Annotated in this window: 193 protein-coding genes and 2 pseudogenes (1 of these 195 cut by a window edge); 100 read left to right on the plus strand and 95 right to left on the minus strand. The window is 72.7% G+C overall.

The features are described 5' to 3' along the window. Positions 1–65: 65 nt before the first annotated feature. The 4 genes from meaB to ACGFZN_RS19045 all read right to left on the minus strand — a co-directional run bounded on the left by meaB (position 66) and on the right by ACGFZN_RS19045 (position 5,637). Positions 66–1,061: a methylmalonyl Co-A mutase-associated GTPase MeaB gene (gene meaB / locus ACGFZN_RS19030; RefSeq protein WP_393859620.1), complete on the minus strand. Its 996-nt coding sequence runs from the start codon at positions 1,059–1,061 to the stop codon at positions 66–68. 7 nt (positions 1,062–1,068) lie between these two features. Continuing rightward, positions 1,069–3,243, minus strand: a complete 2,175-nt coding sequence (gene scpA, locus ACGFZN_RS19035) for a methylmalonyl-CoA mutase (RefSeq protein ID WP_393859621.1) — start codon at positions 3,241–3,243, stop codon at positions 1,069–1,071. After that, a complete protein-coding gene (locus tag ACGFZN_RS19040; RefSeq protein WP_393859622.1) occupies positions 3,243–5,042 on the minus strand; it encodes a methylmalonyl-CoA mutase family protein in 1,800 nt (599 codons plus the stop codon). Before ACGFZN_RS19040 ends, scpA begins: the two co-directional genes overlap by 1 nt. 85 nt (positions 5,043–5,127) lie before the next feature. Next, positions 5,128–5,637, minus strand: a complete 510-nt coding sequence (locus ACGFZN_RS19045; protein ID WP_393859623.1) for a MarR family winged helix-turn-helix transcriptional regulator — start codon at positions 5,635–5,637, stop codon at positions 5,128–5,130. A gap of 134 nt (positions 5,638–5,771) precedes the next feature. Here ACGFZN_RS19045 and ACGFZN_RS19050 point away from each other — a divergent pair, with 134 nt between their 5' ends. Beyond that, positions 5,772–6,287 carry a YceI family protein gene (locus ACGFZN_RS19050; RefSeq protein WP_393859624.1) on the plus strand — a complete coding sequence of 172 codons (516 nt, stop codon included), beginning with the start codon at positions 5,772–5,774 and terminating at the stop codon, positions 6,285–6,287. 9 nt (positions 6,288–6,296) lie between these two features. Here the strand turns inward: ACGFZN_RS19050 and ACGFZN_RS19055 are convergent, their stop codons facing one another. Further along, positions 6,297–8,039, minus strand: a complete 1,743-nt coding sequence (locus ACGFZN_RS19055) for a hypothetical protein (protein WP_393859625.1) — start codon at positions 8,037–8,039, stop codon at positions 6,297–6,299. Positions 8,040–8,318: 279 nt separating this feature from the next. On the opposite strand from ACGFZN_RS19055, the gene ACGFZN_RS19060 reads away from it, so the two are divergent. The 5 genes and pseudogenes from ACGFZN_RS19060 to ACGFZN_RS19080 all read left to right on the plus strand — a co-directional run bounded on the left by ACGFZN_RS19060 (position 8,319) and on the right by ACGFZN_RS19080 (position 12,523). Continuing rightward, a complete protein-coding gene (locus tag ACGFZN_RS19060) occupies positions 8,319–8,708 on the plus strand; it encodes a cell division protein SepF (protein WP_393859626.1) in 390 nt (129 codons plus the stop codon). Between the two features lie 516 nt (positions 8,709–9,224). After that, positions 9,225–10,421, plus strand: a complete 1,197-nt coding sequence (locus ACGFZN_RS19065; protein WP_393859627.1) for an ATP-binding protein — start codon at positions 9,225–9,227, stop codon at positions 10,419–10,421. Next, positions 10,418–10,786, plus strand: coding sequence for a nucleotide pyrophosphohydrolase (locus tag ACGFZN_RS19070; RefSeq protein WP_393859628.1), 369 nt, complete (start codon positions 10,418–10,420; stop codon positions 10,784–10,786). Before ACGFZN_RS19065 ends, ACGFZN_RS19070 begins: the two co-directional genes overlap by 4 nt. 167 nt (positions 10,787–10,953) lie before the next feature. Beyond that, positions 10,954–11,412 (plus strand): annotated as a pseudogene (locus ACGFZN_RS19075) (DUF6099 family protein); the annotation flags it as partial. A gap of 187 nt (positions 11,413–11,599) precedes the next feature. Continuing rightward, positions 11,600–12,523: an LLM class F420-dependent oxidoreductase gene (locus ACGFZN_RS19080; protein WP_393859629.1), complete on the plus strand. Its 924-nt coding sequence runs from the start codon at positions 11,600–11,602 to the stop codon at positions 12,521–12,523. An 85-nt stretch (positions 12,524–12,608) separates the two neighbouring features. Here ACGFZN_RS19080 and ACGFZN_RS19085 read toward each other — a convergent pair whose 3' ends face one another. Continuing rightward, positions 12,609–13,775 carry an alanine--tRNA ligase-related protein gene (locus tag ACGFZN_RS19085; protein WP_393859630.1) on the minus strand — a complete coding sequence of 389 codons (1,167 nt, stop codon included), beginning with the start codon at positions 13,773–13,775 and terminating at the stop codon, positions 12,609–12,611. A 393-nt stretch (positions 13,776–14,168) separates the two neighbouring features. On the opposite strand from ACGFZN_RS19085, the gene ACGFZN_RS19090 reads away from it, so the two are divergent. The 8 genes from ACGFZN_RS19090 (at position 14,169) to ACGFZN_RS19125 (ending at position 25,853) form a co-directional block, all read left to right on the plus strand. Further along, positions 14,169–15,110, plus strand: a complete 942-nt coding sequence (locus ACGFZN_RS19090; protein WP_393859631.1) for a hypothetical protein — start codon at positions 14,169–14,171, stop codon at positions 15,108–15,110. Between the two features lie 62 nt (positions 15,111–15,172). Further along, complete coding sequence (locus tag ACGFZN_RS19095) at positions 15,173–16,744, plus strand: 3' terminal RNA ribose 2'-O-methyltransferase Hen1 (protein ID WP_393859632.1); 1,572 nt, start codon at positions 15,173–15,175, stop codon at positions 16,742–16,744. Next, positions 16,741–19,284 (plus strand): polynucleotide kinase-phosphatase, encoded by a 2,544-nt coding sequence (locus ACGFZN_RS19100; RefSeq protein WP_393859633.1) that lies wholly within the window; start codon positions 16,741–16,743, stop codon positions 19,282–19,284. The genes ACGFZN_RS19095 and ACGFZN_RS19100 overlap by 4 nt, the downstream gene beginning before the upstream one ends. A 202-nt stretch (positions 19,285–19,486) precedes the next feature. Next, a complete protein-coding gene (locus tag ACGFZN_RS19105) occupies positions 19,487–21,334 on the plus strand; it encodes a RiPP maturation radical SAM C-methyltransferase (protein ID WP_393859634.1) in 1,848 nt (615 codons plus the stop codon). Continuing rightward, complete coding sequence (locus tag ACGFZN_RS19110) at positions 21,331–21,861, plus strand: DUF5825 family protein (RefSeq protein WP_393859635.1); 531 nt, start codon at positions 21,331–21,333, stop codon at positions 21,859–21,861. The genes ACGFZN_RS19105 and ACGFZN_RS19110 overlap by 4 nt, the downstream gene beginning before the upstream one ends. Before the next feature lie 96 nt (positions 21,862–21,957). Next, complete coding sequence (locus ACGFZN_RS19115) at positions 21,958–23,181, plus strand: arginine deiminase (protein ID WP_393859636.1); 1,224 nt, start codon at positions 21,958–21,960, stop codon at positions 23,179–23,181. A gap of 92 nt (positions 23,182–23,273) precedes the next feature. Continuing rightward, positions 23,274–24,290: an ornithine carbamoyltransferase gene (gene argF, locus ACGFZN_RS19120; RefSeq protein WP_393859637.1), complete on the plus strand. Its 1,017-nt coding sequence runs from the start codon at positions 23,274–23,276 to the stop codon at positions 24,288–24,290. A gap of 114 nt (positions 24,291–24,404) precedes the next feature. Beyond that, the gene (locus ACGFZN_RS19125) at positions 24,405–25,853 is read left to right on the plus strand and encodes an amino acid permease (RefSeq protein WP_393859638.1); all 1,449 of its coding nucleotides are present in this window, start codon (positions 24,405–24,407) and stop codon (positions 25,851–25,853) included. Here the strand turns inward: ACGFZN_RS19125 and ACGFZN_RS19130 are convergent. Continuing rightward, a complete protein-coding gene (locus ACGFZN_RS19130; protein ID WP_393859639.1) occupies positions 25,810–26,265 on the minus strand; it encodes an ATP-binding protein in 456 nt (151 codons plus the stop codon). The two genes, ACGFZN_RS19125 and ACGFZN_RS19130, sit on opposite strands and share 44 nt — an antisense overlap. A 293-nt stretch (positions 26,266–26,558) precedes the next feature. Here ACGFZN_RS19130 and ACGFZN_RS19135 point away from each other — a divergent pair, with 293 nt between their 5' ends. From ACGFZN_RS19135 to ACGFZN_RS19145, 3 genes are read left to right on the plus strand one after another with little or no spacing between them, the layout of a single operon-like run. Further along, on the plus strand, positions 26,559–27,386 hold the full coding sequence (locus ACGFZN_RS19135) for an enoyl-CoA hydratase family protein (RefSeq protein ID WP_393859640.1): 828 nt from the start codon (positions 26,559–26,561) through the stop codon (positions 27,384–27,386). Between the two features lie 6 nt (positions 27,387–27,392). Then, on the plus strand, positions 27,393–29,714 hold the full coding sequence (locus tag ACGFZN_RS19140; RefSeq protein WP_393859641.1) for a bifunctional salicylyl-CoA 5-hydroxylase/oxidoreductase: 2,322 nt from the start codon (positions 27,393–27,395) through the stop codon (positions 29,712–29,714). A gap of 58 nt (positions 29,715–29,772) precedes the next feature. After that, positions 29,773–30,252 carry a hypothetical protein gene (locus ACGFZN_RS19145; RefSeq protein WP_393859642.1) on the plus strand — a complete coding sequence of 160 codons (480 nt, stop codon included), beginning with the start codon at positions 29,773–29,775 and terminating at the stop codon, positions 30,250–30,252. Positions 30,253–30,264: 12 nt separating this feature from the next. Here ACGFZN_RS19145 and ACGFZN_RS19150 read toward each other — a convergent pair whose 3' ends face one another. Together ACGFZN_RS19150 and ACGFZN_RS19155 are read right to left on the minus strand one after the other, a co-directional pair. After that, positions 30,265–31,077, minus strand: a complete 813-nt coding sequence (locus ACGFZN_RS19150; RefSeq protein WP_393859643.1) for a PaaX family transcriptional regulator C-terminal domain-containing protein — start codon at positions 31,075–31,077, stop codon at positions 30,265–30,267. Between the two features lie 15 nt (positions 31,078–31,092). Beyond that, on the minus strand, positions 31,093–32,790 hold the full coding sequence (locus tag ACGFZN_RS19155; protein WP_393859810.1) for an AMP-binding protein: 1,698 nt from the start codon (positions 32,788–32,790) through the stop codon (positions 31,093–31,095). Positions 32,791–32,899: 109 nt separating this feature from the next. Between ACGFZN_RS19155 and ACGFZN_RS19160 the strand changes: the two genes are divergently transcribed. From ACGFZN_RS19160 to ACGFZN_RS19170, 3 genes are all read left to right on the plus strand, one after another. Beyond that, the gene (locus ACGFZN_RS19160) at positions 32,900–34,033 is read left to right on the plus strand and encodes an acyl-CoA dehydrogenase family protein (RefSeq protein WP_393859644.1); all 1,134 of its coding nucleotides are present in this window, start codon (positions 32,900–32,902) and stop codon (positions 34,031–34,033) included. Then, on the plus strand, positions 34,030–34,428 hold the full coding sequence (locus tag ACGFZN_RS19165; RefSeq protein WP_393859645.1) for a RidA family protein: 399 nt from the start codon (positions 34,030–34,032) through the stop codon (positions 34,426–34,428). Before ACGFZN_RS19160 ends, ACGFZN_RS19165 begins: the two co-directional genes overlap by 4 nt. Before the next feature lie 139 nt (positions 34,429–34,567). Then, the gene (locus ACGFZN_RS19170; RefSeq protein ID WP_393859646.1) at positions 34,568–35,023 is read left to right on the plus strand and encodes a DUF6299 family protein; all 456 of its coding nucleotides are present in this window, start codon (positions 34,568–34,570) and stop codon (positions 35,021–35,023) included. An 81-nt stretch (positions 35,024–35,104) separates the two neighbouring features. Here ACGFZN_RS19170 and ACGFZN_RS19175 read toward each other — a convergent pair whose 3' ends face one another. The 3 genes from ACGFZN_RS19175 to ACGFZN_RS19185 form a co-directional block, all read right to left on the minus strand. Next, positions 35,105–35,305: an acyl-CoA carboxylase epsilon subunit gene (locus ACGFZN_RS19175; RefSeq protein ID WP_393859647.1), complete on the minus strand. Its 201-nt coding sequence runs from the start codon at positions 35,303–35,305 to the stop codon at positions 35,105–35,107. Positions 35,306–35,340: 35 nt separating this feature from the next. After that, the gene (locus ACGFZN_RS19180; protein WP_393859648.1) at positions 35,341–36,885 is read right to left on the minus strand and encodes an acyl-CoA carboxylase subunit beta; all 1,545 of its coding nucleotides are present in this window, start codon (positions 36,883–36,885) and stop codon (positions 35,341–35,343) included. Between the two features lie 112 nt (positions 36,886–36,997). Beyond that, on the minus strand, positions 36,998–37,783 hold the full coding sequence (locus tag ACGFZN_RS19185) for a BTAD domain-containing putative transcriptional regulator (RefSeq protein ID WP_393859649.1): 786 nt from the start codon (positions 37,781–37,783) through the stop codon (positions 36,998–37,000). Between the two features lie 513 nt (positions 37,784–38,296). Between ACGFZN_RS19185 and ACGFZN_RS19190 the strand changes: the two genes are divergently transcribed. The 11 genes from ACGFZN_RS19190 to ACGFZN_RS19240 all read left to right on the plus strand — a co-directional run bounded on the left by ACGFZN_RS19190 (position 38,297) and on the right by ACGFZN_RS19240 (position 48,710). Further along, positions 38,297–39,304 (plus strand): DUF2156 domain-containing protein, encoded by a 1,008-nt coding sequence (locus ACGFZN_RS19190; RefSeq protein ID WP_393859650.1) that lies wholly within the window; start codon positions 38,297–38,299, stop codon positions 39,302–39,304. Positions 39,305–39,335: 31 nt separating this feature from the next. Then, the gene (locus ACGFZN_RS19195; protein WP_330337294.1) at positions 39,336–39,485 is read left to right on the plus strand and encodes a hypothetical protein; all 150 of its coding nucleotides are present in this window, start codon (positions 39,336–39,338) and stop codon (positions 39,483–39,485) included. A gap of 244 nt (positions 39,486–39,729) precedes the next feature. Then, entirely contained in the window at positions 39,730–40,830 is a 1,101-nt protein-coding gene (locus ACGFZN_RS19200) for a fatty acid desaturase family protein (protein WP_393859651.1), read from the plus strand. 158 nt (positions 40,831–40,988) lie between these two features. Continuing rightward, entirely contained in the window at positions 40,989–42,356 is a 1,368-nt protein-coding gene (locus ACGFZN_RS19205) for an MFS transporter (RefSeq protein ID WP_393859652.1), read from the plus strand. Between the two features lie 28 nt (positions 42,357–42,384). Beyond that, on the plus strand, positions 42,385–42,714 hold the full coding sequence (gene fdxA, locus ACGFZN_RS19210; protein ID WP_393859653.1) for a ferredoxin: 330 nt from the start codon (positions 42,385–42,387) through the stop codon (positions 42,712–42,714). Then, entirely contained in the window at positions 42,711–43,478 is a 768-nt protein-coding gene (gene fabI / locus ACGFZN_RS19215; RefSeq protein ID WP_393859654.1) for an enoyl-ACP reductase FabI, read from the plus strand. Before fdxA ends, fabI begins: the two co-directional genes overlap by 4 nt. 195 nt (positions 43,479–43,673) lie before the next feature. Next, positions 43,674–43,805 carry a hypothetical protein gene (locus tag ACGFZN_RS19220; RefSeq protein ID WP_393859655.1) on the plus strand — a complete coding sequence of 44 codons (132 nt, stop codon included), beginning with the start codon at positions 43,674–43,676 and terminating at the stop codon, positions 43,803–43,805. Between the two features lie 131 nt (positions 43,806–43,936). Beyond that, positions 43,937–45,346 (plus strand): radical SAM protein, encoded by a 1,410-nt coding sequence (locus ACGFZN_RS19225; protein ID WP_393859656.1) that lies wholly within the window; start codon positions 43,937–43,939, stop codon positions 45,344–45,346. A gap of 10 nt (positions 45,347–45,356) precedes the next feature. Beyond that, positions 45,357–46,673, plus strand: a complete 1,317-nt coding sequence (locus tag ACGFZN_RS19230; RefSeq protein ID WP_393859657.1) for a YcaO-like family protein — start codon at positions 45,357–45,359, stop codon at positions 46,671–46,673. A gap of 10 nt (positions 46,674–46,683) precedes the next feature. Next, a complete protein-coding gene (locus tag ACGFZN_RS19235; RefSeq protein WP_393859658.1) occupies positions 46,684–47,475 on the plus strand; it encodes a TfuA-like protein in 792 nt (263 codons plus the stop codon). Then, a complete protein-coding gene (locus ACGFZN_RS19240; protein ID WP_393859659.1) occupies positions 47,472–48,710 on the plus strand; it encodes an MFS transporter in 1,239 nt (412 codons plus the stop codon). The genes ACGFZN_RS19235 and ACGFZN_RS19240 overlap by 4 nt, the downstream gene beginning before the upstream one ends. Here ACGFZN_RS19240 and ACGFZN_RS19245 read toward each other — a convergent pair. The 13 genes from ACGFZN_RS19245 to ACGFZN_RS19305 form a co-directional block, all read right to left on the minus strand. Next, complete coding sequence (locus ACGFZN_RS19245) at positions 48,647–49,255, minus strand: GNAT family N-acetyltransferase (RefSeq protein WP_393859660.1); 609 nt, start codon at positions 49,253–49,255, stop codon at positions 48,647–48,649. The genes ACGFZN_RS19240 and ACGFZN_RS19245 overlap by 64 nt on opposite strands. A gap of 52 nt (positions 49,256–49,307) precedes the next feature. Beyond that, positions 49,308–50,585, minus strand: a complete 1,278-nt coding sequence (gene serS / locus ACGFZN_RS19250) for a serine--tRNA ligase (protein ID WP_393859661.1) — start codon at positions 50,583–50,585, stop codon at positions 49,308–49,310. Beyond that, entirely contained in the window at positions 50,578–52,047 is a 1,470-nt protein-coding gene (locus tag ACGFZN_RS19255; RefSeq protein WP_393859662.1) for an APC family permease, read from the minus strand. Before ACGFZN_RS19255 ends, serS begins: the two co-directional genes overlap by 8 nt. 104 nt (positions 52,048–52,151) lie before the next feature. Next, the gene (locus ACGFZN_RS19260) at positions 52,152–53,372 is read right to left on the minus strand and encodes a beta-ketoacyl-[acyl-carrier-protein] synthase family protein (RefSeq protein ID WP_393859663.1); all 1,221 of its coding nucleotides are present in this window, start codon (positions 53,370–53,372) and stop codon (positions 52,152–52,154) included. After that, positions 53,372–53,602, minus strand: coding sequence for a phosphopantetheine-binding protein (locus tag ACGFZN_RS19265; RefSeq protein ID WP_076095786.1), 231 nt, complete (start codon positions 53,600–53,602; stop codon positions 53,372–53,374). Before ACGFZN_RS19265 ends, ACGFZN_RS19260 begins: the two co-directional genes overlap by 1 nt. A gap of 80 nt (positions 53,603–53,682) precedes the next feature. Beyond that, entirely contained in the window at positions 53,683–54,690 is a 1,008-nt protein-coding gene (locus ACGFZN_RS19270) for a beta-ketoacyl-ACP synthase III (RefSeq protein ID WP_393859664.1), read from the minus strand. Beyond that, entirely contained in the window at positions 54,687–55,667 is a 981-nt protein-coding gene (locus ACGFZN_RS19275) for a VlmB-like protein (protein WP_360147998.1), read from the minus strand. The genes ACGFZN_RS19270 and ACGFZN_RS19275 overlap by 4 nt, the downstream gene beginning before the upstream one ends. Beyond that, positions 55,664–56,209: a flavin reductase family protein gene (locus ACGFZN_RS19280; protein ID WP_393859665.1), complete on the minus strand. Its 546-nt coding sequence runs from the start codon at positions 56,207–56,209 to the stop codon at positions 55,664–55,666. Before ACGFZN_RS19280 ends, ACGFZN_RS19275 begins: the two co-directional genes overlap by 4 nt. Continuing rightward, positions 56,206–56,736 (minus strand): hypothetical protein, encoded by a 531-nt coding sequence (locus ACGFZN_RS19285; RefSeq protein WP_330337283.1) that lies wholly within the window; start codon positions 56,734–56,736, stop codon positions 56,206–56,208. Before ACGFZN_RS19285 ends, ACGFZN_RS19280 begins: the two co-directional genes overlap by 4 nt. Before the next feature lie 20 nt (positions 56,737–56,756). Further along, a complete protein-coding gene (locus tag ACGFZN_RS19290; RefSeq protein WP_393859666.1) occupies positions 56,757–57,239 on the minus strand; it encodes a type II toxin-antitoxin system RatA family toxin in 483 nt (160 codons plus the stop codon). Between the two features lie 2 nt (positions 57,240–57,241). Then, positions 57,242–58,537, minus strand: a complete 1,296-nt coding sequence (locus ACGFZN_RS19295; protein WP_393859667.1) for an aspartate aminotransferase family protein — start codon at positions 58,535–58,537, stop codon at positions 57,242–57,244. A 137-nt stretch (positions 58,538–58,674) separates the two neighbouring features. Continuing rightward, a complete protein-coding gene (locus ACGFZN_RS19300; protein WP_393859668.1) occupies positions 58,675–59,817 on the minus strand; it encodes an acyl-CoA dehydrogenase in 1,143 nt (380 codons plus the stop codon). Positions 59,818–59,847: 30 nt separating this feature from the next. Next, the gene (locus ACGFZN_RS19305; protein ID WP_393859669.1) at positions 59,848–61,479 is read right to left on the minus strand and encodes an aldehyde dehydrogenase family protein; all 1,632 of its coding nucleotides are present in this window, start codon (positions 61,477–61,479) and stop codon (positions 59,848–59,850) included. Between the two features lie 162 nt (positions 61,480–61,641). Here ACGFZN_RS19305 and ACGFZN_RS19310 point away from each other — a divergent pair, with 162 nt between their 5' ends. From ACGFZN_RS19310 to ACGFZN_RS19340, 7 genes are all read left to right on the plus strand, one after another. Next, positions 61,642–61,941, plus strand: a complete 300-nt coding sequence (locus ACGFZN_RS19310) for an acyl carrier protein (protein ID WP_330337278.1) — start codon at positions 61,642–61,644, stop codon at positions 61,939–61,941. Positions 61,942–61,952: 11 nt separating this feature from the next. Next, entirely contained in the window at positions 61,953–67,631 is a 5,679-nt protein-coding gene (locus ACGFZN_RS19315; RefSeq protein WP_393859670.1) for an SDR family oxidoreductase, read from the plus strand. Positions 67,632–67,646: 15 nt separating this feature from the next. Then, complete coding sequence (locus ACGFZN_RS19320; RefSeq protein ID WP_393859671.1) at positions 67,647–69,248, plus strand: fatty acid--CoA ligase; 1,602 nt, start codon at positions 67,647–67,649, stop codon at positions 69,246–69,248. Continuing rightward, positions 69,245–70,237 (plus strand): LLM class flavin-dependent oxidoreductase, encoded by a 993-nt coding sequence (locus tag ACGFZN_RS19325; RefSeq protein WP_393859672.1) that lies wholly within the window; start codon positions 69,245–69,247, stop codon positions 70,235–70,237. Before ACGFZN_RS19320 ends, ACGFZN_RS19325 begins: the two co-directional genes overlap by 4 nt. Before the next feature lie 29 nt (positions 70,238–70,266). Then, complete coding sequence (locus ACGFZN_RS19330; RefSeq protein ID WP_393859811.1) at positions 70,267–71,034, plus strand: thioesterase II family protein; 768 nt, start codon at positions 70,267–70,269, stop codon at positions 71,032–71,034. A gap of 157 nt (positions 71,035–71,191) precedes the next feature. Further along, positions 71,192–72,661, plus strand: a complete 1,470-nt coding sequence (locus tag ACGFZN_RS19335; protein ID WP_393859673.1) for an MFS transporter — start codon at positions 71,192–71,194, stop codon at positions 72,659–72,661. 155 nt (positions 72,662–72,816) lie between these two features. Continuing rightward, positions 72,817–74,010, plus strand: coding sequence for a cytochrome P450 (locus ACGFZN_RS19340; protein ID WP_393859674.1), 1,194 nt, complete (start codon positions 72,817–72,819; stop codon positions 74,008–74,010). A gap of 57 nt (positions 74,011–74,067) precedes the next feature. Here ACGFZN_RS19340 and ACGFZN_RS19345 read toward each other — a convergent pair whose 3' ends face one another. Next, positions 74,068–74,937, minus strand: a complete 870-nt coding sequence (locus ACGFZN_RS19345) for a maleylpyruvate isomerase family mycothiol-dependent enzyme (RefSeq protein WP_393859675.1) — start codon at positions 74,935–74,937, stop codon at positions 74,068–74,070. Positions 74,938–75,171: 234 nt separating this feature from the next. On the opposite strand from ACGFZN_RS19345, the gene ACGFZN_RS19350 reads away from it, so the two are divergent. From ACGFZN_RS19350 to ACGFZN_RS19360, 3 genes are all read left to right on the plus strand, one after another. Beyond that, positions 75,172–76,134 (plus strand): diacylglycerol/lipid kinase family protein, encoded by a 963-nt coding sequence (locus ACGFZN_RS19350; protein ID WP_393859676.1) that lies wholly within the window; start codon positions 75,172–75,174, stop codon positions 76,132–76,134. A 68-nt stretch (positions 76,135–76,202) separates the two neighbouring features. Further along, positions 76,203–76,571, plus strand: a complete 369-nt coding sequence (locus ACGFZN_RS19355; protein ID WP_393859677.1) for a nuclear transport factor 2 family protein — start codon at positions 76,203–76,205, stop codon at positions 76,569–76,571. Between the two features lie 90 nt (positions 76,572–76,661). After that, entirely contained in the window at positions 76,662–78,230 is a 1,569-nt protein-coding gene (locus ACGFZN_RS19360; protein ID WP_393859678.1) for an MmgE/PrpD family protein, read from the plus strand. 818 nt (positions 78,231–79,048) lie between these two features. On the opposite strand, the gene ACGFZN_RS19365 is transcribed toward ACGFZN_RS19360, so the two are convergent. Next, positions 79,049–79,807 carry a GntR family transcriptional regulator gene (locus tag ACGFZN_RS19365; protein ID WP_393859679.1) on the minus strand — a complete coding sequence of 253 codons (759 nt, stop codon included), beginning with the start codon at positions 79,805–79,807 and terminating at the stop codon, positions 79,049–79,051. Positions 79,808–80,131: 324 nt separating this feature from the next. Here ACGFZN_RS19365 and ACGFZN_RS19370 point away from each other — a divergent pair, with 324 nt between their 5' ends. From ACGFZN_RS19370 to ACGFZN_RS19385, 4 genes are all read left to right on the plus strand, one after another. Further along, positions 80,132–81,412, plus strand: coding sequence for an extracellular solute-binding protein (locus ACGFZN_RS19370; RefSeq protein ID WP_393859680.1), 1,281 nt, complete (start codon positions 80,132–80,134; stop codon positions 81,410–81,412). Positions 81,413–81,496: 84 nt separating this feature from the next. Continuing rightward, a complete protein-coding gene (locus ACGFZN_RS19375; protein ID WP_393859681.1) occupies positions 81,497–82,495 on the plus strand; it encodes a carbohydrate ABC transporter permease in 999 nt (332 codons plus the stop codon). Continuing rightward, complete coding sequence (locus ACGFZN_RS19380; RefSeq protein ID WP_393859682.1) at positions 82,492–83,322, plus strand: carbohydrate ABC transporter permease; 831 nt, start codon at positions 82,492–82,494, stop codon at positions 83,320–83,322. The genes ACGFZN_RS19375 and ACGFZN_RS19380 overlap by 4 nt, the downstream gene beginning before the upstream one ends. Before the next feature lie 8 nt (positions 83,323–83,330). Beyond that, entirely contained in the window at positions 83,331–84,818 is a 1,488-nt protein-coding gene (locus tag ACGFZN_RS19385) for a glycoside hydrolase family 3 protein (protein ID WP_393859683.1), read from the plus strand. A 36-nt stretch (positions 84,819–84,854) separates the two neighbouring features. On the opposite strand, the gene ACGFZN_RS19390 is transcribed toward ACGFZN_RS19385, so the two are convergent. From ACGFZN_RS19390 to ACGFZN_RS19420, 7 genes are all read right to left on the minus strand, one after another. Beyond that, on the minus strand, positions 84,855–85,379 hold the full coding sequence (locus ACGFZN_RS19390; protein WP_393859684.1) for a gluconokinase: 525 nt from the start codon (positions 85,377–85,379) through the stop codon (positions 84,855–84,857). Positions 85,380–85,440: 61 nt separating this feature from the next. Further along, a complete protein-coding gene (locus tag ACGFZN_RS19395) occupies positions 85,441–86,874 on the minus strand; it encodes a glucose-6-phosphate dehydrogenase (RefSeq protein WP_393859685.1) in 1,434 nt (477 codons plus the stop codon). Further along, positions 86,871–88,700 carry a glycoside hydrolase family 15 protein gene (locus ACGFZN_RS19400; RefSeq protein WP_393859686.1) on the minus strand — a complete coding sequence of 610 codons (1,830 nt, stop codon included), beginning with the start codon at positions 88,698–88,700 and terminating at the stop codon, positions 86,871–86,873. Before ACGFZN_RS19400 ends, ACGFZN_RS19395 begins: the two co-directional genes overlap by 4 nt. A 35-nt stretch (positions 88,701–88,735) precedes the next feature. Continuing rightward, a complete protein-coding gene (locus ACGFZN_RS19405) occupies positions 88,736–89,785 on the minus strand; it encodes an NAD(P)-dependent alcohol dehydrogenase (protein ID WP_393859687.1) in 1,050 nt (349 codons plus the stop codon). Between the two features lie 82 nt (positions 89,786–89,867). Further along, the gene (locus tag ACGFZN_RS19410) at positions 89,868–90,326 is read right to left on the minus strand and encodes a universal stress protein (RefSeq protein WP_393859688.1); all 459 of its coding nucleotides are present in this window, start codon (positions 90,324–90,326) and stop codon (positions 89,868–89,870) included. Between the two features lie 51 nt (positions 90,327–90,377). Further along, entirely contained in the window at positions 90,378–90,854 is a 477-nt protein-coding gene (locus ACGFZN_RS19415) for a hypothetical protein (RefSeq protein ID WP_393859689.1), read from the minus strand. A gap of 399 nt (positions 90,855–91,253) precedes the next feature. Next, complete coding sequence (locus ACGFZN_RS19420) at positions 91,254–92,783, minus strand: helix-turn-helix domain-containing protein (protein ID WP_393859690.1); 1,530 nt, start codon at positions 92,781–92,783, stop codon at positions 91,254–91,256. A gap of 391 nt (positions 92,784–93,174) precedes the next feature. Here ACGFZN_RS19420 and acnA point away from each other — a divergent pair, with 391 nt between their 5' ends. Beyond that, entirely contained in the window at positions 93,175–95,892 is a 2,718-nt protein-coding gene (gene acnA / locus ACGFZN_RS19425; RefSeq protein WP_393859691.1) for an aconitate hydratase AcnA, read from the plus strand. 63 nt (positions 95,893–95,955) lie between these two features. Here acnA and ACGFZN_RS19430 read toward each other — a convergent pair whose 3' ends face one another. Next, positions 95,956–98,625 (minus strand): SpoIIE family protein phosphatase, encoded by a 2,670-nt coding sequence (locus ACGFZN_RS19430; RefSeq protein ID WP_393859692.1) that lies wholly within the window; start codon positions 98,623–98,625, stop codon positions 95,956–95,958. A gap of 409 nt (positions 98,626–99,034) precedes the next feature. Further along, a complete protein-coding gene (locus tag ACGFZN_RS19435; RefSeq protein ID WP_393859693.1) occupies positions 99,035–102,838 on the minus strand; it encodes a GH92 family glycosyl hydrolase in 3,804 nt (1,267 codons plus the stop codon). Between the two features lie 342 nt (positions 102,839–103,180). Between ACGFZN_RS19435 and ngcE the strand changes: the two genes are divergently transcribed. The 9 genes from ngcE (at position 103,181) to ACGFZN_RS19480 (ending at position 115,308) form a co-directional block, all read left to right on the plus strand. Continuing rightward, positions 103,181–104,623 (plus strand): N-acetylglucosamine/diacetylchitobiose ABC transporter substrate-binding protein, encoded by a 1,443-nt coding sequence (gene ngcE / locus ACGFZN_RS19440; RefSeq protein ID WP_393859694.1) that lies wholly within the window; start codon positions 103,181–103,183, stop codon positions 104,621–104,623. Positions 104,624–104,744: 121 nt separating this feature from the next. Beyond that, positions 104,745–105,680 (plus strand): carbohydrate ABC transporter permease, encoded by a 936-nt coding sequence (locus ACGFZN_RS19445; RefSeq protein ID WP_393859695.1) that lies wholly within the window; start codon positions 104,745–104,747, stop codon positions 105,678–105,680. A 15-nt stretch (positions 105,681–105,695) separates the two neighbouring features. Beyond that, positions 105,696–106,616 carry a carbohydrate ABC transporter permease gene (locus ACGFZN_RS19450; RefSeq protein ID WP_393859696.1) on the plus strand — a complete coding sequence of 307 codons (921 nt, stop codon included), beginning with the start codon at positions 105,696–105,698 and terminating at the stop codon, positions 106,614–106,616. A gap of 187 nt (positions 106,617–106,803) precedes the next feature. Continuing rightward, a complete protein-coding gene (locus ACGFZN_RS19455; protein WP_330337256.1) occupies positions 106,804–108,003 on the plus strand; it encodes an ROK family transcriptional regulator in 1,200 nt (399 codons plus the stop codon). Positions 108,004–108,136: 133 nt separating this feature from the next. Beyond that, positions 108,137–109,237 carry a sugar ABC transporter substrate-binding protein gene (locus ACGFZN_RS19460; protein WP_393859812.1) on the plus strand — a complete coding sequence of 367 codons (1,101 nt, stop codon included), beginning with the start codon at positions 108,137–108,139 and terminating at the stop codon, positions 109,235–109,237. A 188-nt stretch (positions 109,238–109,425) separates the two neighbouring features. Then, positions 109,426–110,226 carry an ATP-binding cassette domain-containing protein gene (locus ACGFZN_RS19465; RefSeq protein ID WP_330337255.1) on the plus strand — a complete coding sequence of 267 codons (801 nt, stop codon included), beginning with the start codon at positions 109,426–109,428 and terminating at the stop codon, positions 110,224–110,226. Continuing rightward, positions 110,223–111,533 (plus strand): sugar ABC transporter permease, encoded by a 1,311-nt coding sequence (locus tag ACGFZN_RS19470; protein ID WP_393859697.1) that lies wholly within the window; start codon positions 110,223–110,225, stop codon positions 111,531–111,533. Before ACGFZN_RS19465 ends, ACGFZN_RS19470 begins: the two co-directional genes overlap by 4 nt. 135 nt (positions 111,534–111,668) lie before the next feature. Next, positions 111,669–113,633: a 1-deoxy-D-xylulose-5-phosphate synthase gene (gene dxs, locus ACGFZN_RS19475; RefSeq protein WP_393859698.1), complete on the plus strand. Its 1,965-nt coding sequence runs from the start codon at positions 111,669–111,671 to the stop codon at positions 113,631–113,633. 154 nt (positions 113,634–113,787) lie between these two features. Next, positions 113,788–115,308 carry an amino acid permease gene (locus tag ACGFZN_RS19480; protein ID WP_393859699.1) on the plus strand — a complete coding sequence of 507 codons (1,521 nt, stop codon included), beginning with the start codon at positions 113,788–113,790 and terminating at the stop codon, positions 115,306–115,308. Positions 115,309–115,487: 179 nt separating this feature from the next. Here ACGFZN_RS19480 and ACGFZN_RS19485 read toward each other — a convergent pair whose 3' ends face one another. Both ACGFZN_RS19485 and ACGFZN_RS19490 read right to left on the minus strand, forming a co-directional pair. Beyond that, positions 115,488–115,886: an NTP pyrophosphohydrolase gene (locus tag ACGFZN_RS19485; protein WP_393859700.1), complete on the minus strand. Its 399-nt coding sequence runs from the start codon at positions 115,884–115,886 to the stop codon at positions 115,488–115,490. Positions 115,887–115,924: 38 nt separating this feature from the next. Beyond that, positions 115,925–116,920: a hypothetical protein gene (locus ACGFZN_RS19490; protein WP_393859701.1), complete on the minus strand. Its 996-nt coding sequence runs from the start codon at positions 116,918–116,920 to the stop codon at positions 115,925–115,927. A gap of 20 nt (positions 116,921–116,940) precedes the next feature. Here ACGFZN_RS19490 and ACGFZN_RS19495 point away from each other — a divergent pair, with 20 nt between their 5' ends. The 6 genes from ACGFZN_RS19495 to ACGFZN_RS19520 all read left to right on the plus strand — a co-directional run bounded on the left by ACGFZN_RS19495 (position 116,941) and on the right by ACGFZN_RS19520 (position 124,998). After that, the gene (locus ACGFZN_RS19495) at positions 116,941–118,152 is read left to right on the plus strand and encodes a CapA family protein (protein ID WP_393859702.1); all 1,212 of its coding nucleotides are present in this window, start codon (positions 116,941–116,943) and stop codon (positions 118,150–118,152) included. Positions 118,153–118,379: 227 nt separating this feature from the next. Beyond that, positions 118,380–120,728, plus strand: coding sequence for a HAMP domain-containing protein (locus ACGFZN_RS19500; protein WP_393859703.1), 2,349 nt, complete (start codon positions 118,380–118,382; stop codon positions 120,726–120,728). A gap of 6 nt (positions 120,729–120,734) precedes the next feature. Further along, positions 120,735–122,366 (plus strand): poly-gamma-glutamate synthase PgsB, encoded by a 1,632-nt coding sequence (gene pgsB, locus ACGFZN_RS19505; protein ID WP_393859704.1) that lies wholly within the window; start codon positions 120,735–120,737, stop codon positions 122,364–122,366. Continuing rightward, positions 122,363–122,845 carry a poly-gamma-glutamate biosynthesis protein PgsC/CapC gene (locus tag ACGFZN_RS19510; RefSeq protein WP_330337246.1) on the plus strand — a complete coding sequence of 161 codons (483 nt, stop codon included), beginning with the start codon at positions 122,363–122,365 and terminating at the stop codon, positions 122,843–122,845. Before pgsB ends, ACGFZN_RS19510 begins: the two co-directional genes overlap by 4 nt. A 36-nt stretch (positions 122,846–122,881) precedes the next feature. Further along, positions 122,882–123,934 carry an NlpC/P60 family protein gene (locus ACGFZN_RS19515; RefSeq protein WP_393859705.1) on the plus strand — a complete coding sequence of 351 codons (1,053 nt, stop codon included), beginning with the start codon at positions 122,882–122,884 and terminating at the stop codon, positions 123,932–123,934. Positions 123,935–123,981: 47 nt separating this feature from the next. After that, on the plus strand, positions 123,982–124,998 hold the full coding sequence (locus tag ACGFZN_RS19520; RefSeq protein WP_393859706.1) for a hypothetical protein: 1,017 nt from the start codon (positions 123,982–123,984) through the stop codon (positions 124,996–124,998). A gap of 68 nt (positions 124,999–125,066) precedes the next feature. On the opposite strand, the gene ACGFZN_RS19525 is transcribed toward ACGFZN_RS19520, so the two are convergent. The 5 genes from ACGFZN_RS19525 to ACGFZN_RS19545 all read right to left on the minus strand — a co-directional run bounded on the left by ACGFZN_RS19525 (position 125,067) and on the right by ACGFZN_RS19545 (position 132,013). Then, the gene (locus tag ACGFZN_RS19525; protein ID WP_393859707.1) at positions 125,067–127,196 is read right to left on the minus strand and encodes a 3-hydroxyacyl-CoA dehydrogenase NAD-binding domain-containing protein; all 2,130 of its coding nucleotides are present in this window, start codon (positions 127,194–127,196) and stop codon (positions 125,067–125,069) included. After that, positions 127,193–128,410, minus strand: coding sequence for a thiolase family protein (locus ACGFZN_RS19530; protein WP_393859708.1), 1,218 nt, complete (start codon positions 128,408–128,410; stop codon positions 127,193–127,195). The genes ACGFZN_RS19525 and ACGFZN_RS19530 overlap by 4 nt, the downstream gene beginning before the upstream one ends. A gap of 272 nt (positions 128,411–128,682) precedes the next feature. Beyond that, positions 128,683–129,969: a ribonuclease D gene (locus ACGFZN_RS19535; protein ID WP_393859709.1), complete on the minus strand. Its 1,287-nt coding sequence runs from the start codon at positions 129,967–129,969 to the stop codon at positions 128,683–128,685. Between the two features lie 428 nt (positions 129,970–130,397). Then, the gene (locus ACGFZN_RS19540; protein WP_023545949.1) at positions 130,398–131,054 is read right to left on the minus strand and encodes a response regulator transcription factor; all 657 of its coding nucleotides are present in this window, start codon (positions 131,052–131,054) and stop codon (positions 130,398–130,400) included. Positions 131,055–131,335: 281 nt separating this feature from the next. Then, on the minus strand, positions 131,336–132,013 hold the full coding sequence (locus tag ACGFZN_RS19545) for a DUF3000 domain-containing protein (protein WP_393859710.1): 678 nt from the start codon (positions 132,011–132,013) through the stop codon (positions 131,336–131,338). A gap of 170 nt (positions 132,014–132,183) precedes the next feature. On the opposite strand from ACGFZN_RS19545, the gene hemE reads away from it, so the two are divergent. Then, positions 132,184–133,224 carry a uroporphyrinogen decarboxylase gene (gene hemE / locus ACGFZN_RS19550; RefSeq protein WP_393859813.1) on the plus strand — a complete coding sequence of 347 codons (1,041 nt, stop codon included), beginning with the start codon at positions 132,184–132,186 and terminating at the stop codon, positions 133,222–133,224. A gap of 1 nt (position 133,225) precedes the next feature. Here the strand turns inward: hemE and ACGFZN_RS19555 are convergent, their stop codons facing one another. Continuing rightward, a complete protein-coding gene (locus ACGFZN_RS19555; RefSeq protein WP_393859711.1) occupies positions 133,226–134,050 on the minus strand; it encodes a rhomboid family intramembrane serine protease in 825 nt (274 codons plus the stop codon). 118 nt (positions 134,051–134,168) lie between these two features. Here ACGFZN_RS19555 and ACGFZN_RS19560 point away from each other — a divergent pair, with 118 nt between their 5' ends. Next, positions 134,169–134,414 carry a hypothetical protein gene (locus ACGFZN_RS19560; RefSeq protein ID WP_393859814.1) on the plus strand — a complete coding sequence of 82 codons (246 nt, stop codon included), beginning with the start codon at positions 134,169–134,171 and terminating at the stop codon, positions 134,412–134,414. A 222-nt stretch (positions 134,415–134,636) separates the two neighbouring features. On the opposite strand, the gene ACGFZN_RS19565 is transcribed toward ACGFZN_RS19560, so the two are convergent. Continuing rightward, positions 134,637–136,037, minus strand: coding sequence for an FAD-dependent oxidoreductase (locus ACGFZN_RS19565; RefSeq protein WP_393859712.1), 1,401 nt, complete (start codon positions 136,035–136,037; stop codon positions 134,637–134,639). A 27-nt stretch (positions 136,038–136,064) separates the two neighbouring features. Beyond that, entirely contained in the window at positions 136,065–137,048 is a 984-nt protein-coding gene (locus ACGFZN_RS19570; protein WP_393859713.1) for a DUF4349 domain-containing protein, read from the minus strand. Between the two features lie 183 nt (positions 137,049–137,231). Between ACGFZN_RS19570 and hemG the strand changes: the two genes are divergently transcribed. Then, complete coding sequence (hemG, locus tag ACGFZN_RS19575) at positions 137,232–138,686, plus strand: protoporphyrinogen oxidase (RefSeq protein ID WP_393859714.1); 1,455 nt, start codon at positions 137,232–137,234, stop codon at positions 138,684–138,686. Positions 138,687–138,691: 5 nt separating this feature from the next. Continuing rightward, positions 138,692–139,423, plus strand: a complete 732-nt coding sequence (gene hemQ, locus ACGFZN_RS19580) for a hydrogen peroxide-dependent heme synthase (protein WP_393859715.1) — start codon at positions 138,692–138,694, stop codon at positions 139,421–139,423. 42 nt (positions 139,424–139,465) lie between these two features. On the opposite strand, the gene ACGFZN_RS19585 is transcribed toward hemQ, so the two are convergent. The 14 genes from ACGFZN_RS19585 to zapE form a co-directional block, all read right to left on the minus strand. Next, positions 139,466–141,103: an alpha/beta hydrolase gene (locus ACGFZN_RS19585; RefSeq protein ID WP_393859716.1), complete on the minus strand. Its 1,638-nt coding sequence runs from the start codon at positions 141,101–141,103 to the stop codon at positions 139,466–139,468. Positions 141,104–141,262: 159 nt separating this feature from the next. Next, on the minus strand, positions 141,263–142,042 hold the full coding sequence (locus ACGFZN_RS19590) for a TIGR04222 domain-containing membrane protein (protein ID WP_393859717.1): 780 nt from the start codon (positions 142,040–142,042) through the stop codon (positions 141,263–141,265). A 106-nt stretch (positions 142,043–142,148) separates the two neighbouring features. Beyond that, positions 142,149–142,922 (minus strand): DUF4142 domain-containing protein, encoded by a 774-nt coding sequence (locus tag ACGFZN_RS19595; protein WP_393859718.1) that lies wholly within the window; start codon positions 142,920–142,922, stop codon positions 142,149–142,151. Positions 142,923–143,158: 236 nt separating this feature from the next. Next, a complete protein-coding gene (locus ACGFZN_RS19600; RefSeq protein WP_393859719.1) occupies positions 143,159–144,478 on the minus strand; it encodes a DUF692 domain-containing protein in 1,320 nt (439 codons plus the stop codon). Positions 144,479–144,725: 247 nt separating this feature from the next. Continuing rightward, positions 144,726–145,451, minus strand: a complete 726-nt coding sequence (locus tag ACGFZN_RS19605; protein WP_393859720.1) for a peptidyl-tRNA hydrolase — start codon at positions 145,449–145,451, stop codon at positions 144,726–144,728. Positions 145,452–145,652: 201 nt separating this feature from the next. Next, entirely contained in the window at positions 145,653–147,176 is a 1,524-nt protein-coding gene (locus ACGFZN_RS19610; RefSeq protein WP_393859721.1) for an FAD-dependent oxidoreductase, read from the minus strand. Between the two features lie 69 nt (positions 147,177–147,245). Beyond that, entirely contained in the window at positions 147,246–148,775 is a 1,530-nt protein-coding gene (locus ACGFZN_RS19615; RefSeq protein ID WP_393859722.1) for a methionine--tRNA ligase, read from the minus strand. A 230-nt stretch (positions 148,776–149,005) separates the two neighbouring features. Next, complete coding sequence (locus tag ACGFZN_RS19620; RefSeq protein ID WP_393859723.1) at positions 149,006–149,953, minus strand: PPK2 family polyphosphate kinase; 948 nt, start codon at positions 149,951–149,953, stop codon at positions 149,006–149,008. A 56-nt stretch (positions 149,954–150,009) separates the two neighbouring features. Beyond that, entirely contained in the window at positions 150,010–150,567 is a 558-nt protein-coding gene (locus ACGFZN_RS19625; RefSeq protein ID WP_393859724.1) for a YbhB/YbcL family Raf kinase inhibitor-like protein, read from the minus strand. A gap of 10 nt (positions 150,568–150,577) precedes the next feature. After that, on the minus strand, positions 150,578–151,591 hold the full coding sequence (locus ACGFZN_RS19630) for a slipin family protein (protein WP_393859725.1): 1,014 nt from the start codon (positions 151,589–151,591) through the stop codon (positions 150,578–150,580). 173 nt (positions 151,592–151,764) lie between these two features. After that, positions 151,765–153,240 (minus strand): SulP family inorganic anion transporter, encoded by a 1,476-nt coding sequence (locus ACGFZN_RS19635; RefSeq protein WP_393859726.1) that lies wholly within the window; start codon positions 153,238–153,240, stop codon positions 151,765–151,767. Positions 153,241–153,248: 8 nt separating this feature from the next. Beyond that, positions 153,249–153,827 (minus strand): carbonic anhydrase, encoded by a 579-nt coding sequence (locus tag ACGFZN_RS19640; RefSeq protein WP_393859727.1) that lies wholly within the window; start codon positions 153,825–153,827, stop codon positions 153,249–153,251. 78 nt (positions 153,828–153,905) lie between these two features. Continuing rightward, positions 153,906–154,241: a hypothetical protein gene (locus ACGFZN_RS19645; RefSeq protein ID WP_393859728.1), complete on the minus strand. Its 336-nt coding sequence runs from the start codon at positions 154,239–154,241 to the stop codon at positions 153,906–153,908. A 183-nt stretch (positions 154,242–154,424) separates the two neighbouring features. After that, positions 154,425–155,528, minus strand: a complete 1,104-nt coding sequence (zapE, locus tag ACGFZN_RS19650) for a cell division protein ZapE (RefSeq protein ID WP_393859729.1) — start codon at positions 155,526–155,528, stop codon at positions 154,425–154,427. Positions 155,529–155,565: 37 nt separating this feature from the next. Between zapE and ACGFZN_RS19655 the strand changes: the two genes are divergently transcribed. From ACGFZN_RS19655 to ACGFZN_RS19705, 11 genes are all read left to right on the plus strand, one after another. Then, the gene (locus ACGFZN_RS19655; protein WP_393859730.1) at positions 155,566–156,447 is read left to right on the plus strand and encodes a pyrimidine reductase family protein; all 882 of its coding nucleotides are present in this window, start codon (positions 155,566–155,568) and stop codon (positions 156,445–156,447) included. Positions 156,448–156,580: 133 nt separating this feature from the next. Further along, positions 156,581–157,057 (plus strand): indole-3-glycerol phosphate synthase, encoded by a 477-nt coding sequence (locus ACGFZN_RS19660; protein ID WP_393859815.1) that lies wholly within the window; start codon positions 156,581–156,583, stop codon positions 157,055–157,057. An 81-nt stretch (positions 157,058–157,138) separates the two neighbouring features. Then, complete coding sequence (gene murC / locus ACGFZN_RS19665; RefSeq protein ID WP_393859731.1) at positions 157,139–158,527, plus strand: UDP-N-acetylmuramate--L-alanine ligase; 1,389 nt, start codon at positions 157,139–157,141, stop codon at positions 158,525–158,527. 14 nt (positions 158,528–158,541) lie between these two features. Beyond that, on the plus strand, positions 158,542–158,949 hold the full coding sequence (gene msrB, locus ACGFZN_RS19670; protein ID WP_393859732.1) for a peptide-methionine (R)-S-oxide reductase MsrB: 408 nt from the start codon (positions 158,542–158,544) through the stop codon (positions 158,947–158,949). A 91-nt stretch (positions 158,950–159,040) separates the two neighbouring features. Next, positions 159,041–160,348 carry a PP2C family protein-serine/threonine phosphatase gene (locus ACGFZN_RS19675; protein WP_393859733.1) on the plus strand — a complete coding sequence of 436 codons (1,308 nt, stop codon included), beginning with the start codon at positions 159,041–159,043 and terminating at the stop codon, positions 160,346–160,348. Positions 160,349–160,496: 148 nt separating this feature from the next. After that, a complete protein-coding gene (locus ACGFZN_RS19680; RefSeq protein WP_393859734.1) occupies positions 160,497–161,834 on the plus strand; it encodes a ferric reductase-like transmembrane domain-containing protein in 1,338 nt (445 codons plus the stop codon). A gap of 18 nt (positions 161,835–161,852) precedes the next feature. Beyond that, on the plus strand, positions 161,853–162,269 hold the full coding sequence (locus ACGFZN_RS19685) for an FMN-binding protein (RefSeq protein WP_393859735.1): 417 nt from the start codon (positions 161,853–161,855) through the stop codon (positions 162,267–162,269). Position 162,270: 1 nt separating this feature from the next. Then, positions 162,271–162,990, plus strand: coding sequence for an FAD:protein FMN transferase (locus ACGFZN_RS19690; protein WP_393859736.1), 720 nt, complete (start codon positions 162,271–162,273; stop codon positions 162,988–162,990). A gap of 126 nt (positions 162,991–163,116) precedes the next feature. Beyond that, complete coding sequence (locus tag ACGFZN_RS19695; RefSeq protein ID WP_393859737.1) at positions 163,117–164,241, plus strand: ABC transporter ATP-binding protein; 1,125 nt, start codon at positions 163,117–163,119, stop codon at positions 164,239–164,241. Then, positions 164,238–164,891, plus strand: coding sequence for an ABC transporter permease (locus tag ACGFZN_RS19700; RefSeq protein WP_393859738.1), 654 nt, complete (start codon positions 164,238–164,240; stop codon positions 164,889–164,891). Before ACGFZN_RS19695 ends, ACGFZN_RS19700 begins: the two co-directional genes overlap by 4 nt. After that, positions 164,888–165,556: an ABC transporter permease gene (locus ACGFZN_RS19705; protein ID WP_393859739.1), complete on the plus strand. Its 669-nt coding sequence runs from the start codon at positions 164,888–164,890 to the stop codon at positions 165,554–165,556. Before ACGFZN_RS19700 ends, ACGFZN_RS19705 begins: the two co-directional genes overlap by 4 nt. 3 nt (positions 165,557–165,559) lie before the next feature. Here ACGFZN_RS19705 and ACGFZN_RS19710 read toward each other — a convergent pair whose 3' ends face one another. The 4 genes from ACGFZN_RS19710 to ACGFZN_RS19725 are packed head-to-tail and all read right to left on the minus strand — an operon-like array spanning position 165,560 to position 169,648. Then, positions 165,560–166,159 carry an ATP/GTP-binding protein gene (locus tag ACGFZN_RS19710; RefSeq protein WP_393859740.1) on the minus strand — a complete coding sequence of 200 codons (600 nt, stop codon included), beginning with the start codon at positions 166,157–166,159 and terminating at the stop codon, positions 165,560–165,562. Then, positions 166,146–166,556, minus strand: a complete 411-nt coding sequence (locus tag ACGFZN_RS19715) for a DUF742 domain-containing protein (protein WP_393859741.1) — start codon at positions 166,554–166,556, stop codon at positions 166,146–166,148. Before ACGFZN_RS19715 ends, ACGFZN_RS19710 begins: the two co-directional genes overlap by 14 nt. A gap of 34 nt (positions 166,557–166,590) precedes the next feature. Next, on the minus strand, positions 166,591–167,070 hold the full coding sequence (locus tag ACGFZN_RS19720) for a roadblock/LC7 domain-containing protein (RefSeq protein WP_393859742.1): 480 nt from the start codon (positions 167,068–167,070) through the stop codon (positions 166,591–166,593). Further along, the gene (locus tag ACGFZN_RS19725; RefSeq protein WP_393859743.1) at positions 167,051–169,648 is read right to left on the minus strand and encodes an ATP-binding protein; all 2,598 of its coding nucleotides are present in this window, start codon (positions 169,646–169,648) and stop codon (positions 167,051–167,053) included. Before ACGFZN_RS19725 ends, ACGFZN_RS19720 begins: the two co-directional genes overlap by 20 nt. A 230-nt stretch (positions 169,649–169,878) precedes the next feature. On the opposite strand from ACGFZN_RS19725, the gene ACGFZN_RS19730 reads away from it, so the two are divergent. Next, on the plus strand, positions 169,879–170,841 hold the full coding sequence (locus ACGFZN_RS19730) for an ABC transporter substrate-binding protein (RefSeq protein WP_393859744.1): 963 nt from the start codon (positions 169,879–169,881) through the stop codon (positions 170,839–170,841). 22 nt (positions 170,842–170,863) lie between these two features. Beyond that, complete coding sequence (locus ACGFZN_RS19735; RefSeq protein WP_393859745.1) at positions 170,864–172,435, plus strand: aromatic amino acid lyase; 1,572 nt, start codon at positions 170,864–170,866, stop codon at positions 172,433–172,435. Positions 172,436–172,531: 96 nt separating this feature from the next. On the opposite strand, the gene ACGFZN_RS19740 is transcribed toward ACGFZN_RS19735, so the two are convergent. Both ACGFZN_RS19740 and ACGFZN_RS19745 read right to left on the minus strand, forming a co-directional pair. Next, positions 172,532–172,999, minus strand: a complete 468-nt coding sequence (locus ACGFZN_RS19740) for a DUF6114 domain-containing protein (RefSeq protein WP_393859746.1) — start codon at positions 172,997–172,999, stop codon at positions 172,532–172,534. Further along, complete coding sequence (locus tag ACGFZN_RS19745; protein ID WP_393859747.1) at positions 172,999–173,688, minus strand: DUF6230 family protein; 690 nt, start codon at positions 173,686–173,688, stop codon at positions 172,999–173,001. Before ACGFZN_RS19745 ends, ACGFZN_RS19740 begins: the two co-directional genes overlap by 1 nt. A gap of 579 nt (positions 173,689–174,267) precedes the next feature. Here ACGFZN_RS19745 and ACGFZN_RS19750 point away from each other — a divergent pair. From ACGFZN_RS19750 to ACGFZN_RS19760, 3 genes are all read left to right on the plus strand, one after another. Then, the gene (locus tag ACGFZN_RS19750; protein WP_393859748.1) at positions 174,268–174,921 is read left to right on the plus strand and encodes a Tat pathway signal sequence domain protein; all 654 of its coding nucleotides are present in this window, start codon (positions 174,268–174,270) and stop codon (positions 174,919–174,921) included. A 344-nt stretch (positions 174,922–175,265) separates the two neighbouring features. Then, positions 175,266–175,913: a ScbR family autoregulator-binding transcription factor gene (locus ACGFZN_RS19755; protein ID WP_393859749.1), complete on the plus strand. Its 648-nt coding sequence runs from the start codon at positions 175,266–175,268 to the stop codon at positions 175,911–175,913. Between the two features lie 22 nt (positions 175,914–175,935). After that, the gene (locus ACGFZN_RS19760) at positions 175,936–177,138 is read left to right on the plus strand and encodes a damage-control phosphatase ARMT1 family protein (protein WP_393859750.1); all 1,203 of its coding nucleotides are present in this window, start codon (positions 175,936–175,938) and stop codon (positions 177,136–177,138) included. Here ACGFZN_RS19760 and ACGFZN_RS19765 read toward each other — a convergent pair. Both ACGFZN_RS19765 and ACGFZN_RS19770 read right to left on the minus strand, forming a co-directional pair. Then, a pseudogene (locus tag ACGFZN_RS19765) lies at positions 177,110–178,372 on the minus strand (cytochrome P450). The gene ACGFZN_RS19760 and the pseudogene ACGFZN_RS19765 sit on opposite strands and share 29 nt — an antisense overlap. Then, a complete protein-coding gene (locus ACGFZN_RS19770; RefSeq protein WP_393859751.1) occupies positions 178,369–178,527 on the minus strand; it encodes a hypothetical protein in 159 nt (52 codons plus the stop codon). The pseudogene ACGFZN_RS19765 and the gene ACGFZN_RS19770 overlap by 4 nt, the downstream one beginning before the upstream one ends. 154 nt (positions 178,528–178,681) lie before the next feature. Here ACGFZN_RS19770 and cyc2 point away from each other — a divergent pair, with 154 nt between their 5' ends. The 5 genes from cyc2 to ACGFZN_RS19795 all read left to right on the plus strand — a co-directional run bounded on the left by cyc2 (position 178,682) and on the right by ACGFZN_RS19795 (position 185,902). Next, the gene (gene cyc2 / locus ACGFZN_RS19775) at positions 178,682–180,844 is read left to right on the plus strand and encodes a germacradienol/geosmin synthase Cyc2 (protein ID WP_393859752.1); all 2,163 of its coding nucleotides are present in this window, start codon (positions 178,682–178,684) and stop codon (positions 180,842–180,844) included. Positions 180,845–180,959: 115 nt separating this feature from the next. After that, entirely contained in the window at positions 180,960–182,834 is a 1,875-nt protein-coding gene (gene phsA / locus ACGFZN_RS19780; RefSeq protein ID WP_393859753.1) for an O-aminophenol oxidase PhsA, read from the plus strand. Positions 182,835–182,986: 152 nt separating this feature from the next. Next, on the plus strand, positions 182,987–183,565 hold the full coding sequence (locus tag ACGFZN_RS19785) for a PDZ domain-containing protein (RefSeq protein ID WP_393859754.1): 579 nt from the start codon (positions 182,987–182,989) through the stop codon (positions 183,563–183,565). Positions 183,566–183,787: 222 nt separating this feature from the next. Continuing rightward, complete coding sequence (locus ACGFZN_RS19790) at positions 183,788–184,918, plus strand: aminopeptidase P family protein (protein ID WP_393859755.1); 1,131 nt, start codon at positions 183,788–183,790, stop codon at positions 184,916–184,918. Between the two features lie 51 nt (positions 184,919–184,969). After that, entirely contained in the window at positions 184,970–185,902 is a 933-nt protein-coding gene (locus ACGFZN_RS19795; protein ID WP_393859756.1) for an aminoglycoside phosphotransferase family protein, read from the plus strand. Positions 185,903–185,929: 27 nt separating this feature from the next. Here the strand turns inward: ACGFZN_RS19795 and treZ are convergent, their stop codons facing one another. After that, positions 185,930–187,675 (minus strand): malto-oligosyltrehalose trehalohydrolase, encoded by a 1,746-nt coding sequence (gene treZ, locus ACGFZN_RS19800; RefSeq protein WP_393859757.1) that lies wholly within the window; start codon positions 187,673–187,675, stop codon positions 185,930–185,932. Positions 187,676–187,866: 191 nt separating this feature from the next. Here treZ and ACGFZN_RS19805 point away from each other — a divergent pair, with 191 nt between their 5' ends. Both ACGFZN_RS19805 and ACGFZN_RS19810 read left to right on the plus strand, forming a co-directional pair. After that, complete coding sequence (locus ACGFZN_RS19805) at positions 187,867–188,418, plus strand: FHA domain-containing protein (RefSeq protein WP_393859758.1); 552 nt, start codon at positions 187,867–187,869, stop codon at positions 188,416–188,418. 109 nt (positions 188,419–188,527) lie between these two features. Further along, the gene (locus ACGFZN_RS19810) at positions 188,528–188,941 is read left to right on the plus strand and encodes an SSI family serine proteinase inhibitor (protein ID WP_393859759.1); all 414 of its coding nucleotides are present in this window, start codon (positions 188,528–188,530) and stop codon (positions 188,939–188,941) included. Between the two features lie 28 nt (positions 188,942–188,969). Here the strand turns inward: ACGFZN_RS19810 and ACGFZN_RS19815 are convergent, their stop codons facing one another. Further along, positions 188,970–190,220: a M14 family zinc carboxypeptidase gene (locus tag ACGFZN_RS19815; protein WP_393859760.1), complete on the minus strand. Its 1,251-nt coding sequence runs from the start codon at positions 190,218–190,220 to the stop codon at positions 188,970–188,972. 137 nt (positions 190,221–190,357) lie between these two features. Beyond that, a complete protein-coding gene (lpdA, locus tag ACGFZN_RS19820; RefSeq protein WP_393859761.1) occupies positions 190,358–191,815 on the minus strand; it encodes a dihydrolipoyl dehydrogenase in 1,458 nt (485 codons plus the stop codon). Positions 191,816–191,902: 87 nt separating this feature from the next. Between lpdA and ACGFZN_RS19825 the strand changes: the two genes are divergently transcribed. Further along, the gene (locus ACGFZN_RS19825) at positions 191,903–192,892 is read left to right on the plus strand and encodes a LysR family transcriptional regulator (RefSeq protein ID WP_393859762.1); all 990 of its coding nucleotides are present in this window, start codon (positions 191,903–191,905) and stop codon (positions 192,890–192,892) included. A gap of 43 nt (positions 192,893–192,935) precedes the next feature. On the opposite strand, the gene treY is transcribed toward ACGFZN_RS19825, so the two are convergent. Both treY and glgX read right to left on the minus strand, forming a co-directional pair. Further along, on the minus strand, positions 192,936–195,311 hold the full coding sequence (treY, locus tag ACGFZN_RS19830) for a malto-oligosyltrehalose synthase (RefSeq protein ID WP_393859763.1): 2,376 nt from the start codon (positions 195,309–195,311) through the stop codon (positions 192,936–192,938). 154 nt (positions 195,312–195,465) lie between these two features. After that, positions 195,466–197,577: a glycogen debranching protein GlgX gene (gene glgX, locus ACGFZN_RS19835; protein ID WP_393859764.1), complete on the minus strand. Its 2,112-nt coding sequence runs from the start codon at positions 197,575–197,577 to the stop codon at positions 195,466–195,468. Positions 197,578–198,024: 447 nt separating this feature from the next. On the opposite strand from glgX, the gene ACGFZN_RS19840 reads away from it, so the two are divergent. Both ACGFZN_RS19840 and ACGFZN_RS19845 read left to right on the plus strand, forming a co-directional pair. Next, positions 198,025–199,263 (plus strand): SAV2148 family HEPN domain-containing protein, encoded by a 1,239-nt coding sequence (locus tag ACGFZN_RS19840; protein ID WP_393859765.1) that lies wholly within the window; start codon positions 198,025–198,027, stop codon positions 199,261–199,263. A 102-nt stretch (positions 199,264–199,365) separates the two neighbouring features. Beyond that, positions 199,366–200,091 carry a 3'-5' exonuclease gene (locus tag ACGFZN_RS19845; RefSeq protein WP_393859766.1) on the plus strand — a complete coding sequence of 242 codons (726 nt, stop codon included), beginning with the start codon at positions 199,366–199,368 and terminating at the stop codon, positions 200,089–200,091. A 28-nt stretch (positions 200,092–200,119) separates the two neighbouring features. Here the strand turns inward: ACGFZN_RS19845 and ACGFZN_RS19850 are convergent, their stop codons facing one another. Both ACGFZN_RS19850 and ACGFZN_RS19855 read right to left on the minus strand, forming a co-directional pair. After that, positions 200,120–200,983 carry a phosphotransferase enzyme family protein gene (locus tag ACGFZN_RS19850; RefSeq protein WP_393859767.1) on the minus strand — a complete coding sequence of 288 codons (864 nt, stop codon included), beginning with the start codon at positions 200,981–200,983 and terminating at the stop codon, positions 200,120–200,122. Between the two features lie 171 nt (positions 200,984–201,154). Then, positions 201,155–203,425, minus strand: coding sequence for an MMPL family transporter (locus tag ACGFZN_RS19855; protein ID WP_393859768.1), 2,271 nt, complete (start codon positions 203,423–203,425; stop codon positions 201,155–201,157). A gap of 397 nt (positions 203,426–203,822) precedes the next feature. On the opposite strand from ACGFZN_RS19855, the gene ACGFZN_RS19860 reads away from it, so the two are divergent. The 3 genes from ACGFZN_RS19860 (at position 203,823) to ACGFZN_RS19870 (ending at position 206,054) form a co-directional block, all read left to right on the plus strand. Further along, on the plus strand, positions 203,823–204,374 hold the full coding sequence (locus ACGFZN_RS19860) for a DUF1697 domain-containing protein (RefSeq protein ID WP_393859769.1): 552 nt from the start codon (positions 203,823–203,825) through the stop codon (positions 204,372–204,374). A gap of 83 nt (positions 204,375–204,457) precedes the next feature. After that, the gene (locus ACGFZN_RS19865) at positions 204,458–205,093 is read left to right on the plus strand and encodes a DsbA family protein (RefSeq protein WP_393859770.1); all 636 of its coding nucleotides are present in this window, start codon (positions 204,458–204,460) and stop codon (positions 205,091–205,093) included. Positions 205,094–205,745: 652 nt separating this feature from the next. After that, a complete protein-coding gene (locus ACGFZN_RS19870; RefSeq protein WP_330337176.1) occupies positions 205,746–206,054 on the plus strand; it encodes a hypothetical protein in 309 nt (102 codons plus the stop codon). 29 nt (positions 206,055–206,083) lie between these two features. On the opposite strand, the gene ACGFZN_RS19875 is transcribed toward ACGFZN_RS19870, so the two are convergent. The 15 genes from ACGFZN_RS19875 to ACGFZN_RS19945 form a co-directional block, all read right to left on the minus strand. Further along, the gene (locus ACGFZN_RS19875; protein ID WP_393859771.1) at positions 206,084–206,821 is read right to left on the minus strand and encodes a sirohydrochlorin chelatase; all 738 of its coding nucleotides are present in this window, start codon (positions 206,819–206,821) and stop codon (positions 206,084–206,086) included. 1 nt (position 206,822) lies between these two features. Beyond that, positions 206,823–207,701, minus strand: a complete 879-nt coding sequence (locus tag ACGFZN_RS19880; protein WP_393859772.1) for an ABC transporter permease — start codon at positions 207,699–207,701, stop codon at positions 206,823–206,825. Beyond that, positions 207,688–208,473 carry an ABC transporter ATP-binding protein gene (locus ACGFZN_RS19885; RefSeq protein WP_393859773.1) on the minus strand — a complete coding sequence of 262 codons (786 nt, stop codon included), beginning with the start codon at positions 208,471–208,473 and terminating at the stop codon, positions 207,688–207,690. The genes ACGFZN_RS19880 and ACGFZN_RS19885 overlap by 14 nt, the downstream gene beginning before the upstream one ends. A gap of 35 nt (positions 208,474–208,508) precedes the next feature. After that, complete coding sequence (locus ACGFZN_RS19890; RefSeq protein ID WP_393859774.1) at positions 208,509–209,612, minus strand: aliphatic sulfonate ABC transporter substrate-binding protein; 1,104 nt, start codon at positions 209,610–209,612, stop codon at positions 208,509–208,511. Positions 209,613–209,835: 223 nt separating this feature from the next. Then, positions 209,836–211,170 (minus strand): sulfate adenylyltransferase subunit 1, encoded by a 1,335-nt coding sequence (locus ACGFZN_RS19895; RefSeq protein WP_393859775.1) that lies wholly within the window; start codon positions 211,168–211,170, stop codon positions 209,836–209,838. Between the two features lie 2 nt (positions 211,171–211,172). Then, positions 211,173–212,108 carry a sulfate adenylyltransferase subunit CysD gene (gene cysD, locus ACGFZN_RS19900; RefSeq protein WP_393859776.1) on the minus strand — a complete coding sequence of 312 codons (936 nt, stop codon included), beginning with the start codon at positions 212,106–212,108 and terminating at the stop codon, positions 211,173–211,175. Then, positions 212,105–212,641, minus strand: coding sequence for an adenylyl-sulfate kinase (gene cysC, locus ACGFZN_RS19905; protein ID WP_393859816.1), 537 nt, complete (start codon positions 212,639–212,641; stop codon positions 212,105–212,107). The genes cysD and cysC overlap by 4 nt, the downstream gene beginning before the upstream one ends. Before the next feature lie 26 nt (positions 212,642–212,667). Next, entirely contained in the window at positions 212,668–213,378 is a 711-nt protein-coding gene (locus tag ACGFZN_RS19910) for a phosphoadenylyl-sulfate reductase (RefSeq protein WP_393859777.1), read from the minus strand. Continuing rightward, positions 213,375–213,554, minus strand: a complete 180-nt coding sequence (locus tag ACGFZN_RS19915) for a hypothetical protein (protein WP_393859778.1) — start codon at positions 213,552–213,554, stop codon at positions 213,375–213,377. The genes ACGFZN_RS19910 and ACGFZN_RS19915 overlap by 4 nt, the downstream gene beginning before the upstream one ends. Continuing rightward, on the minus strand, positions 213,551–215,248 hold the full coding sequence (locus tag ACGFZN_RS19920; RefSeq protein WP_393859779.1) for a nitrite/sulfite reductase: 1,698 nt from the start codon (positions 215,246–215,248) through the stop codon (positions 213,551–213,553). Before ACGFZN_RS19920 ends, ACGFZN_RS19915 begins: the two co-directional genes overlap by 4 nt. 127 nt (positions 215,249–215,375) lie before the next feature. Continuing rightward, positions 215,376–215,459, minus strand: coding sequence for a putative leader peptide (locus tag ACGFZN_RS19925; protein ID WP_310887545.1), 84 nt, complete (start codon positions 215,457–215,459; stop codon positions 215,376–215,378). Positions 215,460–215,610: 151 nt separating this feature from the next. Beyond that, positions 215,611–216,183, minus strand: a complete 573-nt coding sequence (locus ACGFZN_RS19930; protein ID WP_393859780.1) for a GNAT family N-acetyltransferase — start codon at positions 216,181–216,183, stop codon at positions 215,611–215,613. Positions 216,184–216,250: 67 nt separating this feature from the next. Beyond that, a complete protein-coding gene (locus ACGFZN_RS19935) occupies positions 216,251–217,585 on the minus strand; it encodes a hypothetical protein (RefSeq protein ID WP_393859781.1) in 1,335 nt (444 codons plus the stop codon). A gap of 174 nt (positions 217,586–217,759) precedes the next feature. Further along, a complete protein-coding gene (locus tag ACGFZN_RS19940) occupies positions 217,760–219,046 on the minus strand; it encodes a GAF domain-containing protein (protein WP_393859817.1) in 1,287 nt (428 codons plus the stop codon). Between the two features lie 353 nt (positions 219,047–219,399). After that, entirely contained in the window at positions 219,400–221,037 is a 1,638-nt protein-coding gene (locus ACGFZN_RS19945; RefSeq protein WP_393859782.1) for an acyl-CoA dehydrogenase family protein, read from the minus strand. Between the two features lie 131 nt (positions 221,038–221,168). Here ACGFZN_RS19945 and ACGFZN_RS19950 point away from each other — a divergent pair, with 131 nt between their 5' ends. Then, positions 221,169–222,359 carry a YihY/virulence factor BrkB family protein gene (locus ACGFZN_RS19950; protein ID WP_393859783.1) on the plus strand — a complete coding sequence of 397 codons (1,191 nt, stop codon included), beginning with the start codon at positions 221,169–221,171 and terminating at the stop codon, positions 222,357–222,359. 43 nt (positions 222,360–222,402) lie between these two features. Continuing rightward, positions 222,403–223,089, plus strand: a complete 687-nt coding sequence (locus tag ACGFZN_RS19955) for a helix-turn-helix domain-containing protein (protein WP_393859784.1) — start codon at positions 222,403–222,405, stop codon at positions 223,087–223,089. On the opposite strand, the gene ACGFZN_RS19960 is transcribed toward ACGFZN_RS19955, so the two are convergent. Continuing rightward, positions 223,072–223,473 (minus strand): VOC family protein, encoded by a 402-nt coding sequence (locus tag ACGFZN_RS19960; RefSeq protein ID WP_393859785.1) that lies wholly within the window; start codon positions 223,471–223,473, stop codon positions 223,072–223,074. The two genes, ACGFZN_RS19955 and ACGFZN_RS19960, sit on opposite strands and share 18 nt — an antisense overlap. An 81-nt stretch (positions 223,474–223,554) precedes the next feature. Further along, entirely contained in the window at positions 223,555–224,187 is a 633-nt protein-coding gene (locus ACGFZN_RS19965) for a VOC family protein (protein ID WP_393859786.1), read from the minus strand. Positions 224,188–224,590: 403 nt separating this feature from the next. Here ACGFZN_RS19965 and ACGFZN_RS19970 point away from each other — a divergent pair, with 403 nt between their 5' ends. From ACGFZN_RS19970 to ACGFZN_RS19980, 3 genes are all read left to right on the plus strand, one after another. Then, entirely contained in the window at positions 224,591–225,247 is a 657-nt protein-coding gene (locus ACGFZN_RS19970; protein WP_393859787.1) for a ThuA domain-containing protein, read from the plus strand. A 156-nt stretch (positions 225,248–225,403) separates the two neighbouring features. Further along, a complete protein-coding gene (locus tag ACGFZN_RS19975; RefSeq protein ID WP_360147563.1) occupies positions 225,404–226,267 on the plus strand; it encodes an isocitrate lyase/PEP mutase family protein in 864 nt (287 codons plus the stop codon). Then, complete coding sequence (locus ACGFZN_RS19980) at positions 226,264–226,527, plus strand: hypothetical protein (RefSeq protein WP_393859788.1); 264 nt, start codon at positions 226,264–226,266, stop codon at positions 226,525–226,527. Before ACGFZN_RS19975 ends, ACGFZN_RS19980 begins: the two co-directional genes overlap by 4 nt. A 94-nt stretch (positions 226,528–226,621) precedes the next feature. Here the strand turns inward: ACGFZN_RS19980 and ACGFZN_RS19985 are convergent, their stop codons facing one another. The 3 genes from ACGFZN_RS19985 to ACGFZN_RS19995 all read right to left on the minus strand — a co-directional run bounded on the left by ACGFZN_RS19985 (position 226,622) and on the right by ACGFZN_RS19995 (position 229,056). Further along, complete coding sequence (locus ACGFZN_RS19985; protein ID WP_393859789.1) at positions 226,622–226,825, minus strand: hypothetical protein; 204 nt, start codon at positions 226,823–226,825, stop codon at positions 226,622–226,624. Between the two features lie 61 nt (positions 226,826–226,886). After that, on the minus strand, positions 226,887–227,939 hold the full coding sequence (locus tag ACGFZN_RS19990) for a LacI family DNA-binding transcriptional regulator (protein ID WP_393859790.1): 1,053 nt from the start codon (positions 227,937–227,939) through the stop codon (positions 226,887–226,889). A gap of 100 nt (positions 227,940–228,039) precedes the next feature. Then, positions 228,040–229,056, minus strand: a complete 1,017-nt coding sequence (locus ACGFZN_RS19995; protein WP_393859791.1) for a hydroxyacid dehydrogenase — start codon at positions 229,054–229,056, stop codon at positions 228,040–228,042. A gap of 371 nt (positions 229,057–229,427) precedes the next feature. Here ACGFZN_RS19995 and ACGFZN_RS20000 point away from each other — a divergent pair, with 371 nt between their 5' ends. After that, positions 229,428–230,686, plus strand: the 5' portion of a protein-coding gene (locus ACGFZN_RS20000; protein WP_393859818.1) for a carboxylesterase/lipase family protein. The gene runs 310 nt beyond the window's last position; only the first 1,259 of its 1,569 coding nucleotides appear in the window; its start codon is at positions 229,428–229,430; the stop codon falls past the right edge of the window.

Genomic DNA, 230,686 nt, shown 5'->3' on the forward strand with positions numbered 1-230,686 from the left:
AGCCGGCCCGGCGAGCCGCCCGCGGGCGCCCGCCGGGGCCGGTGCCGCCGCGGGCGGCGGTGCCGTCAGGAGGAGCCGGACGTCCCCCGGAACGCCTCCAGGATCCGTTCCGCCGCCAGGGTCGCCGTCAACGAGCCCTCCCGTACCGCCCGTTCGAGGGCGGGCGCGACCTCCCGTACCGCGGGGTCGGCGTGCAGGCGGCCCAGCAGCTCGTCGCGGACCATCGCCCACGTCCAGCCGACCTGCTGGTCCCGCCGCTTGGCGGTGAGCCGCCCGGTGGAGTCCAGCAGGGCCCGGTGCTGCTCAAGCCGCTCCCACACCGTCTCCAGGCCGGTCGACTCCCGCGCGGAGCAGTGCAGCACCGGAGGCGTCCAGAACGCGTCCTTGCCGTGCATCAGCCGCAGCGCGCCCGCCAGTTCACGGGCGGCGGCGCGCGCGTCCCGCTCGTGCGGGCCGTCCGCCTTGTTGACGGCGATCACGTCGGCCAGCTCCAGGACGCCCTTCTTGATGCCCTGCAGCTGGTCGCCGGTGCGGGCCAGGGTGAGCAGCAGGAAGGAGTCGACCATGTCGGCGACCGCGGTCTCGGACTGGCCGACGCCGACGGTCTCCACCAGGATCACGTCGTAGCCGGCCGCCTCCATGACGACCATCGACTCGCGGGTCGCCTTCGCCACCCCGCCCAGCGTGCCCGCGCTGGGGGAGGGGCGCACGAACGCGTCCGGGTCCACGGCCAGGCGCTCCATCCTGGTCTTGTCGCCCAGGATGGAGCCGCCCGTGCGGGTCGAGGACGGGTCCACGGCCAGCACCGCGACCCGGTGGCCCAGCGAGGTCAGCATCGTGCCGAACGCGTCGATGAACGTCGACTTGCCGACACCCGGCACCCCGCTCACACCGATCCGCCGCGCCCGGCCGCTGTGCGGCAGCAGCTGCGTCAGCAACTCCTGTGCCAGCGACCGGTGCTGGGGCCGGGTGGACTCCACGAGCGTGATCGCGCGGGCCACGACCGCCCGCTTTCCGTCGAGCACGCCCTTCACATAGGCGTCGAGATCGAGCGGTGCCATCGGCGCCCTACAGCTCGTGGCCGAGGTCGGCCGACAGCCGCTTCACGAGGTCGTACGCCGCGTCCGGGATCACCGTCCCGGGCAGGAACACCTCCGCCGCGCCCATCTCGCGCAGCGTCGGCACGTCCTGCGGCGGGATCACCCCGCCGACCACGATCATGATGTCCTCGCGGCCCTCCTCGGCGAGCTTCTCGCGCAGCGCCGGGACGAGGGTCAGATGGCCCGCGGCCAGCGAGGACACGCCGACCACGTGCACGTCCGCCTCGACCGCCTGCCGGGCGACCTCCTCCGGCGTCTGGAACAGCGGACCGACGTCGACGTCGAAGCCGAGGTCGGCGAAGGCGGTCGCGATCACCTTCTGCCCGCGGTCGTGGCCGTCCTGGCCCATCTTGGCGACCAGGATGCGCGGCCGGCGCCCCTCGGCCTCCTCGAAGGCGTCCACCAGGGCACGGGTGCGGTCCACGTTCGGGGACTGGCCTGCTTCGTTGCGGTACACACCGGAGATCGTACGGATCTGGCTCGCGTGCCGGCCGTACACCTTCTCCAGGGCGTCCGAGATCTCGCCGACGGTCGCCTTGGCGCGGGCCGCGCGCACGGCCAGCTCCAGCAGGTTCTCCCTGCCGTCGGCGGCCCGGGTCAGCGCGTCGAGGGCGTCCCGGCAGGCCTGCTCGTCCCGCTCCGCCCGCAGCCGCCGCAGCTTCTCGATCTGCTGGGCGCGTACGGCGGAGTTGTCGACCTTGAGGACCTCGATCTGCTCGTCGCTGTCCACGCGGTACTTGTTCACGCCGATCACCGGCTGGCGGCCGGAGTCGATCCGCGCCTGGGTGCGGGCCGCCGCCTCCTCCACGCGCAGCTTCGGGATGCCGGCGTCGATGGCCTGCGCCATGCCGCCCGCCTGCTCGACCTCCTGGATGTGCGCCCACGCCTTGCGCGCCAGGTCGTAGGTGAGCCGCTCCACGTACGCGCTGCCGCCCCACGGGTCGATGACCCGCGTCGTGCCGGACTCCTGCTGGATGAGCAGCTGGGTGTTGCGGGCGATGCGCGCGGAGAAGTCGGTCGGCAGGGCGAGCGCCTCGTCGAGGGCGTTGGTGTGCAGCGACTGGGTGTGGCCCTGGGTCGCCGCCATCGCCTCCACGGCCGTACGCGTGACGTTGTTGAACACGTCCTGCGCGGTCAGCGACCAGCCCGAGGTCTGCGAATGGGTGCGCAGCGACAGTGACTTGGTGTTCTTCGGCTCGAACTGCGAGACCAGCTTGGCCCACAGCAGCCGGGCCGCGCGCAGCTTGGCGATCTCCATGAAGAAGTTCATGCCGATCGCCCAGAAGAACGACAGCCGGGGCGCGAACGCGTCCACGTCCAGGCCGGCTTCGCGCCCCGCGCGGATGTACTCCACGCCGTCCGCGAGCGTGTACGCCAGCTCCAGGTCGGCCGTCGCGCCCGCCTCCTGGATGTGGTAGCCGGAGATGGAGATGGAGTTGTACCGGGGCATCTTCTGCGAGGTGTACGCGAAGATGTCGGAGATGATCCGCATCGACGGCTTCGGCGGATAGATGTAGGTGTTGCGGACCATGAACTCCTTCAGAATGTCGTTCTGAATGGTTCCGGCCAGCTTCTCGGGCGGTACGCCCTGCTCCTCCGCCGCCACGATGTACAGCGCGAGGACCGGCAGCACCGCGCCGTTCATCGTCATCGACACCGTCATCCGGTCCAGCGGGATGCCGTCGAACAGCTGCCGCATGTCGTAGATGGAGTCGATGGCCACGCCCGCCATGCCGACGTCGCCGGTCACCCGCGGGTGGTCGCTGTCGTAGCCCCGGTGCGTGGGCAGGTCGAAGGCGACCGACAGGCCCTTCTGGCCGGCCGCCAGGTTGCGCCGGTAGAAGGCGTTGGACTCCTCGGCGGTGGAGAATCCCGCGTACTGCCGGATCGTCCAGGGCTGGTTGACGTACATCGTCGGATACGGGCCGCGCAGATACGGCGCGATGCCCGGGTAGGTGCCCAGGAAGTCCAGGCCCTCCAGGTCACGGCCGGTGTACAGCGGCTTGACCCCGATGCCCTCCGGGGTCTCCCACAGCGGCTCTTCGCTGCCGGTCGCCCGCGCGACGGCCGCACGCCACTGATCGGCGCCGCCGTCGACGGCCGGCGTCCCCAGCTCGATGCCGGAGAAGTCGGGGATTCCCATCAGGACACTCCCATGCGGTCGAGGGTCGCGGACAGCACGTCGACGGCGTCGCAGCCCGCGAAGACACAGCTGTCGACGCCGGCGTACGCGCCGCGGCCCGCCAGGAACACATGCCGGGCGCCGGACGCCTTCAGCGACTTGGCCGCCTGCTCGGCCTGCTCGGCGTACAGGGCGTCGCTGGAGCACAGCACGGCCTCGGTGGCGCCGCTGTCCTCGAAGGAGCCCTCGGTGACCGGCTCGATGCCGCCCGCCTGGAAGAGGTTGGCGGCGAAGGTGGCGCGCGCGGTGTACTCGGCGGCCGAGCCGAGGGTCGCCAGGAAGATCCGGGGGCGGGCGCCGGTCGCGGCCAGGTGGGCGTCGGAGCGGGCGCGCAGCTCCTCGAACGCCTCGTCGCGGCGCACCCGCGGCAGTCCGCCGGACGGCGGCAGCGGCGCGGGCTCGCGCTCCACCGGCTTCTCCGCCAGCAGCGGGAACTCGCTGACACCGGTGATCGGTTCGCGGCGCTTGGCGAGCCGCTTGGAGCGCTCCGCCCAGGTCGTCGCGAGGTCGGTGCGCAGCCGGCCCGAGCGCAGCACGGCCGCCTGACCGCCGTCGCGCTCGATCGTGCGGAAGAACTCCCAGGCCGCCTGGGCGAGTTCGTCGGTCAACCGCTCCACGTACCAGGCGCCGCCCGCCGGGTCGATGACCCGGGCCAGGTGGGACTCCTCGATCAGGATCGTGGAGGTGTTGCGGGCGATCCGGCGGGAGAACGCGTCGGGCAGGCCGAGCGCGTGGTCGAACGGCAGGACGGTCACGGCGTCGGCGCCGCCCACCCCGGCCGCGAGCGTCGCGACCGTCGTGCGGAGCATGTTCACCCACGGGTCGCGGCGGGCCATCATCACCGGCGAGGTCACCACGTGCTGCACCTGGGCGCCCGGGGCGCCGCAGACCTCGGCGACCCGCGCCCACAGCCGGCGCGCGGCCCGCAGCTTGGCGATGGTGAGGAACTGGTCGGCGGTCGCGGCGTAACGGAACTCCAGCTGCCCGGCGGCCTGTTCGACGCTCAGCCCCGCCTCGGTGAGCTGCCGCAGATACGCGACCCCGGTGGCGAGCGAGGCGCCCAGCTCCTGCGCGGCCGAGCCGCCCGCCTCGTGGTAGGGCAGCGCGTCCACGGTCAGCGCGCGCAGCCCGGGGTACTGCTCGGCGCAGCGCGCGGCCAGGGCGGCGTACGGCGCGAAGTCCAGGGCGGCGCCGGTGCGGGCCTCGTACCCGAGCGGGTCGCCGCCCAGATTGCCGCGTACGGCCCCGGCGGCCACGCCCTTGTCCGCGTACAGCCCGAGCAGCGCCTCGGCGGCCTGCTCGGTGTCGCGGCCGGCGTCCAGCACGACCGGCGCCAGGTCGAGGTACACGCCCTGAAGGGCCTCGCCCAGCCGGCCGACCGGGATGCCGCCCTCGCCCAGCACGAGCCACAGCGAGGTGCCGCCGTTCTCCAGGTCGTTCAGGACGGCGCCCTCGGCGAGGGCGGTGTGCCGCTGCCGTACGTCCCAGCCGCCCGCGGTGTTCCCCTCGGGGCGGCTGCCGCGCACGTACGGCGCGAAGCCGGGCAGGCCGGGGTCGGGCGCGGCGTCGCGCGCGGTGTACAGGGGACGGGTGCGCAGCCCGTCCTCCAGCGTCGTGGACAGGGCGTCCTCAACTGCCGCGCCCGAGACTTCCTTGCCCGACTTGCGCAGCACGCCCTCGACCAGGCGTTGCCACTGCTCGTGCGTCGCGTCAGGGAACTCGGCGGCCAGTGAGAGCCCGTCGTCAGGCAGGACCGTCATGGCTGGGATGCTAGGGCAGGGCGCTCAACCGCGACTAAACGCAGCCCTGTGAGGTTTCTCCTCTTGCCTTTGTGACCTGCGTCGCTCAGCCCTGGGAGGCGGCTTCGCCGGGCTCGGGAAGGTCGGGTACGAGCGCGCACACGGCGGCGCGCTGGTCGGGACCCATGGAGTCGGCGAGGGCCTGCCGGACGGTCGTGGCGAGCAGCGCGGAGGTCTCGGCCAGCAGGTCGCGGGCCTTGTCGGTGAGGGCGACCTGGACGCCGCGCCTGTCGCCGCACACGGACGTGCGGGCGACCAGACCGGACCGCTGCAGGCAGGCGATCTGGTAGGTGAGCCGGGTCTTGGGGCGGCCGAGGAGGTCGGCGACCTGGGTCATGCGCAGCCCGGTGCGCGGCTGTTCCGCCAGCAGGCACAGGATCAGGAACTCGTCGTGGGAGACGTCGAGGGTCTCCTTCACGGCCGACCGCAGCCGCTGCTCCACGGTGCCGGTGGCGGCCAGCAGGATCATCCAGGCGCGCAGCTCGGCGGGCAGCAGGCTGCCGGCCGAAGCGGGGCAGCGGAGCCGGTCGGCGGGATGCGCGTCGGGGGCGGACATGGCTCGAGTCTACCTGTTGTCCAATTTTGGACACCTTGTCACCGGAAGGACCGGAAGGGTTGTCCAAATTTGGATGAGCAGCTAGCGTGGCGCTCATCGTCCAAATTTGAACCACTTACCTCGGGAGCACGACCATGACCGTCGCCGTGCAGACAGGCACCTGGCAGCTCGACCCCGCCGCGTCCACCGTGGCGCTGCGGCACAAGACCTTCTGGGGGCTCGTCACCGTGAAGGGCACGTTCACCGGCGTCACCGGCGGCGGAGAGGTGCAGGCCGACGGCTCGGCCACCGGCACCGTGACCCTCGAGGCGGCCTCCCTGGACACCGGGCACGCCAAGCGGGACACCCACCTGCGCTCCGCCGACTTCTTCGACGCCGCCGAGCACCCGGAGATCACCTTCGCCGTCCGCGCCGCCGAGCGCCTCGACGGCGACGCCGTACGGGTCACCGGCCGGCTGACCGTGCGGGGCGTCAGCAAGCCGGTCACCTTCACCGCACACCTGGCCGGCGCCGACGGCGACGCGCTCACCCTGGACGCGGAGTTCACCGTGGACCGCGAGCAGTTCGGCATGGGCTGGAACCAGCTGGGCATGATGCGCGGCCTCACCACGGTGACGGCGAGCCTGCGCTTCCGGCCGACGGGGGCCTGAGGGGCCCGCTCAGCGCTTCGGCGCGCGGTGGCCGTTGCCGGCCGCGTCCTGGATGCCCAGCTCGGCGCGGCTCACGTCCTTGGTGGAGAGCGTCTGCGGGGTCGCCGTGAAGGCGCGCAGCCGGATGTGCGTGTACTTCTTCCCGGGCAACGGGTATCCGCCCTTGGGCGCGCGCAGTTCGACGGTCGCCGTGGTGTGCGCGGGGATCGTGGCCGGGCCGTGCGCCAGCGACCAGTACCGGCTCATGCCCTGGCCGGACGTCAGCATGTAGTGCGGGGTCAGCGCGGTGCCGCCGGTGTTGGTCACCTTCACGGTCAGCGCCGACAGCGTGTGCCGCGGGCCGTGCCGGTTCGCCGTGATGTCCATGCTCAGCGGCGGCTTCCCCGTCACCGCCAGGGTCGCGCTCACCAGCGCGGGCAGCACCAGCACCACCACGGCCGCCGCCAGGGCCGGCCGGCGGCGCCTGCCCGTCAGCCACCGGGGACGCGGCTGCCACGCGTTCCTGAACTCCTGCAGGGGCGCGCTGACCGCCGCCGTCAGCCACAGCGGCGTGTACATCAGGTAGTAGCCGTCCTGGGAGCGGGTCGCCAGGTAGAAGGCGCACCAGGGCAGCACGGTCGCGGCCGGGCCGAGCCGCCGTACGAACAACACGAACAGCACGAACAGGGCGGCGGCGAGCAGCATGCTGGCGTGCCCGTACCAGTCGAGCCGGTCGCTGCCGTGGGTGAAGTACAGGGAGACGTCGACCAGGCCCTGGCCGTGCAGCACCGCGCCCTGGGTCAGCGGCAGGGCGATGCCGTCCAGCCACGGCCCCGGCTCGGTGACGATGAAGTAGGCGTTGATCAGCAGCCAGGTCAGGGCGGCGGTCCCGGCGATCCGCAGCACCACCCGCGCGGCCTCGCGCCCGCCGAGTTCACCGCGGCGCACGGCGTAGATCCCGGCCAGCAGGAACGGGGTGACGAACCAGGGCAGTTGCTGTGCCGCGCACGCGGCGCCGATGCACGCCGCCCGCGCGATCCCGGCCGCGCCCAGCCGGCCCCCGGCACCGAACCTCGGCCAGCGCATCACCACCGGCACCAGCAGGACCAGCCCGATGATCGCCGGGTAGCCCTGACGGGCGTACATAGGCAGGAAACTGAAGCCCAGGCAGACCATCGTGGCCGCCGAACGCCACGGCGCCGGCAGCAGCCGCCACAGCACGACCGCGCCCAGGATCAGGACGACCGTCACCGCCAGCGTCGCCGGGGCGCCGGCGTGGCCGATCCACAGGAAGGGCACGGTGAGCAGCGGCGCCAGCGGGGGATAGCCGTACGTGAAGTCGTAGCCGCCGGTCGTCGTGGCGGTCAGGGCGACGCCCTTGATGCGGAACAGCCACGGCCAGGGCTGGTCGTACACCTGGTGTCCGTGCGCGATCTGGTGGGCGGCCTGCGTGGTCAGGACGGCCTCGTCGCCGCCCGCGTGGTTCAGCGCCCAGGTGCACAGGGTGAGCGCGATCGCGGTCACCAGCACCACCGCGTCCAGGCGGGCCAGGGAGCGCGCCCGGCGGACGGTCAGCGTGAGCACGCCGGTCACCAGGATCGAGGCGTAGCAGACGGAGATGACCGCGGCGAGGACCAGCTTGTGCGTGGCCGCCTGCGTCCACACCGCGCGGGTGCCGATGAACAGGCTGACGTCGGCGAGCAGCGTCAGCACGCGATGCCACTGCGCGGGAGGTTCGTGGATCTCCGCGCGGGCGACCGGAACGGCGGACACCGCCGACTGCGTCCGCCGGCCGGCTGTCACCTGCTGTGTTTCTGCCAAGTGCACGGGAATGGACGCTATCGGGGACGGATGTGCGACACGTGGCGCGGGGTGAAGAGAACGGTATGAGGGCGGTAAGAAGCGGGCGTAATCGTACATGTGGCGCGGGTCGCTCCCGGCCACGTCGCACCGGATCGGTCGCGCAGTGTGTCGCTGTTGGGCTGAACGGGTGACTTGGCGTAAGAATTGGCTGGTGCAGGCATCGAGTGCGAGTCAGGTCGGGGGGAGCCGGTGAGCCGCTACGACGTCACCGATGAACAGTGGGAGGGGCTCGCCCAGGTCGTGCCGCTGCGGGGCCGGGACGCCTGGCCGTCCGCGGTGAACCACCGCTCGCTGCCGGACGCCGAGACCGAGACCCGGCGCCGGTTCGTGGTCCTGCGCGTCAACGTCTTCGCGGACGCCCGCGACGTCGCCGAGACCCTGATGGCCGGCGCGCCGGTCCTGCTCGATCTGACCGGCGCGGAGAACGAGGTCGCCAAGCGCGTCCTCGACTTCAGCACCGGCGTCGTCTTCGGCCTGGGCAGCGGCATGCACCGCGTCGACCGCAACGTCTTCCTCCTCACCCCGCCGGGCACCGAGGTGAGCGGCTTGATGGAGGGCGTGGGAGTCTCGGGCGGCTGAACGCCAGGGAAGCGAGAGCGGCCACGCCGGGGCGGGCCGAGCGGGAAGCCGCCGGTGTGCTTCTGACGCCCTCGGCTTTTCGGGCGAGGTTGAGCTGGGCCGCAGGGCGACGCGGGGGGCTCCGGGCGGGTTGAGGGGGCCGCAGGCGGTGCTGGCGGGTTCCGGGTCGGTTGAGCGGTTTCTGCGGCGGTCGGTGGACTCCCAGGGTGCTTTGAGCGGGGCCTCCGATGGGCGATCGACATCCCGGCTCTTCGGGCGGGGCTGCAGGCGGTCGGCGGGCTCCGTGGGGTGCTTTCGGCGGGCGATCGGAGAGGCGGTGCGTCGGCCCGCGGGGCTCGGCGCCGGGCGGGCGTGCGTGGCGCGGGTGGCCCTCCGGGCAGGTGGTCGGCGTCGGGGTTTCCGGGTCACTCGTCCGGGCGGGGCGGGGTGTGTTTGACGGCGGGCGGACCGCTCGATCGTGGGAAGGCGCCGGTGCTCAAACGGTTCGGCAGACGGGGCGGGGCCTACGGTCCGGGCATGGCCGTGCCTTCCGTGTCCGCTGAGCCTCCCGCCGCCGAGGTGTCCGCCCCGACCGTCCCCGCGCAGTCCCGTCAGTCCCTGGACGTGCGGGCCCGGATCACCGAGTTGCGGCTGTCGGCCTTCGCCGGGCACCGGCGGGCCGGGTTCGCGCTGGGCGCCGTCACCCTGTTCGCCGGGCGCAGCGGTGCCGGGAAGACGACGGCGCTGGCGGCGTACGAGGCGCTCGCCCGGCTCGGCGGCGGTGCCTCCTTGTGCGAGGCGTTCCCGGACCCGGTGGCCTGTGTGCCGGAGCGGGCGCGTCCCGATGCCGGCGGGCGCCGGGGCTTCCGGATCGGGTGCACGGCCGACGGCGCCGAGGGACCGGTCCGGCTCGACCTCGCCGTACAGGCCGAACCGGACCTCAGGATCGTCGGCGAGCGGCTGACCGCGGGCGGCGTGGTCCTGCTGGAGACCGCGCTGCGCGACCCCGGCCGCCGCAGCGTCCAGGCCGCCTGGCACACCGCGGGCGCCGCCCCGGTGACCCGCGCCCCGCTGCCCGACGACCGCCTCGGCACCGCCCTGCTGCCGCTGCGCGTGGCCGGCAAGACGGACGGGCAGCGGCAGGTGCTCGCCGCCGCCGAGCAGATGGTGGTCGCGCTGCGGTCCGTGTTCCCCTGCGATCCCCGGCCCGAGTGCATGCGCCGCCCCGTGCCCACCGGCTCCGGCCGGCTGCTGCCCGGCTGCGACAACCTCGCCGACGTGCTGTGGCGCACCCGGGCCGAGTGCAGCCGCCGGCACGGGCTGCTGGTCGACGCGCTGCGCGCCGGATGCGCGGGCCCGGTGACCGACCTCCTCGCCGAACCGCTGCCCGACGGCACGGTACGGGCGCTGCTCGACCGCGGCGACGGCCCGCGCACCGAACTCGCCCGCCTGGGCGACGGCGAACTCCGCTACCTCGCGCTGACGCTGGTGCTGCTGACCGGGCCCGGCGTGCTGGCCGTGGACACCCCGGGAGAGGTGCCCGACGCGCTGCGCACCCTCACCGTCCTCGCCGACGGCTTCGACCGCGGCCTCGACCCCGTCCAGCGCCGCGAACTGCTGTCGACCGCGGCCCGGATGGGCGAGCGCGGGCACATCCGCTGCGTCGCCGCGGTCAGCGACGCCTCATGGGCCACCGGGACCGACGGCGTCACGGTGGTACACCTGGACGCGTGACGGAACCTCTCGACCTCGCCCGGCTGCAGCGCCGGCTCGCCGAGTTCGCGGCCGCGCGGAACTGGCAGCCCTACCACACCCCCAAGAACCTCGTCGCCGCGCTCAGCGTGGAGGCCTCCGAACTGATGGAGATCTTCCAGTGGCTGACGCCGGAGGAGTCCGCGCGGGTGATGGACGACCCCGGCACCGCGCACCGGGTCACCGACGAGGTCGCCGACGTCCTCGCCTATCTGCTGCAGTTCTGCCAGGTCCTCGGCATCGACCCGCTGGCCGCCCTGGACGCCAAGATCGACCGCAACGAACAGCGTTTCCCCGTACCTGGAGCGCAGAACGCAGCCGTGCGCCCCCAAGGGCCGGACTCCTGAACTCCGTTATCACTCTCCGCAGTCAAATCGCCTGTCGAATCCGAATTGTTGTCCACAGATTTCGGTCTACCTCTGGCTTTTCGTCCTCAGGTCCTTCACTCTGGGTAGTGGACAAGGGAGTTCCGGCGGGCGTGCGAGGGGGCACGCGGAAGGGACGGGGGCGACGCATGGATGCGATACGGCTCATCCTGTCGAGCAGGCGTGCGCTGGCGTGCGGCGCCGACGCGGGCGAGATCATGACGGAGGTCTGGCAGGCCCAGGCCCTGGCCCAGGCGATCGGCAGCCGGCTTGCCGTCTCCGGCCCGCCGGAGCTCCGCGGCGAGGCGCTCGGCCTGACCGAGCTGGCGGGCCGGGGCTGCGGAGTCCTGGACCCGCCCGAACTGGACCTGGGCGCCCTGCGCGCCGCCCAGCTCACCGAGCTGGCCGACGCCCGCGAGACCCTGCTCTGCCTCGGGGGCCTGCTCGGCGAGGTCGGCATCGCCCTGGTCGGCATGGCGAGTTCGGCCGACGACGAGACGACGTACTGGCAGTGCATGGAGGCCATCGACGCGGCCGACGAGTCCCGCGACCGCGTCGTCGAGATGCTGCGCAAGCTGGCGGCGCGCGAGGAGGCGTTACAGCGGGACGAGACGTTGCGGGACGAGGCACTACGGGTGGAGACGTTACGGATGGAGACGTTACGGGGGGAGGCGGCACTGCACGGGGACGAGAGACCGGAGGGGGAGGAGGCGGCGGTGCGGGAGAACGGCCGCCGCAACAGCCCGTCGGGCGCCCTGGGCACATGACCGGGGACGCGGTGTGCAGGATAGATGTATGGACCTTCGAATCTTCACCGAGCCCCAGCAGGGGGCCACCTACGACACCTTGCTCGCCGTGGCGAAGGCCACCGAGGACCTCGGCTTCGACGCCTTCTTCCGTTCCGACCACTACCTGCGCATGGGCAACGCCGACGGCCTGCCCGGCCCCACGGACGCCTGGATCACCCTGGCCGGCCTGGCCCGCGAGACCCGCCGCATCCGCCTCGGCACGCTGATGACGGCCGGCACCTTCCGGCTGCCCGGCGTGCTCGCCATCCAGGTCGCCCAGGTCGACCAGATGTCCGGCGGCCGGGTGGAGCTGGGCCTCGGCGCGGGCTGGTTCGAGGAGGAGCACCGGGCGTACGGCATCCCGTTCCCGAAGGAGAAGTTCGCCCGGCTGGAGGAGCAGCTGGCGATCATCACCGGGCTGTGGGCGACCGAGGTGGGCAAGACCTTCGACTTCCACGGCACGTACTACGACCTGACCGACTCGCCCGCGCTGCCCAAGCCCGCCCAGACGAAGGTCCCGGTGCTCATCGGCGGCCACGGCGCGACCCGTACGCCGCGGCTGGCCGCGCAGTACGCGGACGAGTTCAACATCCCCTTCGCCTCCGTCGAGGACAGCGCGCGGCAGTTCGGCCGGGTGCGTGCGGCGGCCGAGGCGGCCGGGCGGGGCGCGGACGCGCTGACGTACTCCAATGCGCTCGTGGTCTGCGTCGGCCGGGACGACCGGGAGGTCGCCCGCCGCGCCGCCGCGATCGGCCGCGAGGTGGACGAACTGAAGGCCAACGGCCTGGCCGGCTCGCCCGCCGAGGTCGTCGACAAGATCGGCCGGTACGCCGAGATCGGCTCCCGGCGGATCTATCTGCAGATCCTGGACCTCGACGACCTGGACCACCTGGAACTGATCTCCGCGCAGGTCCAGGCGCAGCTGTCGTAGGCGCACGACCGCCGGGAAGGCGGGCCCCACCCCGCCGTGACGACGTGCCCCGTGACCGGAACCACGGCTCCGGTCACGGGGCACGTCACTCCTCCCGCAGGCTCATGACCAGATCGCGGGGCAGGCCGTGGGTGTCGTGGAGATGGTGGAAGTCCTCGTCCGTCAGCGGGCCCCGGAACCGCGGCCGGGCGAGCACCTGCCGGCCGCGTTCCAGAAGCCGGCCGAACCGCCGCTCCTCCTCCAGCAGCAGCCGGTGCACGGCGCCGGGGTCCCCGTGCTGCCGGAAGTGGTCGAGGGTGTGCACGACCAGTTCCTGCGGCAGGTCTCCGAGGCTGCGCGAGCGGTCGTCCCGCCACAGCACGGTGAGCACCCGTCGCACCAGGCGGCGCAGCACGTAGCCCCGCCCGGTGGCGGCCGGGCGCACCCCGTCGCCGATGACCACGACGGCCGAGCGCAGATGGTCGCAGACCAGGCGCAGCGACGGTTCGTCCAGCGGCCACAGGGGCGGCAGGAGACGGCGCCAGGGGTCGAAGACGTCACACTCGAACACCGACGACCTGCCCTGGAGCAGCGAGGCGAGCCGTTCGACGCCCAGCCCGGTGTCCACGTTGCGCTGCGGCAGCGGCACCACGGAACCGTCCTCCAGACGGCGATGACGCATCATCACGTGGTTCCACACCTCCACCCAGCGGTCGTCGCGGGTGGGGGTCGACCGGGGCGGGGTGTCGCCGGTCCACAGGAAGATCTCCGAGTCGGGCCCGCAGGGGCCCACCGGGCCGTTGGACCACCAGTTGTCCTCCACGGTGAGCTCGACGGGGACACCGCGCTCCTGCCACAGCCGCAGCGAAGCGGTGTCCGGCCCGAGCCGCTCGTCGCCGCCGAACACGGTGGCGTGCAGCAGGCCCGGATCGACGCCCAGTCCCTCCGTGAGCAGCCCGTATCCCCAGTCGAGGCTCAGCGGGCCCTCGTAGTCGCCCAGCGACCAGGTGCCGAGCATCTGGAACACGGTCAGATGGGTGGCGTCGCCGACCTCCTCAAGGTCCGTGGTGCGCAGACAGCGCTGCACATTGACCAGCCGCCTGCCCAGGGGATGGGGCCGCCCCTCCAGATACGGGGTGAGCGGATGCATACCGGAGGTGGTGAACAGCACCGGGTCGCCGGGCGGTGGCAGGAGCGTCGAGCCGGAGATCCGGCGGTGGCCGCGCTCCTCGAAGTACTCGATGAACGTGCGGATGACCAGATCGGTGTTCATGGGGGTGACTCCTTTGCGGCAGGGCGGGGGAGGCACCGGAGAACGGGACCGTGCGGTCGTCGCACCGGGCAGGAGGGCGAGGATGCCGGGGAAGCACCGACGGGCCGTTTCCGGTCGCCGGTGGACAGAGGAACGTCAGGCGGCGGCAACCGGCGAGCTGGTCGCTCGCGCGGTCGCGGTGGTGTTCCGGCCGGTGACATCCATGGGTGTGACCGTAACCCGGCCCGTGCGCCGGCGCACCTGCATTTCCGCCCTGGCGCACCGTTCTCACCGGCCCGGCGGCTCGCGGAGGCCGACGCCCCTGATGTGCTCGTGACACATCTGTGAAGTCGCCGTGCCGGAACTGTGGGTTCCATCACGGCGCCCGTGATCCGGAGCTGATCGGATGACCGGGTGCGCAGAGTCCTCCCCCTCGCCCTCACCGGCCTGTTCGCCCTGTCGGCCTGCCAGTTCGCCGGTCACGACGACCCCGCCGGCAAGGCCCGCGGCCTCAACACCATGGCGGCGCTCCCGCTGCACGCCTACGTCCCCGATTCCGGGTCGGACGGCGCGAAGGCCGTCGGCAGGGCCCAGTGGATCCTCGGGAAGCAGTGCATGGTCCGGCTGGGCTTCACCGGGTTCGCGACCCTCGACACCGAGTCCGTCGCGTCGACCGACCCGGTCCGGCAGGACACGGTCACGGAGGACGCCGGCATGCCCGGCGACGACACGCCGTACGGCGTCGTCGACCCCGACCTGGCCGCCGGACACGGCTACCACAACCGCACGCCGGACTCCGCCGGCCGGTACCAGAGGTGGCCCGCCGACCAGTACGCCGCGCTCACCGGATCCTTCGAGCCCGGCGACAGCCACGTCGCCCACGGCCACCGCATCCCCGAGGGCGGCTGCCTGGGCCAGGCGATGCGCAAGATCTACGGCGCCCCGCCCAAGCCGGCCGAGGTCGCCGGCATCAAGCTGACCGGCTACTACTCGCTCGCCCTCGAACTCTGGCACGACTCCCGCGAGCAGGCGAGCAAGGACCCCGCCTGGAAGGAGGCGGACCGGGCGTGGTCGGCCTGCATGAAGAAGAAGGGCTTCCGCTACGCCAGCCCGGACAAGGCCGCCTACGACTCCGACTGGTTCGGGCACACCGAACCGTCGGAGAAGGAGAGGAGGACGGCGACCGCCGACGCCCGCTGCAAGCTCGGCACCGGCTACGTCCCCGCCGTCCACGCCTTGGAGGTCCGGACCCAGAAGGCCGCCATCGTCCGGCACCGGCAGAGCCTCGACGCGCTGCGGGCGGCCGAGGAGCGGGCGATTCGGAAGGCGCGGAAGATCGCAGGCCACGCGTCGTGACGACCGGGGCACGATGAGAAAACCGGTGGTCGGCGCGGCTGGATACCGGAAGACTCGGACGTGTGTTCCTGACGATCTCCACGCGCGGCGACGCCGCCCACCCGGCCACCGACCTCGGGTACCTGCTGCACAAGCACCCCGGCAAGGCGCAGAAGTTCTCCACGTCGTACGGCACGGCGCACGTCTTCTACCCGGAGGCGGACGACCGGCGCTGCACGGCCGCGCTGCTGCTGGAGGTCGACACGCTCGCGCTGGTCCGGCGGGGCAGGGGCAAGGGACGCGGCGGCGCCCCCGACGCTGCCCTCGCCCAGTACGTCAACGACCGCCCCTACGCGGCCTCCTCGCTGCTCGCGGTCGCGCTCAGCGGCGTGTTCTCCAGCGCGATGAAGGGCACCTGCCACGCCAGGCCCGGACTTCCCGGCCGGCCAAGGCCGTTGCGCATCGAGGTGCCCGCGCTGCCCGCGCGTGGCGGACCGGAGCTGGTACGGCGGCTCTTCCAGCCGCTGGGCTGGACGGTCGCCGCCGAACCGGTCGCCCTGGACGCCGAGTTCCCCGAGTGGGGCGACTCGCGGTATGTGCGTCTCGTCCTGGAGTCCGAGGCGCTGACCCTCGCCGAGGCCCTGCGTCACCTGTATGTCCTGCTGCCGGTCCTCGACGACGCCAAGCACTACTGGGTCTCCTCCGAGGAGGTCGAGAAGCTGCTGCGGGCCGGTGAGGGCTGGCTGCCGGGCCACCCGGAGCAGAAGCTGATCACCAGCCGGTACCTCTCGCGCCGCTGGTCGCTCACCCGGCAGGCGATGGAGCGGCTGGAACTGGTCCGCCTGGCCGAGGCCGACGACAGCGAGGTCGAGGAGATCGACAACGCCGTGCCGGAGGACACCGAGGCGGATGCCGAGGGGACGGATGCCGAGGCGACGCACCGCGGGCAGGGGGACGCCGGGGAGACCGAGGCCGGGGAGACCGAGGCCGGGGAGAAGCCGGTCCCGCTCGCCGTCCAGCGCCGCGAGGCGATCCTCGCCGCCCTGCGCGACCACGGCGCCGCCCGCGTCCTCGACCTCGGCTGCGGGCAGGGCGAGTTGGTCCGGGAGCTGCTCAAGGACGTCCGGTTCACCGAGATCCTGGGCGTCGACGTGTCCGTGCGGGCGCTCACCATCGCCTCCCGGCGGCTCAGGCTCGACCGCATGGGAGAGCGGCAGGCGTCCCGCGTCCGGCTCGTGCAGGGCTCGCTCGCCTACACCGACAACCGGCTCAAGGGCTACGACGCCGCCGTGCTCAGCGAGGTGATCGAGCACCTGGACCTGCCCCGGCTGCCCGCCCTGGAGTACGCGGTGTTCGGGCACGCCCGCCCGCGCACGGTCCTCGTGACCACTCCGAACGTCGAGTACAACGTCCGCTGGGAGACCTTGCCCGCCGGGCACGCCCGGCACGGCGACCACCGCTTCGAGTGGACGCGCGAGGAGTTCCGCACCTGGGCGCAGACGGTGGCCGGACGGCACGGCTACTCCGTGCGGTTCGCGCCCGTCGGACCGGACGACCCCGAGGTCGGCCCGCCCACGCAGATGGCCGTGTTCACGATCGGCACCGAGAAGACCGAGAAGACCGAGAAGACGGAGAAGGAGGCGAAGGCCGCATGAGCGAGATCCGGAAGCAGGGGCGGGTGCTCCCCGTCACCGACCTCTCCCTCGTCGTGCTCGTCGGCGCCTCCGGCTCCGGCAAGTCCACCTTCGCCCGCCGGCACTTCAAGCCCACCGAGGTGATCTCCTCCGACTTCTGCCGCGGTCTGGTCTCCGACGACGAGAACGACCAGAGCGCCACCCGGGACGCCTTCGACGTGCTGCACTACATCGCCGGCAAGCGGCTGGCCGCCGGCCGCCGCACCGTCGTGGACGCCACCAGCGTGCAGCAGGACGCCCGGCGCCAGCTGCTCGACCTGGCCCGGCAGTACGACGTGCTGCCGATCGCCATCGTGCTGGACATACCGGAGGAGGTGTGCGCCGAGCGCAACGCGGCCCGCACCGACCGCGCCGACATGCCCCGCCGGGTCATCCAGCGGCACGTCCGCGAACTGCGTCGCTCCCTGCGCCACCTGGAGCGCGAGGGCTTCCGCAAGGTGCATGTGCTGCGCGGCGTCGAGGAGGCCGAGAACGCCACCGTCGTCACCGAGAAGCGCTTCAACGACCTGACCCACCTCACCGGCCCCTTCGACATCATCGGCGACGTCCACGGCTGCTCCGCCGAACTGGAGGCGCTGCTCGCCAAGCTGGGCTACGCCGACGGCGTCCACCCCGAGGGCCGTACCGCCGTGTTCGTCGGCGACCTGCTCGACCGCGGCCCCGACACCCCGGGCGTGCTGCGCCGGGTGATGGCGATGGCCGAGTCGGGCAACGCGCTGTGCGTGCCCGGCAACCACGAGAACAAGTACGGCCGCTACCTCAAGGGCCGCAAGGTCCAGCACACCCACGGGCTCGCCGAGACCATCGCGCAGATGGAGGGCGAGAGCGAGGAGTTCAAGGAGCGCGTCCGCGCGTTCCTCGCGGGACTGGTCAGCCACTACGTCCTCGACGGCGGCAGGCTGGTCGTGTGCCACGCCGGCCTGCCCGAGAAGTACCACGGCCGCACCTCCGGCCGGGTCCGCAGCCACGCCCTGTACGGCGACACCACCGGCGAGACCGACGAGTTCGGGCTGCCGGTGCGCTATCCCTGGGCGGAGGACTACCGGGGCCGCGCGGCGGTGGTCTACGGCCACACCCCGGTCCCCGAGGCCACCTGGCTCAACAACACGATCTGCCTGGACACCGGCGCCGTCTTCGGCGGCAAGCTGACCGCGCTGCGCTGGCCGGAGCGCGAGCTGGTCGACGTACCGGCCGAGCGGGTCTGGTACGAGCCGGCGAAGCCGCTGCGCTCCGAGGCGCCCGGCGGGCAGGACGGCCGGCCGCTGGACCTGGCGGACGTGTACGGCCGCCGGGCCGTGGAGACCCGGCACGCCGGCCGGGTGGCGGTCCGCGAGGAGAACGCGGCGGCGGCCCTGGAGGTCATGAGCCGCTTCGCGATCGACCCGCGGCTGCTGCCGTACCTGCCGCCGACTATGGCGCCGACGGCGACCTCGAAGGCCGAGGGCTACCTCGAGCACCCCGAGGAGGCCTTCGCGCAGTACGCGGCGGACGGCGTCGAGCGGGTCGTGTGCGAGGAGAAGCACATGGGCTCCAGAGCGGTGGCCCTGGTGTGCCGGGACGCGGAGGCGGCGCGGAAGCGGTTCGGCGTGGACGGCCCGACAGGTTCCCTCTACACCCGCACCGGGCGCCCGTTCTTCGACGACGCGCGGGTGACCGAGGAGATCCTCGGCCGGCTCCGCTCGGCGATCACGGACGCCGGTCTCTGGGACGAACTGGCCACCGACTGGCTGCTGCTGGACGCCGAGCTGATGCCCTGGTCGCTGAAGGCCTCCGGCCTGCTGCGCAGCCAGTACGCGGCCGTCGGCGCCGCGTCCGGCGCGGTGTTCCCGGGTGCGCTGGCCGCCCTGGAGGCCGCCGGCGCACGGGGCGCGGACGTGGGCGGCCTGCTGGAGCGGCAGCGGGAGCGCGCGGCCGACGCGGCCGCGTTCACCGCCGCCTACCGCCGCTACTGCTGGACCACCGACGGCCTGGACGGCGTACGCCTGGCCCCGTTCCAGCTGCTCGCCGTCCAGGGCCGCAGCCTCGCCGCGCTGCCGCACGACGAGCAACTGGCCCTGATCGACAGGCTGGTGGAGCACGACGGCACCGGGCTGCTGCAGACCACCCGGCGGCTGTACGTCGACACCGGCGACCCCGAGTCGGTGCGCGCGGGCGTCGACTGGTGGCTGGAGATGACCGGCCGAGGCGGCGAGGGCATGGTCGTCAAGCCGGTCGGCGCCCTGGTCCGGGGCGGCGACGGGCGGCTGGTGCAACCCGGCGTCAAGTGCCGGGGCCGGGAGTACCTGCGGATCATCTACGGCCCCGAGTACACCCGCCCGGACAACCTCGCCAGGCTGCGGCAGCGGTTCCTGAACCACAAGCGGTCCCTCGCGCTGCGCGAGTACGCCCTCGGCCTGGAGGCCCTGGACCGGCTCGCGGACGGCGAGCCGCTGTGGCGGGTGCACGAGGCGGTGTTCGGGGTGCTCGCCCTGGAGTCCGAGCCGGTCGACCCGCGCCTGTGACCGCCGGGCACCCGCTCCGTCACACGACGCCCTTGTGTCGCACACACATCTGTCCATATGGTGGACGGCCGTGCGGCACAAGGGTGTTCGCGCGCCGACGGGGAGGAACCGGCATGGAGATCAAGAAGATCGTGGTCCGCGAGGAGGAGCGGGGCACCGGGCGGCGGCCGGCGATCCTGGAGAAGCGGCCGACCCGCTGAGCATGCGCGTCCACCTGGTCACGATGCCCTGGCATCCGCTCGACCTGCCCTCGCTCCAGCTCGGCCTGCTGAACCGGCTGGTCCGGCGCGCCGAACCCGCCGCCGAGGTGACCGAGTTCCACGGCTCGCTGCGCTGGGCGGAGTTCCTGCTGGAGCGCTCCGGCGGCCGGCTGCGGCCGGGCGACTACGTCTCCGTCGGCAGCGACGCCATCTTCCACGGCCTCGGCGACTGGGTCTTCTCCGGCGTCCTGTACGACGACCCGGACTGGGGTCTGGCCCGGCTGCGCGCCTACGCCGCCGAGCGGGACGTCTTCATCGGCACCGCCGTCGCCATGCGGCCGTACGCCGCCGCGTTCGTCGCCGCCTGCGCCGAGGAGGTGCTGGCGGCCCGGCCGGACGTCGTCGGGTTCACCAGCACCTTCATGCAGAACGTCGCCTCCCTCGCGCTCGCCCGGGAACTCAAGCGCAGGCGGCCGGAGCTGACGGTGGTCTTCGGCGGCAGCAACTGCGACGGGCCGATGGGCCATGCCCTGCACCGCAACCACCCCTTCGTCGACCACGTGGTCCGCGGCGAGGCCGAGTACGCCTTCCCGGCCCTGTTACGGCACCTGGCGGACGGCACCGACCCCGTCGACGTGCCGGGACTGTGCTGGTGGGACGGCCCGGTCCCGCGCGCCAACCCCGCCGCCCGGCGGACCGTGGCCCCGGCCGACATCCCCGAGCCCGACTACGACCAGTGGCAGGCCGCGCTGGACGCCTCCCCGGTGCGGGAGTACGTCCATCCGAAGCTCGTCGTGGAGGGCGCCCGCGGCTGCTGGTGGGGCGAGAAGCACCACTGCACCTTCTGCGGGCTCAACGGCTCCGCCATGACCTTCCGGGCCAAGCCGGGGGAGCGGCTGTGGGCGGAGACCGCCCGGCTGGTGCGCCGGCACCGCGTCCTCGACGTGGTGACCGTCGACAACATCATCGACATGGCCTACTTCCGCGACTTCCTGCCCCGCGTGCGGGACAGCGGCTGGGACCTGCGGCTGCACTACGAGGTCAAGTCCAACCTCACCCCCGCCCAGGTGCGGCTGCTCGGCGAGTCCGGCGCCGTGCACATCCAGCCCGGCATCGAGAGCCTGGGCAGCCGGGTGCTGGACCTGATGGACAAGGGCGTCACCGGCGCGCGCAACGTCCGCACCCTGCGCGAGTGCGAGAACCACGCCCTGACCTGCTCCTGGAACCTGCTCTACGGCTTCCCCGGCGAGACGGACGACGACTACACACCGGTGATCGACCAACTCCCCGCGCTGGTCCACCTCCAGCCGCCGAGCGGCGCCCACCGCATCCAGCTGGAGCGGTTCAGCCCGCACTTCACCGACCCGGGCCTCGGCTTCGGCAAGCGCCGCCCGGCCCGGATGTACCAGCACGTCTACCAGCTGCCCGAGGACGAACTCGCCGACCTGGTCTACCTGTTCGACACCGAGGACGCCGGCATCGGGGGAGCGGTCGAGCGGCGCCTGCGGGACGCCGTGGCCGCGTGGCGCGCCGGGCACGCCGGCTCCCGGCTGCTGTTCGAGGAGGAGGGGGAGCACCTGGTGGTCCACGACCGCCGGCAGGGCCGGCCGCCGGCCGTGCGCCGCTTCACCGGCTGGCAGGCCGACGCCCTGCGCAGCCTCCAGGACGGCCGCACCGTCCCGGCCCTGCACCGGATGCTGACCGCCGAGGGCTCCGGGCCGGCGCTCCAGGCCCTGACGGAGTGGGTCCGGCACGCTCATCGGCTGGGCCTGCTGTTCCGCGACGGGGCCACCTATGTGTCGCTGCCGACCTGGGGCGAGCCGGTCCGCCTGCCCGAGGGCGCCGCATGAGCGCGCCGCCCGGCGAGGTGCCGTACCGGCTCGCCGGACGCGAGGCCGACGTGGCGCGGGCGCTCGACCTGAGCGGCACGGGCCGGGCGACGGCGGAGGCGGTGCGCTTCCTGCGCGAGTGCGAGAGCCGGGGGCTGCGCGTCACCTGGCGGGCCGCGGGCAGCCCGTCGTACGACCCCGGACTGCTCCACCACCTCCCGCCGCCCCTGGAACTGCCGGGTCACGAGGGCGAGTTGGCGAACTGGCGGGCCGCCTACTCCTACGGAAGCCTCCATCACCGGCGCGGGCCCGGCTTCGTCACGGTCCTGGACCGCAGACAGCGGGGCACGGCCGTACGGCTCACCCTCGACCACCCCGGTCTGCTCGCCGCCTTCCTCCGCCTCCAGGAACCCGCGCCGCTCGACGCCGTCGACCCGGAGGCCCTGGCGCTGCTCACCGCCGAGCGGCTGGTGCTGGCCGCCGGGGGCTGGGCCGTCGCGCTGCCCCCGCGCATCCGCCGCTGGCCGGTCCCCTGCACCGCGCTCTGAGGGCACCACCGCTTGTCGTCAGCGGGACGAAAACAGAAGAGGTCGGAAACGGTCGACAAGGGCGTGAAGACGGGCGCGGACGGCCAGGATGGAGGCATGGCATACCACGTCGACTCCGAGGCCGGTCGGCTGCGCCGGGTGATCCTGCACCGGCCCGACCTCGAGCTCAAAAGGCTCACCCCGAGCAACAAGGACGCCCTGCTCTTCGACGACGTGCTGTGGGTGCGCCGGGCGCGCGCCGAGCACGACGGGTTCGCCGACGTCCTGCGGGACCGCGGCGTCGCCGTCCACCTCTTCGGCGACCTGCTCGCCGAGACGCTCCGGGTGCCCGAGGCCCGCGCCCTCGTCCTCGACCGGGTCTTCCACGAGAAGGAGTACGGCCCCCTCGCCGCCGGCCATCTGCGCGCCGCCTTCGAGGCGATGCCCGCCCGGGAGCTGGCCGAGGCGCTGGTGGGCGGCATGACCAAGCGGGAGTTCCTGCAGGGCCACGCCGAGCCGACCTCCGTCCGCTTCCATGTGATGGACCTCGACGACTTCCTCCTCGGCCCCCTGCCCAACCACCTGTTCACCCGCGACACCTCCGCCTGGATCTACGACGGGGTCGCCATCAACGCCATGCGGCTGCCGGCCCGGCAGCGGGAGACGGTCCACTTCGAGGCGATCTACCGGTACCACCCGCTGTTCCGCGACGAGACCTTCCACGTCTGGTCCGAGGGGCAGGCCGACCACCCCTCCACCATCGAGGGCGGCGACGTCCTGGTGATCGGCAACGGCGCCGTCCTGGTCGGAATGAGCGAGCGCACCACTCCGCAGGCGGTGGAGATGCTGGCGTACAAGCTGTTCGCGGCGGGCTCGGCGCGCACGATCGTCGCGCTCGACATGCCCAAGCGGCGCGCCTTCATGCACCTCGACACCGTGATGACCATGGTCGACGGGGACACCTTCACCCAGTACGCCGGGCTCGGCATGCTGCGCTCGTACACCATCGAGCCGGGGGTCTGCGAGAAGGAGCTGAAGGTCACCGACCATCCGCCGGAGCACATGCACCGCGCGATCGCCGCCGCGCTCGGCCTCGGTGAGATCCGGGTGCTGACCGCCACCCAGGACGTGCACGCCGCCGAGCGCGAGCAGTGGGACGACGGCTGCAACGTGCTCGCCGTCGAGCCCGGGGTGGTCGTCGCCTACGAGCGCAACTCGACCACCAACACGCATCTGCGCAAGCAGGGCATCGAGGTGATCGAGATCCCGGGCAGCGAGCTGGGCCGGGGGCGGGGCGGGCCGCGCTGCATGAGCTGCCCGGTGGAGCGGGACGCCGTGTAGCGCCGTCCCGCGGAGCGAGATGCCGTATATAAATGTGGAGGGTCGTATAGACTTCCAATAGTCACGTGTTCTCGTACCCTCTGGAGCGCCCCATGGCGACAGCCCCGACCGCCCTCGCCGGCCGCCACTTCCTCAAGGAGCTGGACTTCACCGAGGAGGAGTTCCGCGGCCTGGTCGAGCTGGCAGCCGAGCTGAAGGCCGCCAAGAAGGCCGGGACGGAGACGCAGTACCTGCGCGGCCGGAACATCGCGCTGGTCTTCGAGAAGACCTCGACGCGCACCCGCTGTGCGTTCGAGGTCGCCGCCGCCGACCAGGGCGCTCACACCACCTACCTGGACCCGTCCGGCTCGCAGATCGGGCACAAGGAGTCCGTGCGGGACACCGCCCGCGTGCTGGGCCGGATGTTCGACGCCATCGAGTACCGCGGCGACAGCCAGGCCAAGGTCGAGGAGCTGGCGGCGTACGCCGGGGTGCCCGTCTACAACGGGCTCACCGACGACTGGCACCCCACCCAGATGCTCGCCGACGTGCTCACCATGACCGAGCACAGCGCCAAGCCGCTGCGCGACATCGCCTTCGCCTACCTCGGCGACGCCCGCTTCAACATGGGCAACTCCTACCTGGTCACCGGCGCCCTGCTCGGCATGGACGTGCGGATCGTGGCCCCGAAGAGCTACTGGCCCGCCCAGGAGATCGTCGACCGCGCCCAGGAGCTGGCCGCCTCCAGCGGCGCCCGGATCACCCTCACCGAGGACACCGCCGAGGGCGTCGTGGGCGCCGACTTCGTCGCCACGGACGTGTGGGTCTCCATGGGCGAGCCCAAGGAGGTCTGGGCCGAGCGGATCGACGCCCTCGCGCCGTACGCCGTGACCATGGACGTGCTGCGCGCCACCGGCAACCCGGACGTGAAGTTCCTGCACTGCCTGCCGGCCTTCCACGACCTGGGCACCCGGGTGGGCCGCGAGATCCACGAGACCTACGGCCGCGACTCGCTCGAGGTCACCGACGAGGTCTTCGAGTCCGCCCACTCGGTCGTCTTCGACGAGGCCGAGAACCGCCTGCACACCATCAAGGCGGTGCTGGTCGCCACACTCGGCCGGCACGCCTAGTACCCCGTCCCCACCAGCCCTTATCCTGGCCGACGGCCCGGCACACCCCAGCCTCGGGCCGTCGCCGCGACCCACCAGGTCGCCCGCACATCCCAGAAACGAGCACCACCCGCAATGCCCGCTCCCCGCATCAAGTCCCCGCACCTGCTGGTCGCCGAATCCGGCGCCGACCGCGAGGGACACGGCCTGAAGCGCACGATGGGCCTGTTCCAGCTCATCTGCTTCGGCGTCGGCGCCATCGTCGGCACCGGCATCTTCGTCGGCCTCTCCGACTCCGTCGCCCAGGCCGGCCCGGCCGTCGTCGTCTCCTTCGTCCTCGCCGCGATCACCTGCGTCTTCACCGCCTTCTCCTTCGCGGAGCTGGGCGGCGCGATCCCGGTCTCCGGCTCCTCGTACTCCTTCGCCTACGCCGGCCTCGGCGAGTCCACCGCCTTCCTGGTCGGCTGGTGCCTGCTGCTGGAGTACGGCGTGTCCATCTCGGCCGTCGCCGTCGGCTGGAGCCAGTACGTCAACGAACTGCTGCACAGCCTCACCGGCCTGCAGCTGCCGGCCGCGCTGTCCGCGGGACCCGGCGACGGCGGGATCATCAACCTCCCGGCCGTGATCGTGATCGCCATGGCGTCCGTGCTGCTGGTGCGCGGCGTGCGCGAGAGCGCCCGGGCCACGGCCGCCATGGCCGCCGTGAAGCTCGTCATCCTGCTGGCCTTCTGCGCCGTCGGCTACAGCGCCTTCAAGCACGGCAACCTCACCCCGTTCTCCCCGGCCGGCCTCGGCGGCATCGGCGCGGGCACCACGGCCGCGTTCTTCTCCTACATCGGCTTCGACGCGATCACCACGGCCGGCGAGGAGGCCAAGAACCCGCGCCGGGACATCCCCGTCGCGATCATGGTCTGCATGGGCATCGTCACCCTGCTGTACTGCGCGGTCGCGGTCGCCGCGATCGGCGCCATCGGCAGCGACCAGGTCGCCGGCCGCCCCGCCGCTCTCTCCTACGTCGTCAACGAGGTCACCGGCTCGACCGTCGGCGGCGGGGTCATCGCCTTCGGCGCGGTCGTCGCCATCGCCTCGGTCGTCCTCGCCGTGATGTACGGCCAGACCCGCATCCTGATGTCGATGTCCCGGGACGGCCTGATCCCGCGCGTCTTCGAGAAGGTGAACCCGAAGACCTCCACCCCGGTCGCCGGCACCCTGATCGTCGCCGTGGTCTTCGCGCTCCCGGCGGCCTTCGCCTCGCTCGACGCCGTGATGAACCTGTGCACCATCGGCACCCTCGCCATCATGGCCGCCGTCAACATCACGGTGATCACTCTGCGCCGCCGCGAGCCCGGCCTCAGCCGCAGCTTCCGGGTGCCGCTGTACCCGGTCGGCCCGCTGCTCGGCGTCGCCTTCTGCCTGTACCTGATGTACGAGACCGGCTGGCGGACCTGGGCCCAGTTCGCCGTGTTCCTCGCGGTGGGCCTCGCGATCTACGCCGCCTACGGCCGCCGGCACTCCACGCTGGCCCAGGCCGCGCCCGAGGTCACGCCGAGCGCCGCCGCTGAGCGGGAACCGCAGGGAGTCTGAACCACACCGCCTTGCCCCGCGGGGTGGGGCGGTGCCCGCAGGACGAGCTGAGGGCGCGGATCAGCAGCAGCCCGCGGCCGCCCTCCTGCCAGACGTCGGGCTCCTCGATCACCGGCCGGGTCAGATGGCCGGGCGGCGCCGGGTCCGGGTCGTGCACCTCGACCTGGCAGCCGCCCGGCAGCAGCTCCACCACCAGCTCGATCGGGCCGCGCCCGGCGGTGTGCTCCACCGCGTTGGCCACCAGCTCCGCCGTGAGCAGCTCGGCGGTGTCGCAGTCGGCCGGGTGCTCCACCTCGGCGAGGGCCGAGCGCACCAGGGCGCGGGCCGCGGGCACCGCGGCCGCGGTGTGCGGCAGCGCGATGCGCCAGGATGCCGGTTCGGTGGGGCGTTCGTGCAAGGTGAGTCCGTTCATGGAGCAGGTTGTCCTGCTTTCGACTTGGCAATGGTACGGGCCCGGCCCCGGGGACCGACGGCGGGCTGCGCCCGGGACCCCCGGCCCCGGTACCGGGCGGCTTACCCACGCGAACGGCCCGGCTCGCCCGCTCGTCCCCACTGTTACGGCGCTGTCGCCGACCGGTGACGCACGTGACCGGATCCGGCCGAACCACCTGGCATGTCGCGCACTCGTGACGACAGTCACAAAGAAGTGATAACTTCGGGGGACAGCGCAACGTACGGCACCGCCGCCCAAGGAGGCCGCACGTCATGAGTCCCTTCACCGGCTCCGCCGCCCGCACCCGCGACTGGGAGCATCTGCGCCTCCGGATCGCCGACGGGGTCGCCACCGTCACCCTCGCCCGCCCCGAGAAGCTCAACGCGCTCACCTTCGGCGCCTACGCCGACCTGCGCGACCTGCTCGCCGAGCTGTCCCGGGAGCGCTCCGCGCGCGCCCTGGTGCTGGTCGGCGAGGGGCGGGGCTTCTGCTCCGGCGGCGACGTCGACGAGATCATCGGCGCCACCCTCGGCATGGACACCGCACAGCTCCTCGACTTCAACCGGATGACCGGCCAGGTGGTCCGGGCGATCAGGGAGTGCCCCTTCCCCGTGATCGCCGCCGTCCACGGCGTGGCGGCCGGCGCCGGAGCGGTGCTGGCGCTGGCGGCCGACTTCCGCGTCGCCGACCCGAGCGCCCGCTTCGTCTTCCTCTTCACCCGCGTCGGCCTGTCCGGCGGCGACATGGGCGCCGCCTATCTGCTGCCCCGTGTCGTCGGCCTCGGCCACGCCACCCGCCTGCTGATGCTCGGCGAACCGGTCCGGGCCCCCGAGGCCGAGCGGATCGGCCTGATCAGCGAGCTGACCGAGGAGGGAGGCGCGGACGAGGCCGCGCTGGCCCTGGCCCGCCGCCTGGCCGACGGCCCGGCCCTGGCGTACGCCCAGACCAAGGCCCTGCTCACCGCCGAACTGGACATGCCCCTCGCGGCGGCCGTCGAGCTGGACGCCTCCACCCAGGCCCTGCTGATGAACGGCGAGGACTACGCGGAGTTCCACGCGGCCTTCACCGGGAAACGCCCTGCGAAATGGCGAGGAAGGTGAGCGCTCATGCGCGTGGCGGTCATCGGCGGCGGCCCCGGCGGGCTGTACGCGGCGGCGCTGCTGAAACGGCTCGACCCGGCCCGTGAGATCACCGTCTGGGAGCGCAACGCCCCGGACGTCACCTTCGGCTTCGGCGTGGTCCTCTCCGACGAGACCCTCGGCGGCATCGAACACGCCGACCCCGTGGTCTACGACGCCCTGCAGCGCGACTTCGTCCGCTGGGACGACATCGACATCGTGCACCGGGGCGTCACCCACCGCTCCGGGGGACACGGCTTCGCCGCGCTGGGCAGGCGGCGGCTCCTCGCGATCCTGCACGAGCGCTGCCGGTCCCTCGGCGTGGACCTGAGGTTCGCCACCGAGGCGCCCCGCGCGGACACGCTCTCGGCCGAGTACGACCTCGTCGTCGCCGCCGACGGGGTCAACAGCACCACCCGCGCCGCCCACGCCGACGTGTTCGAGCCCCGGGTGACGACCCACCGCTGCCGCTACATCTGGCTCGCCGCTGACTTCCCCTTCGACGCCTTCCGCTTCGAGATCGCCGAGACCCCGCACGGCGTGATGCAACTGCACGGCTACCCCTATGCCCACCCGTCTCCCGACCACCACCCCTCAACGGGGCCCTCCGGGCCGCAGAATCAATTCGGCGCCTCCACCGTGATCGTCGAGATGCGGGAGGAGGTGTGGCGGGCGGCGGGGTTCGACGAACTCGAACCGGACGAATCCGTCGAGCGCTGCGCCAAGATCTTCGCCGACGCGCTCCGCGGCCGCCCCCTGCGCTCCAACAACTCCGCCTGGACCAGCTTCCGCACGGTGGTCAACGGCCGCTGGTCCCACGGCAACGTCGTCCTGCTCGGCGACGCCGCGCACACCGCCCACTTCTCCATCGGCTCCGGCACCAAGCTGGCCGTGGAGGACGCGCTGGCCCTGGCCGCCTGCCTGGAGGAACAGCCCGACGTGCCCAGCGCGCTGGCGGCCTACGAGGAGGAGCGCAAACCGGTCGTCGCCTCCACCCAGCGGGCCGCCCGGGCGAGCCTGGAGTGGTTCGAGAACCTGCGGCTGTACCTGGACCAGCCGCCCCGCCAGTTCGCCTTCAACCTGCTCACCCGCAGCCGCCGCGTCACCCACGACAACCTCCGGCTGCGCGACGCCCGCTTCACCGCGGCGGTCGAGCGGGAGTTCGGCTGCCCGCCCGGCACGCCGCCGATGTTCACCCCGTTCCGGCTGCGCGGCCTGACCCTGCGCAACCGGGTCGTGGTGTCCCCGATGGACATGTACTCCGCCACCGACGGCGTCCCCGGCGACTTCCACCTCGTCCACCTGGGCGCCCGCGCGCTCGGCGGGGCCGGACTGGTCATGACCGAGATGGTGTGCGTCAGCGAGGACGGCCGCATCACGCCGGGCTGCGCCGGTCTCTACACCGGCCGGCAGGCGGAGGCATGGCGCCGGGTCACCGACTTCGTGCACACCCGCGCGCCCGGCACCGCGATCGGCGTCCAGCTCGGCCACGCGGGCCGCAAGGGCTCCACGCGGGTGATGTGGGAGGGCATGGACGAGCCGCTGCCCCACGGCAACTGGCCGCTCGTGGCCGCCTCCCCGCTGCCGTACAGGCCGGGCAGCCAGACACCGCGCCAACTGTCGAGGGCCCAGCTCACCGACATCCGCGAGCAGTTCGCCGCCGCCGCCTGGCGGGCCGCGCGGGCCGGGTTCGATCTGCTCGAACTGCACTGCGCGCACGGCTATCTGCTGTCCGGCTTCCTCTCCCCGCTCACCAACCACCGCACCGACGCCTACGGCGGCTCGCCGGCGCGGCGGCTGAGGTTCCCGCTGGAGGTCTTCGACGCCGTACGCGCGGTGTGGCCGGCGGAGCGGCCGATGACGGTCCGCATCTCGGCCACCGACTGGGCCGAGGGCGGCACCACCGCCGAGGACGCGGTGGAGATCGCACGCGCCTTCGCCGCGCACGGCGCCGACGCGATCGACGTGTCCACCGGGCAGGTCGTGGCCGGGGAGCGGCCGGAGTTCGGGCGGTCGTACCAGACGCCGTACGCCGACCGGATCCGGCACGAGGTGGGCGTCCCGGTGATCGCCGTGGGCGCGATCTCCTCGTGGGACGACGTCAACTCCCTGATCCTCGCCGGACGGACGGACCTGTGCGCACTGGCCCGCCCGCACCTGTACGACCCGCACTGGACCCTGCACGCGGCGGCGGAGCAGGGGTACGAGGGTCCGGGCGCCGTCTGGCCCGCGCCCTACCGGGCCGGCAGCCGCCGTCCCCAGACCGGCCGCACGGACGCCCCGAAGCCCCGCCTGACCCTCGGCGGCTGAATTGTCAGTGCCGTCTGCTGTACTCGACTCGTGAGGCGGTGAGACGAACGGAGACATCATGGGCGTGTCGCACGAGTACTTCCTCGCCCGCGACCGGGGCACGGCGGTGGAGCGGGTCATCGGGGCGGACGGTGCCTGGCTGGGCGCGGACGGGCTCGATGTGGGGGGCATGGATCCTCACCTGGCGCTGCCCCGGCTGATCGCCTTCGCGACGGGCACACCGCCCGCCCGCGGGGAGCGGCCGGAACTGGTCTCGCCCGACCCGGACGAGGTGCCGTACCCCGACGAGACGCTGGTGGTGTCCGGGACCGTCTGGGACGAAGGGACGTTCCTCGAGGAACTGCCCGACGCCTGGCGGGACGCGCTCGCCGACGTGGTGGAGGACGCGGTGCCGATGCTCGCGCTCCAGGCGTGCGACATGGGCGACGCACACTTCGCCGACTACCTGCACGCCGAGGACGACATCCGTACGTTCGTGGGCCTGGCCGACCGCGCCCGGACAGAAGGAGCACACCTGTACTGCCTGACCTACCTGTGAAACAGCCCCGCCTCACAGCCCGGCGAACTCGGCCCCGGCGTCGCGCAGTCGGCGGTGCAGGCCCTGGAACACCTCCGCCGAGCGCAGCCCGGGCCAGCCGGCGGGCAGCAGCCGGGTGGGCAGGCCGGGGTCCGTGTACGGCAGATGGCGCCAGGAGTCGAGGGCGAGGAGGTAGTCCCGGTAGGCCTCCTCGGGCGGGGTGTCCGGCCGGCGCTCCCAGTCGCGCAGCACCGGGCCGTGCGCGTCGAGGAAGTGCTCGTGCTCCTTGGCGATCGCGGTCAGGTCCCACCAGCGGGCGACCGCCTCGGCGGTCGGCGCGAAGCCCAGGTGCGCGCCGCGGAACAGGTCCACGTACGGATCGAGGTGCAGCCGGCGCAGGGTGTGCTCGGTCTCCTCGTACAGCCGGGCCGGAGCGATCCACACGCCCGGGGCCGCCGTGCCGAAGCCGAGGCCGGCCAGCCGGGAGCGCAGCACGTGCCGCTTCTGCCGCTCCGACTCCGGCACGGAGAACACGGCGAGCACCCAGCCGGCGTCCGCGACGGGCGGGGTGGCGTAGATGCGGCGGTCGCCGTCCTCCAGCAACTGCCGTGCCTCCGGGGAGAGTTGGTAGCCCGCCGCGCCGGACTCCGTGCGGGCCGGCAGCAGCAGGCCGCGGCGTTTGAGCCGGGACACCGAGGACCGGACCGAGGGCGCGTCCACGCCGACCGCGGCCAGGAGCCGGATCAGCTCGGCGACGGGCACCGGGCCGGGCATGTAGCGGCCGTACGCGCCGTAGAGCGTGACGATGAGGGACCTGGGGGCGTGCTGCTCGGACACGTTGATCATTTTAGGTCGTCGGCGTCACCGCCGGTCACCCTCGCGGCGCAGCCGGAACCGCTGCAGCTTGCCGGTGGCGGTGCGCGGCAGCGCGTCGAGGAAGACGAACTCGCGCGGGCACTTGTACGGCGCCAGCTCGGCCGTGAGGAAGGCGCGCAGGGAGTCCGGGTCGCGCCGGGCGCCCTCGCGCAGCACGGTGTAGGCGACCGCCACCTGCCCGCGGGCCTCGTCCGGGCGGCCCACGACCGCGGCCTCCACCACGTCCGGGTGCCGCAGCAGCGCGTCCTCCACCTCCGGGCCGGCGATGTTGTACCCGGCCGAGATGATCATGTCGTCGGCGCGGGCCACGTAGCGGAAGTAGCCGTCGGGCTCGCGGACATAGGTGTCACCGGTGACGTTCCAGCCGGCGCGCACGTACTGCCGCTGCCGCGGGTCGGCGAGATAGCGGCAGCCGACCGGGCCGCGCACCGCGAGTAGCCCGGGCTCGCCGTCCGGCACGGGCCTGCCGTGCGCGTCCTGCACCCGCGCCCGCCAGCCCGGCACCGGCACGCCCGTGGTGCCCGGCCGGATGTCCTCGTCGGCGGCGGAGACGAAGATGTGCAGCAGCTCGGTGGCGCCGATGCCGTTGATGATCCGCAGCCCGGTGCGCTCGTGCCAGGCCCGCCAGGTGGCCGCGGGCAGGTTCTCGCCGGCCGACACACAGCGCCGCAGCGAGGTCACGTCGTGCCCGTCGAGCCGGTCCAGCATCGCGCGGTAGGCGGTCGGCGCGGTGAACAGGACGGAGACGCGGTGCTCGGCGATCGCGGGCAGCAGCCGGCGGGGGTTGGCCTCTTCCAGGAGCAGGGAACTGGCGCCCGCCCGCATCGGGAAGACCACGAGTCCGCCGAGGCCGAAGGTGAAGCCGAGCGGGGGAGAGCCGGCGAAGACGTCGTCCGGCCGGGGGCGCAGCACATGCCTGGAGAAGGTGTCCGCGATGGCCAGCACGTCCCGGTGGAAGTGCATGCATCCCTTCGGGCGGCCCGTGGTGCCGGAGGTGAACGCGATCAGGGCCACGTCGTCGGCGGCGGTGTCCGCGGCCCGGTACGGCGTCTTCGGGGCGGGCCGGCGCAGCAGGTCGTCGGGGCCGTCGCCGCCGTACGTGGTGATCCGCAGCCCGGGTATGTCGGCCTTCGCCAGGTCCTCCACCGACCGGATGTCGCACAGCGCGTGCCGCACCAGGGCGATCTCGCACATCGTCGCCAGCTCGTGCGGGCGCTGCTGGGCGAGCACGGTGACCGCTATCGCGCCCGCCTTCAGCACGGCCAGCCAGCAGGCGGCGAGCCAGGGCGTGGTGGGGCCGCGCAGCAGCACCCGGTTGCCGGGGACCACGCCGAGGTCGCCGGTGAGCACGTGCGCGATCCGGTCGACGTGCGCGCGCAGGTCGCCGTAGGTCCACGGGGGGCCGGCCGGGGTGCGGAAGACCGGCCGGTCCGCCGCCGCGTGGCCGAGCAGCTCGGCGGCGCAGTTCAGGCGCTCGGGGTAGCGCAGCTCCGGCAGGTCGAAGAGCAGCTCGGGCCACTCGTCGGGGGGCGGCAGGTGGTCGCGCGCGAAGGTGTCGACATGGGCCGAGCGATGCATGGCGGTTCGCCCCCTTGCCGTGACAAACGTCGAAGACGGGCGTCGTGGTGGGCACCGGCGTCCTGGTGGGCTCGCAGACCGAGCGTATCGTGTTGGTGACGGCAGTCAACCTTCCGCGATAACGTCGTCGGCGGGTGGGCAGCACCCGCGAGGCCGGCCCGCTCGACAGCGAACGTGACGGGCCGTGCCGGCCCCGACCGGAGGGAGGACGGCAGTGCCCGCTTTCTCACTCGAACCGGAGCAGGCCGCCTGGTGCGCCGAGCTGCGCGCGACGGCCGCCGAACGGCTGCGGCCGCTCGCCGACAAGGGCGAGCCGGGGCACGTCAACCGGCCGCTCGTCGCCGAGCTGGGCCGACTCGGGCTGCTGACGCGGCTGTTCGGCTCCGGCGCGCTGGACCTGTGCCTGATGCGCGAGTCCCTTGCGCAGTCCTGCACCGAGGCCGAGACCGCGCTCGCCCTGCAAGGGCTCGGCGCCCACCCGGTGCACGCGCACGGCACCCCCGCCCAGCGCGAGCGCTGGCTGCCCCGGGTCGCCGACGGCAGCGCGGTCGCCGCCTTCGCGCTGAGCGAGCCCGGCGCCGGTTCGGACGCGGCCGCGCTGTCCCTCACCGCCGAGCCCGACGGTGCCGGCTGGCGGCTCACGGGCGCCAAACGCTGGATCTCCAACGCCCCCGAGGCCGACTTCTACACCGTCTTCGCCCGCACCACACCCGGCGCCGGCGCCCGCGGCGTGACCGCCTTCCTCGTCCCCGCCGACCGGCCCGGACTCACCGGCACCGCGCTGGAGATGCTCTCCCCGCACCCCATCGGCGCCCTCGGCTTCGACGCCGTACCCGTGAGCGCCGCCGACGTGCTCGGCGAGGTGGACCGCGGCTTCGCGGTCGCCATGGGCACCCTGAACCTCTTCCGGCCCAGCGTCGGCGCCTTCGCGGTCGGCATGGCCCAGGCCGCGCTCGACGCCACCGTCGCCCACACCCGCCGCCGCGAGGCCTTCGGCGGCCGGCTGATGGACCGGCAGACCGTCGCCCACCAGGTCGCCGAGATGGCCCTGCGCACGGAGGCTGCCCGGCTGATGGTCTACGCGGCGGCAACGGCGTACGACGAAGGCGCCGCCGACGTCCCGAAGCGCGCCGCGATGGCGAAGCTGCTCGCCACGGAGACCGCGCAGTACGTCGTCGACACCGCCGTCCAGCTGCACGGCGCCCGCGCCCTGCGCCGCGGCCACCTCCTGGAGCACCTCTACCGCGAGGTGCGCGCCCCGCGCATCTACGAGGGTGCCAGCGAGGTCCAACGAGGCATCATCGCCAAGGAGTTGTACGCCCACGCCGACGACCGGGAGGTCCGGTGAGCACCGAGCGCGTCAACCCGCCCGAGCTGTCCCCGCCCACCGGGTTCTCGCACGCCGTCGTCGCCTCCGGCTCCCGCGTGGTGTTCCTCGCCGGCCAGACCGCCCTCGACGCCGGCGGCAGGATCACCGGCGACACCCTCCCCGAGCAGTTCGAGCGGGCGCTCGGCAACCTGCTCGCGGCCCTGCGCGCGGCCGGCGGCACCCCCGCCGACCTCGCCCGCGTCACCGTCTACGCCACGGACGTCGCCGCCTACCGCGGCCACGCCGCCCGCCTCGGCCGCATCTGGCGGGACCTGGCCGGCCGTCACTACCCGGCGATGGCCGTCGTGCAGGTCGTACGGCTGTGGGACGAGCAGGCGATGGTGGAGCTGGACGGCTTCGCGGTCCTGCCGTGACCATGCGGCCTCGTCACCGGCGGGCGCGTCCCGAACGGGCCCATGACGCGCCACCGAAGGAGTGACGATCACGCCCGGCGGGACGGCCGACCGGTACGAGTGGAGGCGCCCAGACCCCCTCTGAACCGGGAGGCATCCCATGCCCGTACGTCCCGCCCTCGCCGCGGCCCTCGGCGCCGTAGCCCTGCTGTGCACCGCCGCCACACCGGCCACCGCCATCCCGGCCGCGGCCCGGCCGGGCGGCACCGACCCCGCGGAGAGCATCACCGTCGACCACACCGGACGGATCGCGTCCGACGGCACGATCACGCTCGCCGGCAGCTACCGCTGCACCGCCGGCACCGGGCCGGTCTTCGTCACGTCCTCGCTGAGCCAGAGCGACCCCCATGTCAGGAACGGCATCGGCGGCAGCGTCGCGCAGTGCGACGGCGCCGAGCACCGGTGGCAGAACTCCGGCACGGTCGACTCCGAGGTCTTCAAGGCCGGCCGCGCCCATGTGCAGGCCACGCTCATGGAGATGCGGCCCGTGGGCATCGTCCCGCTGCCCGCCTTCCACGCCGTCACCGACCAGGACGTCACCCTCGCCAAGAAGTGAGCCGGGGGTGAGCGGCGGTCCACGCCGGGCGGCCCGGACGCGGGCCGCTCCGGGCCGCTCCGCGCCCCCGTGGCACGCCGGTCAGGCGCGCTGCCAGCTGTGCGGCGCGTGGAAGGCGTGCGGGCGCCAGCACGTGGTGCCGGGGGAGGCCGGCGGGGTGTCCGGCGCGGCCAGGGCGCCGCGGCTCAGCAGCAGCACCGCGAGTGCGGCCAGCTCCTCCTCGGTGGCCTGGCCCTTCTCGACCCGGATCGGTGCGGTGGGGGACGTGCGGGACACGGGCATGGGAACCTCCGTCGGAGTGCGGGAACCGGGCGGGATCACTGCGGGGGGTTGCCGTGCTTGCGCGCCGGGCGCTCGGCGTGCTTGGTGCGCAGCATCGCCAGCGCGCCGATGAGGACGGCACGGGTGTCGGCCGGGTCGATCACGTCGTCGACCAGGCCGCGTTCGGCGGCGTAGTACGGGTGCATCAGCTCGGCCTTGTACTCCTTGACCAGCTCCGCCCGCCGGGCCTCCGGATCGTCGGCCTCGGCGATCTGCCGCCGGAAGATGACGTTCGCGGCGCCCTCCGCGCCCATCACCGCGATCTCGTTGGTCGGCCAGGCGTAGGTGAGGTCGGCGCCGATGGACTGCGAGTCCATGACGATGTACGCGCCGCCGTAGGCCTTGCGCAGGATCAGCGAGATACGGGGCACGGTGGCGTCGCAGTAGGCGTACAGCAGCTTGGCGCCGTGCCGGATGATGCCGCCGTGCTCCTGGCCGACGCCGGGCAGGAAGCCGGGCACGTCGAGCAGGGTGACGATGGGGATGCTGAACGCGTCGCACAACTGGACGAAACGCGCGGCCTTTTCGCTCGCCTCGATGTCCAGCACGCCGGCCAGGGTCTGCGGCTGGTTGGCGACGATCCCGACGACCTGGCCGTCCAGCCGGGCCAGCGCGCAGATGATGTTCCGCGCCCAGCGCTGGTGCACCTCCAGGTACTCGCCGTCGTCGACGATCTCCTCGATCACCCTGGCCATGTCGTACGGCCGGTTGCCGTCGACCGGCACCAGCTCCGCGAGCGACTCGCAGCGCCGGTCCGGCGGGTCGTCGCAGGGCACGGCGGGCGGGGTCTCGCGGTTGTTGCGGGGGAGGAGGGAGAGCAGGTACCGGACCTCCTCCAGGCAGGTCTCCTCGTCGTCGTACGCGAAGTGGCACACCCCGCTGGTCTCCGCGTGGACGTCGGCGCCGCCCAGCCCGTTCTGCGTGATCTCCTCGCCGGTCACCGCCTTGACCACGTCCGGGCCGGTGATGAACATCTGCGAGGTCTCGCGCACCATGAACACGAAGTCGGTGAGGGCGGGCGAGTACGCGGCGCCGCCCGCGCACGGGCCCAGCATCACGCTGATCTGCGGGATCACCCCGGACGCCGCCGTGTTGCGGCGGAAGATGCCGCCGTACCCGGCGAGCGCGGTCACGCCCTCCTGGATGCGGGCGCCGGCGCCGTCGTTGAGGGACACCAGCGGCGCGCCGGCCGCGAGGGCCATGTCCATGATCTTGTGGATCTTGGCGGCGTGGGCCTCGCCCAGCGCGCCGCCGAAGATACGGAAGTCGTGCGCGTAGACGAAAACCGTACGGCCCTCGACCGTGCCCCAGCCGGTGACGACGCCGTCGGTGTACGGCTTCCTCGCCTCCAGCCCGAACCCGGTCGCCCGGTGCCGGCGCAGCGGCTCGACCTCGTGGAACGAGCCCTCGTCGAGCAGCAGGCCGATCCGTTCGCGCACGGTGAGCTTGCCCTTGGCCCGCTGGGCTGCCGTCGCCTTCTCGCCGGGTCCGGCGAGCACGCGTTCGCGCAGTTGGGCCAGTTCCGCGACCTGGGACTTCATGTCTCCCTGCCTCTACGTGAGGAGTTCTCGAGGTGGCGTCACCGCAAGGAGCGTGACAACCGGGGCTGACCGTGCGCTGACGGGCCGCCGACGCGTGCGGCCACCGCCCGGCTCAGGCGGGCTGGAGGAGGCGGTCGCCGCTGAGGGCCGGGTCGTGGGAGAGGATCGCGCTCTCGATGCGGCGCAGCGCGGGGGAGGGCTGGATGCCGAGTTCGTCGTCGAGCCGGCGCCGCATCCGGTGGAAGACGTCGAGGGCGTCGGCCTGCCGTCCCGCGCCGTACAGCGCGATCATCAGCTGCTCGCAGAACCGCTCCCGCAACGGGTGGTTGGTGTGCGCCTCGGCCAGTTCGGCGAGCACCGCCGCGTGGTGGCCGAGCCGCAGCTCGGCGTCGAACAGCAGCTCCAGCGCCCGCATCCGGTACTCCTCGTAGCGGGCGCCCGCCAGCTGGCACAGGGTCCCGCCGGGAAACCCGCCGAAGACCGGCCCCCGCCACAGCGCCAGCGCGTCCCCGAGCAGCCGCGCGGTGCGCCCGGCGTCGGCCGGGGGCGCGGCCTCGGCCAGCCGCACCGCCCGCACGAACTCCGCGGCGTCGAGCTCCCCTTCGCCCAGCCCGAGCCGGTAGCCGGCCGGATGGATCGTCACCCGCGACACCGGCCGTTCCGGCTCCAGCGCCCGCAGCCGGCGGCGCAGCCGGCTGATGTGCGCCTGCAGCGCGTTGGCCTGGTTGTCGGGCGCGGCCTCGCCCCACATCTCCTCGGCCAGGCTCTCCCCGGAGACCGGCCGGCCCTCACTCACCAGCAGGGTCTGCACCAGGATCCGCTGCAGGTCGCCCGGCACGTCCGCCGGACCCGCGTCGGTGCGTATCTGCAGTGGCCCGAGAACGGAGAACCTCAGCATGTCTTTTCCCCCTGGACGAACTGGACGACCTTGACGACCTTGACGCCAATTCCTCGGCGCCGGTTTTTCCGGTGTTCTGCTGCGCTGGAAGGGCTGAGCCGCCGAACGCGCCACGCCCCGGCGGGCCTTTTCTCGAACGGCCCGCCGGGGCGGTTGCTCCGCCGGGACGGGGGGCGGCCGGCGGTTCCTGGGAATCCGGTGTCCGTCGCCTTCGGCGGAACACCGGCTGAGGGTTGTCTCTCTTCCGCGCGACGGAACGTGAATTCTCGTTCACCCGCGTACGGAAAACATGAACCGGCTTGTGGTGGAGGCTGCGGCGGAGCGGGCGGGCCCCTGGCTCCGGTGGCCCGTGCCGTTCACAGGCCTCACATTGGCAGTCGGCGCTGACGGAAAGCTGACACGCTTCTGACGCAGGCAAAGGAATTTCCATCTGCCCTTTTCCCGGGCAACCCGGCGGTGCTGTACTCCCTTCGGAACTCCCTTGCCGTGAAAGGCTCCCGAAAGGGGTACGGAATGACCGCCACCACCACCGAAAGCACCACCCACGACCGGATTCTCGACGCGATACGCCGGCACACCACGAGCGAGAACCCGAGTTCGTTCCTCGCGCTCAACAGCGGAAACAGCGTCTTCACCGTGCCGGGCGCGGACGGAGTCGTCGTCCACCGGCGCACCGGCCGCTGGGCCGTGCAGTTCGGCGGCCCCTTCGCCGCCGAGGAGGACTACGACACCCTGCTGGACGCCTTCCGCGCCCACGTGAGGGCCGAGGGCCTGAACCTGGTCGGCGTCCAGCTGCAGCGCGCGGACGCCGAGCGCTACGCCGGGCGCGGCTTCACCGTCAACCAGGTCGGCGCCTCCTGGGCCGTGAGCCTCGACGGGTTCACCCTGCGTGGCACCAAGTTCATGCAGCTGCGCAACAAGATCTCCCGCGCCCACCGCAACGGCCTGACCATCCACGAGGCCGACGCGGCCGACGTGGGCGAGGCCATCGCGGCCATCGACCGGGCCTGGCTCGGCTCCAAGGGCGGCGCCCAGCAGCTGGAGTTCCTCGTCGGCCAGATCGGCGGCGCCGCCCAGGCGCACCGCCGGCTGTTCGTCGGCACCATCGACGGCGCCCCGGTCGCGTACATCTCGTACTCGCCGGTGTACGGCAGCCGGGCCGGCTGGATGCACGACCTCAGCCGCCGCATCCCCGAGGGCTCCCCGGGCCTGATGGAGGCCATCAACGCGCACGCCATCGAGGTGTTCCGGGCCGAGGGCGTCGCGTGGCTGCACTTCGGGTTCACGCCGTTCACCGGGCTCGACTCCGCCCACGAACTCGACGGCCACAGCCCCGCGTTCCAGTGGCTGATGCACGCCCTGTGGGCCGAGGGCGCGGCGCTGTACCCGGCCCAGACCCAGCTGTCGTACAAGCAGAAGTGGGCGCCCGACGTGACCATCCCCGAGTACGTCGCCTTCGACGGCCCGCAGGCCTCGCTGCCCGGGTTCGCGCACATCTTCCGTGCCTGCAACGCCTTCTGACGCTCCACCACCTCGATCCGGGAGACACATCATGAGCCAGTCCACCGAGGAACTCCAGCACGCCATGGTCGAGCAGCTCATGGCCGTCATCGGCGCCCCCGACGACCAGCAGGTCGCCGACGCCGCCGACGCGGTCGTCCGCGCCCTCGACGAACGGCTGCGCACCGAGGCCGCCGCCTGAGCGCGCCCGGCTGGATCAGACCGGCATCAGTGCCACATCAGTGCCGCGCGGAACGCTGGACGTGCGTTCGCCCGGCGGTCCGGGTCCGGGAGCACCGCACTGTGCTCCCGTCGTCCGGGCCCGCCGGGCGGGCCGCAGCCCGCGACCGCACGCGGGAGCTGAAGTCGACTCGCGGCGCCCGCAGCTCCGCGGGGCAGCGGCGCCGCCGCCCGCCACCGGGCACTTCTCCCAAGGAGAGCAACGCATGCAGCGTCCGCACATCCAGACGGCCGGGGTCCCGGCCTCCGAGGCCGCCCCGCGCCCCGGCGCCTCGGCGACCTTCGCCGAACTGCTCAAACGGGTCAGGGCCGAAGGCCTGCTCGACCTCGACCCGCGCTACTACGTGGGCAAGCTCGCCCTCAACACCACCCTGCTGCTGATCGGCTTCGCCGCCTTCTTCGAACTGGGCGACACCTGGTGGCAGCTCGTCACGGCCCTGTGGATGGGCCTGTGCGGCGGCCAGTCGGCGTTCATGTGGCACGACGCCGGCCACAAGGCGATGTTCCGCAGCAAGAAGGCGGCCTCCGCGGTCGGCTACATCCACGCCAACCTGGTCAACGGGGTCAGCTACGGCTGGTGGGTCAACCACCACAACCGGCACCACAGCAACCCCAATCACCTCGACATGGACCCGGACATCGGCCGACGCACCGCCATCTTCGACATCAAGCAGTACCGCACCCGCAAGGGCACCCAGAAGCTCGTCGTGCGCTACCAGAGCGTGCTGTTCTTCGTGCTGCTGGTCCTCGAGGGCTTCAAGATGCTGAAGACCGCGGTCAAGTCCATCGTCACCGGCAAGACCAAGCGGCCCGTGCTGGAGACCTTCCTCATCCTGCTGCGCGCCGCCGTCTACCTCACCTGCGTCTTCACCGTCCTGTCCCCGGCGCTCGCGGTCGCGTTCATCGTCGTCCAGCACGCCTCCCTCGGCGTCTACTTCGGCATGATCTTCGCCCCGAACCACAAGGGCATGCAGGTGCGCGACGGCGAGGAGGAGACCCTGGACTGGCTGGAGCGCCAGGTCCTCACCTCCCGCAACATCCGGCCGGGCCGGCTGGTCGACTTCCTCTACGGCGGCCTCAACTACCAGGTGGAGCACCACCTGTTCCCGGCCATGCCGCAGAAGAACCTGCCGCGCGCCCGCGAACTGACCATGCAGTACTGCGCCGAACGCGGTGTGCCCTACCACGAGGTCGGCTTCTGGGCCTCGTACCGCGAGGTCGCCTCCTTCCTCCACGAGGTCAGCGCCCCGGTCCGCCGCGGTGACGTGGAGGAGCAGATCCGGCGCCGGGCCATGGAATCGGTCTGACCCCGGCTCGCCGGATCCCAGGGCGGCCCCACCGCCACCCGCTCCCCACATCCCCCACACCCCACACTCCGGCCCCCGGGCCGTACGCCCGGGCCCGCCGGTGGCCCGGGCGGCTCCTTGGCCGGGGGCGACGCGACAGTCCGTAAGGAGCCAGCCCCATGTCCCACACCACCGCGGCGCCGGGCGGCCGTACCGCCCCCGCCCCGATCGGCGCCCGCCTGGACCGGCTGCCGATCACCCCGCTGCACCGCAGACTCACCGCCGTCGTCGGCGTCGGCCTGTTCTTCGACACCTTCGAGAACAACCTGTCCGGCACCATCGGCAAGGTCCTGCAGAGCGACTTCGGCTTCGGCGCCGCCTCGCTCAAGCTCGTCCTGGCCTCCGCCTTCCTCGGCCAGTTCCTCGGGTCCCTGACGCTCGGCCGGATCGCCGACCGGTTCGGCCGGCGCCGGGCCTTCCAGCTCAACCTGGCCGTCTACTCGGCGGCCTCCCTGCTCGGCGCCCTCTCCCCGAACGCCGCCTGGCTGATCGCGACCCGCTTCGTCGCCGGCCTCGGCATCGGCGCCGAACAGGCCCTGGCCGACTGCTACCTGGCCGACGTGCTGCCCGCCGGCAAGCGCGGCCGGTTCATCGCCCGGGCCTACACCCTCGCCTTCTGCGGGGTCCCCGCGGTCGGCTTCGCCGCCCTGTGGCTGGTGCCGCACACCCCGCTCGGCGTGGCCGGCTGGCGCTGGCTGTTCGTCCTCGGCGCCCTCGGCTCGGCCGTGGTGTGGATCCTGCGCCGGGGCCTGATCGAGTCCCCGCGCTGGCTCGCCGCCCACGGCCGCGCCGCCGAGGCCGAACGGCTGGTGTCGCGCATGGAAGCGGAGGCGGCGGGCCGGGGCCTTCTTCCAACCCAGCCCGCACCCCGGGCCGAGGCTCCGGCGGACGGCAGCCACGTGCGCGACATCCTCAGGCCCGGCATGCTCCGCCGCACCCTCGTGCTGTGGCTGTTCTGCGTGCTCTCGGTCGTCGGCTACTACGGCTTCGGCACGCTCGCCCCGCAGATCGTCGCCGCCAAGGGCTACGGCGTCGTCGCCGGCCTCGGCTTCACCGCGCTGTCCTTCCTCGGCTACCCGGTGGGCTCCGCCCTCGCCCTGCCGGTCGTGGACCGCGTCGAGCGCCGCACCCTGATCGCCCTGTCGGCGACCGCGATGGTCGCGGCCGGACTCGGCTTCGCCTACGCGGGCTCCGCCGGGCTGATCGTGGTCTGCGGCTTCGCCTACACCCTCTTCAGCAACGTCTTCTCCAGCGTCTCCCATGTCTACCTGTCCGAGCAGTACCCCACAGCGATCCGGGCCACCGCCGCCGGCGCCGCCTACTCGCTGTCCAAACTCAGCGCCGGCGCGCTGCCGTTCGTCCTGCTGCCGGTGCTCGACGCCCACGGCCCCGGCGCCCTGTTCACCGTGATCGCCGCCGCCATGGCCGTCCTCGCGCTCACCGTGCTCACCCTGGGCGAGCGCACCACCGGCGCCCCGGTCGACTGAACCCGCCCATCAGATCAAGGAGTTGAAGATGGCCTACGTCATCGGACTGCCCTGCGTCGACGTCAAGGACCGCTCCTGCATCGACGAATGCCCCGTGGACTGCATCTACGAAGGCCGCCGCGCCCTGTACATCCATCCGGAGGAATGCGTGGACTGCGGCGCCTGCGAACCGGTGTGCCCGGTCGACGCCATCTACTTCGAGGACGACCTGCCCGAGGAGTGGGGCGGCGACCACGCGGCCTCCAACGCCGACTTCTTCGCGGGCCTCGGCTCGCCCGGTGGAGGCAGCGCCCTCGGCCCCCAGGACCACGACTCGGCGCTGGTCAGCGCGCTGCCCAAGGGGGTGCCGGCGGCATGAGCGGCATCCTCGCGGGCAAGCGGATCCTGGTCACCGGGGTGGTCACGGACGCCTCCATCGCCTTCCACGTGGCCCGGATCGCCCAGGAGGAGGGCGCCGAGGTGCTGCTCACCGGCTTCGGCCGGCTCTCCCTGATCGAGCGGTTCGCGGGCAAGCTGCCCAAGCCCGCCCCCGTCATCGAGCTGGACGTCACCGACCAGGACCACCTGGACACCCTCGCCGACCGGATCGGCGCCCGCACCGACTCCCTCGACGGCGTCGTGCACTCCATCGCCTACGGCCCCCAGGGCGCCTTCTCCTTCCTGGAGGGCACCTGGGCCGACGTGTCGACGGCCGTGCACGTCTCGGCGTACTCCCTGAAGTCCCTCACCACCGCCTGCCTGCCGCTGCTCAAGCGGCGCGGCGGTTCGGTCGTCGGCCTCACCTTCGACGCGAGCGTGGCCTGGCCGCACTACGACTGGATGGGGGTCGCCAAGGCCGCCCTGGAGTCCACCAGCCGCTACCTCGCCCGCGACCTCGGAGGGCACGGCATCCGGTGCAACCTCGTCGCGGCCGGCCCGCTGCGCTCCATGGCCGCCAAGTCCATCCCCGGCTTCGCGGAGCTGGCCGACGTGTGGACCACCGGCCGCGCCCCGGCCGGCTGGGACCTCACCGACCCCGAACCGGCCGCCCGCGGCGTGGTCGCCCTGCTGTCCGACTTCTTCCCGCGCACCACGGGCGAGATCGTCCACGTGGACGGCGGGGTGCACATGATGGGCGCCTGACGCACCGCGCACCGGGCGTTTGGCGCAGGTTTTGCCGACGTTTCGCATTTACATCGCACCATAAATGCCCCTGCCATTGATACGGGAATCAATCGGGCAAAAGTGGTGCGGCTTGAATTCGACGAGCGCGCTGGTTTATGTGAAGGGGGAACTCGGGTACCTTGCCCAACGGTCATACGAAGGAGGTGAGTTGCAATGCCGAACGCGCTGGCACCGGAGGAGACCGTCGAGCAGGACATCGAACTGGTCGACCTCGGCGACCTGGTGGACGAGCTGTACTCGGAGGCCCAGGTCGAGCGTCCGGGTGTCATCTGTGAAACGGCCTGACGGCCGGCACGGATGACCTCAGATCCCTGAATGCCGGGTTCCGGCGGCGGGGCTCCACCGCCGGAACCCGGAATCCCGCACCTGGTGTTGCAACAGGAATCCATGTCGGCGAGGAAAGGCGACCGGGCGGAATGACGTCAGACAAAGCAGTGGTTCTCCCGAGCGGCGACGGGCTGCGCGGCACGCTCTACGACCCGGACCGCATGACTTTCGCCAGCCTGCCCCCGGACGTCGCCGCCCGCGCGCGGCGGTTCGCCTCCGCCGGACACGGCGGAGCCGAGCTGAGCGAGGAGGAGCGGCGGGAGTGGCAGGGGCTGACCCGGCTGGTCTCCGACGGCGCCCTCCCGGTGCCGGCGGACAACCACAGCACCCGGATCAGCCAGCTGGTGATCGGCAACACCTACCACTGCAACATGGGGTGCACCTACTGTTACAACGAGCTGGACTCCAAGGAGAAAAAGGGCTCCGAGGTCCCGCAGGGGATGTCCTGGGAGACCGCCCGCGCCAGTATCGAGCAGGTGCTGGACCAGGCCGATCCAGGCAAACCGGTGCGGATCTTCTTCATCGGCGGGGAGCCGCTGCTGGAGCGCGAGATCCTCGAGCGAAGCGTCGCCCACGCCGAGGAGTACGCGGCCGCGCGGAACCTGAGCGTGCGCTTCAACGTCTACACCAACGGCACCCTGCTCACCCCGCGTACCCTCGACTGGTGCGAGGCGCACGCCGTCTCGCTGATCGTCAGCCTGGACGGCCCGCCGGCCCTGAACGCCGACCGGGTCCTGCTCTCCGGGCGCCCGACCAGCCGCATCGTGCTGCGCAACATACGGCGCATGATGGAGACCCAGTCCTCCCCGATGCGGCGGGTCCGCGCGGTGAGCCGGCAGGGCACCCCGCTGCTCCCGCTGCACAAATACCTCGTGGCGCTCGGCTTCAACGAAGTCCATGTGCAGCCCCTGTACGACAACAACGGGATTTCGGCCACCAGTGAGTCCGAGACGATCGAACTGCTGGAATGGTGGACCGATAACCTGGAAAGGGGCATCGTCTTCGACATCATGCCCTTCGCCGCGTTCTTCCAGAAAATTCTGTACCAAGGGCGAGCCGTCAGTTCCTGGTATCCGTGCCAGGCCGCCCGGAACGCCGTGACGGTGGGGCCCGACGGCCGTATGTATTCCTGCCATCACGCCATCGAGGAGCCCGCCTTCGAGATCGGGCACATCAGCCGCGGGCTGCCCCTCGTCGAGGTCCGCAGCCGGCATTTCCGGCGGGTCGACGAACGTGAACCGTGCCGGAGCTGCTGGGCGAAACACGTCTGCGGCGGAGAGTGCTATCACCGCTCGCTTTCGGCCGGGGCCGGCGAGTTCGGCACCCTGCCGGCCGCCTGCCGTGAACGCAAGGCGCTGATCGGCTTCACCCTCGACGCCTTCGCCCGGGTGGCCAAGCGCAACCCCGAGGCCCTGCGGCGGCTGGCGCTCGGCCGGCTGACCGTGCCCGAGCCGCAGGACGCGGCCTACCGGGCGGCCGATCTGCGGGACTTCGTCTGAGGCGGACCGGATGACCACCGAGGCCGACCGCATGACCACGCCCACGACGACCGGGCATCCCCTGGACCATCTGGCGCCCGCCGCCGAGGCCGTCCTGACCGACACCGCGCCCCACTGCGACAAGGACCTGTACGCGCGCACCGGACGGCACCGGCCGCTGACCGACACCATCGACCGGGCCTGGGCCCTGCGCGCCACCGCGGGCGTGTCCCGGGTCGCCGACATCACCGGCCTGGACCGGCTGGGGATCCCCGTCTTCAACACCTACCGGACCACCGCCGAGGCCGGGAACCTCACCGTGACCTGCGGCAAGGGCCGCACCCGTGAGGCGGCGCTGGCGTCCGCGCTGATGGAGGCGTACGAGCGCTACTGCGGGGAGCAGCAGGGCAGGTACGGACCGGTCCTGACGGTGCAGCAGGCCCGCGAGCGCTTCCCGCAGGTGCTCGACCCCCGTGACCTGGTGCTGGACACCCGCACCCGCTGGGAGCCCGGTTCCCCGCTGGAGTGGGTGCCCACCCGGGACCTGCTCAGCGGCGCCGTGGTGCATGTCCCGGCCGACGCGGTGTTCTCCCCGTACGCGGCCCGCGGCGCCCGGCTGTTCGCCGGCCACTCCGACGGCCTGGCCTCCGGCAACTGCCTCACCGAAGCCACGCTGCACGCCCTGTACGAACTGATCGAGCGCGACAGCCGCTCCTTCGGCGAGGTGCTCCGGCTGGGGCGGCAGGTCCGCGTGGATTCGCTGCCCGCCGAACTCGGCCGGCTCGTCGCCGTCTTCGAGAGGGCCGGGATCTCGGTGTCCCTCTTCGCGTTCCGCTCCTCCCTGGAGGTCACCAGCTTCTTCGCCCTCGGCGACGACCGCCTCGCCGACAACGCCATGCTGGTGAACGCGGGGGCGGGCTGCCACCTCGACCCGGCGGTCGCCGTCTCCCGGGCCCTGACCGAACTCGCCCAGTCACGGCTGAGCGTGATCTCGGGCGCTCGCGAGGACTTCAGCAGTCGCTACCGTGCCCAGCGCACCGAGACCTACGGGGCCGCCCACGAACGGGCGGTCCGCTGGGCGCGGGGCTGGCAGCAGGCCGACTTCGGTGACGTCCCGGGCGGTTCGTCCGGGGACGCGGAGAGCGACCTGAGGACGGTGTGCCGGCGGATCGCCGACGCGGGTCTGCGCCGGATCCTGGTGGCCGACCTGACCCTGCCCGCCGCCGCCCCGGACCGCGTCGCCCGGCCCCGCGTGGTCAAAGTGATCGTCCCCGGGCTGGAGTTCGCGGCCAACGAACCCTCGCGCATCGGCAGCCGCTTCTATCGGCAGGCCCGGAAGGCACGCTGACATGTCCGTCATGACGACCGTAGCCGCGCCGCTGAGCCAGGCGCTGAACGACCTCGACCGCAGCGATCTGGTGGTGTTCGCCGGCCCCAGCCTGGTCGGCTCGCCCCTGATGGAACAGGCCGCGCACCTGCTGCTGCCGCCCGTCCGCGACGGCGACCTCATCGGCGCCTGCGCGGACCGTCCGCCCACGGCCATGCTGGTCGTGGACGGCTATTTCGGCGCCGGACAGGCGGTGACGCTGACGGAGGTGCGGCAGGTGCTCGACCGGGGCGTCCGCCTCTACGGCTGCAGCAGCATGGGCGCCCTGCGGGCGGTGGAGGCGCGGCCCTGGGGAATGATCGGCCTGGGCCGGGTCTTCACCGACTACCTGACGGGGGTCCGCACCGCCGACGAGAACGTGGTGCTGCTGCACGACGACGGCTACCGCGGCCTGACGGCTCCCACGGTCAACGTCGACCGCCTGTGCGCGTTGCTGGAGGCGGAAGGGGTCGAGGCCGCGCGCTGCCGCGCGTTCGGCCGCCGCGCCGCCGAGATGTACTTCGGCGACCGCAGCTACGCGGCCCTGCGCAGGCTCGCCGCGGACTGCTTCGACGCCGGCAGCGGCGCCGCCTCCGGCGCGCTGCAGCGCGTGCTCGACCACCTGGAGCCGGACCGGCGGCCCCGGTGGGACGTCAAACGACAGGACGCGGAGGCCGCCCTCGAAGCGGTCGCGACCGGGCGCGCGCCCACCCGCCCCGGCGCGGAACCGGTACCCGTGCCCGACGTCCCCGACCTGCTCCTCGGGAAGGGACCGACGGATTGATCCGCACCTACGGGGCCTCGTTCGAGAAGCTGTACGCCGCCGCCGTAGGCACCCGTCTGGGCGACGCCGCCAGGACCTCCGCCGTCGCCGTCATCGGAGCCGGACTCACCGGCGACCCGGCCGTCCTGTCCCTGATCTCCGCGATGTCCTTCGCGCCCTGGCTGATCTTCGGGCTGCCCGCGGGCGCGCTGGTCGACCGCTGGGACAAACGCCGGGCCTTCCTCACCGCGGACACCGTCCGCTGTCTGCTGTCGGTGCTGCTGCTCGCCGTGGCCGGTCTCGGTCAGCTGTCCGTCGGCGTCCTGATCTTGTTCGTCTTCGCGCTGACCACCCTGCAGACGGTCTCCGACAGCTGCTTCAACAGCTTGCTCCCCGCCACGGTCGACAACGGCCGGCTGGGACCCGCGAACGCCCGCCTCAGCGCCTCCCAGTCCACCGCGGGCATCGTCGGCGCGCCCCTGGGCAGCTGGCTGGCGTCCGTCTCCTCCACTCTGCCGTTCCTGCTGAACGTTCTCACCTTCGGCGCGGCCGCCGGCTGGGTCGGCTCGCTCCCGGCCTCCGCGGCCCCCCGCTCCGCTCCCGCGCGCCGCGGCTCCTGGCCGCGCTCGCTGGCCCGGGACATCCGCCGGGGTCTCGGCAGCCTCGACCGGAAGGGGCTGCTGCCCGTCCTGCTGGGCTGCGTCACGGTGAACAACTTCTGCAACGGCCTGAACAGCGCGGTGCTGCCGCTGCTCGCCCTGCACGAACTGCACCTGAGACCGGCCGAGTTCGGAGTGCTGACCGGGACGAATGCCGGCTGCATGGTGCTCGGCAACCTGCTCGCCGGGCGGCTCGCCGTCAAGCGGGTCCCGCATCAGCGTGCCGCGGCCCTGGCGATCGCCCTGAAGGCGCCGGGCTTCCTCCTGGTGTGCGCCGCCGGCTCACCGGTCGTCCTGGTGCTCGGCATGGCGGTGCTGGGCCTGGCCGCCGGACTGTGGAACGTTCCCTCGTCCACCCTGCTGATGGGCTCCGCCCCCCAGGAGACGATCGGACGCGTGATGGCCCTCTTCCGGACCGTGTCCGTGGCCGGCATGCCGCTCGGGGCGGTCACCGGCGGCCTGGTGGCCTCCGCCACCGGACTCCGCGGCAGTTCGCTGACCGCCGCCGTACTGAGCGGCGCGGTCCTGGCCGGCTATCTGTGGCGGACGCGGAACCTTCCTGTGCCGGCCGGGTCCTCGGCGGCCGGAGCGGACTGAGCCGACAGCAGGACGCCCTCCCCGGCGTCGAAGCCCACGCCCTGGATGGACGCGGCCCGGCGCACCTCCCGGAATCCGAGGGTCCGGTGCAGATCGAGCGAGACCGGGTTGCCCGCCGAGACGAAACACCACACCGTGCTGCTGCGCTCCCACGCCCAGGCCATCCGCCACCGGGTCAGGGCCGCGCCGACCCCCCGCCGCCGCCACCGCGGGGCGACGGTGACGCCGGTCAGGTAGTACCCCTCGGGCGCGCCGTCCCCCGGATGCCGGGGCAGGAAGGAGACGTTGCCGTATCCGGCGATCTCCTCTCCCACCCGCGCCAGGACGACCGCGCTGCGCTCCCCCGAGACGGCCCGCCCGATCCGCTCGGCCCACCGGGCGACCGGGCCCCCGCGCACCCCCGCCTGGAGCGCGGCCAGGGCGGGACAGTCCTCGGCCTCCGCCCGCGCGAGAGTGACCCGGACCCGCTCCGGACGGGCGTCCGGGAAGGGGACGTAGGCCGCGAAGAAGGAACCCGGACCCACGGATCCGCCGCTTTCCGCCATGGACGGCCCACACCCCTTCCGTCGAAGCCCTCTACGGCACGTTACGCCACCCTCACTCGGTTCCGCCGCCCGGCAGGATCCGCCGGAACCCGGTGTACGGCACCAGCGCCTCGGGCAGCACCACGGACCCGTCGTCCCGGACGCCCTGCTCCAGCAGCGCGGCCACGGTACGGCCGATGGGCAGCGCCGAGCCGTTCAGGGTGGCCGCCGGGCTCTTGCGGCCGTCGGCGCGCCTGACGCGGATGTCGGCGCGGCGGGCCTGGAAGGTGCCGCAGTCGGAGACCGAGGAGATCTCCCGGTAGGAGCCGCCGCCCGGCAGCCACACCTCGATGTCGTACGTCATCCGCGCCGAGAACCCCATGTCGCCCGCGGGCAGCAGCACGGTCCGGAAGGACAGTTCGAGGCGGCGCAGGCACTCCTCGGCGTGCCCCACCATCAGCTCCAGCTGCTCCTGCGCCTGCTCCGGCGCGCAGATCCGCACCAGCTCCACCTTCTCGAACTGGTGCAGCCGGAGCACCCCGCGGGTGTCCCGGCCGTACGCCCCCGCCTCCGCGCGGAAGCACGGGGTGCGGGCGGTGAAGGCGTACGGCAGCGAGCGCGCGTCCAGCAGCTCGCCGGCGACCAGGTTGGTCAGCGGCACCTCGGCGGTCGGGATCAGGAACAGCTCCCGGTCGCCGACCTGGGTGCGGAACAAGTCCTCCTCGAACTTGGGCAGTTGGCCGGTGCCGGTCATGGTGTCCCGGCTGACCAGGAACGGCACGGACTGCTCGGTGTAGCCGTGCTCGCGGGTGTGCAGGTCGAGGAGGAAGTCGCCGAGGGCCCGCTCCAGCCGGGCGCCGGCGCCCCGGGCCACGCTGAACCGGGCCCCGGAGAGTTTCGCCGCGGCGGGGGAGTCCAGGATCCCGAGCGCCTCGCCGATCTCGGCGTGGTGCCGCGCCCCGGCGGCCGTACGCGGCTCGGGACCGCCGCGCCGTATCTCCACCGCTTCCTTCTCGGAGTCGCCGTCCGGCACCGCGTCCAGCGGGAGGTTCGGGATGGACAGCAGCATGCCGGACAGCTCTCCGGCCGCGGTCCGCGCGGTGGCCTCCGCCGCCTGGACCTCGGACCGCAGCGCACGCGCGGCCTCCTTCTCCGCCTGGGTGGGCGGACCCGAACGGCGGGCCTTCGCGGTGCGGTTCAGCTCGGTGCGCAGCCGGGTGACCTCCGCCTGGGCGGCGGTACGCGCCCGCAGGGCGGTGGCCAGCGCGTCCAGGTCCAGCTCGTGGCGGCGGCGGGCCAGGCGCCGTACGGCGTCGGGGCCCGCCTCGATCAGCTCGTGCGGATCATGCATGGCGGTCTCCTGTCAGGGCGGGGGAGGGTGCCGGGGCGGAAGCGGTGAGGTGCCGGGCGCCGAGCCCGCGGTAGCGCGCCGGGTGCGCCGTGCGCAGCCGGGCGGCGTACACCAGCCCGCCGAGCGCGACCAGCGGCAGCAGCCAGGGCAGGGCGGCGATCACCTTCGAGGGGGAGCCGGTGAGCATGTCGAAGTTGCCGACGACCAGCCACACGGAGGCGGCCAGCCCGGCGAAGCCGAGCAGCGGGGCGAGGGTCTCCCGCCACCAGTGCCCGCCGCCCCCGCGCAGCCGCAGCCCCAGCACGGACAGCGCGGCCAGCGCCTGCAGCGCGACGATGCCGAGGGTGCCGAGGCCGAGCATGCTCGTGGTCAGATCGGCGTACGGGTCCAGGCCGGCCACCGCGAAACCCGCCACGACCAGCGTCGTCAGCGCGCTCTGGGCGAGGCTCGCCCGGTGCGGGGAGCCGTGCCGCGGGTGCTCGGCGGCCAGCGCGCCCGGCAGCAGCCCGTCCTCGGCGAGGACCTGGGCGTACCGGTTGGCGGCGCTGTGCAGGGCCAGCGTCGCCGCGAACAGGCTGGTGCACAGCAGGACCTGGAGGCCCGTGCTGCCGGCCGTGCCGAGGAAGTCGTCGCCGAGCACGAAGAACAGGTCGCCCATCTGCTTGCCCGCGACCTCCCGCACCCGGCCGCTGCCGACCGCGCCCACTGCCAGCCAGCTGGTCAGCGCGTAGAAGCCGGCGATCAGCACCACGGCCGCGTACGTCGCCCGGGGCACGCTGCGCCGCGGGTCCCGGGCCTCCTTGCCGTACAGCGCGGCCGACTCGAAGCCGATGAAGGAGACGAACGCGAACATCAAGGAGACGCCGGCGCCTGGGCCCGCGGCCGTGTGCGGCGAGAACGACACGGCGGGCAGGGCGTGCGCCCCGTGCCGGACGAGGATCGCCACGTCGAGCGCCGCCAGCACGCCGATCTCGCCGAGCATCAGCAGGGCGAGCACGCGCGCGCTCAGCGCGATCTCCCGGTATCCGAGCACGGCCGTCAGCACGAGCCCGACGGCCGCGCACCACTCCCAGGACACCGTCAGCCCGTGCGCGGCGAGCACGAGCTGCGTGAAGTAGCCGAGCGCGCCCGCGAGCCCGATGGTGGCGCAGTTGTAGGAGAGCAGGGCGACATACCCGGCCGCGACGGCGGGCGGCCTGCCGAGCCCGTCGGCGACGGACGCGTAGAAGCCGCCGGAGCCGCCGGTCCGCCGGGCGCTCACCGCGTACCCGACCGAGAAGCACAGCAGGGTCACTCCGGCGAAGAGGAAGGCCGCCGGCACACCCGCGCCGTCACCGAAGGCGAACGCGAGCGGAACCGTGCCGACCATCGCGGACAGCGGGGCGGCGGCGGCGACGATGAGGAAGAGGATGTGCCCGGTACCGAGCCGGCCGGGCGGGGCGGGGGAACCACTGGTGGACATGGGGACTCCAGAGCAGGACGGGGACGTACAGGGAGCAGCCGCCCGCGGAGGCTTCTCGGCGGACGGCTGCTGGGGCGCCCCACAGGGACGCGGGGCGGTGACGCTTACGCGGGTGCGATCGCCAGCGCCGTGTTCTGCCCCCCGAAACCGAGCGAGTTGCTCAGCGCCAGATCGATCGGCATCTCGGTCAGGGTCTGCGCCAGCTTCACCTCGATCCGCGGGTCCGGCAGGACCAGGTTGGCGACCGGCGGGACCATTTCGTGCTCCACACTCAGCACGGCGAACGCGGCCTCCACCGCTCCCGCCGCGCCCAGCAGATGCCCGGTGACTCCCTTCGTGGACGTGACCAGCGGATCCCCGCGCAGGGTCCGCTGGATCATGCGGGCCTCGGACAGGTCGTTGAGCGGTGTCGACGTGCCGTGGGCGTTCACGTGCTGCACGTCGTCGGGGTCGGCGCCCGCGTCGGCGAGCGCCGCCCGCACCGCCGCCTCGATGCCCGCGCCGTCCGGATGCGGGGACGTCATGTGATGGGCGTCGGCCGTCGCGCCGTAGCCGACGATCCGGCCGTGCACATGGGCGCCGCGCGCCCGCGCGTCCGCCACCCGTTCCATCACGAGGATGCCGGCGCCCTCCCCGGCGACGAACCCGTCCCGGTCGGCGTCGAACGGCCGGGACGCGGACGCCGGGTCGTCGTGCCGCCTGGACAGCGCGCCCATCTGGGCGAACCCGGCCATGACCAGCGGGGTGATCATGGCCTCGCTGCCGCCCGCGAGGACGATGTCGCAGCGGCCGAGCGCCAGCAGGTCCCGGGCCGTGCCGATGGCGGTCGCGCCCGAGGCGCAGGCGGTGGCCACCACCAGGTTGGGCCCGGTCGCCCCGAACTCGATGGCCGTCTGGCCGGCCAGCATGTTCGGCAGCTGCATGGGCAGCAGCAGCGGCGACACCCGGTCGGCGCCCTGCTCGCGCAGCACGTGGTGCTGCTCCTCGACCGTGCCCGGACCGCCGTCGGCGCAGCCCAGCACCACGCCCACCCGCGCGCCGTCCCAGGTCTGCGGGTCCAGGCCCGCGTCGGCCACCGCCTCGTGCGCGGCGACCAGCGCGAACTGCACGAACCGGTCGAGCCGGTGGGCGCGCCGTGCGCTCAGCAGGGTCTCGGGGTCGAAGCCGGGCACCCGGCAGGAGATCTGTACGGGGTTGTCCGCCAGTACCGGATCGAGGGCGGCGGCCGGCCTGCCGTCGCAGACCGCCGTCCAGCTCGGCCCGACCCCGATGCCTCCCGGGGTGACCAGGCCGAGCCCGGTGACGGCTATGTCCATGCCGGCCATCAGACCGTCGCGCTCCGCTCCTCCATGAGCCGGACCATGTCGGCCACGGTCTCGGCCTCCAGGAGGTCGTCGTCGCTGATGTCCAGGTCCAGCTCGGACTTCAGCAGCAGCGACAGCTCCACCACGGCCAGCGAGTCCAGCTCGATGTCCTCCCGGGTGGCCTCCGGGGTGATGGCCTCGGGCGACACCTTGAGCTTGTTGGACAGGATTTCCTTGAGCTGCTCCAGCATGACGGTTCCTTTCGAAGGTGTACGCGCCGCGCGTACCGCTGAATACGAGTTGCTGACGTTCCGTCAGGGTGTCTGTCGCGTCAGAAGGCCTGCAGCCGGGGCCAGCGGACCGTCGCCGCGCCCCACGACAGCCCGCCGCCGAACGCGGTGAGCAGCACCCGGTGGCCCGTGGTGAGCCGTCCCTCGGCGGTGGCCTCGGCGAGCAGGAGCGGGATCGAGGCGGCGCCGGTGTTGCCGACCCGCTCGATGTTGCTCAGCCGCCGTTCGCCGGGGATGCCGAGCCGGTCGGAGACGGCCTCCAGGATCCGGGCGTTGGCCTGGTGGGCCACGAACCGGTCGACGTCGGCCAGACGCCAGCCGGCCCGCTCGGCGGCCTCGGTGGACGCGGCGGTCATGCGCTCCACCGCGTGCCGGTAGGTGTCCCGGCCGAGCATCTGGAAGAAGTGGTCCTCGGGTGCGGCCGGGCGGCCGGTGGACCGCTGCCGGGAGCCGCCCGCGGGCACCTCGATCAGATGGCTCAGCTCGCCGTCGCTGCCGAGCACCAGCGGCCCGATCGCCCCTGGTTCGGCGGGCGAGCCGGCCCGCAGGACGACCGCGCCCGCGCCGTCCGCGAAGATCACCGCGGTGGTGCGGTCGGCCGGGTTGATGATCGTGGTGAAGGCGTCCGCGGCGACCAGCAGCACGCTGTCGGCCACCCCGGCCGCGATCAGCCCGGCGGCGGACGCCAGGCCGTACAGGAACCCGGAGCAGACCGCCGCCACATCGAAGGCGGGCACCTGTCCGAGCCCCAGCCGAGCCGCCACCTGCGGTGCGGTCGCCGGGCAGGGCTGGTCCGGGGTGGTGGTGGCCAGCACCACCGCCCCGACCCGTTCGTCGCCCGCCGACTTCAGCGCCCGCAGGCCCGCCTCCACCGCCAGGTCGCCGGTGGACGTGCCCGGGGAGACGATGCAGCGCTCGGCGATGCCGGTGCGGGAGCGGATCCAGGCGTCCGAGGTGTCCAGCCGGGCCGCCAGGTCGTCGTTGGTCACCCGGTTGGGCGGGACGTACGACCCGATGCCCGCGATCACCGCGGCCCGCCCGGCGCTCATGCGCCCGCCTGGGAGGAGAGGACCTCCACGGGCAGGCCCATGTACGCCATGCGCACCTCGGCCATCTCGTCGGTCCAGCGTTCGGCCATGTCGTAGCGCTGTTCGGCGGTGGTGTCGAGGAGGCGCACGCCGGGCCAGATCTCGTAGTCGCCGATGAGGTCCGCGTGCCGGCCCATGCCCTCCTGGAACAGCTCCTCGCGGTGGATGACGAACTCCCGGTCCGGTATCTCGTCCCACAGCTTGACCCCGGCGCGCAGGATCTCGAGCAGCCTCGGCTTGTACTCCGGGTGCTCGACGACGTGGTCGCGCAGGATGGTGCTGGCCACGGTGAGGTGCCGGATCTCGTCGATGGCGGTGCCGCGCGAGATCTCGCCGGTCGCCGGGGACAGCGGGGTCCACTTGCGCTCGCTCAGCTCGGCGGCCGGGGCGAGCACGCCCTCGATGACGATGGCGAACACGGCGACGCCGCCGGGGAAGTCGGCCTGGTCGCGGACGATGTCCAGGGTGAAGTCCACCACCGGGTCCAGCACCCGCTTACGGTAGTCCCGGGCCATCTCCTCGATGTCCTTCAGCAGGGTGTGCTGCGGGATGCCCAGCTCCACCAGGTGCTGCCGGAACACCCGGGCGTGCCGGGCCTCGTCCAGCAGCTGGGTGGCGTAGAACTCCATCTGCGGGATGCCGGGCGCGATCGAGACGTAGTGGCCGAGCAGCCGGGTGGCCAGCTCCTCCGCCAGCGCCCGGAAGCCGAACTCCAGCACCAGGGCCTCGCGCAGCGGGCCGGGCGCCTTCAGGAAGTCCGGAGTGAGCGCGTTCTCGTGGTGGCCGGTCGCCCCGCGGTCGCGCAGGGTGCCCTGGGCGACCGAGGTGATCCAGTAGGCCAGGTCGCACTGCTCGGGACCGAGGGTGAGTTCCTTCGCACCGTCCAGCAGACCGGGCGCCTTCTCCCAGTCCGCCTCCGGTGCCACAGATGCGGTCATGACGCGGCGGCCTCCTTCGCCGGACGCAGGGAGCCGGCGTACAGCCCGCCGGCGTAGGACAGCAGGGGCGGACCGTCGTCCGCCGTGGCCCGCACGACGTGGCCGAGCAGCAGCTCGCTGTCGCCCGCCGCGTGCGCGGAGTGGAAGCGGCAGACGTAGTGGGCGAGCGCGCCCGCGATCAGCGGGGCGTGCGCGTACCGGTCCGCCGTCCAGGCCAGGCCGGTGAAGGCCGCGTCGCCGTCGGGCCGGGAGCTGTCCGCGAACCGCCGCGCCACGTCGGCCTGTCCGCCGCCGAGCACGTTGATCGCGAACCGGCCCTCGGCGGCCGCCAGCCGGGCGAAGGACGAGCCCGCCCGCAGCACCACCCCGACCAGCAGCGGCTCGCGCGAGACGAGGGTGACCGTGCTGGCCGTGGTGCCGTGCATCCGCTCCTCGGGGCCGGTGGTCAGCACCGACACCGGGGAGGCCAGGTGGTACAGGGCGCGCCGGCGCTCGGCCGGGTCCTGCCGGACCGGGCGCCGTACATCCGTGGCGGTGGTCATCGCACGGCCTCCGTCTCGCGTACGGCGCGGGCGGGCACGTGCCCGACCGGCACCGGGTCCATGGCGTGCCCGACCGGCTTGGGGTGGGGCAGGCCCAGGTCGTCCAGGAGCCTCAGATAGCCCTCCTGGCGCACCGGTTCGAAGGGCAGCGCGAAGGACTTCATGAAGTTGCCGAACAGGCCGCGGTCGCCGAACAGGTGGAACGGCAGCACCAGCAGCGCCCACTCCGGCTTCACCAGCCAGCACCACAGCGCGGCGACCGCGCCCTGTGTGATCAGGCTGTGCATGACGTTGTAGAGGACGTAGTACGCCTTGTGGATCGGCCGGCCGCCGCTCCTGCGGAACGCGATCGCGCCGGGGATGTAGCCGATCAGGTCGATGTAGAGGAACAGTCCGAGCGCCGGCAGCCAGCGGATGTCGCCGAAGTGGTAGGCGATCAGGCCGGTGGTGACGGCGAGGCCCACCAGGTACTCGGCGCGGTGCAGCGAGTAGGTGCGCGGGGTCTCGAAGGGGTTCGCCTGGTCCATGTCAGCTCCTCGCCCGGGTCCTAGGCGCCGACCGCTGCGGGCGTGGTCAGTTCGATGCCGCCCTGGATGCGCACGGCCGGGAACAGGCCGGTCAGCGCCCAGGCGACGGTCTCCTTGATGACCCGCTCGGCGATCGGGTCGAGGATGCCCTCCAGGCTCGGGATGCCGAAGTCGAAGTCGGCGTCGAAGCGGACGGTGACGTCCGCCCCGGACTGCTGCACGGACCAGGTCCCGGAGAAGGAGTCGAAGTCCCCGTCGGACTGCTCGAAGCGGATCGCACCCTCCTCCGGCACGACCGTGTCGTCCTCGGTCCAGCGCAGCAGGCCGCTGCGGAAGTGCAGCTCCCAGCTGGAGGACGCCTTCGGGTCGGGGTAGGAGGCGTGCACGGTGGTCGCGTTGACGTGGGGCGCGAGGTCGGGGTACCGCTCCCAGCGCCGTACGGCGTGCAGGACCGTCTCGGCCTGCTCCGCGGGTATCAGGGCATCGAGTTCGACGTGCCGCACGATCAGTTACCGCCTTCCGGCATTGTGGCCGCGCCCTTGATCAGGTCGCGGGTGGCCAGGTCGAAGGAGTTGACGAGGAAGTCGACGTCGGTGTCGTCCAGCACGGCGGGCGGGGTGAACCGCACCACCGAGCTGCCGTTCATGGAGTGGTTGGCGACCACGCCGTGGTTGAACAGCTCGATCAGCAGCTCGCCGGCGAGGCCCGCCTCGACCAGCTCCACACCGATGAGCAGACCCCGGCCGCGCACGTCCACCACCAGCTCGGGGATGTTGCGCCGGGCGACCTCCGCGATCCGCGGCAGCAGCCGGGCGCCGAGGTCCATGGCGCGGGTGACCAGGCGCTCCTCCTTGACGGCCCGGATCGCGCCCTGCACCGCGGCCATCAGCACCGGCTGCCCGGAGAAGGTGGCGGTGTGGACGTAGGGGTCCTTGTCGAAGGGGCGGAACGCCTTGCGGGTGGCGACGGCCGCCGACACCGGCATCACCCCGCCGCCGAGCGCCTTGCCGGTGAGCAGGACGTCCGGGACGACGCCCTCGATGTCGGCGCCCCACCACTCGCCGAGCCGCCCGAACCCGGACTGCACCTCGTCGAGGATCAGGAAGCCGTCGTACTCGCGGACCAGTTCCTCGACCCGCTTGAGGTAGCCCTTGGGCGGGACGATCACCCCGCCCTCGCCCTGCACCGGCTCCAGGATCACGCACACCTCGCCGGGGTGGGCCCGCAGCTCCGCCTCCAGGGCGTCGGCGTCGCCGTACGGCAGGTGCTGGAAGTCGGGGACGAGCGGGCGGAACGGCGCCTGGTAGACGTCCTTCGCGGTCGCCGACAGGGCGCCGAGCGTCTTGCCGTGGTAGCCGCCGCGCATCGACACGGTCCGCTTGCGGCCGCCCGCCCGGGCCAGCTTCAGCCCGGTCTCCACGGCCTCCGCGCCGGACAGCGCGAAGTGCACCCGGTCCAGGCCGGGCGGCAGCACCGACACCAGCGCCTCGGCGGCGCGGGCCACCGTCGGCTCCAGCAGGATACGGGTCGCGGTGGGGTGGGTGCGCAGCTGGCGCTCCACCTCCTCCATGACGATCGGATGCCGGGCGCCCATGATGAACACGCCGTAGCCGCCGGCGTTCAAAAAGCGCTCACCGTCGCTGGTGGTCACCCAGGCGCCCTCGGACGCCACCTCCATGTGACTGCCGAACAACTCGGCAAGCGTGGCCCGCCCCTTGCTGAGGTGGGCGCGGTACAGATCGAGAATCTCGGCTTCGTCGTCGACGGCCGGGGCCGCCGGTGATTCCTGGACAATGGTCACGTGTCACTCACTCCAAAAGAGGGGTGGGGGAGCGCCCTGAAGGGGCGCGGGGCTGTGCTCGATGTGCGGCTCCGCCGCGTGGGCGCGAACAACCACAACGGACCCGCAGTCGCCCACTGGGCTCGGCCGACCGAGCTCTACGCCAGAACCAAAGGCCCCCCGTCGAAGTACGCGAGCAACGGCTCCGACGCGGCGATCCTGGACGGCGGGTGAAAGGCCAGCGCACGCGTAGCGGCAGCGGCCTGCGCACTCGCGGAGTTGCTGATGAACTCCAGCCCGCCCAGCAGTTCCAGCGCCCGCCCCACGATCGCCGGCAGCGCGTTCTGCACGGCGTACCGGGCGACCAGCACCCGTGCCACCGACTCCTCGTCGCCGGGTTCGGCGCCCGTGCCGCGGGCCACGCCCTCCAGCAGGGCGAGGGCGGCCTCCATGTCCACGGCGAGCGCGGCGCGTTCCTCCGCGCCGCCCCGCTTGCGCTGAAGCACCTGCTCCACCAGCGCGGCCGCGGCTCCGGCGTACCCGGCGGAGATCAGCATCTCGAACCAGACGAAGCCGGCCGACTGCAGGTCGTCCAGGCGGGTCGGGTCGTCGGCGCCGGCCCGCACCACCATCTCGGCCGGCACGAACACGTCCTCCAGGCGGACCTCGTCGCTCTCCGCACCGGCCAGCAGGTCGTTGCCCCAAAAGGGGTGCACGGACAGGCCGGGCGCGCGGGCGGGCACGATCGCGAGCGCCAGCTCGGGGTCGCCGCCGTCCTCGCCGTGGATGGCGATGGACGCGGTGAGCAGGCTCATCGAACGGGACAGGCTGCACGGCTTCTTCGACCCCGACAGCAGGAACCCGCCCTCCACCGGGCGCGCGGTGACGGCCGGCTTGAGGATGTTCTGCGCGGTACGGCCCTCGGCCCAGCCGGAGGCCATGACCTGCTGCTCCGGCACGATCCGGTGCAGCAGCTCGGTCTGCGCGGCGGTGAGCCGGCCGTCCTTGACGGCGAGCGAGTACAGCATGGCGGCGGTGAAGTGGTGCATGGACACGGCCGCGACCAGGGACGGGGACAGCGCGCCGAGGGCCAGCTGGACGCGCAGCGCCTCCAGCGGGGCGGCGCCGTGGCCGCCGTAGGACTCGGGTATGAGCAGGCCGACCCCGCCGTGGATGCGGAACAGGTCGATCACCGGGCTGCCGGGCCGCTCCCGTTCGGCGTACGGGAGCTGCTCCAGCTCCTTGAGCAGTCCGGGGTGGAACCGCTCGCACACGGTCCTGGCGGCATCGAGGGAACGCACGGGAAACCTCCGCGGGACTTGGGGGGTTGGTCAGGCGCCGAAGACCGCGTCGTAGGGGCTCACGTCGCGGGCGATGCTGACCCCCTGCACATGGGAGGTCTTGAGCATCGGGTAGTTGGCCTCGCCGAAGGCGCCGCCGGTGCGGCCGGTGCCGCCGTGGCTCGGCAGGTACGGCAGGAAGCCGATGTGGGAGTCGTTGACCTTCAGCAGGCCGCCGTTGACCGTGCGCCGCACGAAGGTCTCCACGACGTGGTCCGAGCGGGACCACAGGGAGTTGCGCAGCCCGTAGTCGTTGCTGTTGACGAACTGCAGGAACGCCTCCAGCAGGGCGTCGTCGTTGTCGCGTTCGGCGACCACGATCGGGATCAGCGGGAAGAAGGTCTCCTCGCGGACCACGTCGTACGTCCGCGCACGGTCCAGGCCGTCCACCCGCACCACCGTCGGCTGCAGGAACACCCCGGTCTCCGAGACCGTGCCGTCCAGCTCGGTGCGGTGGCCGCCGGTCACCAGCTCGGCGCCGTTGTCCAGGGCCTGCCGCAGCAGCCGGAAGAACCGCTCGCTGCGCCTGACCGGCGACAGCAGCACGTCCTCCTCCTCGGGCAGGCCCGGACGGATGCCCTTGACCTGCTCCTTCACCTCGGCGATCAGCGCCTCGGCGACGTCCGGGTGGACGAGGACGTAGTTGGGCACCATGCAGATCTGCCCGGAGCCGTAGAAGGCCTCCGTGATGGCCTCGGCCGCCCACTTCACGTCGGCGTCCTTCCACACCACGATGCCGTCGTTGCCGGCGAGTTCGAGGATCGGCTTCTTGCCGTGGGCCACGCACTGCTGCTCGAAGCGCAGGCCCTCCTGGCTGCCGCCGATGTAGAAGATGTCGTTGATCAGCGGGTCGGCGATCCAGCGGTCCATGGTCTGCTTGGGGTTGGAGCACACCGCGTTGAGCACCCCGGCGGGCGCGTCCATCTCCTCCAGCAGCGGCGCGACGACGTCCCGCAGCAGCCACATCGTGGACAGCGCGATGCTGCGCGGCGCCCGCACCACGACCGCGTTGCCGGCCATCAGGGCCAGCACGCACAGGGCGGCGCTGGGCAGCGGGGCATTCTGCGGCGGGTTGAAGGCGACCACGCCGTCCGGCTGGCGGTGCAGGATCAGCTTGCGGCCGTTGTACTCCTTCTCCACCCGCATCTGCTTCAGGTACCAGCGCAGGGAGCCGGGGGCGTAGATCTGCAGCAGGCAGCTCAGCTCCCAGCGGGCGAGCTTCACGGGGTGGGACTCGGCGACCAGCATGCGCAGGAACTCGTCCTGGTGCTTGATCAGTTCCTCGCGGAAGCGGGTGCCCAGCCGCATCCGCCGCTCCAGGGGCACGGCCGCCCAGTCGGGGGCGGCAGCGGCGGCGGCCTGGGTGGCCAGGTCGATGGCGGAGTCGTCCGCGATCGCGCAGCGCCCGACGACGTAGGGGTGCCTCGCCGCCTCGGACTCGGGGTCCTGTTCGAGGGAGCGCTTCAGGCTCACGCTGGTGAACACGTCTTCCAGCAGGGAACGCCCGCTGACGGTGTAGACCCAGCCGTCCCCGGCGACGTCCTTGCCCGCGATGTAGAGGTCGTAGCTCTTCAATCCGGAAGGTGCCTCAGCACTCTCCTCCTGCGCGGCTTCGCGAAGCATCTTCAGCCTTTCGGATATGGCGTGTGGATTTCTTGAAGCAAGGCGAGCCTGACAGCGGAATCTGACCCGGCGCTGACGCCCGGCTGACCGGCCCGATCCGGCCAACCACACCGCTGGGAAGCCGTCAGTGGGGCGTCAGCCGGCGCTGCTTGCATGAGGCGCATGCCACCTGTCGACAGCACGAGCCGGCGCCTGCGTGAGCTGCCGCGCAGCGAACTCGCCGAAGAAATCGAGTCAATCGTCCTCGGTAAATTCAGGGCCGTTCTCCTCATGGACGATTCCGAGGATCTTCCGCTCGACATCAGCTATTTCGATCTCGGCCTCACCTCGCTGCGGCTGACGGAGATACGGCAGAGCCTGGAGCAGCTCCTGGATCTGTCGATCAACGTCAGCGTGCTCTTCAACGAGCCGACGATCGACCATCTCGTGGACCACCTGACCCAGGCCATCCAGGAAGCTTGAGGAGTCGCTCCATGCCGCGTACGGAGACAGAGCAGGCGCCCGAGCCGGTCGCGATCGTCGGAATCGGTCTGCGGTTCCCCGGCGGCAGCGGCTCGCCCGACGAGTTCGACGCCTTCCTGCGGGAGGGCAGGAGCGGGATCGGGCCGATCCCCCGGGACCGCTGGGACGTCGAGGCGTTCACCCCCGAGGGCCCCGACGACAAGGGCAAGATCATCGCCTCGGCCGGCGGATTCCTCGACCGCATCGACCTGTTCGACGCGGGCTTCTTCAACATCTCCCCGAAGGAAGCCCGCTACATGGACCCCCAGCAGCGGCTGCTGCTGGAGACCGCCTGGCAGGCCCTGGAGCACGCCGGCATCGACCCGGCCCCGCTGCGCCGCGGCAACGGCGGCGTCTACATCGGCGCCAGCTCCATCGACTACGCCCTGGAGCTGGACTCACTGCCGTACGAGGAACTCGACGGCCATCTGGCCTCCGGCATCACCATGTTCCCGCTGTCCGGCCGGCTGTCGTACTTCCTCGGCTGGCGCGGCCCGAGCATGAGCGTCGACACCGCCTGCTCGTCCTCGCTGGTCGCCCTGCACCTCGCCGTCCAGGCGCTGCGCGGCGGCGAGACCGACATCGCGCTGTGCGGCGGCGTCAACGCCCTGCACCATCCGCGCATCCCGGTGATGTTCTCCAACGCCCAGATGCTCGCCCCCGACGGGCACTGCAAGACCTTCGACGAGTCCGCCGACGGCTACGCGCGCGCCGAGGGCTGCGGCATCGTCGTCCTCAAGCGGCTCAGCGACGCCGAACGCGACGGCGACCGCGTCCTCGCCCTGGTCCGCGGCACGGCCGTCGGACAGGACGGCGACAGCGCGGGCCTGACGGTGCCCAACGGGCCGGCCCAGGAGAAGGTCATCCGCAGCGCGCTCGCCGCCGCCCGCCTCACGCCCGGGGACATCCAGTACGTCGAGGCGCACGGCACCGGCACCCCGCTGGGCGACCCCATCGAGTTCGGCGCCATCGGGGACGTGTTCGTCGACTCGCACACCAAGGACCGCCCGGTGCTGGTCGGTTCGGTGAAGACCAACCTCGGCCACATGGAGCCCGCCTCCGGCATCGTCGGCGTCATCAAGACCGTGCTCCAGCTGCGCGCCCGCACGATCTACCCGCACATCAACCTGCGCACGCCCTCCGGCCGCATCCCCTGGGACCTCTACCCGCTGCGGGTGCCCACCGCCTGCGAGCCGTGGGACGCCGAGGTACGGCGCGCGGTCGTCAACAGCTTCGGCTTCGCCGGGACCATCGGCGCGGTGGTGCTGGAGCAGGCGCCCGAGCGGGCGCCGGCCGCCGGGACGGCGGGCGGCGTGCCGCCGGTGTTCACCCTGTCGGCGAAGAACGCCGCGGCGCTGCGCGAACTCGCCGCCTCCTACCGGGGGCTGGTCGACGAGCAGCCGCTGGAAGCGCTGTGCCACAGCGCCAACACCACCCGCGCCCACCACCCCTACCGCATCGCCGCCCCGGTCGCCGACCGGGCCGCGCTGGCGAGGCTCCTGGACCGGGCCGCCGAGCAGGAGCACGAGGGGCCCTCCGGCATCCGCAAGACCGCGTTCCTGTTCACCGGGCAGGGCTCCCAGTACGCCGGCATGGGCGCCGCCCTGTACGAGGCGTTCCCCGTCTTCCGCGCCCACGTGGACGAGTGCGACCAGCTCTTCGCCGCCCATCTCGGGCGCTCCGTGCGGGAGTTGCTGCTCGGCACCGCCGACCCCGAGGCGGTCGACCGCACCGAGTACACCCAGCCCGCCCTGTTCACCCTGGAGTACGCGCTCGCCCGGCAGTGGATGGCCTGGGGCGCCCGGCCCAACGTGCTCATCGGGCACAGCATCGGCGAGGTCGTCGCCGCCGCCGTCGCCGGGCTGTTCGACCTGCCCGACGCCGTACGGCTGGTCGCCGCCCGCGCCCGGCTGATGCAGGCCGTGCGCACCGAGGGCGGGATGGCCGCCGTCACCGCGCCCGTCGAGGACGTCGAGCCGCTGCTCCAGGGCCGCGACGACCTCGCGCTGGCCGGGATCAACGCCCCCGACCAGACGGTGATCTCCGGCGCCACGGCCGCCCTGGAGGAGGTCACCGGGGTCCTCGCCGGCCGGGGGGTGCGCGTGGAGCGGCTGAAGGTCTCCCACGCCTTCCACTCCCCGCTGATGGCCGAGGTCTACGACGACTTCCGCGCCGCCCTCGACGGCATCGTCTTCCACGAGCCGCAGATCAGCATCGTCTCCAACGTCACCGGCCGGCTCGCCCGGTTCCGGGACATCGGCAACGCCGACTACTGGGTGCGGCACATCGGCGAACCGGTCCGCTTCCTCGACGGCATCCGGGCCGTCGCCCGCCGCGGCCGGCACGCCATGGTCGAGATCGGCCCGCAGGCCGGGCTCACCGCGCTCGCCCGGCGCGGCGTCACCGCCGAGGACCACCTGTGGCTGCCGAGCCTGCGCCGCCGCGACACCACCACCGCCACCACCCTCACCGCCCTCGCCGACTACTACACGGCCGGCCTGCCCGTCTCCTGGACCGGCTACCACGCCGGGCATCCCGCGCCGGCCCGGGTGGACCTGCCGACGTACGCCTTCCAGCGCAAGCGCTACTGGCTGCCCTCCGTCACCCCGCGCCGCTCCGCCGCGAACGGCGCCGCCCGGCACCCGCTGCTCGGCACCGAGGAGCGGTTCGCCAGCGGGGTGCGGGAGTTCACCGCCGAGTTCACCGCCGAGGAGCTGGGCGCGCTCGCCGACCTCGCCGACGGCGGCCGTACCGTGCTGCCCGCCGGCGCCTACGTCGACCTGCTGTTCGCCGTGCAGGACGCGGTCCAGGGCCACGCCCGCTCCGCCGTCCGCGACCTGGCGCTGCTCGCCCCGCTGGAGCTGCCCGCCGAGACGCCGACCGCGTTGACCACCCGCTGGCGGCCCCGGCAGGGCGGCGGCGCCGAGGTGGAGGTGTTCACCACCGTCGGCGGCGAGGAGAACCTGCACGCCACCGCCGTCGTCGCCGCCGAACCCGAACCCCTCGTGCCCGTCTCGGAGCTGGCGGAACTGGACGCGACCCTCGCCCCGGCCGCCCAGCACATCGACGACGAGGACATCTACACCGACCTCGCCTCCGTCGGCCGCCCCCAGGGCCCGCGCATGCGCCTGCTGCTGCGCGCCGCCCGGCACGGCGACGGCCTGGTCACCGGCGAGCTGACCGGACGGGACGCGACGGCTGTCGAACACGTCCCGGCCGAGCTGCTGGAGGCCGCCGTGCAGGCGCTGGTCGTCCTCGACCCCGAGGGGCCGGTGTTCGTGCCCCGCGAGATCGCCGCCGTACGGCACTTCCGCAAGCCGCGCGGGGAGAGCCTGCGGGTGCTGGCCCGGGTGCGCGGCGAGCAGGACGGGCGCCTCGCGGACGTGCTGCTGCTGGAGAACGGCGAGCCGGTCGCCGAGCTGCTCGGTGTGCGCATGGCCCGGCCCGAGGGCCGCGCCGGCCGCCGCCGGTTCCTGCACCGCCCCGACTGGGTGCGCCGTGCCCTGCCCGCCCGCGAGCACGCCCCGGCCCGGCACGTGGTCCTGCTCGACCCGTCCGCCGCGCGCGCCGCCGAACTCGCCGCCGAGCCCGGTGTGAAGGTCACCTGGCTGGCCGACCTCACCGACCTCAAGGCCGCGCTGGAGGACCCGACCGTCACCGACGTGTGCCGGCTGTGGCGGCAGCGCCCCGAGCCGATGTCCGCCGGGCGGCTGCGCGCCGAGTGCGAGGACAACTACCGCGAACTGCTCGCGCTGCTCGGCGCGCTGGAGGCCGCGGCCCGCCCGCCCCGGCTGTGGCTGGTCACCGAGGGCGCCCAGTGGCTGCCCGGCGACCCGGCCGGCGACGGCGGCCACCTCGGCGCCGCCACCCTGTGGGGCTTCGGCCGGGTGCTGCTCACCGAGTACCCGCAGTACCGGGCCACCCTGGTCGACCTCGCCCCCGGCAGCGGCCTCGCCCCGCTCGCCGAGGAGTGGCGGGCCGAGCCGCCCGGCGAGTACCAGGTCGCGCACCGCCCCGGCCGCCGCTATGTGCGCCGGCTGCTCGCCGGTGACACCGCCCTCGCCTGGCGCGGAGGGTTCGAACTGCGCGCCCCCGACTCCGGCGACCTGTCCGACCTGGCCCTCGCCCCGGTCGCCGACCGGGCGCCCGGGGCCGGCGAGGTCCAGGTCCGGGTGCACACCGTCGGCCTCACCGCCGCCGACGCCCGCACCGCCCTGGACACCGGCCGGGCCGAGCGCGCCGAGGAGGCCGCGGAGGAGGAACCCCCGCCGCTGCTCGGCCAGTTGGCGCGCGGCACCGTTCTCGCCGCAGCCGCCGGCACCGGCTTCGCGCCCGGCGACGAGGTGCTCGTCCGGCACGACGGCACCTTCCGCTCCACCCTCACCGTCCCCGTCCCGGCCGTCGTCCACGCCACCGGCTCCGACGACACCGCCCCCCGCTTCCGGCTCGACGAGACCGGCGAGGCCCTGCGCACCGCCCTCGCCGACCCCGCCGGGCGGGCCTGGGTGACGCTGCCGGAGGACGCCGAGGAGCAGCCGCACCAGGCGGACGAGGGCCCCGCCGGGCTGCGCGCCGACCGCACCTACCTGGTCACCGGCGGCCTCGGCGGGCTCGGCCTGGTCACCGCCCGCAAGCTGGCCGCGCTCGGCGCCCGGCACCTGACCCTGGTCAGCCGCAGCGGCCGGGCCACCGAGGAGGCCTCCGGGCTGCTCGCCGACCTCGCCGCCGACGCCGAGATCGACGTCGTACGCGCCGACGTCTCCCGCCCGCAGGACGTCCAGCGGCTGGTGCGCAAGCTGGCCGCGGGGCCCTACCCGGTCGGCGGGATCGTGCACGCCGCCGGCTCCTACGACAAGAAACTGATCTCCGAGCTGACCTGGGAGTCCATCGACGCCCAGCTCGCCGCCAAGGCCTACGGCGGCTGGCTGCTGCACGAGGCCGCCGAGACCTCCTTCCCCGAGCTGGAGTTCTTCGTCACCTACTCCTCCATCGCCTCCGTCCTCGGCGGCGCCACCCAGGGCCACTACGCCGCCGCCAGCGCCGCCCTCGACGCGCTCGCCGAATGGCGCGGCCGGCGCGGGATGCCGGGCCTGTCGGTGAACTGGGGCGCCTGGGCCCGGGTCGGCATGTCGGCCCGGCTGGAGGAGCACCTCAGCCAGGAGATCGAACGCAGCGGCGTCCGCTTCTTCTCCCCGACCCGCGCCCTGGACACCCTCGCCCGGCTCTGGGGGCGGCCGCGCACCCAGCGGATCGTCGGCGAGTTCGACTGGGACCGCTATGTCTCCGGCAGCGTCACCGGCGACCTGTTCTACGACCGGCTCGCCCGGCGGACACCCGACGAGGACGGCACCGGACTCGACCTCGGCGCGCTGGCCGCGCTGCCCGAGCCCGAACGCCTGGCCGCCGTCACCCCGGTGGTCCGCGAGAAGGTCGCCGCCGTCCTGCACCTGGAGGAGGGCGACGAACTGGACGTGAACAGCGAGTTCGTGTCGCTGGGACTGGACTCCCTGATGGCCCAGCAGGTCAAGTCCGCGCTGGAGCAGGCCTTCCGGCTGCCCCTGCCGGCCTCCCTCACCCACGACCACCCCACGGTCCGCGCGCTCGCCCGGTTCGTCACCGGGCAGCTCGCCCACGGCAGCGCGGAAAGCTAGGGACGGGAAACCGAGATGACCGACATACCAAGGGAGCGCTGGACGCTCCACCACTCCTCCCGGGCCCACGCCGGAAGCCGCCCCGACCACCCGGCGATCATCTGCGAGGGCCACGTCACCACCTACGACAAGCTGCACCGCGACAGCAACCGGGCCGCGCACGCCCTGCACGCGACCGGGGTCGGGCGCGGCGACCGGGTCGCCTACCTGGGCCGCGAGTCCGCCACCTACTACCTGGTGATGATCGCCTGCGCCAAGGCCGGCGCCGTCCTCGTCCCGGTCAACTGGCGGCTCACCCCCGGCGAGGTCGACCACATCCTGCGCGACTCCGGCGCCACGCTGATCTTCGTGGACGACGAGTTCTGGGACACCGTCGCCACGGTCCGCCACCAACTGCGCGGACTGCGCCGGGTGATCCGCGTCGACGGCACCGACCCCTACGGCGAACCGGCGCGCGGCGCCGGACTGCTCGCCTGGGCGGCCGACCAGCCCGAGACCGACCCCGCGCCCGGCACCGGACCCGACGACGCCGTCATCCAGATCTACACCAGCGGCACCACCGGCCTGCCCAAGGGCGCCGTCCTCGCCCACCGCAGCTTCTTCACCCTGCCGCACGCGAGCCGCGCCGCCGGCGTCGACTGGATCGACTGGCTGCCCGAGGACGTGGCCCTGATCTCACTGCCGGGCTTCGGCGTGGCCGGCATCGGCTGGTTCCTGCACACCTTCAACGCGGGCGGCACCAATGTGATCATGCCCCAGTTCGACCCGCAGGAGGCGGTCCGCCTCATCCGCGCCCACCGGGTGACCACCACCTTCGCCGCACCGGCCATGCTCCAGGCGATGGCCGCCGAACGCGAGGCCGGGCCCGAGGCGTTCGCGTCCCTGCGCAAGATCGCCTACGGCGCCGCGCCCATGTCCCCGACGCTGCTCAAGCAGTGCCTGGAGACCTACCGCTGCGAGTTCGCCCAGATCTACGCCAGCACCGAGACCGGCAGCGTCGCCGTGTGCCTGCCGCCCGACGCCCACCACCCGGACAGCACCAGGCTCACCTCGGTGGGCCGGCCCTGCCCCGGCAACGAGGTCAAGGTGATCGGCCCCGACGGCGAGAGCCTGCCGCCCGGCGCCGTCGGCCAGATCTGCGTGCGCGCCCCCTCCCGGATGCTCGGCTACTGGAACCTGCCCGAGGCCACCGCCCGCACCCTGGTGGGGGAGTGGCTGCATATGGGCGACGCCGGCTACCTCGACGAGGACGGCTACCTCCACCTGTGCGACCGGATCAACGACACGATCATCGTCGCCGGGCAGAACATCTACCCGGCGGAGGTCGAGAAGGCCCTCGCCGCGCACCCCGCCGTCGCCGACGCGGCCGTCGTCGGCCTGCCCGACGAGCGGTGGGGCGAGAGCGTGCACGCCGTGGTCGTGCTCAGGCCCGGCGCGACCGCGACACCCCGGGAACTGCTGCTGTCCCTGCGGGGCCGCATCGCCGACTACAAGATCCCGGGCGCCTACCACTTCACGGACTCCCTGCCGCGCAACCCCTCGGGGAAGATCCTGCGCCGCGCGGTACGGGAGCAGCTGACGGCACCCGCCAGGGACGTACTCGGGAGCACAGTGTGACCTCACTTCGGATCGGCATCCTCCTGCCCACCCGCGAGCAGGCCATCAACGGCAGCTACGCCGCCGCGCCCCTGCTCGACTTCGCCCGCCGGGCGGAAGCGCTCGGCTTCGACTCGCTGTGGGCCGGCGACTCGCTCACCGCCCGCCCCCGGCTCGACCCCCTGGTCGTGCTCTCGGCCGCGGCGGCGGCCACCACCCGCATCACCGTCGGCACCGCCGCCCTCACCCCGGCCCTGCGCCACCCCCTCATCGGCGCCAACATGATCGCGAGCCTGAGCCATGTGGCCGCGAACCGGCTGGTCCTGGGGCTCGGCTCCGGGTTCCCCATGCCCGAGACCGAGGAGGAGTTCGCCTCCGTCGGCGCCTCCTTCCAGGGCCGGGTGGGGCGGCTGGACGAGATCACCGCGCTGTGGCGCACCGCCTGGCGCTCCCACGACGAGGGCGAACCCACCGAGTTCCAGGGCCGGTTCTGGCAGGCGGAGAACCTGGACCGGCTCCCCGGCCCCGCCGTCCCCGGCGGCCCGCCCCTGTGGCTCGCCGGCAGCGACACCCCCAAGGTGCTGGCCCGCGCGGCGGCCCGGTACGACGGCTGGCTGCCGTTCCTGCCGGACGTCGACGCCTACGCCCGCGCCCGCCGCCGTATCGCCGAACTCGCCGACGAGGCCGGCCGCACGGTCACCCCCGCGCTGTACGCCACGGTCACCGTGAACAGCGACGAAACCGCCGCCAGGGCGGAACTGGAGCACTACATCAGCCACTACTACGGCCGCTCCCTGGAGCAGATGAGCAGCATCCAGGCCTACGCCTGGGGCAGCGCCGAGAAGTGCGCCGAGTGGCTCGGCGGATACGTCCGGGCCGGCGCCCGGCACCTGGTCCTGCGGATCGGATCCCTGGACCCCGAGCCGCAGTTGAAGGAGATCGCCGAGGTGCTGCTGCCCGCCGTGCGCGCCCTCGGCCCGTCCACCACCGTTGGGAGTACGCAGTCGTGACCACCGAGATCGGCACCATAGGCAGCCGGATGTCCAGCGAGGGCCACTGGTTCCACCCCGTGGAGCCCTCGCCCGACGCCTCGATCCGGCTGTTCCTGCTGCCCCACGCCGGCAGCGGCGCCATCATCTACCGCGACTGGGAGCGCCTGCTGCCGCCGGACATCGCCCCGCAGGCCGTCACCCTGCCCGGCCGCCACAACCGCCGGGACGAGCCCACGTACGAGGAGTTCTGGCCGCTGCTCGACGCGCTGCACGAGGCCGTGCTGAACGACCTGGACGAGCGGCCGTTCGCCTTCTTCGGGCACTGTCTCGGCGCCCAGCTGGCGTTCCGGCTGGCCATCCGGATGCAGGAGGAGGGCGGCCCGGCGCCGGTGATGGTCGGCATGTCCGGCTGGTCGCCCGAGGGCTTCTTCCAGCCGACGGAGGAGCAGAGCCGGATGCCGGAGCCAGAACTCGTCGAGTGGATCAAGAAGTTGGGGTCCTTCCCGGCCGAGATCTACGACAACCCCGAGATGCTCGCCCTGGTCGTGCCCGCCCTGCGCGCCGACCTGCGGGTCGCCGCGCAGTACGTGGACGACGGCAAGGGCGTCACCTGCCCGCTCGCCTCCTACGGCGGCCGCAGCGACCCGCTCCAGGAGGCCCCGGACGCCATGACCCACTGGGCCGGCCGCACCCCCGCCTATCTCGGCCACAGCGAGTACGAGGGCGGTCACTTCTACATCGACACCCACGCCCAGGCCGTCACCGCGCACTTCGCGCACCGGCTCCAGCGGCTGGCCGCCGCGGCCGTGGGCTGACCGCCGCAGGCGTTTCCGTGTCAGCGCCGTGTCAGCGGGGCGCGGGACAGTGCTCGGAGGACCGTCGTACCGAGCGCCGTCCCGTGCCCCCTCGCGTGCGCGGCGGACACCTTCGGCACGCCCCCCACCAGCACGAAACGACCTAGGAGGGTCGTCCATGACCACCGAAGCGGAACTGACCGGCAGCGCGGCCTCGGCCGCCTCGCCACCGGACATCGAGGAGGCCGCGGGCAAGCCCGCCTGGGGTGCGCTCTGGGTCGTGCTGGCCGGTCTCTTCATCGCCAACGTCGACTTCTTCATCGTCAACGTGGCCATCCCGTCGCTGCAGCGGAACATGCACGCGACCAGCGCCGAGATCCAGCTCGTCGCCGCCACCTTCAACATCGGCCTGTCCGCCATGCTGATCACCGGCGGCCGGCTCGGCGACCTCTACGGCCGCCGGAAGGTGTTCTCCATCGGCCTCGCCCTGTTCACGCTCTCGTCGCTGGCCTGCGGCATCGCCCCGAACATGGCCGAGCTGATCGTGGCGCGCGCGGTGCAGGGCGCCGCGGCCGCCCTCGTCATCCCGCAGGTCCTCGGCATCCTGACCACGGCCTACGCGGGCAAGGCCCGGGTCGCCGCGTTCAACGCCTACGGCATCACGATGGGCGCCTCGGCCGTGTTCGGCCAGCTCATCGGCGGCCTGCTGATCAAGGCCGACGTCTTCGGCTGGGACTGGCGGACCATCTTCCTGATCAACGCCCCGATCGGCGCGGTGGTGCTGTTGCTCACGCCGAAGGTGGTGCCCGAGTCCCGGGCCGAGGGCCACACCGGCCTCGACTGGACCGGCGTGATCCTGGTGACCGCGGGACTCGCCGCCGTCGTGCTGCCGCTGGTCGAGGGCCGGGAGCAGGGCTGGCCGACCTGGACGTGGGAGTGCCTGGTGGCGGCGGTGCCGCTGCTGGCCGCGTTCTGGTGGACCCAGCGCCGCAAGGCGGCCCGCGACAAGTCGCCGCTGGTCCACCCGAGCCTGTTCGAGGACCGCGCGTTCGGCGTGGGCGTCGTCTCGCTGCTGGTGTTCTTCGCCGCGATGGCCTCCTTCTTCCTGGTCCTCGCGCTGTACCTGCAGGAGGGCCGCGGCCTGTCCGCCCTCGAGTCGGGTCTGCTGTTCATCCCGCTCGGCCTCGGCTTCTTCATCGGCTCCGCCCAGTCGCCGAAGGTCGCGGCCAAGCTCGGCAGGCAGGTCCTCACCATCGGCGCGCTGCTCCAGGCGGTCGGCAACGTCGCGCTCGCCGCCACCGCCTGGGAGCTGGGCGGCAGCGGCTCCGTCGCCTGGTGCATCCCGGCCATGGTGCTGGCCGGCTTCGGCATGGGCTTCGTCGTCGCCCCGCTCGCCTCGCTGGTCCTGGAGGGCGTCGCCCCGCACCACGCGGCCGCCGCCTCCGGTGTCTTCTCCACCGCCCAGGAGATGGGCAACGCCGTCGGCATCGCCGTCATCGGCGTCGTCTTCTTCGGCGTCGCCGGCCACAAGGTCACCGCCCACTCCTACTCCCACGCCTTCGGCGCGGGCCTGCTGGTGCAGGCGGCCATCTGCGTGGCGGTGGCGCTGCTGGTGCAGCTGCTGCCGCGCAAGGCCGAGGCGTCCTGACGGCGGCTCGGAAGCGGAGCACGACCCACCCGGCGGGCGCACGGAGGCACACCCTCCGTGCGCCCGTCAGTGCTGCGTCAGAAACCGGTCAGCCGTCTCCTCCACGCTGGCCGAAACGACCCGCCGCTTTTCGGCCGAGCCGACGGAGGACATCCGTGCCCGACACCCTTGACCCACTCCCCGCCTGGCCCATGCCACGCTCCTGCCCGTACGCGCCCCCGGACGCCTACGCGGAGCTGCGCGAACGGCCCCCGCTGAAGGTGCGCATACGCGGCGGCGAGGCCTGGCTCGTCACCCGCCACGCGGACGTGCGCCAGGTGCTCAACGACCGCCGCTTCAGCGCCGACGACCAGCAGCCCGGCTTCCCCATCCGGATCCAGCTGCCGCCCGAGCCCGGCGTGATGTCGTTCAACCGCATGGACGACCCGGAGCACGGCCGGCTGCGCCGCATGGCCATGACCGAGTTCACCGCCCGCCGCACCCGCGCCCTGCGCCCCGAGGTCGAACTCCTCGTGCAGCAACTGCTGGACGGCCTGGAAGCGGGCCCCCGCCCGGTCGACCTGGTGCGCCACTTCGCGATCCCGCTGCCGTCGCTGGTGATCGCCCGGATGCTCGGCGTCCCCGAGCAGGACGAGGCGGACTTCACCGAGCAGAGCCAGGTCATCCTCTCCCAGGAGGCCGGCCCCGAGGAGACGTACGCGGCCTTCCTCGAGATGACGCGGTTCCTGGACCGGCTCGCCGCGCAGCGCACCGCCGAACCCCGGGACGACCTGATCAGCCGGCTGGCCACCCGGTACGTCGCCAAGGGCGAGCTGACCCACGACGAACTCGTCGCCATGGCCCGCTTCTTCCTCGTCGCCGGGCACGAGACCACCGCCCACCAGATCAGCCTGAGCGTCCTCAGCCTGCTGCGCGACCCGGCCCAGCTGGCCGAGCTGCGCGCCGACCCGTCGCTGTACAAGGGGGCGGTCGAGGAACTCCTGCGCTACTGGTCCATCTCCCAGGACAACCAGGTCCGCGCCGCCGTGGACGACGTCGAGCTGAGCGGAGCGCTGATCCGCAAGGGGGAGGGAGTGATCGTCGCGATCCCCGCCGCCAACCACGACGAGTCGGTGTACGCCGGCGCCGGCCGCCTCGACGTCCACCGCGACGCCTCCGGCCATCTCGCCTTCGGCTACGGCGCCCACCTGTGCCCCGGCGCCTCGCTGGCCCGCATGGAGCTGGAGGTGTGCCTGAGCGCCCTCTTCGCCCGCTTCCCCACCCTGCGCCTGGCGGTGCCGCCGGAGCAGGTCAGTTTCCGGGAGAACACCATCGTGTACGGCCTGGAGGAACTGCCCGTCACCTGGTGACGTCGCCGGCCGGCCCGAGGCCACCGGGCGAACCGGTGGCCCGGGCGCGGCCCGGGGTCAGGAGACGGCGTGGCCGAGCCAGAAGTCGAGCAGGGCGCGGTCCCCGAGCACCGTCACCCGCGGGCTCCGCGGCCGCAGCCGCCCCTTGACCACCAGCAGCAGATCCGCGGGCGCGGCGACCACGGTGACGTCGGCCGGGTCGCCGGCCGGTGCCTCCCGGCCGACACGTACGCCCTCCGCCGCGCACGTGATCAGCCAGTGGCCGGGCCCGCCGGGTGCCGTCCGGGCCGACCGGAAACCCAGCGTCTCCCCGCCGCGCGGCACCTCGGCGAACAGGGGCGAGAGGAACGGCCGGGCGGCCGGTTCCCCGAAGGCACTGAGGCAGAAGTCGACACAGTCCAGGGCGACGTCCGGCTCCGTCTCGAACGGCAGGCCCGCCGTCAGGGCCGCGTCGGCCCGGTGCACGGCCGTCTCGAACAGCGCCCAGCGCAGCCAGAACTCCTTGTTCTGCCTGCCGTACGGCGCCCAGAGCGGCACGTCCGGACCGACCGCGTCGAGCGCCTCGGCCAGCCGGTGCGCGCCCTCGGCCAGGAACCGCGCCCGCCGGCCCGGGCCGGCGAGGTCGTCGGCCGCTCCCCGGGCGCCCAGCTCGGCCACGCGCTCGGTCCAGCTCCTGCCGTCCTCCGGGGCGGCGGAGAGGCCGCCGGGCGGGAGGAAGACGGTGCTCCGGCTGGTCAGGATCGTGGTCGCCCAGTCGTGGCCCTGCCGCACGTGCCGCACCAGGTCGGCGAGCGTCCATCCGGGGCACGTCGGGACAGGCTCGGCCGGCGGGACGCTGCGGGCCGCGTGCGCCAATCGGGCGGCCTCCCGGCGTAACTCCGAGGTGTAGCGGGGGAGGGCGAGGGTCGGACGCGTCCGTGTGGTCATGGCTGTCTCACTCCGGTCGACGGGACACAAATCGGTGCCATTCGACCCCGCGCCGCTGATCGAGCGCTGACGCGTCCCCGGTCACCGGTCCGGCCCCGCGACCGGGCCGGACCGGCGTCAGCCGCGCGTCAGCGCCGTGACAGGGGCCCCCGGCACAGTGGAGATCACCGCGGCGCCGGGCGTCCCCCGGCCCGGTCCCGCCGGTGCCGTCCGACGAGAAGGAGCAGGCCCGCCATGGCAGACACCGCAGCCCCGGCTCCCACCCGGGCGCTCGTCCTGGGCAACCCCGCCTCCGGCAGCCATTCGCCCGAACTGGTGGAGGAGGTGCGCCAGTTGTGCGCCTCCTGCCTGGAGCACACGGAGGTGCACCTGACCACGGGCCCGGGGGACGCCACGGCCGCCGTGCGCCGCGCCCTCCAGCGGCCCGCCCAGGCCGCGCCCGGGGCGCCGGACCTGATCGTCGTCATCGGCGGGGACGGCACCGTCCGGGAGGCCGTCCAGGGACTCGTGCCCGTGACCGGGAACGCCACCCTCGCGGTGGTGCCCGGCGGCACCGGCAACTCCGGCTACAAGATGCTGTGGGGTGAGCGCCCCTGGAGCGAGTCCCTGAAGGCCGTCCTGACCGACAACGGCATCGGCGGCAGTGCCCGGCTGCGCCGCCTGGACCTGGCCCGCCTCGCCGAGACCCGCAACCTCGTGTACCTGGGCGCCTGTTCCGGGGTGATCGCCGACGCGCTGATCACCGCCAGGGAGCTGCCGCTGACCGGCCGGGAGCGCTACGCCCGCGCCTTCGCCGACACCGCCGCCGGGTACGAGCCGTACCCCGGCCGGGTCACCGTGGACGGCCGGGTGGTGCACGAGGGCCCCACGGTCCTCGCCAACGTCGGCGGCGGCCGCTACCGCGGCGGCCGGTTCCTGGTGCTGCCCGACTCGCTGCTCGACGACGGACTGCTCGACGTCTGTGTCATCGGCGGCGCCGTCCCGGCCGGCCAGGTGCCCGAACTGACGCTGGACGCACGGCACATGGACCACCCGGCGACCGTGTACGCCCGTGGCCGCACGATCACCGTCGAGCGCACCGACGGCCGCCGGCTCCCGCTGGAGCACGACGGCGAGTACCAGCACGGCATCGGCGCCCGGGCCACCTTCGAGGTGCTCCCCGGAGCCCTCCCGGTCTGGGCGCCGGCCCTCCCCTGAACCGGCCCTCCCCCGAACCACCTGTCCGAAGCACCGAAGAAGCAACGCCACGTAAGGAGATCGCCCGCATGAGCGACCTGACCACCACCGTCAACCGCTACCTCGCCATCTGGAACGAGGCGGACGCCGACAAGCGCGCCGCGGCCATCGCCGAGCTGTTCACCGCCGACGCTCCGTACATCGACCCGCTCGCCGCGGTCGAGGGCCACGAGGGCTTCGCGGCCGTGGTGGCCGGCGCCCGCGACCAGTTCAAGGGCCTCAGCTTCGAGCTGCACGGCACCGTCGACGCCCACCACAACCAGGCCCGCTTCCAGTGGGGCCTGGTGACCGAGCCGGGCGCCGAGCCGATCGCCATCGGCTTCGACGTCATCGTCACCGACGACACCGGCAGGATCAAGGGCGTCTACGGCTTCCTGGACAAGGTCCCGGCGGCGTAACACCCCCTCTCACGGCGGGAGCACCGGGGCGCCGGTGCTCCCGTCGCCGTGTCCGCGGACGTACCACCAGGCAGCAGGAAGGTTTCCGCCATGACCGCCGTCCTCGCGGAGAGCGTCGCCCGGGCACTGTGCGCCGACTGGGCCGAACAGGGCGGAGCCGTGCCCCGGGCCGCCCGCGGCCGCCCGCCCGCCGACACCCCGCTGCGCGAACTGTCGCACTGGGCCGCGACGCTGCGCCCCCAGCACATCCCGTGCCGGGTGCTGAAGCTCGCCGCGAGCCAGGTGCTGTCCCAGATCGCCTCCATCCGCGCCGGCCTGCAGCACCCGCTCGGCAGAAAGCTGGTGGCCGCGTTCGGGCACCCCATGCAGCGCGACCCGCGCCAGGCGGCCGGCGTCTTCGCCGCGCTCGGCTCCTGGCTCAACCTGGACGACACCGCGTACGCCGGGCACCTGTCGAACTCGACGGTCGCGGTGCCGCTCGCCTTCGCCTACGCCCGGCAGCTGGACGGGCTCTCGCTGCTCACCGCGGTCGTCGCGGCCAACGAGTGCGCGGCCCGGATCACCGCCTCCGCGACCCTCGGACCGCTGCGCGGCCAGAGCGCCGTGCACACCCATCTGGCCGGTGCGGTGGCCGGCCGGCTGCACTGCGACCGGGCCCCGGCCACGCTGTTCGAGAACGCCTTCGGGCTGGCCTTCGCGATGCCCAACTGGCCGCTGATGCGGGCCTTCCTGGCCAGCGACGCCCGCCTGTTCAACACCTTCACCCCGGTGCGCACCGCGATGGACGCCTGCGACGCGGCGTACGCCGGGCTGCGCGGGGCGCCGGACATCATGGAGCACAGCGACGGCTTCCTGGCCCGTTTCGCCACCGTGCCGCTGCCGCAGGCGGTGGCCAAGGGCCTCGGGCGCCGCTGGCACACCGACACCCTGTCGTTCAAGATGCACCCGGGCGGCCCCGGCATCGACGCGGCGGTCGACTGCGCCGCCGAGATCCACAAGGAGCTGGGGCCCGTCCGGCCGCGGGACGTGGCCGAGGTGGTCGTGGAGGCCTCGCTGTACACGCTGTTCGCGGGGGAGCGGGCCGCCCGCTATGTCACCGGCCCCGGCTCCCCGCTCGGCGCGCTGGTCCTGGACGTGCCCTATCCGGTCGCCACCACGCTGCTCACCGGCGGCTTCGGCGTGGACGACTTCTCCCCGCCGCTCCTGGACGACCCCGACCGCTGGGCGCTGGCCAAGCGGATACGGCTGGAGCACGACACCGAGATGACCCGCGAGCTGTTCCTGTCCGACGCGCCGTTCGGCGAGGCCGTGCGGGAGGCCGGCGACCTGGCCGTGCCGTGGCTGCGCGGCTTCGGCGGCGACGAACTGGTCGACCTACTGGGCGCGTTCGCCGCCGACGACCGGGACTTCTCCCGGTCCACCAAGGCGACCGGCGCCCGGGTGACCGTACGCCTGACGGACGGCCGTACCGTCTCGCGCACCCGGCTGATTCCCGTCGGCGCGGCGGGGCCGGAGACCCGGGCGGGCCATGCCGAGCTGGTGCGCGAGAAGTTCCTGTCGGTGGGCGGCGCGCCGGAGGTCGCCGACACCGTGGACCGGCTGCACCGGATGCGCCCGCGGGCGGTGCGCCGCTGGATCGAGACGGCGTTCCTGGACTGACGGCCCCACCCACGACGCCCCGGCCCCTACAGCGGACCGCAGCCCTTCAGCGGACCGGCTGTCGTGGGTCTTGTGCGGGCCGGCTGCTGTAGCCCTTCAGCGGGTCGGCTGCCGCGGATCCTTGTGTGGGTCGGCTGTCGTGGGTCCTTCAGCGGGTCGGCTGTCGTGCGTCCTTCAGTGGGCTGGCTGCCGTGGGCCCTTCAGCGGGCTTGCCGCCGTAGCCCTGCTGCGGACCGGCTGTCGTGGGTCCTTCAACGGGTCGTCTGCCGTGGGTCCGTCTGCGGGCCGGCTGCCGCGGACCCTTTCGCGGGCCGGCTGCCGCGGACCCTTCCGCGGACCGACTGCCGCGGGCCCTTCAGCGGACCGGCTGCCGTGGGCCCTTCAGCGGACCGGCTGCCGTGGGCCCTTCTGCGGGCTTGCCGCCGTAGCCCTACAGCGAGCCGGTCGCCGTGGTCCCTTCTGTGGGCCGGTCGCTGTGGACCCTTCGGCGGACCGGCTGCCGTGGGCGCTTCAGCGGGCCGGCTGCCGTGGGTCCGTCTGCGGGTTGGCTGCCGTAGCCCTTCAGTGGGCCGGTTCCCGTGGGCCCTTGTGTGGGCCGGTTGCCGTGGGCTCTTCTGTGGGCCGGTTGCCGTGGGCCCTTCGGCGGGCCGGCTGCGGTGGGCCCTTGTGTGGGCCGGTCGCCGTGGTCCCTTCTGCGGACCGGCTGCCGTAGGCCTTCAGCGGACCGGTTGCCGTAGCCCTTGGGCGGACCGGTTGCCGTAGCCCTTGGGCGGACCGGGTGTCGCGGACCCCTCAGCGGGCTGGCCGCCGTAGCCCCCTCAGGGGACCGGCCGTCGTGGGTCCGCTTCCCCTGCCGGGCGGCGCAGGGCGGCTACGAACTTGTAGCGCGAGCCCCGGTAGACCGAGCGCACCCACTCCACCGGGGCGCCCTCCGCGTCCCGTGAATGCCGGGACAGCAGCAGCATCGGCAGGCCCACGTCGGTGCGGAGCAACTGCGCCTCGCGCGGGGTCGACAGCGAGGTCTCGATGGTCTCGTCGGCCTCCGCGAGCCGGACGCCGTACACCTCGGCGAGCGCCGTGTACAGCGAGGAGTGCGTCGCCAGGGTGCCGCGCAGGCCGGGGAAGCGGCGTGCGGACAGATGGGTGGTCTCGATCGCCATGGGCTCGCCGCCGGCCAGTCGCAGCCGCTCGATCCGCAGCACCCGCTCGCCGGCCGCGATGCCGAGCAGGTCGGCGAGCCGGGGCCCGGCCTCGACCTCGGCGAGGTCCAGCACCTGCGAGGAGGGCGTCAGACCCTGGGCGCGCATGTCCTCGGTGTGCGAGGTCAGCTGCAGCGTGCGGTAGAGCTTGGGCGGGGAGACGAAGGTGCCCTTGCCCTGGATCCGGTCCAGGCGGCCCTCGCCCACGAGTTCGGTGAGCGCCTGCCGCACGGTGGTGCGGGAGGTGCCGAACCGGACCGCGAGCAGCCGCTCGGCCGGCATGGCCGCACCGGGCTGCAGCGCCTCGGCCATGGCGAGCAGCTGCTGCTTGATCCGGTAGTACTTCGGCACGCGCGCGCCGCTGACGTCGATGGTCATGCCTGCCTTCCCGGCCGTGCCGACGGTCTCCCGTTATAGCGGCCGACTGCCCTATGGTCTAGTCCAACTCGCCTGGCCGGCCGTGGTCCGGTCCAACGGCGGGCGAAAGGGGCGGATGCGGACGGAGGCGCTCCGGTGACGTTCTCGTAACGGCCGGAATCGGCTCGGTTGACCACCCTTGACACCCCGAAAGGTCTAGGCCAAGCTCCACCGTACTGGTCTACACCATTAGTGGCCAGGTCCCGAGCCCTACGTGCAACAGCGTCGTACGCAGGTCACCGCCGAGGGCGTGGGGGGATTAGTGGCATCCCTGAGGAGGGTGGCGTGAAGCGCAAGCTCGCTGCCGCGATCGTGATCGCGGGCATGATGGTCTCCGTTGCGGCGTGTGGCGGAAACGGCGGCAAGGACAGCTCCAAGGACGCGGGACCGAGCAGCTGGAAGGGCCAGACGCTCACCGTCTGGACCATGGACGGCTCCGCTCCGCCGCAGTGGAGCAAGGACGTCCAGGCCGCGTTCGAGAAGAAGACCGGCGCCAAGCTGAAGTTCGAGATCCAGAAGTGGGACGGGATCCAGCAGAAGATCACCACCGCCCTCTCCGAGGACAACCCGCCGGACGTCCTGGAGGTCGGCAACACCCAGACCCCGGCCTACGCGGCCACCGGCGGCCTCGCCGACCTCTCCGACGTCAAGAAGGAGATCGGCGCCGACTGGACGCCGTCCGTCTCCCAGTCCTCCGTGTACGAGGGCAAGCAGTACGCCGCCCCCTGGTACTTCGCCAACCGCGTCGTCATCTACAACAAGGCGATCTGGGCCAAGGCCGGCATCAAGACCACCCCCAAGACCCGCGACGAGTTCTTCAAGGACCTCCAGACGATCGGCAAGAAGACCGACGCCGAGCCGCTCTACCTGCCGGGCCAGAACTGGTACTTCCTCGACGGCCTGATCATCGGCCAGGGCGGCGACCTGGTGAAGAAGCAGGGCGACAAGTACGTCTCCAACCTCGCCGACCCCAAGGTCGCCGCGGCCATGGACCTCTACAAGAAGTACGCCTCCTACTCCAAGGCCCCCAAGGACAAGGACGAGGCCACCCCGCAGCAGGCCACGATCTTCGCCAAGGGCAAGACCGGCGCGTTCATCGGCATGGGCTGGGAGGCCGGCACCGCGATCCAGGCCAACAAGGCCATCGAGAAGCAGATCGGCTACTTCACCATCCCGGGCGCCACGGCCGACAAGCCCGAGGGCGTCTTCCTCGGCGGCTCCAACCTCGCCGTCGCCCAGAACAGCAAGAAGCAGTCCCTGGCCAAGGAGTTCCTGAAGATCGCCCTGTCCGACCAGTACGAGGGCGAACTGGCCAAGCTCAACGGCGTCATCCCCAACAAGACGTCGCTGCAGAGCAACCTGCAGGGCAACGGCGCCGCCGAGGCCGCCGCGCCCGCGGCCGCCGTCGGCGGCACCACGCCGCTCATCCCGGAGTGGGCCGCGGTGGAGAACACCCCGAACCCCATCAAGTCCTACATGACCGCCGTGCTGAACGGTAAGACGCCCGCGGCGGCCGCCAAGGACGTCCAGTCGGAGATCGACAAGCGCCTGGCCCAGCAGAACTGACGACCCGCGCCGGGGGCGCCGCCGCAGGCGCCCCCGGCCCAGCCGTTCGTACGGCCGGTTCGGCCACGGAAGAGATGACACCTCATGTCAGTGCAGACCCAGGGCACGGACACGGCCGGTGAGCCCGCTGTCCGCAAGGCCCGCACACCGGGGCCGCCGCGGGGCACGGAGCGCGACTCCGGATCCGCCTCCCGCCGCGGTGCCGCCACCCCCTATCTCCTGCTGCTCCCGGCGCTGCTGGCCACCCTCGTCCTGCTCGGCTGGCCCCTGGTCAAGAACGGCATGCTGTCGTTCCAGAACCTCAACCCGCGCCAGCTCATCCAGCACCTCACCGAGTGGAACGGCGTCGACAACTACAAGGAGGTCCTCACCGGCTCGGACTTCTGGACCGTCGTCGAGCGCACCGTCCTGTTCACCGCCGCCAACGTCGTCCTGATCATGGTGTTCGGCACCCTCGTCGGACTGCTGCTGGCCCGCCTCGGCAAGAAGATGCGGCTGACGCTGATGATGGGCCTCGTCCTCGCCTGGGCCATGCCGGTCATCGCGGCCACCACTGTCTACCAGTGGCTGTTCGCGCAGCGCTTCGGCGTCGTCAACTGGGTCCTGGACAAACTCGGCTGGCACTCCATGGCCGACTACAACTGGCTCGGCACCCAGTTCTCCACCTTCTCCGTGGTCACCCTGCTCATCGTCTGGATGTCGGTGCCGTTCGTCGCGATCAACCTGTACGCCGCGACCACCACCATCCCCAGGGAGCTGTACGAGGCCGCCGCCCTGGACGGCGCCGGCGCCTGGCAGAGCTTCGCCTCGGTGACCCTGCCCTTCCTGCGGCCGTTCCTGTACTCCACGACCTTCCTCGAGGTCATCTGGGTCTTCAAGGCGTTCCCGCAGCTCTTCGCCATGAACGCGGGCGGCCCGGACCGGCTCACCGAGACCCTGCCGATCTACGCCTACGTCGAGGGCGTCGGCAACCAGCACTTCGGGGTCGGCGCGGCGATCTCCTTCCTGACCATCCTGGTCCTGCTCGTCATCACCTCGTACTACCTGCGCATGGTGCTCAAGCAAGAGGAGGACGAGCTGTGAAGCGCTCGCTCTTCGGCCGTATCTGGCCCAATGCCACCGCCGTCGTCCTCTTCGTCGGCTTCGTGTTCCCCGTCTACTGGATGTTCGCGACGGCCTTCAAGCCGACCGGCGACATCATCGCGGAGAACCCCGTGTGGTTCCCGACGCACGTCACCCTCGGCCACTTCGACCGGGCCGTGCACGCCGACCACTTCTGGACGCTGGTCCTCAACTCCGTCACCGTCACCGTCTGTTCGGTGCTGTGCTCGCTCGTCATCGCGCTGTTCGCGGCCTTCGCCCTGGCCCGGATGCGCTTTCGGGGCCGGCGCGGGCTCATCGTGACCTTCATGCTGGCGCAGATGGCCCCCTGGGAGGTCATGATCATCGCCATCTACATGATCGTCCGCGATGACGACATGCTCAACAGCCTGGTGCCGCTCACCGTCTTCTACGCGATGATGGTGCTCCCGCTGACCATCCTGACCCTGCGCGGCTACGTCGCCGCCGTACCGAAGGAGCTGGAGGAGTCGGCCATGGTCGACGGCTGCACCCGTATGCAGGCCTTCGTCAGGGTGATCTTCCCGCTGCTCGCGCCCGGCCTGATGGCGACCTCGCTGTTCGGCTTCATCACCGCCTGGAACGAGTTCCCGCTCGTCCTGATCCTCAACAAGGACATCGAGAAGCAGACCCTGCCGCTGTGGCTGTCGCAGTTCCAGACCGCCTTCGGCGACGACTGGGGCGCCACCATGGCAGCCTCGTCCCTGTTCGCGCTGCCCATCCTGATCCTCTTCGTCTTCCTGCAACGCAAGGCCGTCAGCGGCCTGACCGACGGCGCCGTGAAGGGATGACCCCGCCGATGACCACACTCGCCACGGGCACGGACACCCTCACCCGGGACGCCCTCGCCGTGCTGCAGCCGGGGTTCGACGGCACCACCGCACCCGACTGGGTGCGCCGCCGCCTCGGCGAAGGGCTCGCCTCCGTCGCCCTGTTCGGCCGCAACGTCGTCTCCGAGGACCAGGTCACCGCGCTCACCGCCCAGTTGCGGGCCGAACGCGACGACCTGCTCGTCGCCATCGACGAGGAGAGCGGCGACGTCACCCGCCTCGACGTGCGCACCGGCTCCTCCTTCCCCGGCAACCACGCCCTCGGCGCCGTCGACGACCCCGGTCTCACCCGCGCCGTCAGCCGTGAGCTGGGCCGGCGCCTCGCGGCCTGCGGCGTCAACTTCGACTGGGCGCCCTCCGCCGACGTCAACGCCAACCCCGACAACCCCGTCATCGGGGTGCGCTCCTTCGGCGCGAGCAGCGACCTGGTCGCCCGGCACACCGCCGCCTGGGTCGAGGGCCTGCAGTCCACCGGTGTCGCCGCCTGCACCAAGCACTTCCCAGGCCACGGCGACACGGCCGTCGACTCCCACCACGCGCTGCCCCGCATCGACGTCGACGCCAAGACCCTGTACGAGCGCGAACTGCCCCCGTTCCGCGCGGCCATCGCCGCCGGCACCCGCGCCGTCATGAGCGCGCACATCCTCGTCCCCGCCCTCGACCCCGACCGCCCCGGCACCCTCTCCCACCGCGTGCTGACCGGACTGCTCCGCGAGGAACTCGGCTACCAGGGGCTGATCGTCACCGACGGCATGGAGATGCGCGCCATCTCCGGCACCTACGGCCTGGAGCACGGCGTGGTCCTGGCGATCGCGGCCGGCGCCGACGCCATCTGCGTGGGCGGTGGACTGTGTGACGAGGGCACCGTGCTGCGGCTGAGGGACGCGCTCGTGGCCGCCGTGCGCTCCGGTGAACTGCCCGAGGAACGGCTCGCCGACGCGGCCGCACGGGTCCGCGAACTGGCCCGGTGGACGGCGCGGGCCCGCGACCGCGCGGCGGCCACCGCGCCCGACCCGGAGATCGGCCTCGTCGCGGCCCGCCGCGCGCTCACCGTGACCCGCGCGGGCGCCGCCGCGCCGGTCACCGCGCCGGCGTACGTCGCCCAGTTCGAGCCGGCCCGCAACATCGCCGTCGGCGACCAGACCCCCTGGGGCGTCGCCGCCGAACTGCGGCGGCTGCTGCCCGGCACCGCAGCCGGCTCCTTCACCGGCGACGCCGCGGGCGCCGACGCCCTCGCCGCCGCCGACGGCCGCCGGATCGTCGCCGTGGTCCGCGACGAACACCGGCACCCCTGGATGCGCGCCGCCCTCGACGCCCTGCTCGCCGCCCGCCCCGACACGGTCGTCGTGGAGATGGGCCTGCCCGGAGCCGCCCCGCGCGGCGCCCTGCACATCACCACGTACGGCGCCGCCCGGGTGTGCGCGGTGGCGGCGGCGGAGGCGGTGGTGGCGGGCTGACGGCACGGGGCGTCCCGGATTTCCGCGGCCGTGTGGTCAGTGCTGGCGGAGCAGGGCCACGGCCGTCTCGGCGATCAGGCCGGGAGCCGGCCCCGCGTCCAGCGAGATGCCCCGCTCGTCGGGCCCGAGCGGTTCCAGGGTCGCGAGCTGGGAGCCGAGCAGCGCTTGCGGCATGAAGTGGCCGGCGCGGTGGCCGATCCGCTCCGCCAGCAGATCGTGGTCCGCGGTCAGATGCAGGAAGAAGACGCCCGGACAGGCCGCTCGCAACGTGTCCCGGTAGCGTCGCTTCAGCGCGGAGCAGGCGACCACGCAGCCGATGCCCGCCGCGTCGGCTTGGCGGAGTCTGCGGCCGATGGCCTCCAGCCAGGGGCGGCGGTCCGCGTCGTCGAGCGGGACGCCGGCCGACATCTTGGCGATGTTGGCGGGCGGGTGGAAGTCGTCGGCCTCCGCGAACGGGATGCCCAGCCGCTGCGCGAGCAGCCTGGCCACGGTGGTCTTGCCGGTGCCGGAGACTCCCATGACCACGATGCACAGGGGGCGACGCTCGGTGCCGGGGGACATCGCGATGCTTCTCTCCTCGGTCGGACGCGGACGGCGGGCGTGCCGGGGCGGTGGGCGGCCGTCAGACGCCGTCGGTGGGTACCGCCCGGTCGCGGAGCACGTCCTCTCGCCGCATCCGGCCGTCCGCGTACCGCGGCCGTGGCGGCGGACCCGCCGAGCCGGCGGCGTACTCCTCGAGCGGAACGAGGTCCCTCTTCCAGGCGGACAGCACGGGCTCGACGACCCGCCACGCCTCCTCGGCCTCGTCGCCGCGGATCGACAGGGCGGGATCGCCCGTCAGGACGTCCAGCAGGAGCCGTCCGTAGGCGGGCAGGCCCGGCGGTTCCATGCGAGCGGTCAGCGACAGCGGGGTGAACTCGTGGGCCTGGGAGCCGATGCCCGTCAGACGCAGGGTCAGATCCTCCGGTTCCAGTCCGAAGCGGAGCACGTTGGGCAGGGTCTCCCCGGTGTGGCCGAAGGGCAGGTGCGGCACCGAACGGAAGCGCACCGCGACCTCCTTGCGGTCCGCCTCGAGCGCCTTGCCGCTGCGGAGCCGGAACGTCGTCCCGGCCCAGCGCCAGCTGTCCAGTTCCAGCTCCACCTCGGCGAAGGTCTCGGTACGGCGCCGGGGGTCGACGCCCTCCTCGTCGGCGTAGGCGGGAATGTCCAGGCCGCCGATCCTGCCGGGCAGATAGCGGGCGCGGCGCGTACGGCGCACCACGTCGTCCTCGGTCAGGGGCCGCACCGACCGCAGCACGTCGACCTTCCGGTCGCGCAGGTCGCGCTCGCCGAGGGTGAGGGGCGGCTCCATGGCCACCAGGCACAGCAGTTGCAATAGGTGGTTCTGCACCATGTCCTTGAGCGCCCCGACGGTGTCGTAGTAGCCCGCCCTGCCCTCCAGCGCGAGGGTCTCGTCCCAGACGATGTCCACCTCGGCGATGTGGGTGCTGTTCCAGAGGGGTTCCAGCACGCGGTTGGCCAGCCGGCTGCCAAGGACGTTCTGGACCGTGGTCATGGCCAGGAAGTGGTCGACCCGGAACACCGACTGCTCCGGCACGAGGTCGGCGAGCAGCCGGTTCAGCTCCCGGGCGCCGGCCAGGTCCTCGCCGAACGGTTTCTCCAGCACGATCCGGCTGCCCGCCGGCAGACCCGCCTCGTGCAGTGCGGTGACCGCCGGCGGGAAGAGCGCCGGGGGCAGGGCGAGGTAGACGGCGACGGGTCCGTCGCCGGCGATGGCCGCGGCGACGTCGGCGGGGTCGGTGACGTCGGCCCGCACATAACGCGCCGACGCCGCGACCCACTTCCTCGCGTCGGCCGGACAGGATCCGCCATGGTGGTCGAGCTTGGCGCCGATCCACTGCCGGTACTGTTCGCTGTCCCGGTCCTCCCTGCTCGCGCCGGTCAACTGCACCCGGTCGCCGAGGTGTCCGGCCGCCCGCAGGGTGGCCAGCGCGGGCAGCAGATAACGTGCGGTCAGGTCGCCTGTCGCGCCGAAGACGGCGAGTCGGTCGATCATGCGTGCGGGCCTGCTTTCGCTCGGGCGAGATTCACGCCGCTGGCGATGATCCCGATGTGACTGAACGCCTGCGGGAAGTTGCCCATGAACTCTCCTGTCGACGGGTCGATCTGCTCCGACAGCAGCCCCAGCGGGCTCACCCGGGCGCACAGCGACGCGTACAGCTGCTCGGCCTCCTCCAGCCGGCCCTGGCCGATGAGGTTGTCGACCAGCCAGAAGCTGCACAGCACGAAGGCGCCCTCGTCGCCGGCCAGGCCGTCGGGGGACTCCTTGTGCAGATAGCGGTAGAGCAGGCCGTCACCCGCCGACAGGCGCTCGGCGATGGCCGCGGTCGTCGCCACCATGCGCGGGTGACCGGCCGGGAGCACCTGGCGCAGGGGGAGCGCGAGCAGGCTCGCGTCCAGAGCGCCGCCGCCGTCCAGGTGCGCACTGAGGCTCCGCGCGTCCTCGTCCCACGACTGCTCCAGGATGAGCCGGCGCAGCTGGTCGGACGAGGCCCGCCACCGGGCGGTCTGCCCGGACAGGCCGAGCCGCTCACCGATCTGCGCGGCCCGGTCCAGCGCCACCTGGCACAGGCCGGCCGAGTACGTGAACACCCGGCCCTCGCTGCGCACCTCCCAGATGCCCTGGTCCGGTTGCTGCCAGGCGTGCTCCGCGGCGTCGGCCAGGCCCGCCAGGCTGGACCACAGCGCGGGCTGGATCTCACCGCCGGAGCGGAGCCACTGGTCGGCGCAGTCGAGGATCTCGCCGTAGATGTCGTGCTGGCGCTGGTCGGCCGCACCGTTGCCCCAGCGCACCGGGGCAGAGCGCCGGTAGCCCTCCAACCCGGCGTCCTCGACCTCCTCCGGCACCGGGCTGCCCCGGAGGGTGTACATGATCCGGGGCCGCCGGCTGTACTCGAAGGCGTCGAGGACCCAGCCGAGGAAGGCGTCGGCCTCGCCGCGGAAGCCGATGCGGCGCAGCGCGAACACGGCGAAGGCCGCGTCGCGGATCCAGGCGTAGCGGTAGTCCCAGTTGCGGATCCCGCCGACCGGTGCGGGCAGGGAGGAGGTGGGTGCCGCGACCAGCGAGCCGTTGGCCCAGTCGTCGCACAGTTTCAGCGTGATCGCGGCGCGCCTGACCAGAGGTTCTTCGGGACCGCCGTAGCGGAAGTGCCGCATCCAGCGGCGCCACGCGTCCGCCGTCGCCCGCAGCATCGCGTCGGCGTCGAACCGGTGGTGGCGATGGAAGCGTCCCCAGGACAACACCAGATCGAGGCGGTCGCCCTGCTGAAGGTCGTGTGTGCTGTGCAGGCCGGTCAGGGGCCGGTTGGAGCGCAGATGGAGCCGCAGGCCCGGCTGCCGGGACGGACGCACCTCGAGTCCGCTGAACAAGGCCCGGGTCTGCGCACCGCCGCGCGGCTCGAAGTCCGACCGGAGGCGGACGCTCCCGGCCAGCACCACCGCCGAACGGATGAGTTCGCAGCGGTCGGCCGGTGCGTCGTCGGTGAGATCGGCGCCCGAGCGCAGGGCCAGCGCATCGGTGACGCGCACCAGGCCGGTGGGGCTGCGCAAGTCCGTCGTCAGGACGGCGGTGTCCGGTTCATAGCGCTGTCGCGCCTCCACGAGGTCCTGCGGCGCCAGGGTGAAACGCCCGCCGCGCGCGTGGTCCAGCAGGCCGCAGAACAGCGGTTCGTCATCGAACCGGGGCAGGCACATCCACCAGACGGCGCCGTCCAGGCCGACGAGCGCGGCGGTCGTTCCGTCCCCGATCAGGCCGAGGTCCTCCAACGGCAGGTAGCCCTCGCGCCTGCGAATCGGCCGGAACGGTGGATCGGGATCGTACATGGCCGCCCTTCCTCCGCAGCGCCGAAGCGGATCGTCTAGAAGGTGATCATCACTTTCACGACGTCTTCCAGCTTCTTGTCCGACACCTCGAAGGCCCTTTCCATGTCGTCGAAAGGGAACTCGTGGGTCGTCAGGTGCGACGGGTCGACCCGTCCTGTCCCCAGCACCCGCAGCAGCCGCTCCATGCGCAGCCGGCCTCCGGGGCAGAGTCCCGTTCTGATCGTCTTGTCCGCCATGCCGACGCCCCATTCGACGCGCGGGATGCGCACGAACTCCCCTTCGCCGAAGTACCCGGTGTTGGAGATCGTGCCTCCGGGCTTGGTGATCTTGACCGCGGTCTGGAAGGTCACGTCCGCGCCGAGTGCCTCGATGGCGGTGTCGACCCCTTGCCCCTCGCTCAGCTCGAGGACCCGCTCTACGACGTCCTCTCTGGTGAAGTCCACGATCTCGTCCGCGCCGTACGTCCGCGCGAGCTTCTGCCGGGTGGGGACGGACTCGACGCCGATGACAAGGCCGGCGCCGCGGAGCCTCGCCCCTGCCGTCGCCATCAGGCCGACCGGGCCCTGCGCGAGTACGGCCACGGTCCCGCCGGTCGGGATGTCTCCGTGCTCGGCGCCCATGAACCCGGTGGACATCATGTCGGCGCAGTAGACCGCGGCGGCGTCGGAGATCGCGTCGGGGATCCTGGCGAGGTTCGCGTCGGCGTCGTTCACGTGGAAGTACTCGGCGAAGACGCCGTCCTTGGAATTCGCGAACTTGAAACCCCCGAGCGGCGCGCCCGACTGCGAGGGGTGACCGTTCTGCGAAGCGAGGTCGCCCCAGTCGGGTGTGATGGCACCGACGAGCACCCGGTCGCCGGGCCGGAAGTCCTTCACCTCGTCGCCCACGGCGTCCACGACGCCCACCGCTTCATGGCCGAGCGTCAGGTTCTCCCGGGGGCCGATGCCGCCCTGGACGGTGTGCGAGTCGGAGGTGCAGATGAGGGCCCGGGTCGTGCGCACGAGGGCGTCGCCCGGACCCGGCCGCGGAACGGGTTTGTCCATGAAACCCACGCGCCCGATCTCCTTCATCACGAATGCCTTCACCTGCTCGTCCCTCCTGTGAGAACCGGCGCCTGCCCGGCGCACACGGGGATTCATCCGTTCGGACGGGCGGCGCTCACCGCGCTCACCGTCCACCGTCACGCACCACGACGACCGGACAGGCGGCGTGCTGCGTGCAGTGCTGGGCCACCGACCCCAGCAGCAGTCCTGTGAAGCCGCCCCGCCCCCGGCTGCCCACCACCAGCAGGGACGCGTCTCGGGCCGCGTCGAGCAGCACACCGGCGGGGGCGCCGTAGCGCACCTCGGTACGCACCTCCACCCGCGGCTGCGGTCCCACGGTTTCCGCCACGGTGTCCGTGAGCTCTTGGCGCGCCCGGTCCCGCAACGCCGCTTCGTCGCTGCTCGATGGCGGCAACCAGCCGAGCGCGCCGTGGAACTGCGGAAAGTCCCAGGCGGTCACGGCCTCCACCACGCCCTCGGTGAGTTCCGCCTGGCGCACGGCCCAGCGGAGGGCCTGCTTGGAGGAGTCCGAACCGTCCACTCCGACCACGATGCGGCCGGCGTCCGCCGGCTGGTCAGCCACGGTGGCTCCCGGGCCCGGCGGGGACGCTCATGGCGCACGGCGCGCGCGTGCTCACCGGCCGCCGGTTTCGATGGGTATCCGTGTGAGCGAGAAAAGGATCAGGAGATCGAGCGTCATCATCGGGATGGCCCACGCTGGGTAGTGCGGCACGAACATGAACTGCGTGATCAGGCTGATCGCCGTCACCGACGCGCCGGCTCCGCGTCCCCAGCTCTTGTCCTGCAGGGTACCGAGACCGGCGATGAGGAGCAGCACGCCGACCACGAGGTGGATCACGCCCCAGGTGGTCAGGTCGAACCAGTAGGCGTAGTCGGACGAGGCGGCGAACAGGCTGTCCTGTGCGACGCCGGACACGCCCATGATGATGCTGAACGACCCGCTGATCACCATCATGCCGCCGGCAGCCATGGAGGTGCCACCGAGCGTCCTGCTGCTGCGCCCCGGGTGTGTCTTTTCCGGTATCGCTGCCATGTGCATCGCCTCCCTGACGCGGTCGGCGACGCCTGATGGACCCGCGAAGCCGCCCACGCCTCCCTGCCAGGATGAGCGCAGTCGTCCGGTGCCGCGACTGCGATCTTGGGCGGGTCGTCCGGTGCGGGCCGGCGGGTGCGCCGCATCGGCGGCTCGACGCCCTCGTGCGGTTGCCGGCCCCGACGGCCGTCACTCGGCGGACACCGGCGGTGAACCGCCGTCTGCGGCGCCGCGCCCGGCAGCGTCCGCACCGCTCCGGAGGCCGGGGCCGCACCCGCCGGAGACGGCCGCCGGCACCGCCGGCCAGTGTCCGGCGCGCAGGCCGTGCTCGGCGGGGCCCTGACCGGGGCGGGCGGGAGCCCGGCCGCCCGCACTGCGGTCAGGGCGGCCGGGATCGCGTCCACCGGTCCTCGTGCGGAGCCGTTTCGACGCCGGAGCAGGAGAAGTGACGCCCCGTCAGATGTCGCGGAACGTCTCGATCTGGGCCCCCACCGAGTTCAGGCGCTCGGCGAGGTCCTCGTAACCGCGGTTGATGACGTACACGTTGCGCAGCACCGACGTGCCCTCGGCGGCCATCATCGCCAGCAGGACGACCACGGCGGGGCGCAGCGCCGGCGGGCACATCATCTCGGCGGCGCGCCACCGGGTCGGGCCCTCGACCAGCACCCGGTGCGGGTCCAGCAACTGCAGGCGGCCGCCGAGGCGGTTGAGGTCGGTCAGGTAGATCGCGCGGTTGTCGTAGACCCAGTCGTGGATGAGGGTCTTGCCCTGCGCGACGGCCGCGATCGCCGCGAAGAACGGGACGTTGTCGATGTTCAGGCCCGGGAAGGGCATGGGGTGGATCTTGTCGATCGGGGCTTCGAGCTTGGAGGGGCGGACGGTGAGGTCGACCAGGCGGGTGCGGCCGTTGTCCGCGACGTACTCGGGGCTGCGGTCGTGGTCGAGGCCCATCTCCTCCAGGACCGCCAGCTCGATCTCCAGGAACTCGATGGGGACCCGGCGGACCGTCAGCTCCGACTCGGTGACGACCGCGGCGGCCAGCAGGCTCATCGCCTCGACCGGGTCCTCGGAGGGGGAGTAGTCCACGTCGACGTCGATGTCCGGCACGCCGTGCACGGTCAGCGTGGTGGTGCCGATGCCCTCCACCTTGACGCCGAGGGCCTCCAGGAAGAAGCACAGGTCCTGGACCATGTAGTTGGAGGAGGCGTTGCGGATGACGGTCACGCCGTCGTGCCGGGCGGCCGCCAGCAGCGCGTTCTCGGTCACGGTGTCGCCGCGCTCGGTCAGCACGATCGGGCGGTCGGGGCGCACCGAGCGGTCGACCTGCGCGTGGTACTGGCCCTCGGTGGCGGCGATGTCCAGGCCGAACCGGCGCAGCGCGATCATGTGCGGCTCGATGGTGCGCGTGCCGAGGTCGCAGCCGCCGGCGTAGGGCAGCTTGAAGGCGTCCATGCGGTGCAGCAGCGGACCGAAGAACATGATGATGGAGCGGGTGCGCACGGCGGCCTGTGCGTCGATGGCCGCCATCTCCAGCTCGGCCGGGGGCACCAGTTCCAGGTCGACGCCGTCGTTGATCCAGCGGGTGCGCACGCCGATGGAGTTCAGCACCTCCAGCAGGCGGTACACCTCCTCGATGCGCGCGACCCGGCGCAGCACCGTGCGCCCCTTGTTCAGCAGCGAGGCGCACAGCAGCGCCACGCAGGCGTTCTTGCTCGTCTTGACGTCGATGGACCCGGAGAGCCGGCGGCCGCCGACGACGCGCAGGTGCATCGGCCCGGCGTATCCCAGCGACACGATCTCGCTGTCCAGGGCCTCACCGATGCGGGCGATCATCTCAAGGCTGATGTTCTGGTTGCCGCGCTCGATGCGGTTGACCGCGCTCTGGCTGGTACCGAGCGCCTCGGCGAGCTGTGCCTGTGTCCAGCCCCGGTGCTGCCGGGCGTCACGGATGAGCTTACCGATGCGTACGAGGTAGTCGTCTGCCATGAGGTTGAGGCTATCTCAGATATGAGATGCCGCCCGTCATGGGGGGCCGTTCGGGTGACGACGTGTCAATGACCAGGGATAACGCGGCAGTCCACCCGTTTGGGGGCGAGTACCCGATTTCGGCCCTACTCTCCCTCTAGGAGATGAATTCGGCCTATTGCGTGACCCCTCACCCGGCCCCTCGCCCTGTGGCCGGCGCGGAGGGGGTGTCCGGGCATGACCATCCGGCCCCCATGTACTAGAGTTATCTCGACATCGAGATATCTGCCAGGCGCACCGCAGCCGCCAGCTGCTAAGGGTTACCTAACTTAGCCTTACCTTAGCGGACGGGCCAGACCGGCGTGGCGGCACGATTGACGGTGGTACGCGCACATCAATGAAGGAGACTGTCGTGTCGGCGAACAGCTTCGACGCCCGCAGCACGCTGCAGGTGGGCGACGAGTCGTACGAGATCTTCCGGCTGGACAAGGTGGAGGGCTCGGCCCGCCTGCCGTACAGCCTCAAGGTCCTGCTGGAGAACCTGCTCCGCACGGAGGACGGCGCGAACATCACCGCCGACCACATCCGCGCCCTCGGCGGCTGGGACTCCCAGGCCCAGCCCAGCCAGGAGATCCAGTTCACGCCGGCCCGCGTGATCATGCAGGACTTCACCGGCGTGCCCTGCGTCGTGGACCTCGCGACCATGCGCGAGGCCGTGAAGGAGCTGGGCGGCGACCCGGCGAAGATCAACCCGCTGGCCCCGGCCGAGCTGGTCATCGACCACTCCGTCATCGCCGACAAGTTCGGCACCACCGACGCCTTCAAGCAGAACGTCGAGCTGGAGTACGGCCGCAACAAGGAGCGCTACCAGTTCCTGCGCTGGGGCCAGACCGCCTTCGACGAGTTCAAGGTCGTCCCCCCCGGCACCGGCATCGTCCACCAGGTGAACATCGAGCACCTGGCCCGCGTGGTCATGGTCCGCGACGGCAAGGCCTACCCGGACACCCTGGTCGGCACCGACTCGCACACCACGATGGTCAACGGCCTCGGCGTCCTCGGCTGGGGCGTCGGCGGCATCGAGGCCGAGGCCGCGATGCTCGGCCAGCCGGTCTCCATGCTCATCCCGCGCGTCGTCGGCTTCAAGCTCACCGGCGAGCTTCAGCCCGGCACCACCGCCACCGACCTCGTGCTCACCATCACCGAGATGCTCCGCAAGCACGGTGTGGTCGGCAAGTTCGTGGAGTTCTACGGCGAGGGCGTGGCCGCCACCTCGCTCGCCAACCGCGCCACCATCGGCAACATGTCGCCGGAGTTCGGCTCCACCGCCGCGATCTTCCCGATCGACGACGAGACCCTGAACTACCTGCGCCTGACCGGCCGTTCGGAGCAGCAGGTCGCGCTGGTCGAGGCCTACGCCAAGGAGCAGGGCCTCTGGCTGGACCCGAAGGCCGAGCCGGACTTCTCCGAGAAGCTCGAGCTGGACCTGTCCACCGTCGTGCCCTCCATCGCCGGCCCGAAGCGCCCGCAGGACCGCATCGTCCTGGCGAACGCCGCCGAGCAGTTCAAGCTGGACGTCCGCAACTACGTGGACGACATCGACGAGGCGGGCAAGGAGTCCTTCCCGGCCTCCGACGCCCCGGCCGTCGCTCCGAACGGCTTCCCGTCCAACCCGGTCCCGGTGACCGCCCCCGACGGCACCACCTACGAGCTGGACCACGGTGCGGTGACGGTCGCGGCCATCACCTCCTGCACCAACACCTCCAACCCGTACGTCATGATCGGCGCCGCCCTGGTCGCCAAGAAGGCGGTCGAGAAGGGCCTGACCCGCAAGCCGTGGGTCAAGTCCACCCTCGCCCCGGGCTCCAAGGTCGTCACCGACTACTTCGAGAAGGCCGGCCTCACCCCGTACCTGGACAAGCTGGGCTTCAACCTCGTCGGCTACGGCTGCACCACCTGCATCGGCAACTCCGGCCCGCTGCCGGAGGAGGTCTCCAAGGCCGTCAACGACCACGACCTCGCCGTCGTCTCGGTGCTGTCCGGCAACCGCAACTTCGAGGGCCGGATCAACCCCGACGTCAAGATGAACTACCTGGCGTCCCCGCCGCTGGTCGTCGCCTACGCCATCGCGGGCTCCATGAAGGTGGACATCACCCGTGACGCCCTGGGCACCGACCAGGACGGCAACCCGGTCCACCTGAAGGACATCTGGCCGACCGAGGCCGAGGTCAACGACGTCGTCGCGAACGCCATCGGCGAGGACATGTTCGCCAAGTCCTACGAGGACGTCTTCGCCGGCGACGCCCAGTGGCAGGCGCTGCCCATCCCCACCGGCAACACCTTCGAGTGGGACCCGCAGTCCACCTACGTCCGCAAGCCCCCGTACTTCGAGGGCATGGGCATGGAGCCGGCCCCGGTCGAGGACATCACCGGCGCCCGGGTCCTCGCCAAGCTGGGCGACTCGGTCACCACCGACCACATCTCCCCGGCCGGCGCCATCAAGGCCGACACCCCGGCCGGCAAGTACCTCACGGAGCACGGCGTCGAGCGCCGCGACTTCAACAGCTACGGCTCCCGCCGCGGCAACCACGAGGTCATGATCCGCGGCACGTTCGCCAACATCCGCCTGCGCAACCAGATCGCGCCGGGCACCGAGGGCGGCTACACGCGTGACTTCACGCAGGAGGGCGGCCCGGTCTCCTTCATCTACGACGCCTCGCAGAACTACCAGGCCGCCGGCGTCCCGCTGGTCGTCCTGGCCGGCAAGGAGTACGGCTCCGGCTCGTCCCGCGACTGGGCGGCCAAGGGCACCGCGCTCCTCGGCGTCAAGGCCGTCATCGCCGAGTCGTACGAGCGCATCCACCGCTCCAACCTCATCGGCATGGGCGTGCTGCCGCTGCAGTTCCCGGAGGGCGCCTCGGCCGCGTCCCTCGGCCTGACCGGCGAGGAGACCTTCTCCATCTCGGGCGTCACCGAGCTGAACGAGGGCCGCACCCCGCGCACGGTGAAGGTCACCACCGACACCGGTGTCGAGTTCGACGCGGTCGTCCGCATCGACACCCCCGGTGAGGCCGACTACTACCGCAACGGCGGCATCATGCAGTACGTGCTGCGCAACCTGATCCGCAAGTAAGCGGCAGGCCGCACAGCGGTCAGGGCCGCATCCCCGGCGCCGGGGATGCGGCCCTTCGCCGCGCTACGGCAGCTCCTGCTCCGCCCAGATCACCTTGCCGCGCGGGCTGTACCTGACGCCCCACCGCTCGGTCATCTGCGAGACCAGGAACAGGCCCCGGCCGCCCTCGTCGGTCGTCGCGGCGTACCGCAGATGCGGCGCGGTGTTGCTGCCGTCCGCCACCTCGCAGATCAGCGTGCGGTCGCGGATCAGCCGTACATGGATCGGCTCGGCGCCGTGCCGGATGGCGTTGGTGACCAGCTCGCTCAGCACCAGTTCCGTGGCGAAGCCGAGGTCGTCCAGCCCCCACTCCGCGAGCTTCTCGGACACCGCCACGCGCATGTCCGCCACGGCCGCCGGATCGGGCGGCACGTCCCAGTCGGCGACCTGGCCGGGGGACAGCGCCCGCGTGTGCGCGACCAGCAGCGCCACGTCGTCCGTGGCCCGCCCCGGCAGCAGCTCGTCCAGCACCCCCTGGCACATCTCGTCCGGCGTCCGGTCCGCGTGGCGCGCCAGCGCCTGCCGCAGCAGATCCATGCTCACGTCCAGGTCACGGGTGCGGTTCTCGATGAGCCCGTCGGTGTAGAGCACCAGCCGGGTGCCCTCGGCCAGCTCCAGTTCGGCCGTCCGGAACGGCAGGCCCCCGATGCCCAGCGGAGGCCCGGCCGGCACGTCCGCGAAGGTGACGCTGCCGTCGGGGTGGACCAGGGCGGGCGCCAGATGCCCCGCCCGCGCCATCGTGCACCGGCGCGTCACCGGGTCGTAGATCGCGTACAGACAGGTGGCGCCGGCGATCTCCCGGGCCGTCTCCGGGCACGCCTCGTCCTGGTCGATGCGGCCGACCAGGTCGTCCAGATGGCTCAGCAGCTCGTCCGGGGGCAGGTCGAGGGTGGAGAAGTTGTGCACCGCCGTGCGCAGCCGTCCCATGGTGGCGGCGGCGTGCAGACCGTGGCCGACCACGTCGCCGACGACCAGCGCCACCCGGCCGCCGGGCAGCGGGATCACGTCGAACCAGTCCCCGCTCACCCCGCTCTGCGCGGGCAGATAGCGGTAGCCCACGTCGAGGGCGCTCTGCTCCGGCAGGGCACGCGGCAGCAGGCTGCGCTGCAGGGTGACCGCCAGCGCGTGCTCGCGGGCGTAGCGGCGGGCGTTGTCGATGCTGACGGCGGCGCGCGCCACCAGCTCCTCGGCGAGCGACAGGTCCTCCTCGTCGAAGGGGTCCCGCTTGGCCCGGTAGAAGTTGGCGATGCCGAGGACCGTGCCGCGGGCCCGGATCGGGGCGGTGATCAGCGACTGGATGCCGTAGTCCAGGATCTCCCGGGTGCGCGGCGGGTCCTGCGCCCGCCAGTCCGGCGCCGCGGACAGGTCGGTCACCAGCTCCGAGCGGCCGCTGCCGTAGCCGCGGGCCTGCGGGGTGATCGGCAGGAAGTCGATCAGCCGGTCCTTCTCGTACAGCGGGTGATCGTCCCTGATCCCCTGGACCGCGATGCGCCTGAGGTCCGTCGCGGTCGCGGCGGGCTCCTCGCCCTGCAGCACGGCGTCGGACAGGTCCACGGTGACGAAGTCGGCGAACCGCGGCACGGCCACCCGCGCCAGCTCGTCCGCCGTGCGGGTCACGTCGAGGGTGGTGCCCAGGCCCAGACCGGCGTCGTACAGCAGCGTCAGCCGCTCCCTGGCGGCCTCGGCGCGGCCGGACAGCGCCTGGAGCTCGGTGGTGTCCCGCAGGGTCACCACGGTCCCTCCGGGGCCTCCCGCGCTGTCCGTGGGCCGCTGGTTGACCGCCAGCAGCCGCTCCCCGGCGAACAGGACCTCGTCGCTGGCCTCGCGCCGGGAGTCGAGCAGCTCCACGACGTCCGGTTTCAGGCCGGGCAGCTCGGACGCCCGCTGCCCCTCGGCGTCGGCGGGCAGCCCCAGCAGCCGCCGGGCCTCGTCGTTGACCAGCAGCAGCCGCCCGTCGGCGCCCACGATGAGCACTCCTTCGCGCACCGCGTGCAGCACCGTGTCGTGGTGCTCGTACATGCGGGTCATCTCGTCCGGGGCCAGGCTGTGCGTCTGCCGCCGCAGCCGCCGGCTCATCAGGGCCGTGCCCCCGGTCGACACCACGAGGGCTCCGGCCCCGGCGCCCAGGATGATGGGCAGCTGCCGGTCCACGGCGTTGGTGATGTGCTTGACCTTCAGTCCGGCGGAGACCAGGGCGACCACCTTGCCCTGGCTGTCGCGGACCGGAACGGTCGCCTGCTCCTCGTGGCCCAGCGGTCCGTGCACGCTCTCCGTGTAGACCTTGCCGGCCAGCGACGGCCCGATCGTGCCCACGAACCGGTGCCCGATCTTGCTCGGCATCGGGTGGGTGTAGCGGATGCCGTGGGTGTTCATGACGACGATGAAGTCGACGCCCGCCGACTTGCGCCCGGCCTCGGTGAGCGGCTGGAGGACCTTGGACGGGTCGGGGGTCCGCAGCGCCTGCACCAGACCGGGGGAGTGCGCGAAGGTCTGGGCGACGGCGATGGAACGGCGTTCGGCCTCGGTGCCCGTGTCCCGTTCCGACTGCAGGACCAGGGCGAGAACGCCGCACAGGACGAGCGCCGCGACGAGAGCCACTTGCAGGACGAAGACCTGCCCGGCGACGCTTCGTGGGCTTTTGCCGATCACAGACCGCCAGGAGAGTCGCCTGGATCGGCCAGGGATGTCCGACATGCGGCCTTTGTAGCATTCGATTTCATCGTGTGGCTACGGCCGTCCACGGACCGGCGGCCCCGCCGCCCCCGGCGGAGGGGAATCGTCGCTGGTCGGCGGGTGGCGGAGCGGCCTGAGACTTGGGCCACATTCTCCGCCCGTATTCCGCGCGGGCTCTGGGCGGACCCGGTGTCCAGGTGCACCGGGTCCGCGAGCCGGGCGGGGAGGGGGGTTCGGAGAACCCGCCCGGATGATGCTGGATTGTGAGGTCGGACACAGTTTCTGCCGGTACTCGGCGACAACGTTGTCCATGGCCGGTACATGACTCTACCGCGCCAACCGACAACGATGTCAACAGATTTGGGCACCGCACCGAAGAGCGAGCGGCCGCCCCCCGCAGGGGACGGCCGCCGCACTCCGCCGGTGCGCGTCAGGCCAGCAGCTCCACCTCCGCCAGCGTCGACTCGCCGTCCAGGACCAGCCGGTACTTCGTGTACCTGCCCGGCGCGGCGATCGTGAACGCCCGGGTCTGGCGGTCCCAGGCGAACGTCTCCCCGGAGCGGTGGTCCAGGGTCTGCCAGGTGGTGCCGTCCGTGGAGCCCTGCAGGGTCCAGCCGGCCGGCGCCTTCGTGCGGTCGGCCGAGGACGTCAGCGTGTACTGGACCGGCGTGACGGCCCGGTCCACCGGAAGGTCCACGGAGGTGACCGTGGCGTCCGTCGCCGAGGTGTCGTCGAACAGCGGGCCGTCGCCCTTCAGCACGTCCGACCGGGGCGCCGGCACCTTGTCGTCCTGTGTGATGGAGACCGGTGCCGCGTTCTTGCCCGTGCCCCACGTGGAGGGCCTGGACCCCATGGAGAACTCCAGCACCCCGCCCTTGGCCAGCAGCGCGTGCGGCAGGGACGTCGACGTCCAGGGCCGGCCGTTGAAGGTGACGCCCCGGACGTAGACGTTCGCGGCGCTGTTGCCGGGCGCCTTCACCACCAGATCATGGCCGTTCTCCAGGTGCACGGTGACCTTCTTGAACAGCGGGGAGCCGATGGCGTACTCGCCGCTGCCCATCACCAGCGGGTAGAAGCCGAGCGCGGAGAACAGGAACCAGCCCGACTGCTCGCCGTTGTCCTCGTCCCCGTGGTAGCCCTGCCCGATCTCGCTGCCGAGGTAGAGCCGGGAGAGGATCTCCCGGACCGCCGCCTGGGTCTTCCAGGGCTGGCCGGCCGCGTCGTACATGTACGCCACATGGTGCGAGACCTGGTTGGACTGCCCGAGCATGCCCATCCGGACGTCCCGCGCCTCGGTCATCTCGTGGATCACGCCGCCGTAGGAGCCGACGAAGTCCGGGGAAGCCGTCTCCGGGGTGGAGAAGAACGCGTCCAGCTTGTCCGCGAGCCCCTGCCGGCCGCCGTAGAGGTTGGCCAGGCCCCGGCTGTCCTGCGGGACGCTGAAGGCGTAGCCCCAGCCGTTGGTCTCCGTGTAGTCGTACCCCCACACACGCGGGTCGTACGAGGCGGAGTCCACCCGCCAGCCGCCCTTGGCGTCGCGGCCCTGGAAGAAACCGGCCCTGGAGTCGAAGAGGTTCACATAGTCCCGCGCGCGGTTCAGGAAGTACTCCGACTCCTCCTTGTAGTGCTTCTCGCCCGTCTTGCGGTACAGGGCCTCGCCCATCTTCGCGATGCCGTAGTCGTTGACGTACCCCTCCATCGCCCAGGACAGGCCCTCGGGTGTGGCGGTGCTGGTGTAGCCGAGGAAGGGCGAGGTGCTCATGCCCTTGCGGCCCACGCCCGACATCGGCGGGACGACGGTCGCGTTCTTCAGGGCCGCCTGGTAGGCCGCCTTCGCGTCGAACTTCACGCCCTTCACATACGCGTCCGCGAACGCCACGTCCGAGGACGTGCCGGTCATCAGGTCCGCGTAGCCGGGCGAGGACCAGCGGGAGGTCCAGCCGCCGTCCTTGTACTGCTGCACGAACCCGTCCACCATCTCACCGGCCTGAGACGGCGTCAGGAAGGAGTACGCCGGCCACGTCGTCCGGTAGGTGTCCCAGAAGCCGTTGTTGACGTACACCTTGCCGTCCACGATCTTCGCACCCGTGTGGGTCGGCGTGTCCTGGCTCGGCATGGGCGAGAACGGCGAGGCGTACTCGTACGTGCCCCCGACCTTCTCGAAGCCGGAGTTGGGGTACAGATACAGCCGGTACATGCTGGAGTACAGCGTGGTCAGCTGGTCCGGGGTCGCGCCCTCCACCTCGACCTTGCCGAGCAGCTTGTCCCAGACGCGCTGCGCCCGCTCCCTGACGGTGTCGAAGGAGGCGCCGTCGGGGATCTCCTGGCGCAGGTTGTCCTTCGCCTGGTCGACGCTGATCAGCGAGGTCGCCAGGCGCAGGGTCACCGTGTGGTCGGAGCCCGCGTCGAAGCGCAGATAGCCCTTGACCCCGCTCGATCCGCCGTCCGTCACCGGCTTGTCGAACTCGCCGTACACGAACAGCCGGGTCGCGCCGGCCGACAGGCTGGACTTCACGTCCGAGTAGCCGGTGACGACCCCGTTGTCCTTGTCCAGCGTCAGCCCGGCCTGCTCGGTGACGTTGTCGAACAGCACGCTCGCGTCGTCGCCGGGGTAGGTGAAGCGCAGCATCGCCGCGTGGTCGGTGGGGGTCATCTCGGCCTTGAGCCCGTTCTCGAAACGGACCCCGTAGTAGTACGGCCGCGCCGTCTCGTTCTCGTGCCGGAACGGCAGCGCCCGCGCCTCGCGGCCGGTGTCCGGGGTGCCCGAGGCCGCCGACGGCATCACCTGGAAGGTCTGCCGGTCGCCCATCCACGGGCTCGGCTCATGACTCGCGCTGAACGCCTGGATCGTGGGCAGGTTGTCGTCGTTGTTCGCGCGTGCGTACTCGTACAGCCAGCTCAGCGAGGACGCGTTGGTCACCGGGGTCCAGAAGTTGAAACCGTGCGGAAGGGCCGTCGCCGGGAAGTTGTTGCCACGCGAGAAGCTGCCGCTGGAGTTGGTGCCGCGCGTGGTCAGCGCGTAGTCCGACAGGTGCGCCTTCGGCCGCTCGGGCGCGACCGGCTTCAGCGACACGTCGTCGATCCAGCCGCGGAACTTCGCCGGCCCGGCGGGGGAGTCGTACCCCACCAGGATCCGGTCGACCGTCTTGCCGGCCGCCACCGAACCGATCCGCGCCACCACGTCGTTCCACTGGTTGACGTACAGCGACTTCGCCTCGCCCTGCCCGCGCGGGGACAGCGGGAACCCGTGCTGGTCCAGCGCGCCCAGACCGCTCAGATACGTGCCGTCGGTGAACGCCAGGTCCAGGGAGACGTTCGTGGCGTCGTAGTCCCGGTCCCCGTCGGCCATCTGCGGGAAGATCCGGTACGACAACTCCGTGTCGGCGCCGACCTTCACGTTCACGTCGAAGACCTTGTTGTACGAGTACGCCCGGCCGGCCGCCGTGTGCCGTCCCGCGTACCGCAGCGCCCGCTTCCCGGTGAACCCGACCCGGGCCTTCGCCGTCGGCGAGGCGGTCGGGCCCTTGTCCACCAGCGTCAGCATGTCCTGCGGCACCGGGCCGCCCCCGCCGCCGGTGGAGAACTGCACATCGGCGATCTGCAGGATGTCCGAGGCGCCGTTGTTCTTCGTCACCTCCAGCCGGAAGTGCTGGTACTCGGCCGGCTGGTCCAGGTCGTAGGACTTGGTCTGGAAACGCTCGGAGAACGTCTCGCCCGAGCGGGTGTCGACCGTCTTCCAGTCCTTGCCGTCGGTGGAGCCGAGCAGCGTCCAGTCCCGCGGATCGCGCTCGGCGTAGTCGTTGGCCGAGGTCAGCGCGTACGTCACCAGCTTCACGGGCTTGTCGAGGTCGAACTCCACCCAGCCGGTGGGCTCGAAGGTCAGCCACTTGGTGCCCGGCTCGCCGTCGGTGAGGTTCTCCTTCACCTCGCCCGCGCCGGTGTTCTCGCCGCTCGCCCTGACCTCGGTGACGTGGTCGTTGACGTTGCCCGGTATGCCGGTGCTGTAGCCGCCGTCGACACCTGAGGCGCGCTTGGCGCCGTCCGGACCGGTGTCGACGGTGTTCAGCCAGTCGGGCGCCGGATCACCCGTCTCGAACGAGGATGCGAACTCCCGGTCCGCCGCCGGGGCCCTGGCCGGCAGGGCGACCGCCGCGCCCTGCGCGCCGACGGCCATGACAAAGGCGGCCGTGAGGACGACCGCCGGACCCCATCTGTGCCGCGTTCTCCGCTGCATCTACGGATTTCCCCTCCTGCGACCGCCTTGGACAACGTTGTCAGCTTCGGTGCGCAGGAACCAGTAGGGCGTCAAGTGACCGGCGATGTCAAGGGTGTTGGCTGTGGCATTCAGGCACTTATGCGGCGAGTTTTTCTCGCAGACGCTCCACAGGGGCCTCATATTTCCGCGAGGTCTCAACTCGGAAAAGACCCATCGCCAACCTTGCATTCGATCTTGCTCAGCTGGCGGGAAGTGGACTATACCTGTCGGCGTTTCCCGCACGACCCTGCACTACCCGACCGCGGTGCCGGGGAGGATCCGGTTCACCGCCTGAGTCCTGGAGAAAGCGAGGACTTGAGCATGGGATCCACTGCGCACCGAGGTGGCGAGGGTGTCGGCCGCCGCGATCTGATCAAGCGTTCGGCCGCGCTCGGACTGGTGTCCGTGCCCGCCATGGGCCTGCTGTCCGCCTGCGCGAGCGGCGGGGGCGGCGGCAACTCGGACGAGGGCAACACCAAGGGGAAGTCGTCCAAGGACAATCCGTTCGGCGCCAAGAGCGGCAGCAAACTCGACGTGGTCGTCTTCAAGGGCGGCTACGGCGACGACTACGCCAAGGCGTGGGAGGCCGACTTCAGCAAGAAGCTCGGCATCACCTCGACCCACACCGGCACCCAGGAGATCACCGGCAAGCTCCAGCCGCGCTTCAACGCCGGCAACCCGCCGGACATCGTGGACGACTCCGGCGCCCAGCAGATCAAGATCGACGTCCTCTACAAGAACGGCTCCCTCCTCGACCTCTCCGAGGTCCTGGACGCGCCGTCGGTGGACGACCCGAGCAAGAAGGTCCGTGACACGCTGATCCCGGGCACCCTCGACCCGGGCATCCAGGAGGGCAAGGTCGTCGCCCTCAACTACATCTACACGGTGTGGGGCCTGTGGTACTCCGGCAAGCTCTTCCAGCAGAAGGGCTGGCAGGCGCCGAAGACCTGGGACGACTTCCTCGCCATCTGCCAGGACGCCAAGAAGCAGGGCATCGGCGGCCTCGCCCATCAGGGCAAGTACCCGTACTACATCAACGTCGCCATCATGGACCTCATCGCCAAGAAGGGCGGCATCGACGCCGTCAAGTCGATCGACAACCTCGACCCGAAGGCGTTCGTCGGCTCCGAAGCGGCCCAGGCGGGTGTCGAGGCGATCTACGAGGTCGTCGAGAAGGGCCTGTTGATGCCGGGCACCAACGGCCTGACCCACACCGAGTCGCAGACCCGGTGGAACCAGTACAAGGCCGCGTTCATCACCTGCGGCTCCTGGCTGGAGAACGAGCAGCTGAAGCAGACGCCGACCGACTTCGACATGAAGTTCCTGCCGATGCCGCTGCTGCCCGGCAGCAAGATGCCGTTCGAGGCGATCCGGGCCGGCTCCGGCGAGCCGTTCATCATCCCGGCGAAGGCGGCGAACCTGCCCGGCGCCAAGGAGTTCATGCGGCGGATGCTGTCCAAGGACTGGTCGACGCTGTTCGCCAAGGAGGCGAACTCCCTGACCATCCTGAAGGACGGGGTGGACCCGAGCGTGAAGCTGCGGCCGGGTACGCAGTCGACGGTGGAGGCCTCCAAGGCGGCCGGCTCGAACACGTTCCGGTATCTGTACCCCGACTGGTACAGCGAGATGGACACGGCGATCCAGAACGCGTCCAATGAGCTCATGGCGAAGCGTATTCAGCCCAAGGAATGGCTGAAGAGGTGTCAGGCGGCGGTGGACAAGCAGGCCAAGGACCCGGCGTCGAAGAAGAACCGGCACGAGTGAATTTCGCCCAGGCGTCGAGGGGCGTGCGTGGAATTGCGGGTTCCGGTCCGTTGCGGCTGGTCGCGCAGTTCCCCGCGCCCCTTTCGGGGCATTGGTGCTGACCGGAACATCAGGGGCAGGCATGCGCAAGGGGCAGTACCGGTTCGTCGCGGGGTTTCTCTTCGTTCCCGTGGCGCTTTATCTGATCTTCGTGATCTGGCCGTACATCCAGACGTTCGGCTATTCACTGACCGACTGGAAGGGACAGTCGCAGACCTTCACGTTCGTCGGTCTGGACAACTACAAGGCGCTGTTCCAGGACGACGTGTTCCTCGAGGCGATCTGGCACAACATCCAGTTCCTGATCTTCATCCCGGTGATCACCATTCTGCTCGCCCTGTTCTTCGCCTTCATGCTGAACGCGGGCGGGCGCGGCAAGGCCGGCGGGGTGCAGGGCGTCACGGGGGCGAAGGTCTACAAGATCGTCTACTTCTTCCCGCAGGTGCTGTCGCTGGCGATCCTCGCCGTGCTGTTCAACGCGGTCTACCGTAGCGACGGCGGCGGTCTGCTCAACGGCGTCCTGATCAAGGTGGGCCTGGTCGACGCCGACAACCCGGTGGAATGGCTGAACGAGCCGCACGTGGTGCTCTGGGCGCTGATGGTCGCCGTCGTCTGGCAGGGTGTGGGCTTCTACCTGGTGCTGTTCTCCGCCGCCATGCAGTCCATCCCGAAGGACATCTACGAGGCCGCCCTGATCGACGGCGCGAGCCGCAACCAGTCCTTCTTCCGCATCACCCTGCCGCTGCTGTGGGACACCGTGCAGACCGCCTGGGTCTACCTCGGCATCGTCGCCATGGACATGTTCGTCCTGGTGTCCTCCATGACCCAGAACATGGGTGCGTACGGCGGCGGCCCCGACCATCACAGCGATGTGATGTCGACCGTGATGATGCGCAACTTCCTGTACTACGGCAAGAGCGGCTACGCCTGCGCCATGGGCGTGGTCATGCTGCTGCTCACCCTGGTCCTGTCCGTCGTCACGCTGCGCGCCACCCGCCGCGAGCGCATCGAGTTCTGAGCGGGAGGAGAGACGATGAGTGCACTCAAGGAGACCGCTCCCGCTCCGGCCGGCGGCCCCGTGGCCAAGGCGCCCGTCCGGTCCGGCGAGCGGCGCGGCGAGGGCGTGGTCCTGAACGCCTTCTCGCACGGCTTCCTCGCCGTGTGGGCGCTGCTGATCGTGCTGCCGCTGCTGTGGCTGGTGCTCAGCTCCTTCAAGACCGACGCCCAGATCGGGGGCTCCGCGTTCGGCTGGCCGCACGACTGGTCCTTCGACGTGTTCCGGCGGGCCTGGAACAAGGGCATCGGGGACTACTTCCTCAACACCGTGATCGTCCTGGTCTTCTCGGTGCCGCTGACCATGCTCTTCGGCTCGATGGCGGCGTACGTGCTGGCCCGGTACCGGTTCTGGGGCAACCGGCTGCTGTACTACTTCTTCGTCGCCGGCGCCATGTTCCCGGTGTTCCTGGCCCTCGTCCCGCTGTTCTTCATGGTCAAGCGGCTGGACATGCTGAACACCTACCAGGGCCTGATCCTGGTCTACATCGCCTACTCGATGCCGTTCACGGTGTTCTTCATGCACGCCTTCTTCCGGACCCTGCCCACGGCGGTCTTCGAGGCGGCGATCCTCGACGGCGCCTCGCACACCCGGACCTTCTTCCAGGTGATGCTGCCGATGGCCAAGCCGGGCCTGATCAGCGTGGGGATCTTCAACACTCTGGGCCAGTGGAACCAGTTCATCCTGCCCACGGTGCTCATGCAGCCGCAGAGCGGCTCCGACCCCGAGCGCTATGTGCTCACCCAGGGCCTGATCCAGCTCCAGCAGCAGCAGGGATACGCCTCCGACCTGCCGGTTCTGTTCGCGGGTGTGACCATTGCGATGATCCCGATGCTGGCCGTCTACCTGTCCTTCCAGCGCCAGGTGCAGGCGGGTCTGACCTCGGCGACCCTGAAGTAAGCGACGCTCCGCGACCGGCCCTGCGCACGCCGTCCCCGCCCCCGGGACGGCGTGTTCGCTTGTGTCCGGGGTACCCGGAAACGGTTCAACCTCTTGACGTGAGTCACCCCGAACGGCTCAGCTTAGAGTTCACTAGTTGGACATACGCGGGGCCTCGCCGAAGCGGCCCCGCGCTCAGGAGGTCGTCGTGGAGACTCCAGGGTCGCAGTCGTCGCTGCACCGAGCCAACCTGGAGCGGGTCGTACGGGCCGTGCGCCTGGCCGGGTCCCTCACGCAGGCGGAGATCGCGCGGACGACCGGTCTGTCCGCCGCGACGGTCTCCAACATCGTGAGGGAGCTGAAGGACGGCGGAACCGTCGAGGTCACGCCCACGTCGGCGGGCGGACGGCGGGCCCGCAGCGTCAGCTTGAGCGGGGACGCCGGGATCGTGATCGGCGTCGACTTCGGGCACACCCACCTGCGCGTCGCGATCGGGAACCTCGCCCACCAGGTGCTGGCCGAGGAGTCCGAGCCGCTGGACGTCGACGCCTCCGCGGACCAGGGCTTCGACCGGGCGGAGGAGCTGGTCAGCCGCCTGATCGCGGCGACCGGTGTGAACCGGTCCAAGGTGGCCGGCGTGGGGCTCGGCGTGCCGGGTCCGATCGACGTGGAGTCGGGCACGCTGGGGTCCACCGCGATCCTGCCCGGCTGGGGCGGCACCAAGCCCGCCGAGGAGATGCGCGAGCGGCTCGGCGTGCCGGTGCACGTGGACAACGACGCCAACCTCGGCGCCCTCGGCGAGCTGGTCTGGGGCAGCGGCAAGGGCGTGCGGGACCTCGCGTACATCAAGGTCGCGAGCGGTGTGGGCGCCGGTCTGGTGATCGACGGGAAGATCTACCGCGGCCCCGGCGGCACAGCTGGCGAAATCGGACATATTACACTCGATGAGTCCGGCCCGGTCTGCCGTTGCGGCAACCGCGGCTGCCTGGAGACGTTCGCGGCCGCGCGCTACGTGCTGCCGCTGCTCCAGCCCAGCCACGGTCCCGACCTGACCATGGAAGGCATCGTGCGGCTGGCCAGGGACGGAGATCCGGGCTGCCGTCGGGTGATCGCCGACGTCGGCCGCCACATCGGCAGTGGGGTGGCCAATCTCTGCAATCTGCTGAACCCGAGCCGCGTGGTCCTCGGCGGTGATCTCGCCGAGGCCGGTGAGCTGGTGCTCGGGCCGATCAGGGAGTCCGTCGGCCGCTACGCCATCCCCAGTGCGGCGCGCCAACTGTCCGTTCTCCCGGGGGCACTTGGCGGCCGTGCCGAGGTGCTCGGAGCGCTCGCCCTCGCCCTGAGCGAGATGGGTGATTCGACTCTTTTGGACGGGTCGCTGCCGATGGCTGCCCCCGCCTTCACTTAGAGAACGGATGGCACCGTTGCCATCTCGTTAAGGATTTACTTCTTGACGTCGCACGTGTGGCCGAGTTGACTTCCAGCCACCTCGGCCGCAACGACGCGGCCTCGTCAGGGAGGTTTCTGAAGTGAACGCACGTATGCGTCGTGCCGCCGTTGCCATTGCCGCCGGTGCCATGGCGGTCTCGCTGGCCGCCTGTGGCAGCGCCAAGGAGTCGAAGGGCGGCAGCTCTTCCTCCTCGTCGCCGAAGAAGGGCGACAACATCAAGGTCGGTCTCCTGCTTCCGGAGAACAAGACCGCGCGTTACGAGAAGTTCGACCGCCCGCTGATCGAGAAGAAGATCAAGGAGCTGACGAACGGCAAGGCCACCATCCAGTACAACAACGCCCGGCAGGACGCGAACCTCCAGGCGCAGCAGGTCGACACCATGATCACCAACAAGGTGGACGTCCTGATCCTGGACGCGGTGGACGCCAAGGCCATCCAGAACTCGGTCCAGAAGGCCGTGGACGCCGGCATCAAGGTCGTCGCCTACGACCGCCTCGCCGAGGGCCCGATCAGCGCCTACACCTCGTTCGACAACGAGAAGGTCGGCGAGACCCAGGGCCAGGCCCTGCTGCAGGCGCTGGGCAGCAAGGCGAACAAGAAGTCGAAGATCGTCATGGTCAACGGCTCGGTCACCGACCCGAACGCCGCCCAGTTCAAGGCGGGCGCCCACAAGGTCCTCGACGGCAAGGTGACCATCGCCAAGGAGTACGACACCAAGGAGTGGTCGCCGGACAACGCCAACTCCGAGATGGAGGCGGCGATCTCCGCGGTCGGCAAGAAGAACATCGCGGGCGTCTACTCGGCCAACGACGGCATGGCCGGCGGTATCATCACCGCCCTCAACGCCGCGGGCATCAAGGTCCCGGTCACCGGCCAGGACGCCGAGCTCGCCGGTGTGCAGCGCATCGTCGCCGGCACCCAGTACATGAGCGTCTACAAGCCGTACGCCCCCGAGGCCGACGCCGCCGCCACGATGGCCGTCGACCTGGCTCAGGGCAAGTCGCTGGACTCCGTCGCCAAGGACAAGGTCTCCAGCAACTCCCAGAAGGACGTCCCCTCGGTGCTCGTCCCGGTCACCGCGCTGACCAAGGACAACATCAAGGACACCGTCATCAAGGACGGCGTCTACACCGTGGCCGACATCTGCACCGCCGACTACAAGGCGGCCTGCGACAAGCTCGGCCTGAAGTAAGCGGCGTCAAGTCCCTTCCCCCGCACCGGCGTTCGTCCTTGAATGCCGGTGGGGAAGCCGACTGACCGCCCCCGGCTCCTGAAGGCGCCCCGCGCATCACACAGCCCCGCAAGCTCGGCGCGGGGCGCCCGAAGGAACACCCCCCAATCTTTCTGCACAACCTCCCGCCGGGTCAGGCGGCGAAGGAGATGGTTCACGTGTCCGCTACGCCCGTGCTGGCGTTGCGCGGGGTCTCCAAGCGATTCGGTGCCGTCCAGGCGCTCACCGACGTAGAGCTTGAGGTCCACGCCGGTGAGGTGGTCGCCCTGGTGGGCGACAACGGCGCCGGAAAGTCCACGCTGGTCAAGACGATCGCCGGCGTGCACCCGATCGACGAGGGTGTCATCGAGTGGGACGGCAAGCCCGTCACCATCAGCCGCCCCCACGACGCCCAGGCACTGGGCATCGCGACGGTCTACCAGGACCTCGCGCTGTGCGACAACATCGACGTCGTCGGCAACCTGTTCCTCGGCCGTGAGCTGAGGAAGTGGGGCGTGCTGGACGAGGTGGAGATGGAACGCCGCTCCCGCGAGCTGCTCACCACGCTGTCCATCCGCATCCCGAGCGTCCGCATCCCGATCGCCTCCCTCTCCGGCGGTCAGCGCCAGACGGTGGCCATCGCCCGCTCCATGCTCGGCGACCCCAAGCTGGTGATCCTCGACGAGCCCACCGCCGCCCTCGGCGTCGAGCAGACCGCACAGGTCCTCGACCTCGTGGAGCGCCTGCGCGAGCGCGGCCACGCCGTCATCCTCATCAGCCACAACATGGCGGACGTGAAGGCGGTGGCCGACAAGGTCGCCGTCCTGCGCCTCGGCCGCAACAACGGCGTCTTCGAGGTCAAGACGACCTCGCAGGAGGAGATCATCTCCGCCATCACCGGCGCCACCGACAACGCAGTCACCCGCCGTGCGGCCCGCACCTCCGGCGCGAACGGGGAGGTTTCCAAGTGAGCATCGACAAGACCTCCGCGAATCCCGGCGACACGGCCGCGCAGGACGGGCAGGCCGTCGAGAACCCCGAGGCCGCGGCCGCCGCGGTCACCGCGGTCGACCCGCGCCTGCTGGTCCAGCAGGAGGGCCTGCTCGGCTACTGGCACGAGTTCAAGCGCAAGATGAAGGCCGGCGAGCTGGGCTCCATCCCGGTCGTGCTGGGCCTCGCGATCATCTGCATCATCTTCCAGGTGCTGAACTCGGAGTTCCTGTCCGCGCAGAACATCAACGACATCACGATCACGATGGTCGGCACGGGCATGATCTCGGTCGGCATCGTGTTCGTGCTGCTGCTCGGCGAGATCGACCTGTCGGTCGGCTCGGTCAGCGGCGCGGCCAGCGCCCTCGCCGGTGTCCTCGCGGTCAACCAGGGCTGGCCCGAGTGGGCGGCCGTGCTCGTCGCCATCGTCGCGGGCATCGCCATCGGCGCGCTGCACGGCTTCTTCTTCGCGGTGCTCGGCGCCCCCGCCTTCGCCGTGACGCTGGCCGGTCTGCTGTTCTGGCTCGGCTTCATGCTGAAGGTGCTGGGCGCGGACGGCACGATCAACCTCGACCCGAACGGCCTGGTCGGCAAGCTGACCACGTACTACTTCTCGGACGTGGCCGCCGCCTACGGTCTCGCCGTCGTCGTGGTCGGCGTGTTCTTCCTCACCTCCTTCCTCTCCAACCGGCGCCGGCAGGCCGTGGGCGTCCCGTCCCGGCCGCTGAGCGACACGATCCTGCGGACCGTGCTGCTGGCCGTGATCTCCTTCGCCGCGGCGTACATGTACAACCAGTACAAGGGCCTGCCGCTGGCCACGGTGATCTTCCTGGTGTTCCTGATCGCCACGGACTTCGTGCTGCGGCGCACCCCCTACGGGCGCAAGATCTTCGCGCTCGGCGGCAGCGTCGAGGCGTCCCGGCGCGCGGGCATCAACGTCACCGCGGTGCGGATCTCCGTGTTCGCCATCTCCGGTGGCTTCGCCGCGATCGGCGGTCTGTTCCTGGCGTCGAAGATCGCCTCGGCCAACCAGAGCGCCGGTACCGGTGACCTGCTGATGAACGCGATCGCCGCGGCCGTCATCGGCGGTACGTCGCTCTTCGGCGGCCGGGGCCGCACCTGGAACGCGCTGCTCGGTGTGCTGGTGATCGTCTCCATTCAGTACGGTCTGCAGCTGGAGTCCATCGCCGAGCCGGTGAAGTACATGATCACCGCCGCGGTGCTGCTCACCACGGTCGTGATCGACTCCATCACCCGGAAGACGCAGAAGACGGCCGGGCGTGCGTAACGCCTAGTCCGCCTCACGCGGGACCAGTGCCCGGCACGGAAACGTGCCGGGCGCTGTCGTGTCGGGCAAAGCGTGAACATTAGACTCGGGCGAGCCCGGCGAAAGCTCGATCAGCTCTATTGCAAGGAGGCACGGGTGCCGCTGCTGACCCGCATCAGGGGACCGCGCGATCTGGACCGGCTCAGCCTGGAGGAGCTGGCCCGGCTGGCGGAGGAGATCCGGACCTTCCTCGTCCAGGAGGTCTCCAAGACCGGCGGGCACCTGGGCCCCAACCTCGGCGTGGTGGAGCTGACCATCGCCCTGCACCGGGTCTTCGACTCGCCGAAGGACAAGGTGCTCTGGGACACCGGCCACCAGTCCTACGTGCACAAGCTGCTCACGGGCCGGCAGGACTTCTCCCGGCTGAAGATGAAGGGCGGCCTGTCCGGCTACCCCTCGCAGGCCGAGTCCGAGCACGACGTCATCGAGAACAGCCACGCCTCCACGGTGCTCGGCTGGGCGGACGGCATCGCCAAGGCCAACCAGCTCAAGCAGCGCGACAGCCACGTCGTCGCCGTCATCGGCGACGGAGCCCTCACCGGCGGCATGGCCTGGGAGGCCCTCAACAACATCGCCGACGCCAAGGACCGCCCGCTGGTCATCGTCGTCAACGACAACGAGCGGTCGTACGCGCCCACCATCGGCGGCCTCGCCAACCACCTCGCCACCCTGCGGACCACCGACGGCTACGAGCGCTTCCTCGCCCGCACGAAGGAGCTGCTGGAGCGCACCCCGGTCGTCGGCAAGCCGCTGTACGAGACGCTGCACGGGGCGAAGAAGGGGTTCAAGGACTTCATCGCCCCGCAGGGCATGTTCGAGGACCTGGGGCTGAAGTACGTCGGCCCGATCGACGGCCACGACATCGAGGCGCTGGAGTCGGCGCTGGCGCGGGCCAAGCGGTTCGGCGGGCCGGTCATCGTGCACTGCCTCACCGAGAAGGGCCGGGGCTACCAGCCCGCCCTGCAGGACGAGGCCGACCGGTTCCACGCCGTCGGCAAGATCCACCCGGACACCGGCCTGCCGATCGCCAGCTCGGGCGCCGACTGGACGTCCGTCTTCGGCGACGAGATGGTCAGGCTGGGGGAGGAGCGTGAGGACGTCGTCGCCATCACGGCGGCCATGCTCCAGCCCGTCGGCCTGGACAAGTTCGCCAAGCGCTTCCCCGAACGGGTGTACGACGTCGGCATCGCCGAGCAGCACGGCGCCGTCTCCGCCGCCGGCCTCGCGTACGCCGGGCTGCACCCGGTCTTCGCGGTGTACGCCACCTTCCTCAACCGCGCCTTCGACCAGGTCCTCATGGACGTGGCCCTGCACAAGTGCGGGGTGACCTTCGTGCTGGACCGGGCCGGCATCACCGGCACCGACGGCGCCTCCCACAACGGTATGTGGGACATGTCGATCCTCCAGGTCGTGCCGGGCCTCAGGCTCGCCGCGCCGCGCGACGCCGAGCAGGTCCGGGCCCAGCTGCGGGAGGCCGTCGCCGTCGACGACGCGCCGACCGTGGTGCGCTTCTCCAAGGGCGCCGTCGGCCCCGCCGTACCCGCCGTGGGCCGCGTCGGCGGCATGGACGTGCTGCGCGAGCCCGGCGCCGACCGGCCGGACGTGCTGTTGGTCTCCGTGGGCGCCCTCGCCCCGATGTGCCTGGAGATCGCCGCCCTGCTCGACAAGCAGGGCATCTCCACCACCGTCGTCGACCCGCGCTGGGTCAAGCCCGTCGACGAGGCGATGGCCCCGCTCGCCGAGCGGCACCGGGTCGTCGTCACCGTCGAGGACAACAGCCGCGTCGGCGGCGTCGGCTCCGCGATCGCCCAGGCCCTGCGCGACGCCGGGGTGGACGTGCCGCTGCGCGACTTCGGCATCCCGCCGCGCTTCCTCGACCACGCCTCCCGCGCCGAGGTCCTCGCCGAGATCGGCCTGACCGCCCCGGACATCGCCCGACAGGTCACCGGACTGGTCGCCAAGCTGGACGGCATCCCCCACTCCCGGCTCCGCCCGAGCGGGGAGAGCGACGCCGACCGTACGGCCGCCGAGGTGGACTCGGTCGAGCCCGCGCGCGACTGACCCGGAACGCGCCCCTCACGGGCCGGTGACGCCACTCCCTGCGGTGGCGGAACCGGCCCTCTTGCGTGAACCTGCCAGTGCCGGGGCATACGCATCCCGACCCTCTCGATCATGACGGGCCAGGGCGTGGCCCCCGAGCGTGGGAGGTAGGTACGTGAGCAGCGCGCTGTTCAGGACGAAGAACGTCGAGCAGTCCATCCAGGACACCGAGGAACCGGAGCATTCGCTCAAGAAATCCCTGTCCGCGCTCGACCTGACCGTCTTCGGCGTCGGCGTCATCATCGGCACCGGCATCTTCGTCCTCACCGGACAGGTCGCCAAGAACAACGCCGGCCCGGCGGTGGCCCTGGCCTTCGTGGTGGCCGGCGTGGTCTGCGCGCTCGCCGCCCTCTGCTACGCCGAGTTCGCCTCCACGGTCCCCGTGGCGGGCTCGGCGTACACGTTCAGCTACGCCTCCCTGGGCGAGCTGCCCGCCTGGATCATCGGCTGGGACCTGGTGCTGGAGTTCGCGCTGGGGACGGCGGTGGTGGCGGTCGGCTGGTCGGGTTACATCCGCTCCCTGCTGGACAACATCGGCTGGCACCTGCCGGACTACCTGGCCAGCCGGGACACCGCCTCCGGCTTCGGCTTCGACATCCTCGCCGCCGCCCTGGTGCTGGTGCTCACCGGCATCCTCGTCCTCGGCATGAAGCTGTCGGCCCGGATCACCTCGCTCGTCGTGGCCATCAAGGTGGCCGTCGTCCTCATCGTGATCATCGCCGGCGCGTTCTTCGTGAACTCCGCCAACTACACGCCGTTCATCCCTCACCCCAAGCCGGTGCCGGCGGGCGGGAACCTGAAGGCCCCGCTGATCCAGCTGATCTTCGGCTGGGCGCCCGCCAACTTCGGCGTGATGGGCATCTTCACCGCCGCCTCGGTGGTGTTCTTCGCGTTCATCGGCTTCGACATCGTCGCCACGGCCGCCGAGGAGACCCGCAACCCGCAGCGGGACATGCCGCGCGGCATCCTCGGCTCCCTGCTCATCTGCACCGTGCTGTACGTCGCCGTCTCCATCGTGGTCACCGGCATGGAGAAGTACTCCAAGCTGTCCGTGGACGCCCCGCTCGCCGACGCCTTCAAGGCCATCGGGCACCCCTGGTACGCGGGCGTCATCAGCTTCGGCGCCGCCGTCGGCCTGACCACGGTGTGCATGATCCTGCTGCTCGGCCAGACCCGGGTGTTCTTCGCGATGAGCCGCGACGGACTGCTGCCGCGCTTCTTCTCCCGCGTCCACCCGCGCTTCCGCACCCCGCACCGGCCGACCATCCTGCTCGGTGTGATCATCGCGATCGTCGCCGGCTTCACCAGCCTGAGCGAGCTGGCCGAGCTGGTGAACATCGGCACGCTCTTCGCGTTCGTCGTCGTCGCGATCAGCGTGATCATCCTGCGCCGGACCCGCCCGGACCTGCCGCGCGCCTTCCGCACCCCGTGGGTGCCGGTCATCCCCGTCCTGTCGGTGTGCGCCTCGCTGTGGCTGATGCTCAACCTGCCGGCCGAGACCTGGCTGCGGTTCGCGATCTGGATGGTGATCGGTTTCGTCGTCTACTTCTTCTACGGCCGCACCCACAGCCGGCTGGCCCCGGGCCGCCGGGCCCCCGCCGAAGAACCCCGGCCGTCCCCCGGGAACACCCCGTGACCGCCCGCACCGGGTGAGGGCCGCGACCCGGCTCGTCCCGGTCCCGCTCCTGTGGGCCACACGCGCAGAGACACGACAGTTGATCTCCGGTGAGTCCCGGGTGCGGGGCGGGGCGCCGGTCCCGTGAGTCCCGGGGTGCGGCAGCGGGGCGCCGGTCCCGTGCCGTACCCGCGCCGTGCTCAGCTCAGTACCGTGCGCGGCCCGGTGACCTCGGCGCCGTGGTCCCGGACCCGGCGGCGCAGTTCCCGGTCGGCCGTGACCACGAGGCACGGGCGGTCGCCGGCCGCCGCCGCGAGGTCCACGATGCGGTCGTCGCCGCTGCCCGGCGCGTCCTCGACGCGCACCCCGGGCACCGAGGCCACGCCCCGGGCCGCGCCCTCCACCACCAGGACCAGTTCCAGCGGCCCGGGCAGGCCGGGCACGCCGGTGCGGGCGAGCGGCGCCAGCCGGTCGCGCAGGCGCTCGGCGGCGCTCCGGCGGTCCCGCCACCAGCCGTCGGGCACCGAGCCCACGACGTTCGCGCCGTCGACGACGAGCAGGGGCAGGGACGCGCGCCCGGCGCCCGAGGGATCCGTCATAGCGGTGGCAGCCTTGTTCTCGCGTACTCCTGAGGGGCTCAGTCTGGCACGGGTGCCGCGGAGACGGGCCGTGCCGGTTCCCGGGCCCAGCGGCCCGTGACCGCGGCGATCGCGGCCGCCGCCCGCTCGGCCGGAGCACCGCCGGCGCGCACCTCGGGGGAGAACTCGACGTGCAGGAACGGCACATGGTCGGCGTCGGCCACCTTGCCCTGCACGTTCGTACGGCCCTCCAGCGGACAGGACCGCGCCCAGGCCCGGCACACCCGCAGACCCCGGCCGCGCAGGGCGTCGGCCAGCTCGCGGCCGTCCTGCCGGCCCGCCGACCCGGCGCCGGTGGAGGCGACCACGTCGTAGCCGGGCACGGCGGAGGCGGCGAAGCCGTGCAGCTGGACGCCGGGCATCCCGCGCCGGGCCAGCTCGGCGCAGATCGCGTGGAAGACGGTGTCCGTGCGGTGCGCCACGTCCGCGGAGTTGCCGGCCCCCGCCTTGCGGTGCGCCCCCGCGATCACCAGCACCCCGCCGGGCGAGCCGCGCAGCACCCGCACGCCCAGCTGCTCGGTGCCCAGGTCGAAACCGGGGTGCGGGACCTGCACCGACCAGCTCGGGCGGTGGTCGAGGTCCAGGTAGACCCGGCCCCAGCCGCGCGGCACCACCGCGGAGTCGGTGCGGTCCGCCACCTCGGCGTAGCGGCGTCCGGTGGGCCGGTCGACGACCGTGCGCACGGTGAAGTCCCGTTCCGCGAGCAGCCGTTCCGCTTCTGCGCGCTGCCCGTCGAGCAGCAGGCCGATCGCCGCCGCGATGTCCTCGCGGTCGCCGCGGCCGGGCGGCAGATACCCCTGTCCGGGGCCGAACCGGCGTGTGTAGTCCGCCACCTCCCGCGCCAGGTCGATCCGCATGGCCCCCTTCGCGGCGGGCGGGCCGGCGTCGCCCGCGTCGCCCCCGGCCCGGAGCCGGCCGGTGAGACCGGCGGCGAGGGCGGCGACGACCAGCAGAAGTGCCGCGATCGTTATGGTGCGTGAGCGAGGGGCTCTCATGGTTGTATCAAGATATCCCGGTGAACAGACGTAGCCGGACCCTGCTGTCCCTGCTGACCCCGCTCTCCCTGCTCGCCGCCGTCTCCGGCTGCGGCCTGCTCTCCGACGACGCCCAGGGCGGCGGGCGCTCCTTCACCGTCGCGGCCGCCGGGGACATCCTCATGCACCCCGAACTGGTCGACCAGGCGCGCAAGGACGCGCAGCGCACCGGCAAGGGCGTGGACGGCATGGACTTCGGGCCGATGATGGCCGGCATCAAGCCGGTGATCAGCAAGGCGGACCTGGCGATCTGCCACTTCGAGCCGGTGATGGGCCCGGCGCGGGGCCCGTTCGCGGGCTTCCCCGACTTCCAGGTGCCGCCGCAGCAGGCGAAGACCATCAAGGACATCGGCTACGACACCTGTTCCACCGCCTCCAACCACACCCTCGACCACGGCTACGACGGCGTGAAGCGCACCCTGGACGCCCTGGACGCCGCCGGCCTGAAGCACACCGGCTCCGCCCGCACCCGGAAGGAGGCGGACAGCCCGCTGATCATGGACGTCAAGGGAGTCAAGGTCGCGCAGCTGTCCTATGCGTACGGCTTCAACGAGCCGCACAAGCTGCCGAAGGACAAGCCCTGGCTGGCCAACCTCCAGGACCTCGGCCGGATCAGGGCCGCCGAGCAGCGGGCCCGCAAGGCCGGCGCCGAGGTGGTGATCCTCTCCCTGCACTGGGGCCGCGAGCACCACCCGGAACCGTCGGCCGCACAGATCTCCTTCGCCCGGCAGATCGCCCGGAACACCGGCATCAACCTGGTCATAGGCCACCACGCGCACGTCGTGGAACCGATGGAGAAGGTCGGCGGGACCTGGATCTCCTACGGGCTCGGCAACCAGATCGCCCGGCACGAGGTGCCGACCGGGCTGACCGAGGAGGGTGTGATCGCCTGGTTCACCTTCACCGAACACGGCAAGGGCCACTGGGACGTCCAGCCGCGTTTCGAGCCGACGCTGCTCACGATCCCGCCGGACGCCGAGAACGTCCGCGACGGCGGCACCGCCGACCTCACCGGCGACGACGCCAAGGACTACCGCCTGCTGGACGTGCCGGCCGCGCTCCGCGACGACCACGGCCTCTCCGAGGCCCAGCGGGCCCGGCTGCGGCTGGCCTTCGAGCGCACCGAGGGCACCCTGCTCAACCGCGGCGCGGGCGCCGACGGCCTCAAGCCGCTCACCCCGCTGCCCGCCTAGGCGCCGTAACCGCCCCGAACCGCATGGCATTTGGTCGTTGTTATCCGATTCCTGCTCGATGTTGCGCAGATCACGTGGGACTTACTGCAACTTAACCGGCCTCTTGTCTGTCTGAGGTTTCCGGGCGCGGTCTTTCCATCGGCGCGCCCGGACCGCATTTCAAGAGGAGACCTCCTGTGGCGTCACCGCCCCCGGCGCGGCAGCACAAAGCCCGCCGCCGAGCCGACATGTCGCTGATCGGAGGCATCCGTCCGCCGATCGCGGTCCTCTCGGTGCTGCTGCTGACGCTCTCCGGCATCACGGCCCTGGTGCTGGGACGCGTCGACAACACGGGCGTGCCGAAGGCGGTGCTCACCTCCCAGCAGCACTTCGCCGAGGACGGCGCCATCGCGCTGCGCGCCTCCATCGACGAGTCCGTCAAGGACGTCACCCGGTCCGCCGCGCTCTTCAGCGCCGGGCAGCCGGTCACCGGCGACGCCGTCCTCGACAAGCTCGGCAGCACCTACCAGAAGTGGATGGGCACCGCCGTCGTCGAGATCCGCACCGGCAAGCTGGTCGCGGCCCGCGGCGAGACGGTGCCGCTGACCTCCGTGGACCTGTCCTCGCTCAGCGGCGAGGACGGGCTGGCCCCGCGCATGGTCCAGCAGAAGAACGGCGAGGTGCGGCTGCTGTCCTTCGGGCTGCTGACCTGGCCGGGCAAGCCGCAGCTGCTGCTGGTCGCCTCCCGGAACCTGAAGTTCCCCGGCATCAGCCTCGGCCAGTTCCGCTCCATCGCCGTCGTCGACTCCGGCGGCACCATCCTCAGCGAGGACGGCATCGCGGACCCCGCGTCCGCGCGCAACAGCATCGACCGCAAGGACCTCACCGCCTCCCGCAAGCAGCTGACGGAGTTCGCCCGGCAGGCCGCCGACCGCGCCCAGCAGGACCCGCGCAGCAGCAGGGAACCCGGCACCGGCGGCTACCAGGGCGTCAGCGGCAGCCTGCTCGGCGGCAAGCTGGCCGGCGACCGCTCCGTCGCCGGATACGCCACGCTCGCCGCGTCCGAACCCGGCGAGCGCACCACCGCCACCGGGCTCGGCCTGTCCGTCGTCTCCATGGTCAGGGTGACCGAGGAGTCCGGCCGGGCCCAGTCCCCGGTGCTCGGGCTGGCCACGGGCGGCGCGCTGCTCGTCGTCGGCGCCCTGGCCGTGGCGGTGCTGCTGGGCACCGTCCAGCGCCCGCTGCTGAGGCTGTTCCTGGAGTCCCGCCGGCTCACCCGCGGCGACCTCACCCGCCCCGTCACCGTCCCCGGCTACGGCGAGGCGCACCGCATCGGAGGCGCCCTGGAACGGCTGCGCCGCCAACTGCTCGGCGAGAGCGCCGAGGCCACCGGCCCCACCGCCCGCCCGAGCGGGGTGCGCCGGGCCGGCACCCGCGCCCTCCTCGCGGTCTGCGCCGTCCTGCTGCTGGCCTGGTCCGCTCCGCTGATGCTGCTGGTCAACCGGGCCGACAGCACCGCCGAGGTGCCCCGGCAGCTCGTCAACGACCAGCGCGAACGCACCGACACCCTCAGCGACCGGGTCCGCCGCGCCCTCAACGAGGGCGACGCCGACCTGCAGTCCGTCGCCTCCCTCATCGGCGACAAGACCTCGCCCGAGGCGATGGAGACGGTGCTGGAACGCACCTACAACGAGAACAGGCGCTACCGCTCCCTCTACGTCGTCGACGCCCACGGCGCCATCCAGGCCCGCGAGGGCAAGAGGCCCAAGGTGATCCAGGCCAACCGGGTCTCCGACAAGCCCCTCAGACTGCTCGGCCGCGGCGGCAAGGAGCCCGTGGTCGTCGCCGCCGCCGAGATACCCGGCCGGGGCGGCGCCCGGCTGGTCGGCGAGTTCCGCGTCGAGTTCTTCAACGCCCTGCTGAACCGGCCGGGCCTCGGCGTGGTCCGGCTCGTGGACGACCACAGCAGGGTCATCGCCGGCAACACCGGCTTCCTCGCCTTCCAGTCGCTGCCCGACGCCCACCTCAAGGACCTCGTCGAGGCCAGCACCCAGCGGCTCGGCAAGAAGCCGCAGCCGAGCGGCGTGCTCTACCGGGACAACGGGCTGCGCATCGCCGCCGCCGCGCCGTTCTCCGGCGGCGGCTCGGCCCAGTCCCTGCACTGGAGCGTGGTCAGCTGGCAGCCCGTCGACCACCTGCCCATCCCGGAGTACGACACCCAGAACCGCACCGTCCTCGCCGGTCTGCTCGGCGCCGCCGCGGCCGTCGCCTGCCTGGGCTGGCTGCACATGGTCGTCGCCCGGCCGATGCGCACCCTCGCCGACCGGGCCGAGGCACTGGCCGGCGGCGACCGCAAGACCGTGCTCTTCCCGCAGCACCACGACGAGGTCGGCGCCGTCACCCGCTCCCTGGAACTGATCCGCCAGCAGCTGCAGGACCAGCGCAGGCAGCAGCCCCGCCGCACCCCGCCGCCCGCCCCCAACCCGCCGGGCACGGGCGGGCCGCGCCAGGACCCGCCCGAACGGTACGCGCAGCCGCCGCACCAGGAGCCGTACCCCCCGCAGCAGTACCCGCCCCAGCAGTACACAAGGAACTGATCACCCGTGCTCTTCCTCTACACCGTGCTGCTGGTCTGCTGCGCGATACTGCTCGCCGCGGGCGTCATCGAGCAGCGGCGGCACTTCACCAACCTGGACCACATCCCCACCCGGGTCCTGGTCAACGGCATCCGCGGCAAGTCCTCCATCACCCGGCTGTGCGCGGGCGCCCTGCGCGGCGGCGGCCTCACCACCGTCGCCAAGACCACCGGCACCGCCGCCCGGTTCATCCACCCGGACGCCACCGAGGAGCCGGTCTACCGCAAGTTCGGCATCGCCAACGTGGTCGAGCAGATCGGCATCGTGCGCCGGGCCGCCGCCTACCAGCCGGACGCGCTGGTCATCGAGTGCATGGCCGTCATGCCCGCGCTGCAGGAGATCAACCAGTCCAAGCTGATCCGCTCCACCATCGGCGTGCTGTGCAACGTCCGCGAGGACCACCTCGCCGAGATGGGCCCCACCCTCGACGACGTGGCCCGCTCGCTGTGCCGCTCGATGCCCGAGGACGGCATCTGCGTCACCGCCGAGAAGGATCGCTTCCACATCCTCCAGGAGGAGGCGGACGCCCGGAACTGCAAGCTGATCTACGCCGACCCGGAGACGGTGACCGACGAGGAGCTGCGCGGGTTCAGCTGGTTCACCTTCAAGGAGAACGTGGCCATCGCGCTCACCGTCGCCGAACTCCTCGGCGTGGACCGCGCCACGGCCCTGCAGGGCATGTACGACGCCCCGCCGGACCCCGGAGTGCTCTCCGTCGAGCGCTATCTGACGCACGACGGCAAGAAGCTGCGCTTCGCCAACGTCTTCGCGGCCAACGACCCCGAGTCGACGCTGATGAACATCAACCAGCTGCTCGACCTCGGCGCCATCCACCGCCCCCTCAACGTGGTCATCAACTGCCGTCCCGACCGCGTCGAACGCAACGGTCAGATGGGCGAGATCATCCCCGACCTCGACCCCGAGCGCGTCTTCGTCATCGGCCACCCGGCCAAGTCCGCCATCGACGCGATCCCCGCCGAGTTCCGCTCGCGCGCCGTCGACCTCGGCGGCGACCGGCGCGACGCCGAGGAGTTCATGGCGAAGATGCTGGACATGCTCGGCCCCGACTCGTCGATGGTCGCGATCGGCAACATCCACGGGCAGGGCGAGATCCTGCTGGAGCACCTGGCCGAACTGCCGCCGGACGAGAGCGCCGACGAGCCGCCGCCCGCCGCCACGGCACCGGCCCGCCGGACCGAGCACGCGCCCGACGGGACCGACTCCTCGGAGACCATGCAGCTCTACGCGCCCCGCATCGACCCCTACCAGCACTACTCGGAGGCGTACGAGTCGCGCTACGCCCCGCACCAGCAGCCGCACGTCCCCCGGCTGCCGGCCCAGCGCGACGCCACCCGCCCCCACCGGCACGAGGAGCCGGGGCACGGGACGGGAGACGAGCGGGCGCGGTCGTACGGCGCCTGGACCGAGCCCCAGCAGCACCCGGCAGGCCCGCCCGCCCCCGCCGGACCGCAGGCGCCCGCCGACCGCGGCCGGGCGGACGAACCGGACCGGTCCCGCGGCCTGTTCGAACCCCGCCTCCCGCCCCAGCCTTCCGCCGACGACAGCCAGCAGTGGCACAGCCCAGGAGAACAGCGTTGATCCCCTCCGTCCTCACCCCCGAGATCGCCGCGATCGGCATCGGCCTGGGCCTGATGTTCTCGCTCATGTGCTACCTGACGACCAACCTGTCGCCGGGCGGCATGATCACTCCGGGCTGGCTCGCGCTCACGCTCATCGAGGACCTCCAGCGGGCCGCGCTCGTCGTCGGCGTGACCGTGCTGACGTACCTCGCCACGCTGCTCATGCAGAAGTACGTGATCCTCTACGGCAAGCGGCTGTTCGCGGCCGTCGTGCTCAGCGGCGTGCTCATCCAGGCCACGGTGATCATCGTGCTGCAGATGGAGTTCCCGCTGCTGTACGCCAACCAGACGCTCGGCTTCATCGTGCCGGGCCTGGTCGGCTACCAGCTGGTCCGCCAGCCCAAGGGCGCGACCCTGCTGTCCGTCGGCACGGTCACCCTCGCCACCTACGTGGTGCTGACCGCCGGCATCCTGCTCGGCGCCATGCCGTCCGCCTGAACCGCCCGTATCCGACGCCTCACTGGAGCCCCCACCATGCCGAAGCGCAAAGGCAGCCCCGTCGTCCACGCGGTGACGGTCCTGGCGCTGCTCGCGGGCAGCGCCTACTTCACCTATGAACTGCGCAAGGACGAGCAGGCGAAGCTCCCGGCCGCCCAGACCATCACCGAGAACCTGCACAGCTCCGGCGGCGCGACCGGCAAGCAGACCTGGGAACGGCTGAACAACCCGGCCCGCTCGGTGCTGCGCGACGGCAAGGGCGCGGTCGTCGCCACCTTCACCGACGGCGCCCGCACCGCCACCCTCAAGGGCCCGACCCGCACCTTCAGCGAACCGTCCAACACCAGCACCAAGCTGGTCACCGACGACTGGGTGCGCCTGATGCCGGAGCCGTGGACCAAGGGCGCCGAGAAGCAGCAGTGGTTCAAGGACTGGTTCAAGCAGTACTACGGCAGCGAGGAGGACGACATCTTCGCGTTCGCCTTCCAGTACATCGTGGGCGCGCCGGTCAAGAAGGACGACCAGGGCATCCAGTACGCCGGCCACGCCTACTACGGCCCGCTGAAGTCCGACGGCGTCGACCGCTACGAACAGACCGACTTCTACGACTACCTGGGCATCCCGTACACCTTCCGGGACGGCGTCACCAAGTACCCGCAGCAGGACCGGCTGCGGTCCGTGGACTGCTCCGGTTATCTGCGCCTGGTCTACGGCTACCGGGCCCGCTACCCGCTGATGTCCGACAACGACCACGGCGACGGGCTGCCCCGCACCGCCGACGGCATGGCCCGCGGCAAGGAGGGCGTGGACATCATCAAGCTCCAGGGCCCGAGCCCGTGGTACACCCGGCCGCAGAACATCGACGTGCTCCAGCCCGGTGATCTGCTGTTCTTCAAGATGGACCACCGCACCGGCAACCACATGGACCACTCCGCGATCTACCTCGGCCCGGACACCGAGGGCCACAAGCTCTTCATCTCCAGCCGCAAGGAGCAGAACGGGCCGACCATCGGCGACCAGGGAGGTGTCTCGCGCCTCGACGGAAACGGCTTCTACGCCAAGCTGTTCCGCAGCGCCAAGCGGCTGTGAGCATCCCGGGCGCGGCCCGCGCGGGCCGCACGGAATAGGGTGATCCGGTGAACGGCGACTGGCTTCTGCGCGGCCGCGACGGCCGGCTCAGTGTCTACCAGCTGTCGGGCGACGCCGTCCTGTGCCGGGCGGAACGCGAACCCGGCGGCCCCTGGACGACCCCGCGCAGGGTCGGCGGCGACCAGAGGCTGCACCCCGTCCTGGCGGTCGGCCAGGGCGCCGACGGCTACGCCCACCTGGTCTCCTGGCGGCCCACCGTCAAGGGGGAGTCGGGGCTCGTCCACTCCACCCACTTCCGGCCGCGGCTGGCCGCCCTGGACTGGAGCCCGGTAGGCCATCCGCGGAAGAAGGGCGACCGCACGGGCACGCCCGCGGTCGCCGTCGACGCCGAGGGCCGTGCGCACGTCTTCGTGCCCGACGGGCAGGGCGGGGTGCGGCTGCTCGCCCAGAAGGAGAAGGGCGGCTGGGAGGCCTGGCGGGACCTGGAGGGGGAGGGCGTCCGGGACGGGCTGGCCGCGGTGACGGGGGAGTCCGGCAGGGTCGAGCTGTACGCGGCCGCCTCCGACGGGATCCTCCACTGGCGCCAGGAGAAGCCGGGCGCCGAACCGGTCCTGACGCAGCACCTGCGGACCCCGGTGCGGCCGGGCACCCTCCACGCCCTGGCCACCTCGTCCGAGTGCACGACCCTCTACTACACCGACACCTCCGGCGGCCTGTGCGCCTGGCGCCCCGGCGACGAGCCGGCCGTCCTGCTGCCCGCGGCCGGCTCCGGCCCGGTCTCGGCGGTCCGCTGCGACCTCGACGGCCACGACTGCACCCTGCTCGCCCAGCGTTCGGCGAGCGGCCGCGTCGCCTTCGCCGCGTATCCGACGGAAGAGGAGCCGGCGGGCGCCTGGTGGACGGAGTCGGGCCCGCGGCTGCCCGTGGACGCGGCCGTGTCCCTCGCCACGGACGCCGACGGCCGGGTGGCCGCGGCAACGTTGTCGCCGTCGACCGGCCAGCTCCTGCTGACCCGCCGCAAGGACGAGCCCGGACTGGCGCTGGAGGCGTGGCGGCAGGTCTGAGCACGCACAAGGTCTGAGCACGCAAAGGGGCCCCCGCCGCGGCGGGGGCCCCTGCTGCTGTCAGGCCGTCACGCCGGAACCGACGCCACGCCCGGCTGAAGGAACGTCTTGCCGTTCACGCGCTCCGAGACGCCCTCGCGGTCCAGGTACGGCGTGACGCCGCCCAGGTGGAAGGGCCAGCCGGCACCGGTGATCAGGCACAGGTCGATGTCCTGGGCCTCGGCGACGACGCCCTCGTCGAGCATGAGCCCGATCTCCTGCGCCACCGCGTCGAGGACACGGGCGCGCACCTGCTCCTCGGTCAGCACGACATCGCCCTGCTTGAGCAGCGCGGCGACCTCCGGGTCCAGCTCCGGCTTGCCGCTGTCGTAGACGTAGAAGCCGCGCTTGCCCGCCTCCACGACCGCCTTGAGGTTCGGGGAGACCTTGAAGCGGTCCGGGAAGGCCCCGTGCAGGGTCTCCGAGACGTGCAGACCGATCGCCGGGCCGACCAGCTCCAGCAGCACCAGCGGGGACATCGGCAGACCGAGCGGCTCGATGGCCTTCTCGGCGACCTCGACCGGGGTGCCCTCGTCGATGACGTTCTGGATCTCGCCCATGAAGCGGGTCAGGATGCGGTTCACGACGAACGCCGGGGCGTCCTTGACCAGCACCGCGGTCTTCTTCAGCTTCTTGGCGACGGCGAAGGCCGTGGCCAGGGAGGCGTCGTCGGTCTTCTCGCCGCGGACGATCTCCAGCAGCGGCAGCACCGCGACCGGGTTGAAGAAGTGGAAGCCGACGACCCGCTCGGGGTGCTTCAGCTTCGACGCCATCTCGGAGACGGACAGCGAGGAGGTGTTGGTGGCGAGGATCGCGTGCGCCGGGGCGACCGCCTCGACCTCCGCGAACACCTTCTGCTTGACGCCCATCTCCTCGAAGACGGCCTCGATGACGAAGTCGGCGTCCGCGAAGCCCTCGGCCTTGTCCAGGACACCGGTGACCAGGGCCTTGAGGCGGTTGGCCTTGTCCTGGTTGATCCGGCCCTTGCCGAGCAGCTTGTCGATCTCGGCGTGGACGTAGCCCACGCCCTTGTCGATGCGCTCCTGGTCGATGTCGGTCAGCACGACCGGCACCTCCAGGCGGCGCAGGAACAGCAGGGCCAGCTGCGAGGCCATCAGACCGGCGCCGACCACGCCGACCTTGGTGACCGGGCGGGCGAGGTTCTTGTCCGGGGCGCCGGCGGGACGCTTGCCGCGCTTCTGCACGAGGTTGAACGCGTAGATGCCGGCGCGCAGTTCGCCGCTCATGATCAGGTCAGCGAGGGCCTGGTCCTCGGCGTCGTAGCCCTGCTGCAGGTCGCCGTTCTTGGCGGCCGCGATGATGTCCAGGGCCCGGTAGGCGGCCGGGGCCGCGCCGTGCACCTTGGAGTCCGCGATGAAGCGGCCCTTGGCGACGGCCTGGTCCCAGGCCTCGCCGCGGTCGATCACCGGACGCTCGACCTGGACGTCGCCCTTGAGGACCTGCGCGGTCCAGATCAGCGACTGCTCCAGGAAGTCGGCGCCCTCGAAGAGCGCGTCGGCGATGCCGAGCTCGAAGACCTGCTTGCCCTTGAGCTGCTTGTTCTGGTTCAGCGAGTTCTCGATGATGACCGAGACGGCCTTGTCGGCGCCGATCAGGTTCGGCAGCAGGGTGCAGCCGCCCCAGCCGGGGACCAGGCCGAGGAAGACCTCGGGGAGCGAGAACGCCGGGACGGACTTGGACACCGTGCGGTAGGTGCAGTGCAGACCGACCTCGACACCGCCGCCCATCGCCGCGCCGTTGTAGTAGGCGAAGGTCGGCACGGCCAGCGCGGACAGACGCTTGAAGACGTCGTGGCCGCCCTTGCCGATGGCGAGCGCGTGCTCGCGCTCCTTGAGGATCTCCACGCCCTTGAGGTCGGCGCCGACCGCGAAGATGAACGGCTTGCCGGTGATGCCGACGCCGACGATCTCGCCGTCCGCCGCCTCCTTCTCGACCTGGTCGATCGCGGCGTTGAGGTTCGCCAGCGAGCCGGGGCCGAAGGTGGTCGGCTTGGTGTGGTCGAAGCCGTTGTCCAGCGTGATCAGCGCGAACCGGCCCGCGCCGAACGGCAGGTCGAAGTGGCGTACGTGCGCGCTGGTGACGACCTCGTCGGGGAACTGCTCGGAGGCCTGCTTCAGAAGCTCGGCGGTGGTGCTCACTTGTCCCCCTCGAAGTGCGGGTTCTCCCAGATGACCGTCGCGCCCATGCCGAAGCCGACGCACATGGTGGTCAGGCCGTAGCGGACCTGCGGCTGCTCCTCGAACTGGCGGGCCAGCTGCGTCATCAGCCGGACGCCGGAGGAGGCCAGCGGGTGGCCGAAGGCGATGGCGCCGCCGTACTGGTTGACGCGCTCGTCGTCGTCCGCGATGCCGTAGTGGTCGAGGAAGGCCAGCACCTGCACGGCGAAGGCCTCGTTGATCTCGAACAGGCCGATGTCGGAGATCGACAGGCCCGCCTTGGCGAGGGCCTTCTCGGTCGCCGGGATCGGGCCGTAGCCCATGACCTCCGGCTCCACGCCCGCGAAGGCGTAGGAGACGAGCCGCATCTTCACCGGCAGGCCGTGCTCGCGGGCGAAGTCCTCGGAAGCGATGATCGAGGCGGTGGCGCCGTCGTTCAGACCGGCCGCGTTGCCGGCGGTGACCCGGCCGTGCACGCGGAACGGCGTCTTGAGGTTCGCCAGGTTCTCCAGCGTGGTGCCCGGCCGCATCGGCTCGTCCTGCGTCACCAGACCCCAGCCGGTCTCGCCGGCCTCCGGGTTGGTGCGGCGCACCGAGATCGGCACCAGGTCCTGCTGGATCTTGCCGTTGGCGTACGCCTTGGCGGCCTTCTCCTGCGAGCGCACCGCGTACTCGTCGGCGCGCAGCTTGGTGATGTGCGGGTAGCGGTCGTGCAGGTTCTCCGCGGTCATGCCCATGAACAGGGCCGACTCGTCGACCAGCTTCTCGCTCACGAACCGCGGGTTGGGGTCCACGCCCTCGCCCATCGGGTGGCGGCCCATGTGCTCGACGCCGCCGGCGATGACGGCGTCGTAGGCGCCGAAGGCGATGGAGCCGGCGGTGGTCGTCACGGCGGTCAGGGCGCCGGCGCACATGCGGTCGATGGAGTAGCCGGGCACCGACTGCGGCAGACCGGCGAGGATGCCGGCCGTACGGCCGAGGGTGAGGCCCTGGTCGCCGATCTGCGTGGTGGCCGCGATGGCGACCTCGTCGATCTTCTTCGGGTCCAGACCGGGGTTGCGGCGCAGCAGCTCCCGGATCGCCTTCACGACGAGGTCGTCGGCGCGGGTCTCGTGGTAGATGCCCTTCGGGCCCGCCTTGCCGAACGGGGTGCGGACGCCGTCGACGAAGACGACGTCCCTGACGGTACGAGGCACGATGGCTCTCCTCCAGGGTGCGGGGTGGCACTACTGCTGCGCGGCACGCTGAGCGCGCGCTCAGAACACATGCTACTTACGAGTAACGTAACTGCCCAGTCCCCTCGCCGCGAGCGGCGAACGTCACACCCGCCGGGACGGCGGACGGAAGGAGGGCCCGCCCGCCGGGTACGGCCCTCCGCGACGGCGTCCGCGTCCCGTTCCCCTTCGTGCCGGCCCAGGATCTTGGCGCGATCTCGACGGGCCCGCCCCGCGGGGCGGCCGGGTGGCGCTCAGGCGCGGGCGGTCAGCGCGCGCACCAGCACGGGCGTGACGAGCTCCACCTGCCACGGCCGCGCGCCGTACCCGGCCAGCGCGGACTCCACGGACTGGGCGTCGACGACCTGCGGCGGCTCCCAGCAGATCCGCCGCACGGTGTCCGGGGACACCAGGTTCTCCTGGGGCAGGCCGAGCTGCTCGGCGAGCGCCGTCACCCCGGTCCGGGCCGCGGTCAGCCGGGCCGCGGCGGCGGGGTCCTTGTCGGCCCAGGCGCGCGGCGGCGGCGGACCGGTCACGGGCTGCCCCGGCTGCGGCAGCGCGGAGTCCGGCAGGGCCCTGGCCCGGTCGACCGCCGCCTGCCACTGCTCCAGCTGACGCCGCCCCATCCGGTGCCCGAAGCCGTTCAGCTGGGACAGGGCGTGCACGTTGGCCGGCAGCGCCAGCGCGGCCTCGACGATGGCCGCGTCACTGAGCACCTTGCCCGGCGACACGTCCCTGCGCTGCGCGATCCGGTCCCGCGTCTCCCACAGCTCCCGTACGACGCCGAGCTGCCGGCGCCTGCGCACCTTGTGCATCCCGGACGTGCGGCGCCACGGGTCCTTGCGGGGCTCGGCCGGGGGCGCGCCCGCGATCGCGTCGAACTCCTGCAGGGCCCACTCCAGCTTGCCCTGCCGGTCCAGCTCCTTCTCCAGGGCGTCCCGCAGGTCGATCAGCAGCTCGACGTCCAGGGCGGCGTAGCGCAGCCACGGCTCGGGGAGCGGCCGGGTCGACCAGTCGACGGCGGAGTGGCCCTTCTCCAGCACGAAGCCCAGCACGTTCTCCACCATGGCGCCGAGGCCCACCCGCGGGAACCCGGCGAGCCGCCCGGCCAGCTCGGTGTCGAAGAGCCGGGTCGGGACCATGCCTATCTCGCGCAGGCAGGGCAGGTCCTGGGTGGCGGCGTGCAGGTCCCACTCGGCGCCGGACAGGACCGTGCCGAGAGCGGACAGGTCGGGACAGGCCACCGGGTCGATCAGCGCGGTGCCGGCGCCCTCGCGGCGCAGCTGCACCAGGTAGGCGCGCTGGCCGTAGCGGTAGCCGGAGGCGCGCTCGGCGTCGACGGCGACGGGGCCGGAGCCCGCGGCGAACGCGGCGACCACGTCGGCGAGGCCGGCCGGGTCGGCGATGACGGGGGGAATGCCCTCACGCGGCTCGAGCAGCGGTGTCGGCGCCCCCGTCACAGAAGATCCTGCGGCGTCCGGAGGGGTGCCTCCGGTGATGCGCGGGGAGCAGTCTGCTGCGGTGTCTTGGGCGTCGGTCACCTGTCAAGAGTATCCGTGTGTCGACGGCGCCCGTCGACGGAACGTTCCGCCGACGGGCGCGGGAGGGTCGTAAACCAGTCACGCCGGTGAAAGCCGCGGTTCACACGGGTGAACCGCGCACCGCCCCCCGGCCTCGCGGCCGGTTCGGCGGAGGGGTGGCTGGTGGGACCGGTTCCGGGGGCCCGGTGTCGGGATTCGGGCCGGTCCGGGGACCGGTTCGACGGTGGGTGCGGTGTCGGGTCGCGGGCGGGTCCTGCGGCCGGCTCGGGGTCGGCTCAGGGACCGGTGCGCGGTGGGTCCGGTGTCGGGCGCGGGCCGGTTCTGCGGCCGGTTCCGCGGAGGTCTGGTGATCGGGTCGGGGGCGGTTCGGGGATCTGGCCGGCGGGCGCTCGGTGCGTGGTCCGGCGGTCGTGCCGGTGTGCGGTGGCTCAGTGGATGATGCCGGTGCGCAGGGCCACGGCCACCATGCCGGCGCGGTCGCCCGTGCCCAGCTTGCGGGCGATGCGGGCGAGGTGGCTCTTGACGGTCAGGGCGGACAGGCCCATGGAGACGCCGATCGCCTTGTTCGACTGCCCCTCCGCGACCAGCCGCAGCACCTCGACCTCGCGTCCGGACAGCTCGCGGTAGCCGCCCGGGTGGCTCGGGGCACCCGGGGGGCGGCGGTGCATACGGGCGGCGCCGAGGGGAGCGGCGCCCGGCCGGGTGGGCAGGCCGATGTTGGTGCGGGTGCCCGTGACGACGTAGCCCTTGACGCCGCCGGCCAGCGCGTTGCGCACCGCGCCGATGTCGTCGGCGGCGGACAGCGCCAGCCCGTTGGGCCAGCCCGCGGCGCGGGTCTCGGACAGCAGGGTCAGGCCGGAGCCGTCCGGCAGGTGGACGTCGGCGACGCAGATGTCGCGGGGGTTGCCGATGCGGGGACGAGCCTCCGCGATGGACGAGGCTTCGATGACATCGCGCACGCCGAGCGCCCACAGATGGCGGGTGACGGTGGAGCGCACGCGCGGGTCGGCCACGACCACCATGGCGGTCGGCTTGTTCGGGCGGTAGGCGACCAGGCTTGCGGGCTGCTCGAGGAGAACGGACACCAGGCCTCCTGGGTGGGGGGACGGGGCCGGCTTGTGGGGATGAAGCCGGGACGAACCGTGCTTTCAAGGTCACAGTCGTCTTCGGCAGCAAACTCGTCCGCCTTTAGGGAATGATCACGATCTAGTGAGTAACAATCCGTGCAATTCGGACACGCGATCGATCATCCGAAGATCGAGTCGGTTCGCGTGGATGCGATTCGGGGTCGGAAAGTGGCCGTATCGACAAAGAGATGGTCAATAAGCCGCCCATGCGGATGAAGGTCGCCCGTCCGGCGGCTGCGTCACCGGGGCTGCGGACCCCTGCGCTGCGGCAGCGTGACCACCGAGGCGTCGCCCGGACCGGCCGGCGGCAGCCCCGCGACCTGCGCCAGCAGATCGCACCACGAGGCCAGGTGCGAGGCCGTGTCCGGCACCCCGCCGAGCCCCTCGCGCGGCGTCCAGGACGCCCGGATCTCGATCTGCGAGGCCGGCGGCCGCTCGCCCAGACCGCCGAAGTAGTGCGAGCTCGCCCGGGTGATCGTGCCGCTCGGCTCGCCGTAGCCGAGCCCGCGCGCCTGCAGCGCCCCCGTCAGCCACGACCAGCACACCTCGGGCAGCAGCGGATCGGCCGCCATCTCCGGCTCCAGCTCGGCGCGCACCAGCGTCACCAGCCGGAACGTGCCGCGCCAGGCGTCGTGGCCCGCCGGGTCGTGCAGCAGCACCAGCCGTCCGTCCGCCAGCTCCTGCTCGCCGTCCACGACCACGGCCTCCAGCGCGTACGCGTACGGGGCGAGCCGCTGCGGGGCGGGCGTGGGCTCCACCTCGACCTGCGGCCGCAGCCGGCAGCCGCGCAGGGAGTCGACCGCGGCACGGAAAGCCGGCGGCCCCGGAGATCCGGAACGCCGGTCCGCCTCCTCGGTGTCCTTCATGTCGTCCATTCCGTCAGCGCTGTCCGACATTCGTCCGTGAGCCGCAGCCATGCGGGGAAGAGTAAGGGGAACGGAGCCTTCGTGCAGGGCAAGACACATACGCGGCCCAGGCAGTAGCACCCGGCGGGGGCGGCGGAAGGCCCGGCCGGCGCTCCCCCGCACACCCGGCGGGTCCCGCCGCGGCGGCATGCGAAACTTGCCCCGTGACCGCCAACAGCAGCATGCAGCCGACAGCAACGTACGACAGCGCCTTCCTCAAAGCCTGCAGGCGCGAGCCCGTGCCGCACACCCCCGTGTGGTTCATGCGCCAGGCCGGCCGCTCCCTGCCCGAGTACCGCAAGGTGCGCGAGGGAGTGCCGATGCTGGAGTCCTGCACGCGGCCCGAGCTGGTCACCGAGATCACCCTGCAGCCGGTGCGCCGGCACCACGTGGACGCGGCGATCTACTACAGCGACATCGTCGTGCCCCTGAAGGCCATCGGCCTCGGCCTCGACATCAAGCCCGGCGTCGGCCCGGTCGTCGACGAGCCCATCCGCACCCGCGCCGACCTGGCCCGGCTGCGCGACCTGACCCCCGAGGACGTCCCGTACGTCACCGAGGCGGTCGGCATGCTGACCCGGGAACTCGGCGCGACCCCGCTGATCGGTTTCGCGGGCGCGCCGTTCACCCTCGCGAGTTACCTGGTCGAGGGAGGTCCGTCCCGCACGTACGAGAACGCCAAGGCGATGATGTACGGCGACCCGGAGCTGTGGGCCGACCTGCTGGACCGGCTCGCCGACATCACGGCCGCCTTCCTGAAGGTGCAGATCGAGGCCGGCGCCAGCGCGGTCCAGGTGTTCGACTCCTGGGTCGGCGCCCTCGCCCCGGCGGACTACCGGCGCTCGGTCATGCCGGCGTCCGCGAAGGTCTTCGACGCCGTCGCCGGCTACGGCGTGCCCCGCATCCACTTCGGCGTCGGCACCGGCGAGCTGCTGCAGCTCATGGGCGAGGCCGGCGCGGACGTCGTCGGCGTCGACTGGCGCGTCCCGCTGGACGAGGCGCAGCGCCGCGTCGGCCCCGGCAAGGCGCTCCAGGGCAACCTGGACCCGACGGTGCTGTTCACCGACAAGGACACCGTCGAGGCCCGGACCCGCGAGGTGCTGGACGCGGCCGCCGGCCTGGAGGGCCACGTCTTCAACCTCGGCCACGGCGTGCCGCCGAACACCGACCCGGACGCGCTGACCCGGCTCGCGGAGTACGTGCACACCGCGACCGCGCGCTGACTCACCACGTGTAGCGGGGCCGCGCCCGCCTGCCGAACAGCAGGCCGCGCGGCTCCGGCGGGGGCGGCGTGCCCGGCTTGAGCGGCCAGGCCAGCAGCATGCCCGCGACGAAGCCGACCACGTGCGCGGCGTACGCCACGGTGCCGGCGCTGGAGACGCCCTCGCCGGCCGAGTACACCGCCTGCAGCGCGAACCAGAAGCCCAGCACCAGCCAGGCGGGCAGCCTGAGCGGCAGGAAGATCAGGAACGGCACGAGGACCCACACCCGCGCCCTCGGCCACAGCACGATGTAGGCGCCGAGCACCCCCGCGATCGCGCCGGACGCGCCGATCAGCGGGTCGCCCGAGGCGGCGTTGAGCAGCGCGAAGCCGTATCCGGCCGCGTAACCGCAGACGACGTAGAAGAGGAAGAAGCGGATGTGGCCCATCCGGTCCTCGACGTTGTTGCCGAAGATCAGCAGGAAGAGCATGTTCCCGAGCAGGTGCAGCCAACTGCCGTGCAGGAACATCGCCGTGAACACCGACAGCGCCGGCGACTTGTCGTAGGAGGGCGGGGCGACCACGCAGCCCGGGCCGTGCGGGCCGACGCCGGTCTGTCCCGTCGGCACCAGCCGCGGCATCTGATGGTGGATCAGCTCCCGCGGCACCGCCGCGTAGTGGTCCGTGAAGGCCTGCAGATGGCACAGGTCGGCCAGGCTGCTGCCGCCGGCCACGGAACCGGCTATGCCGGGCGTGCTGAGGAACACCAGCACGTTGGCGGCGATCAGCGCGTACGTCACCCAGGGGGTGCGGCGCACCGGATTGACGTCGTGAACGGGGATGACCACACAGAAGTAGTGCCCGGGATGCGGCGGGCGAATCGGTGAACGGCGCCGGGCGGCCGTGCGTATCCGTCCTCAACCGACGTGAGGACAGGCGATGACGAACGCTCCGCAGGTTCAGCAGATGCAGGCACTGCCCGACGGCGAGGCCGAGCTGTCTTTGGTGGTACGGATCCCGTGGGAGGACGTCGCACGGCTCGGCCAGGAAGCGGGGCGGCTCGCCTCGCAGATGGGGCGGCCGGTCACGCTGGACGAGGCCGTCGGCTACCGGCTGCGGTCCACCCGGCCCACGGCCACGCACGCCAAGCCGGCGGGCGAGCAGCCGCAGGCCGCGGTCTCGGCTCTGCCGAGGATCAGCGGGACGGCCTAGGCCCTGTCGTCAAATTCCCGCCTGCCTCGCGACGCCGTGCACGCACTCTCGCCGCACCGGGCCCGGGCCCAAGTACGTCCAGTACGAGGGCCAGGACCCGGCACGCCGAGAGCACGCACCTGACGCCGCGAGGCCCGCCCTCCGGGCGGACGACGGGAATTTGACGACAGGACCTAGGCGCGGGTGCGGGCGCCTGTGTGGCCGGTCGCGCCGTCCCCCTGGTCACGAGGCGCCCTCGCGGACCTTCGCCGCGGCCTTTCTCGCCGCCACCAGCACGGGGTCCCACACCGGTGAGAAGGGCGGGGCGTAGCCGAGGTCCAGGGCCGTCATCTGCTCGACCGTCATCCGCGCGGTCAGCGCCACCGCGGCGATGTCGACGCGTTTCGCCGCGCCCTCCCGGCCGACGATCTGGACGCCGAGCAGCCGGCCGGTGCGGCGTTCGGCGAGCATCTTGACGGTCATCGGGGAGGCGCCGGGGTAGTAGCCGGCGCGGCTGGTGGACTCGATGGTGACCGTCTCGTACCGCAGGCCCACCCGGTCGGCGTCCTTCTCGCGCAGGCCGGTGCGGGCGATCTCCAGGTCGCAGACCTTGCTGACGGCCGTGCCGACCACCCCGGGGAACGTGGCGTAACCGCCGCCGGCGTTGGTGCCGACGACCTGGCCGTGCTTGTTGGCGTGGGTGCCGAGCGGGACGTACTGGTCCTGGCCGGAGACCAGGTTCAGCACCTCCACGCAGTCCCCGCCCGCCCAGATGTCCTCGTGTCCGCGCACCCGCATCGCCAGGTCGGTGAGCAGCCCGCCGTGCGCGCCGAGGGGAAGCCCCGCGGCCTTCGCGAGCGCGGTCTGCGGGCGGACGCCGATGCCGAGGACCACCACGTCCGCCGGGAACTCGGCGTCCCGCGTGGCCACCGCGCGGACCCGGCCGTCCGGGCCGGTGAGAATCCCGGTGACCTCAGCGTCGTTCACCATGGCGATGCCGAGGCCCTCCATGGCCCGGTGCACCAGCCGGCCCATGTCCGCGTCCAGCGTCGACATGGGCTCCTCGCCGCGGTTGACGACCGTCACCTCGAAACCGCGCTTGATGAGCGCCTCCGCCATCTCCACGCCGATGTAACCGGCGCCCACGACCACCGCCCTGCGGCCACGCGTGCGTGCCAGCGTCCGGAGCAGGGCCCGGCCGTCGTCCAGGGTCTGCACGCCGTGCACCCCGGGGGCGTCCACACCGGGCAGGTCGGGGCGGACCGGGCGCGCGCCGGTCGCGATGACGAGCTTGTCGTACGACGTCCAGGACTCGGCGCCGGAATCGACGTCACGCGCGCGTACCCGCTGTCCGGCCACGTCGATCTCCGTGACCTCGGTGCGCAGCCGCACCTGGATCGCCCGCGCACGGTGCTCCGCGGGCGTGCGGGCGACCAGGTCGTCCCGTTCGGGGACGTCGCCGCCCACCCAGTAGGGGATGCCGCATGCCGAGTAGGAAGTGAAAAAGCCGCGTTCGAAGGCCACGATCTCCAGCTCCTGCGGCCCCTTCAGCCGGCGCGCCTGCGACGCCGCGGACATGCCCGCCGCGTCGCCGCCGATCACGACCAGCCGTTCCGTCCCGCCCCGCCCGTCGTCCATGCTCATGGGGACACGCTACGGGCAGCGGCCATGTCACTTGCGCTCCGCCCGCTCCCCGGTGGACTCCGGCGCCGGACGGGCCGACGGCAGCGGCCCCAGCGCCGTCATCGCGGGCGCGGGCTCCGATCGGCGCGGCAGCCGGGGCCGTACGGCCCGGAGCCACAGCAGGCTCAGCAGGGCCGCGAACGCCGCGAACGGCAGGACGGCGCCCAGCGCGAGCAGCATCCAGCGCAGCAGGGTGACGAACACGTGCCAGCCGCCCGCCAGGGCGTCCGCGATGCCGGGGGAGCCGTCACCGGCCGCCGTGTGCACCGGTGCCCCGGACAGCGACAGCGTGATGGTGGCGAGGCTCGTGCGGTCCTTCAGGGACGCCTGCCGGGCCAGCAGCGCCTCCAGGTCGGCCTGACGGCTGCTCAGCTCGCCCTCCAGCGCGACGACATCGCTCAGCTTGTCCGCACGGGCCATCAGTGCCCGGATCCGGTCCACGCTGGCCCGCTGCGACTTCACGCGGCTGTCCACGTCCACGACCTGGTCGGTGACGTCGACGGCCCTCTCCGTGCCGCTGACCAGCCTGCCCTCGCCCTGGAGTTCGGCGAGGACCGTGTCGTACGCGGCGGCGGGCACCCGCAGCACGACCCGGCTTCGCTCGTGCCCGGCGCCATCCCGGCTCGTGCTCTCCTCGCCGGGGTAGCCGCCCGCCTCCTCGGCGGCCTTGCGCGCCCGGTCCAGGGCCTTGGCGACGTCCTCGACCTGGAGGGTGAGGGAGGCGGTCCGGACGATCGCGCTCTGCGGCAGCCGGGGTGTCCCGGTGGCCGCAGGTCCGGCGCCGCGGGCCGAGCCCTTTCCGGCGGCCGTGTCGGCGCCGTCCGCCGCGGATCCGGCGGCGGCCTTCGCCGGGGCGGCACCACCCGAGTCGGCGGCTCCGCCGCATCCGGCGAGGGCGAGGCAGGCGGCGACCAGGATCGCCGCCAGGGCCCGCGTGGGGCGTGCGGGCCGTGCGGAATGTGGCGTGCGCATGGGCGGTACCCCCGGGGGCTCTGCGTCCTGTGACGTTCCTCCGACGGCCGGCCGCGCCGGAACGTTCGGCCGGCGGCCCCCGTGCCGACAGCACCTGTGCCGACAGCCCCGTGCCGACGGTCCCCGGTGCGGAGGACCTCCGGTCCCGGCGGGAGTGTCGGCGGGGTCTGAGAGAGTGGGGGCATGAGCACAACGGGTACGCGTACGGGGCATGTCGTCGTCATCGGAGCCGGGATCGCCGGGCTGGCCGCCGCCCACCGGCTGCTGGGACGCGGCACGCGCGTGACCGTGCTGGAGGCGTCGGACCGGGTCGGCGGCAAGCTGCTGCCCGGGGAGGTCGCGGGCGTGCGCGTCGACCTGGGAGCCGAGTCGCTGCTCGCCCGCCGCCCCGAGGCGGTGACCCTCGCGCGTGAGACCGGGCTCGACGCACGGCTCCGGCCGCCGGCCACCGCCACCGCCTCGATCTGGACCCGTGGCGCCCTGCGCCCCATGCCCAAGGGCCATGTGATGGGCGTCCCCGGCACCGCCGAGGCCCTGGCCGGAGTCCTGTCCGACGAGGGGCTCGCCCGCATCGAGCGGGACGCCGACCTGCCGCCCACCGAGGTCGGCGACGACGTGGCCGTGGGGGAGTACGTCGCGGCGCGGCTCGGCCGCGAGGTGGTCGACCGCCTGGTCGAGCCCCTGCTCGGCGGGGTCTACGCGGGCGACGCGTACCGCATCTCGATGCGCTCGGCCGTCCCCCAGCTCTTCCAGGCCGCCCGCACCCACGCCTCCCTCACCGAGGCGGTCCGCGCGATCCAGGCCGGGGCGGCGGCGAACCCGCAGACCGGGCCGGTGTTCATGGGCATCGAGGGCGGCGTCGGCACCCTGCCGCTCGCGGTCGCGGACTCGGTGCGCGCGCGGGGCGGAGAGATCCTGACCGGGACGCCGGTCACCGGGCTGCGCCGGGAGGCGTCCGGCGGCTGGCGGATCACCGCGGGCGAGCGCCCGCTGCACGCCGACGCGGTGGTCCTCGCCGTACCGGCCCCGGCCGCCGCCGCCCTGCTGCGGCCGGAGTCCCCGGAGGCCGCCGCCGAGCTGGCCGCGATCGAGTACGCCTCCATGGCCCTGGTCACCCTCGCCTACCGGCGCGCGGACCTGCGCCTGCCGGAGGGCAGCGGCTTCCTCGTGCCCCCCGTCGACGGCCGCACCATCAAGGCGTCCACGTTCGCCTCGCAGAAGTGGGCCTGGATCGCCGAGCAGGACCCGGACGTCGTCGTGCTGCGCACCTCGGTGGGCCGGCACGGCGAGACGGAGATCCTCCAGCGGGACGACGCCGGCCTGGTGGACGTCTCCCGGCACGACCTGCGCGAGGCCACCGGCCTCGACGCCGCCCCCCTGGAGACCCGGGTCACCCGCTGGACCGACGGCCTGCCGCAGTACCCGGTGGGCCACCACGCGCGCGTGGCCCGCATCCGCGAGCACCTCGCCAAGCTGCCCGGCCTCGCGGTGTGCGGCGCGCAGTACGACGGCGTCGGCGTCCCGGCGTGCATCGCGAGCGCGTACGCGGCGGTGGACCAGCTGGGCGGCGACCCGGCCGGCGTCCGGGAACTGACCGCCCACCCGGTGCAGAGCCTTCACGGCGGAGCGGGAGAATAGGGACCATGAGTGACGACGCCCCCATCATCGAGACCGGCAGGATTCCGAACAAGGGCAAGCTGGCCAAGGACCTCAACGAGGTCATCCGCTACACCCTGTGGTCGGTCTTCAAGCTGAAGGACGTGCTGCCGGAGGACCGCGCGGGTTACGCCGACGAGGTCCAGCAGCTCTTCGACCAGCTGGCCGCCAAGGACGTGACCATCCGCGGCACCTACGACGTCTCGGGCCTGCGCGCCGACGCCGACCTGATGATCTGGTGGCACGCCGAGACCAGCGACCAGCTCCAGGAGGCGTACAACCTCTTCCGCCGCACGAAGCTGGGCCGCGCGCTCACCCCGGTGTGGTCCAACATGGCGCTGCACCGCCCGGCCGAGTTCAACCGCGCGCACATCCCGGCGTTCCTCGCCGACGAGACGCCCCGCAACTACGTCAGCGTCTACCCGTTCGTGCGCTCCTACGACTGGTACCTGCTGCCCGACGAGGACCGCCGCCGCATGCTCGCCGACCACGGCAAGATGGCCCGCGGCTACCCGGACGTGCGCGCCAACACGGTCGCGTCCTTCTCCCTCGGCGACTACGAGTGGATCCTGGCGTTCGAGGCCGACGAGCTGTACCGCATCGTCGACCTCATGCGCCACCTGCGCGGCTCCGAGGCCCGGATGCACGTCCGCGAGGAGATCCCGTTCTTCACGGGCCGCCGCAAGGACATCGGGGACCTGGTGGCCGGACTGGCCTGACGGTCCGCCCGGGGCGGCGCCGCGACAGGGGCCGGGCGAGCCCTAGCGCCGCCCGGCCGCGGGCAGCCCCCGCCGGGGACCCTTCTTCGGCCCGGCCGCCGGCGGCAGCCGGTGCGGCGCGCAGGCCGCGTGCCGTCCCGGGATCCGCCCCTCGAGCAGGTATGCCTCGAAGTGGCCGTTGACGCAGCGGTTCGGGCCGCCCGCGATGCCGTGCGTGCCCGCGTCCCGCTCCGTCACCAGCACCGAACCGCCCAGCCGCCGGTTCATCTCCAGCGCGCCCGGGTACGGCGCGGCCGCGTCCCGCTCGGCCGCCAGGATCAGCACCGGCGGCAGCTCGCCCGGCCCGGTGCGCACGTCGAGCGGCTGCTGCCGGGGCTCCGGCCAGTAGGCGCACGGCAGGTTCATCCACGCGTTGTCCCAGGTCTCGAACGGCGCCACCCGGGCGAGCCGGGTGTTGTCCCGGTCCCACACCTTCCAGTCCGTCGGCCACGGCGCGTCGTTGCACTCCACCGCCGTGTAGACGGCGTTCTCGTTCTCCGCCTCCGCGGCCGTCCCGGCGTCCGGCGCGGCCAGCCGGACCAGTGGCCCGGGATCGCCGTGCAGATAGGCCGACAGGGCCGCGGCCCGGCTCGGCCAGAAGTCGTCGTAGTACCCGGCCGTCAGGAACGCGTTCTGCAGCTGGCCGGGACCGACCTTCCCGCCGGCCGCCTTCCGGGCCAGCCGGCCGGCGGCGGTGTCATAGCTGCGCTGCACCTTCGCGGCGGTGTTCCCCAGCTTGTACACGTCGTCGTGGCGGGCGATCCAGTCCCGGAAGTCCGCCCAGCGCTCCTCGAACGCGGCCGACTGGTCGAGGTTGTCCTGGTACCAGATCTTCGCCGGATCCGGGTCGACCGCCGAGTCCAGCACCATGCGCCGCACGTGCGTGGGGAACATCGCCGCGTACAGCGAGCCGAAGTAGGTGCCGTACGACGCCCCCACGAAGGTGAGCCGGTCCTCGCCCAGCGCGGCCCGCAGCACGTCCAGGTCCCGGGCGTTGTTCAGCGAGGTGTAGAAGCGCAGCCTGCTCCCGGAGCGCTTCGCGCAGCCCCGCGCGTACGCTTTGGCCTGCGCGACGCGCTGCCGCTTGTACGCCTCGGAGGGGTGCGCCGGCGCCGCGGTGGGCGCCTTGAGGAAGCGCTTCGGGTCCTCGCAGGACAGCGGCGCCGAACGGCCCACGCCGCGCGGGGCGTAGCCGACCAGGTCGTAGGCGGCCGCGATCCGCTGCCACTGGGGGACCGTGCCGACCAGCGGGAAGTACATGCCGGACGCGCCGGGGCCGCCCGGGTTGTAGACGAGGGCGCCCTGCCGGGGGACCTTCCGCTTGCTGTTGCGCGGGTCCTTCTGCGTCGCCGGCATCCGGCTGACCGTCAGCCTGATCTGCCTGCCGTCCGGGTGGGCGTAGTCGAGCGGGACGGTCACCGTGCCGCAGCGCAGCCCCTTCGGCGCCTCGGGCGCGTCGGCGGGGGAGCACGGGCCGAAGTCGATGCCGGCCGTCCGGGCGCGGGCCGCGGCCACCTCGGTGCCGCGCAGCTCGGCCGCGCCGGGGGCGGCGGACGCGCCGCCCGCGCCGTCCGCCGGGGCGGCGGCCAGCGCGGTCAGCAGCAAGGACCCGGCGGCCGAGTACAGGGCGGCAGCTCTCATCGCGTTTCCCTTCGGTACGGCGACGGCGATGGCACGGCTGCCACGCCCCGGCCTCAACAGAAGGGATGTTTCGTTCGCCCCCCGGAGAAGGCAAGCACCATCCGGCCGGTGTCGGCCGCAATGCCCCCTATGCGCCCCCTGGGCGGCCCCCGGACGCCCTCACTCCCGCCAGGGCTGGTCGCGATGGGTGAAGGCGGCGCGCAGCCGCGGCTCACCGATCGCCCGGATCCCGCGCACGGCGACCGAGGTGAGGAACGACCGCTCGTCACCGGCCGGCCGGCGCACCAGCGCGCCCAGCAGCCGCTGCCCGGCGGGGGAGGCCCAGCGGGTGTACGGGTGCACCTCGAAGCGGGCGATGGCCAGGCAGCTCAGGGACAGCGCGAGGGGCAGGGCGAACCACAGGCCGACCAGCAGCCGCGGCGTCCCGGTCCCGATCGGCAGCAGCAGCGCGGTCGCCCCCAGGACGGCCACGGCGAGCGCGGCGGCGCGCACCTGGCGCACCGCGGCGCCCACGGTCGTCCCGGCGTCCTCGGGTACGGCGAGCCCGGCCCGCACCAGCCGGTCGGCGAGCCGCCGTACGGCCTCGGCGCCGGCCGCCCGGGACCGCGCGGGCGCGATGCGCGACTGCCCCTCCGGGCCGATGGCCCCTATGACCGACTGCTCGATCTCGTCACGCCCCAGCGGATCCACGACCGTGGCCCAGCCGGTGTGCGCGAGCAGCAGGCGGCGCTGGCGGGCCATGGAGACCATCGTCACATCGGCGACCCGGACCGGGCCGCCGGAGAGGAAGGCCGCTTCGTACAGCGTCAGTTCGCGCTCGGAGTCCACCGTCGCGGCATCCGCGTCCAGGGCTGCGGCGCGGACGGCCGCCAGACACAGCCTGGTGCACGCCGTACCGGCGAAAGCCCAGGCCAGAAACAGGAGAAGGACCCAGAACATGACGCGTTTCTATGCCAGGAGCCCGGGGGAGCGCCATGCCTTGTTCATCATCCGGACACAGTGTCACAGGTTCGTGACGTTGCGTTCGCCGCCCTGATCCGGGCCGTCAGGAGCCGCTGGTCCCCGGCGGCGGGCTGGTGGTGGCGGGCGGCATGGAGTACGACTCGTCCGGCGACGGGGCGACCGGCACCGCGGCGGAGGGGTCCACGGCCGGCGGGGTCGGCACGGGGCTGGGGGACGCCGCCAGCTCCTGGGCCAGCGCGGCGAAGTCGACGTATCCCGTCGCCTCCAGCACCTTGATGTGATCCAGGGTGGTCGCGTTCGCGTCGTCGGCGAGATCGCGGACCAGGGAGTTCTGGGTTCCGGCCCGGACCTGGGCGACCTGCGTGTACATCCGGCCCTGGGCGAGCCGGACGATTCCGGCGAACCGGCGGTCGAAGTCCTGGCCCTGCGCGGAGCGCAGCGTGTCCAGCCACTGCTTCTGCTGGGCGTTCGGCTCGTTGGGCAGCGGCACGCCGAGCTGGCCGGCGACGGTGCGGAGATGGCCGTCCAGCGAGGTCTGCCCGTCGACCAGGTGCCGGCCCGCCGTGCGGACGGCCGCCGTGGTGCCCTTGCGCTCCGCGAGCTCGCCGGCGGTCAGCTCCCACAGGCCCGCCAGCCGGACCCCGGTGATGAGATCCCGGTCCTGCGCCGACAGGGGGCCGTAGGGGGTGGTGACGGTCTGCGTGCTCAGCACGGTGGCGCCGGCCGCGGGGCTCGGGCGGTCGGCGTACGACCACAGCGGGTACAGCAGCGCCGTCGCGGTCGCCGCGAGGGCGGCGATGACGAGGCCTGTGCCGCTGAATATGCCTCTGCCCTTGATCGGGGGCCGGGGTCGCATGACGCCTCCTGTCAGCGCACCGCACGCGGATGTGCATGGGGGGTGGGTGCGGGCGGCATATTACTCGGGCGCGGGCCGGTGCCGCGGTTCGCTGCCGCGGGGTGGGGCAGGGGACGGCATGCGCGTGGCACCGGAGGCCGACCGGGCGCCGGCGGGTGCTGATGCGTCGTGGCCGGTCGCGCGGTTCCCCGCGCCCTCGGGGGGCGCGTCGCCGTCGCAGCCTGCGGGCAGCCGGCTCACACCGCCCGCAGCAGTACCTTCCGTGCCGCCCGGGTCATCCGCCCGCCGGGGCGCGGAGCCGGACCCGAGCGGTCCAGCCACCATTCGCGAAGCCGGCGGCGGGAGGCGGTGTCGTCCGGGCGGCCGGAGCCGAGCAGGTGGGCGGCGAAGTCCAGGGCGTCGCGGCGGTATCCCCCGGGCATCGGGCGCGACCGGGCGTAGTGCAGGAAAGCCGCCCGGTACCCCTCGCCGAGGATGACCGGCAGTTCGGGGGCCACCTTCGCCACCACGTCGGCCCGCTTGGCGGCCAGGGCCCGTGCCTGCACCCCCATCCGCACCCGGTCGAAGCCCTCGGGCACCGGCGTCCCGGCGACCAGTGCGGACAGCACGGCGGCCTGGGACACGGCGAGCCGCTCCCGGGCGCCGGCCTGCGCAGGGGGTACGACGGGGGTGTCCCGGCCGTCCGCCGTGCCGTGCCCGGCAGACGGCGCCGGGTCCGCGCCGGCCCGCTCGCGCCCTGCCCGGACCGCGCCCTGGATCGACGCCAACTCCCGCGCCAGTTCGGCCGGTTCGGGGAAGTTCTCGTCCCTTTCCAGGAGGACTCCGGGCGGAGCGGTGCGGGCGGCGAGGTCGGTCAGGATGTCGTAGACCGGGCGCGGCACGGGGTGGGCGTGGCTGTCGTGCCAGACGCCGTCGCGTTCGAAGCCGCCCGCGACATGGACGTAGGCGATCGCCTCCACGGGCAGCGCGGCCAGCGCCTCGGCCGGGTCCTCGCCGCGGTTGACGTGGTTGGTGTGCAGGTTGGCCACGTCGATCAGCAGGCGTACGCCGGTCCGCTCGACCAGTTCGGACAGGAACTGCCCCTCGGTCAGCTCCTCGCCCGGCCAGGAGAACAGCGCGGCGATGTTCTCCACGGCCAGCGGCACGGGCAGCGCGTCCTGGGCTATGCGCACGTTCTCGCAGAGCACGTCCAGGGCGTCCCGCGTGCGCGGCACCGGCAGCAGATGCCCGGCCTCCAGACGCGGGGAGGCGGTCAGCGGGCCGCCGGCGCGGACGAACGCGATGTGCTCGGTGACCAGGGGTGAGCCGAGCGCCTCGGCCCGCTCCGCCAGCGCCGTCAGCCGGGCCTCTTCGGGCCGGTCGGCGCCGCCCAGGCCCAGGGAGACGCCGTGCGGGACCACGGTCACCCCGCGGTCGCGCAGCCGCAGCAGCGACTCCGGCAGGTGCCCGGGGCAGACGTTCTCGGCCACCACCTCCACCCAGTCGATGCCCGGCAGCCGCTCCACGGCGCCCGCGATCTCCGGCCGCCAGCCGATCCCCGTACCCAGTCGCCGCATGCTCCCACCCCTCCTTCGCGGATCCGTCCGCCGAATGACGGGGGTATGGCCCACGCGACCGACCACGAACCACGCCCAGGCCGTCTTCAGAGCAACATTTGAGCTTCCCCCGCCCCGATCCCACACCGGCCACCGCCCGGGGATGCGGCCCGGGGCACGCGGTGCCGCCCGGGCGGACGTCCCGCAGTGATCCTCGGCGGACACCCCCCAGCGGTCGTCGCCCGGCGCCCCGCAGCTGGCCGGTGGCTTAGCGCAACGCGGGGTGGTCGGCGGCTACCGTGCAGCTGCCCGGGGCGATCTCTGTGAAGCCCGCGTCGCGGACGACCGGGAGGCGGCCGTCCGTCAGGCGGGGCCAGTCGGTGGGGGCGGCCGTGCGGACGGTCAGTGCGTAGCCGGCGTCCCGCCAGGCGGCGCGTTCCGCGTCGGACAGCGCCCACCAGGCCAGCTGGGCGCCGTGCCCGGCCTGCGCCATCGCCTTTCCGGCGGACATCTCCAGCTCGGGGTTCAGCCACAGCACGGGCTGCGCCGGGTCGGCGGCGACGGGCGGCTCGGGGTCGTCCAGCTCGGTGCCGGAGACCTGGAGCTTCGCCAGGTCCTTGGGCCAGCCGTCGAGCGGGATCGGCGGAAACACCCGTACCTGCGCGGACTTGCCGGTCACCGTGATCCCGGGCAGCGCCTCGGCCCGCCGCCACTCGGCGCCGCGCGCCCGCCGGACCACCTTGCGGATCCGCGCGTCCTGCCAGTCGCGCACCGCCTCGGCCCACTCGCCGTCCCCGTGCGCCCGCTCGTCCCCGAGCAGCACGAGCACCGCCCGTGCGGCCGTCTCCAGCGCGTCCGTGCGCGCGGGCGGCGCGGCGCGCTCGATCCGCACGACGAGGGGCAGCACGAACTGGGGCGCCTCGTCGCGCGGGCTGCGCCCGGCCTGGACGGGACTGACGGGACTGTCTCCGGGGGACGCTGAAACCTGGCTCACAGCAGTCAACCTTAAGGGGACCGCCGGTCACCCTGAGCAGGCCGTGCGCTGCGCCTCCTGCCGTTCACAGCGGGGGCACAGCGTGATGCCCTTGTACGACTCCGGGTACTACGCATACGGCGGCCCGTGGGCCTTCGGTGGTTTCGCCGCCCGCACCACCGTGCAGTAGTCCTCGTCGCTCATGTCTCCAGCGTAGGAGCCTCACAGCTCCCGCTGCTCCAGCGGCCGCACCGCCGGGCCCTGCAGGACCGTGCCGTCGACGGCGAAGCGGGAGCCGTGGCAGGGACATTCCCAGGCGCGTTCGGCCCGGTTGAAGGAGACCAGGCAGCCGAGGTGCGTGCAGCGGGCCGACACCGCGTGCAGGGCGCCCTCCTCGTCCCGGTGCACCGCGAGCCGCTTGCCGTCCACCCGGACCACCGCCCCGTCGCCGGGCGCCAGATCGTCCACCGAACCCGGCGGTTTGAGCCGGTCGCCGACCAGGTGCCGGGCCACCTCCGCCTGGGTCTTCAGCAGCGACGGCGCCTCGCGCACCACCGACTTCAGCCGCCGCGGGTCGTACAGCTCGCGCCAGGGGCAGTCCCGTCCGGTGATCAGCGCGGTCAGCAGCAGCCCGGCCATGATCCCGCCGCTCAGCCCCCAGCCGCCGAAACCGGTGGCGACATAGGTGTGCCTGGCCGCAGGGTGGAAGGGGCCGACCAACGGCACGGTGTCGGTGGCGTCGTTGTCCTGGGTGGCCCAGGCCTGCTCCGGGGCCGTCCCCGGGAAGTGCTCCTCGGCCCAGCGCGCGAGGGTGTCCAGGCCGGCCCCCACGTCGCCGGTGCCGGGCGTGAAGTGCTCGCCGGTGACGACGAGCAACCGCTGCCCGTCCGCACCGTACGGCGCCGTGCGCACCGAGCGGGTGTTCTCCTCGGGTGTGATGTACATGCCCTCCGGGTCCGGGCCGTCGTTCAGCGGGCCCGCGACGACCAGTTCACGGCGCGGGGAGAGCCGGGCGAACAGCAGCGCCCGGTCGAACACCGGGTAGTGGGTGGCGATCACGATGTCCCGCGCGGTGACCGTGTGCCCCGACTCGGTCGTGAGCCGGCACGGCTCCCCGCCCTCCTGCAGCCCGACGACCCGTGTCCCCTCGTACACCTGGCCGCCCCGCGCGACGAGGTCGTCGGTGATCGCCCGCAGGTACTTGACCGGGTGGAACTGCGCCTGCCCGGTGACCCGCACCGCGCCCGCCACCGGGAACGGCAGCCCGGTCTCCGTCGTGAACGAGGCCGGCAGCCCCGCGTTCCGGGCCGCCTCCGCCTCCGCCCGCAGCTCGTCGACGCGTGCCCGGCCCCGCACGTAGGTGTACGCGTCCCGGGTCTCCCACTCGCAGTCGATGCCCAGCTCGTCGACCAGCGCCGCCGCGTGCTCGATCGCCTCCGACTGCGAGCGGGCGTACAGCCGCGCGCCCTCGGGACCGCGGGTGCGCCGCAGCCTGTCGTACACGAGCGTGTGCTGGGCGGTCAGCTTGGCCGTGGTGTATCCGGTGACCCCGGCCGCCACCCGCCCGGCCTCCAGCACCGCCACCCCCAGCCCTGCCCGGGCCAGTTCGTAGGCGGTGCTGAGCCCGGCGATGCCCGCGCCGACGACGGCCACGTCGACGTCGATGTCCTCGCTCAGCGCGGGCCGGTCGGGCCCCGGCGCGGTGCGGAGCCAGTAGGAGCCGGTGACGTTCCGCTGCGTGTGCATGACCGCCGGGTACCCCGACCGCGGGCCGTTCAGCACGCTCTTCCGGCATCCCGCCGGCGACGTTCCCGGTCAGGCGTCCCGGTCAGGCTCCCGGAGGCGGCGGAACAGCGGCGCCGCCGGTGGCAGGACGCCGTCCACGGCGGTCACCTGCGCCGCGATCCGGGCCGCGGAGTCCGGGACGAACGGCCGCAGCTCCTCGGCCAGGACGCGGCACGCCGTGACCAGGGCGGCGAGCACCGCGTCGAGGCGCTCGGCCGCCCCGGCGTTGCCGTGCCGCTCGGCGCGGGCCAGCTCCCAGGGCCGGGTGGCGTCGACGCAGCGGTTGGCCTCCTCCACGACCTCCCGGACGGCGCCCGTGGCGCGGCGGAAGTCGAAGCCGGCCAGCGCCGCGTCGACGCGGGCCGGAACCCGCTCGCACACCTCCAGCAGTCCGGCCACCGCGAACCGGTCCCCGCCGAGCGCGGGTACCGTCCCGCCCCGGTAGCGGTGGACCATCGTCACGACGCGGTGGACCAGATTGCCGAGACCGCCCGCGAAGTCCGCGTCGGTACGGGCGACCAGCCGGTCCGGTGTGAAGTCGGCGTCCCCGACCCGGGGCACCTCGCACAGCAGCCACCAGCGCACCGCGTCGGTGCCGTACGCCTCGGCCAGTTCCACCGGATCGACCGTCGTCCCACCGGACTTGCTGATCTTGCGCCCGCCGACCGTCAGGTAGTCGTGGACCAGGATGTCGGTGGGCAGCGGCAGCCCCGCCGACAGCAGCATCGCCGGCCAGTACACGGCGTGGAAGCGCACCACTCCTTTGCCGACCAGGTGGGTGCGGCGCTCGCCGTCCGCCCACCACGTCCGGTACGCGGGGTCGTCGGTGCCGTAGCCGAGGCTGGTGACGTAGTTGCCGAGCGCGTCCCACCACACGTAGACGACCTGGCTGGGGTCACCGGGCACCGGGATGCCCCAGCCGCGGGCGCGGGTGTGCGAGCGTGAGACGGAGAAGTCGTGCAGGCCCCCGGCGATCAGGGCGAGGACCTCGTTGCGGCGGGCGGCGGGCTCGACGCGCAGGGCGCCGCCGGCGATCAGCTCGTGCAGCCGGCCGGCGTACCGGGACGGCCGGAAGAACCAGTTCTCCTCCGCCACCCGCTGCGGCTCGGTGCCGTGCTCGGCACAGCGCCCGTCGACCAGTTCGGCCTCGGTGTAGAACTGCTCGCAACCGACGCAGTACAGGCCCTCGTAGTGCTTGCGGTACAGGTCGCCGGCGGCCGCGCACCGGCGCCACAGGCGCTCCACGCCGATGCGGTGGCGCGGGTCGCGGCTGGTGCGGATGAAGTCGTCCAGCGACAGCGCCAGCGGCCCGCGCAGGGCGGCGAACGCCTCGGCGTTGCGGTCGACGAGGGTGCGGACGTCGACGCCCTCGGCCTCGGCGGCCAGCACGTTCTTCAGGGAGTTGTCGTCGGTGCCGCTGAGCAGCCGCACCCGGTCGCCGCGCTGCCGGTGGTGGCGGGCCAGCGTGTCCGCCTGGACCAGCTCCAGCGCGAAGCCCAGGTGCGGGCGGGCGTTGACGTACGGGATCGTCGTGGTGATGTAGTGGCGGGATGCGGTCATCGCACACCTTCCGGTGTCAGGAGACGAGGGCCGCCGCGCACACCACGTCGAGGCCCCGTCCCGGGGCCTCGGATGCGTCACGCGTCCATGCTCAGCAGCCCCGTGGAGGGGGCATCATCCGGTGCTGAGGCGAAGGCGTGATCATGCGTGGGATGCTAGCAACGCGGGCCGTGGCCGGGCACGCGCTTTTCGCGCCGCACTGCGGTGCCGCGCCCCGGTACGGCACGGGCTCACGGGCTCGTCAGCAGCCGCTCCCGGCACTCGGCCGCGTCGAAGTCCGCCTTCGGGTACTGCGGGTCCAGGTCCTGGAGGTGCTCCAGCAGCAGGCGGCTGATCGCCCAGTTCCGGTACCACTTGCGGTCCGCCGGGATCACGTACCAGGGCGCGTACGGCGCCGCGCAGCGCTCCAGGGCGAGCTGGTACGCCTCCTGGTACGCGGGCCACAGGGCGCGCTCGTCGATGTCGCCGGGGTCGAACTTCCAGTGCTTGTCCGGGCGGTCCAGCCGGCGCAGCAGCCGGCGCCGCTGCTCCTCGTAGGACAGGTGCAGAAAGCACTTGACCAGGGTGACGCCGTCCTCGGCGAGGGACCGCTCGAAGTCGTTGACGAGGCCGTAGCGGCTGCCGATCTCGGCGGGCCGGGCCAGGTGCCGGACGCGGGCGATGAGCACGTCCTCGTAGTACGAGCGGTCGAAGATCCCGATCTCGCCCGGCCGGGGCAGCGCCGGGCGCACCCGCCACAGGAAGTCGTGCCGCCGCTCCTCCTCGGTGGGCGCCTTGAACGCGTGGATACGGCACCCGGAGGGGTTGAGGTGCCCGATGACGTGCTTGACCGTGCCGCCCTTGCCGCTGGTGTCCATGCCCTGCAGCACCAGCAGCACCCGCCGCCGGTCGCCCGCCGTGGCCGCCGCCCACAACCGCTCCTGCAACCGGGCCAGCTGCTTGCCCATCCGCGCGCTGTCGGCCCGGCCGGCCCGCTTGCCGCCGGGAGCGCCGGGCGTGGCACGGGTGTCGAACGCGGCGAGGTCGACCGGCTCGCCGGGCGGAAGACGCAGCACCTGGCGAAGGTCCCGGCCGCTCTCGCCGCCGCCCCCGTTCTTCCCTCCGCTCTCAGTCCCGCTCTTCGCCTCGATCTTCTTCCCGCTCTTCTTGCCGCTCTTCGTCCTGCTCTTCTCCGCCATGGCCGCCCCTTCCCTCGCTCGGTGTAGGCCGGAACGCCCGGTGGGCCCTCGCGGCCCTATGCGCGGCCGTACCGGCCCGTGAGAACGCCCATGCCCAGCGTGTGCCCGGAAAGCGCCCGCAGCAGCTCGCCGCCCGAGGCGCCCGCGGCGAGCGGCACCCGGCGGTCGACGGCGTACACGGTGAGGACGTAGCGGTGCGGCCGGTCGCCGCGCGGCGGGCAGGGTCCGCCGTACCCGGTCTTCCCGAAGCCGTTGCGTCCCTCGGCGGCCCCCTGCGGGCGCTCCCCGGCGGACAGGCGTGTGGTGTGGGGGCCGATGTTCCAGACCAGCCAGTGCGCGAACGTGCCGTGCGCGGCGTCGGCGTCCCGCAGGACCAGCGCCAGCGAGGCCGTCCCCGCGGGGACGCCGGTGACGGCGAGCGGAGGCGAGACGTCGGCGCCGTCACAGGTGTACCGGCGCGGGACGCTGGCGCCGTCGGCGTACGCCGTGCTCGTCACCGTCAGCCGGGCGGCGGGGGAGGGCGCCGCGGAGGGCGCGTCGGACGGTGCGGCGCCGTCGCCGCAGCCCGCCGCGAGGAGCGTCGCGGCCACGGCGATCACCCAGTTCCTGCGCATGCCCGGAACGTTAACCGGAGCGCAGCTCCCGGTCACCGACCGGCGCGGCCGGCCGGGCGTCGTCCGTCTCCGGGGCGGGCGCGGTGCCGCTGTCCGGCGTGATCTGCGGGGCGTCCGGGTCCACGCGGGGCGGTGCGTCGTCGCCCGGTGCGGTCGGCGCCTCCGCGTCCAGGAGGCGCTCGGTGCCGGCGCCGCCCGCCGCGGCCTGCCCGCTGCCCCGCTCCAGCCGGCGTTCCCCGTCCCCGTCGCCGCCCGGCGCGGCCGGCTGGTTGCCCCGCTCCAGGAAGTGCAGCAGCTCCACCGGGATCGGCAGGACCAGCGTGGAGTTCTTCTCGGCGGACACCGCCATCACCGTCTGCAGCAGCCGCAGTTGGAGGGCGGCGGGCGTGTCGGCCATCTGCTGCGCGGCCTCGGCCAGTTTCTTGGAGGCCTGGTACTCGGCGTCCGCGTTGATGATCCGGGCCCGGCGCTCCCGGTCGGCCTCCGCCTGGCGGGCCATGGACCGCTTCATCGTGTCGGGCAGGGACACGTCCTTGATCTCGACCCGGTCGACCTGGACGCCCCAGCCGACGGCCGGGCTGTCGATCATCAGCTCCAGACCCTGGTTGAGCTTCTCCCGGTTGGAGAGCAGATCGTCCAGGTCGCTCTTGCCGATGATCGACCTGAGGGACGTCTGCGCCATCTGCGACACCGCGAACTTGTAGTCCTCCACCTTCACCAGCGCGCTCACCGCGTCGACCACCCTGAAGTAGACGACCGCGTCCACGCGGACGGTGACGTTGTCGCGGGTGATGCCCTCCTGGGCGGGGATCGGCAGGGTCACGATCTGCATGTTGACCTTCTGCAGCCGGTCCACGAAGGGGATGATCAGGTTGAAGCCCGGCGGTCGTACGTCACCCGCGACGCGTCCCAGCCGGAACAGCACGCCCCGTTCGTACTGCTTGACCACGCGCGCCGCCATCGCCAGGTACACCAGGCCGGCGCAGCCCGCCCCGATGATCGCACCCAGCAGATCCTCGACCATGACGACCTCCTCGCACAGAGGTCCGATGCGTCTGTCTCTGCAACGATATGCCCCCGCCGCCCCACGGGGCCATGCCGTCGGCGGGTGGCCGTGCCGGGGGGACGGAACCCCCTGGCACGGCCCCTGGTACGGCCCCTGGTACGACCTCTGGTTACGGCCTGCCCTGGGCGGCCTCACCCCACCGGCGCCGTCGTCTCCGCCGGCTCCGTCCCCGCCGCATGCCGCTCCGCCCAGTTCTCCAGCGCCGTCCGGCAGGCATGGTCCAGATGGTGCAGCCCGGACAGGTCGAGCCGGACCGGACGGTCCTGGGGCAGCGCCTCCAGGCTGTCCAGGATCATCGGCAGCCGCAGAAACGTCGCGTTGCCCGAGAGACAGGCGTCGACCGGCCCGGCCCCCTTGTCGACGACCTCCAGCCTGACGTGCGAGGCCTGCCAGGCCGCCTTGACCACCGCCAGCGCCAGCCCGATCAGCACGCCCTCGAACATGCTGACCGCCACGATCGACACCGCCGTCACGGTCAGGACCACCGCCTCGCCCCGGTGCTCGCGCCACAGCACGGCCAGCGCCCGGACCGGCACCAGCTTGGCGCCCGCGTGGATCAGGACGCCCGCGAGGGCCGGGACCGGGATCCAGGCGAGTACGCCCGGCAGCAGCGCGGCGAACAGCAGCAGCCACACGCCGTGCAGGACCCGGGAGGCCTTCGTACGCGCGCCCGCCTGGACGTTGGCCGCGCTGCGCACGATCACGGCGGTCATCGGCAGCGCGCCGAGCAGCCCGCACACCGTGTTGCCCGCGCCCTGGGCCACCAGCTCCTGGTCGTAGCGGGTACGCGGCCCGGAGTGCAGCCGGTCCACCGCCGCCGCGCTGAACAGCGACTCGGCGGACGCGATCAGCGTGAAGGCGACGACGGTGCCGAGCAGCCCGGCGTCCGCCAGTTGCCCGAACGCGCTCGGCGGCGGGGGCTGGACCGAGCCCAGCAGTCCCCGCACCTCCACCGTGGCCACCGGCAGGCCCAGCGCGGCCACCGCCGCCGTGGCGAGGCCGACCGCGGCCAGCGGGCCGGGCAGCACCCGCGCCTTCGCCGGGACGTGCCGCCACAGCACCAGCACCGCGACCGTGCCCGCGCACACCGCGAGCGAGGCCAGGGCCGTGCCCTCGCCGAGGGCGTCCAGGAACGCCCCGGGCAGCCCGGCGATCTTCGCCAGGCCGGAGTCGGGCGCCTTGGCCGCCAGCGCCGGATACAGCTGCCCGGCGATGAGCACCAGCCCGATTCCGGCCAGCATGCCCTCGACGACGGAGACCGAGATCGCGCGGAAGTACCGGCCCAGCCGGAGCAGGCCCATGCCCACCTGGAGGAGTCCGGTGGCGAGCACGATCACTCCGAGCGCCGGCAGCCCGAACTCCTTCACCGCCTCGAAGACGAGCACGGTCAGGCCGGCCGCGGGCCCCGACACCTGCAGACTGCTGCCGCGCATCAGCCCGGTGACGATGCCGCCCACGATGCCGGTGACCAGGCCGAGTTCGGCCGGGACCCCGGAGGCGACGGCCACGCCCACGCAGAGCGGAAGCGCGACCAGGAAGACGACGAGGGAGGCGGCGAAGTCGTGCCGCAGATGAGGGAACCGAGTTATGAGCTTCTTGCTGGTCATCGGCGCGCTCACAGGGACTCGAAGGTGTCGGTCTGCGGACGGTGCGCCCGTACGGCGCCGGTGTGCACCTCGTAGTACCAGGCGTGCAGCCGCAGTTGACGCTCCGTCAGTGCGCGCTCGACGCAGGGGTACGAGCGCAGCCGCAGGAGCTGGGTCAGGACGTGCGCCTGCACGCCCTCGGCGACCTCGGGGTCCTCGGCCCGGCCGGCCGGGCGCGGGGTGGCGTGCGCGAGCCAGTCGCGCACGGCGGGTACGGCGGTCAGGTCGTCGCCGCGCACCAGGGCGCCGACGGCGCCGCAGTGCGAGTGACCGCAGACGACGATGTCGCCGACCCCGAGCACCTCCACCGCGTACTCGATGGTGGCGGCCTCGCTGGTGGGGTGCCGCGAGGTGTGGGGCGGGACGATGTTGCCCGCGGTGCGCAGCTCGAAGAGCTCGCCGGGGCGGGCGCCCGTGATCAGGGCCGGGACGACCCGGGAATCGGAGCAGGCGATGAACAGCACCTGCGGGGACTGGCCTTCGGCGAGCCCGGCGAACTCCTCAGGGCGCTGTCCGAAGGTGCGGGCGTGGTCGATGAGGGGCTGCATGGTCGGGTTCCTCCTGGCGCGCCTGCGCGGGCGCGTCGGACTCGAACACGGTCGTGGGGGGAGTGAGCGGACCACCTGTCAGCAGCGGAAGACCCGGAGAGCTGCCGGGGCGTGGGCTCTGGAGGATCTGGGGGCGCTGTGCGCCGCGGCGCCGGGCGCGCTCGGTGCTCCGGCACCGGCGGCCCGGCCGGCTATGAGGGGGTGTTCCTCCGCGCGGCGCGAGGCGGAGCCGCGGCCGCGGACCGCCTCCGTCTCCTCGCGCTCCGGCTCCGCGCAGGACGAGGTGGCGCTCGCGGCCGTCGCCTCAGCGGGCGTGTGCGCGGGTGCGAAGGTGTCCGCGGGCGCGGAGCACAGCAGCACGAGCAGGGCGGCGGTCAGGGCGAGCAGGGCACGGGCCGTCGTACCTCGGAACATGCGCCCCCCTTCGCACACCGCACGCTTCTTGCACGGACCAAGGCTTGGTCAATGGATGGTCAAGAAACACATTAACCCTGCAAAGTCCCGTGCAGGGTTAACTGCGCGTTACGTGCGCGAGAGAGCGTGAAAAGTGCTGGTCCGGTGGCGTGATCCGGCCCTTGACCGCGCGTCGGGACGCCGCTAGGAGCCGACGAGGCCCTTCGCGTCGCGGGCCAGCGCGGTGAGCCGGGAGATCGCGCGGAAGTACTTCTTGCGGTAGCCGCCGTTCAGCATCTCCTCGCTGAACAGCCGGTCGAACGGCATCCCCGAGGCCAGCACCGGGACCTCGCGGTCGTACAGCCGGTCCGCGAGCACCACGAGCCGCAGCGCCGTCGACTGGTCCGGCACCGGCCGCACGCCGGTGAGGCAGACGGCCTTCACCCCGTCGGTCAGCGCGCCGTACCGGCTCGGGTGCACCTTGGCCAGATGGTCCAGCAGCTGCGGGAAGTCGTCGAGCGAGGCGCCCTCGGTGGCGTACGCGGCCTTGGTCACCTCTTCGTCGGTGAACGGCTTCGGCGCCTCGGGCAGGCCCCGGTGGCGGTAGTCCTCGCCGTCGATGCGCAGGGTGCGGAAGCGGGCCGCGAGGCCCTGGATCTCGCGCAGGAAGTCGGCGGCGGCGAACCGGCCCTCGCCCAGCTTGCCGGGCAGCGTGTTGGAGGTGGCGGCGAGCGCCACGCCCGCCTCGACCAGCTTGCCGAGCAGGGTCGACACCAGCACGGTGTCGCCCGGGTCGTCCAGCTCGAACTCGTCGATGCACAGCAGGCGGTGCCCGGAGAGGGTCTGCACGGTCTGCTGGAAGCCGAGGGCGCCGACCAGGTTCGTCAGCTCCACGAAGGTGCCGAACGCCTTGAGCGCGGGCTCGGCCGGGGTGGCGTGCCACAGGGAGGCGAGCAGATGGGTCTTGCCGACGCCGTAGCCGCCGTCCAGGTAGACGCCGCGCGGGCCGGCCGGGGCCTTGGGCGCCTTGGCCCGCCCGAATCCGAAGAAGCCGCGCCGGCCGGCGCCGGAGGCGTGCGCCCCGCCGAGCCCGGCCGCGAAGCCCTCGAGGGTTTGCACGGCCTCCCGCTGGCTGGGCTGGTCGGGGTCCGGTATGTACGTCGAGAAGCGGACCGAGTCGAAGCGCGGCGGCGGCACCATCTCGGCGACCAGCCGGTCCGCGGGCACGTGCGGCTCGCGGGCGCACAGGGACAGGGGGCCCGCGTGGGTCAGAGGGCTGGAACCGGAGGCGGTGGTGGAGGACGACACGGTTATCCATGCTAAGCGCCGTGTCACACTGCACGACATGCGACGCCTGTTCCCTGTGACCGACGAAACAGCAGCCCAGGCCTCCGGCGGGGCCATCGAGAGGGAGGGGGCCAGGGGCGTCGGTGTGACCGCCGTGGCCCATGTGCCCGGTGGCGCCGGCGGCCACGCCGAGCACGACGCCCACGTCGACCGTGAGTGGAGCCTCGCCGAACTGGCCGACGCCTACGCCTACCCGGAGCCGGCGCCGGGCCCCGCGCGGCCCTGGCTGCGCGCCAACATGGTCTCCACGCTCGACGGCGCCGCCCAGCACGACGGGCGCTCCCAGCCCATCTCCAGCGCCGCCGACATGCGGATCTTCGGCACGCTGCGGGCCCTCGCGGACGTCATCGTGGTCGGTGCGGAGACGGTACGGCAGGAGGGGTACCGCCCCGCACGCGCGCGTGCCGAGTTCGCCGGGGCCCGCGAGGCCGCCGGACAGGGCCCGGCGCCGGCGATCGCGGTCGTCAGCGCCAGCCTGGACCTGGACTTCTCCCTCCCCCTGTTCACCTCGCCCCTGGTGCCCACGCTGATCCTGACCGGGGCCGGGGCCGCCCCGGCCCGCGTCGCCGCCGCGGAGAAGGCCGGCGCCACGGTGGTGACCGCCGGCGAGGGCCTGGCCGTCGATCCCGTGCGGGCGGTGCGCGCCCTGGCCGGACTCGGCCACACCCGGCTGCTCACCGAGGGCGGCCCGCGGCTGCTCGGCCAGCTGGTCGCCGCCGAGGTGCTGGACGAGCTGTGCCTGACCCTGTCGCCCATGCTCACCGCGGGCGACGCCCAGCGCATCGCCGGGGGACCGGCGGTCGCGGTGCCGCACCGGTTCGAACTCGTGTCGCTGCTGGAGGACTCCGGATTTCTGTTCGGCCGGTACCGGCGGTCCTGAATTCAGCGGAATCTGCCGTTCCGTTTAGCTTCCGGAGGGCAGACTGAGTACCGGCACAACCCGTGCGGTCACGGGGCAGGATGGTTTCCGCAGGGGCCTTTCCCTAGGGCCCACGAAGAAGAAGAGGCGTTTGGTGTTCACAAGCGTGCTGATGATCGAGAAGGCTTTGACGTCCGCCGACGTGGAGTTCGTCACGACCTTGCACGGAGACGAGCCGGTCGCCTTCCACGTGCTCCTCCAGCCGCGCGGGGACCAGGCCGACCGCCTGCTGCGGGCCATCGACGACATCGCGCTCGGCGAACTGGACGAGGCGGTCCGCGAACACGAGACCCCCGAGGGCGAGGAGGCGAAGAGCGTCGGACAGCAGGCCCTGGAGGTGTCCGTGCAGGCGCTGCACGCCTCGGGGCACGACGCCGAGGGCAGGCTGATCGAGGACCACCCGCTGGACGCGCTGAAGTCCCTGGTCGCCGAGGTGAACGCGGACGAGGTGATCGTGCTCACCGACCCGCACTACGTGGAGGAGTTCTTCCACCGCGACTGGGCGTCCCGCGCCCGGCACAAGGTGGGGGTGCCGGTGCTCAAGCTGTTCTCGCACAGCAAGGCGCAGTGACGCCGGCTGTCGGAGACGGATCGCGGATCGGCATAGGCTAGAGCCCGCTCAGCCTCGTACCGGAATCTTGGGGAGAACCACATGGCACCCGGCCTTCCTGCCGCGATGGACCGACCGCACTTCATCGGCATCGGCGGCGCCGGGATGTCGGGCATCGCCAAGATCCTCGCCCAGCGCGGGGCGAAGGTCGCCGGCAGCGACGCCAAGGAGTCGGCGACCGCCCAGGCCCTGCGGGCACTCGGCGTCACCGTGCACGTCGGGCACGCGGCGGAGCACCTCGCCGACGACGCGAGCTGTGTCGTCGTCTCCTCCGCGATCCGCGAGGACAACCCCGAGCTGGCCCGCGCCGCCGCGCTGGGCATCCCCGTGGTGCACCGCTCCGACGCGCTCGCCGCGCTGATGGAGGGGTTGCGCCCGATCGCCGTGGCCGGCACCCACGGCAAGACCACGACCACCTCGATGCTGGCCGTCTCCCTCACCGAGCTGGGCCTGAAGCCGTCGTACGCCATCGGCGGCGACCTGGACGCGCCCGGCTCCAACGCCCTGCACGGTGAGGGCGACGTCTTCGTCGCGGAGGCCGACGAATCGGACCGCAGCTTCCACAAGTACGCCCCCGAGGTCGCCATCGTCCTCAACGTCGAGCTGGACCACCACGCCAACTACGCCTCGATGGACGAGATCTACGAGTCCTTCGAGACCTTCGCCGGGAAGATCGTCCCCGGCGGCACGCTGGTCGTCTCCGCCGACCACGAGGGCGCGCGCGAGCTGACCCGCCGGCTCGCGGGATCCGTGAGGACGGTGACGTACGGCGAGGCCGCGGACGCCGGCGTACGCGTGACCTCGATCGTGCCGCAGGGCCTGAAGAGCCGGGTCACCGTCGTCCTGGACGGCCAGGAGCTGACCTTCACGGTCTCCGTGCCCGGCCGGCACTACGCCCTCAACGCCGTCGCCGCGCTCACCGCCGGGGCCGCCCTCGGCATCCCGGCCGCCGCACTGGCCCCCGCGCTCGCCGCGTACACCGGCGTCAAGCGGCGCCTGCAGCTCAAGGGCGAGGCCGCCGGGGTGCAGGTGATCGACTCCTACGCCCACCACCCCACCGAGATGACCGCCGACCTGGAGGCCATGCGGGCCGCGGCCGGCGACGCGCGCATCCTCGTCGTCTTCCAGCCGCACCTGTTCTCCCGCACCCAGGAGCTGGGCAAGGAGATGGGCCAGGCCCTCGCCCTCGCCGACGCCTCCGTGGTCCTCGACATCTACCCGGCCCGCGAGGACCCGATCCCGGGCGTCACCAGCGAACTGATCATCGAGGCCGCGCGTGCGGCCGGCGCCGACGTCACCGCCGTGCACGACAAGGCGGAGGTCCCCGCCGTGGTCGCGGGAATGGCGAAGCCCGGTGATCTCGTTCTCACCATGGGCGCGGGCGACGTGACCGACCTGGGCCCGCTGATCCTGGACCGCCTGTCGCAGTGAAGGGGCTGACGCTCATGCCGTACGACATCGAGAAGCCGGACGAGCAGTGGCGGGCGGAGCTGACGCCGGCCGAGTACGCCGTGCTGCGCCAGGCCGCCACCGAGCCGGCGTTCACCGGTGAGTACACGGACACCAAGACCAAGGGCGTCTACTCCTGCCGCGCCTGCGGCGCCGAACTGTTCACCTCCGACACGAAGTTCGCCTCGCACTGCGGCTGGCCGTCCTTCTACGACCCGAAGGACACCGACGCCGTCGAACTGGTCGAGGACCGCTCCCACGGCATGGTCCGCACCGAGGTGCGCTGCGCCCGCTGCGGCTCCCACCTGGGGCACGTCTTCGAGGGCGAGGGCTATCCGACCCCGACCGACCAGCGGTACTGCATCAACTCGGTCTCGCTGCGGCTGACGCCCGCCGAGGACTGACTCCTCCGCCTCGCCCGGCACCGGGGCCGCCGGGACGCAGGAGGCCGGTGCCCGGCTCGCTCCGGTTTGAGATTCTGTGGGGGTGTGGGGCGTGGCGCGCTGGATGCAGTCCCGCCGCAGGACCGTGCCCGCCGGCAGCGGCGGGGCGGTGCCCGCGCGGGACGAGGATTCCGGCCGAGGCGTGGGCGCCGTCGAGGCGGCGCAGGGCCGGCCCGCCGCCGGTGCCGCGGCGGCCGGTCCCCGGACGGGCACGCTGCGGGAGGCGCTGGCCGGCGTCGGCACGACCCTCGACGAGGCCACGACCTGCGCCGAGCTGACCCGGGCCGCCGTACGGCTGACCGGCGGGGCGGCCGCCGTGATGCGCCGCAGCGGCGAGACCGTCTCCGGTTACGAGGCGGTCAGCGGCGACACCGGCGCGCTGCCCGACGCCCGCTGGGCCGCCGCGGTGGCCCGCGAGGCGGCCGTACCCGCGCTCGGCGCCCACCCCGAGCCCTGGATCGAGCACACCGCCGGCCGCGACGCCCTGTGCGCGCCCCTGACCAGCGGCGGCGACGCGTACGGCGTCCTGGTGTGGGCCCGCCCCGGACAGCCGCCGCGACACGCGGAGGCCGAGCTGCTCAGCCTGCTCGCCGAGCGCGCCGCCTCCCACATCCGGCACGCCCGCACCTACGCGAGCGTCCACCGCACCGCCGGCGACCTCCAGCGCGCCCTGCTCGCCGAGCCCGGCCGCCCGCACCCGAACCTCGACGTCGCCGTGCGCTACCTGCCGGCCGGCGGAGGCGTCCTGGTGGGCGGCGACTGGTGCGAGACCGTACGGCTGCACTTCGGGCGGACCCTGCTGGTCGTCGGCGACGTCATGGGGCACGGCCTGGAGGCCGCCGTCGACATGAACGCCTACCGCTCCTCCCTGCGTTACATCGCCTCCGCCGACCTGCCCCCGCAGCGGGTGCTGCGGCAGATGGACGAGATCGCCTCCCGGGAGGCGGAACTCAGGCCCGCCACCTGTCTGCTCGCCCAGGTCGACCCGGGCCGGCGCCAGGTCACCCTGGCCAGCGCCGGACACCTGCCGCCGGTGCGCATCACCGCCGACGGCACGGCCTCGACGGTGCCGGTGCCCGTCGGGCCGCCGCTGGGCACCGGGCTCGGCGGCTACGACTCGGCCACCCACGCGCTCGCCGAGGGGGAGACCCTGGTGCTGTTCACCGACGGACTGGTGGAACGCCGGGGCGAGGACATCGACCGGTCCCTGGAGCGACTGGCCGCCGTCCGCTTCCCGGGCGGCCACGGGCTGGACGACGTCCTGGACCTCATCCTCAGCCGGCTGGACGCGCGGCACGCGGAGGACGACGTCGCGGCGATGGCCTGCCGGCCGTACAGCAGGCACACCGTCGCGCCGTAGGGGCACGGTCCGCCCCACCCGGATGGACCCGCCGGAGCTGCCGGCCGGCGCCGGCCCTGCCGATACTCGAGTGCAAGTCGTCCGGCAGGAGAAGGAACGTATCCGCGGGCGAAGCTCGTCACCCAGGACCGATCAAGGAGCTGTGGTCGTGACGACCCTCCAGACCCGTCCCGCGCCCCCCACGACGATCCACCCCCGGGCGGTGGCCCGCACCGGCCTGTACACCCTGCTCGCCGTCAACGCGGCCGCCGCGACCTGGTTCTACGTCCAGGCCGGATTCGCCTCCAACACCCTGATCGTGCTCGGCCGCCTCTGCGGCCTGTACGGCGCCCTGTTCATGGCCTTCCAGCTGCTGCTGGTGGCCCGGCTGCCCTGGCTGGACCGCCGGATCGGCATGGACCGGCTGACCGCCTGGCACCGCTGGACCGGCTTCGGCCTGCTGTGGACCCTGCTCACCCACGCGGTGTTCATCGTCTTCGGCTACGCCCAGGCGTCCTCGATGGACCCGCTGAACCAGCTGGTGAACCTCGCCGAGACCGTCGAGGGCGTGCTGCGCGCCGTCGTCGCGCTCGGCCTGATCGTCGTGGTCGGCGCCGTCTCGGCCCGCTGGGCCCGCCGCCGGCTCGCCTACGAGACCTGGCACTTCCTCCACCTCTACACCTACGTCGCCGTCGTCCTCGCCTTCACCCACCAGGTCGCGGCCGGCACCACCTTCACCTCCTCGCCGCTCGCGCGGGCGTACTGGTACACGCTGTGGGGCGCCGCCCTCGGCGCCGTGCTCGTGGGCCGGGTGGCGCTGCCGCTGTGGCGGAACCTGCGGCACCGGCTGCGCGTCGCGGCGGTCGTGCCCGAGTCGGACGACGTCGTGTCCGTCTACGTCACCGGCCGCGACCTCGACCGGCTGCCCGCCCGCGCCGGCCAGTTCTTCCTCTGGCGCTTCCTCACCCGCGACCGCTGGTGGCAGGCCAACCCCTTCTCCCTGTCGGCCGCCCCCGACGGCCGCACCCTGCGCCTGACCGCCAAGGCGAGCGGCGACGGCAGCGCCTCCCTCCGGCACCTCCGCGTCGGCACCCGCGTCTTCGCCGAGGGCCCCTACGGCGCGTTCACCACCCTGCACCGCACCCGCCCGGAGTCCGTGCTGATCGCCGGCGGCGTCGGCGTCACCCCGATCCGGGCCCTGCTGGAGGACATGCAGGGCCACGCCGTGGTCATCTACCGGGTGTCCACCGACCGCGACGCCGTCCTCTACGACGAGCTGCGCGACCTCGCCCTCACCAACGGCGCCGAACTGCACCTGGTGACCGGACCGGTCCGGCCCGACCGGCTCGCTCCGGGCGAACTGTCCCGGCTCGTGCCCGACATCGCCGACCGCGACGTCTTCCTGTGCGGACCCCCCGGAATGATGACCGCCGTGCTGCGCAGCCTGGCCGAACTGGGCGTACCGAAACGGCAGATCCACTTCGAGCGCTTCAGCCTCGCGGGCTGAGAGAGGGCGGTGCCCACCGTGAAGCGAGCCATTCCCGTCTTCGTCCTGACCGTCGCCGGCCTCATCCCGCTGTGGCGCTACCACCCGCCGGCCGAAACCGCCGACACCGCGCAGCCCGCGGTGCCGCCGCCGCCCGTGCCGTCCTCGGCCCCGGCCTCCACCGCCCCGGCCGCGGCGAAGGTCGTCCAGGGCACCGCGGTGAGCACCAGCAAGGGCGTCTTCCAGGTGGAGGTGACCTTCCAGGGCGAGCGGATCGCCTCCGTGCGGATGCTCCAGGCGCCGCACCATCCGCAGACCCGGTGGGCGGTGCCCGAGCTGATCGCCGAGACCCTCAAGGCGCAGAGCGCCCATATCGACTCGGTGTCCGGGGCCACGATCACCAGCTCCGGATACAAGCAGTCCCTGCAGGCCGCGATCGACGCCAGGAGGGCCTGACGTGCGGCGTGTCGAGCACGTCATGGGCCTGCCGGTCTCGCTGCGGATCGACGACGAGGGCGACTTCGGCGCGGCCGCGGACGAGGCCTTCGCCTGGCTGCGCGACGTCGACGCCCGGTTCAGCCCGTTCCGGCACGACAGCGAGGTGTCCCGGTACGGGCGCGGCGAGCCGGCGGACGGCGAGCCGAGCGCGGACCTGAGGGAGGTCCTCGGCCTGTGCGAGCGGTACCGGGCCGAGACCGGCGGCGCCTTCGACGTCACGCTTCCCGGCCGTCCCTTCGACCCCTGCGCGGTGGTCAAGGGATGGTCGGTGCAGCGGGCGGCCGGGCTGCTGTCCGCCGCCGGGGCACGGCGGTTCTGCCTCAACGCCGGCGGTGACGTGGTCGTCTCCGGCGGGCCGTGGCGCATCGGCATCCGGCACCCGGAACGGGCCGACCGGGTCTGCGCCGTGCTGGCGGTCACCGACGCCGCGGTGGCCACCTCGGGGCAGTACGAGCGCGGTGACCACATCCTCGACGGCCGCACCGGACGCCCCGCGACCGGGCTGCTCAGCCTCACCGTGCTGGCCCCGACCCTGACCGAGGCGGACGCCACCGCCACGGCCGCCTTCGCCCTGAGCGCGGGCGGCCCGGCCTGGGCCGCCGCCCGCCCCGGCTGCGAGGTGTTCGCCGTCGATGCCGCGCGCAGCGTGCTGCGCACACCGGGTCTGCCGGTCCTCTGACCGTCTCCCTCGCCCGAAAGAACGCCGCAACACGCGCGGTCTAGACTCTCCCGGCAACGGCCCGCATGGAACGACCTTGGCCGAAAGCGGGCGGAGAGCTGCCAAACCCGAAGGGCGTTCGGCGTTTTGATACGGATAGACTCAGTCACGAAGCGGTACCCGGACGGCACGGTCGCGGTCGACCGGCTGTCGCTGGAGATACCGGACCGCGCGATCACCGTCCTCGTCGGGCCCTCCGGCTGCGGCAAGACGACGACCCTGCGGATGATCAACCGCATGGTGGAGCCCACCGAGGGCAGCATCCTCCTCGACGGCGCCGACATCAGGCAGCAGCCGGTCAACACCCTGCGCCGGTCGATGGGTTACGTCATCCAGAACGCCGGTCTCTTCCAGCACCGCACCATCCTCGACAACATCGCCACCGTGCCCCGGCTGCTCGGCTGGAGCAAGCAGAAGGCACGCGCGCGAGCGGCCGATCTGATGGAGCGGGTCGGGCTCGACACCTCCCTCGCCAAGCGGTACCCGTACCAGCTCTCCGGCGGCCAGCAGCAGCGCGTCGGCGTGGCCCGGGCGCTCGCCGCCGATCCGCCGGTGCTGCTGATGGACGAGCCGTTCTCCGCCGTCGACCCCGTGGTCCGCAAGGGCCTCCAGGACGAACTGCTCCGCATCCAGGACGAGTTGGGCAAGACCATCGTCTTCGTCACGCACGACATCGACGAGGCGATCAAACTCGGCACGATGGTCGCCGTGCTGCGCACCGGCGGCCGGCTCGCCCAGTTCGCCCCGCCCGCCGAACTGCTCAGCGCGCCCGCCGACGCCTTCGTCGAGGACTTCCTCGGCGCCGACCGCGGCATCCGCCGGCTGTCCTTCTTCCCGTCCGCCGGGCTCGAACTGCAGACGGCGCCGATCGTCGCCGTCGACGCCGACGCCGGCAAGCTCGCCTCCCGCGCCGGCGCCCCCTACCTCCTCGTCACCGACACCGACGGCAGGCCGCTCGGCTGGAGCGAGCCGGACCGGCTCACCGCGGGGAACATCGATCCGGCACAACTCCTCGACCCCGGACGGCCGTTCGTGCCCGGCAAGGACTCGCTGCGCACCGCGCTCGACGGGGCGGTGCTCTCCCCGACCGGCTGGGCCGTCGCCGTGGACGCCGAGGGCCGCGCCGTCGGCGTCGTCTCCCAGCAGGTCATCGGCGAGGCCATCCGCACGGCCCACAGCCGGGCGGCCGACGACGTCAGGGCCGCCCGGTGAACGGCTTCTTCGACCTCCCCAGCGACCTCCAGCACAGCTACCTCGGGCTCATCGGCCTCCATGTGCGCGAGGGACTGCTGCCGGTGCTGGCCGCGCTGCTCGTGGCGCTTCCGGTGGCGCAGCTCTGCGTGCGCTTCCGCTGGTTCTACCCGCCCGTCCTCGGCATCACCACCGTGCTGTACTCCATCCCCTCGCTGGCCTTCTTCGTCGTCCTCATCGACTACTTCGGGCAGAGCGAGACCACGGTGATGATCCCGCTCGCCGTCTACAGCCTGGTGGTGCTGGTGCCGGCGATCGTGGACGGCGTCCGCTCGGTGCCCCCGGAGACCCTGGCCGCCGCACAGGCCATGGGCTTCGGCCCGGTACGCCGGTACCTGCAGATCCAGCTGCCCATCGCCGCCCCCGCGATCATCGCCGGTCTCCGGGTGGCGGTCGTCTCCAGCTTCTCCCTGGTCAGCGTGGGCATGCTCATCGGCAACCAGGGCGCCCTCGGCAACATGCTCAACGACGCCACCACCTACCACCGGCCCGCCCTGGCCGTGAACTCGGTGGTCACGACAGCGCTGCTGGGCGTCCTCGCCGACGCCCTGCTGGTCCTCGTACGCCGCCTGATCACCCCCTGGATGCCGAGGAAGGGTGCCACCCGGTGAACGTCCTCAACTTCGCGCACGCCTTCTTCAGCGACAGCGCCCACTGGCACGGCTACGACGGCATCCCCACCCGGGTCGCCGAGCACGTCAAGTACTCCCTGGAAGCACTGCTGTTCGCCGCCCTGATCGGGCTGCCCGTCGGCCTGGTCACCGGCCACTACGGCCGCGGCGGCAACGCGCTCGCCCTGATCGCCACCGCCGGGCGGGCGCTGCCCAGCTTCGGACTGCTGGTGCTGATGTTCATCTGGATCGGGTTCGGGCTGCTGCCGGTGATGATCCCGCTGGTCGTGCTCGCCGTACCGCCCATCCTGGTCACCACCTACGAGGCGATGCGCTCCGTCGACCCCTCGCCGGTGGACGCCGCCCGCGGCATGGGCATGTCCGAGGCGCGGGTGCTCTTCCAGGTCGAGCTGCCGGTCGCGCTTCCCCTCGTCCTGAGCGGTCTGCGCACCGCGGCCATCCAGATCGTCTCCACGGCCACCATCGCCGCCTACGTCAGCCTCGGCGGGCTCGGCCGGTACATCATCGACGGGCTCTACCAGAAGAACTACGAGAAGGTGGTCGGCGGCGCCACCCTGGTCGCCGGACTCGCCCTCACCACCCTCGTGGTGTTCTGGGCGGCCTCCCGGATCACGGTCTCGCCCGGGGTGCGGCGCGGCGGCTGAGGCTCAGGCCCCGGTGCGGGCCAGCGCCAGTTCGAGGACGACGAGCAGCGCGTCCCGCACCGAGCCCCGCTCCCGGGCGTCGAACACCACGACCGGGACGCCGTCGGAGACGTCCAGCGCCCAGCGGACCTCCTCCAGGGTGTGCTCCACCCTGCCGTGGAAGGCGTTGACCGCGACGGCGAACGGGATGCCCTTGTGCTCGAAGTAGTCCACGGCGGCGTAGCAGTCGTCCAGCCGCCGGGTGTCGACGATGACGAGCCCGCCGACGGCCCCCTCCACGAGGTCGTCCCACATGAACCCGAAGCGCTCCTGCCCGGGCGTGCCGAACAGATACAGCTTCAGCGTCGGGTCGACGGTGACGCAGCCGAAGTCCATCGCCACGGTCGTCGTGGTCTTGTGCGGGGTGTGCGTGAGGTCGTCCACCCCGGCCGCGACCTCGGTGATCGACGCCTCGGTGGTGAGCGGCTCGATCTCCGAGATCGCGCCGACGGCGGTGGTCTTGCCCACGCCGAAGCCGCCCGCGATCACCATCTTCACCGGGAGCGGCGGCCGTACGGCGCCGGCCGCGGGAGCGTCCCGGACGAGCGGTTCAGTCGGTGTCACTCGGTACCCTTCGGGAGTCGGGGATGGCCCGGAGGCCATCGATGAGCCTGCGCAGGACGGACGCGTCGCGGGTGGCCTCGGCGTCGGGCACGTACACCGCCAGCTGCCCCGCCTCGCGGAGGTCTTCGGCCAGCACGCGCACCACGTTCAGGTGCAGGTGCAGCCGGGCCGCTATCTCCGCGAGCGACTGCGGCAGCCGGCAGGCGGCCACGATGTCGTGCCGCTCGAAGGACAGCCGGGCGAGCGCGTCGAGACCGGCGGCGGTGGCGACCACCTGCGTCTCCAGGGGCATGGCCCGGCCTCGGCCCGCGTCCGCGACCCGGCCGGCGGTGACCAGGTACGGCCGTACGGCGGGGGCGGGGCCGGCCGGATCGGGGCCGGGCATGCCGTCCGCCATCTGGGGAACCTGCGCTTTCTCGGCGTACGGCGGCTCAGCGGGCCGACGCGGCGCCGACGGACTTCTTCAGCTCCAGCACCAGCTGCGGGCTGAGCGCGGCGCCGGCGCGGTTGGCGAACAGGGTCATCTCGTAGGCGATGTTGCCGAGCTTGGCCTCCTTGCCGGTGACGACGCCGAGCACGGCGCCGCTGCCGATCGCGGAGACGATCACATGGCCGCCCTCCAGGTCGATGATGACCTTGTTGAGGCCGCCGAGACCGTAGTTGCCGGAGGCGCCGGCGGCCAGGCTGGTGATGCCCGAGACGATCGCGGCGAGCCGTTCGGAGTCGGCGTGCTCGCGCAGTTCGGACACGGCGATCAGCAGGCCGTCGGAGGACACGGCGATCGCGTCCACGACGCCCGCGGTCTCGGTCGCGAAGCGGTTCAGCAGCCAGGTGAAGTCGGCCGCGGCCGCCTGCAGATCACTCGGCGCGGCGCCGCCGCCCGTCGGGGTGTCACCTGTCGACGTGCTCAACTCTCGGCTCCTTGGGGGAGGGGGCTTGGTCGGGGGTGTTGCCGGGTTCGGGTGCCCTGTCGGGTGCGGGTGCCCCCTGCGGGGGCGGCCCGGCGTCGGCGGCTGCGGGAGCCTCCGGCGGCCGGGGGTGGTTGCCGGTGTCGTGCAGGGCGCGGGCCACGGCCGCCTCGAACTCCTCCAGCGCGGCCCGCTCGGCCTCCGCGTCCCGGATGCGGACGGCCTCCGGCACCGCGCGGGCCGCACCGGCGGTGGTGTGCAGGGTCGCACCGCGCACGCGGCGGCGCAGGGGACGGGCGGCGGAGTCGGCAGCCTGTTCGGAGGCGTGCGTGTCCGACGGCACGCCGTCCGCGGCCCGCTTCCCTTCAGGGGCCGGCTCGCGCCGTGGGATGCGGCGGGGGAGCGGGGTGTCCGCGGCCGGGGGAGCCGGACGGCCGGTGTCCTCCGCCGGTGACGTGCCCGGCGGCACAAGGGGGTCCTCGCCCTGGGTCGTCCGCGCCGGTGCCGGGCCGCCCCGCGCCGCCGCGTCGGCCGGCACCGTCCTGATCGGCGTGCCGGGCGCCCGCCCCGGGGTCCCTCGGTCCAGGCCTGCCGTGTCCGCCTCGCCCTGCCCGCTCGGCGGGCTCATCGTCAGCAGCAGGGACGCCGGCAGCGTCACCTCCGCCGTCACGCCGCCGCCCGGGGTGCGGGTCAGGGTGACGGCGATCGACCAGCGGCGGGCGAGCGCGCCCACCACGAACAGGCCGAGCACCTTCGTCGGCGCCAGGTCGAGCCGTTCGCGGCGGACCATCCGCGCGTTCTCCTCGGCGAGCCGCTCGGGGCTCATCCCGAGTCCGTGGTCGGTGATCACCACGTGCACGCCCTCGTCCCCGGCGCGGACGGTCACCTCCACCGGGCTGCCCGCGGGCGAGAACGTCACGGCGTTCTCCAGGAGTTCGGCCAGCATCAGCGTGAGGTCGCCGATGATGTCCGGGGCGACCACGGCGTCCGACGCCGCGTACAGCCGTACCCGCTGATAACCCTCGATCTGCCCGAGCGCGGCCCGGACCACGTTGGACAGCGCGGCCGGCTCCGCGTCCAGCACGGTCTCGCGGATGCCGGCCAGCAGCATCAGACTGTCGGCGTTGCGCCGCAGCCGTACGGCGATGTGGTCGATGGAGTACAGCCGCTCCAGCAGCGCCGGATCGGTCTCGCCCCGCTCCACCGCGTCGATCAGCGCGAGTTGACGTGTCGTCAGGTTGCTGACCCTGCGGCCCACGTTGCCGAACATCTCGGCGGTGTTGCGCCGGCTGAGCACCTGCCGTTCCAGCAGCGCCCCGGCGGTGGTCTGCACCCGGTTGAACGCCTCGGCCAGCTCCCCGATCTCGTCGTGCGCGGTGACCGGCACGTCCCGCAGCCGGGGCGGCCCGTCGTCCTCGGCGTCGTCGTCGGCCACCCGGGCCAGCTCGCGCCCGGCCGCCTCGGCGACCTCACGCGCGGCCCCGGTGAGCGCCTGCACGGGCCTGACCACCGAGCGCCGTACCAGTACCGCGAAGGCGATCCACAGCGCGAACGCGAGCAGCGCGCCGCTCAGCAGCAGGACGGCCCGCCGGCGGGCGGAACCGGCGCCGTCGTCGGCCCGCCCGGCGATCTCCCCGATCAGCGCGGTGGTGATCTTCAGCCGGGCGGCGGCCTCCCGGGGGTAGTACGGGTAGTCGGCCAGCGCGTCCTGGACCGCCCGCCGGATCTCGGCCTGGCCGTTCGCCTGCAGTCCGCCGGCATCGACCTGCAACTCGGCGTAGGCCTGGGCGATGGCGCCCTGCGCCGGGGAGTGCTCGATGCCGCCGAGCCGCTCGGCCTGCGCCGCGGAGGCGAACCGGGCGAACCGGTCGGCCTGGTGGGTGTACAGGTCGTACGCGCCGACCGCGCTGGTGAACTCGATCAGCGCGTTGGTGTCCCCGGTCGTCGCGGCGAACACATTGGTCTCGAAGGCGCCGTGGGCGGCGTCCGCGCGCAGCAGCGAGTCCAGCAGGTTGCCGGTGAAGGTGGCGGCCAGGTCGGCGTTGCGGTCCAGGCGCAGGCCGTCGATGAGCCGCTGGGCGGCGCCCGCGTAGGCCGGGTCGATGTTGTCGGCCGGCAGATACGACTGCTCCACCGAGGCGCGCAGACTCGACAGGCCCTCCACCTCGCGCAACGCCTGCGCCTCGTCGGCCGGCAGCCGGTCGCCGAAGGCGTCACGCACCCTCGTCACCTGGGAGTCGACCGCCCGCTGTGCCGCGCGGTAGGCGGACGCGGAGGGCCGGGCGTCACCGGACTCGTACCGCGCGGACAGCAGGATCGCCTGCTGGTGCTCGGCCTCCACCCGGTCCACCAGCCGCGCCACCTGCGCGCTGTCCCGCACGAGCCGGGCCGCCGAGGCGGCGCTGCCCGACTGCCGCACCAGGTCGGAGAAGAGGTACGACAGCAGGACGGCGATCACCGCGAGCGGGATGCCCACCAGCAGGTTGAGCTTGCGCCGGAAGGGCCAGCGGTCGGCGAAGCCGGTGGTGCCGCCCTGTCCGTGGGCGTGCCGGGCGGGCGCGTCCACTGCGTCCGTGGACACCGGGCCTCCTTCTCGGGGTGTGTCCGACACCGAAGCGGGGCCCCGTCACACCGCTGTGCCCCGATGTCAACGGCCCAGAGACTACAGTCGCTGCAAGGAGTGAACCGGGCGGCGTTCATCAAGAATGCGTTACAAGTGCGCGCTCTTCCTGCACAACTGCCCGCAGATCGAGGCCAATCGGTGATCCATGGGCCTTGACTGACCGAGAACCGGCTGGATTGGATCGGCGCGTGACTTCCACCAACCGCATCAGCAGGTCCATCCGGAGGAACCGAGGCGCGGCGGTGGTCGCCCTCGCGGCGACGACGGCTCTGCTGGCGGCCTGTTCCTCCAACGACAAGTCCGGTGGCAACCCGCTGGCGGACACCGGCAAGAAAAGCGGCGACACCGTGGTCGTCGGGTCCAACAACTTCCCCGAGTCCACCCTGCTCGCCGACATCTACGGCGAGGCCCTCAAGGCCAAGGGAATCAAGGTCGCCTACAAGCCGAACATCGGCAGCCGCGAGACCACCTACGGGCTGATCAAGAACGGCGCCGTCAAGGTGCTGCCCGAGTACAACGGCGCCCTGCTCGCCTACCTCGACCCGAAGGCGGCGCCGAAGACGGCCGACGCCACCACCGCGGCCATCGAGGCCAAGCTGGACTCCAAACTGACCCTGCTCAAGCCCTCGCCCGCCGAGGACAAGGACTCGGTCACGGTCAACGCGGCCACCGCGCAGAAGTACCACCTGACCGCCAAGTCGTCCATCGCCGACCTGAAGGACATCGCGAAGGACCTGGTCATCGGCGCCTCGCCGGAGTTCCAGACCCGGCAGCAGGGCCTGGTGGGCCTGAAGTCCGTCTACGGCCTTCAGTTCAAGTCGTTCAAGGCGCTCGACGCGGGCGGCCCGCTCACCCAGGCCGCGCTGAAGAAGAACGCCGTGCAGGTCGCGGACGTCTTCACCACGGACCCGACCATCTCCAAGGAGAAGTTCGTCGTCCTGCAGGACCCGAAGAACCTCTTCGGCTTCGAGAACGTCCAGCCCCTCGTCTACAAGGGAGCCCTGTCCCAGAAGGGCGCCGACGCGCTCGACGCGGTCTCCGCCAAGCTCGACACCACGACCCTGCTCGACCTGGACACCCAGGTGCAGGTCCAGAACAAGGACCCGATGGACGTGGCCAAGGCCTGGCTGAAGTCGGCGGGCCTCGCCTGACGACCCTCGCCGCCGTACGACCATGGACGTGCCGACGCGGGTGCCCCCGGAGACGGGGAGCACCCGCGTCGTGCTCGACGGAGCCGGCCTCACGCTGCCCGATCTGGTCCGGCTCGCCGACGGCGCCGCCGAACCCGCCGTCGACCCCGCCGCGCTGGACCGGGTCCGCCGGGCCCGGGAGACGGCCGACCGGCTCGCGGCGACCGGCCGCTGGTACGGCCGCGGCACCGGCGTCGGCGCCCACCGCTCGGTCCCCGTCGACCCCGGCGAGGAGACGGCACACGGTCTGCGGCTGCTGCGCAGCCACGCGGGCGGCGCCGGTCCCCTGCTCCCGGCCCGCCCGGTCCGCGCGATGCTCGCCGTCCGCGCCAACCAGCTCCTCGCCGCCGGCTCCGGCATCCACCCCTGCTTCGTCACCGCCCTCACCGACGCCCTGAGCCGCCGCGCCCACCCGGCGATCAGCGCGTACGGCGCCGTCGGCACCGGCGACCTGACGGCCCTGGCCCAGACCGGCCTGACCCTGCTCGGGGAACGCCCCTGGCTGACGGCGGGGCAGCGCGCCGACGGGGCACTGCCGGCCGCGGAACCGGCCCCCGCGCACCCGCACCGGCCGGACGGCGGCCACTCCCGCGGTGCGACGCCGCACCGCGAGCTGCCCGAACCCGTCACCCTCCGCCCGGGGGACGCCCTGGCCCTGCTGAGCAGCAACGCCCTCACGCTCGCGCAGGCCGCGCTCGCCGCGCACGAGACGGACCTGCTGCTGCGCGCCACCCACGCGGTCGCCGCGCTGTCCCTCGCCGCCGTCTCCGGCTCGCCGGAGGCGTACGCCGCGCCGGTGCACGCCTTGCGGCCGTATCCGGGCCCGGCCCGTGCGGCCGCCGAGGTACGGCGCCTGCTCGGCATGCCCGACCGGCCGGTCACCGCCGGCCGCCGCATCCAGGACCCCTACGGCTTCCGCGCCTTCCCGCAGGTGCACGGGGCCGCCCTGGAGGCCTCGGACGCGTTGCGCCGGATCGTCGAGACCGAGATCAACTGTGCCACGGAGAACCCGGTGCTGACCCCCGACGGGCACCTCCACCACCACGGCGGCTTCTTCGCCGCGCACCTCGCGCTGGCGCTGGACGGCCTGAACCTGGCCCTGCTGAAGACCGCGCAGCTCTCCGCCGCCCGGCTGACCGCGCTGAGCCGCACGGACCTGACCGGCCTGCCCGCCTTCCTCGCCACCGGCCCCGCCGGCAGCTCCGGCACGATGATCCTGGAGTACACCGCCAACTCCGCCCTCGCCGACCTGCGGTCGAGCGCCGCCGCACCCGCCTCCGCGGGGCACGCCGTCCTCTCCCACGGCCTGGAGGAGGCCGCCGGCTTCGCGGGCCAGGCGGCCCACCAGACAGCACGCGCCACCGCCGCCTACACGACGGTCCTGGCCTGCGAACTCGTCCAGGCGGTACGGGCATTGCGGCTGCTGCCGGTGTCACCCCCCATCTCCGTCTACACCTTCGCGGCGGCCCGCCTCCCCACGGACACCGAGGACCGCCCGCTCACCGGCGACATCACCGCGGCGGCGGAACTCCTGCCCCTGCTGGCACAGTTGTGAAAGGAGAGGCGCAGGAGGGGGACGGTGGCGACAGCGCCCGGCACCGGACGCCAGAAGCAGGCCTCCGCGAGGGCGTTGCGCTGGGCCGAAGGGTCGTCAGGCGGTCGCGCTCTCCGCTTGCTCCGCGCCCTCGGGCCGGGCGTGCGCCGCCGCCCGTGCCTGTTTGCGGCGCGCGCGGCGGCTGACGCGCGGCTCCTGGTCGGGGAGCCAGCCGAAGGCGAGGCAGCTGCCGGTCACGCCCAGCAGCAGGCCGACGAAGAAGCCGCCCAGGTTGGACGTGACCCACGTGCCCAGGGAGAGCAGGACGCCGGTGATGGAGTAGAAGAGCCGCTGCGCGGGGTTGAAGAGGACGAGCAGGCCCAGCAGCGCCATCAGCGTCGGCAGCAGGTAGCCGGCCGCTCCCTGCATGCCGATGTGCATCACCACCTTCAGCGAGGCCTTCTCGGTGAGCAGGATCTCGCCGCCGGCCAGGGCGAGCAGCAGCCCGCCCCAGAACGGCCGGCGCGCTCGCCAGCCGCGGAAGGCGGCCCGCGCCCCCGGACGCGGACGGTCGGCCGCGCTCATCAGCAACCCGAGTCGCTGAAGCGGAGTTTGAGACCGGGGAGCTTGAACACCCCTGCCGTGGTCGCGTAGTTGGTCTGCCGCAGGTTGGCGATGTGCACGGTGTCGGCCTGCTGGCTGAACACGCCGGCCGGGCCCTTCACGCCTGCCTTGGTCAGGGTGCCGGCGTCGTTGCCGATCTCGATGTTGTTGAAGTCGGCGTTGCCGGACAGCTCCGTGGAGTCGGTGGTCAGATCGCTCGCCTGCACCTTGTCCGCGCCGCCGCCCGCCGTGATGAGCAGGTTGGTGCCGCCGAGGTCGACGCTCTGGCACAGGTGGTCGAGCGTGGCCTGCTTGATCGCGGAGGTCACCACCAGCACCTGACCGCCGGTGTCCCCGGCGTTCGGGCTGCCGTCCGCCATGTTGTCGAGCCCGCCGAACTGCTCGAAACCGGTGCCCCGGAGGTCGGTCGCGGTGACGGTGAACGGCATGCCGGAGATCGCGAACTGCACACCCAGCGCGCCCTGTGCGGTGAGCACCGCGAGACCGGCGGCGACGAGGGTGGCGGGGACCGCCATCACCGCGGCCCGGCGGGCCCGGACCCGCCCCCGTCTCTGCCCGGTGGCGGAGGCGGGCGGCGTCTCGGAGGGGGAGGCGTTCTCCGGTTTCTCGGGGGTGTTGCCGACGGACGAGACGTCCGAGGACGAGGCCATGTCTGCTCCCATGCGTGGATCGCTGCGGGCTGGGCTTCAGTGGCGCGTGTCCTGGCGCGGACAGCGACGGCCGCGTACGCCTCCTCGCACCCCGGCGGAGCAAGGGCTTTCTCGTTACGCGGCAGTAGCCTTTCGAGGAAGTTACCGCCGGTTACTTCGCAGGGTCAAGGGAGATGTGAAAAAAGGGTGCCGGATGTGCGCGAGCTGCGATGACGCGCAGAACTGCCCTGTCATGCCTTGACGTTGACGCACGATCAGGTCTACAACTTGCCCTGCTTCACGGATCCGTGGCGCCGGATCCGCCGAGCGGCACCGGCCGTGTCTCCCGGCCGCCGGGCCGGCCTCTCGCAGCAGATCGCAGCAACCGTTTCACATCACCGCGGCCCCGCACGGCCCTTCCCCCCTGGCGGTGCCCGGGCCGCTGCACGCCGGCCCGGCCGGTAGGCCCTTCCCCCGGGGCCTGCGGCCGGCGCCCGGACCGCCGTCGCCGCGGGCCGTCGCGTACGGAGAAGGCGCGACGGCCCTGCGCCGACGGCACGAACACCTCATCCGAACCCCACTCAGGAAAGAGGCACCCGCATGCGCACGCGATCCCTTCTCGCCCTCGCCGGCACCGCCACCGCACTCGCCCTCGCGGTCGCCGCGCCCGCCTCCGCCGACGGCGGCGCCGTCCTCACCACCGGCGGCGCGGGCGGCACCGCCGTCGCGGCCGGCGACACCCTCACCGCCCCGCTGGCCTCCGGCACCTCCGCCACGTTCCGCTCCAGCGCGACCGGCACCAGCGGCGTCACCTGTACGTCCTCCCAGTTCACCGCCACGGTCACCGGCAACCCGAGCGCCCCCGGCACGGCCACCGAGTCCGTCACCGGACACACCTTCGACAGCAGCTCCTGCACCAGCAACGTCACCGGCGTACTCGGCGTCAGCGGCATCACCGTGGACAACCTGCCCTACTCGGCGACGGTCGCCTCCGACGGCACCCTCACCGTCAGCCCGGCGGCCGGCTCCACGATCCAGACCACGGTGAAGCTGCGCACCCTGCTCGGCTCCGTCACCTGCGTCTACCAGGCGCCCTCGCTGACCGGGAAGGCGGACAACGCCGACAACAGCATCAGCTTCACCAACCAGCAGTTCACCAAGGTCTCCGGTTCGTCGCTGTGCTTCTCGAACGGCTACTTCACCGCGAAGTACGCGCCGGTGACGGACGGCGGAGCCCCGGTCTTCGTCAACTGACCCCCGGCTTCCGCGGCCGGCGTACTCTGCGGGCGGTGCCCCCGGTGACCACCATCACCGGGGGCGCCGCCCGTCTGTGTGAGCGGGAAGCGGCGCCGTGGGCGCATCGGTGCACCGGGGGCGCAAAACACCGACCGGTTCGGCTGTTTCCCGTCCGCTTCGAGGCCCCGTTGAGGAGCCGGCTGCGGTCTGCGTATGGTGGCGATCATGGGTCCGCCGGTGGTGCGCGACCTGACGCCGGCTCGGGACCCGATTGCCGTCGGCGCCCGGTGGGTTAAGGTGTCCGGGGAGCCGAAAACAAACCGCACGTCCCGTTGGTATGAGTCGCGAGGAGGGGTCACAGGATGGCGAGGCAGTTACGCGCCGAGCAGACCCGGGCAACGATCATCACGGCCGCGGCCGATCTGTTCGACCGGCACGGCTACGAGTCCACGAGCCTGAGCGACATCGTCGCACACGCGAAGGTCACCAAGGGCGCGCTGTACTTCCACTTCGCCGCCAAGGAAGACCTCGCCCGTGCCATCCTCCAACTCAACGCCCAGGCCGCCAAGACGCTGGTCGCCGAGACAGAGGGCCGCGGCTGCTCCTCGCTGGAGGCCCTGATCCGCACCACGTTCGGCATCGCCCGGCTCGCCGTGGAGGACCCGGTGCCGCGCGCCGCGCTCCGCCTCGCCACCGCCGACGTCGCCGTACGGCCGCCCCTGCGGCACCCGTTCGCCGAGTGGCTGGAGTTCGCGACCAGGAAGTTCACCGGCGCCGTCAGGGAGTCCGACCTGCACGGCGATCTCGACGTCGGCATCGTCGCGCACTCCCTGGTCTCCTTCTTCGTCGGCACCCGCGTCGCGGGACGCTCGCTGGAGCCGGTGGGACGGCTGCCGCGCCGGGTCGCCGAGATGTGGTACCTGCTGATCCGGGGCCTGGTCCCGGTGCACCGCCGTCCCCGCTACATCAGCCTGGCCACGCAGCTGGAGCGGGAGATCAGAACGGCCTGACCCGCGCGATACGGTGACGGACATGCCCTCCACCCCGTTCGCACCCGTGATTCTCGGCAACGAACCCGGCTCCTTCCCGCACAGCGTGCTGGCCGAGCGGCACCCGGCGATCATCGAGCGGGTGCGGGACGCCTTCCCGTACGGCCCGGGGCAGCATCGAGCCCTGGACGAGCTGCTCGAGAGCTGCACCACAGGGACGGTCGAGCCGCTCCCGGCCGACGCCCCGGACCGGGACCGCTGGCAGGAGTGGGGGCTGGCCGACCGCGCCGGGCGCTCCTGGTACGACGTGCCGTGGCTGTGGTCGGAGAGCTACTTCTACCGCCGGCTGCTCGACGCCGTGGGCTGGTTCGGACCCGGCGCCTGGCAGGGCATCGACCCGTTCCGCCCGTTCAAGCGCGCCGAACTGGACGCGCCGGAGACAGCCGGGGAACTGGCCGCGCTGGACGCCCTGTCCGGCCTGTCCGAGGAGCGGCGGGCGCGCGCCCTGCTGCACGGCTCGCTCTGGGGCAACCGCGCCGACCTCGGCTTCAGGCTCTCCGCCGAAGGCGCCGAGGCCCGCGAACCGGCGCCCGCGCTCGTCGTCGACGACAGCGAGGCCCTGTGCTCGCTGCTGCCGCCCGACGGCACGGCCACCCTGGTCCTGGTCGCGGACAACGCGGGCCGCGAACTCGTCCCCGACCTGCTGCTGCTCGCCCACCTCCTCGCCGAGGGCCGGGCCGCCCGGGCGGTGCTGCACGTCAAGCCGTACCCGTACTACGTCTCCGACGCCACGACCGCCGACGTGGTCGACGCACTGCAGCGGCTGCGCGCGGCGCCCGGCGCCGCCGCCGGGTACGCGCGCGTGCTGTGGTCGGCCATGGCCGACGGCCGCCTCACCGTGCGCGCCCACCCCTTCTCCTGCGCCCCGCTGGGGTACGAGGAGATGCCGGACGACCTGCGCGCCGAGTTCGCCGCGGCCACGCTGACCCTGTTCAAGGGCGACCTCAACTACCGGCGGCTGGTGGGCGACCGGCTGTGGCCGCCGACCACGCCCTTCCCGGAGACGACCGCGTACTTCCCCGGCCCGGTCGCCGCGCTGCGCACGCTGAAGTCGGATGTGATCACCGGGCTGCCGGCGGCGACCGAGGCCGCCCTGGTGGCGGCCGAGGACCAGCGCTGGCGCACCGCCGGCACCCATGCGCTGATCCAGGCCGACATCACGCCACGCGCAGCGGCAGGGACTTGATGCCGTTGATGAAGTTCGACACCAGACGCCCGGGCGGCGCGGCGAGCCGGAGCTCCGGCAGGACGCGCAGCACCTCCTCGTGCAGCAGCCGGAGCTGCAGCCGCGCGAAGTGGGCGCCCAGGCAGACGTGCGGGCCGTCGCCGAAGGACACGTGCGGGTTGGGGGAGCGGGCCAGGTCGAGCCGGCCGGGATCGGCGAAGACCCGTTCGTCCCGGTTGGCCGAGGCGTGGAAGACCACGACCTTGTCCCCGGCCCGGATCCGCCGCCCGGCCAGCTCGGTGTCCCGCGCGGCGGTGCGGCGGAACGTCAGCACGGGCGGATGCCAGCGCAGCAACTCCTCGACCGCCGAGGGGAGTCCCACCGCGCCGGCACGCAACGACCCGTACGCCTCCGGGTGCTCCGCGAGCGCCAGCAGCCCGCCGGGGGCAGCGCTGCGCACGGTGTCGTTGCCGGCGACGGTCAGCAGGAAGAAGAACATCTCCAGCTCCGCACCGGCGAGTTCCGCGTCGTGGGCGAGCGTCGTCATGATGTCGTCGTCGGGGAACCGCCGCTTGTGCGCGGCGAGCTGTCCGGCGTAGGCGAACATGTCCTTCAGCATCGCGGGGGAGCGCGGATCGACCGGCGTGCCCGACGCGTCCAGCACCACGGGGTCGGCCTCGTCCGGGTCCTGGTAGCCGATCACCCGCTGCGTCCAGTGCAGCAGCAGCCGCCGGTCGCTCTCCGGGACGCCCAGCAGGTCCGCGAGGTTGAGCAGGGCGTACTCGTCGGTGACGGCGGCCACCAGATCGACGGTGCCGTCGCCGGCGCGCGCCCGCTCGATCGCCCCGGCGAGCAGCGTGCGCGCCCGCTCCCGGGCGACCGCGGCGAACCGTTCGACCCGGCCCGGCGTGAAGGCCCGGCTCACCAGCCGCCGCAGCCGGCCGTGCTGCGGCGGATCCTGGTTGAGCATCATGCGCCGGATGAACGGCAGGTCCTCCGGGGCCGGGTCGCGGATCTGGGTCGCCCCGACGTGGGAGGAGTACGCCGTACCGTCCTTCAGCACCCGGACGACGTCCGTGTGCCGGGTCACCGCCCAGAACCCCGGTCCGGCCGGCTAGCCCAGCACCTCCGGCTCCTCCTGCCAGGCGACGGGGTGGCGATCGCGCAGCAGACGGTAGTCGTCGTACGGCACCCCGACGGCGTACCGGCGCGGATCGAACACGTCCGGCACGGGCGGGGCCGCGCCGGCGCTCACCGCCGCTCCTTCCCGTCGGCCCGGTCGCTCGCCGTGCCCGGGCCGTACGCGTCCGGGGCCTTGCCGAAGCCGGGCAGGGTGCACCGGCCGTGCACGGCGGACACCGTGCGGGCGCCGTCACCGTGCACCTCATGGGGCAGCACGAAGGAGGTCATGCGCCTACCGTGACCCGCGACCGGGGACGGGGCAAGGGCACGGGCGAACACCCGCGGCGGCGGCCGGAGTTCCGGTTCCAGGGGATTTCACGCGATGGTGTGATCATGTTTCGCGCGGCGGATGCGTGCGGAGCGGCGCGGGTAGGGCCCGGCCATGACGCAGCCGTTCGAACTCCCGCACTTCTACATGCCGTATCCCGCGCGGCTCAACCCGCACCTCGACGAGGCCCGCGCCCACTCGACCGCGTGGGCGCGCGAGATGGGCATGCTGGAAGGCTCCTGGATCTGGGAGCAGGCCGACCTGGAGGCGCACGACTACGGGCTCCTGTGCGCCTACACGCACCCCGACTGCGACGGCCCCGCCCTCTCGCTGATCACCGACTGGTACGTGTGGGTGTTCTTCTTCGACGACCACTTCCTCGACATGTACAAGCGCACCCAGGACCGCGCCGCCGGAAAGGCCCACCTGGACCGGCTGCCGCTGTTCATGCCGCTCGACCCGGCGGCCCCCGTGCCCGAGCCGGAGAACCCCGTCGAGGCGGGCCTGAAGGACCTGTGGGCGCGCACGGTGCCGTCGATGTCGGCGGACTGGCGCCGCCGCTTCTCCGTGGCCACCGAGCACCTGCTCAACGAGTCGATGTGGGAGCTGTCGAACATCAACGAGGGGCGGATCGCCAACCCGGTCGAGTACATCGAGATGCGCCGCAAGGTGGGCGGCGCCCCCTGGTCGGCCGGGCTCGTGGAGTACGCGGCCGCCGAGGTGCCCGCCGCCGTCGCCGGCACCCGCCCGCTGCGGGTCCTCATGGAGACCTTCTCCGACGCCGTCCACCTGCGCAACGACCTGTTCTCCTACCAGCGCGAGGTCGAGGACGAGGGCGAGAACAGCAACGGCGTGCTCGTCCTGGAGACGTTCTTCGGCTGTACGACGCAGGAGGCCGCCGACACCGTCAACGACATCCTCACCTCGCGCCTGCACCAGTTCGAGCACACCGCCCTCACCGAGGTCCCGGCCGTGGCCCTGGAGAAGGGCCTCACCCCGGACCAGGTCGCCGCGGTCGCCGCCTACACCAAGGGCCTGCAGGACTGGCAGTCCGGCGGCCACGAATGGCACCTGCGTTCCAGCCGCTACATGAACGAGCAGGCGCGCGGCAGCTCCCCGTGGCAGGCGCCGGGCGGCCCCGGCACCTCGGCCGCCGACGTCGGGGCGCTCCTCGCCGCGGCCGCCCGGGAACGCCTGCGCGCCCACACGCACGTGCCGTTCCAGAAGGTCGGCCCTTCCGTCCTGCCCGAGTTCCACATGCCGTACCGGCTTCGGCTGAGCCCCCACCTCGATCGCGCCCGCCGGAATCTGACCGCCTGGTCCCACCGCATGGGCATCCTCGAGGAGGGCGTGTGGGACGAGGACAAACTCGCCGCCTACGACCTGGCGCTGTGCTCTGCGGGCCTCGACCCGGACGCCACCGAAGAGGCCCTCGACCTCAGCGCCCAGTGGCTCGCCTGGGGGACGTACGGCGACGACTACTACCCGCTGGTGTACGGCCACCGCCGCGACCTCGCCGCCGCCCGCCTGACGACCGCCCGGCTGTCGCGGTGCATGCCGGTGGACGGCGAGCCGGCCCTCGTCCCGGCCGACGCCATGGAGCGCGGCCTCACCGACCTGTGGGCGCGCACGACGGCCGGCATGACCGCCGACCAGCGGCGCACCCTGAAGGCCGCCGTGGACACGATGACCGAGAGCTGGGTGTGGGAGCTGTCCAACCAGCTGCAGAACCGCATCCCCGACCCGGTCGACTACCTGGAGATGCGGCGCGCCACCTTCGGCTCCGACCTCACCCTGAGCCTGTGCCGGATGGGCCACGGCCCGGCCGTACCGCCCGAGGTGTACCGCAGCGGCCCGGTGCGGTCCCTGGAGAACGCCGCGATCGACTACGCCTGTCTCCTCAACGACATCTTCTCGTACCAGAAGGAGATCGAGTACGAGGGCGAGATCCACAACGCCGTTCTCGTCGTGCAGAACTTCTTCGGCGTGGACCATCCGACCGCGCTGCGCGTGGTCCACGACCTGAACACCCAGCGCATGCAGCAGTTCGAGCACGTCGTCGAGCACGAACTGCCCGTCCTCTACGACGACTTCGAGCTGTCGGAGGCGGCCCGGGCCGCCATGGACGGCTACGTCCGCGACCTGCAGAACTGGATGGCCGGAATCCTCAACTGGCACCGGAACGTGAACCGCTACAAGGCCGAGTGGCTGGCCCGCCGCACCCACGGCTTCGTGCCCGACCGCGCCCCCGCCGTACCGGCGCTCTCCCTCGGCTGACGGTCGCCGAATCTTCGCGTACGGAACGGGGCATTCTGGGAACTTCGGTGAGCCCTCGGGAGTCCTGTGGAGTAAGGGGAACAACAAGACCGAGAACACACGGGGGTGTTCGGCCTTGACCGAGACCATCGACAGGCTCACCGGGGCGACCACGGGGCAGCAGCCGGCGCCGGCGGGCGAACTGACGCCGTATCTGGCGCCGTTGACCGTCCCGCCCGTCCTGCGTCCCGCCGCGGGCGACGTCCTGCGCGAGACCGAGATCGCCATCCGCCCGACCTGGGTGCGCCTGCACCCGCAGCTGCCGCCGACCCTGATGTGGGGGTACGACGGCCACGTGCCGGGCCCGACCATCGAGGTGCGGCGCGGACAGCGTGTCCGCATCGCCTGGACCAACCGCATACCGAAGGACGCCGAGTACCCGGTCACCTCCGTCGAGGTGCCCGCCCGCGCGCCCGGCGTCCCGCCCGCCTCCACCGAGCCGGGCCGCGAGGGCGTCGAGCCGGACAAGGACGTCGCCGCACTGCCCGCCTGGACGGTGACGCACCTGCACGGCGCCCAGACCGGCGGCGGCAACGACGGCTGGGCGGACAACGCCGTCGGACACGGCGACGCCCAGCTGTCGGAGTACCCGAACGACCACCAGGCGGTGCAGTGGTGGTACCACGACCACGCCATGAACATCACGCGGTGGAACGTGATGACGGGCCTGTACGGCACCTACCTCGTCCGGGACGACGAGGAGGACGCCCTGCGGCTGCCGTCCGGCGAGCGGGAGATACCGCTGCTCCTCGCCGACCGCAACCTGGACACCGACGAGGACGGCCGCCTCAACGGACGGCTGCTGCACAAGACGGTGATCGTCCAGCAGAGCAACCCGGAGACCGGAAAGCCGGTCTCGCTGCCCTTCACCGGCCCCTACACCACGGTCAACGGCCGCATCTGGCCGTACGCCGAGGTGGACGCCGCCTGGTACCGCTTCCGGCTGGTCAACGCCTCCAACGCGCGCATCTTCGAGCTGGTGCTGATCGACGAGGACGGCGAGCCGGTGCCGGGCGCCGTGCACCAGATCGGCAGCGACGGCGGGCTGCTGCCCCGCCCGGTGCCGATCGACTTCGACGGGGAGCTGCCCACGCTGACCGCCGCACCGGCCGAGCGGTTCGACCTGCTGGTCGACTTCCGGGCGCTGGCGGGCCGGAGGCTGCGGCTGGTCGACAAGGGCCCCAACGAGCCCGCCGGGGTGCCCGACCCGGCCGGTGACGTGCGCTACCCGGACGTCCTGGAGTTCCGGGTCCGCGAAGCCTGCGAGGAGGACCCCTTCGAGCTGCCCGAGGTGCTCTCCGGCTCCTTCCGCCGCCTGACCCACGACCTCCCGCACGGCCACCGCCTGGTCCTGCTCACGCCGCCCGCCACCAAGGGCGCGGGCGGCCACCCGGAGATCTGGGAGCTGACCGAGGTCGGGGACCCGGCCGGACTGCGGCTGCCGGCCGACGGCATCGTGCAGGTCACAGGGCCCGACGGCACCACGAAGACATACCGGCGGACCTCCCGGACGTTCAACGACGGCCTCGGCTTCACCATCGCCGAGGGGGGCTACGAGCAGTGGAGCTTCCTCAACCTCGCGCCCATCGTGCACCCCATGCACATCCATCTGGCCGACTTCCAGCTGCTCGGCCGGGACGCCTACGACGTCTCCGGCTTCGACCCCGCCGCCGGCGGCACCCGCACGCCGATCCGGTACGACGCCGGGCGGCCGATCCCGCTGGCCCCCAACGAGCGCGGCAACAAGGACGTCTTCCGGGTGCCGGGCGGCCAGATGCTGCGGGTCATGGGCCGCTTCGACGGGGCGTACGGCCGGTTCATGTACCACTGCCATCTGCTGGAGCACGAGGACATGGGCATGATGCGGCCCTTCGTCGTCATGCCGGCCGAGGCGATGAAGTTCGACCACGGCGCCGCCCACGGCGGCCACGGGGAGGGGCACACCGGCTGACACCCACGGAACCCCGGCAGGCCGTCCGGCACGCCTGCCGGGAACCCGCCCCGCCATGACTACCCTCCGTCGGCCTTCGGCCAGTCTCACTCGTTCGTGTCTCGTCGCGGGCCGGCGCCCCGGGTAGAGCATCAGCCGGAGGCGAGCGAACCATGGAATACACAGCGTTGCGTCCCAAGGCGATGCCCGGGCAGGACCCGCGGGAGAGCGGCACCGCGCCCGGTGCGCCGCACCGCCCGCACGCCGTGCCGCGCCGCGCGCGGCGGCTGCGGGCGCTGCTGCTCGGCGTGTTCGCCGGCACCCTGCTGGTGCTGACCGGCGTCGGCATCGGCACGGTCGGCGCCACGGTGATCGGCCTGAGCAGGCTCGCCGAGCTGCGGCACCAGGCCCCGCCCGTCGCACCGCCGGCCCGGGCCGCGCCCACCGACCCCGCCGCCGGCCCGAGCCACGCCCCGGCGGCCGCTCCCGGGGCCACCCTGGGCGTCGAGGTGGTCGACGCCGAGAAGGCGGGCGCGCTGGTCGTGGGCGTGCACGTGCCCGGACCCGGCTATACGGCGGGCCTGGTCCGCGGCGACGTGGTGCTGCAGTTCGGCTCCGCCCGCGTCGACAGCGCCGCCGACCTCGCGCGCGCCGTCGCCGGGGCCCGGCCCGGCCGGCAGGTGCTCCTCACCGTGCGTCACAGCAGCGGGGGCTACCAGCAGTTGACGGTCGCGCCGGGCGTGGTGACCTGAGCGGGCCGGCGCCGGCCGCCGCCCCACACGCCCTCGGGCACCCCGCGAAACCCGCTGGTCACCGTGGGCCCCACGCGCCATGATGGCCCCATGCCGAGTCCTTCCCGAGCCGACCGCGCCACGCGGGGAGCAGCGGCGACCGGCTCGCGCGACCCTGTCCGGCCGGGCAGGATGCTGCCCGAGATGCCGTCGCCCGTTTCCCACCCGCACCCGGAGGCCCGGATGACGACCGGTAGCACGCCCGCGCGGTTCACCGCCGCCGACTACAGGGCCCGTATGGAGCGCGCCGCGCGCTCCGCGGCCGACGCCGGCCTCGCGGGGCTGCTCGTGGCACCGGGGCCCGACCTGGTCTGGCTCACCGGCTACACGCCCACCGCCGTCACCGAACGGCTCACCCTGCTCGTGCTCACGCCCGGCCAGGACCCGGTGCTCGTCGTGCCGACCCTGGAGGCGCCGGACGCCGAGCACGCCGTCGGCGCGTCCGCGCTCACCCTGCGCGACTGGACCGACGGCACGGACCCCTACGCCGTCACCGCCGGCCTTCTCGACGGCCGCGGCCGCTTCGGCATCAGCGACAACACCTGGGCCCTGCACCTGCTGGGCCTCCAGCGGGCCCTGCCGGACACCTCCTACGCCGCTCTCACCGACGCCCTCCCGATGCTGCGCGCCGTCAAGGACGCCGCGGAACTGGAACTCCTCGCAGCCGCCGGAGCGGCCGCCGACGCGGCGTTCGAGGAGATCCGCAAGGTTCCCTTCGCCGGCCGCCGCGAGTCCGACGTCGGCGACGACCTCGCCGGCCTGCTGCGCCGCTTCGGCCACGAGCAGGTCGACTTCACCATCGTCGGCTCCGGCCCCAACGGAGCCAACCCGCACCACGAGGTCGGCGACCGGGTCATCCGGCGCGGCGACATGGTCGTCCTGGACTTCGGCGGCCTGATGGACGGCTACGGTTCCGACACCACCCGCACGGTGCACGTGGGCGAGCCCGGCGAGGAGGAGCGCCGGGTGCACGACATCGTCCGCGAGGCCCAGGAGCAGGGCTGCCAGGCCGTACGGCCCGGGGCCGCCTGCCAGGACGTGGACCGCGCCGCCCGCGCGGTGATCACCGACGCCGGGTACGGCGAGTACTTCATCCACCGCACCGGGCACGGCATCGGCGTCACCACGCACGAACCGCCGTACATGATCGAGGGCGAGGAGCAGCCCCTCGTGCCCGGCATGTGCTTCTCCGTCGAGCCCGGCATCTATCTCCCGGGCCGCTTCGGGGTGCGCATCGAGGACATCGTCACGGTGACCGAGGACGGCGTCCGCCGTCTGAACAACACCACCCGTGAGATGGTCATAGTGGACTGAGAGGCCCAGGAGACACCCTCGACGACACCCGGAACGGCGACCCGCGAATCCATGACCCAGGCACCGACACCCACCGCGGACAGCGTCCGCAGACTGGTCCGCTCGCTGCTCAAGGAGGGCGACGACAGCAAGGGACCGGACGTGCGGCCCGTGACCGAGGACCGCGCGTACACCTGGTGGGTCGGCACCCGCCACGTGCTGCGCCTCGCGCCCGACCGCGAGGCCTCGGTGGCGCGCCGCCGGGAGCTGCGGCTGCGCGACCTGGTCCGCCCGCACGTCCCCGTCACCGTCCCCGCCAGCGTCGCCCACGGCGAATGGGCGCCCGGGCTCGCCTGCACCCTCGACGCCAAGGTGCCCGGCGGTACGGCCGACGAGCACGAGGTCTCCGCCGTCGGCGAGGCAGACCTCGCCGGGCTGCTGCAGGGGCTGCGCGCGGTGCCCGCACGGCAGGCGGAGGCGCTCGGCGTGCCGCGCACCGCGCCGCGCTCCCTTGAGGCGCTGCGCCGCATGGCCGTGCACGCGGCCGAACGGCTCGCCGCCGCCGACGAGTTCGACGCCGCCCGGCTGCTCCAGCTGCCCCCGGCGGGCGCGGCTCAGCTCGCCGCGCAGCCCGGCACCGCCGTCCTCACCCACCACGGCCTGACCGGCGAGCACGTGGTGGTCAGCGTCGACGGGCGGGTGCGCGGCGTCCTCGAGTGGACCCAGGCGGCCCTCGGCGACCCCGCCGAGGACATCGCCGGGCTGGCCGTCGCCGTCGGCTCGCCCGCGGCCGTCCGCGCCGCCACCCTCGCCGGCTACGGCGCCCGCCCCTGCCTGCGCGGCCTGTGGCTGGCCCGCTGCGACGCCGTCATCCGCCTCGCCGACCACCTCGAAGGGCGCGCGGGCGGCTCCCCGGTCCTGCTGCGGACCCAGCTGCGGCGGGCGTGGGAGCCGATCCTGCTGGAGCGGCTGTCCGACTTCAAGGAGGACGGGACCGAGCCGTAGCCCGCCGGGGCCGGGGCCCGCGCGGCCTCAGGGCTGCGCGAGCACCACGCAGGACGCCGCGGGCACCTGGAGCAGGCCGCTGTCGTCCGGCGCCGCCACCGGCTCCCACGCCGCCAGCACCGACGCGGGACGGGTGCCGAGCGGGATGGACGCCGGCTCCTTGCCCAGGTTCACCGCCACGCACACGTCACCGCGCCGGAAGGCCAGCCAGCGGGCGCTCTCGTCGTACGCCACCTTGGTGTCGGCCAGGTCCGGGTCGGTGAGGTCCGGCTGCTCGCGGCGCAGCGCGATCAGCCTGCGGTACCAGTCCAGCACGCGCGCGTGCGGCTCGCGCTCCGGCTCCGACCAGTCCAGGCAGGACCGCTCGCGGGTCGCCGGGTCCTGCGGGTCCGGTACCTCCTCCTCGGCCCAGCCGTGCGCCGCGAACTCCCGCCGCCGCCCCCGCCGTACCGCCTGGGCCAGCTCGGGATCGGTGTGGTCGGTGAAGAACTGCCAGGGCGTGCCCGCCGCCCACTCCTCGCCCATGAACAGCATCGGCGTGAACGGCGAGGTCAGCGTGAGCGCGGCCGCGCAGGCCAGCAGGCCGGGGGAGAGGAGGGCGGAGAGCCGGTCGCCCTGGGCGCGGTTGCCGACCTGGTCGTGGGTCTGGCTGTAGCCGACCAGCCGGTGCCCGGCCACCCGTGCGCGGTCCAGCGGCCGGCCGTGGTGCCGCCCGCGGAAGCTGGAGTAGGTGCCGTCGTGGAAGTAGCCGCCGGTCAGGGTCTTGGCGAGCGCGGCGAACGGCGCCCGCGCGAAGTCGGCGTAGTAGCCCTGCGACTCGCCCGTCAGCGCGGTGTGCAGGGCGTGGTGGAAGTCGTCGTTCCACTGCGCGTGCAGCCCGAGGCCGAACTCCGGGCGCGGGGTGATGAACCGGGGGTTGTTCAGGTCCGACTCGGCGATCAGGAACAGCGGGCGGCCCAGCTCCCCGGCGAGGCCGTCCACCGCCGCGGACAGCTCCTCCAGGTAGTGCACCGCGCGCGTGTCGTACAGCGCGTGCACCGCGTCCAGGCGCAGGCCGTCGATCCGGTAGTCCCGCAGCCACGCCAGCGCGCTGCCGACGAGGAACGCGCGCACCTCGTCCGAGCCGGGCGCGTCCAGGTTCACCGCCGAGCCCCAGGGCGTGGTGTGGGTGTCGGTGAAGTACGGCCCGAACCGCGGCAGATAGTTGCCGGAAGGCCCCAGATGATTGTGGACGACGTCCAGGACGACCCCGAGCCCCAGTTCGTGCGCCCGGTCGACGAAACGCTTCAGCGCCTCGGGGCCGCCGTACGGCTCGTGCACCGCCCACAGCGACACCCCCTCGTACCCCCAGCCGTGCCGCCCGGGGAACGGGCACAGCGGCATCAACTCCACGTGCGTCACGCCCAGTTCCGCAAGATGCTCCAGGCGGGCCGCGGCGGCGTCCAACGTGCCCTCGGGCGTGTACGTGCCCACGTGCAGCTCGTACAGCACCGCGCCCGGCAGCCCGCGCCCCGCCCACGGCACCCGCCACGCGTACCGCCCGTGGTCCAGCACCGCGCTCAGCCCGTCCGGGCCGTCCGGCTGGCGGCGCGAGCGCGGGTCGGGCAGCACGGGACCGTCGTCCAGGGCGAAGCCGTACCGGGCGCCCTCCGCGGCCTGCGCCTCCCCCGTCCACCAGCCGGCGCGCTCGGGATCGCGCGCCAACGCGCGCGTGGCGCCCTCGCAATGGAGCGTCACTCGGTCTGCCTGCGGTGCCCACACCTCGAACTGCACGGACGGTTCCCCTTCGTCTGTGATCTCTCGCCTGCTCACCGTGATGTCCCGCGTCCCCATCGTGCCCGCCGGAACGATCAATCAGGCGTCGAATCCGTCCTTTCCCGCCGGGTGTCGTGGAAGTACCCGCGGACCGCCGCCGATTCCCCGTCTTCTGGACACCCGGGGTCCACTGCCCGACAATCACCAGGGTGACGTCGTCCTTCGAGTTCTCCACGTATCCGGCGCGGCTGTCCGACGCGGAACGTGACAAGGCGCTGCGGGTGCTGCGGGACGGCGTCGCCATGGGCAGGCTCTCCCACGACACGTTCGTGCGCCGCATGGAACTGGCGCTGGCCGCCCGCCGCGCCGACGAACTGGCCGCCCTCGTCGCCGACCTGCCCCGCGAGAACCGTCTGTCCCGCGCGGTCCTCGGCACCGTCGAGGCCGTCTCCGGGTTCACCGTACGGCTGCGCCGGGCCTGGCAGGCGGAGCGGCTGCCCAAGCTGCAGCTGCCGCACCCCGCTCACACCCATCCCCTGCGCATCGGCCGGGATCCGGCCAACGGGCTGCGCCTGAACCACGAGACGGTCTCCCGCGTGCACGCGGAGCTGCGCCGGCAGGGCGGCGTGTGGGTCCTCAGGGACCTCGGCTCCACCAACGGCACCACCGTCAACGGCCGCCGGGTGATCGGCTCGGTCGTGGTCCGCGAGGGCGACCAGGTCGCCTTCGGCCGGGTGGCCTACCGGCTCGCCGCGAGCTGACCGGCACCGGCCGATCCCGTTCGAACAGGCGCTCCCGCACGCGCGCGTGCCGTCCCGATCGGGTGAGCCCCACTGCGGAACACCGGCCGGCGTGCCGATGCAAGGGGGCGTGACCTACATCACCAGAGCGGCAGCGACGGGCGGCGCCCTGCTGGCGGCCGCCGGGCTCCTCGCCGCCGGCCCGGCCGCAGCGGCCACCCGCGCCCACGGACACGGCAACTGGCTCCACCTCACCGTCACCCGCGGCGAAGCGGGCACGGGCGCCACCCGCGACGCCCTGCTGCTGTGCGGACCGCCCCGGCGCGACGCCCACTCCGAAGAGGCCTGCGCCGAACTCGCCGCCGCCGACGGGGACATCGGCCGCATCCCGGCCAGGAGGGTCTTCTGTCCGATGATCTACGCCCCGGTGACCGCCCGCGCCTACGGCCGCTGGAACGGCCGGCCGGTCGACTTCCAGGAGACCTACGCCAACACGTGCACCATGGAGGCACGCACGGGAGCGGTGTTCGAGCTGGACGACTGACGGCTGCCGGCTGCCGGCCCGGCGCCGCTCACACCGCCCGCTCGCGGGCCTGCTGGGCCGCCACCAGGACCGTCCGGGACTGGTGCTCCACCTGGTGCTCCAGCGGCACCCAGCGGGCCCGGAAGCGCTCCGCGAAGGCGTCGCACCAGTTCGCCACGAGCTGTTCCAGCCGGGGCGCCGCCCGGTCGTCCGCCTCCCGCAGCACCCGCAGCAGCATCGCCGCCGCGCGCAGCGGCAGCCGCCGTCCGAAGGCGTCCACACTGCCGACGTACGCCATCGTCGTCCCGGCCGGCGGTGTGTGGATCCAGTCCTCGGCGAGCCCGGGGACCAGCTCCAGCGCCCAGCGCGCCGCCCGCAGCAGCGGGCCGTCCACGCCGTCGAGGCGGGGCAGTGCCTCGGCGAGGATCCGCTCCACCTCCATCCCGTCCCGCAGCAGCCGCTTCGCCAGACGCCGTATCGCCGCCGCCGGCGCCGGGTGCGGCGCCGGGTCGTCGACCAGGTCGCTGGCCCACATCGGCACCTCCACCACGGCCGTCAGACCGCCGTACCGGTGCGCGTGGTACCAAGTGCTGTGCCGTGCGTCGTCCGGCATGCTCGGGTACGCGGCGCCCGTCTCCGGGCCGGGCATGACATGCACCCCGGGGGCGGAGGACGGCCAGCCGGCGGCGTCGGAGGCGCCCGTCTCCACCGGGATGTGCAGCTGCGCGGCCGACTTGGCGAACGGCTCGGCGAGCCCGGGCACGTCCCGGGTCAGCTGCACCCAGCTGCCGCCGAGATCGGTGCCGTGCAGGGTGACCTGGAGGTAGGGCCGCAGTTCGTCGATCACCCCGGTCAGCGTCCGGGTCTCGGGCGGCAGCCGGTCGGGCGGCAGCACGGACGGCGACCACTCCGGCTGCTCGGCGCCCGTCGGCCGGTAGAAGCCGAGGTGGTAGTCGAGCAGGCTGCGCGGCGCCGGTGTGACATGCAGGCTCGCGCCGTCCGGGTCCGCGCAGAGCAGGAAGTGCCAGGAGGTGTCGGCGCGCAACTCGCGCTCGGCCAGGACGCGTTCGGCCAGCACCCGCAGGGTGGAGCCGCCGGCCGGCTCGTTGGCGTGCGCGCCGGCGACCACCAGCACCGCCCGCCGGGCATGACCCACCGAGAGCAGGTGCAGGGGTCTTCCCGCGCGGGACACGCCGACCTGCCTGAGCGAGCACAGCCCGGGTTCCTGAGCGGCCAACGCCTGAGCGGAGGCGACCAGTTCGGGAACGGTGGGGTAGCGCAGCTCCGGCAGAAGACTCACCCCCGACTTGTTCCGCCCGGCTTCGCCCTCCCAGTCCCGCACGCCCAAGGTGAACTGTCAAGCATGCGGAAGGGAGGCTCCCGGGAGCGCTCGGGCACAAGGCCCGGGGCGCGGTGCGGGCGATGCGTGCCGTGCGGTCACTGCTGGTGCAGGCCGCGGCCCGCGAGCGTCAGGAACACCTCACCCACCGCCTCCGACAGCGTGGGGTGCGCGTGCACGTGCCGGGCCACGTCCGAGGGTTCGGCGTCCCAGCCGACGATCAGCTGGCTCTCGGCGATCATCTCCGACACGTGCGGGCCGACCAGGTGGACACCGAGCACCCGGCCGCCGCCGGCCTCGGCGACGACCTTCACCATGCCGCCCCGACCGTGCACCATGCCCTTGGCCACGGCGGTCAGCGGCATCGTGTTCACCTCGACCTCGCGTCCCCGCGCGCGTGCCTCCGTCTCGCTCAGCCCCACCGAGGCGGTCTGCGGCGCGGAGTACGTCACCCGGGGCACGGCCGCGTAGTCCACCGGGGCCGGCGCCGCCCCGGCCAGCGTCTCGGCGACCAGCAGCCCTTCCGCGAACGAGGCGTGGGCGAGCCCGAGTGACGGCGGCGGCAGCAGGTCCCCGACGACGTGGACGCCCGGCACGGCCGTCTCCAGCCGGTCCCAGTCCGCCGGTGCGACGAACCCCCGGGCGTCCGCCGTGAGGCCGGCCGCGGCCAGGTCCAGGCCCTCGGTGACCGGCGCCCGGCCGACGGCCACCAGCAGCCGCTCCGCCTCCACGGTGCGCACCTCTCCCCGCGCGGTGCGCACCCGCGCGCGTACGCCGTCCGCCAGCACCTCCGCGTCCAGCAGCCGGGCGCCCGCCCGCACATCGATCCCGCGCTTCTTCAGGCCGCGCGTCAGATGCCGGCTCACATCGGCGTCCTCCAGCGGAACGATCCGGTCGGCGGCCTCGACCAGGGTGACCTCGGCGCCCATCGACCGGTGGAAGGACGCGTACTCCACACCGATCGCGCCGCCGCCCAGCACCAGCACGGACGCCGGCAGCCCCGGCGCGAACAGGGCGTCGTCGCTGGTCACCACGCGCCGCCCGTCGGGCGTGAGGCCGGGGAGCGTGCGCGGGCGCGAGCCGGTGGCGAGCACGATCCCGCGGCGGGCGGTCAGATCCCGCACGCCGGGCGCGGACCGCGGCCGCACGCCGGGCGCGACATCCACCGGGACCTCCTCCACGCGCACCGTCCGCGGCCCCGTCAGCCGGGCGCTGCCCCGGACCACCCGCACACCGGCGTGTGCGAGATGCGCCTCGACGCCCTTGTGGTTGCGCGCCACGATGTCGTCCCGGGTGGCCACCAGCGCCGCCCAGTCGACCGAGTCCAGCGTGGCCTTCACGCCCCACCGCTCGCGCGCCTCGGCGATGCCGTCGACCAGTTCGGCGGCGTGCAGCATCGCCTTGCTCGGGATGCAGCCGCGGTGCAGACAGGTGCCGCCGACCTTGTCGCGTTCGACGAGGACGACGTCGAGGCCGAGGGCGGCGGCGCGCAGGGCGGTGCTGTACCCGCCGGTGCCGCCGCCGATGACGAGGACATCCGCTGTGGTGAGGGTCATGACACCACCCTGCGCCCCTCCCTTGCCATGAGTCCAAGGCAATGTTCTTGTGGAAGCCATGCAGGATCCTCATGAGAGGGCGGGGAATTGAGCCTGCGGCAGATGGAGTACTTCGTGACGGTCGTCCAGGAGGCGTCGTTCACCCGGGCGGCGGACGTCCTGCACGTCACGCAGCCCGCGCTCTCGCACCAGATCAAGGCGCTGGAGAAGTCGGTCGGCGGCGCCCTGCTGGAGCGCATGGCGCGCGGTGTGCGCCTCACCCCGATGGGGCGCGCCTTCCTGCCGCACGCCGAACTCGCCGTGCGCAGCGCGGCGCAGGCCCGGCGGGCGGCCCGCGCCACGGCCGGCGCCGAGGGCGGCGAACTGCACGTCGCCACCCTGCACTCCCTCGCCGTCGGCGTCCTGCCCGACGTCTTCGCCCGCTGGCGCGCCGCCCGTCCCCGGGTCCTGCTGCGGCTGCACGAGTACGCCACCGCCGAGGCCCTGGAGGAGGCCGTGCAGCGCGGCACCGCCGACCTCGCCTTCGGACCCGTGCCCGCCGACCCGCCCGGCACCGTCGTCCCGGTCGGGGACGAGGAGCTGGTCCTGGTGGTCCCGTTCGACGACCGGCTCGCCGGCCGTACGACGGTGCGGCTGCCGGAGCTCGCAGACCGGGCCTGGGTCCGCTGCGCGCTGGAACCCGTCGTCCAGGGCGAGCGGTTCCTCGACTGGGCCTGCGGGAGGGCCGGCTTCCGGCCGCGGACCGCCGTGTGGACCGAGCACACCTCGACGGCCGTGCGCATGGCCGCCGCCGGGGTCGGGGTGTGCGTGGCGTCGGCCGACGTCGTGCGCGGCGCGGTGGGCGAGGACTGCGCCATCCTCACCCCCGACCCGGCCTGGAAGCGCCCCCTCGCCGTCTACGCCCGCGTCCCGCCCACCGGCGCCGCCGAGGCCTTCACGAACCTCCTGCGCACCACATGGCCCACGCCGCCGGCACCGTCAGCCGACCAGCCCACGCCCGCGCGAGTGAACCCGGCCTACTCCTCCCCAGGCCTCTGCGATGAGCCCGGGCCCGTCCTCCCCGCGCCCCCGCGATGAGCCCCGCCCGCTCCTCCCCGGGGGCCGCTGGGGTGAGTCCGGTTCACTCCTCCGCGGCACGCTCCAGGAGGGCTACCGGCCACCGGTGGAAGAGGTCCGTCAGAGGTGTGTCGCCGGTGAACTCACGGCCCGGGGTGAGGGCGTCGGTCCAGCGGCCCGGCGGCAGGGCGAGGCGGGTGTCCTGCCAGCCGCCCGTCTCCGCGAGCCGGAGGGAGAGCCGGGTCACCGCTGTGACCACCTCGCCGGAGCGCGCGAACGCCACGCAGTGCCCGGCCGCGGGGCCCTCCGCGGTCAGCGGTTCGTAGGACGCGGACTCGCCGAACGCGCCGGGACGCCGGGCGCGCAGCCGCAGGGCCGCCGAGGTCAGCGCGTCCTTCTCGCCGGGCACCTCCGGGGGGAACGGCACCGGACGCCGGTTGTCCGGGTCCACCAGCGCCCGGTACTCGCTCTCCGTGCCCTGGTACAGGTCCGGCACCCCTGGCATCGTCAGATGGACCAGGGCGGTGCCGAGCACGTTGGCCCGGATGTGCGGCTCCAGCGCCTTGCGGAACGCGGCCACGCGCTCGCCGGGCACCCCGCACGGCCCGGCCGCGACGAACGCCGCCACCGCCTCCTCGTACGGCGGTTCCTGCTCCGTCCAGCTGGTGTACATGCCCGCCTCGCGCGCGTGCTTCAGCAGCGCCTGCTGCACCCGCTCCTCCTCGGCGGGGCCCAGCCCGAACACCGTCTGCCAGGCCGCCCAGGCCAGCTGCCCGTCCGGCACGCCCACGCCCTCCTCGGGCCGGTTCACCTCGGCCAGCAGCTCCGCCCACCGGTCGGGGCACTCGGTGAGCACGGCCAGCGCGGCGCGCACGTCGGCGCTGCGCTTGGTGTCGTGCGTGGAGACCACCGTGCCGGTGACGGGCCAGTCGCGCTGCACGCGCGCGCAGTACGCGTGGAAGTCCTCCGGCGACACCCCCGGCCGGCCCGGGTCGCCGCCCACCTCGGTCGCCGACAGCAGCGGCACGTAGCGGTAGAACGCCGTGTCCTCCACCGACTTGGCGCGCAGCGCCGACGCGGTCTGCGCGAACCGGGCGCGGAACTCCACCCGGCCGGCGTGGTCCGGCGCCGAGGGATCGCCGGGCGGCTCGACGAGCAGCCGGCGCACCACGCCGACGGCGTCCGCCTCCTCGGGCACCACGAAGGCCAGCCGGGCCTCCTCGGCGGCGTCCTCGGTGATGACGGACGCCGCGTCGGTGGAGGCGTACGGCCGGTACACCCGCATCCGCACCAGCAGCTCCTCCACGGCCGTGCGCAGCGCCCAGGGCGCCCGGTCGCGCAGCTGAAGGTCCGGCGAGGTCGCGCAGAGCCGGGTGGCCGCCCGGGTGAGCCGGTCGGTCTCGGTGGCCAGCTCGTGCGTGAGCACCTTGTAGGCGGCGCGCCGTACCGTCGCCTCCCAGTTGCCGCCCCGGTCCGTCTGCGGCGCCGCGAAGGCCCGGTAGCGGCCCAGCAGTTCGTACGCCCCGGTCTGGTCGGTGAACAGGCCGTCGATCTGCCGCAGGGCGTCGTAGCCGGTGGTGCCCGCGACGGGCCAGGACGCCGGCAGCCGCTCGCCGTCGGCGAGGATCTTCTCCACCACCGTCCAGCGCCCGCCGGTCGCCTCGTGCAGCCGCGCGAGGTAGCCGTCGGGGTCGGCGAGCCCGTCGGGGTGGTCGACGCGCAGTCCGTCGAGCACGCCCTCGTGCAGCAGCTGGAGGATCTTGGCGTGGGTGGCCTCGAACACCTCCGGGTCCTCCACGCGCACCCCGATCAGCTCCGAGATGCTGAAGAACCGCCGGTAGTTCAGCTCGGTGCGGGCCAGCCGCCACCACACCGGGCGGTACCACTGGGCGTCCAGCAGCTCCGGCAGCGGCAGGCCGGCGGTGCCCGCGCGCAGCGGGAAGGCGTGCTCGTGGTAGCGCAGCACGTCGCCGTCGACCACGAGGTGCTCCAGCTGGGAGGCGAGCGGGCCGCCGAGCACCGGCAGCAGCACCTGCCCGCCCTGCGCCTCCCAGTCGATGTCGAACCAGCGCGCGTACGGCGAGCCGGGCCCCTCGCGCAGCACCTCCCACAGGGCGCGGTTGTGCCGGGGCGCCATGGCCATGTGGTTCGGCACGATGTCGGCCACCAGGCCGAGACCGTGCTCGCGCGCGGTGCGGGCCAGCGACCGCAGGCCCTCCTCGCCGCCCAGTTCCTCGCGCACGCGCGCGTGGTCCACCACGTCGTAGCCGTGCGGTGAGCCGGGCACGGCCTCCAGGACGGGTGAGAGGTGCAGGTGCGAGACGCCGAGCGACGCCAGGTACGGTACGGCCGCCGCGGCGGCCGCGAACGGGAAGGCGGGCTGGAGCTGCAGCCGGTAGGTGGCGGTGGGCACTGCCGGTCCGGGTCGGGCGGAAGTCATGCAAACCTACGTACCCAGCCCGCCGCCTTTCGTGTCATCGCCGCCTGAACGGACGCATCCTCGCCCATCCGGCCGAGCGGGCGAAAACGTCCGCCACGCGCGCGTACCGGGCAGGCGGCCCGCCGGGCGGTGCCGCCTGCCGCGCCGCCAGGGGTCACGCCGGCCGTTGCAGCACCGTCAGGCTGCGGTCGGGCAGGGTGAGCCGGTCGCCGGCCCCGACCTTCGGCCCGGAGCCGGGCGGCACCCCCTCCGGACCGGCCGTGTCCACCACCACCTGCCACTGCCGGCCGTGGTTGACCGGCACCAGGAAGTCCAGCGGCTGCGGGGAGGCGTTGAACATCAGCAGGAAGGAGTCGTCGGTGATGCGTTCCCCGCGCGGCCCCGGCTCGGAGATCGCGTTGCCGTTGAGGAACACCGTCAGCGCGGACGCCGGTGCCGAGTCCCAGTCCCGCTGGGTCATCTCGGTGCCCTCGGGGGTGAACCAGGCGATGTCGGACAGGTCGTCGTGGGTGCCCTCCACGGGGCGGCCGTGGAAGAACCGGCGCCGGCGCAGCACCGGGTGGTCCCGCCGCAGCCACACCATGGCGCGCGTGAACTCCAGCAGGTCGCCCTCCGCGGGCTCCGGCCAGTGCAGCCAGGACAGCTCGTTGTCCTGGCAGTACGCGTTGTTGTTGCCGCGCTGCGTGCGGGCGAACTCGTCGCCGTGGCTGATCATCGGCACGCCCTGGGACAGCATCAGTGTGGCGATGAAGTTCCGCATCTGCCGGGCGCGCAGCGCGAGCACGCCGGGGTCGTCGGTCTCGCCCTCCGCCCCGCAGTTCCAGGACCGGTTGTGGCTCTCGCCGTCCCGGTTGTCCTCGCCGTTGGCCGCGTTGTGCTTGTCGTTGTACGAGACGAGGTCGTGCAGGGTGAAGCCGTCGTGGCAGGTGACGAAGTTGATCGAGGCGAGCGGGCGGCGGCCGTCGTCCTGGTAGAGGTCCGAGGAGCCGGTCAGCCGCGAGGCGAACTCCGCGAGCGCCCGCGGCTCGCCCCGCCACAGGTCGCGCACCGTGTCCCGGTACTTGCCGTTCCACTCGGTCCACAGCGGCGGGAAATTGCCCACCTGGTAGCCGCCCTCGCCCACGTCCCACGGCTCGGCGATCAGCTTCACCTGCGAGACCACCGGGTCCTGCTGCACCAGGTCGAAGAACGACGACAGCCGGTCCACCTCGTGGAACTGCCGGGCGAGGGTCGCCGCGAGGTCGAAGCGGAACCCGTCGACGTGCATCTCGGTGACCCAGTACCGCAGCGAGTCCATGATCAGCTGGAGCACGTGCGGGGACCGCATCAGCAGCGAGTTCCCGGTGCCCGTGGTGTCCATGTAGTAGCGCCGGTCGTCCATGAGCCGGTAGTACGACGGGTTGTCGATGCCCTTGAAGGACAGCGTCGGGCCCAGATGGTTGCCCTCGGCGGTGTGGTTGTAGACGACGTCCAGGATGACCTCGATGCCGGCCTCGTGCAGCGCCCGGACCGCCGACTTGAACTCCAGCACCTGCTGCCCGCGGTCGCCCCAGGAGGCGTAGGCGTTGTGCGGGGCGAAGAACCCGATCGTGTTGTAGCCCCAGTAGTTGCTCAGGCCCATGTCGGCCAGCCGGTGGTCGTTCACGAACTGGTGGACGGGCATCAGCTCCAGCGCCGTCACCCCGAGCTTGGTCAGGTGTTCGATGACCGCGGGGTGCGCGAGCGCCGCGTACGTGCCGCGCAGCTCCTCGGGCAGGCCCGGGTGACGCATGGTCAGGCCCTTGACGTGCGCCTCGTAGATCACCGTGTGGTGGTACTCGGTGCGCGGCGGCCGGTCGTCGCCCCAGTCGAAGTACGGGTTGATCACCACCGACGCCATGGTGTGCGGGGCGGAGTCCAGGTCGTTGCGGCTGTCCGGCGTGCCGAAGTGGTAGCCGTACACCTCCTCGCCCCAGCGGATCGAGCCGCTGACCGCCTTCGCGTACGGGTCGAGGAGCAGCTTCGCGGAGTTGCAGCGCAGCCCGCGCCCGGGGTCGTACGGGCCGTGCACCCGGAACCCGTACCGCTGCCCCGGCATCACGCCCGGCACGTACGCGTGCCGCACGAACGCGTCGCTCTCGCGGAGTTCCACCGCCGTCTCCGAGCCGTCGTCGTGCAGCAGACACAGCTCTACTCGGTCCGCGGCCTCCGTGAAGACCGCGAAGTTGGTTCCGGCGCCGTCATAGGTGGCGCCGAGCGGATACGCCTCTCCAGGCCAGACCTGCATGGCTACGACTCTCCCAGGTGTGCCGCCGCCCCGGGGCCGCCTTGGCGCCCGAGTCTCCCCGAATTGACGGATCCTCCGTGACTTCTTACCCACCGACCGGCGCACATGGCGATTCCGGTACCCCCTGTGGGCCGGACCAGTGAGGCGAACGTGTACTCCGATGGGGCGACGGGGGCAGGAGGAGGGGGAGGGCTCCCGGCGGGGCCGGGGCGGCGGTGCGCGTCCCGCGCCGGGGTCCGCCGCAGCAGCCGCGGGGCGCGGACGGCTATGAATCCGCTCACTCCGCGTGACCTCGCCCGGCCGAACGGCCACTGGGTGCCGAGCAGTTGAGGAAAACAGTTGAGAAACCGACCTGTCCATCCGGCTGCACCGCCCACCGCTCGCGGAGTACCCTTCCTTGATCGTTGAGACTGGGAAAGGCCCGGGGGAGCGGAAGGCGGTGCACGGGTGGGCTCGGGAGGCCTGGAGCTGCCCCCTGGTGACGAGGGTCACGAGGGGAACTCCACAGACGTCCCGCCCGGCGCGGTGTCCCTGGCGCGCCCGATGGACGCGGGGTCCATCGGGCCGGAGCTGGACTGGGACGCCGACGCCTGGCGCGAGGTGCGCACCCGCGCCCAGCGGGCCGGCCGGGCCTACATCTGGCTGAACCTCGTCGAACAGCGGCTGCGCGCGGTCGTCGCCGCCGTGCTGCGCCCCATCTACGAGCCCGTCCACGGGGACGACTGGGTGGTCGCCGCGGCCGGCCCGGCCGGACAGGAATGGGTGCAGCGGGCGGTCGCCGTCCGTGAGGTCAGCCGCCGCAAGGGCTACCTGCTCGACCCGGCCGACGACAACGTGCTCAGCTTCCTCACCCTGCCGCAGCTGCGCGAGCTGATGGTGCAGCACTGGCCCTGCTTCGAGCCGTACTTCGACGAGCGCCGCGACCTCGAACTCGCCCTGGACGAGCTGGAGGTGACCCGCAACGTCGTCTCCCGCAACCGGGCGCTGTCCGAGGCGGTCCTCGGCCAGGCCGAGCGGGCCTCCGCCCGGCTGCTGGAGATGCTCGGCGCCGCCGGCGACGTGCCCTCCGCGCGCCGGCTGCCCGTGGACGCGGTCGAGGACCTGGTCGGCGACCGGTACGCCGACGTGGTCGCCGTCCACCCCGACCGGGTGCGGCTGATGCGCCAGTTCCCCGCCGAGGACCTCTTCGGCGGCGCCCGCCGCCTCGACGCCATCGGGATCGGCCTCAACCTGCTGGTGCAGAACTTCTCCGGCCGGCGCCTGGTCCGACTCGCCGAGTCCGGCTGCCGGGTACGGCTGCTCTTCCTCAACCCGGCCTCCAGCTCGGTCAAACGCCGCGAACGCGAACTCGGGATGAAACGGGGCGAACTGAGCCGGTCCGTCGAGATGAACATCCTGCACATGCGCCGGGTGCGTTCCCGGCTGCGCGACCCGGGCGCCTTCGAGATCCAGGTCTACGACGAGACGCCGCGCTTCACCGCCTACCTGGTGGACGGCGACGGCGCCGACGGCATCGCCGTGGTGCAGTCCTATCTGCGCGGGGCGCGCGGGATGGAGTCGCCGGTGCTGGTGCTGCGCAACGGCAGCAAGCTGGTCAAGTCGGATGACGCGGGCGAAGCGGGGCTCTTTCCGACATACCGCGAGGAGTTCGAGCTGACCTGGGCGGATTCGCGCCCGGTGTCCTGAACTGTCCACCCGCACAGGCGGAACGCGATCCTCTGATTGTCAGTGCCGCGTGCGAGGGTGGAGGCCACTGGGGGAACGCACCACCAAGAAGGGGGGCCGCCCATGGGCTGGCACCGGGAGCTGCTGATCGGCTTCGACCTGGAGACGACCGGGACCGATCCGCGCGAGGCGCGCATCGTCACCGGCGCGGTGATCGAGGTCAGGGCCGGTGAGCCCATGGGCCGCAGGGAATGGCTGGCCGATCCGGGCGTGGAGATCCCGGCCGACGCGGTGGCGGTGCACGGCATCAGCACCGCGCGGGCGACGGCCGAGGGCCACCCCGCCGACCGGGTGGCGGACTCCATCGCCGACACCCTGGTGGGCTACTGGAAGTCGGGCGTCCCGGTGGTCGCCTACAACGCGGCCTTCGACCTCACCCTGCTCTCCGCCGAACTCCGGCGGCACGCCCTGCCGTCCCTCGCCGACCGCCTGGGCGGCCTGGCCCCGGCCCCGGTCATCGACCCCTACACCATCGACCGCTGGGTCGACCGCTACCGCCGCGGCAAACGGAACCTGGAAGCGGTCTGCGCCGAGTACGGCATCACCCTCGACGCCGCCCACACCGCCCCGGCCGACGCCCTGGCCGCGGCCCGGCTCGCGTCCGCGATAGCCGACCGCCACCCGAAGATAGCGTCCCTGCCGCCGGCCGACCTCCACCGCCGGCAGATCGAGTGGTACGCGCAGTGGGCGGCGGACTTCCAGGCGTTCCTGCGGAGCAAGGGGGACGCGGAGGCGGTGGTGGACGCGACGTGGCCGCTGCGCGAGCCGGCCGAGAGCCAGCCCGCGTAGGGGCGAGGACCGTTCCCGGGAGCGGCCGTCAGAACGGGTACCAGCGGACGGTCTCGTCCCCGTCCCGCAGCGACCCCACCCGCCGCCGGAACTCCGCCAGCGCCTTCGGATTGCTCGGCGCGTGCTGGGCCACCCAGGCGCAGCTCGCCGTCTCCCGGGCGCCGCGCAGGACCGCACAGCCCTCCCACTCCCGCACGTCCCACCCGTACGTCTCGACGAATGAGTCGTACGCCTCGGCGGGCAGCCCGTACCGGTCGCGGGAGAGCGCCATGACCACCAGGTCGTGTTCGCGCAGGTCGGCGGAGAAGGTCTCCAGGTCGACCAGGACCGGCCCGTCCGGTCCGACGTGCACATTGCGGGGCAGCGCGTCGCCGTGGATGGGGCCCGGCGGCAGATGGGGCGTCAGCGTGGCCGCCTGCGCCGCGAACCCGTCCCGGCGCGCGCGGAGGTAGGCGGCGTCCTCGGGGTCGATCGCGTCGCCCGCCAGCCGCAGCCACCGCTCCACGCCGTCCAGCAGTTCGCGGCGTGGCAGGGCGAAGGGAGGAGAGGGCAGTGCGTGCACCGCGCGCAGCAACCGCGCCAGATCGCGCGGCTCGGCGGGCCGCACCGGATCCGGCAGCCGGTGCCACACCGTCACCGGGTGGCCCTCGACCAGCCGCGGCTTCGGCTCGGCCGGCCGTACCGCGGGCACGCCCGCCTCGGCCAGCCAGCCGGCGATCTCCACCTCGCGCCGGGCCCGCTCCAGCAACTCGGCGTCCCGGCCCACCTTCACCACGAGGTCACCGGCGGCGAACACCGCGTTCTCGCCGAGGGCGAGCAGCGCCGCGTCCCGGACCGGCCCCGGCACCACTTCCGCCGCGGCCAGTACGCCCCGCGCCCGCACCTCGTCCATCCCGCCGCCTCCCTGCCGTCCCGCCACGTCGTGCACCATCCCATCGGTATCACAGCGCCCCGAGGGGGCGCGGGGCCGTGTCGCCATGCGGCTCCGCCGCGTGGGCGCGACCAGCCCCCACACCCCCGCACCCGCGCACGGCGCGAACCGCCCCACGCGGCAGGCGCACCCTCACACCGGCAGCCGCTCCCGCTCACCCTCCTCGTGCGTCGGCCGGGAGGCGCCCGCCCCCGCCGCCGCGTTGGGTCCCTCGTCGTGGGTGAGGTCGGGCAGGCGGTGCAGCCACTTCGGCAGGTACCAGTTGCGCTCGCCGAGCAGGGCCATCACGGCCGGCAGCAGCACACCGCGGATGACCGTCGCGTCGATGAGGACCGCCGCGGCCAGACCCACGCCCATCTGCTTCATGGACTGCATCGACAGCGTGCCGAAGATCGCGAACACGGCGACCATGATGACCGCGGCGCTGGTGACGACGCCGGCCGTGGTGACCACACCGTGCCGGATCGCGTCCTTCGTCGTACGGCCGCTCATCCGGGCCTCGCGGATCCGGGACACCACGAACACGTGGTAGTCCATCGACAGCCCGAACAGGATCACGAACAGGAACAGCGGCAGCCAGGTCACGATCGCGCCGACCCCGTGCGCGCCCACCAGGGACGCGCCCCAGCCGTGCTGGAAGACCGCGACGAGGATGCCGTACGCGGCGCCCACCGACAGCAGGTTGAGCACGATCGAGGTGATCGCGACGGTCAGCGAGCGGAACGACAGCAGCATCAGCAGGAAGGCGAAGACGATCACGAACGCGAAGACCGGGACCACGGAGCCGAGCAGCTGGTCGTTGAAGTCGTGGTTGCCGGCCACCTGCCCGGTGATCGGCGCCTCGACGCCGTCCACCCTGCCGAGCGTGGCGGGCCGCACCTCGTCGCGCAGCTTGTCCAGGCTCTTGACCGCCCGGTCCATGTCGGAGCCGCCGACCAGCGGCACCGAGACCACGGCGACGTTCTGCGCGTCGTGCACCCGGATGTCGACCGGGCCGCGCGAGGCTCCCGAGGAGACCGCCCGCCGCTTGAAGGCGGCCAGGGCCTGCCGCACCTCGGGCGCGCCGATGTCCTTCGCCTTGACGACGACCTGGGCCGGCTCGCTGCCGCCCGGGAAGGCGTCGTTGATCCGGTTGTACGTCTGCACGATCGGCAGCGACGTGCCGAACTCCTGGTCCAGGGTGAGCTGCTGGGTCTTCATGCCGAGCGCGGGCGCCGCGACCGCCAGCAGCGCACCGGCCGCCACCACGACCGAGACCAGCGGCCTGGCCAGCACGGCGCGCAGCACGGCGGTCCAGACCCGGCTGCCCTCGCCCGCGGCCCGCTTGCCGCCGCGCCGGCGCAGGAACGGGATGCGGCCCTTCTCCACCCGCTCGCCGAGCAGCGACAGCAGCGCCGGCAGGACCGTCACCGACCCGACCATGGCGACCGCGACCACCATCAGCGAGGCCAGGCCCATCGCCTCGAACTCGGCGAGCCCGGTGAACAGCATGCCCGCCATCGCCACGCACACCGTGACACCGGAGACGATGACCGCCCGCCCGCTGGTGGCGGCGGCGATCCTGAGGGCCGTGCCCGGGTCCCGCCCGGCCTGCCGCTCCTCGCGCTCGCGGCGCAGATAGAACAGGCAGTAGTCGACGCCGACGGCCATGCCGACCAGCAGCATCACGGAGTTGGCGGTGTCGCTCATCGGCTGCACATGGCTGACGATGCCCATCAGGCCCATCGTCGCCATGATCGCGGTGATCGCGAGCGCCACCGGCAGCAGCGCCGCCACCAGCGCGCCGAAGGCGATCAGCAGGATGCCGAGCGCCACCGGCACCGCGGAGTACTCGGCCTGCTTGAAGTCGTTCCCGAAGGCGTCCTTGTACTGCTTCTGCATGCTGGCGCCGCCGATCTCCTCGATCCGCAGCGAACCGTGCGCCTTCTGCACCCCGGCGACGGCGTTCAGCACCGGCTCCACCCGGTCCACGGCCGTCTTCGCGTCCCCCCGCATGTCGAACTGCACCAGCGCGCTGCGGCCGTCGCGGGAGACGGTGTGCGTGTCGTACGGCGAGGTCACGGCCGTGACCTTCCCGGTGCCCTCGACCGCCTTCACCACGTCGGCGACGGCGGCCCGGAACTCGGCCGAAGTCGCCGTCACCGAACCGGACCTGGCCTGGATCAGCACGGTCTCCCCGGCCGGCTGCTTGATGCCCGCGTCGTCGATGATCTGCGCGGCGGTGTGCGTCTCGCCCTTGAGCTGGTTGTTCTCGTCGACGTCGACCCGGCCCGCCGCCGAGCCCAGCCCCATGGCCAGCACGACGAACAGCACCCATATGCCGACCGCCGCCCAGCGGTGCCGGGCGCTCCAGCCCCCGGCGCGGGCGGCCAGCCCCCGCACCCGCACATCCCTGTTCCCCATTGCGGGCCTTCCCCCTCGTGTGCGGTGGCGACCGGACGCCGCCACGTCTGCGCTTGCTCCGTACGACGGTATGAGCCGCCCGGGCACGGCTCGTCGTGCTGCCCGGTGAAGTCGGCGGCCCGGGCCTCGGCACTGGGGAGGACCACGGCCCCTTACACCTATCGGGGCTTCCCGGGGAGGACCCTCGGGGTCGCGGCGGCCGTGGGACGTGGGCTGTCCGATCTGCCGCCGGCGCGACGGTTTGTGGTTACGAAACCTTGTTGAACAAGTCACAGGCGTGTGGAGAGGTTGATACGGCGCCCCCGGATCGGCCAGAGTTTCGCGCAGCCCGCCCCGCGCGGGCCCCGGCCGTCGTGCCCGCCCCCACGGGGCACGACGGCCGCTCTAGGCTGGCCGGATGACGACCTACGCGGCGCTGTTGCGCGGAATCAACGTCGGCGGCAGCAAGAAGGTGCCCATGGCCGACCTCCGCTCGCTGCTGGCCGGCCTCGGCCACACCGGTGTACGGACCCATCTGCAGAGCGGCCAGGCCGTGTTCAGCGCCGGCCACGGCGACGAGGCCTCGCTCGCGGCGGAGCTGAGCCGGGCGATCGAGGAGCGGTTCGGCTTCCCGGTCGACGTGATCGTGCGCGACCACGCCTATCTGAAGGCGGTCGTCGAGGCCTGCCCGTTCCCGGCCGCCGACCTCGCGCCCAAGCAGCTGCACGTCACCTACTTCTCCGCGCCGGTCACCCCCGACCGGTTCGCGGGGATCCACCCCGCCGCCCATCTCCCGGAGGAGTTCCGGCTCGGCGACCGCTGCCTGTACCTGTACGCCCCCGAGGGCCTCGGCCGCTCCAAGCTCGCCGAGGCCCTCTCCCGCCGACCGGTGACCAAGGGCCTGATCGCCACGAGCCGGAACTGGAACACCGTGCTCAAACTGGCCGAGCTGACCGCTCCGGTCCAGTGAGCCCGCAGTGAAGCGATTGGACCAGTGAAACGATCCCGGATTGGACCGGGACGTTGAGCCACTGCGGCACTACCGTCGCCACTATGACGCACCGCGACTCCGCCACCGCACCCGCACCGACCCGGGTCGACTTCTACTTCGACCCGGCCTGCCCCTTCGCCTGGATCACCTCCCGCTGGCTGCTGGAGGTCGAGCGGCTGCGCCCCCTCGACCTCCGCTTCCGGGCGATGAGCCTCTACCTGCACAACACCGGCAACGAACTCCCCGGCTGGTACCGGGATCTGGTGGACCGCTCCATCGGCCCGGTGCGGGTCGCCGTGGCCGCCGCCGAACGGCACGGCGAGAAGGTGCTGCGCGACCTGTACACCGCGTTCGGCACGCGCATCCACGAGGCCCGGATGGAGGACTTCGACCGGGTGGTCGCCGAGGCGCTGGCCGAGCTCGGGCTGCCGGCGGAGCTGTCGGCCGCCGCGCACGATCCGTCGTACGACGACGCGGTGCGCCGCAGCCACGAGGCGGGCGCCGAGCCGGAGACGGGCGGTTACGTGGGCACGCCGACCCTCCACGTCGACGGCACGGTGTGGTTCGGGCCCGTGCTGCGGGCCGTGCCGCGGGGCGAGGAGGCGGCCGAACTCTTCGACAGCTTCCGGGTGCTGGCCCGCCACCCCGACCTCTTCGAGCTCAAGCGCACCCGCACCGGCGCCCTCCGCTTCGACTGACGGCATCCGGGGTGGCCGATAACCACCCCCTGTCCCCGCCGGGCGTGTGACATGCGGACCGCGACCGGCGCAGAACGAAGAGCCGCCGGGTCCGACGTCACAGGGGAGCGCCGGACCCGGCGGCCCTCGCCCTCTACCACGCGCCCCGCCTCCAGGGCCGGCCATCGCCGAACCTCGCGACAAACGCGTCCCGCGGTCCCTAGGGTGAAGCGCGCAGACGGCCGGAAGGGGACGAGGGGCGGATGAGCGTGACGGGCGGACCACCACCGGCGCCGGCGCGGCACCCCGGGCGGGCAGCGGCCCGGTGGCCGGGAGCGCCGGCGCGGCGCGGCAGCGCACGCGGGGCGCCCGGCCATCTGCTCGTGCGCCGCGCGACCGCGGTGCCCCGCGCGCCCCTCACCGCCTCCGGCGCCTGGTCAACGCACACCGATCACCCGGATGGGTGGCGGTTTTCGGCCTTCTCGGCGGCGTCCGCGGGCGTCACCCCTCACCGGCCCGGTGCGCGGCGGCCGACGGCCGCCGGGCACCGGCCCGCGGCACCGGTAACGTCGGCCGCCCAGCGCCTTCGGCAGCCGGATCCCGGCCGCCCGCACCGAAGCCGTAGCCACCCCCACCGCCGAAGGCTCCTTCGGACCACAAGCGAGGACACCGCATGAGCAGCTACACCTTCGGGAACGGCCCCGCCGACTTCAGTCACATCGACCTCCGCAACGGCCCGCCGGACCTCGAGACCCTCATGGCAGTCGCCGACCGGCTCACCGAGGCACTGCGCGCCGAGTACCCGGGGATCGCCGGCAACGGGGAGGTCATCCAGGCGGAGCTGGCACTGTCCGCCGAGGACGGCCTGCCGCCCAACCGGGGCCGGATCCGCACCGCGCTGGAGAACGTCGCCATCACCGCGGGCGCCGGTACCGCCAGCCTCAACTACACCCGGCAGCTCCTGACCGGGCTCGATCTGTGACCCGCTGAGCCGGGGACGCCGCGGACCGGTCAGGCGCCCAGGGCCGTCAGCGCCGGGCGGCACGCGGCGTCATAGCGTTCCAGCAGCACCCGCGCCACCTCGGGCGCCGGGCCCAGCACGTCGGCCCGTACGTCCGCCCCGGCCGCGCCCCGCGCGATGCGGTCCGGCAGAAAGCCGGGAGCCAGGACGTACGGCGCGACGGCCACCCGCGCGCACCCGAGGGCGCGCAGCGCGGCCACGGCGTCCTCGGTGCGCGGAAGGGATGCGGAGGCGAACGCAGGCCGCACGGCGCACCAACCGGTGTGCCGCCACTCCCGCGCGATTGCTGCGATCACTGCGATCGCCTCCGGGTCGGTGGACCCCGCCGAGGCCAGCACGACCCCGGTCGAGGACTTGTCGGCGGGGGTCAGCCCCGCCTCGTACAGCCGCCGCTCCAGCGCCGCCAGCAGCAGCGGCGACGGACCGAGCACGTCGGCCTGCCGGATCCGCAGCCGGGCCGGCGCCTGGCGCAGCACGGCCGGGATGTCGGCCTTGGCGTGGAAGGCGCGGGTCAGCAGCAGCGGCAGCGCCACCACGTCCCGCACCCCCTCGCCGTCCAGCGACTGGAGCACCCCGTGCACGGACGGCACGTTGAAGTCCAGGAACCCGGTCTCCACGCGCAGCCCCGGCCGCATCGACCGCACCCGCTCCACCAGGGCGTGCACGGTCCGGGCATGCCGCGGATCGCGGCTGCCGTGGGCGATGACGAGGAGCACGGGCTCGTTCATGTCAGCCCTTCACCAGCAGCCCGCGGCTGCGCAGCACCCAGCGCTCCAGCGGGCTGAAGATCACCAGGTCGATGGCGATGCCGACGAACAGGATGAGCAGGATGGCCTCGAACACCATGGCCATGTCGCTGGCGGTGCGGGCGTTCTCCAGCAGCTGGCCGAGGCCGGTGCCCAGGTCGGGGAAGTTCGCGATGATCTCGGCGGCCATCAGCGAGCGCCAGGAGAAGGCCCAGCCCTGCTTCATGCCGGCCACATAGCCGGGGAGCGCGGCCGGCAGGGTGACGTGCCAGACGCCCCTGACGCCGGTCGCGCCCATGGTGCGGCCCGCGCGCAGGAACAGCGGCGGCACCTGGTCCACGCCGGACACCAGGCCGTTGGCGATGGAGGGGACCGCGCCGAGCAGGATCACCGCGTACATCATCGAGTTGTTCAGGCCGAGCCAGATCACCGCGGGCGGCACCCACGCCACCGACGGCAGCGACTGCAGACCGGACAGGATCGGCCCGATGGCCGCCCGCACGAACTTCACCCGGGCCACCAGCAGACCCAGCGGGGTGCCGATGAGCAGGGCGAAGGCGAAGCCCAGCAGACCGCGCGAGACGGACGTCCAGATGTACCCGAGCAGATCGCCCTGCAGCCAGGCCTGCTTGAACGCGTCGCCCACGGCCGCCGGCGACGGCAGCTTGGTCGGGTTGTCGACGACCGGGTAGAGCAGGGACCAGACCGCGAGGACCACCGCGATCGCCACCACCGGCGGCAGGATCTTGTTGACGAGGGTCTGCCGGAGCGTCGGACGGCCGACGGCCGTCGTCTCCAGGGCGTCCAGGCCCGCCTCGACGCTCCCGGCGTCCTGGACCGGTGTGGTGTCAGTGCTGGCCATGACGGCGGATCTCCCCACGCAGGACTTCGGTGATCTCAAGGGACAGTTCCGCCACCGGGGCGTCCTCGATCCGGCGCGGCTGCGGGATGTCCACCTGCCACTCGCGGGCGATGCGGCCGGGGCGGGACGACAGCAGCACGACCCGCTGGGCGAGCCGCACCGCCTCGCGCACGTTGTGCGTCACGAACAGCACCGACAGGCCGGTCTCCGCCCAGATACGGGTCAGCTCGTCGTGCAGCACGTCCCGGGTGATGGCGTCCAGCGCCGCGAACGGCTCGTCCATCAGCAGCAGGCTGCTCTCCTGCGCCAGCGCGCGGGCCATCGCCACCCGCTGGCGCATGCCGCCCGACAGCTCGTGGACCCGCTTGCCGTACGCGCCCTTCAGCCGGACCAGTTCCAGCAGCTCCTCGGCCTTGCCGCGCCGCTCGTTCTTCGCAACGCCCCTCAGTTTCAGGGCGAGTTCGATGTTTTTGCCCGCGGTCAGCCACGGGAACAGGGCGTGCTCCTGGAACATCAGCGCCGGCCGTCCGTCCGTCGTGATGGCGCCGGCGCTCGGCCGGTCCAGGCCGGCCACCAGGTTCAGCAGCGTGGACTTGCCGCAGCCCGAGGCCCCCAGGAGGGTGACGAACTCGCCGGGCGCGACATCGAGGCTGATGTCGTCCAGGACGAGCTGCTGCCCGGCGGGCGCCGGAAAGGACTTCGAGACGTGCTCGAGGCGTGCCGCGTAATCGACCGACTCGTCGGCCTTGGCGAGCGTCGTGGTCGTGGCCATGGTCGTCACCTCCTGGGAACTCATCGGGGCGTGCGTCAGCTGGTGCCGAGACCGGCGGCGTCGACCGGGCTGTCACCTGAAGCCTTGAGGACCTTGTCGAGGATCGTCAGGTCGTAGATCCCCTTCAGGTCCGGCTTGTCGAGCAGACCGGCCTTGACCGCGTGCTGCGCCTCGGTGTCGAGGGTGGAGGCCAGCGGGTCGTCGGTGAACTGGATGGACTTCCACGCCGGGTCGAGGACGTCCGCCGGGAGCGCCTTGCCGGAGTCCGCCGCCAGCTGCTTGTTCGCGGCCGCCTTCGCCTGGTCCGGGTTGGCGTTGATCCACTTGTTGGCCTCGACGGAGGCCTTCAGCACCGCCTCGACCGCCTTCGGGTGCTCCTTCAGGAAGGCCTGCCGCACGATGATGTTCGTGATCACGAACTTCTTGTCGGGCCACAGCGACGACTCGTCCAGCAGCACCTTGGCGCCCTCGGCGACCAGCTTGGACGCGGTCGGCTCCGGCACCCAGGCGCCGTCGATGGAACCGGAGGCGTAGGCGTCGGGGGTGATCTTGTTGTCGGAGCGGACGACCGTGACGTCGCCCTTGCCGCTCTGAGCGTCGACCTTCCAGCCCTGGCCGGCGATCCAGTTGAGGAACGCCACGTCCTGGGTGTTGCCGAGCTGCGGGGTGGCGATCTTCTTGCCCTTGACGTCCTTCAGAGACTTGATCTTCTTCGGGTTCACCACCAGCTTCACGCCGCCGGAGGCCGAACCGCCGATGATCTTCAGGCTCTTGCCGTCCGACTTGGTGTAGCCGTTGATCGCGGGGGAGGGGCCGATCCAGCCGATGTCGATGGAGCCGGAGTTGAGCGCCTCGATCTCGGAGGGCCCGGCGTTGAAGGTCGCGTACGACGCCTTGGTGGCGCCCAGCTCCTTCTGGAAGAAGCCCTGTTCACGGCCCACCAGCGCGGTGCCGTGGGTCAGATTGCCGAAGTAGCCGATCCTGACGGAGCCGAGCCCGTCGATCTTCCGGGCGCCGGCGGCGACCTTGGCCGTGTCGTCGTTCTTGGCCTCGGAGCCGTAACCGCAGGCGGCGAGCGCCAGAAGGGGCAGCGCGGCGGTCACCGCGAGTGCGCGGCGCAGGAGTTTGCTGGCAGGCACGGGAGGCTTTCCTCTCGTTGGCCCGGCGGTCACGGTCTCTCAGGTCGTGGCCGGGAGGTCGGCAGGTCTTCGTCTACGGCGGTGGGGGGTGCGGGCGCGCATGCGGTGCGCGTACGTCAGCGCACACATCGGGCCACTCCGCCCTGCCCGCTGCCGAGGGCGCCGCTGCCGACACGGCCGCCCTCCTTCGCGAACGTCGAGTAGACGTCGGTCGTCGTCATGCTCAGAAGTCCCAGCCGTCGTCTTCGGAGGCGTCCTTGACCGGCTCCGGCGCGGCGAACGACTCGCCGACCATGCCCGCGGTCAGCGTGGTGCCGTCGCTCGGGTCGATCAGGATGAAGGAGCCGGTGCGCCGGGAGTCGGCGTACGAGTCCACCGGCAGCGGCTCGGCGGTACGGATCTTCACCCGGCCGATGTCGTTGGCGACCAGCTGCCCCGGGTGCGGGTGCAGCGACAGGTCGTCCAGCGTCAGCCGGGACGGGATGTCCTTCACGATCGCCTTGACCGTGCGGGTGCCGTGCTTGAGCAGCACCCGGTGCCCGACGGTCAGCGGGGCGTCGGCCACATGGCAGACGGTCGCCTCCACGTCCTGCGTGGTGGGCGGCGCGTCCTTCGTCGGCACGATCAGGTCGCCGCGCGAGACGTCGATGTCGTCCTCGAGCAGCACCGTCACCGACTGCGTCGTCCACGCCACGTCCACCGGCACGCCCAGCAGGTCGATGCCGGAGATCCGCGTCGTCCGCCCGGACGGCAGGACGGTGACCTCCTCGCCCACCCGGAAGGTGCCGGCCGCGATCTGGCCCGCGTAACCCCGGTAGTCCGGGTGTTCGGCGGTCTGCGGCCGGATCACGTACTGCACCGGCAGCCGGGCGTGGCAGTGCGCCAGGTCGTGGCTGACCGGCACGGTCTCCAGGTGCTCCAGCACGGTCGGGCCGCCGTACCAGTCCATGTTCGCGCTCGGCTCCACCACGTTGTCACCGGCGAGCGCCGAGATCGGGATCGCGGTGACCTCGGGCACGCCCAGCTCCAGCGCGTACGCCGTGAACTCCTCGGCGATCGCCGCGAACACGCTCTCCTGGTAGCCGGCGAGGTCCATCTTGTTGACCGCGAGCACCACGTGCGGGACGCGCAGCAGGGCGGCGATGGCCGCGTGCCGGCGGGTCTGCTCGACCACGCCGTTGCGGGCGTCGACCAGGATCACGGTCAGCTCGGCGGTGGAGGCGCCGGTGACCATGTTCCGCGTGTACTGCACATGGCCCGGCGTGTCGGCCAGGATGAACCGGCGCCGCGGGGTGGCGAAGTAGCGGTAGGCCACGTCGATGGTGATGCCCTGTTCCCGCTCGGCGCGCAGGCCGTCGGTGAGCAGCGCGAGGTCCGGGCCGTCCTGGCCGCGGCTCGCGGAGGCCCGCTCCACGGCCTCCAGCTGGTCGGCGAGGACCGACTTGGAGTCGTGCAGCAGCCGTCCCACGAGCGTGGACTTGCCGTCGTCGACGGAGCCGGCGGTGGCGAACCGCAGCAGGGTGGTGGCCGAGAGCGCCTCGGTCGTGGTCGTGCTCATGCTTAGAAGTACCCCTCGCGCTTGCGGTCTTCCATCGCGGCCTCGGACAGCTTGTCGTCGGCACGGGTCGCGCCCCGCTCGGTGAGCCGGGAGGCGGCGATCTCGGCGATCACGGCGTCCAGCGTGGTCGCGTCGGAGTCGACGGCGCCGGTGCAGGACATGTCACCGACGGTGCGGTAGCGCACGAGCCGCTTCTCGACGACCTCGCCGTCCTTCGGGCCGCCCCACTCGCCGGCCGTCAGCCACATCCCGCCCCGCTGGAACACCTCGCGCTCGTGCGCGAAGTAGATCTGCGGCAGCTCGATGTCCTCGCGGGCGATGTACTGCCACACGTCCAGCTCGGTCCAGTTCGACAGCGGGAACACCCGGACGTGCTCACCGGGGGCGTGCCGGCCGTTGTACAGGTTCCACAGCTCCGGGCGCTGCCGGCGCGGATCCCACTGGGAGAACTCGTCGCGCAGGGAGAACACCCGCTCCTTGGCGCGGGCCTTCTCCTCGTCCCGGCGGCCGCCGCCGAACACCGCGTCGAACTTCTCGCTCTGGATCTTCTCCGTCAGCGGAAGCGTCTGCAGCGGGTTGCGGGTGCCGTCCGGGCGCTCCTTGAGCACACCCCGGTCGATGTAGTCCTGCACGGAGGCCACGTGCAGGCGCAGCCCGTGCCGGGCCACCGTGCGGTCCCGGTACTCCAGGACCTCCGGGAAGTTGTGCCCGGTGTCCACGTGCAGCAGCGAGAACGGCACCGGCGCCGGCGCGAACGCCTTCAGCGCCAGGTGCAGCATGACGATCGAGTCCTTGCCGCCGGAGAAAAGGATCACCGGATTCTCGAACTCGCCCGCCACCTCGCGGAAGATGTGCACCGCCTCGGACTCGAGGGCGTCCAGGTGCGACAGGGCGTACGGGCTCTCCGTACCGTCCTCGACCTCGGTCACGGTCGTCATGCCAGTCCCCTCTCGCTCAGCAGCGCGTACACCGACGCGGCGGACTCCTGCACCGTCTGGTTCTGCGACTCGATCCGCAGATCCGGGGCCGCGGGCTCCTCGTACGGGTCGTCGACCCCGGTCAGCCCGGTCAGTTCGCCCGCGGCCTGCTTGGCGTACAGGCCCTTGACGTCCCGCACGGAGCACACCTCGACCGGGGTCGCGACGTGCACCTCCAGGTACGTCGTGCCATTCGCCTCGTGCCGCTTGCGCACCGCGTCCCGGCTGTCCGCGTACGGCGCGATCACCGGCACCAGCGCCTTGACGCCGTTGCGGGCGAGGAGTTCGGCGACGAAGCCGATGCGCTGCACGTTGGTGTGCCGGTCCTCGCGGGAGAAGCCGAGGCCCGCGGAGATGAACTCGCGGATCTCGTCGCCGTCGAGCACCTCGACGCGGTGGCCCTCGGCGCGCAGCCGGCCGGCCAGCTCGTGGGCGATGGTGGTCTTGCCGGCGCTCGGCAGACCCGTGAGCCAGACGGTGGCTCCGGTGGTCACGTCGTTCTCCTGGTTCTGGTCGGTCGTCATCCGTGCAGCCCGCACTCGGTCTTGGCGCGGCCCGCCCAGCGGCCGGCGCGCGCGTCCTCGCCCTCCAGGACCCGGCGGGTGCACGGGGCGCAGCCGATGGAGGCGTAGCCGTCGGTCAGCAGCGGGTTGGTCAGCACGCCGTGCTCGGCGACGTAGGCGTCCACGTCGTCCTGCGTCCAGCGGGCGATCGGGGAGACCTTGACCTTCTGCCGCTTGGCGTCCCAGCCGACGACCGGGGTGTTCGCCCGGGTCGGGGACTCGTCGCGGCGCAGGCCGGTCGCCCACGCCTGGTAGCCCTTCAGCCCCTCCTCCAGCGGCTTGACCTTGCGCAGCGCGCAGCACAGGTCGGGGTCGCGGTCGTGCAGCCTCGGGCCGTACTCGGCGTCCTGCTCGGCGACCGTCTGCTTCGGGGTGAGCGTGATGACGTTGACGTCCATCACGGCGGCCACGGCGTCGCGGGTGCCGATGGTCTCCGGGAAGTGGTAGCCGGTGTCGAGGAAGACGACGTCCACGCCCTTGAGCACGCGCGAGGCGAGATGGGCGACGACGGCGTCCTCCATGGAGGAGGTGACGCAGAACTTCGTGCCGAAGGTGTCCACGGCCCACTGGAGGATCTCCAGCGCGGAGGCGTCCTCCAGGTCCCGGCCCGCCTGCTCGGCGAGCGCCTGCAACTCCTCGGCGGTGCGGTCTTGCTGAGCGGTGGTCATATCCCGTCCCCTCCGTTGTCGGCCCGCTGAAGGCCCCGGGCGAGCAGCCCGAGGAACTTCAGCCGGAATGCGCGGTTGCACGCCCCGCATTCCCAGGCGCCGTGGCCTTCCTCGCTCGGACGCAGGTCCTCGTCGCCGCAGTAGGGGCAGTAGAACGGCGCGGCACGCTCACTCACGACAGCGCCTCCTCGGAAGCCCGGGCCGCCCACGCCGCGAACCGCTCGCCGTCCTGGCGTTCGGCCCGGAACCGCGTCAGCACCCGCTCGATGTAGTCGGGCAGCTCCTCCGCGGTGACCTTCAGGCCGCGCACCTTGCGGCCGAAGCCGGCCTCCAGGCCGAGCGCGCCGCCGAGGTGCACCTGGTAGCCCTCGACCTGCTCGCCCTTGTCGTTGAGGACGAGCTGGCCCTTGAGACCGATGTCCGCGACCTGGATACGGGCGCAGGCGTTCGGGCAGCCGTTGAGGTTGATGGTGATCGGCTCGTCGAAGTCCGGCAGGCGGCGCTCCAGTTCGTCGATGAGCGAGGCGCCGCGCTGCTTGGTCTCGACGATGGCGAGCTTGCAGAACTCGATGCCGGTGCAGGCCATGGTGCCGCGCCGGAAGGACGACGGGCGCGCGGTGAGGTCCAGCGCCTCCAGGCCCTCGACCAGGGAGTCGACCTTGTCCTGCTCGACGTCCAGGACGATCATCTTCTGCTCGACGGTGGTGCGCACCCGGCCCGAGCCGTGCGCCTCCGCGAGATCGGCGATCTTCGTCAGCGTGGCGCCGTCGACGCGGCCGATCCGCGGGGCGAAACCGACGTAGTAGCGGCCGTCCTTCTGCCGGTGCACACCGATGTGGTCCCGCCACTGCTGCACGGGCTGCTCGGGCGCGGGCCCGTCGGTCAGCTTGCGTCCCAGGTACTCGTCCTCCAGCACCTGACGGAACTTCTCCGCGCCCCAGTCGGCGACGAGGAACTTCAGGCGGGCCCGGTTGCGCAGCCGGCGGTAGCCGTAGTCACGGAAGATGGACACGACGCCCTCGTAGACGTCCGCGACCTCCTCCAGCGGCACCCACGCGCCGAGCCGCACGCCCAGCTTCGGGTTGGTGGACAGGCCGCCGCCCACCCACAGGTCGAAGCCCGGGCCGTGCTCGGGGTGCCGCACGCCGACGAACGCCACGTCGTTGATCTCGTGCACGACGTCCAGCAGCGGCGAGCCCGAGATGGCCGTCTTGAACTTCCGGGGGAGGTTGGAGTACGCCTTGTTGTTCAGGACGCGGCGCTTCATCTCCTCCAGCGCCGGGGTGGGGTCGATGATCTCGTCCTCGGCGATGCCCGCCACCGGGGAGCCGATCATCACGCGCGGGGTGTCGCCGCAGGCGGTGACGGTCGTCAGGCCCACGGCCTCCAGCCGCTCCCAGATCTCGGGCACGTTCTCGATCTGGATCCAGTGGTACTGCACGTTCTGCCGGTCGGTGATGTCCGCGGTGCCGCGCGCGAACTCCTGGGACAGCTCGCCGACGACCCGCAGCTGCTGGGTGGTGAGCGCGCCGCCGTCGATGCGGACCCGCATCATGAAGTAGCGGTCGTCCAGCTCCTCCGGTTCCAGCACCGCGGTCTTGCCGCCGTCGATGCCGGGCTTGCGCTGGGTGTACAGCCCCCACCAGCGCATCCGGCCGCGCAGATCGCTGGGGTCGATCGAGTCGAAGCCGCGCTTGGAGTAGATCGTCTCAATGCGTGTCCGCACATTGAGACCGTCGTCGTCCTTCTTCACCTGCTCGTTTCCGTTGAGCGGGGTGAAATGGCCTACGGCCCACTGACCCTCGCCGCGGTGACGGCTCACCTTGCGGCGGGGCGCGGAGGCGGCGGGCTTCGGCGGAGTGGCGGCCATGGTTCTACGTCCTTCGGGACCGGCGGGAATCGGCACTTGACCAGCGCGTATGGGCGCACGCGGACAGGCGTGCGCGTCCTTGCGCAGGCGGGATGGGAAAGAGGGTGTCTCGGCGGTGCTGGAGCGGTCAGCGGGCCGGACAGATGGCGCTGGACATGCGGCCGAGGTCGACGTGCCGCCGACTCACCAAGGCAATTCCAGTTCCAGGCATGACGGAAGCGTGTCACGGCGATCTGGACACAGTCCAGCTTCATCCACGATGCGGACACCCTTGTCCCGAAATATGAGACAAGGGTGTCGTCGCTCACATGCGGCGCCGGAGGGCTTGTCCCGGCTGGTCAGGCGGGGTAGCGGGCGGAGGATCAGGCCTGGTGGGCGCCCGGCCAGGGTCCCGGCGCCGGCACCTCCGGCTCCAGCTCGACCTTGGTGTCGAACAGCGCGAAGCCGCGCCGCCGGTAGTTGTCCAGCGCGAACTCGCCGTCCTTGCTGCAGGTGTGCAGCCACACCCGCTTCGTCGGCGTCCGCCCCGGCCACCGCTCGGCGAGGTCCCAGGCGCGGGCCGTGCCGTACGCCAGCAGATGGCCGCCGATGCGCCGGCCGCGGAACGCCGGGAGCAGACCGAAGTACACGATCTCGACCACGCCCTCGTCCTGCGGCTCCAGCTCCACGTAACCGGCCGGGGTGCCCCGGTCGTACGCCACCCAGGTCTCCACCCCGGGCCGCTCCAGGTGCTCCTGCCACCGCGCGTACGTCCAGCCGAGCCGGTCGGTCCAGCGGATGTCGCCGCCGACCGAGGCGTACAGGAAGCGGCTGAACTCGGGGGAGGGCACCTCGGCGCGCACGATCCGCACATCGCCCTCGGGCGCGGCGGCGGGCAGGAGATCGCCCGGCGAGGTCTGCTCCAGAGACCAGGTGGTGACAGGAACGCTGCTCATGCGGGCCAGGGAATCATCCCGTCGCCGGGTCTGTCGATCGCGTGGGTCACGCCCGCCTGCAGGTCAGTCAGCCCAGGGACCTGTCCAGCGCGGCCAGGGGCATGCTGAACAGCATGCGGTCCGACACGGACCACACCTCGCCCGTCGCCTGCCAGTAGGACAGGGAGCCCGCCGCCTCGGCCCAGCAGCGGTGCGAGCCGTCCGCGCCGCAGGACGCGGCCTTCGCCCCGGCGGCGTCCTGCCGCCACAGCGCGCCGTGGCCGTCCCGGGAGCCGGGCAGCCGTCCCACATACCAGGACGCGCCGACCGCTCCGGGCTGCCGGTACGACAGCACCCCCCGGATCCCGGCCGCCCGGGTCCGGTACGCCTCCACCGCCGACGCCCGTCCCCGGGCGTCCGTGGCGAGCAGCCCCGCACGGGCCGGGGAGGCGCTGAACGCGTAGCGCCACAGCCGGGCGTTCCGGCCGCCGTCCGGCGCGGTCCACTCCGCGGCGACGAGGCTGTCGGGCGCGGTGCCCCGGTCGAGCGCGAGCGCGCCGGGACAGGGCGGCCCCGAGCGGGTGCAGCGGCCCGCAGTGAAGCGGTAGGAGCCGATCGCGGGCATCACGTACCGGTACCCGTCGGCCGACCAGCCGCCCGGCACCCGGCCGATCGCGGGCCCGTCGACGCCGACGCGCTGGATCCGGTCCAGGTCGTACACATACAGCGCGTCCGCGCCGCCCGACCTGGCGGTGACCAGCAGCTTGTCCTGGTACCAGACCATCCCGGAGACCGGCGAGGACAGCCCCCGGTAGTCCCGGCCGCCGTCGACCGGCACCACCAGCAGCACCCACCGGTAGGCGAGGCGGGCGGGATCGTCGGCGTTCACGAAGGCGACCCTGGCCAGGCCCCGCTCGGCGGCCCGGCCGGTGGTCGTGCTGTGGGTCCAGCCGGCCAGCACCACCCGGTGCGCGCCCCACACGCCGTCGTCGTCGGCGTCCCCGGAGGTGGTCACCGACGCCGGGCGCCAGGCGGTGCCGGCGGAGTCGGCCCGGTCCCAGCACCAGGCGCGGGCGGGGGCCGGGGCGACCGGCAGGGACGCGCGGTCGGCGGAGGAGCAGCCGGCGGAGGTCCGCAGCGCGCGGTCGGCGCTCGCCAGCACGGCGTCGACGCCGACCGGGCGGCCCATCGCGGCGGAGAGCCGGTCCAGGGCGCGGGCGGGCACCAGCCGCTCCTGGAGCCGGAGCCTGCCGGTGTCGGCGGGCGAGGAGAGCGGCCTGAGCGCGCCGGGGCTGTCGGTGACGTCCGCCTGGGACACGCTGATCAGGGTGGCGGCCGCGGTGAGCGCCAGCGCGGTCCCGGTCAGGACCGCGCGCAGCGCGGCGCCCCTGCGGCGCCGGCGGTGTCTGCCGCGATGCTTCATCTCGTCCCCTTCTCCGGGGCCCCTTCGCCACCGGGGCGCACCGGCCGGTGCCGTGCCAACTGCGCCCGATGATCCGAACGTTGACGCGTGAAGCGGCTGGGAGGCCCGCAAGGGATGCTACGGCAGCAACGGCCCGCGCACGGCGAAGACCCCGCAAATACCCGGAACTCACCCTCACCGGGCCCCGCGCCCGCCGCCCGGCGCGGCCGCCCGCCCCCGCGCGATCGCCGGCGCCGTCGAGAAGGGCAGCAGGTCACGCGGATCGTCGGGGAGCAGCATCTCCACCTCGGCGTCCTCATGGAAACGGTACGGCCGATGCCGCAGAAGTTCCCCGCAGTACCGCCGGATCCGGGACATCTCCGCCCGCACCGTCACCCTGCGCGAGGGATCCCCGAACAGATCCTCGGCCAGGGCCGCCGCCCCGCGGCCGGACCGGTGCACGGCCAGCAGATACAGCAACTCCGCGTGCCGGGGGCTCAGTTCCCGCGACCAGGAGCCCGCCGCACCCGACACCGTCAGCGCGGCGTGCCCCGGCCGCGCCAGATCCAGCACGATCCGCGCGGGCGCCCCGGCCGGCTCCTCGGCCACCCGCAGCAGCCAGCCTCCGGCCAGCGGCTCCACCGCGCACGAACCCAGCCCCGGCAGCCACCGGCGGCCCGGCGCCAGCGACTTGGGCAGCGCCACCCGCCGTACGTACGGCATCCCGGAGACCGCCGCCGACCAGCCGTCCCGGTCCACCACCAGCGCCCGCCCCGCCAGCCGGGCCAGCACCGGCGCCGCCACCGCCCGCAGCCGCTCCAGCGAGTCCCGGTGCAACTCCCGCAGTCGCGCCTCGGCCAGCTTGGCCACCGAGTCCACCCAGGCGAGGGTCGCCGGATGCATGGTCTCCAGGGGGCCGCTGACATCCACCACCCCGATCAGCCGGCCGTCCCGCGGATCGGTGATCGGCGCTCCCGTGCAGGTCCAGGAGGTGTGCGAGCGCACGAAGTGCTCGGCCGCGAAGACCTGCACGGGCCGCCGTACGACGGCCGCGGTGCCCACCCCGTTGGTGCCGACGACGTCCTCCCGCCAGTCCGCGCCGAGTTCGAAACCCAGCCCGTCCGCCTTGCGCAGCACCGGCGAGGCGCCCTCGCGCCACAGCACCCGCCCGTCGGCGTCCGCGACGACCATGATGTGCTGGGCCGCGTCGGCGACCGAAAGCAGACCCTGGCGCAGCACCGGCAGCACATGTCTGAGCGGTGACTCCTCACGCCGGCGCCGCACTTCGTCGCCGGACAGCAGCCCCGACCTGAAGTCGCGGTCGGGGTCCACGCCGCTGCGCAGCATCCGGCCCCAGGACTGCTCGATCACCGGCCGGGGCGCGATCCTCGCCCGCTGACCGGCAAGGGTGGCGTCGCGCACCTCGCTCAGCAGCCGCGCCGCCTGCACCGCGTCCACGGCGGCCAGGCGCGCCACGTTCATCGGCGGGTTCACCACGGGGGTCCTCCCGGAAGGGGTCGAACATCCTTGTCAAGCCGTCCGGGCGGCGGTTTCCGGTCCGGCTGTGCCTCTCATCTTGCCGCCGCGGGCAGGCCGGAGGCACACACTCCGCGCACGTGCGCCGACGAATTGCAACCCCTTGCAACCCTGGTGGCCGGTCGGACGGTGGCCAAGACTTGACTCCGGCGCGACTCGTCCCGGCGACGCCGCGTCCGCGGGCTTCAACGGGCCCAGGTGGCGGGGGTGGTGCCGTGTCGGCGCAGCACCACCCCCGCCGGGAGCGCCGCCACTCGTGCGGAAGAGCCCGGCGGCGGTGGGCCGGGCCGGCCCGCGTCTCACAGTGCCGGATGCGCTCGTTCCACGATCGCCTGCAGATCCAGCCCCGTCGGCAGGGTGCCGAACGACGCCCCGTGGTCGCCGCCCAGCCGCGAGGCGCAGAAGGCGTCCGCCACCTCCGCGGGCGCGTACCGGACCAGCAAGGAGCCCTGCAGGACCAGCGCGAGCCGCTCCACCAGCCGCCGGGCCCGGCCCTCGACGTCGCTCAGATCGGCCAGTTCGGTGAAGAGGTCCTTCACCGCGCGGTCGAGACGGTGGTCGGCGCCGTGCGAGCGGCCGATCTCGGTCAGACAGGCGTCGAGCGCGCCCGGCTCCCGTCGCAGCGCCCGCACCACGTCGAGCGCCTGCACGTTCCCCGCGCCCTCCCAGATGGAGTTCAGCGGCGACTCCCGTACCAGCCGGGGCAGGCCGGACTCCTCCACGTAACCGTTTCCGCCCAGGCACTCCGCGGCCTCGACCGCGACGGGCGCACAGCGCTTGGTGATCCAGTACTTCGCGGCCGGCACCGCCAGCCGCAGGAAGGCGCGCTCCCGCTCGCCCCCGTCGTCGTACGCGGCCGCGAGCCTCAGCGCGAGCGTGGTCGCGGCCTCCGACTCCAGCGCGAGATCGGCGAGGACGTTGCGCATCAGCGGCTTGTCGACGAGCTTCCCGCCGAACGCCTCCCGGTGCGTGCAGTGGTGCACGGCCTGCACCACCGCCTGCCGCATCAGCCCCGCCGAGCCGAGCGCGCAGTCCAGCCGGGTCGCCGCGACCATCCCGATGATCGTCCGCACCCCGGCGCCCTCCTCGCCGACCCGGCGCGCCCACGTGCCGGCGAACTCCACCTCCGCAGAGGCGTTGGACCGGTTGCCCAGCTTGTCCTTCAGCCGCTGCAGGAGGAAGACGTTGCGGGAGCCGTCGGGCAGCACGCGCGGCACCAGGAAGCACGTGAGGCCGTCCGGGGCCTGCGCCAGCACCAGGAACGCGTCCGACATCGGCGCCGAGCAGAACCACTTGTGCCCGGTCAGCTCGTACGCGCCCGGCTCGGCCAGCGGCCGCGCCCCGGTGGTGTTCGCGCGGACGTCGCTGCCGCCCTGCTTCTCGGTCATGCCCATGCCGATGAGCGCTCCGGGCTTCTGCGCGGCGGGCCGCAGCTCGCGGTCGTAGACCGTGGACGTCAGCCGCGGCTCCCACTCGGCGGCGAGCCGCGGGTCGGCCCGCAGCGCGGGCACCGCCGCGTGGGTCATCGACACCGGGCAGCAGGTCCCCGCCTCCACCTGCGTCCACACCAGGAAGCCGGCGGCCCGGCGCACGTGCCCGGACGGCCGGACCCAGGCGCCGGTCAGACCGGCCGAGACGGCCTTGCCGAGCAGCCGGTGCCACGCCGGGTGGAACTCGACCTCGTCGATCCGGTGGCCGTACCGGTCGTGGCTGCGCAGCCGGGGCGGCTGCTCGTTCGCCTGCACGGCCCACTCCTGCAGCTGCGCCGACCCCGCGGCCCGGCCCAGCCCGGACAGCTCGGAGCGCGCCTCGTCCAGCACGTCCGGACCGGCGTGGCGCTCGACGGCCTCCACCAGGGCCCGGTCGGCGGTGAAGACGTCGTAGCCCACCAGCGGCGGCGGCTGGTTCGTCACGGTGTGCGTGGAGGTGCCTGCCATGCTTGCGAACCTACCCGGGGCGGCGGCGGTGATGGCCTCCAGAGTGGCACAGCGGCGCCCCCTGGCGCGCCGGATGCGCTCACCTGCCCCGGAAGGTGAGGGCGGTCCCGTGCTGCGGATACCGTTGGCTCGTGCAGCCAGCAAGTGAAACCCCCGAGCGGCCCGCCGGCCGCCTCCACCGCGCCAGAGTCCTCTACCGGAACGTCTCCAAGCGCAGGACCGCCTGGCTGCTGCTCAAGGACACCGTCAACTCCTGCATGGAGTACCGCATCCTGGGTCTGGCGGCCGAGGCGGCGTTCTTCACGCTGCTGTCCGTGCCGCCGCTGCTGCTGTGCCTCATCGGGCTGCTCGCCTACGTCGACACCTGGACCGGCGCGCACACCATCAGCAGCCTCGAGACCAACATCCTCGACGCCTCCCGGACGGTGCTGTCCGAGCAGGGCGTGAAGGAGATCACCGAGCCGATCCTGCACGACGTGATGAAGGGCCGGCCCGACGTCATCTCCATCGGCTTCCTCTTCGCCCTGTGGTCCGGCTCCCGCGCGGTCAACGTCTTCATCGACACCATCACCGTCATGTACGGCCTCGACGGCGTCCGCGGCATCGTCAAGACGCGGGTGATGTCGTTCGTGCTGTTCATCGTGGCGCTGCTGATCGGCTCGGTGGCCCTGCCGCTGATGGTGGCGGGCCCGGACGCGGTGGTGCGGGTGGTGCCCTGGTCGGCCACCGTGGTGCAGGTCCTGTACTGGCCGGTCGTGATCGTGCTGTCCATCGCCTTCCTCACCACCCTCTACCACGTCTCCGTGCCGGTGCGCTCCCCGTGGATCGAGGACGTGCCCGGCGCGCTCGTCGCCCTGGCCATGTGGGTCCTCGGCAGCTTCCTGCTGCGGATCTACCTCGTGCACACCATCGAGGGCGCCACCATCTACGGCTCCCTCGCCGCCTCCGTCGCCGTCCTCCTGTGGATCGGCGTGTCCGCCTTCGCCGTCCTCGTCGGCGCGGCCGTGAACGCCGCCATCGACCGCGTCTGGCCCGCCGCCGCCACGGCCGCCGCCCGCGCCGCGAACGAGCGGATCCGCGAGGCCCAGGTCGCCGAGTACGTCGCCCGCGCCGCGGCCCAGCGCGACGCCGACCCCGACGACCCCGACATGCCCTCCGAGTTCCCTGAACGCTGGTCCCGCTTCCTCCCCCCGGAGGACGTCACCGCCCGCCTGCGCACCCACGCCAAACACGCCCCCAAGCCCCACGGCCCGCAGGAGGCGGACGGCCGCGAACCACAGCACCGCCCCGGCGAGCAGGGGCCGGGACGGTACGGGCACTGAGCGGGGCGGCGGCCGCGGCCGCCGCAGCCGTAGGCTGGCAGGCGTGTACACGCAGCGGGCGTCCCGGCTGGCCGGCGCGGTCGTGTGGACGAACGTCCCCGACGGAACCGGCGGCGGCCCCGTGCTGCCCGACGGCTGCATGGACCTGCTGTGGAGCGAGGGCCGGCTGCTGGTCGCCGGCCCGGACACACGGCCGTACGTGCCCCAGGGCCCGCCCCGGCCCTGGGCCGGTGTCCGCTTCTTCCCCGGCACCGCACCCGCCCTGCTCGGCGTGCCCGCGCACGAACTGCGCGACCTGCGGGCCGACTTGGCCGACCTCTGGCCCGCCGCCCGGGTCCGGCGGCTGAGCGAGCGCGTCGAGGCGGCGGCCGACCCGGCGACGGCGCTGGAGGACATCGCCCTGGACCGGGCCGCGCGCGCCCCGGCCCCCGACCCGCTGCTGCACCGGCTGGTGCAGCGCCTGGACCAGGGCCGCCCGGTGGCGGCGACGGCCGCCGAACTCGGTCTCGGCACCCGCACCTTGCACCGTCGCTGCCTGGACGCGTTCGGCTACGGCCCGAAGACGCTGGCCCGCATCCTGCGTCTGCAGCGGGCGCTGGCGCTGGCCCGCTCCGGGACGCCGTACGCCGAGACGGCCGTCCGCGCCGGATACGCCGACCAGCCCCACCTCGCCCGCGAGGTCAGGGAGCTGACGGGCATGCCGCTCGGGCGGCTACTCGGCTCCGGGTAGCGGGGCGAACAGGTCGACGCCGTTGCCGTCGGGGTCGTGCACGGTGGCGTACCGCTGTCCCCAGAACGCGTCCCACGGCTTCAGTTCCCCGTGGTATCCGGCGGCCACCAGTTCCTCGTACAGGGCGTCGACCTCGGCGGGCGAGCCGCACCGGAAGGCGAGCCCGACGCGCCCGGCGCCCTCGGGCGGACGCCAGCCGGAGTGGAAGGAGCGGATCGTCTCCTCGGTGTCCAGCGTGAACGTCAGCCCCCCGGGCAGCTCCGCATCGACGTGCGGCTCCTTCTCGGACCCTTCCGGGAAGACGAGTCCGAGGCGACGGTAGAAGGCGAGCGCGGCGGCCATGTCGGACGTCACCACGCCGATCAGTGCGCATCGTGGAGTCATGCCGTCACCGTAGGGGCGCGGTCGCCGCCCGGTCTTGAAGGAATCGGACACCCCGCGATGACTCCTCCTCGCCCGTCCCCCTCAGCCGAAGGTGACCGGCCCGTTCGCGGTGTCCACGGTGAAGGAGAGGGCGGTGGGGCCGGGGGCGAGGGACAGCGCCGTGCCGAGGGCCGTCAGCGGGCCGTGCAGGCCCGCCGGGGCGGGGGCCGTGGCGGACATGTGCAGCAGGGGGGTGACCGGTAGCCCGGAGGCCGTGGGGTGGGGCGAGTCGCCCCAGTCGATCAGGAACGGGACCAGGCCCGAGGGGTGCGCGTGGCCGCTGTCGGTCAGCCGCCACCGCAGGACCGTGCCGTCGGGGGTGCGGCGGCTCATCGGGCGCACGGGGCCCGGGTCGTAGCCCCGAGCGCGTGCCGTCGTGATCGCCGCGTCCAGGTCGGGCGGGCTGATCGCCCAGGTCAGCGTGCGCGGCCCGGCCAGCCGGTCGACCGCGAACGGCCGTGGCCCGGCGGGTTCGGGCTGCTCGGGGTCGGGGCCGATGATCTCCAGATAGCTCCGGCCGCCCAGCCCCACCAGATGGTTGCGCGTACCGAGGCCGAGGTGCACCCCACCGGGCGCGGGCGTCACTCCGGTCCGACACGCGAACTCCGCGACGGTCTCCGCCAGATCGGGCGTGGCCAGGACGAGATGGTCCAGGAAGGGGGGAACGGGGTTCATGCCGGAGAGGCTAGGCGCTGGAGGCGAGAGCGCCAGAACGCTGGAGCGCGAGGGGCGAGAGCGGGGAGGGGCGAGGGCGGGAGGCGAGGGGCGAGGGCGGGAGGCGAGGGCGAGAGCGCGAGGGACGAAGCCGGGACGCGAGGGTGAGAGGCGAGTGGCGAGCGGTGAGAGCCGGGAGGCGAGGGCGAGAGCGCGAGTGGCGAGCGGCCGGAGGCGGGAGGCGAGGGCGAGGACGCGAGGGTGAGAGGCGAGTGGCGAGCGGCGGGAGACTGGAGGTGATGGCGAGAGGAGAGTGGCGAGGGGCGAGCGGCGAGAGCCGGGAGGCTGAGTGAGAGCGCGAGGGGGCTGGTGGTGGGGGAGGGGACGCTGACACGGACGGGGTCGAGCGGTGAGACTCGGCCGTATGACTCGCCGCCTGCTGCTCTACACCCGCACCGCCGACTACCGTCACGACTCCATCCCGGACGCCGTCGCCGCCGTCCGCAGGCTCGGGAGGTTCGGCGTCGAGCACACGGAGGATCCCGCCGATCTCGAGAAACCGCTGGACGGGTACGCGCTCGTCGTCTTCCTGTCCACCAGCGGGGAGGTCCTGACCCCGGCCGGCCGGGAGCGGCTCGCGCGGTACGTGGACTCCGGCGGCGGCTTCGCCGGGGTGCACGCGGCGGCCTGCACCGAGTACGGCTGGCCGTACTACGGCGAACTCCTCGGCGCCCGCTTCGTACGGCACCCGGACTTCCAGCCCGGCCGGGCCGTGGTCGAGGACCCCGGTCATCCCGCGACCCGCGCGCTGCCCGCGGTCTGGGACGTCAGCGACGAGTGGTACGACTTCGACGCCAGCCCCCGGCACCGCGCACGGGTGCTGCTGAGCGCCGACGAGACGTCGTACGAGGGCGGCGGGATGGGGGCGGACCATCCGCTCGCCTGGTGCCGCGAGCACGGGGCGGGCGGCGGCCGCGTCTTCTACACCGCGCTCGGGCACGCCGCCGAGGCCTACCGCGATCCGGTCTTCCTGGCTCACCTGGACGGCGGACTCGGCTGGGCGGGACGGCTCTGTGCGTGACGTTTCTGCGGTGAACCGGCTCCGCCGTTCGGGTGAGTAAAGGACGCATCCATGGAAAGTCACGTGAATACATAGAGAAGCTCTTGTCTTGGCAAAGGGCGTCGAGACGTGCGGCCATCCGGCCCCGCGTCACCCACCCACAGGAGGAGCCGGACCTTGACTTACGGTAAGAAGTTGCGCGAGCGCATCGCCGGGCCCGGGACCACACCGCTGATCGGCGTGTACGACATGTACTCGGCGTCGATCGCGGCCAAGCACTACGACGGGATGTTCGTTTCGGGCTTCGGTTTCGCGGCCTCGTACTACGGGCTGCCGGACATCGGATTCATCGCCTGGCCCGACATGGTGGCCTTCGTCCAGCGGCTGCGGGGCGCGTTCCCGCACCATCATCTGCTCGTCGACATCGACGACGGGTACGTGGACCCCGAGGTCGCCTGCCATGTCGTCGAAGGGCTGGAACGCATCGGCGCCTCCGGAGTGATCCTCGAGGACCAGAAACGGCCCCGCCGCTGCGGCCACGCCGACGGCAAGCAGGTGCTGCCGCTGGAGGAGTACCTGGAGAAGCTGCACCAGGTCCTCGAGACCCGCAAGGACCTCGTCGTGGTGGCCCGCACGGACGCCACCGACGAGCACGACATCCTGCACCGCGCCGAGCGGCTGGCCGCGACCGACGCCGACGTGGTCCTGGTCGACGGGGTGCGCAGCGTCGAGTGGATCAAGCGGATCCGCGAGGTCGTCGGGTCCAAGCCGCTGCTGTTCAACCAGATCGCCGGCGGCAAGTCGCCCCGGCTCTCCCTCGGTGAGCTGTCCGACCTCGGCGTCGACGTCGCCATCTACAGCACCCCGTGTCTGTTCGCCGCGCACGAGGCGATGGACTCCGCGCTCGCCGGCCTGAAGGCGGCCGACGGACGGCTGCCGGAGGTGGATCCCGCGAGCGGGGTCGGCGTGAAGGCCTCCACCAGCCTGCTGGAGCGCAACATCGCCCGCGACCGGCTCGTCCCCGAGGGCGTGGGCGTGTGACCGGTGCCGTACCGCGCCTCGGGGCGGCCGCCGCGGCCGCGGCCGCACTGCTCGGGGCCGGTGCCGCACCCGCGGTCGCGTCCGGGAGCCTGATCACCGTGATCGACAACTCCCACGCCGACTCCTGGCTGGAGGTCGACCGCACGGCCAACGTCCAGGCAGGCAGGGGCACGGCCGGAAGCGACCACGACGGCAGCGCCGTGGACGCGATCCAGGCCCTCGTCGGCGGCAGCCGTGAGCACCGGGAGCCCTGGGACTGAACGACCGGCCGGTGCGCCGGCGACGGCCGGGCGCCCCCGCACGGGGTGCCCGGCCATCGCCTCGTCCTCGTCGGCGGTCCCGCTGCCCTCGGCGTCAGCCCTCGGCGAGTCCGGGACGGCCGTCCTCGTCCACCGCCATGTCGTTCGCCGGGTCGTGCCCGCCGCCGGACGCGGCCACCGCGGCCCGGTGCCGGCCGGGAGCGAGGGTGTGGCAGGAGGCGTCGGCCGTGCCGTAGGCGGCGATCAGGGCGACTGCGGCCACGGCGAGGGCCGCTGTGGTGCGCACGGTGAGGTTCATGCCCGGAGAACGCCCTCGCGGGCGGCGCGGTCACCGCCGTGGTCCGAACGGACGCCGCACCTCACGCAGTTGGCCGTTCCCCGGGCGGCGCGGCCGTGCTCGCGCGCGCCACCAGCCGGGTCGACAGCTCGGTACGGGTGCCCTCCGGGCGTTCGCCGTGCATCATCCGCACCAGCAGCCGGAGCGCGGTCGCCGCCATCTCGCCGAGCGGCTGGCGGACCGTGGTCAGCGCCGGCGTCGCCCAGCGCGCCTGCGGCAGGTCGTCGAAACCGACGACGCTCATGTCGTGCGGCACCCTCAACCCCCGCTCGGCCAGCGCCCCGTACACGCCCAGAGCCATCCGGTCGGAGCACACGAACACCGCGGTCGGCGGCTCGGGCAGGTCCAGCAGTTCGTGCGTGCACCGCCGGGCGGCGGCCTCGTCGGAGCCGGCGTGCCGCACGTACTCGGCGCGGTGGCGCAGCCCGGCCGAGGCGAGCGCGGAACGGTAACCGGCCACCCGCGCACCGCCCCACACCGTGCGCCGCCGGCCGGCGATCACCGCGATGCGCCGGTGACCGAGGCCGAGCAGATGCTCCGTCGCGTTCACCCCGCCCTGCCAGTTGGCCGCCCCCACCGACACCACACCGGCCGGCGGCTCGTGCGCGGGGTCGATCAGCACGTACGGGATGCGGTGGTGGTCCAGCCACGCGTACTGCGCCGGGGACAGCTCCGCCAGGTTGAACAGCACGCCCGAGGATCCGCGTGCCGTCAGCCGGTCCAGCCACGCCCGCTCCGGGCGGCCGGTCCCGTTCGGCCCGGCCGAGACCACCACCTCCAGGCCCGCCTCGTACGCCGCCGCCTCCACGCCGTGCAGCACGGCGCCCGACCAGGTGCTCTCCAGCGACTGCACCACCAGGTCGACCAGACTCGGCGTGCGCGCCATGTCGAAGCGGGGCCGGCGGACGTAACCGAGCCGGTCCAGTGCCTCGGTGACGCGGCGACGGGTCTCGGGCGCCACGTCCTCCCGGCCGTTGACCACCTTCGACGCGGTCGGCACGGACACCCCCGCCTCCCGGGCCACCACCGCCAGCGTCGGCCCGGCCGTCACGTTCGCGCTGCCCGCACGGACCACAGGAAACCACCTCTCGACCGGACGGAAAGCGCTTCCTACGATAGGTGCGCGTCGACAGGGCGGGAAGACACGGGAATTCCAGCGAGGGGCGGCGGCCGAGTCAGGCGACCCGGCTCAGATCCGCCTGCCGCACCTCGTGCAGCGGAGGCAGGCCCGCGGCCAGCCGCTCCAGTTCCTCCACGACGATCGTGCCCAGCCGCTCCAGCTCGTTGCCGAGGGAGCCGGCGATGTGCGGGGTGAGGAAGACGTTGGGCAGCCCGTACAGCGGTGAACCGGCGGGCAGCGGCTCGGGCTCCGTGACGTCCAGGACGGCGGACAGGCGGCCGGAGACCAGCTCCCGGGTCAGCGCCTCGTGGTCGACCAGCGCACCGCGCGCGGTGTTGATCAGCACACCGCCGTCCCGGACGAGGGCGAGCCGGGCGCCGTCGAGCATGTGACGGGTCTCGGGGAGGTCGGGGGCGTGCAGGCTGACGATGTCGCTGCGGCGCAGCAGGTCCTCCAGCGGCAGCGGTTCCGCGCCCAGGGCCGCGGCCTCGGCGGCGCTCACATGGGGGTCGTACAGCAGGACGGTGAGAGCGAAGGGCCGCAGCAGTTCCAGGAGCCGGCGGCCCACGCGGGAGGCGCCGACGATCCCGACGCGACGGCGGAGATTGCCGGTGGCGGCCGTGTCGGAGGGGGCGGGCGGGGTGTGCGTGCGGCGGTAGCGCTCGCGGTGGCCGAAGGCGTCCTTGCCGGCGAGGAGGATCATCGCGAGTGTGTACTCCGCCACCGGTACGGCGTTGCCGGCGACCGCGCTGGAGACGGTGACGCCGCGTTCCCACACCGCCTCGCCCACCAGGGAGCGGACCGAGCCGGCGGCGTGCAGGACCGCGCGCAGCCTCGGGGCGGCGGCGAGGACCTCGGCGTCCAGGCGCGGGCACCCCCAGCCGGTGATCAGCACCTCGGCCGGGGCCAGCGCGCCGGCCACCGCGGGATCGGCGAAGTCCCGTACGACCAGCTCCGTGTCGATGCCTGCCGTGCGGCGCAGGCGGGCCATGAGCGGCGGCGGGAAGAGCAGCGGGAGGTGGACCGGATCCATCGCGAACACGGCTCGCGGCGGCTGGGCGCTGGGCGGCATGGCTCTCCTGACGCACCGGAAGGAGAAACGCTTTCAGAAAGCGCCTTCACGGTAGGTGTGCCGCGAGGAGCCGGTCAATCGGCGACCGGAACCGTACCCGGCGGGCGCGAACGCCCGGCCGCCCCGGGCTTCGGTGTCCGCGTCCGGCTGCCCCGGCTCCTGCGGTCGTGACCGGCCGGCGCAGGCGACGCCGCCGGCAGTCCGGGTCCGGCCCCCGCACGCGTGAGCACTCGGTGACTCACCGTATCGAACGTCGCTCGAACGGCCCTCCGGTGCGCCCGTGCGCCGGAATACCCGGCGCTCTTGTGATGCTCTGATGATGCACGGTGCACGGCGCAGTGCACGAGCGCGCGGCGAAGGGCTGGTGGGCGATGACGGCAGACCAGGCGAATCCCGTGGTCAGAACGCCGTACGGGGCGGTGCGCGGCCGGTACGAGCAGGGCGTCGCAGTGTTCCGCGGCATCCCGTACGCCGCCCCGCCCTTCGGGCCCCGCCGGTTCCGCCCGCCCCAGCCGCCCGAGCCCTGGGACGGGGTGCGCGACGCCGGCGCCTTCGGGCCCACCGCGCCCAAACCGCCCTACTCCGAGGCGTTCGCCCAGTACCTGTCCGACCCCGAGATCCCCGGCGACGACTGCCTCAACCTCAACGTCTGGACCCCCGATCCGGATCCCGGCGCCCGCCTGCCGGTCCTCGTCTGGCTCCACGGAGGAGCCCTCACCAGAGGATCCTCGGCCGTACCCGTCTACAACGGCGCCACCTTCGCCCGGGACGGCGTCGTCTGCGTCTCCGTCAACTACCGCCTCGGCGTGGAGGGTTACGGCCTGTTCCCCGACGCGCCGCCCAACCCCGGCCTGCGCGACCAGCTCGCCGCGCTGCGCTGGGTGCACGACGCGATCGGCGCCTTCGGCGGCGACCCGGACCGGATCACGCTGTGCGGCCAGTCGGCCGGCGCCATCAGCGCGGGCGCCCTGCTGGCCTCGCCCGCGAGCCAGGGCCTGATCCGGCGCGCGGTCCTGCAGAGCGGGCCGCCCGAGTCGTCCGAACGGGACAAAGTACGGCGGATGGTGCGCCGCATGGCCGGCCGGCTGAAGATCCCCGCCACCGCCGAGGCCTTCGCCGCCGTCGACCGCGACCTGCTGCTGCGCACCCAGGCCGAGGTCGGCCGGCTCAGCAGCCCGGTCCTGGGCGGGCCCGCGTTCGGCATCGTCGTGGACGGCGACCTCGTGCCCCGCGACCCGCTGGCGGCCCTGATCGACGGCGCCGCCCAGGACGTCGACCTGCTCATGGGGTGGACCCGCGACGAGTACCGGCTCTGGCTCGCGCCCGGCGGGCTGGTCGAACACGTCGACCGGCTCGGAGCCGTCGCCCTCGCCGGCGCCATGGCCCGCTGCCACACCGGCCACGAGGTGCCCCGCGGGTACCGCGGCCTGTACCCCGACGCGGGCGCCGCCGAGATCGTCGGCCAGATGGTCACCGACCACCTGCTGCGGATCCCGCTCCACCGCCTCGCCGACGCCCACGCCGGAAACTCCCACGTCTACGAGTTCGCCTGGCCCTCCCGCCTGCCCGGCCTCGGCGCCTGCCACGCCCTTGAGCTGGGGTTCGTCTTCGACTCCGGGGACATCCCCGA

The sequence above is a fragment of the Streptomyces sp. NPDC048192 genome (assembly GCF_043202415.1).
In the GTDB taxonomy this organism is placed as follows: Bacteria; Actinomycetota; Actinomycetes; order Streptomycetales; family Streptomycetaceae; genus Streptomyces.

Excerpts from the sequence above, each read along its gene's own strand:
- meaB (WP_393859620.1), bottom strand. The coding sequence starts at position 1,061 with ATGGCACCGCTCGATCTCGACGCCTATGTGAAGGGCGTGCTCGACGGA.
- scpA (WP_393859621.1), bottom strand. The coding sequence starts at position 3,243 with ATGGGAATCCCCGACTTCTCCGGCATCGAGCTGGGGACGCCGGCCGTC.
- ACGFZN_RS19040 (WP_393859622.1), bottom strand. The coding sequence starts at position 5,042 with ATGACGGTCCTGCCTGACGACGGGCTCTCACTGGCCGCCGAGTTCCCT.
- ACGFZN_RS19045 (WP_393859623.1), bottom strand. The coding sequence starts at position 5,637 with ATGTCCGCCCCCGACGCGCATCCCGCCGACCGGCTCCGCTGCCCCGCT.
- ACGFZN_RS19050 (WP_393859624.1), top strand. The coding sequence starts at position 5,772 with ATGACCGTCGCCGTGCAGACAGGCACCTGGCAGCTCGACCCCGCCGCG.
- ACGFZN_RS19065 (WP_393859627.1), top strand. The coding sequence starts at position 9,225 with ATGGCCGTGCCTTCCGTGTCCGCTGAGCCTCCCGCCGCCGAGGTGTCC.
- ACGFZN_RS19080 (WP_393859629.1), top strand. The coding sequence starts at position 11,600 with ATGGACCTTCGAATCTTCACCGAGCCCCAGCAGGGGGCCACCTACGAC.
- ACGFZN_RS19085 (WP_393859630.1), bottom strand. The coding sequence starts at position 13,775 with ATGAACACCGATCTGGTCATCCGCACGTTCATCGAGTACTTCGAGGAG.
- ACGFZN_RS19100 (WP_393859633.1), top strand. The coding sequence starts at position 16,741 with ATGAGCGAGATCCGGAAGCAGGGGCGGGTGCTCCCCGTCACCGACCTC.
- ACGFZN_RS19105 (WP_393859634.1), top strand. The coding sequence starts at position 19,487 with ATGCGCGTCCACCTGGTCACGATGCCCTGGCATCCGCTCGACCTGCCC.
- ACGFZN_RS19110 (WP_393859635.1), top strand. The coding sequence starts at position 21,331 with ATGAGCGCGCCGCCCGGCGAGGTGCCGTACCGGCTCGCCGGACGCGAG.
- ACGFZN_RS19115 (WP_393859636.1), top strand. The coding sequence starts at position 21,958 with ATGGCATACCACGTCGACTCCGAGGCCGGTCGGCTGCGCCGGGTGATC.
- argF (WP_393859637.1), top strand. The coding sequence starts at position 23,274 with ATGGCGACAGCCCCGACCGCCCTCGCCGGCCGCCACTTCCTCAAGGAG.
- ACGFZN_RS19125 (WP_393859638.1), top strand. The coding sequence starts at position 24,405 with ATGCCCGCTCCCCGCATCAAGTCCCCGCACCTGCTGGTCGCCGAATCC.
- ACGFZN_RS19130 (WP_393859639.1), bottom strand. The coding sequence starts at position 26,265 with ATGAACGGACTCACCTTGCACGAACGCCCCACCGAACCGGCATCCTGG.
- ACGFZN_RS19135 (WP_393859640.1), top strand. The coding sequence starts at position 26,559 with ATGAGTCCCTTCACCGGCTCCGCCGCCCGCACCCGCGACTGGGAGCAT.
- ACGFZN_RS19140 (WP_393859641.1), top strand. The coding sequence starts at position 27,393 with ATGCGCGTGGCGGTCATCGGCGGCGGCCCCGGCGGGCTGTACGCGGCG.
- ACGFZN_RS19145 (WP_393859642.1), top strand. The coding sequence starts at position 29,773 with ATGGGCGTGTCGCACGAGTACTTCCTCGCCCGCGACCGGGGCACGGCG.
- ACGFZN_RS19150 (WP_393859643.1), bottom strand. The coding sequence starts at position 31,077 with ATGATCAACGTGTCCGAGCAGCACGCCCCCAGGTCCCTCATCGTCACG.
- ACGFZN_RS19170 (WP_393859646.1), top strand. The coding sequence starts at position 34,568 with ATGCCCGTACGTCCCGCCCTCGCCGCGGCCCTCGGCGCCGTAGCCCTG.
- ACGFZN_RS19175 (WP_393859647.1), bottom strand. The coding sequence starts at position 35,305 with ATGCCCGTGTCCCGCACGTCCCCCACCGCACCGATCCGGGTCGAGAAG.
- ACGFZN_RS19180 (WP_393859648.1), bottom strand. The coding sequence starts at position 36,885 with ATGAAGTCCCAGGTCGCGGAACTGGCCCAACTGCGCGAACGCGTGCTC.
- ACGFZN_RS19185 (WP_393859649.1), bottom strand. The coding sequence starts at position 37,783 with ATGCTGAGGTTCTCCGTTCTCGGGCCACTGCAGATACGCACCGACGCG.
- ACGFZN_RS19190 (WP_393859650.1), top strand. The coding sequence starts at position 38,297 with ATGACCGCCACCACCACCGAAAGCACCACCCACGACCGGATTCTCGAC.
- ACGFZN_RS19195 (WP_330337294.1), top strand. The coding sequence starts at position 39,336 with ATGAGCCAGTCCACCGAGGAACTCCAGCACGCCATGGTCGAGCAGCTC.
- ACGFZN_RS19200 (WP_393859651.1), top strand. The coding sequence starts at position 39,730 with ATGCAGCGTCCGCACATCCAGACGGCCGGGGTCCCGGCCTCCGAGGCC.
- ACGFZN_RS19205 (WP_393859652.1), top strand. The coding sequence starts at position 40,989 with ATGTCCCACACCACCGCGGCGCCGGGCGGCCGTACCGCCCCCGCCCCG.
- fdxA (WP_393859653.1), top strand. The coding sequence starts at position 42,385 with ATGGCCTACGTCATCGGACTGCCCTGCGTCGACGTCAAGGACCGCTCC.
- fabI (WP_393859654.1), top strand. The coding sequence starts at position 42,711 with ATGAGCGGCATCCTCGCGGGCAAGCGGATCCTGGTCACCGGGGTGGTC.
- ACGFZN_RS19220 (WP_393859655.1), top strand. The coding sequence starts at position 43,674 with ATGCCGAACGCGCTGGCACCGGAGGAGACCGTCGAGCAGGACATCGAA.
- ACGFZN_RS19225 (WP_393859656.1), top strand. The coding sequence starts at position 43,937 with ATGACGTCAGACAAAGCAGTGGTTCTCCCGAGCGGCGACGGGCTGCGC.
- ACGFZN_RS19230 (WP_393859657.1), top strand. The coding sequence starts at position 45,357 with ATGACCACCGAGGCCGACCGCATGACCACGCCCACGACGACCGGGCAT.
- ACGFZN_RS19235 (WP_393859658.1), top strand. The coding sequence starts at position 46,684 with ATGACGACCGTAGCCGCGCCGCTGAGCCAGGCGCTGAACGACCTCGAC.
- ACGFZN_RS19245 (WP_393859660.1), bottom strand. The coding sequence starts at position 49,255 with ATGGCGGAAAGCGGCGGATCCGTGGGTCCGGGTTCCTTCTTCGCGGCC.
- serS (WP_393859661.1), bottom strand. The coding sequence starts at position 50,585 with ATGCATGATCCGCACGAGCTGATCGAGGCGGGCCCCGACGCCGTACGG.
- ACGFZN_RS19255 (WP_393859662.1), bottom strand. The coding sequence starts at position 52,047 with ATGTCCACCAGTGGTTCCCCCGCCCCGCCCGGCCGGCTCGGTACCGGG.
- ACGFZN_RS19260 (WP_393859663.1), bottom strand. The coding sequence starts at position 53,372 with ATGGCCGGCATGGACATAGCCGTCACCGGGCTCGGCCTGGTCACCCCG.
- ACGFZN_RS19265 (WP_076095786.1), bottom strand. The coding sequence starts at position 53,602 with ATGCTGGAGCAGCTCAAGGAAATCCTGTCCAACAAGCTCAAGGTGTCG.
- ACGFZN_RS19270 (WP_393859664.1), bottom strand. The coding sequence starts at position 54,690 with ATGAGCGCCGGGCGGGCCGCGGTGATCGCGGGCATCGGGTCGTACGTC.
- ACGFZN_RS19275 (WP_360147998.1), bottom strand. The coding sequence starts at position 55,667 with ATGACCGCATCTGTGGCACCGGAGGCGGACTGGGAGAAGGCGCCCGGT.
- ACGFZN_RS19280 (WP_393859665.1), bottom strand. The coding sequence starts at position 56,209 with ATGACCACCGCCACGGATGTACGGCGCCCGGTCCGGCAGGACCCGGCC.
- ACGFZN_RS19285 (WP_330337283.1), bottom strand. The coding sequence starts at position 56,736 with ATGGACCAGGCGAACCCCTTCGAGACCCCGCGCACCTACTCGCTGCAC.
- ACGFZN_RS19305 (WP_393859669.1), bottom strand. The coding sequence starts at position 61,479 with ATGCTTCGCGAAGCCGCGCAGGAGGAGAGTGCTGAGGCACCTTCCGGA.
- ACGFZN_RS19310 (WP_330337278.1), top strand. The coding sequence starts at position 61,642 with ATGCCACCTGTCGACAGCACGAGCCGGCGCCTGCGTGAGCTGCCGCGC.
- ACGFZN_RS19315 (WP_393859670.1), top strand. The coding sequence starts at position 61,953 with ATGCCGCGTACGGAGACAGAGCAGGCGCCCGAGCCGGTCGCGATCGTC.
- ACGFZN_RS19320 (WP_393859671.1), top strand. The coding sequence starts at position 67,647 with ATGACCGACATACCAAGGGAGCGCTGGACGCTCCACCACTCCTCCCGG.
- ACGFZN_RS19330 (WP_393859811.1), top strand. The coding sequence starts at position 70,267 with ATGTCCAGCGAGGGCCACTGGTTCCACCCCGTGGAGCCCTCGCCCGAC.
- ACGFZN_RS19335 (WP_393859673.1), top strand. The coding sequence starts at position 71,192 with ATGACCACCGAAGCGGAACTGACCGGCAGCGCGGCCTCGGCCGCCTCG.
- ACGFZN_RS19345 (WP_393859675.1), bottom strand. The coding sequence starts at position 74,937 with ATGACCACACGGACGCGTCCGACCCTCGCCCTCCCCCGCTACACCTCG.
- ACGFZN_RS19350 (WP_393859676.1), top strand. The coding sequence starts at position 75,172 with ATGGCAGACACCGCAGCCCCGGCTCCCACCCGGGCGCTCGTCCTGGGC.
- ACGFZN_RS19355 (WP_393859677.1), top strand. The coding sequence starts at position 76,203 with ATGAGCGACCTGACCACCACCGTCAACCGCTACCTCGCCATCTGGAAC.
- ACGFZN_RS19360 (WP_393859678.1), top strand. The coding sequence starts at position 76,662 with ATGACCGCCGTCCTCGCGGAGAGCGTCGCCCGGGCACTGTGCGCCGAC.
- ACGFZN_RS19365 (WP_393859679.1), bottom strand. The coding sequence starts at position 79,807 with ATGACCATCGACGTCAGCGGCGCGCGCGTGCCGAAGTACTACCGGATC.
- ACGFZN_RS19375 (WP_393859681.1), top strand. The coding sequence starts at position 81,497 with ATGTCAGTGCAGACCCAGGGCACGGACACGGCCGGTGAGCCCGCTGTC.
- ACGFZN_RS19385 (WP_393859683.1), top strand. The coding sequence starts at position 83,331 with ATGACCACACTCGCCACGGGCACGGACACCCTCACCCGGGACGCCCTC.
- ACGFZN_RS19390 (WP_393859684.1), bottom strand. The coding sequence starts at position 85,379 with ATGTCCCCCGGCACCGAGCGTCGCCCCCTGTGCATCGTGGTCATGGGA.
- ACGFZN_RS19395 (WP_393859685.1), bottom strand. The coding sequence starts at position 86,874 with ATGATCGACCGACTCGCCGTCTTCGGCGCGACAGGCGACCTGACCGCA.
- ACGFZN_RS19400 (WP_393859686.1), bottom strand. The coding sequence starts at position 88,700 with ATGTACGATCCCGATCCACCGTTCCGGCCGATTCGCAGGCGCGAGGGC.
- ACGFZN_RS19420 (WP_393859690.1), bottom strand. The coding sequence starts at position 92,783 with ATGGCAGACGACTACCTCGTACGCATCGGTAAGCTCATCCGTGACGCC.
- ACGFZN_RS19430 (WP_393859692.1), bottom strand. The coding sequence starts at position 98,625 with ATGTCGGACATCCCTGGCCGATCCAGGCGACTCTCCTGGCGGTCTGTG.
- ACGFZN_RS19435 (WP_393859693.1), bottom strand. The coding sequence starts at position 102,838 with ATGCAGCGGAGAACGCGGCACAGATGGGGTCCGGCGGTCGTCCTCACG.
- ngcE (WP_393859694.1), top strand. The coding sequence starts at position 103,181 with ATGGGATCCACTGCGCACCGAGGTGGCGAGGGTGTCGGCCGCCGCGAT.
- ACGFZN_RS19445 (WP_393859695.1), top strand. The coding sequence starts at position 104,745 with ATGCGCAAGGGGCAGTACCGGTTCGTCGCGGGGTTTCTCTTCGTTCCC.
- ACGFZN_RS19450 (WP_393859696.1), top strand. The coding sequence starts at position 105,696 with ATGAGTGCACTCAAGGAGACCGCTCCCGCTCCGGCCGGCGGCCCCGTG.
- ACGFZN_RS19460 (WP_393859812.1), top strand. The coding sequence starts at position 108,137 with ATGCGTCGTGCCGCCGTTGCCATTGCCGCCGGTGCCATGGCGGTCTCG.
- ACGFZN_RS19465 (WP_330337255.1), top strand. The coding sequence starts at position 109,426 with ATGGTTCACGTGTCCGCTACGCCCGTGCTGGCGTTGCGCGGGGTCTCC.
- ACGFZN_RS19485 (WP_393859700.1), bottom strand. The coding sequence starts at position 115,886 with ATGACGGATCCCTCGGGCGCCGGGCGCGCGTCCCTGCCCCTGCTCGTC.
- ACGFZN_RS19490 (WP_393859701.1), bottom strand. The coding sequence starts at position 116,920 with ATGAGAGCCCCTCGCTCACGCACCATAACGATCGCGGCACTTCTGCTG.
- ACGFZN_RS19500 (WP_393859703.1), top strand. The coding sequence starts at position 118,380 with ATGTCGCTGATCGGAGGCATCCGTCCGCCGATCGCGGTCCTCTCGGTG.
- ACGFZN_RS19515 (WP_393859705.1), top strand. The coding sequence starts at position 122,882 with ATGCCGAAGCGCAAAGGCAGCCCCGTCGTCCACGCGGTGACGGTCCTG.
- ACGFZN_RS19545 (WP_393859710.1), bottom strand. The coding sequence starts at position 132,013 with ATGGCTGCGGCTCACGGACGAATGTCGGACAGCGCTGACGGAATGGAC.
- hemE (WP_393859813.1), top strand. The coding sequence starts at position 132,184 with ATGCAGCCGACAGCAACGTACGACAGCGCCTTCCTCAAAGCCTGCAGG.
- ACGFZN_RS19560 (WP_393859814.1), top strand. The coding sequence starts at position 134,169 with ATGCAGGCACTGCCCGACGGCGAGGCCGAGCTGTCTTTGGTGGTACGG.
- ACGFZN_RS19565 (WP_393859712.1), bottom strand. The coding sequence starts at position 136,037 with ATGAGCATGGACGACGGGCGGGGCGGGACGGAACGGCTGGTCGTGATC.
- ACGFZN_RS19570 (WP_393859713.1), bottom strand. The coding sequence starts at position 137,048 with ATGCGCACGCCACATTCCGCACGGCCCGCACGCCCCACGCGGGCCCTG.
- hemG (WP_393859714.1), top strand. The coding sequence starts at position 137,232 with ATGAGCACAACGGGTACGCGTACGGGGCATGTCGTCGTCATCGGAGCC.
- hemQ (WP_393859715.1), top strand. The coding sequence starts at position 138,692 with ATGAGTGACGACGCCCCCATCATCGAGACCGGCAGGATTCCGAACAAG.
- ACGFZN_RS19585 (WP_393859716.1), bottom strand. The coding sequence starts at position 141,103 with ATGAGAGCTGCCGCCCTGTACTCGGCCGCCGGGTCCTTGCTGCTGACC.
- ACGFZN_RS19590 (WP_393859717.1), bottom strand. The coding sequence starts at position 142,042 with ATGTTCTGGGTCCTTCTCCTGTTTCTGGCCTGGGCTTTCGCCGGTACG.
- ACGFZN_RS19595 (WP_393859718.1), bottom strand. The coding sequence starts at position 142,922 with ATGCGACCCCGGCCCCCGATCAAGGGCAGAGGCATATTCAGCGGCACA.
- ACGFZN_RS19600 (WP_393859719.1), bottom strand. The coding sequence starts at position 144,478 with ATGCGGCGACTGGGTACGGGGATCGGCTGGCGGCCGGAGATCGCGGGC.
- ACGFZN_RS19610 (WP_393859721.1), bottom strand. The coding sequence starts at position 147,176 with ATGCACACGCAGCGGAACGTCACCGGCTCCTACTGGCTCCGCACCGCG.
- ACGFZN_RS19615 (WP_393859722.1), bottom strand. The coding sequence starts at position 148,775 with ATGACCGCATCCCGCCACTACATCACCACGACGATCCCGTACGTCAAC.
- ACGFZN_RS19620 (WP_393859723.1), bottom strand. The coding sequence starts at position 149,953 with ATGGCGGAGAAGAGCAGGACGAAGAGCGGCAAGAAGAGCGGGAAGAAG.
- ACGFZN_RS19625 (WP_393859724.1), bottom strand. The coding sequence starts at position 150,567 with ATGCGCAGGAACTGGGTGATCGCCGTGGCCGCGACGCTCCTCGCGGCG.
- ACGFZN_RS19630 (WP_393859725.1), bottom strand. The coding sequence starts at position 151,591 with ATGGTCGAGGATCTGCTGGGTGCGATCATCGGGGCGGGCTGCGCCGGC.
- ACGFZN_RS19635 (WP_393859726.1), bottom strand. The coding sequence starts at position 153,240 with ATGACCAGCAAGAAGCTCATAACTCGGTTCCCTCATCTGCGGCACGAC.
- ACGFZN_RS19640 (WP_393859727.1), bottom strand. The coding sequence starts at position 153,827 with ATGCAGCCCCTCATCGACCACGCCCGCACCTTCGGACAGCGCCCTGAG.
- ACGFZN_RS19645 (WP_393859728.1), bottom strand. The coding sequence starts at position 154,241 with ATGTTCCGAGGTACGACGGCCCGTGCCCTGCTCGCCCTGACCGCCGCC.
- ACGFZN_RS19655 (WP_393859730.1), top strand. The coding sequence starts at position 155,566 with ATGCGACGCCTGTTCCCTGTGACCGACGAAACAGCAGCCCAGGCCTCC.
- murC (WP_393859731.1), top strand. The coding sequence starts at position 157,139 with ATGGCACCCGGCCTTCCTGCCGCGATGGACCGACCGCACTTCATCGGC.
- msrB (WP_393859732.1), top strand. The coding sequence starts at position 158,542 with ATGCCGTACGACATCGAGAAGCCGGACGAGCAGTGGCGGGCGGAGCTG.
- ACGFZN_RS19715 (WP_393859741.1), bottom strand. The coding sequence starts at position 166,556 with ATGGCGGACGGCATGCCCGGCCCCGATCCGGCCGGCCCCGCCCCCGCC.
- ACGFZN_RS19735 (WP_393859745.1), top strand. The coding sequence starts at position 170,864 with ATGGACGTGCCGACGCGGGTGCCCCCGGAGACGGGGAGCACCCGCGTC.
- ACGFZN_RS19740 (WP_393859746.1), bottom strand. The coding sequence starts at position 172,999 with ATGAGCGCGGCCGACCGTCCGCGTCCGGGGGCGCGGGCCGCCTTCCGC.
- ACGFZN_RS19745 (WP_393859747.1), bottom strand. The coding sequence starts at position 173,688 with ATGGCCTCGTCCTCGGACGTCTCGTCCGTCGGCAACACCCCCGAGAAA.
- ACGFZN_RS19750 (WP_393859748.1), top strand. The coding sequence starts at position 174,268 with ATGCGCACGCGATCCCTTCTCGCCCTCGCCGGCACCGCCACCGCACTC.
- ACGFZN_RS19755 (WP_393859749.1), top strand. The coding sequence starts at position 175,266 with ATGGCGAGGCAGTTACGCGCCGAGCAGACCCGGGCAACGATCATCACG.
- ACGFZN_RS19760 (WP_393859750.1), top strand. The coding sequence starts at position 175,936 with ATGCCCTCCACCCCGTTCGCACCCGTGATTCTCGGCAACGAACCCGGC.
- ACGFZN_RS19770 (WP_393859751.1), bottom strand. The coding sequence starts at position 178,527 with ATGACCTCCTTCGTGCTGCCCCATGAGGTGCACGGTGACGGCGCCCGC.
- cyc2 (WP_393859752.1), top strand. The coding sequence starts at position 178,682 with ATGACGCAGCCGTTCGAACTCCCGCACTTCTACATGCCGTATCCCGCG.
- ACGFZN_RS19785 (WP_393859754.1), top strand. The coding sequence starts at position 182,987 with ATGGAATACACAGCGTTGCGTCCCAAGGCGATGCCCGGGCAGGACCCG.
- ACGFZN_RS19790 (WP_393859755.1), top strand. The coding sequence starts at position 183,788 with ATGACGACCGGTAGCACGCCCGCGCGGTTCACCGCCGCCGACTACAGG.
- ACGFZN_RS19795 (WP_393859756.1), top strand. The coding sequence starts at position 184,970 with ATGACCCAGGCACCGACACCCACCGCGGACAGCGTCCGCAGACTGGTC.
- lpdA (WP_393859761.1), bottom strand. The coding sequence starts at position 191,815 with ATGACCCTCACCACAGCGGATGTCCTCGTCATCGGCGGCGGCACCGGC.
- treY (WP_393859763.1), bottom strand. The coding sequence starts at position 195,311 with ATGACTTCCGCCCGACCCGGACCGGCAGTGCCCACCGCCACCTACCGG.
- glgX (WP_393859764.1), bottom strand. The coding sequence starts at position 197,577 with ATGCAGGTCTGGCCTGGAGAGGCGTATCCGCTCGGCGCCACCTATGAC.
- ACGFZN_RS19845 (WP_393859766.1), top strand. The coding sequence starts at position 199,366 with ATGGGCTGGCACCGGGAGCTGCTGATCGGCTTCGACCTGGAGACGACC.
- ACGFZN_RS19850 (WP_393859767.1), bottom strand. The coding sequence starts at position 200,983 with ATGGACGAGGTGCGGGCGCGGGGCGTACTGGCCGCGGCGGAAGTGGTG.
- ACGFZN_RS19855 (WP_393859768.1), bottom strand. The coding sequence starts at position 203,425 with ATGGGGAACAGGGATGTGCGGGTGCGGGGGCTGGCCGCCCGCGCCGGG.
- ACGFZN_RS19860 (WP_393859769.1), top strand. The coding sequence starts at position 203,823 with ATGACGACCTACGCGGCGCTGTTGCGCGGAATCAACGTCGGCGGCAGC.
- ACGFZN_RS19865 (WP_393859770.1), top strand. The coding sequence starts at position 204,458 with ATGACGCACCGCGACTCCGCCACCGCACCCGCACCGACCCGGGTCGAC.
- ACGFZN_RS19870 (WP_330337176.1), top strand. The coding sequence starts at position 205,746 with ATGAGCAGCTACACCTTCGGGAACGGCCCCGCCGACTTCAGTCACATC.
- ACGFZN_RS19875 (WP_393859771.1), bottom strand. The coding sequence starts at position 206,821 with ATGAACGAGCCCGTGCTCCTCGTCATCGCCCACGGCAGCCGCGATCCG.
- ACGFZN_RS19880 (WP_393859772.1), bottom strand. The coding sequence starts at position 207,701 with ATGGCCAGCACTGACACCACACCGGTCCAGGACGCCGGGAGCGTCGAG.
- ACGFZN_RS19885 (WP_393859773.1), bottom strand. The coding sequence starts at position 208,473 with ATGGCCACGACCACGACGCTCGCCAAGGCCGACGAGTCGGTCGATTAC.
- ACGFZN_RS19895 (WP_393859775.1), bottom strand. The coding sequence starts at position 211,170 with ATGAGCACGACCACGACCGAGGCGCTCTCGGCCACCACCCTGCTGCGG.
- cysD (WP_393859776.1), bottom strand. The coding sequence starts at position 212,108 with ATGACGACCGTGACCGAGGTCGAGGACGGTACGGAGAGCCCGTACGCC.
- ACGFZN_RS19910 (WP_393859777.1), bottom strand. The coding sequence starts at position 213,378 with ATGACCACCGCTCAGCAAGACCGCACCGCCGAGGAGTTGCAGGCGCTC.
- ACGFZN_RS19920 (WP_393859779.1), bottom strand. The coding sequence starts at position 215,248 with ATGGCCGCCACTCCGCCGAAGCCCGCCGCCTCCGCGCCCCGCCGCAAG.
- ACGFZN_RS19925 (WP_310887545.1), bottom strand. The coding sequence starts at position 215,459 with ATGCCTGGAACTGGAATTGCCTTGGTGAGTCGGCGGCACGTCGACCTC.
- ACGFZN_RS19930 (WP_393859780.1), bottom strand. The coding sequence starts at position 216,183 with ATGAGCAGCGTTCCTGTCACCACCTGGTCTCTGGAGCAGACCTCGCCG.
- ACGFZN_RS19935 (WP_393859781.1), bottom strand. The coding sequence starts at position 217,585 with ATGAAGCATCGCGGCAGACACCGCCGGCGCCGCAGGGGCGCCGCGCTG.
- ACGFZN_RS19940 (WP_393859817.1), bottom strand. The coding sequence starts at position 219,046 with ATGAACGTGGCGCGCCTGGCCGCCGTGGACGCGGTGCAGGCGGCGCGG.
- ACGFZN_RS19945 (WP_393859782.1), bottom strand. The coding sequence starts at position 221,037 with ATGGCAGGCACCTCCACGCACACCGTGACGAACCAGCCGCCGCCGCTG.
- ACGFZN_RS19960 (WP_393859785.1), bottom strand. The coding sequence starts at position 223,473 with ATGACTCCACGATGCGCACTGATCGGCGTGGTGACGTCCGACATGGCC.
- ACGFZN_RS19965 (WP_393859786.1), bottom strand. The coding sequence starts at position 224,187 with ATGAACCCCGTTCCCCCCTTCCTGGACCATCTCGTCCTGGCCACGCCC.
- ACGFZN_RS19970 (WP_393859787.1), top strand. The coding sequence starts at position 224,591 with ATGACTCGCCGCCTGCTGCTCTACACCCGCACCGCCGACTACCGTCAC.
- ACGFZN_RS19985 (WP_393859789.1), bottom strand. The coding sequence starts at position 226,825 with ATGAACCTCACCGTGCGCACCACAGCGGCCCTCGCCGTGGCCGCAGTC.
- ACGFZN_RS19995 (WP_393859791.1), bottom strand. The coding sequence starts at position 229,056 with ATGCCGCCCAGCGCCCAGCCGCCGCGAGCCGTGTTCGCGATGGATCCG.